Genomic DNA, 230,686 nt, shown 5'->3' with positions numbered 1-230,686 from the left:
CTGGGGGGCGAAAAACCAGGATGAAGATATTCTTCGTCGGTACAAACGCGCTTTCTTCATTGAATGGCGAGTCTTCGACCGGCACAAAACGCCGTTACTCAAACGCACCGATTATTTGCTTGATACCACTGTAGAAAATCATCCCGCAATGGTCAGCGGCGACGCGTTGCGCGCCGGTTTGCAACAAACGACTAAACAACCGTTTCGCGTTGCCCCTTTCTTCGACCCAGGCGTTTGGGGTGGGCAATGGATGAAACAACACTTCGATCTCGATCCCTCAGCCCCCAATTACGCGTGGTGTTTTGATTGCGTGCCCGAGGAAAACAGCCTGTTACTGCGTTTTGGCAACGTGCGGATCGAGATCCCCTCTCAGGATCTGGTGCTAACCTATCCCCGCCCCCTGCTGGGCGAGAAAGTTCACGCACGTTTTGGTGCGGAATTCCCGATTCGTTTTGACTTCCTTGATACCATTGGCGGCCAGAATTTGAGCTTTCAGGTTCATCCGCTCACTGAGTACATTCAGCAACAGTTTGGTATGCACTATACCCAGGATGAGAGCTATTACATTCTCGAAGCCGAGCCGGACGCCGTGGTGTATCTCGGCACTAAAACCGGGATCGCGCCACAGGACATGCTCGACGAGCTCCGAGCCGCGGGCCGTGGTGAAAAAACCTTTGATGATACGCGGTTCGTTAATCAGATCCCTGCGCATAAACACGATCACTTTCTGATCCCCGCAGGAACCGTCCACTGCTCGGGTGCAGGAACCATGGTGCTGGAGATCAGCGCAACGCCCTATATCTTCACCTTTAAACTGTGGGATTGGGGACGTTTAGGGCTAGACGGCTTACCGCGCCCGGTCCATCTGGATCACGGTCAGCAGGTGATTGACTGGCAGCGTGACACGCAATGGGTACATGACAACCTGGTCAACCGTATTGAACCTATCGCCGAAGGGGAAGGTTGGCGGGAAGAAAGAACCGGAATGCACGAGCGCGAGTTTATTGAAACGCGCCGCCATTGGTTTACGGCACCGGTCACACACCATACCCATGGCGGCGTAAACGTCCTGAACCTGGTCGAAGGTGCGCAGGCCGTTGTTGAAAGCCCGAGCGGCGCATTTGCCCCGTTTGTCGTCAACTATGCAGAAACCTTTATTATCCCGGCCGCCGTTGGAGAGTACCGCATTTCGCCGTTTGGCAAGGGTATCGGCCAACAGCTTGCCACGATTAAAGCCTGGGTTAGAGGATAAGCGCATGATTAACGTTATTGTTGCCACCCATGGTCCCCTGGCAGAAGCGCTTCTCGCCAGCGGTCGCATGGTTTACGGAGAATTACCGCATGTTTACCCCGTCACGCTGAGTGAACAGGCGGGTATCGAAGGGTTTAAACAGACGTTCTCTCATGTTCTCGCAAGTGCCGGGAAAGACGCTGACGGCGTTCTGGTGCTATGTGACATGCAAAGCGGTACGCCGTGGAATGTCGCCTGCCACCATGCGTTTTCTGCACAAACGGTTCCTCCCGTTGCCGTTGTCGCGGGTGTCAACTTCCCGATGCTGTTACAAAGCGAGGAGATCTGCCATTTAACGGATGTTCACGCCGCAGCCGTCGAGCTGTTGGCGTTGACGGTACCTACGCTGATTAAAGCCGCCCCGGTTTTATCCGTTCAGTCCGACGATTTTTAAAGGAAACCACTATGAGTATTTCTTTTGTACGTATCGATGACCGCGTAATCCATGGGCAGCTCGTGACACGTTGGGCCAAAGAGCTGCCCTGTGACGGAATTGTCGCGATAGACGACGCCGTCGCGGCCGACCCTCTGCTCTCTTCGGTGATGAAAGGCGCCGTGCAGGACACAAAAGTCTGGTTGTTTGATACCGCCACCGCGATTGAAAAACTGCCGAAAGTCATTGCCAGCGAGAAGCGTTATTTCGTCATTGGTAAATCGCCCGTCACGCTAAAACGCATTGAAGAAGCTGGCATCAGCCTGAAAAATGCCAACGGCAAGATTAATGTAGGTCCGATGAGCGCCCGTGCCGATACCACTACCATCGGCCCAAATCAGTCGGTGAATGGCGAGGAAATAGCCGCCTTTGACTGGTTAACGCAACATGGGCACCTGGTAGAGTTTCGCCTGGTCCCTGACGCCAGTTGCTACAGCTGGCAGGACGCACGTCAGAAGCTGAAATAAGGAGCGCACGATGATTATCGAAGCTACGTTGATTGGCATACTTTGCTATCTCGGCGCCCTCAGCAGCCCCTGGATGCTGGGACTGACTGGCGGCTGGTATCTGATCACCCGTCCGCTGATTTCCGGAATGTTGGTCGGGATTATCCTTGGCGACATTAAAACCGGGATCATGATTGGCGTCGCGGTTCAGGCGGTCTATATCGCGATGGTAACGCCCGGCGGCTCCATGCCGGCTGACCTCAACTTTGTTGCTTACCCGGCAATTGCTTTAGGGATCCTTTCGGGAAAAGGCCCAGAGGTGGCGGTCGCGCTGGCGGCAACCATCGGTATTGCCGGGACCATTTTATTTAACGCGATGATGGTACTGAACTCCTTCTGGAATCACCGGGCCGACGTGGCGCTGGAACGGGGCGATGAACGCGGCATTTACCTGAACAGCGCTATCTGGCCGCAGGTGACAAACTTTGTCCTGCGTTTTGTACCAACCTTCATTGCGGTCTACTTTGGAGCGCAGTACATCAGCGGTTTCATGGACAGTTTACCGAAAATTGTCCTGTCGACGATGAACGTACTGGGCGGCATTTTACCCGCCGTCGGGATCGCGATTTTGCTTAAGCAGATCATCAAAAACTACACCATGCTGATCTACTTTCTCGTCGGTTTTGTCTGCATCGTCTTTTTAAAACTCAACATGGTCGCGCTGGTGATCGTCGGTTCGCTGTTGGCGTTGATCCATTACAACTACAAACCAGAACCGCCACAGACTACGCATGCACAGTCGGTCGTTGATGATGAGGATGAATTCTGATGGAAGAACGTACACTTACGCGTAAAGATCTTCGCCGCTGCTGGCGTGCATGGATGATGCACAACTTGTCATCCATGAGCTTTGAACGTCTGGAATCTTTTGGCTTTTGCCTGAGTATGCTCCCGGTGGCGAAAAAGCTCTATCCCGACGCCGCCCAACGTACTGAAATGCTGCGCCGTCACGCCTCGTTTTATAATACGGAGCCGCAGATAGGCGCGATCGTAAATGGCATGGTGCTGGGGCTGGAAGAGAAAAAAGCGAACGGTGAGCCGATCGATGGGGAAACGATCAATACCCTGAAGGTTGGACTGATGGGCCCTATAGCCGGGATCGGCGATTCGATGATCCCGGGCATGCTGATCCCAATCCTGCTCAGTATCGGTATGGCCCTGGCGGCTGGCGGTAACATTCTGGGACCGCTGTTTTATACCGTCGCCTGGCTGGCAATCATTATTCCTGGCTCATGGTTTTTGTTCCTCAAAGGCTACAAAATGGGGTCCGGTTCGGTGGAAATGCTGGTGAGCAGTAAATCTGCCCGCCTGCGTGAAGCGTTATCATTGTTGGGTGTGTTTGTTATGGGTGGCGTAGCGGCGAGCTACGTTAAACTTGGCACCGGGCTGGAATTTATCACCAAGGATGGGGTAAATATTCATGTGCAACAGATGCTGGACGGAATCTTCCCGCAGCTATTGCCGCTGATTGTTGTATTGGGCACCTGGTATCTGATGGCCAAGCGTGGTGTGTCGCCAGTAAAAGCGATGATTTTACTGTTGATACTGGCGGCGCTCGGCGTTGCGACAGGCCTGTTTGCAGGGTAGTGCCTGTCATTTGCCGGATGGCGCATACGCTTATCCGGCCTACTGTACTGTACCGAGTTTTTCAGTTTGTAGGCCAGGCAAAACCAGTACCGGGGCTATGGCCCCGGCTCTTTATGGATGGAAGTTTTGCCACAACTCAGCACATTTATCCGGGCGTGAGATAAATTGAAAACGCGCCGGGTCCTCGATAAATTGCTGGTAAACAGGGGCGGAAGTAATCGAGAATTCCGTATATTGTCGGGGCGTAACGGCGTGTAATCTTCCGGGAATGTACCGCGAATTATGCTGCCAGATAACATGGTTGCCCTGTAATAACGGGTACCACGCCAACCCTTTATGCGCACGAACGGCCTCGTACTCAAAACCATATTCACGATCGCACCACGCGCCAAAAGTTAACGGTACATTCGGGTCTGCGGATATAGTCGCATGCCCCCAACCGGGCGGAACCAGCACTTTTTCACCGGGGCCGGCAATCACAGCAAAACAACGCCCGGGATCGTCCTCGACATACTCCTGCATATAGATTATTGCTTTTCCCTGCCAGATTTCGTAAAGCTCCGGCGGGGACCAGCCGCTGTGCTGGCTGATACGATGAATATGCCCCTGGCTACGCACCGGCTCTTCCCCCAACTGCCCCGCCGCATAAGTCACCACGCCAAACAACAACATCCGCTTTTTCAGCTCTTCGCGATCCTGCATTCGTGCCACATCCATTGCAATGGCATACACTTCTTCCGGCCCGTCACAATGCGGATCGCGCAGTGAGGGGCGAATGTGATCGAGTCGGCGAATCTCCGGCATCGGCCCTGTGACCTCATCCCCATAGCTAAAGCCAAGCGGATGGTGATGAACCCTCATATCCAGGCCGTAAGAATGTGCTAAATCAGCCATTCTGTACCTCCTTCGCCTGAATCGTCTTATTTTCCTCAAAGACTCTTATTCTGAACCCCCTGGACAGCGCCGCATAATCATGGCCTGCAATCCCAGGCCATACGGCGAGCGCCGACAGAATTTCTTCCCCAGTATTAATTAACCGGTGTGCGGTAAAGCCGGGGATAATGTGGACGGATCCGGCAAATACCTTTTCCAGTCGCGCCTCGCCCTGCTCAGGTTGCAACAGCAGTAAACCCGTGCCGCGCAGACCAAAATAAACCTCACCCTGTTCGCGACGCGCATGGAAATGCCCACGGGTCATAAAATACTCGCTGCCGATCCGGCCAGGATAAAGATGGGTAACGCCGGTGTAGAGTTCGCCTTCTGCGGGGGACGAATCCAGCATCTCAACATCATATACGACCTGCTCGCCTGACAGTTGCTGGCGGGCCTTTTCATCGGCAAAAACGTCAGTAAGATCCTGAATGCGGGTGGATTTACGCAATAATGGGCCATCGGCTAATGCGCCGCTTGCCCACGCCACCTGCGGTGGCTGGATAAAAGAAAGGTTCATATGTGTCTCCGGCCCGAGGAGAACAACAGAATAAGATTAGCAGATTAATCGATTAACCTGCTAATTCTGTCTGCATATTGCGGGCCGGATCACAGCCTCAAGGCGCCAGCGCCAGCACCTCTGCCACCCACTGCTGGAACCCCTCAACGTCAAGATCCAGTGCAACCTGGGCATTTGCCGGATGCCCCAAACGCCCTTCAATATCCACCACCGTGGTACCCGAGGTATATTCCCCCTGAGTTTCCACCGCCACGAAGCACGGCTGCAGAGTAAAGAGTTCCGGGCGCACCAGCCAGGCAATCGCGCACAGATCATGCATCCGCAGTCCTGTATTCATACTGCCGCTGCGGTAATGGCTAAATAGTGCGTGCAGCATGCTGCCGGTCTTATTGAGCGCGGGAAGCGTCGCCAGATACTCCGGCGTCAGCATGGCCTGATTAGTGACATCCAGCCCACACATCACGATCTCCAGCCCGCTCTGGAAAACTTTCGCGGCGGCCTCGGGATCGATAGCAATATTAAATTCGGCATTTGGCGTAAAGTTCCCGCGCCCGGCTGAGCCGCCCATAATCACCAGACGGTGAATATTGAATATGCATTCAGGATAATGGGTCAGCAGCAGCGCAATGTTGGTCAGCGGACCAATCGCCACCAGCGTCACGGGCTGTGGGGCATGCATCAGCGCATCGCGAATCGCCTGGAAGGCAGGTTTTGCCATTACCTGACGGTCATGTTCGACAAATTCATACCCCTCCATACCGGACTCACCGTGGACGGAAGCGGCGTCACGCAGCGGTCGCACCAGCGGCATTGATGCCCCTTGCGCCAGCGGAATATCCGCGCTCCAGAAGTGCAGCAGTTGCAACGCATTACGGGTGGTTTTTTCCACCGAAACATTGCCTGCTACCGTGGTCATGAGTTGCAGATCCAGCTCAGGGGCAAACAGCGCGGCGGCAATAGCGGCGGCATCATCAATGCCGGGATCGGTATCAAGAATGATCGGTAAGCGCATGGTTTCTCCATAAAAAATGCCAGACGTTAAGTCTGGCATCTTCTCATAATCGTATCGTGAAAGACTTACTCTACTTCACGAACATCCACACGCAGCTCTTTGGGCACTTCGAAAACAATATTTTCTTCACGGCCTTCCAGTGGGATAGCCTCTCCACCGCCAAGTTCCTGCAGGCGAGCGATCACGTTTTGCACCAGGATATCCGGCGCCGAGGCTCCGGCCGTCACGCCTACGCACTTAGCGTCTTTTACCCACGCTTCCTGGATGTCGGTCGCATCGTCAATCAAATACGCCGCTTTCCCCATTCGCTGGGCCAGTTCAGCCAGACGGTTAGAGTTAGAGGAGTTTTTCGAGCCGACCACCAGCACCACATCAGCCTGTTCCGCCAGCGCGCGAACCGCTTCCTGACGGTTGGTGGTGGCATAACAGATATCGTCTTTGCGCGGCCCGACAATTTTCGGGAAGCGTTGGCGCAGCGCGTCAATGACGTCAGAAGTGTCGTCAACGGAAAGCGTGGTCTGTGTCATGAAGGACAATTTACCTTCATTCTTCACGGTCAGTTTCAGTACATCTTCCGGTGATTCAACCAGATACATCCCCCCCTGTGGGTTACTGTACTGGCCCATTGTGCCTTCGACTTCCGGGTGCCCGGCGTGACCAATCAGAATTGACTCTTCACCGCGACGGCTGGCGCGCGCCACTTCCATATGCACTTTGGTGACTAACGGACAGGTGGCGTCGAAAACCGTGAGATCACGACCTTTGGCTTCGTTACGTACCGCCTGAGAGACACCGTGGGCGGAGAAGATCAGGATCGCGCCGTCAGGCACTTCACTGATTTGCTCAATAAAAATAGCGCCGCGCTCGCGCAGGCTATCCACCACATAGCGGTTATGCACCACCTCATGACGGACATAAATCGGCGCGCCATAAATAGCCAGCGCGTTTTCTACAATGCTGATAGCGCGGTCTACGCCAGCGCAAAAACCGCGCGGGTTAGCCAACAGGATCTGCATTTTACGCCTCCAGTACTGGTTCGACTTCCAGCACTTCAATATCAAAATGAACGGTATGCCCGGCCAGCGGATGGTTGAAATCAACCGTGATCGAGTCACCGTTGATTTCACGAATCACGCCAGGCATCTCACTGCCGTCCATTGCGGTAAAGAGCATGATAGCGCCAATTTCTGGCTCGCCCGCGTCCATAAATTCCCGACGCGAGAAATACTGAATCAAGTCCGGGCTTGGCACGCCAAAGGCGGCATCCGGCTCCAGGGAAAAAGTGGTTTTATCACCCTCTTTTAGCCCCAGCAGGTGTTGTTCCAGTCCTTCAGACAGAGAACCATCGCCCAGGCGAAACAGCGCAGGCTTGCCGTTATTGCGGGTTGACTCTGCGGTGGAGCCATCGTCGAGCTTAAGGGTGAAGTGCACCAGCACCGCACTGTTACTCTGTACTGATTTAGACATGCAGGTTGCTCTTTAAAATTGCTGCCGCCTGTTTGCCCGGTGGCGCTACGCTTACCGGGCCTACAAGGTTCGCGATAGATTGTAAGCCGGATTAGCATAGCGCCATCCGGCATTTTTTTATGCGGCTTTTTTCTCTTTCGACGGTAAGAAGCCTTCGAGAACAATCAATGCCGCGCCGATACAGATTGCCGTATCAGCCAGATTGAATGTCGCGAAATGCCAGTCGCCAACGTAAAAGTCAATCATATCAACCACGAAGCCGTGCCACAGGCGATCGAACAGATTGCCCAGCGCACCGCCAATGATTAACGCATACGCGATGTTGTTCAGCTTCTGCGTCGCCTTCGAGCGATACATCATCACCATCAGGATGACGCAGATACCAATAGCGATACCGGCAAAAAACCAACGTTGCCAGCCGCCGCTGTCGGCTAAGAAGCTAAACGCCGCGCCATAGTTTCGCGCGTAGTGCAGATTAAGCGACGGGAACAGCGATACCGTATCCCCCAGAGCAAAATTCTGGAGGATCAGGTACTTGCTGCCTAAATCGATAATCAGCACGACTACCACCAGCCACAGCCAGCGTAGCCCTGTTGAACAAAGAGGCTTACTCATCAGGCAAACTTACGTTGTTCGCCATCACCGGCGATGTTGCTGACACAGCGTCCGCAGATATCTGCATGTTCCGCCACCTGGCCGACGTCGGTAGTGTAATGCCAGCAGCGCGGGCACTTCTCACCTTCGGCTTTGCTCAGTACGATTTTCAGACCTTTGAGCAATTCGCTCTGCTGAGCATCAGCTGGCGCCTCGGCAAACTCCGCAACGCTCGCACCAGAGGTCAGCAGCACAAAGCGCAACTCTTCGCCGAGCGCGGTCAATTTCGCCGCCAGTTCGGGTTCAGCGTACAGGGTGACTGCCGCTTCCAGAGAACCACCGACTTTCTTATCCGCACGCGCCTGCTCGATAACCTTGTTCACTTCGCCGCGTACTTTCAGCAGTTCGTCCCAGAAGGTATCGTTCATCGCTTCGGTTTCACCTAAGCCAAACAGGCCTTCGTACCATTCACCGGTAAAGACGTATTTTTCACGTTCGCCCGGCAGGTAACCCCAGATTTCATCCGCGGTGAAGGACATGATCGGCGCCATCCAGCGAACCAGCGCTTCTGCGATATGGAACAGCGCAGTCTGGCAGCTACGACGCGCCCGGCTTTCCGCTTTCGCGGTGTACTGGCGGTCTTTGATGATGTCGAGATAGAACGAACCCATTTCGACGGAGCAGAAACGCATCAGGCGCTGCACTACTTCGTGGAAGTCATAGGCTTCGTAAGCTTTCAGGATCTCTTCCTGTGCCGCTTGCGCACAGCCAACAGCCCACCTGTCCAGCACCACCATCTCTTCCGGTTTCACCATGTCTTTTACCGGATCGAACCCGTTCAGGTTCGCCAGCAGGAAGCGTGCGGTGTTACGGATACGACGATAGCTGTCGGCAGCACGTTTCAGAATTTCGTCAGAAACCGCCATTTCACCGGTGTAGTCGGTAGACGCCACCCACAGACGCAAAATATCCGCGCCGAGTTTGTTCATCACGTCCTGCGGAGAAACGGTGTTACCGATAGACTTGGACATCTTACGGCCCTGACCATCCACGGTGAAACCGTGAGTCAGTACCTGGCGATACGGCGCTTTGCCTTTCATCGCGGTGGAGATCATCAGAGATGACATGAACCAGCCACGGTGCTGGTCAGAGCCTTCCAGATACATATCCGCTGCGTGACCGGCAAATTCAGGACGCACGTCTACGACAGATGAGTGGGTGGAACCAGAGTCAAACCAAACGTCCAGCGTATCCGGGACTTTGACATATTGGTCAGCTTCGTCGCCGAGGATATCTTTCGGATCGAGATCCCACCACGCCTGGATGCCGTCAATTTCAACGCGTTTAGCCACTTCTTCCATCAGTTCGATAGCGCGCGGATGCAACTCTTCGGTGTCTTTGTGAACGAACAGAGACATCGGCACACCCCACGTACGCTGACGGGAGATACACCAGTCAGGACGGTTGGCAACCATGGATTCGATACGCGCCTGGCCCCAGTCAGGGATCCACTGCACGCCTTTGATCTCTTTCAGGGACTGCGCGCGCAGGCCTTTCTGATCCATGCTCACGAACCACTGCGGGGTCGCCCGGAAGATGATCGGCGTTTTGTGGCGCCAGCAGCACGGATAGCTATGCTGCATCTTCTCGACGTGCAGCAACGCGCCTTTTTCGCTCAGCAGAGCGACAACAATATCGTTGGCTTTAAAGACGTTCACACCGTCCAAGGTCGGGTAGGTGCCCGCCAGATAAGCGCCGTCCGGACCCACCGGGTTCGCCACTTCCAGACCGTATTTTTGACCGATGACATAGTCGTCCGGGCCGTGGCCAGGCGCGGTATGTACCGCCCCGGTACCTGCATCCAGCGTGACGTGATCGCCCAGAATCGCCGGTACGTCAAAACCCATAAACGGATGGGTAAAACGCAGCAGTTCCAGCTCAGCGCCTTTAACGGTGCCCAGAATGGTGTAGTCAGCCGCGCCAATGCGCTGCATGACGCTTTCAACCAGATCTTTCGCCAGAATCACGGCCTGGCCGTCGATCTGCACCAGCGCATAGTCAAAATCAGGCGCCAGGGAGATCGCGCGGTTCGCCGGCAGCGTCCACGGGGTGGTGGTCCAGATAACCAGCGAGATCGGGCCGTTAACGTCAGAAACGGCAAATTTCGCTTTCACCGCGTCCTGATCGGCGGCGTGGAACGCCACGTCGATGGACGGGGAGGTTTTGTCATAATACTCAACTTCCGCTTCCGCCAGCGCGGAACGGCAGTCAACGCACCAGTGCACCGGCTTCGCACCCTTATGCAGGTGACCGTTGCCGATGATTTTACCCAGCGCGCGAATGATGTTGGCTTCGGTTTTGAAGTCCATGGTCAGGTACGGATGCGACCAATCGCCCAGCACGCCAAGACGGATAAAGTCTTTACGCTGACCGTCAACCTGTGTAGCAGCGTATTCACGGCATTTAGCGCGGAACTCAGCGGCGGTGAACTTCTCGCCCGGTTTGCCATATTCCTGCTCTACTTTCAACTCGATCGGCAGACCGTGGCAGTCCCAGCCCGGAACGTAAGGCGAGTCATAGCCCGTGAGTCCTTTGGACTTCACGATAATGTCTTTCAGAATCTTGTTAACCGAGTGACCAATATGAATGCTGCCATTCGCATAAGGAGGGCCATCATGCAGAATGAAGGTTTTTTTGCCTTTTTTGGCCGCACGAATGATGCCGTACAGGTCATCATCAGTCCAACGCGCCAGCATTCCCGGTTCACGCTTGGCGAGATCGCCGCGCATCGGGAACCCTGTTTCCGGCAAATTCAGGGTTGATTTATAGTCACTCATCAGATTCTCGGTTCCGTATTTAAAACTCGTATAGGCATTAAGCCGGTTTTGTTAGCCCAAAAAAATCGCGGGCAGTCAACTCATCACGCGCAATCTGCGCTTTTAGTTCATCCAGCGAAGCAAATCGCTGCTCGCTGCGAATTTTTTTACGCAGCACTACATCTATATGGCGACCATAGAGGTCCATTACAACGTCCAGTAGATGCACTTCCAACTGCTGACGTACGCCGGCTACCGTCGGGCGGGTGCCGATGTTGGCAACACCGGGAAAAGGTTTGTCACCCAGCCCCATAACTTCAACCGCATAAACCCCTTTCACCGGAGAAACCTGGCGACGAAGCGGTAAGTTTGCCGTCGGAAAGCCAATGGTGCGTCCTAACTCGTCACCATGCACCACCCGTCCTGAGATGGTAAAAGGGTGCCCAAGCAGGCTTTCGGCCAACTGCAGGTTATCTTCAGCCAGCGCCTGACGTACCGCGGTGCTGCTGATACGAACACCGCCTTCACAGAAGGTTTGGGTACTGGTGATATCAAAACCATACTCAGCACCCGCTTCCTGTAATAACAAGAAATCGCCCGCACGGCTAGCGCCAAAGCGGAAATCATCGCCCACGGCAAGAAATTGTACACCAAGGCGCTTAACCAGCAGATCGCTGATAAAAGTCTGCGCCGTTAATGCCGCGAAGCGCCTGTCAAAACGCACGCACAATACGTAATCTACGCCACACTCCGCCAGATAACGCAGTTTTTCTCGCAGGCGAGTAAGGCGCGCAGGTGATTTGTCCGTTGCAAACAGCTCTAATGGCTGTGGCTCGAAAATCATCACCATCACCGGCAAATTGCGTTTGCGCCCTTCTTCCCGTAAGCCCTGCAGCAACGCACGGTGACCACGGTGCACGCCGTCGAAATTACCAATAGTCAGCACACACCCATGCGGGGCCTGGCTGAGATTATGTATGCCTCGTATCAGCTTCATGTCTGGCTCAAAACAGTGAAAATCGTGAAAGTATACCCTGTACCGCGGTCAAGGTTAACCGGCGATTGTTTCTCCGAAACAGAAAGAGGATGGTTTTCATTGTTATGAAACAAATTGCAGACCTTAACGGGCAATCCAATGCAATTTTTCTCGTGGAAAAGCTGTATTCACGCCACGCAAGCTGGTAGAATCCTGCGCCATCACTACGCAACGAGTGCTGCAATTTAAACGGCGCTTATTTGCACAAATCCATTGACAAAAGAAGGCTAAAAGGGCATATTCCTCGGCCTTTGAATTGTCCATATAGAACACATTTGGGAGTTGGACCTTGGCTAATATCAAATCAGCTAAGAAGCGCGCCGTTCAGTCTGAAAAGGCCCGCAAGCACAACGCTAGCCGTCGCTCTATGATGCGTACTTTCATCAAGAAAGTATACGCAGCTATCGAAGCTGGCGACAAAGCTACTGCACTGAAAGCATTTAACGAAATGCAACCACTCGTGGACCGTCAGGCTGCTAAAGGTCTGATCCACAAAAACAAAGCTGCACGTCATAAAGCAAACCTGACTGCACAGATCAACAAACTGGCTTAATCGCCTGCTTGTTGTCGCTTTGTGAAAAAACCCGCGCAAGCGGGTTTTTTTATGGCTGTCATTTGTTCATTGGCGTAAAGAGCGCCGAGTAGTCCGCATTACAAATACGCTGCACCGCCGGATGCTGGATCATTCTTTCCGCAAATATAGCGTGATACTCCTCCATCACATTCTCCACGCGCCCAATCTCCACAATTGAATCGTCGGCATAGAAGTTGTTCGAATAGAGCGTCGGGGCAACGAAAATAGCGTTATGCGTTGCACCAAAAGCTTTCATCAGTGCTGCGTCATCAAATTCGCCGAGGATTTCAACATTCAAGCCTTGTGAGTTAATCCAGTTCAACAGCTTACGACCGAGCATCGAACGACGTCCAGGGATCAGCAATCGGCGCTCTTCCAGACAGGCCGGAAACGGCTTCTCAGGCAAAGGCTGGGTGCACCAAAAACTTACGCCGCATTCGCCTATGCGCACCGAGAACAACCCTTCCTGTTGCGTAGAATCAATCGGACAGTCAGAGATAATCATATCCAGCTTATGCTGACTGAGTTGATCCAGCAGCATCTCGTGCGTTGATTCAAAACAGCGCAGATGGATTTGTTCATCTTCCACCACCGCGGCATTCAACACACGGCTGACCAGCTGTTTGGATAGCGCATCCGCCACGCCGACATCAAACAGCAAGTTAGACTCTTTGCGGTAGTTCACGATATCCAGCATTTCCTGGCTTAACGTGAACATTTTATCCGCATAACGAAAGACTAACTCGCCTAACTCGCTTGGCTCCAGCCCACGCCCCTTCCGCTTGAACAACTTTCCTTGTAAACGTTCTTCAAGCGCTTTGATCTGCCCGGTTATGGTCTGCGGTGTCAGATAAAGCGCTTCTGCTGCACCAACCACCGAACCTTCTTTATAGACATGCCAAAAGTAATACAGGTGGTTGTAATTTATGTGAGACATACTCTCTCCCTGAAAATTGTCACGAAAGGGTTATCCTGTCAGGCGGATGCGTTTAACCGGGTGCGTAACCAGCAGTAACCAATTACCGCCGACAGCAAGGAGCCAATCAGGATCCCCAGTTTCGCCCAGTTAATCAGCCCAGGATCGACATTACCAAACGCCAGGCTGGCGATGAAAATCGACATCGTAAAGCCAATACCGCACAGAATCCCGACCGCCATGATCTGCTGGAAATTCGTTCCTTCAGGTAATTGCGCCAGCTTTAAGCGTAACGCCAGCCAGCAAAACAGGCTGATACCCAGCGGTTTACCAATCAACAGACCTGCAATAATCCCCAGCGGTAATACGGAGGTCAGCCCATCAATGGTGACACCCTGCAGTGAAACACCCGCGTTAGCGAAGGCAAACAGCGGCAGGATCAGGTATGCCACCCACGGATGCAAAACATGCTCCAGACGCTTTGCCGGTGAACGTCCGTGTTTTTCCTTTAACGGAATGAAGAAACCGACGATCACGCCCGCCAGCGTCGCATGCACGCCGGACTTCAGGACTGCCGTCCACAGCACCACGCCCACCAGAATATAAATCCCGGTACGTCTCACGCCACACAGATTCAAGGCCGCCAGGACGAGAATGGCACACGCGGCAACGCCCAGCGACAGCAGCGAGAGATCGCTGGTGTAGAACAGCGCGATGATCACGATAGCGCCAAGATCATCGATAATCGCCAAAGCCATGAGGAAGATTTTCAGCGCCAACGGAACACGACTGCCCAACAGTGCCAGCACGCCTAATGCAAAAGCGATATCCGTTGCAGCCGGGATCGCCCACCCTTCACGGGTAATAGGGTCAGCATAGTTGAATGCCAGATACAGCAGCGCCGGGACAATCATCCCCCCGATAGCGGCAATGATCGGAAATGCCGCCTGACGCAGACTGGCCAGCGAGCCTTGCATTAACTCGCGTTTTACCTCCAGACCAATCAACAAGAAGAACACCGCCATCAACGCGTCGTTGATCCACAGCAGCATATTTTTGTTGATCTCAAGCGCGCCAACCCGCAGTTGAACGGGCGTTTCCAGAAAGGCATGGTACCATCCACTGGTGACCCCGATATTTGCCATCAACATAGCGATGACGGCTGCGATGATCAGGATGATGCCCCCCGAGGCGTCACTACTAAAAAAACGATGCAGATGTTTCACTTTTATTCTCTCTATTGGGTGAATACTTCGTAAATACTATCTTACACCCTCAAAAAGCTCGTTAAAATTAGATTATTCATGATAGATAGATCGGTTTTTACGAACAAATAGACTGAAATTAAAAAAGATTTTCCGAACGGAAAACAGAAATAAAAAAGCCTGAAACTTTTCAGTCCCAGGCTTTTTATCAAATATTGAGTCGAGAGAATCAGCGCGTCAAATCGTCAAAGAACTTCTTCACGCCGTCGAAGAAGCTTTTGGAGCGCGGGCTGTTTTGCTCGCCGGTCGGGCCGCCAAAACTGTCCTGCAGGTCTTTCAGCAACTGCTTCTGCTTGTCGTTCAGACCCACTGGGGTTTCAACAACGACACGACACAGCAGATCGCCCTGAGCGCCACCGCGTACAGACTTGACGCCCTTTCCACGCATGCGGAACAATTTGCCGGTCTGCGTCTCGCCCGGAATCTTCAACTTCACGCGACCGTCCAGCGTCGGGACTTCAATCTCGCCGCCCAGCGCTGCCATCGCAAAGTTAATCGGTACTTCGCAATACAGGTTATTGCCTTCACGCTCAAAAATTGGGTGCTGTTTTACCTGCACCTGAACGTATAAATCGCCTGCTGGCGCGCCATGCTCACCGGCTTCACCTTCACCCGCTAAACGAATACGGTCGCCGGTATCAACGCCTGCCGGGATTTTAACGGACAGCGTTTTGCTTTTCTCAACGCGACCATGACCGTGACATTTGTTGCACGGATCTTTGATCAGCGTACCGCGACCCTGACAATGTGGACAGGTCTGCTGTACGGCAAAAAAGCCCTGGCGCATCTGCACCTGGCCGGAACCGTGACAGGTTGGACAGGTTTGCGGCTGAGTACCTGACTTCGCGCCGCTGCCATGGCAGACGTCACACTCTTCCAGCGTCGGAATACGGATCTCTTTGGTGACGCCACGCACGGCTTCTTCCAGAGTGAGATCCATGTTGTAACGTAAATCAGCACCACGTGAGGCGCGCTGACGACCACGACCGCCGCCAAAGATATCGCCAAACACGTCACCAAAGATATCGCTGAAGTCAGCCCCGCCGCCGAAACCGCCGCCGCCGCCCATGCCGCCTTGCTCAAACGCGGCATGACCGTACTGATCGTAAGCCGCGCGTTTTTGCGCATCGGTCAGGATCTCGTACGCTTCTTTGATCTCTTTAAACTTGGCTTCAGCCTCTTTATCACCCTGGTTGCGATCCGGGTGATATTTCATGGCCAGGCGCTTGTAGGCCTTTTTGATTTCACGCTCTTCCGCTGATTTGGAAACGCCTAAAATCTCGTAATAGTCTTGCTTTGCCATTGGTTTTTTTAAGCCCCTTAACATACAAGCACGGGCGAAGAGGAAACCTCTACGCCCGTGCCGATTAACTACCCTGCATCAGGGCGATTATTTTTTGTCTTTCACTTCTTCAAACTCAGCGTCGACAACGTCGTCATCTTTCGCATTGTTTGCAGAAGCATCAGCGCCTGCTGCACCAGCCTGCTGCTGTGCGTGCTGCTGCTGCGCGATTTCCATCAGTTTCTGGGAAACCTGAGCCAGCGCCTGCATTTTCGCTTCGATATCCGCTTTGTCTTCGCCTTTCAGAGACGTTTCCAGCGCGGTCAGTGCAGACTCAATGGCAGTTTTGTCGTCAGCCGGCAGCTTGTCGCCTGCTTCTTCAACCTGCTTACGAGTGCTGTGCAGCAGATGGTCGCCCTGGTTACGAGTCTGAACCAGCTCTTCGAACTTACGGTCAGATTCTGCGTTCGCTTCTGCTTCGCGAACCATTTTCTGGATTTCTTCTTCGTTCAGACCAGAAGAAGCCTTGATGGTGATCTTCTGCTCTTTACCGCTGTTTTTGTCTTTCGCGGAAACGTGCAGGATACCGTCGGCATCGATATCAAAGGTAACTTCGATCTGCGGCATACCGCGCGGAGCCGGGCTGATACCATCCAGGTTAAACTGACCCAGATCTTTGTTATCGGCAGCACGTTTACGTTCACCCTGCAGCACATGGATGGTTACCGCAGACTGGTTGTCTTCAGCGGTAGAGAACACCTGGCTGTGCTTGGTCGGGATAGTGGTGTTTTTCGCGATCAGTGGCGTCATCACGCCGCCCATGGTTTCGATACCCAGAGACAGCGGGGTAACGTCCAGCAGCAGTACGTCTTTCACATCACCCGTCAATACACCACCCTGAACGGCAGCACCGATTGCCACGGCTTCGTCCGGGTTAACGTCTTTACGCGGCTCTTTACCGAAGAATTCAGCAACTTTCTTCTGCACCATCGGCATACGCGTCTGACCACCAACGAGAATAACGTCGTTGATATCAGAAACAGACAGGCCAGCGTCCTGCAGAGCAACTTTCAGCGGCTCGATAGAACGGTTAACCAGGTCTTCAACCAGGCTTTCCAGTTTCGCACGGGTCACTTTGATGTTCATGTGTTTCGGACCAGTCGCGTCTGCAGTGATGTACGGCAGGTTCACGTCGGTCTGCTGAGCGGAAGACAGCTCGATCTTCGCTTTCTCAGCGGCTTCTTTCAGACGCTGCATCGCCAGCGGGTCATTACGCAGGTCGATACCCTGATCTTTCTTAAACTCGTCAACCAGGTAGTTGATCATACGGCTGTCGAAGTCTTCACCACCCAGGTGGGTATCACCGTTGGTTGCCAGAACTTCGAAGGTTTTTTCGCCGTCAACTTCGTCGATTTCGATAATAGAGATATCGAAAGTACCACCACCGAGGTCATATACCGCGATAGTGCGGTTGCCGACTTCTTTATCCAGACCGTAAGCCAGTGCAGCTGCGGTTGGTTCGTTGATGATACGTTTTACTTCCAGACCTGCGATACGGCCGGCGTCTTTGGTTGCCTGACGCTGAGCATCGTTAAAGTATGCAGGTACGGTGATAACCGCTTCAGTTACCGGTTCACCCAGGTAATCTTCAGCCGTTTTCTTCATTTTCTTCAGCACTTCTGCAGAGATCTGCGGCGGTGCCATTTTCTGACCTTTTACGTCAATCCAGGCATCACCGTTGTCAGCACCGATGATTTTGTACGGCATGATGGCTTCATCACGCTGTACTTCTTCGTCCTGGAAGCGGCGGCCAATCAGGCGTTTAATCGCAAACAGGGTGTTTTGCGGGTTTGTCACTGCCTGACGTTTAGCCGGCTGACCAACCAGAGTTTCACCATCCTGGGTATAAGCAATGATAGAAGGCGTGGTGCGATCGCCCTCGGCGTTCTCCAGCACACGTGCAGTAGTGCCATCCATAATCGCTACACAAGAGTTGGTAGTACCCAGGTCGATACCAATAATTTTACCCATCTAAACGTCTCCACTAAAAATTCGGTCATCATGTGGTTGTGAATCTGTAATAAGGGCGAAACGTGCGGTTTCAACTACCCTGAATCGTTTTTTTTCAGACTCACCACTGCGGTTGACTACTAAGTGGGGTCGTAACCCACTTCATCAAGGGGGGCATGAAAAATTTTTTTAGCGCAGAAGCAATAAATTTGCCGAAAAAAGGCACAAAACTACAAAAAATGAATAATCGCCAATAAAAATTAATTCATAAAGCCAATTAATAAAACGCTGTTATTCACATAAAAATTGTAATAAAAAGAAAAGATTACGTGAATGAATCGTTTTTGCGTCGGCGGTAAACTAGCGCGAAGCCACGCACTTTTGCAGCCGTCAAAGAGAAATTTCATGAAATCCGTTTTAACCCTTTCCGCCACCCTGCTTATGGGCCTGGTGTTGAGCAGCGCCGCTCACGCTAACGATCATAAAGTTCTGGGGATGATTGCTATGCCGCGCAACGCAACTAACGATCTCACGCTCAAAATTCCCGTTTGTCGGGTGGTGAAGCGTATTCAACTCACCGCCGATCGAGGCGATATTAACCTTAACGGCGCATCCGTTTACTTCAAAGCTGCGCGCACCTCCAGCCAAAGCCTGAACGTCCCGTCATCCATTAAAGAGGGACAAACCACTAATTGGATCAATATTAATAGCGACAACGACAATAAACGCTGCGTATCCAAAATCACTTTTTCAGGCCAGTCGGTAAACTCCTCTGACATGGCGACGCTTAAAGTCATCGGCGACGACTAACTACGCCCTTTTATTCAGAAGCCATAGAAAACATGAATGTCACGTATTTGCATGACGACGACCTCGACTTTCTGCAGCATTGCAGTGAGGAACAACTCGCCACGATTACTCGCCTGTTAACGCATAATGAAAAAGGGAAAGCCCGTCTGTCGAGCGTTCTGAGCCACAACGAATTATTTAAATCGATGGAAGGACACCCGGAACAGCACCGCCGCAACTGGCAACTGATCGCCGGCGAACTTCAGCATTATGGTGGCGACAGCATTGCCAATAAACTTCGTGGCCATGGAAAGCTGTATCGGGCGATTTTACTGGATGTTTCGAAGCGCCTGAAGCTTAAAGCCGACAAAGCGATGCCCACGTATGAAATTGAACAGTATTTGCTGGAACACTTTCTACGGAATGCCTGGCAAAAAATGGATGCGGACCATAAGCAGGAATTTTTGCAGGCCGTTGAGGCAAAAGTCTCTGAACTGGAAGAGTTACTGCCGCTATTAATGAAGGATCGCCATCTGGCGACTGGCGTTGCTCATTTGCTCTCCGGTCAGCTTACGCAGATCCTGCGTACCCATGCCGCAGTTAGCGTCATCGGGCATGGATTGCTACGCGGCGCAGGGCTTGGCGGCCCGGTCGGCGCGGCTTTAAACGGGGTTAAAGCGGTGAGCGGCAGCGCCTATCGCGTGACGATTCCGGCGGTGCTACAAATCGCCTGTCTGCGAAGAATGATCAACAACACACAAGCGTGATGTCCATCACAGGGAAAATAATTCATTTTCCCTTTGTTAGATCATAGACAGTCCGCTTTCCCCTGATTATCATGCCGCGCCCCGAAGACAGTGATCGTTATTCGGGGAAACTATTTCACCATTCAATCAATGATGATTTTGAGGAATTATGGGCAACACTAAGTTGGCTAATCCGGCACCGCTGGGCCTGATGGGCTTTGGCATGACCACCATTCTGCTTAACCTGCATAACGCGGGTTTCTTCGCCTTTGACGTTATTATTCTGGCGATGGGCATTTTCTACGGCGGTATCGCGCAAATTTTTGCCGGGCTGCTGGAATATAAAAAAGGCAACACCTTCGGTTTAACCGCCTTTACCTCCTACGGCTCGTTCTGGCTGACGCTGGTTGCGATCCTGATCATGCCGAAAATGGGCCTGGCGGATGCAACCAACGGCCAGTTCCTGGGCGTATACCTGGGTCTGTGGGGCGTGTTCACACTGTTCATGTTCTTCGGCACGCTGAAAGCTGCGCGTGCGCTGCAGTTTGTCTTCCTGAGCCTGACGGTGCTGTTCGCGCTGCTGGCCGTAGGCAACATTGCAGGTAACGAAGCGATCATCCATGTTGCTGGCTGGGTTGGCTTAGTGTGTGGTACAAGCGCCATTTACCTGGCGATGGGCGAAGTGCTGAACGAACAGTTTGGCCGTACCATCCTGCCGATTGGTGAAGCGCACTAATCTGACGCTATCCCCCCGGACGGGGGGATATTCCTTACAAGCGCTGTAACTCTCCCTGCACGCTGGTATCGCGATGATAAATATCCTGTCGCAGCCAAATCCCCAGCCCTAACCCCACCAGCGATAACGCCAGTACATACCAGGCAGGAGCCATTGGCGACACGCTCATTAACATCGTCACAGCGATTGGCGTCAGACCACCAAAAATGGCGTACGAAACGTTGTAAGAAAACGAGATGCCGGTAAAGCGGACTTCCGCTGGAAACGCTCGTACCATGACATAAGGCACAGCCCCCACCACGCCAACGCACAAGCCCACCAGCCCATACAACAAGAACAAATGCTGAGGATGGCTACCGGTCAGATGATAGAAAAGCCAGCTCGAACAGGCCAGTAGCAGGCTACCGACAATAAAGGTTTTGCTGGCGCCAACCCGGTCGACAATAAACCCGGCCAGCAGACAACCGACGCACAGCATAATGGTCGCGACACTGTTGGCTTGTAATGTCAATGCTGGCGCAAAGCCATACTGTTTCTGCAGCCAGACTGGCGACATCAGGATCACCACCACGATCCCGGCCGATAACAGCCAGGTCAGCAGCATGGAAATGACCACCGCTTTTTTATGTTTGCTCACCACCGACTTTACCGGTAGCTCTTGCGCCAACGCCTTACGCTGCTGCATTTCGAGGAAGATGGGCGTTTCCTGCAGCCAGCGGCGCAGATACATCGCCACCAGCCCAAACACGCCGCCCAGCAGGAAAGGAATACGCCAGCCGTAGTCATGCACCGCTTGCTGCGTCAGGCTGGTGTTCACCAGCGTTGCAACAACCGACCCCAACAGAATCCCCACAGTAAGCCCGGCAGTCAGCGTGCCGCAGGCGATACCGATGCGACGCTCCGGTACGTGTTCCGCCACGAACACCCACGCCCCCGGCACTTCGCCCCCAATGGCTGCGCCCTGCAAAATGCGCATCAGTAATAACAGTAACGGCGCGAGGATCCCCATTGAGGCATAGGTAGGCAACAAGCCAATCGCCAGCGTCGGTATCGCCATCAACAAAATGCTCAGGGTAAACATTTTCTTGCGTCCGACCAGGTCGCCAAAATGCGCCATAATGATGCCGCCCAATGGACGCGCCAGGTATCCGGCGGCAAAAATGCCGAAAGTTTGAACCTGACGTAGCCATTCAGGGATATCGGCCGGGAAGAAAAGTTCGCCAACAACCGCGGCAAAGAAGACGAAGATAATGAAATCATAAAACTCAAGCGCCCCGCCGAGGGCAGCAAGCGTAAGGGTTTTATAATCCTGGCGATTCAGGGGTCGAGTGTGTTGTGACATAGCAAACCATGAGTCAGTGGAGTAATTGAATATGTCTGTCGATATATGTAAATCAAAAATTACTATATCGTAAACAATTCAATACTCCACCTTCATTGTTACTTATATCACGACCAGGCTACTTTCAGGCATTTGTATCGCGGATCGCGCTTTTAGGGCGAAAAGATGCTACTACTGCCGGTGCAGTCTCGACATAAGGCCCATCTAACAGCTGTATACAATACGGTACACTTGCAAAAATGCCTGGCACGATGACCTTACCATCGGCATCTTTCACGCCTTCCAGCGTTTCTTTGATCGATTTCGGCTGCCCAGGCAGATTCAGGATCAGCGCCTGTTTGCGAATCACGCCAACCTGACGGGAAAGGATTGCGGTTGGCACAAAGTGCAGACTTATCTGGCGCATTTGCTCACCAAAACCAGGCATCTGGCGGTCGGCTACGGCCAGCGTAGCGTCTGGCGTTACGTCGCGACGTGCCGGCCCCGTTCCGCCGGTCGTCAGTACCAGATGACAGCTCATTTCATCAACCAGCTCGCATAAGGTTTGTTCGATGATCGCCTGTTCATCCGGGATCAGCCGTGTTTGCAGCTCAAAAGGGGTTGTTAGGGCTGATGCCAGCCACTCTTCAAGGGCCGGGATACCTTTATCCTGGTAAACGCCGCTGGAAGCACGATCAGAAATGGACACCAGGCCAATGCGTAAAGTATTCATGATTATTCCGTTTAAACAGTCTCGTTAAACAGAATGATACACTGCGAAAGGAAGGACAGACAGGTTTCAGAAGAGGTAGCGTGACCCCTGTCAGGGCCACGCCGAAATGATTACAGCAGATCGCCGATCATTTTTTCCAGTTTGCCCTGGTCTACAGCAAACTTACGGATACCGTCCGCCAGTTTGTCTACAGCCATTGGATCCTGGTTGTGCTGCCACAGGAACTCAGCTTCAGTGATACGTGCAGGACGCGCTTTCACTTCGCCAGAGAAGGACAGTTTACGTTCGATAGCGCCTTCGCTTTCCGCCAGCTCTTTCAGCAGTGCCGGTGCAATCGTCAGACGATCGCAGCCCGCCAGCTCGATGATTTCACCGATGTTACGGAAGCTCGCGCCCATAACTACGGTTTCGTAACCGTGCTGTTTGTAGTACTCGTAGATTTCCGTTACGGAAACCACGCCCGGATCTTCTGCCGGTGCATACTCTTTCTTGTCGGTGTTGGCTTTGTACCAGTCAAGAATACGACCAACGAACGGAGAAATCAGGTATACGCCAGCTTCTGCACAAGCGCGCGCCTGCGCGAAAGAGAACAGCAGAGTCAGGTTACAGTTGATGCCTTCTTTTTCCAGCTGCTCAGCGGCACGAATGCCCTGCCAGGTTGAAGCCAGTTTGATCAGAATGCGATCGTTGCTGATGCCAGCATCGTTGTACAGTTTAATCAGACGTTTTGCTTTCGCGATGGATGCGTCGGTGTCGTAGGACAGGCGAGCGTCAACTTCTGTGGAAATGCGACCCGGGACCAGTTTCAGGATCTCCAGACCAATGTTTACCGCCAGTTTGTCGGTCGCGTCGACGACCTGCTGCGCGCGGTCGTTGCTCTGCTGCTTAGCCCAGGCTACAGCGTCATCAATCAGCTTGCGATATTCCGGGATCTGCGCTGCGTTAAGAATGAGAGAAGGGTTAGTTGTGGCATCCTGAGGCTGATACAGCTTCATTGCCGCGATGTCTCCGGTGTCGGCCACTACTGTGGTGAACTGACGAAGGGAGGTCAATTTGTCCGTCATGATAGTGATTCTCTTTAAACAGCTTGTTAGGGGGATGTAACCGATCTTCCCTGATGATAGCACGACGCACTCTCAGCGCAACCGCCTGTATTGTCCGACCTGCCGCTCAGCCCTGATTACGCAGCTCAAAGCCTGAGATGCGCAATTAAGGGATATACCTGTTGTTATGATAAACTCGCGTAATCAATCTACTTAGAAGGTATATACTGGTCGATAATTGGTAGCGCTTACATGGGATTATTCGCGCTTACCGGCATCAACAAGAGGGATGTTAATGCCTGATTTTTTCGCATTTATTAATGAAATACTCTGGGGCTCGGTAATGATCTACCTCCTGCTTGGCGCAGGATGTTGGTTCACCTGGCGTACGGGGTTCATCCAGTTTCGCTACATTCGCCAGTTTGGCAGAAGTCTTAAAAACAGCATCAGCCCGCAACCGGGCGGTTTAACTTCCTTTCAGGCTTTATGCACCAGTCTTGCCGCGCGGATCGGCAGCGGAAATCTGGCGGGCGTGGCGTTGGCAATCGCCGCAGGCGGCGCGGGAGCCGTTTTCTGGATGTGGGTCTCGGCAGTCATTGGGATGGCAACCTCGTTTGCCGAATGCTCACTTGCGCAACTGTATAAAGAACGCGACAGCAAGGGACAGTTTCGCGGCGGTCCTGCGTGGTATATGGCGCGTGGACTGGGTATGCGCTGGATGGGCGTGCTTTTTGCCATCTTTTTACTCATCGCATATGGACTGATTTTTAACAGCGTGCAGGCAAACTCGGTCTCGCGCGCACTTGCTTTTGCTTTCGATATCCCTCCTCTCTTCTCCGGTATCGCCCTGGCTATCGCATCATTACTGGTCATCGTCGGCGGTATTAAAGGAGTTGCCCGTCTGATGCAATGGTTTGTTCCGGTGATGGCTCTGTTGTGGGTCGGTTGTAGCCTCGTCATCTGCCTTTGGCATTTCGCTCAGCTTCCCGACATTATCATAACCATCGTTAAAAGTGCCTTTGGCTGGCAGGAAGCCGCCGCCGGCGCCGCCGGGTATACGCTAAGCCAGGCCATTGCCAGCGGCTTTCAACGCGGTATGTTCTCGAATGAGGCCGGAATGGGCTCAACCCCGAACGCCGCCGCCTCGGCTGCGTCATGGCCTCCGCATCCTGCGGCACAAGGCATTGTGCAAATGATCGGTGTTTTAGGCGATACGCTGATTCTTTGTACGGCCAGTGCGATGATCGTTCTGCTGGCGGGTAATGGCACCAGTTCTATACCCATTGAAGGCATCCAGTTGCTGCAAAGAGCGATGGTCTCGCTGACGGGTGAATGGGGCGCCGGATTCGTCGCCTTTATTGTGATCCTGTTTGCCTTTAGCTCTATCGTCGCCAACTACATCTATGCGGAAAACAACCTTATTTTCCTGAAGCTGGACAATATCCGGGTAATTTGGCTATTACGTATCGCGACCGTGAGCACCGTTGTCGGCGGCACATTACTCAGCTTCCCGCTGCTCTGGCAACTTGCTGACATCATCATGGCCTGTATGGCCATCACTAACCTGACGGCGATTTTACTGCTCTCACCGGTTGTCCATACCCTCGCCAGCGACTATCTGCGCCAGCGTAAACTCGGGGTGCGCCCGGAATTTGATCCGCGCCGTTATCCTGATATCAGGCAGCAGCTTGCGCCCGAAAGCTGGGATGAAACGCCGCGTGATTAACGCGGCAATCGCAACCATCGATCAATTCTGTCCATTTTTTTGCTAAAGTCGCAGTAAATTTCCTGCAAGGACTGGATATGCTGATTCTGATTTCACCTGCAAAAACGCTCGACTACCAAAGTCCTCTGGCAACCACACGCCACACGCTGCCCGAACTGCTGGATCACTCGCAGCAGCTTATTCACGTGGCGCGACAACTCTCCGCGCCGCAGATTGGCAAGCTGATGGGAATTAGCGACAAGCTGGCGGATCTGAACGCCACCCGTTTCCATGACTGGCAGCCCGATTTCACACCGGAGAATGCGCGTCAGGCTATTCTGGCGTTTAAAGGCGACGTTTATACCGGGCTGCAGGCTGAAACCTTCAGCGAAGCGGATTTTGACTTCGCTCAGCAGCATTTACGCATGTTGTCCGGGCTGTACGGCGTGTTGCGTCCGCTGGATTTGATGCAGCCTTACCGTCTGGAGATGGGCATTCGTCTGGCCAATCCAAAGGGGAAAGATCTTTACCAGTTCTGGGGCGATACCATCACCGACAAACTTAACGAAGCGCTGGAAGCGCAAGGCGACAGCGTGGTGATTAACCTCGCATCAGATGAATATTTTAAATCTGTGAAGCCGAAAAAGCTGAACGCCGAACTTATCAAACCGGTCTTCCTCGATGAGAAGAACGGTAAGTTCAAAGTCATCAGCTTTTATGCCAAAAAAGCGCGTGGCCTGATGAGCCGCTACATCATTGAAAATCGCTTAACTCAGCCAGAGCAACTGACGGCATTTACCAGTGAAGGCTATTTCTTTGATGAAGAAGCGTCAGGGAATGGCGAACTGGTGTTTAAACGCCACGAGCAGTAGTGTACATGCCGGATGGCGGCTAACGCCTTATCCGGCCTACAGGTTTTGCAGGCCCGCTAAGCACAGCGCCAGCGGGCACCACCTTTAACCGCGGGTCATCATCAGCTTACGCAGCGCAGCAAAATCAGCAGGCAGGTGATGAGAGAGCAGCGGCAAATCAGCGCGCTCCGCCAGCTCTTTTGGCAGAGCCAGCGTAAGCTCAAGAATCTCTTCAACGCTTTCCTTAAACTTCGCCGGATGCGCGGTGCCGAGGAACAAGCCATACTCGCCAGGATTCAACTGGTCACGCAGCGCACGGTAAGCCACCGCCGCATGCGGTTCTGAGGTGTACCCCATTTCATGCAGCTCGCGCATCGTATCCTGAGTGGTAGCATCGTCAACGGCGGCATACCCCAGCTCATTCAGACGCCAGATTTTACGGCGGAACAGTTCTTCCACACGCGGCCAGTTGTTCGGCTGGCTGACATCCATCGCGTTGGATAACGTCGCCTGCGTCGCCTTCGGCGCCCACTCGCCTTCTGCAAGGAAGCGTGGAACCGTATCGTTGACGTTGGTCGCCGCAATAAAGCGCTTCACCGGCAAGCCCAGCGATTTCGCCAGCAGTCCGGCGGTCAGATCGCCAAAGTTGCCGCTGGGAACGGAAATAACCAGCTGGTTGCGCGCTTCTTGCGGCAGTTGAGCCACAGCTTCAAAGTAGTAACAGATTTGCGCCAGCAGACGGCTGATATTGATTGAGTTAGCCGAATTCAGCCCCAGCGCTACCTTCAGTTCTTCGTCATCAAACGCCTGTTTCACCAACGCCTGGCAAGCATCAAAATCACCATCAATAGCGACGGTTTCAATGTTACCGCCCAGCGTACAGAACAGTTTTTCCTGTAATGGGCTGATCTTGCCGTTCGGGTAGAGGATCACCACGCGAACGTTCGGCAGACCATAAAACGCATGCGCCACCGCAGCACCGGTATCGCCGGAGGTCGCCGTCAGAATCGTTACCGGTTTGTCGCCGCTGATGTGCGTCAGCATCTGCGCCATAAAGCGCCCGCCAAAGTCTTTAAATGCCAGTGTAGGACCGTGGAACAGCTCCAGACAGCCAATGTCCGCTGCAACCTGAGCAACCGGCGCCGGGAACGCAAACGCCGCGCGTACGCGCTCTTCCAGGATCTCCTGCGAGATCTCGTCGCCAATAAATGCGGAAAGGATCTTAGCGCTGCGGCTAACGAAGTCCTGGTTCAGCATCTCATCCACTTCTGTCAGATTGAATTCCGGCAGATCGTGCGGAAAAAACAACCCCTGATTCTTGCCAAGCCCTTGCGTGACGGCCTGCGCAAAGCTGACCTGTTCGTTATGATCTTTCAGATTATAGAGTTTCATTGATTATCCCAGTACCCGTGCGCCTGCCGTGTCCAACCGGCAAATATGAACAAAGCCTTCCTGATTTTGCAGATAATGTTTAGCCAGCCAGTCTGCAACACGCTGCGCCGTATCCGGCTTATCGCACAAGGCGAACAGCGTCGGTCCTGACCCGGAGATCCCGCTGGCCAACGCGCCGATTTCCGCTACCGCCTGACGCGCCTGGCTGAAGCCTGGCAGCAAGCGGGTACGATACGGCTCAGCGATGACATCTTTCATCAGCTTCGCGGCCAGAAGAGGCTGACGGGAATAGCAGGCATGGATAAACCCTGCCAGATGCCGCCCGTGGGCGATGCAGTCCTGACGGCGATACTGCGCAGGTAAAATGGCCCGCGCTTCCGCCGTCGACACTTTAATCCCCGGATACGCCAGTACCCACAGCCACTCATCAAAGCCTGGCACCTGCTGGCTGATAATGCCGTTTTCTTCGATCATTAACTGCATACCGCCCAAAAAGCACGGGGCAACATTATCGTAATGAATACTGCCGGAGATACGTCCTTCCAGCTCTCCCATGATCGCCAACAGGCGCGTGTCGTTGAGCGGTTTCCCACAGTGCTCGTTCATGGCGACTAACGCCGCCACAACGGAACAGGCGCTGGAACCTAACCCGGAGCCAATCGGCATATTTTTTTCCAGCGTCATTGCCACCGGAACGGTTTTACCCAGCTCCTGACAGAACCGCTCCCAGCACTGATAGACGATATTTTCTCGCGGCTCAGAAGGCAGTTTGTCAGCAAAGCGCCCAAGATTATTCAGACTGAACTGGTCGGCTGGCTCAACAGAGACCACATCACCCAATAGCGAACCGTCTACGGGGGTTACCGCCGCCCCGAGAACATCAAATCCGACGCTCATATTGGCGCTGGAAGCCGGGGCATAAACTCTTACCATGTCAGACTCCTAACTTCCATGAAAGGGTACGTAGCAGGTCGGCAAATACGCCCGCCGCCGTTACGTCATTACCTGCGCCGTATCCGCGCAGCACCAACGGTAACGGCTGATAGTAATGGCTATAGAACGCCAGCGCGTTTTCACCGTTTTTCACTTTGAACAGCGGATCGTTGCCGTCTACTGCATCAATTTTCACGCGACAGACACCGTCTTCTTCAATATTGCCAACATAGCGCAATACTTTCCCCTCATCACGAGCTTTCGCCACGCGCGCGGCAAAGGCGTCATCCAGTTGCGACAACTTCGCCATAAAGGCGGGAACATCACCGGAATCATCAAATTCTGTTGGCAGGACCGGTTCAATGACAATGTCAGACAGCTCCAGCTCACGGCCGGTTTCACGGGCCAGGATCAGCAGCTTACGCGCCACATCTGTACCGGAAAGATCATCACGCGGATCGGGCTCGGTATAGCCCAGCTCACGCGCCATGGTGGTCGCCTGCGAGAAGCTCATGCCTTCATCCAGCTTGCCAAAAATAAACGACAGCGAACCGGAAAGGATGCCGGAGAATCGTTGCAGTTCATCGCCTGCGCTGAGCAGGTTTTGCAGGTTTTCAATAACCGGCAAGCCCGCGCCCACGTTGGTGTCGTACAGGAATTTACGTCGCGACTTCGCCGCAGCAAAACGCAGTTGATGGTAGTAATCCATCGACGACGTATTGGCCTTTTTGTTCGGGGTGACCACATGGAAGCCTTCGCGCAGGAAGTCGGCATACTGATCCGCCACCGCCTGGCTTGAGGTACAGTCGACAATCACCGGATTGAGCAGATGATATTCTTTCACCAGACGAATTAAACGCCCAAGGTTGAAAGGCTCTTTCGCACACTCCAGCTCAGACTGCCAGTTTTCCAGATTCAGACCGTGGACGTTGGTCAGCAGGGCCTTCGAGTTCGCCACGCCGCACACGCGCAAATCGATATGCTTGTTTTTCAGCCAGGTTTGCTGACGTTTAAGCTGCTCCAGCAGCGCACCGCCCACCCCACCGACACCAATCACAAACACTTCAATCACCTGATCGGTATTGAACAGCATCTGATGGGTCACGCGTACGCCGGTGGTGGCGTCGTCGTTGTTCACCACCACCGAAATAGAACGCTCAGAAGACCCCTGGGCGATCGCCACGATATTGATGTTCGCACGAGCCAGCGCGGCAAAGAATTTCGCCGAGATGCCGCGCAACGTGCGCATACCGTCGCCAACCACCGAGATGATAGCCAGACGCTCAGTCACCGCCAGCGGCTCCAGCAGACCTTCTTTCAGCTCGAGATAGAATTCATCCTGCATCGCGCGCTGCGCACGCGCGCAGTCGCCCTGCGGGACACAGAAGCTGATGCTGTATTCAGAAGAGGATTGCGTGATCAGCACCACCGAGATGCCTGCACGCGACATCGCGGCGAAAACGCGCGCCGCCATGCCCACCATACCTTTCATTCCAGGGCCGGAGACGCTAAACATCGCCATGTTATTGAGGTTAGAAATGCCTTTTACCGGCAAGTCGTCGTCATCACTGCTGGCACCGATCAGCGTACCGGGCGCTTGCGGATTGCCGGTATTTTTAATCAGGCACGGGATCTGGAACTGGGCAATAGGGGTAATGGTGCGCGGATGTAGTACTTTAGCGCCGAAGTAAGAAAGCTCCATCGCTTCCTGATAAGACATCGACTTCAGCAGTCGGGCATCGGGTACCTGACGCGGATCGCAGGTATATACGCCGTCGACATCGGTCCAGATCTCGCAACAGTCCGCACGCAAACAGGCGGCCAGTACGGCGGCGGAGTAGTCAGAGCCATTACGCCCCAGCACCACTAACTCACCTTTTTCATTCCCGGCGGTAAATCCGGCCATCAGAATCATATGGTCCGCTGGAATACGGCTGGCGGCAATGCGGCGCGTAGACTCGGCGATATCAACAGTAGATTCGAGGTAATGGCCAACCGCCAGCAGTTTCTCAACCGGGTCGATGACCGTCACGTTGTGCCCGCGCGCTTCCAGCAGGCCAGCCATGATGGCGATCGACATTTTTTCGCCACGGCAGATAAGCGCGGCATTGATGCTGTCCGGGCACTGCCCCAACAGGCTGATACCGTGCAGGACGTGCTTAATCTGAGCAAACTCTTGTTCAACCAAGGCTTTGAGCGGAGCCAGCGGGAAACCCGCCTGCGCGGCGGCAAGACCAGCTAAAAGCTCTGAGAAAATGCGTTCGGCATCGCTGATGTTGGCTAAAGCATCCTGACCACCGATGGTCTTTTCAATCATCGCCACCAGATGGTTGGTAATTTTGGCGGGGGCAGAGAGAACGGTCGCGACCTGCCCCTGTCTGGCATTGCTTTCCAGAATGTCGGCAACCCGCAGAAATCGCTCTGCATTTGCCACTGATGTACCGCCGAACTTCAACACTCGCATGGTTTACCTCATTGCCTTTGGTCGAAAAAAAAGCCCGCACTGTTTAGGTGCGGGCTTTTTCTTGTGTTTCCTGTACGCGTCAGCCCGCACCGTTACCTGTGGTAATGGTGATGGTTGTGGTAATGGTGATGCTGATGCGTTTCATGATGTTGTGTGCTCTGTAATTATTATCTGTCTGTCTTGTATTCTTTTAGGGTTAAAGTATCTGCTGACCTAAGTCAATAAATTTTTAAATTGATCACATTCCGAAACTTGTTCATGAGCCACTGCTTGCCCTTTTACTTTCAACCAATACAGTATGTCCGACCCACTTGAAACCAAAACAAAACGCCAATGATAAAACATTAACCAGCATTTTATTTTGTTATGTTTTTTTCTATATCATGTAAAAAACGGTGCAGCATTGCCGTGTCTCGCTGCCCTAATAAGCCCATTCGTTGTTGCAGCCAGTCGGTGAGTTTGATGTCGTCAGAAACGTTCAGCGTGGCTAATAAACGTAAAACGCGCGCGCGCAATGCCTGCAACTGAAGTTCATCCGCTACCTCATTATTTTTGGCCGGTTGTTGTATTAAACCTGCTAATTGATAGCAATACACCATCACCGCCTGCCCCAGATTGAGTGAAGGGTAGTCAGCCACCATTGGTACCCCGGTAAGGATATCCGCCAGCGCTAATTCTTCGTTGGTCAGCCCGGAATCTTCGCGCCCAAACACCAGCGCGGCGTGATCCATCCATGCGGATTTTTCCTGCAACAGAGGAACGAGTTCGACCGGCGTGGCGTAATAATGAAACTTCGCCCGACTACGTGCCGTGGTCGCAACGGTAAAATCAACGTCGTGCAACGCTTCGGCAAGAGTTGGAAAAACGCTAATATTATCAATAATGTCGCCCGATCCATGTGCGACCCATCGCGTTGCTGGCTCCAGGTGGGCCTCGCTGTCCACGATCCGCAATTGAGTGAATCCCATGGTCTTCATCGCGCGGGCAGCCGCGCCAATATTTTCCGCTCTGGCAGGGGCAACCAGAATAATTGTTAAACGCATTTCGATACTCTTTTGGTCAGTCGGCAGGTAATAATGTGACGCACATCAACATATTACGCAGCGCGAATTTACATATTTTTAACAGAAATCACTGAAAAAGGATTTCGCATCCAATAAAAAATGCTAAACTATTTCCAACCTGTACTATTGCTTTTTATGTTAACAGAAGTTGCATATCCTGCTGTTTATCCATGATAATTTAATTTAAAATGGATAGCATTGATTGGATTCATTACATTTATTAATTAGCTCGTGCAACTAGTTGTAATATTGCAATTTTGTGATGAAAGCAAACATTTGGATGCGTTGATTTCATCAAACTGTTAACGTGCTACAATTGAACTTGATATATGTCAACGAAGCGTAGTTTTATTGGGTGTCCGGTACGTCTTAGCCTGTTATGTTGCTGTTAAAATGGTTAGGATGACAGCCGTTTTTGACACTGTCGGGTCCAGAGGGAAACTACCCACGACCAAGCTAATGATGTTGTTGACGTTGATGGAAAGTGCATCAAGAACGCAATTACGTACTTTAGTCATGTTACGCCGATCATGTTAATTTACGGCATGCATCAGGCAGGTCAGGGACTTTTGTACTTCCTGTTTCGATTTAGTTGGCAATTTAGGTAGCAAACATGCAGACCCCGCACATTCTTATCGTTGAAGACGAGTTAGTAACACGCAACACGTTGAAAAGCATTTTCGAAGCAGAAGGCTATGATGTATTCGAAGCGACAGATGGCGCGGAAATGCATCAGATTCTCTCTGAATATGACATCAACCTTGTGATTATGGATATCAATCTGCCTGGGAAAAATGGTCTCCTGTTAGCGCGCGAACTCCGCGAACAAGCTAACGTTGCGCTGATGTTCCTGACGGGCCGTGATAACGAAGTCGATAAAATACTCGGCCTCGAAATCGGCGCCGACGATTACATCACCAAGCCGTTTAACCCGCGCGAACTGACTATCCGTGCTCGTAACCTGCTGTCGCGTACCATGAATCTGGGTACCGTCAGCGAAGAACGCCGTAGCGTCGAGAGCTACAAGTTCAATGGCTGGGAGTTGGACATCAACAGCCGCTCTCTGATTGGTCCTGATGGCGAGCAGTATAAACTGCCACGCAGCGAATTCCGCGCCATGCTTCACTTCTGTGAGAATCCTGGCAAAATCCAGTCTCGCGCAGAACTGCTGAAAAAAATGACCGGTCGCGAACTGAAGCCACATGACCGTACCGTTGACGTGACTATCCGCCGCATTCGTAAACATTTCGAATCAACGCCGGATACGCCAGAAATCATCGCTACCATCCACGGTGAAGGCTACCGTTTCTGCGGCGACCTGCAGGATTAATTCGATCCTCACACGTACAAAAACGGCGCTTTATGCGCCGTTTTTCATTTCACCGCTCCGCTATTTCCATATACGTAATTCATCACTCTCATCGGGTTGCGGCTCAGGAAGCGCTTTCGACGTTGGTTTTGGCTGCGCCAGCGAGTGCCAGTCAAGATGACGCGTCAGGAACATCACGCCACACAGCGCGAATAACAGCACGCTGGTGCCAAGCAGTAAAGAACTGTCCTGCGAACGGAGCAACACCCACATCACGCCATCCAGCCCCAGCAGCGCTACGGTGAACAAAATACTCTTGCGCCAACCCTGTAATATCGCCTGCAGATATACACCGTTCATCAATGCGCCCACAAGGCTTGCCGTAATCCACGCGGCGGTAAAACCAATGTGTTCTGACAACGCCAGCAGCAACAGATAAAACATCACCAGCGATAACCCCACCAGCAGGTACTGCATCGGGTGCAGTCGAAGGCTGGTCATGCTTTCAAGCACAAAGAAAGACATAAAGGTCAGCACAATCAGCAAAATGGCATATTTTGTCGCCCTGTCCGTCAATTGATATTGATCCGCAGGCGTGGCGACAGCAACGCTAAATGCAGGCATTCCCTCCCAGCCAATCTTTTCACCATCAAAGCGTTCGCCGAGGTTATTGGCAAACCAACTGCTTTGCCACTGGGCACTGAATCCAGACTCACTGATTTCGCGCTTAGCCGGAAGAAAATCCCCAAGAAAGTTGGGATGCGGCCAATTGCTGGTTAAGGTCATTTCACTGTTACGGCCAACCGGAACGACGGAGAAGTCGCCGGTTCCGCTCAAATTAAGCGACAGCGCCATGCTGAGATTTTGCGCCGTCCAGCTCGCGTTGGGTAGCGGAATATGGATCCCCTGAGCACGCCCCGCCAGACCCGTTCCTGGCTCCACGGCCAGCGACGTGCCGTTAACCTGGGGGGCTTTCACTACGCCGATCCCACGCGCATCCCCCACGCCCACCACTATGAACGGTTTGCCGATACTGACATTAGGATGGTTTAAATCACTCAAACGTTCAGCGTTAAACTCGGCTTTCACCGCCAAATCGTTATGCCAGACCTGGCCTTCATAAATACCAATTTTACGCGCTTCAACGTTTTGGCTTCCCTCGACGACCAACGATTCCGGTAACCAGAAATGGATATAGCTGCGCTTACGCTGGACCTCTTTCCCCTCCTCCAGCTCGGTATAAAGTTCCGTCACCGGAACGGCAATCAACGGGCCGACCATCTTTTGCGGTCCGCTGGTGCTCTGGCGGATTGCATCTTCAACGTAATGGCGATAGTCCGATCGCTCAACGATTATCTGCCTGACCATTGTCAGGGGAATTAACAACAGCAGCATAGCGCCACCTAAGGTGACGATTTTCCAGAACAGGGGTGATTTCAACATAGCGTTCTCCTTTGCAATACCAACAAGGTAGAACAGCTATGTGCGGGGAATTTGAAGTTATGTGAAGTGACGGTGAAGCGTAAACGAAGCCTGTGCCCCACCTTCCGGTCGATTGCGTAAGGTCACCGAGCCTGCATGCAGTCGCGCAACCTCACTGACAAACGCCAGTCCCAATCCGCTGCTCTTAAGCCCATTTTCACGGGGCAGCGAGTAGAAGCGTTCAAAAATACGCGGCAACGCAAAGTCAGGGATCCCGCTGCCGCTGTCGGTAACCTGCAACGTGACCTGATCCTCGTGCTGATGCGCACTGAGCACAATCGTCCCGTCCGGTGGCGTAAAGTCGATGGCGTTGTCGAGTAAATTCCCCAATGCCTGCTCCAGCAGCGCGGGATCGGCATCAATGCTAAACGATGAAGGCATAATGGTCAGCGTGATGTTTTTTGCCGCCAGTTGCACGCTCCGGGCCTCTTTAATCTGGGCAAACAGCGCATCTACCGCCACCGGCGTCAACGTAATGTCCTGGCGATTCTCCAGGCGCGCCTGGCGTAACAAGGTTTCAACCAGCGCCTGCATGCGCGCATTTTGTACCAGAATATTATCGGTAAAACGCGCCACCACGTTCGGCGGCGGGCCTTCGCGCAAAATTTCCGCCGCGCCGCGAATGGCCGCCAGAGGACTTTTGAGTTCATGCGTTAATGCATAAACGTACTGCTCAATATAATTCTTGCCCTCCAGCTTCAGACGCATACTTTCCAGCGCCTGCGCCAGTTTACGTAGCTCGCTGCTGCCTAAATCAGGTAGTGGGACGGGGCGATTCTCAGTAACGGAATCGGCATAGCGCGCCAGTCGGGCAATAGAACGGTTGATCCACCATACCATCCCCGCGCCAATCACTAAGGCGATCCCCAGCAATACCGCGCTGGCCCACAGCATCCGCCGTTCACTGCGTTTAATCACCGGCGCCATCGCCGCATTGGGTTTGCCAACGCTAAGCACCCCGATAATACGCCCGCCGTCAACGATCGGCGCGGCAACGTACATTACCGAACTTTCCGGATCGTTCGGATTCTGCAACGTACTGCGGGCGCCATACTGCCCACGCAACGTTAACCACACGTCATTCCAACGGGAGTAGTCCTGGCCGACCGCTTTGTTAGCGGAATCAAACAGCACCTTACCCTGCGCGTCCGTCATATAGACATGGTATTCATTACGCACTTTGTTAATGCCGCTGATATTGGCACGGAATGGGCGGTTATGCAGTTGGGAAAATGCCTGCGCCAGCTTACCGTTGGCGGGAGCGTCAGAGAGTAAATCATCACGCGCCAGCGCAGCCAGCAACGTGGCGGTATCAATCAATGTGCCTTCAGTCGCCCGGCGGACGCCAGGCTTAATTTCCTGCACAAAGATCGACAACACAAACCAGGCGGCAACGGCGACAATCAGGAAATAGCCGAGCAGCAAACGCATACCAATGCGCATCACACGCTCCTCAGGCTGTATCCCATACCGCGATGCGTATTAATGGGCGAGATCTCAGGGTTGATCGCCCGTAGTTTGGCTCGCAGCGTTTTGATGTGGGTATCGACCGTTCTGTCGAAGGTGTCCTGCGCATCGGCCCAGACTAAATCCATCAATTGCTGGCGAGAGTAAATGCGCCCCGGCGACATCAGCAGTGTTTTCAGCAACAGGAATTCATAGCGCGTCAGAGTTAACGGTATACCGAACCAGGTAATCTGCGCGGCCAGCTCATTAAGCTCAAAATCCCCGCAGCGCGTCGTTGTGGAAGGAGAGGCGAATTTTTGCACCCGCCGCAGCAGTGTACGTACGCGGGCGCACACCTCACGCGGCGAGAAGGGTTTGGCAACATAATCATCCGCGCCGATCTCCAGCCCCAGCAGGCGGTCCACTTCATCGCTGCGCGCGGTGAGAAAGAGGATCGGCAGCGCCGGATGACGTTCCAGCAGGCGTCGACACAGCTCAAAACCACTGATATCCGGCAGGCCGACGTCCAGAATTATCGCATCGGGGCATTTCTGGCGCGCATTTTCCAGCACCGGCAGCCCGCGCTCAAACGCTTCTACGCGAAAGCCTTCCTGCTGCAGCATGTAAATAAGCGTATCCGCGATGCCCTGCTCATCCTCAACCAACCAGATCAACGGTTGTTGCATTTTGCTTCCTTGTTATTGCCGCCACGGCATAATGGGCACAGCGCTGATGGCATTTTTGGGCGATCCATCAACCACTTTATCTGAATAGGCCAGATAGGCCAGCGCATTACGTTTTGCGTCATAAAAACGTACGACCTGTAAGGACTTAAACACCAGCGAGGTCCGTTTTTTAAACACCACTTCGCCTTGTGCTTTACCGTTCTTGATTCTGTCGCTCAGTTCCACCGGTCCTACCTGCTGGCAGGAGATGGCGGCATCAGAGGTATCTTCAGCCAGCCCCAACCCACCTTTGATGCCGCCGGTCTTGGCACGACTCACGTAGCAGGTCACATTGGTCACATCTGGATCGTCAAACGCCTCGACCACAATTTTATGGTCCGGTCCAAACATTTTGAACACCGTATCGACAGATCCAATCTGCTCCGCATGGGCGACTTGCGCCAACATCAGCAAAATTGAGGAAATGGCTAAGCTCTTATATTTCATATTGTTACCATTCTTAAAAGTTACTCTGGGTAATTATTCGACATTCTAAGATAAAACGTATACAGATCACAGGATTACAATAATCACGCTTTCGAATGTCCAAAAAAAGCATTTATGAGCAAAAAAAACACTGAATGCTAAAACAACAAAAAATGCTATTATCCTCATACCTGACGTCAGGTACTCGTTGTTGAAAGGATGAGGATATTTTATGGATCAGGCTGGCATTATTCGCGACCTATTAATCTGGCTGGAAGGTCATCTGGATCAGCCTTTGTCGCTTGACAATGTGGCGGCAAAAGCAGGCTATTCCAAGTGGCACCTGCAGAGAATGTTTAAGGACGTGACGGGCCATGCTATTGGCGCCTATATCCGCGCCCGTCGTTTATCGAAATCCGCAGTGGCGCTTCGCCTGACTGCGCGCCCTATTTTGGATATTGCCCTGCAATACCGCTTCGACTCTCAACAAACCTTTACCCGCGCGTTCAAGAAACAGTTTTCTCAGACGCCAGCGCTGTATCGCCGCTCGCCGGAATGGAGCGCTTTTGGTATTCGCCCGCCAATGCGACTCGGTGAATTTGCCATGCCTGCGCACGAGTTTGTGACGCTGGAAGATACGCAACTGCTGGGCACCACGCAAAGCTATTCCTGCTCGCTGGAACAGATTTCAGATTTCCGTCATGAAATGCGTATTCAGTTCTGGCGCGACTTCCTTGGCCATGCGCCTTCAATCCCGCCGGTGCTGTACGGGCTGAACGAAACGCGTCCGAGCATTGAAAAGGACGACGAACAGGAAGTGTTTTACACCACGGCACTGACGCCGGAACAAGCCAATGGCTATGTACCGGCGGCACAGCCTATCCTGCTGCAGGGCGGCGAGTACGTGATGTTTACCTATGAAGGGCTGGGGACCGGCGTACAGGAGTTTATCCTGACGGTGTACGGCACCTGCATGCCGATGCTAAACCTGACCCGCCGTAAAGGGCAGGATATCGAGCGATACTACCCGGCAGAAGATGCCAAAGCGGGAGATCGCCCGATCAACCTGCGCTGCGAATTCCTGATACCGATTCGCCGCTAACGCTGCAGCTCATCCAACGCAGGGGCGTCCAGATGTGAGATGTCCCCTGCCGTTTCAACCACCCATCCCGGCGCAAGCCATAAACTTTCCTGGTAATCAACGCGGGAAATAGAGCAATTGCGCAGACGCAGGCGACGTTCGGCCCATGCCGGCAATCCCAGAATCGTACTCACCAGGCAGCCCAGCGCGATACCATGGCTCACCAACAGTGGGCGGCTCCCCTGCGGAAGGTCCAGGCAGGCTGCCAGCGCCGCGTTGACGCGATCGCTCAGCTCCTGCATCGATTCCCCTTCCGGAATACGCCCATCAACCGTACCGTTCACCAACTGACGACGCCAGCCCTCTTCTTCAGCCGTCAGCGTGTCGATATGACGTTTTTCCAGCACGCCCATATTCAGTTCACGCAGCCGGGAGTCATAAGTGATATCACAACCACAAGCCTGAGCGATGATTTCTGCTGTGCGTCGTGTACGACCTAAATCACTACTGATGACATGCGTAATACCCAACGAGCGGGCGCGTTCACCAACCTGCATGGCCTGCTGCTCACCTTTAGCGGTCAGTGGGCTGTCTGACTGGCCTTGAATACGTCGCTCGGCGTTCCACTGCGTTTCACCATGGCGAACAAGGTATACCTGTAACATGCTTTTTTTCCGTTATACTGCGATGCGATGAATTTTCAAACTGAGCTTTATTATGCACAAGGTTATCTCTGCTACCACCAATCCTGCCAAAATTCAGGCAATTCTCCGGGCATTTGAAGAGATTTTCGGGGAAGGATCCTGCCATATCGAACCCGTCGCCGTCGAGAGCGGCGTACCGGAACAGCCTTTTGGAAGCCAGGAAACGCGCACTGGCGCACGAAATCGCGTGGATAATGCGCGACGCCTGTATCCACAAGCTGATTTCTGGGTAGCCATCGAAGCTGGAATTGACGATGACGCCACCTTCAGTTGGGTGGTAATTGATAACGGCGTTCAGCGCGGTGAAGCGCGATCGGCCACGCTGCCGCTGCCCGCCGTTATTCTCGACAGAGTCCGCCAGGGAGAAGCGCTTGGCCCGGTGATGTCGCAGTACACAGGCATTGATGAGATTGGTCGTAAAGAGGGCGCGATTGGCGTATTTACCGCGGGTAAGCTGACGCGCTCAAGCGTTTACCATCAGGCGGTCATTCTGGCGCTTAGTCCGTTTCATAACGCGGTGTATTTATAGCATTGTGTCGGATGTTCAATCGTAGGCCGGATAAGGCAAAGCCGCATCCGGCGGATCAATTTTTCCCGAGCAGTACCTGCTCCAGCCACTGGCGCAGATCCACCGGCGCGGATTTCAGGCTGTTCGAACCGCGCGTAATGGTGGCGATACCCGCCCCAAGCTCATTTTTCAGCTCGCGCTGGCTCATCTCGCCGCGCAACAGCTCTTCAATGATACGCACGCGCGTGCCCAACGCTTCGCGTTCATCCGGCGTCAACATCAAATTGAGTAGCGGCAGATGTAAATCTTGCTCATAGGCGTGTTTAAGTAAGTCGACAAAACGTAACCACTCCTGGTGACGCTGTTCTGCCATCTCTGCTGAATAGGGTGATTGCTGAGTCATAAGATATCGCCATCGTTGTGGGGGAAGCGTGCTTGCCTCCCCCTTTTGTACTCTTTAACGAGTACGATAGCATAACACAACCGATACGATCAGTAACGACGTTGCCATTCTGCGTCGCTCATCAGCTCCGGTTTATCGCCAAGGAAATAACGATAGTACGCATCGTAAGCCAGCACGTTCTTCACATAACCACGCGTCTCTGAGAACGGAATGCTTTCGACAAACGCCACGGCATCGATCCGACCTGCGCTATTGCCCAGCCAGGTGCGCACACGCCCCGGTCCGGCGTTATAGGCCGCCGATGCAAAAATGCGGTTATTGCCAAATTGCTGATAAACATACTGCAAATAGCTGGTGCCAATGTTGATGTTGGTATCAGGATCCAGCAGTTGACTCGGACTACTGTAACCCGGAATCGAGAACATTTTCACCGTGTGCGTCGCGGTGCCCGGCATAATCTGCATCAGCCCACTGGCGCCAACCGGCGATTTCACTTTCGGGTTCCAGGCGCTTTCCTGACGCGCGATCGCCATCGCATAACTTGGCGGAATATCTTTCCCACTGGTATAGCGGGTAAACAGATCTTTATAGGCCAGCGGGAAGCGCTCTTCCAGATGATCCCACAGTTTACCGGCGATCGTCGCCTGTACGCTCAGATCCCACCAATGATTGTTAAACGCGTAGCGCGCCAGCTGCGCCTGCTCGGACTTGGTGCGGCTGGTGACCAGATTTGCCCATTCACTGCGCGCGGTATTATCCAGATTCCAGTACATCAGCTCGCGTACGCGCGCCATTTCCGGTCCCTGAGTCAGCGCAGAGTCAACGTTCGCTGGGGCTTTATCCACCTTCAGCTCGTACTCTTCACCGAGGCGTTGCGCCGCCACCATCGGGTAGAAACCGCGCTGCTGCATGAGTTGATGCAGGATCTCTTTCGCTTCTGCCTCGCGTCCGCGCTCCAGCAGCAGATCCGCTTGCCAGTAGCGCCACTCGTCTTTTTCTTTTGCATCCATCGGCAGACGCGCCAGCCAGGTATTCAGGCCGCGACGATCGCCAGTTCCCAGCGCCATCCGCACGCGACGCTCCACAAGCGAGGTGGAATTTGAGCGCATAATCGCATCATCACGCCATTTCGCCTGTTCGTCGGTGACGTCATTGCCCATCAGACGCCAGGCGACGATGTCGCGCAGCTCCTGAGTCTGCTCGTCATTTAACTGCTGCGCCTGCACCAAAGAGGGGATCATCAGGCGGGCGTTTTCGACATCCTGACGCGCCACGCTGGCAAAAGCCACCGCCGCCATCTGCCGGGTGAAATCCGTTGCGCCAGTGGTGCGCGCAAAGGTCATTACGGTGTTTGGATCGTTAGCCAGCGCAATGATTGCCGACGCAATCGTCTGATATTCCCCAGGCATTTGCCCGGCCAGCGCGGTGACCAGCCCCGTATTACCCGCTTTCATCGCCAGACGAATACGCTCCAGATAAGCCAGCGGATCCTGAGTGCCTGAGGCGCGCCACACGCCGAATAATTTGTCACAGGCGTTCGGCTGACTTTTCCCGGTCAGCCACAGCTCTTTCGCGCCCCGCCATGCCTCTTCGGTTTGTCCGGTACTCCATTTCGCGAAGTAATAGTTACATTGCGCTTCCGTGGTACCCGGTTTTTCCGGGCTAAACGCCAGCAGTCCACGCCAGTCTTCCCGTCGCGCCAGTTCATTCACAAAACGCGATTGCAGAGTACGCGCCGGGGGCAGCGTCGGGTTGGCGCGCACAAAATTGGTGACGGTAATGGTCGGCTGATTCATCAGATCGTCAGTAATCTGACGATATTCCAGATAGGGATACAGAGGATAGTTCTTCAGGCCGGGCATCATCTGCTCTACGACATCCATCTGTCGGTTGTCCCAGGCCTGCTTAATTTGCGCATAGCGATTGCGCTGCTCATCCAGGGAATCGGCTCGCGCCACTTGACTGACCGTCAGCAGACATACGCTGGCCGCCAGCAGGCGCCAGGTAAATTGTTTGGCTTTGTCCACAAGCTCTTCCTCTTGTCATGTTACGTCTGTGCAGCATCATGCCGCTTAATTCATTCATGCTAACCAGACATTGCAGAATGCGCCACGTCACGGACACTTTTTTACTTTTGTTGCGAGTGAGATCTGCTGGCTGGGATTGGGCAATGAAAAAGGCTACACTTCGCTTTTGATAACTCTATTCATCACTATAAAAGAGGCGAAGTCCACGTGGCTCAATTCGTTTATACCATGCATCGTGTCGGCAAAGTCGTTCCGCCGAAACGTCATATTCTTAAAAACATCTCACTGAGCTTCTTCCCTGGCGCCAAAATCGGTGTACTCGGTCTGAACGGCGCGGGTAAATCTACCCTGCTGCGCATCATGGCCGGCATTGATACCGAAATCGAAGGCGAAGCTCGCCCACAGCCGGGCATTAAAATCGGTTACCTGCCGCAGGAACCAAAACTGAACCCGGAACACACCGTCCGTGAGTCTGTTGAAGAAGCAGTGGCCGAAGTCGTTAACGCCCTGAAAGGTCTGGATGAAGTGTATGCCAAGTACGCAGAACCGGACGCCGACTTCGATAAACTGGCCGCGCAGCAGGGCAAGTTTGAAGAGATTATTCAGGCACACGACGGCCATAACCTGAACGTGCAGCTTGAGCGTGCCGCTGACGCCCTGCGTCTGCCGGACTGGGATGCCAAAATCGAGAACCTTTCCGGTGGTGAACGCCGCCGCGTCGCACTGTGCCGCCTGCTGCTGGAAAAACCAGACATGCTGCTGCTCGACGAACCAACTAACCACCTGGATGCCGAATCCGTCGCCTGGCTGGAACGCTTCCTGCACGACTTCGAGGGTACCGTCGTGGCGATTACCCACGACCGTTACTTCCTCGACAATGTTGCGGGTTGGATTCTGGAGCTGGACCGCGGCGAAGGTATTCCATGGGAAGGCAACTACTCCTCCTGGCTGGAGCAGAAAGATCAGCGTCTGGCGCAGGAAGCTTCTCAGGAAGCCGCTCGTCGTAAATCTATCGAGAAAGAGCTGGAGTGGGTGCGTCAGGGCGCGAAAGGCCGCCAGTCTAAGGGCAAAGCCCGTCTGGCGCGCTTTGAAGAGCTGAATAACACCGAATACCAGAAGCGTAACGAAACCAACGAACTGTTTATTCCACCTGGACCTCGTCTGGGCGATAAAGTCGTTGAGGTCAGCAATCTGCGTAAATCCTACGGCGATCGCGTGCTGATCGACGACCTGAGCTTCTCGGTACCGAAAGGCGCTATCGTCGGCATCATCGGTCCGAACGGCGCGGGTAAATCGACGCTGTTCCGCATGATGTCCGGCCAGGAACAGCCTGACAGCGGCACCATCACGCTGGGCGAAACCGTGAAGCTGGCCTCCGTTGACCAGTTCCGTGACGCAATGGATAACAGCAAAACCGTGTGGGAAGAAGTTTCCGGCGGGCTGGATATCATGAAGATCGGCAACACCGAAATGCCAAGCCGCGCCTACGTAGGCCGCTTTAACTTCAAAGGCGTGGATCAGGGTAAACGCGTGGGCGAACTGTCCGGCGGTGAGCGCGGTCGTCTGCACCTGGCGAAGCTACTGCAGGTTGGCGGCAACATGCTGCTGCTCGATGAACCGACCAACGACCTGGATATCGAAACCCTGCGCGCGCTGGAAAACGCCCTGCTGGAGTTCCCGGGCTGCGCGATGGTTATCTCGCACGACCGTTGGTTCCTCGACCGTATCGCCACCCACATTCTGGACTACCAGGATGAAGGTAAGGTTGAGTTCTTCGAAGGTAACTTTACCGAATACGAAGAGTATAAGAAACGCACGCTGGGCGCCGATGCTCTGGAGCCGAAGCGTATCAAGTACAAGCGTATTTCTAAGTAATTACCGTTAAGCGCCGTATCCGGTCTACGAGGTTAATGCAACTTCCAGGCCGGATAAGCGCGGCGCTATCCGGCATTTAACCTATCTCTGCTCGCCCATCAACTCTTTCACCAGCTCCACGCAGCGCAGGAATCGACCATCGTAGTCAGGTTCCTGAACGTGCACGAAATCGATATTGTTTTCCTGCAGCATCTCGACCAGCAGCGACTGAAACGCTTTTCGGTCAACCGAGCTGCCAAGGCTACGCAAACCATCCGCCACCCATGGGGTGTTGTTTTCCAGCAGGATCACCAGGTCAAAACGGTACTCATCAATCAGCGCCTGCACAAACGGGTGTTCACGCCCTTCGTACTTTTTACAGAATGCCTGAGTGGTTACGAAATCGGTATCGATAAACGCCACTTTATTGGCATACTTGACAGCAAAATCAATGTATTGCGCTTGTCCGAGGGCAATCTTATCGTAGTCGGAATATTGCAACGCCATCTCGTCGCCGCCCAAATGGGAGAAGACGTAATCACGCCCGTATTCCCACGCACTGGTGGTGTTAAAGATATTGGCGAGCTTGTTCACCAGCGTGGATTTTCCGCTCGACTCCCCGCCAAGGATCGCCACGGTGCGCACGAAAAACGGCTTCACTTCGGTGGGAATATACTCCCAATAGCGAAACGGGTTTTCGCGGATTTGCCCGCCACTGATGCTCATAAACGTCCGTTTCGGATCCACCAGCACCGTTTCGATCCCCAGATGTTTCAGATACTGCGGGGCATCTGACTCTTCAGAGGTGTAGATCCAGTTTGGCTGGATCCCCTTCTCCTGCATAAACGTTTTGATGCCGTTGCTCCACACGTCCCAACCGTGCGGATACGGCTCCATGCCCTCTTCGTTAAAGGCATGAATTCGGATATTTTTCTGATATTTAAATGTTTGCAGCAGCCAACGTAAACGATCGGGCACCGTCGGCTGTTGCGACATGGCGCTGTCTTCAAACAGGCTGCGATCGCGCGTATCGTCATAACCCATGATGATATGCAGCTCATCGACCTGACTACAGGCACGCTGGATCAGATAGATGTGGCCGGTGTGCAGCGGATAAAACTTACCGAATACCACACCGATATTTTTCTGCTGGCGCGGAAACTCCAGCCCGAGGAAACGGTGCAGCGCCTCCAGCTTTTGCGCGCTGGGGCTTTTGATTTTGGCATTCAGCAGTTGGCTTAAATATCCCTTGGTCATGCCACTGGCATCCGCCACCTGTTGCAGGGTACAGCCCTTTTGCTTTATGGCGGTTTTGAGATAGTCGAACGATGACACAAGAGCCTCCTGCTGGAAAAATCGCGTAACACTGCCTGATGGCGCTTCGCTTATCAGGCCTACAACATCAATCCGTAGGCCGGATAAGACGCATTGCGTCGCCATCCGGCAAATTATACAACATCACTGCATACAGAGGATTATAAGTCGTCAAACACGCTTAACGCATCTGCAAGCTTTTTAACGCCAAAAACCTGCATCCCTTCCGGCACTTTTTTCGGGACGTTGGCGGCAGGCACAATCGCCCGACGGAAGCCATGCTTCGCCGCTTCAGAAATACGTTCCTGGCCGCTCGGCACCGGGCGAATCTCGCCCGCCAGTCCCACTTCGCCAAAGACCACTAAATCCTGCGGTAGCGGTCTGTCACGCAGGCTGGAGACCATTGCCAGCAGCAGCGCCAGATCGGCGCTGGTTTCGGTGACTTTGACACCACCGACCACGTTGACGAACACATCCTGATCCGCCATCTGCAAGCCGCCGTGACGATGCAGCACCGCCAGCAGAATCGCCAGACGGTTCTGTTCCAGACCGACCGCCACGCGACGCGGGTTCGCCATCATTGAGTGATCGACCAGCGCCTGAATCTCTACCAGCAGCGGACGCGTACCTTCCCAGACCACCATCACCGAACTACCGGAAGTGACCTCATCGCCACGGCTTAAGAAGATAGCGGAAGGGTTGCTGACTTCACGCAGGCCCTGCTCGGTCATGGCAAAGACGCCCAGCTCATTCACCGCGCCAAAGCGGTTTTTATGGCTACGCAGGGTACGGAAACGGGAGTCGGCATCGCCGTCGAGCAGCACCGAGCAGTCGATACAGTGCTCCAGCACTTTTGGCCCGGCCAGCGATCCGTCTTTCGTCACATGACCTACCATCACAATCGCCACGCCGCGCGTTTTGGCAAAGCGCGTCAGGTAAGCGGCCGTTTCGCGCACCTGCGCCACGCTGCCCGGCGAAGACTGAATATCCGCCATGTGCATCACCTGAATGGAGTCGATCACCATCAGCTTCGGCTGTTCTTCTTCGGCAATCAGGCAAATTTGTTCGATGCTGGTTTCCGACAGCATGTTCAGATTCGCCGTCGGCAGGCCAAGCCGATGCGCGCGCATCGCCACCTGCTGTAGCGATTCTTCGCCGGTGACGTACAGCGTTTTCATCTGCTCGGCGAGCTTGCACAGCGTTTGCAGCAGCAACGTCGATTTGCCCGCGCCAGGGTTACCGCCAATCAGAATAGCGCTGCCAGGTACCACCCCACCGCCCAGCACGCGGTCAAACTCTTTAAATCCGGTGGAAAAACGCGGCAATTCCTCAAGGCTGATGTCAGACAGCTTCTGCACTTTTGCGACACCCGCATTCCCGGCATAGCCGCTGAGCCGCTCGTTACGCGCCACCGTCGGCGACGCGGCAAGGCGCACCTCGGTAATGGTGTTCCAGGCCTGGCAGGTGCTGCATTGCCCCTGCCAGCGCGGGTAATCGGCCCCGCATTCATTACAAACAAAGGCGCGTTTTGGAGCTTTTGCCACGTTTTACCTCTTTCGTTAACGCTTTTGCCGGATGGCGCTGACGCTTATCCGGCATCAACACTATTTCTGGTTCATACTGCCGGAGAGAATGCAGAACACCCCCATCAGATCGGCGTGACGGATAGTAATCTCTGTCTTTTCATTCACTTTGGGTTTGGCATGATACGCAATGCCCAACCCTGCGGTTTTAATCATCGGCAGATCGTTCGCGCCGTCGCCGATCGCCACCGTCTGCGCCATCGGGATCTCATACTCTTGCGCCAGACGGGTCAGCGTATTGGCTTTGTATTGCGCATCGACGATATCGCCAATCACATTGCCGGTAAATTTCCCGTCCATGATCTCCAGCTCGTTTGCTACAGCCGCCGTCAGACGTAACTTATTACGCAGATAATCCGCAAAGAAGGTAAACCCGCCGGAGGCGATAGCCACTTTCCAGCCCAGCGTTTCCAGCTTCAACACCAGTTGAGTCAGACCAGGCATCAGCGGTAAATTTTCGCGTACCTGATGCAAAATATTGGCATCCGCGCCTTTCAGCGTTGCCACACGGCTGCGCAGGCTGGCGGTAAAGTCCAGTTCACCGCGCATCGCACGTTCAGTGACTTCGGCAACCATCTCGCCGGTGCCGGCCAGCTTCGCGATTTCATCAATGCACTCGATCTGGATCGCCGTTGAATCCATATCCATCACCAGCAAACCCGGCGTACGCAGATGGGGAATCTTGCCGAGTGGCGCAACATCCAGTTTGGCATCATGCGCCAGTTTTGCCGCACGCGGCGTTAACGAACCCGCCAGGCGAATCACCTGATAATCCTCAACGCACCAGGCGGCCACGATCACCATCGCCGCGCCCAGTTTGCTCTGGTATTGCGTGAGACGTTGTTTATCCAGCCCGCGACCATACAGCAGCCAGCCACTACGGCCCGCGTGGTAATCCAGCGGCATGACTTCATCGCCACTTAAAGAGAGGGGCAGACCTGGCCACAGAGAGACATCTTCAGGTAGATCGCACCAGGTAATGTTAGGCATTAAAGCTCCTGTAAAATCGTTCGGGTCGGAATCATCCAGGGGAAAATAACGCATGAGGCTACCCTGTAACCAGCGCTTCTGGCAACATTAAGTCTCAAATTTTCAGCAGGTGGAATATGGCTCGCACAAAACTGAAATTCCGACTACATCGTGCAGTGATTGTATTGTCCTGCCTGGCGCTGCTCGTCGCCCTGATGCAGGGCGCATCCTGGTTTAGTCAAAGCCACCAGCAACAACGTAATCCGCAACTGGAAGAGCTGGCCCGTACGTTGGCACGTCAGGTCGCATTAAACGTCGCGCCGCTGATGCATACCGAAACGCCGGATGAAAAGCGCATTAAAGCAGTGCTCACGCAACTGACGGAAAGCAGCCGTATTCTGGATGCGGGCGTGTACGATGAACAGGGAGACCTGATTACTCGTACCGGTGAGAGCGTTAACGTTCGTGACCGACTGGCGCTGGACGGTAAAAAAGCCGGGGGCTATTTTAACCAGCAGATTGTCGAACCCATTCAAGGCAAAAATGGTCCACTGGGCTATCTGCGCCTGACGCTGGATACCCACACGCTCGCCACCGAGGCCAAACAGGTGGATAACACCACCAACATTCTACGCCTTATGCTGCTCCTGTCACTGGCGATTGGCGTGGTGCTGACCCGCACCTTACTGCAAGGTAAGCGCACCCGCTGGCAACAATCGCCGTTCCTGCTTACCGCCAACAAACCGGTGCAGGAAGAAGATAAAGATGATTAAGAAAAGGAAATCGCGATGACTACCCTGCGCCTGCTTATCTCAGACTCTTACGATCCGTGGTTTAACCTGGCGGTTGAAGAGTGCATATTTCGCCAGATGCCCGCTACACAACGCGTTCTGTTCCTATGGCGTAACGCCGATACGGTGGTGATTGGCCGGGCGCAAAACCCATGGAAAGAGTGTAATACCCGCCGTATGGAAGAGGATAACGTGCGGCTCGCCCGTCGCAGCAGCGGCGGCGGCGCGGTGTTCCATGATTTAGGCAATACCTGCTTTACCTTTATGGCCGGCAAACCGGAATACGACAAAACTATCTCTACCGCTATCGTACTCAATGCATTGAATTCATTGGGCGTTATGGCCGATGCTTCGGGACGCAACGATCTGGTGGTGAAAACGCCGGACGGCGATCGCAAAGTCTCTGGTTCAGCCTATCGCGAAACCAAAGATCGCGGCTTCCATCACGGTACGCTGCTGCTGAATGCAGACCTCAGCCGCCTGGCGAACTATCTGAATCCGGATAAAAAGAAACTCGCGGCGAAAGGGATTACCTCCGTTCGCTCCCGCGTGGCCAATCTTACCGAGCTATTACCGGGCATCACCCATGAACAGGTCTGTCAGGCGGTCACGGACGCCTTTTTCGCCCATTACGGCGAGCGCGTCGAAGCAGAAGTAATATCCCCGGATAAAACGCCGGATCTGCCGAATTTTGCCGAAACCTTTGCGCGCCAGAGCAGTTGGGAGTGGAATTTCGGCCAGGCGCCAGCGTTCAGCCATCTGCTGGACGAGCGTTTCACCTGGGGCGGCGTCGAGCTACACTTCGACGTCGAAAAAGGGCATATCACCCGTGCACAGGTCTTTACCGACAGCCTCAATCCCGCGCCACTGGAAGCGCTGGCGGGGCGGTTGCAAGGGTGTTTGTATCGCGCGGATATGCTGCAACAGGAGTGCGAGGCGCTGCTGGTTGATTTCCCGGAGCAAGAAAAAGAACTACGAGAACTGTCGGCGTGGATTGCCGGATCGGTGCGTTAATAAAAAAAGCCGGATGGCGGCTACGCCTTATCCGGCCTACGATCGCGAGGCCCGGTAAGCGCAGCGCCACCGGGCATCACACAGTCTTACTCTTTATCGCCCAGCAGAACAGATTCCAGCGCGATTTTGATCATGTCGTTGAAGGTCGTCTGACGCTCAGCGGCCGTGGTCTGCTCGTGGGTACGAATATGGTCGGACACGGTGCAGATGGTCAGCGCTTTCGCACCAAACTCAGCAGCAACGCCGTAGATGCCCGCCGCTTCCATTTCCACGCCCAGTACGCCGTATTTTTCCATCACGTCGAACATTTCGCCGTCCGGAGAGTAGAACAGGTCAGCGGAGAACAGGTTGCCTACGCGCGCGTCAACGCCCAGCGCTTTTGCCGCATCAACCGCGTTACGTACCATGTCAAAGTCAGCGATAGCCGCAAAGTCATGATCTTTAAAACGGATACGGTTCACTTTGGAGTCGGTGCAGGCGCCCATACCGATCACCACGTCGCGCAGTTTGACGTCCATACGCACAGCACCGCAGGAGCCGACGCGAATGATTTTCTTCACGCCGAAATCGGTGATCAGCTCTTTGGTGTAGATGGAGCAGGATGGGATACCCATACCGTGGCCCATAACAGAAATCTTACGGCCTTTGTAAGTCCCGGTGAAACCTAACATGCCGCGAACGTTATTCACTTCACGAACATCTTCGAGGAAAGTTTCAGCAATATGTTTTGCACGCAGCGGGTCGCCCGGCATCAATACGACGTCAGCGAAATCACCCATTTCTGCATTAATATGTGGAGTTGCCATCTTCAGTTCCTTTTACATTGTTGTTTTTGCCGGATGGCGGCTGCGCCTTATCCGGCCTACAAACGATTCCTGGTAGGCCGGATAAGCGTAGCGCCATCCGGCAACGGGCATTACAGCATGTTTTTACCGTAGTCCATTGGCGACGTACCGAAGTAGCTCGCCAGCGTCTGGCCGATATCCGCGAAGGTTTCACGGTGACCTAAAGAGCCCGGTTTCACTTTCGGACCGTAGATCAGCACCGGAATGTGCTCACGGGTATGGTCGGTACCGGTCCAGCTCGGGTCGCAGCCGTGGTCGGCGGTGAGGATCAGAATGTCATCTTCACCCACCAGTTCCATCAGCTCCGGCAGACGACGGTCAAACAGTTCCAGACCAGCGGCATAGCCCGCGATGTCGCGGCGGTGACCCCAGGAAGAGTCGAAGTCCACGAAGTTAGTGAAGACAATGGTCTCGTCACCCGCTTCTTTCATCTCTTTAATCGTGGCGTCGAACAGCGCATCCAGGCCGGTCGCTTTCACTTTTTTGGTGATACCGCAGTTGGCGTAAATATCCGCGATCTTACCGACAGAGACAACATGACCTTTTTTCTCGTCAACCAGTTTCTGCAGCACGGTCGGCGCTGGCGGCTCAACGGCCAGGTCGTGACGGTTACCGGTACGCTGGAAGTTACCGGCTTTATCACCGATAAACGGACGCGCGATAACACGACCGATGTTGTAACCGCCCTCAGTCAGCTCTTCACGCGCGATTTCGCACAGCTCGTAGAGTTTATCCAGGCCAAAGGTCTCTTCATGACAGGCAATCTGGAACACGGAGTCAGCGGAGGTATAGAAAATCGGCTTCCCAGTTTTCATATGTTCTTCGCCCAGTTGATCCAGAATCACGGTACCGGAAGAGTGGCAGTTACCGAGGTAACCCGGCAGGTTGGCACGTTTTACCAGCTTATCCAGCAGTTCCTGCGGGAAGCTGTTTTCGTGGTCGCTGAAGTAACCCCAGTCAAACAGAACCGGCACTCCGGCGATTTCCCAGTGGCCAGACGGCGTATCTTTCCCGGAAGAGAGCTCATGCGCCCATGCCCAGGCGCCAATGACTTCCGCATTACCGTCCATACCAGCAGCAATTTTACCGGTAGAACCTTCGTGAGCTTTCACCAGGCCCAGACGGGTCAGGTTAGGCAGATTCAGTGGGCCTTTGCGACCATTGTCAGCCTCACCTTTCGCACAGGCTTCTGCAATGTGTCCCATAGTGTCTGAGCCTACGTCGCCAAAGCGATCCGCATCTTCAGTCGCACCAATACCAAAGGAGTCCAGCACCATAATAAATGCACGTTTCATCTTGTTCTCCATACATCTGCGCCGCAAAAAAGCGATCAGATCAGTATACAGTTATTCGGTTATACGACGATAGACTGTCGGTGTAATTTCTGGCGCTTTATTGTCAAGGCTGATTGCCGCTTTGACCGCTTTCGCCGCGTCCTGCCAACTGGCTTCATCTTTCGCGTGGATCACTGCCAGCGGACGCTGTCCGTCTACGCTGTCGCCCAAACGGGCCATGTCGCTAAAGCCGACGCTGTAATCGATGGTATCCGATGCCTGACGGCGTCCACCGCCCATGGAAACGACTGCCATACCCAACGCGCGGGTATCCATCGCGCTGACAAAGCCCTCAGTATCAGCATATACCGCTTTGCTGAGCATTGCCGTCGGCAGATACTTCGCATAGTTTTCGACGAAGTCGGTCGGGCCTTTCTGCGCCGCAACCATACGGCCAAAAATTTCCGCCGCTTTACCGTTGTCCAGCACCGCCTGCAATTTCGCGCGGGCTTCGGCGTCATCTTTCGCCAGATTGCCGGAGATCAGCATTTCCACGCACAGCGCCATGGTGACATCTAACAGACGTGGATTACGGTATTCACCTGTCAGGAACTGAACAGCCTCGCGGACTTCTACCGCGTTACCTGCGCTGGAAGCCAGCACCTGGTTCATATCAGTTAACAGCGCGGTGGTACGTACACCCGCCCCGTTCGCCACGCCGACAATAGCTTCGGCAAGGGCTTCAGAAAGTTCATAGGTCGGCATAAACGCGCCGCTGCCTACTTTCACATCCATCACCAACGCATCCAGCCCTTCCGCCAGCTTTTTCGCCAGGATAGAGCCGGTAATCAGCGGGATGGAATCCACCGTCGCGGTAATATCGCGGGTGGCATAAAAACGTTTATCCGCCGGTGCGAGCGAGCTGGTTTGCCCAATAATCGCCACACCCACATCTTTAATAATTTCACGGAAACGCGCGTCGTCCGGGAAGATATCAAACCCAGGAATCGCTTCCAGTTTATCGAGCGTACCGCCGGTATGACCCAGGCCGCGCCCGGAAATCATCGGAATATAGCCGCCACAGGCAGCCACCATCGGGCCTAACATCAGCGACGTTACGTCGCCCACGCCGCCGGTAGAGTGTTTATCCACAATCGGGCCGTTCAGTTGCAGGCTTTTCCAGTCCAGCACGGTTCCTGAATCACGCATTGCCATGGTCAGCGAAACTCGCTCAGGCATTGTCATATCGTGGAAGAAAATGGTCATCGCCAGGGCGGCGATTTGCCCCTCAGAGATGGTGTTGTCGCGAATCCCATTGATAAAGAAACGAATTTCTTCATCGCTCAGCGCATGACCATCACGTTTTTTACGAATAATTTCTTGTGCGAGAAACACGGTAACCTCCCGATTATGGGCCGGGTAAGCAGTGCGCTCCCCGGCTAGTCGTATTGATGCCGGATGGCGGCTTACGCCTTATCCGGCCTACGATGGGCAATTCAAACTTAGTAGCTGCTTGCGCTCTTACCGTCGCCGTGACCCAGCGCTTTGAGCAGGCTCGCCAGCAGGCTGGATGCGCCAAAACGGTAATGGCGGGAATCTGCCCAGTCAGCGCCAAACAGTTCGTCGGCAATCGCCAGGAACTGCTGTGCATCTTCTGCAGTACGTACGCCGCCAGCGGGTTTGAATCCAACGGTTTTAGAAACGCCCATATCACGGATCACTTCCATCATGATGCGTGCGCTTTCCGGCGTCGCATTGACCGGTACTTTACCGGTAGACGTTTTGATGAAATCAGCACCCGCTTTGATAGAAATTTCAGACGCTTTGCGAATCAGGGCTTCTTCTTTCAGCTCACCAGTTTCGATGATCACTTTCAGCAGCACATTTGCTGCCGCACATGCATCTTTACAGGTTTTAACCAGATCAAAACCAATCTGCTCATTACCCGCGATCAACGCACGATACGGGAACACCACGTCAACTTCGTCAGCACCGTAGGCAATCGCCGCGCGGGTTTCAGCCAGCGCGATCTCAATGTCGTCATTGCCGTGCGGGAAGTTGGTGACGGTGGCAATACGGATATCTGGTGTGCCCTGCTCTTTCAGGGTCTTACGCGCAATAGGAATGAAACGTGGATAGATGCAAATTGCTGCCGTGTTGCCAACCGGGGTCTTCGCCTGATGACACAGCGCGATCACTTTTTCATTGGTGTCGTCGTCATTCAGGGTGGTCAGATCCATCAGTTTCAGTGCACGCAGGCTGCTTGCTGTTAAATCGGTCATAACATTCTCCAACGGCATCGCCGTATAAAATTTCACCTTGCGAGTTTGTTAGTATTCTAACATCCGCTCGCGATTACACTTCGATATACATCACAGTTAATGAAAACCACATACAGATTTGCATTACTCTAATGAGATCCACTTCAAATAATTTACCTTTACACCACAGGTGCGGTGGCATCAGACGCATCCGGATCAAAGGTTGCGGCGGCATAGCTTTCTACAATGGCGCTATACCTTCGGCACATAAAGGAACCAACGATGCCCACTTCAAGCGAATTCGCGCTGCAACAGCGGTGCCAACAAATCGTGACCAGCCCGACGCTCAGCCCTGAGCAGAAACGCCACTTTTTGGCGCTGGAGGCTGAAAACGCGCTGCCTTATCCGCCACTGTCCGCTGAGGCCCGCCAGGCGCTGGATGACGGGGTGATCTGCGATATGTACGAAGGTCATGCCCCGTTCAAACCGCGCTATGTGCTGCCTGATTACGCGCGTTTTTTGGCCAACGGTTCCTCATGGCTGGAGCTTGAAGGCGCCAGCGACCTTGATGATGCGCTGTCCTTGCTCACCATCCTGTACCACCACGTTCCGTCAGTGACCTCGATGCCGGTCTACCTCGGTCAGCTCGACGCTCTGTTGCAACCGTATGTTAGAATTCTAACACAAGAAGAGATCGATATTCGAATAAAACGTTTCTGGCGTTATCTCGACAGAACCCTGCCAGACGCGTTTATGCATGCCAATATCGGCCCTGCCGATACGCCAGTCACCCGCGCAATTTTACGTGCAGATGCAGAGTTAAAGCAGGTTTCACCGAATCTGACATTCATTTATGATCCGCAAATTACCCCTGATGATCTGCTGCTCAACGTGGCGCAAAATATCTGCGAGTGCAGTAAGCCGCACATATCCAACGGCCCCGTAAATGATAGAATTTTCACAAAAGGTCAGTATGGCGTCGTGAGTTGTTACAACTCTTTACCGCTCGCCGGGGGCGGCAGCACGCTGGTCAGGCTCAATCTGAAAGCCATCGCAGAGCGCAGCACCTCTGTCGATGACTTCTTTACACGCACCCTACCGCACTACTGCCAGCAGCAAATCGCCATCATTGATTCACGATGTGAATTCCTCTACACGAAATCACATTTCTTTGAGAATAGCTTCCTCGTGCAGGAAGGGTTGATTGATCCCGAACGTTTTGTGCCGATGTTCGGGATGTATGGTCTGGCGGAAGCGGTAAACCTGCTGTGCGAAAAGGCAGGACAAAGCGCCCGCTACGGGAAAGATGCGTTCGCCAATCAGCTCGGGTATCGCATTAGCGCCCAACTGGCGGAGTTTGTCGAACGCACGCCGGTGAAGTATGGCTGGCAGCAGCGCGCGATGCTGCATGCACAGTCGGGGATCAGTTCTGACATCGGCACCACGCCCGGCGCGCGTCTGCCTTATGGTGATGAACCTGACCCGATCACCCACCTGCAAACCGTCGCGCCGCATCACGCATATTATCACGCCGGGATCAGCGATATCCTGACGCTGGATGAAACCATCAAGCGTAATCCACAGGCGCTGGTGCAACTGTGCCTCGGCGCGTTTAAAGCCGGAATGCGTGAATTCACCGCCAACGTGAGCGGCAACGATCTGGTCCGCGTCACGGGCTATATGGTGCGCCTGTCGGATCTGGAAAAATATCGTGCCGAAGGATCTCGCACTAACACCACCTGGCTTGGTGAAGAGGCCGCACGCAATACGCGCATTCTGGAACGACAACCTCGTGTGATAAGCCATGAACAGCAGATGCGCTTCAGTAAGTAAACTGATCCCTTTCTCCTGCGTCGACGGGCCGGGCAGCCGCCTGGCTCTGTTCCTGCAAGGGTGTAATCTGCGCTGTAAGAACTGCCACAATCCATGGACGATGGGGCGCTGCAACGACTGCGGAGAATGTGTGCTGCATTGCCCGCATGAAGCGCTAAGCCTGAGTGCAGGAAAAGTATGGTGGCAGTCCGATGTGTGTCAGCAGTGCGACACCTGCCTGCGCCTGTGCCCGCAGCAGGCGACGCCGATGGCGCAAACCATGAGCGTTGATCAGGTGCTGCAGCATATTCGCAAGGCAGCCCTGTTTATTGAGGGAATTACGGTCAGCGGTGGTGAAGCGACTACCCAGTTGCCGTTTATTGTGGCGCTGTTTACCGCGCTCAAAAGCGATCCTCTGCTGCAACATCTGACCTGCATGGTCGACAGCAACGGCATGCTGAGCGAAACCGGCTGGCAAAAACTATTGCCGGTGTGCGACGGGGTAATGCTCGATTTAAAAGCCTGGGATAGCACGTGCCATCGCCAGCTTACCGGTCGAGATAATACGCTGATTAAACAAAGCATTACCTTTCTGTCAAGGCAGGGCAAGCTTGCTGAGCTACGCCTGTTGGTGATCCCCGATCGGGTGGATTATTTGCAGCATATTGATGCGCTGGCGGCGTTCATTAAGCAGTCAGGCGAGGTACCGGTGCGACTGAATGCCTTTCATGCGCATGGGGTGTATGGCGAAGCAAAAGACTGGCCGAGCGCAACGCCAGAGGATGTGGAGCAACTGGCGGCAGGATTGCGCGAGCGTGGGGTGGATAACCTGATTTTCCCGGCGCTGTATCTGTGATTACCGGATGCGACGACATCATAGGTAGGCCGGATAAGGCACAGCCGCCATCCAGGCCCAACAATCACACATTAAACAACGCGGTCGTATTGCGATACAGCGCATCTGCTATCACGTCCGCAGGCTCTTGACGCAGTTCGCATAATGTCTCAAAGACTCTGAGGGCCTGCTCGGGGCGATTGGGCTGCCCCTGAAAACCATTGAGCGGCATGTCCGGCGCATCGGTTTCCAGCAGGAGTGATTCCAGCGGCAATTGCGCCATCACCTCACGGGTTTTACTGGCGCGTGGATAGGTAATGGTGCCGCCAACGCCAATTTTGTACCCCAGTTGCACAAAGCGTTGCGCCTGCTGCAGACTCCCGGAAAAACCATGCACCACGCCGGTTCGTGGCAGAGCATGGCGTTTCAGATGCATCGCCAGCTTGTCATGAGTCCGTCGCGAATGCAGGATCACCGGCAGTTCGTAACGCTTCGCCAGTTTAAGCTGCGCGTCCAGCACCCGTTCTTGTTTATCAAATTGCGGAGCGTCCCGATAAAGGTCCAGTCCAATCTCGCCTACGGCTACCAGCTTTTGCGGGCGCGTATCCAGCGCCTGCTGCAGTTGGTCCAGACTGTCATCGCCGTGTTGTTCAATAACAATGGGATGCAGACCCAAAGCAGCAAACAATGGCGGATACTTTTCCGCTAACGCCAGTACGCGGGAAAAGTTTGCCGCCTGTGTCGCCGGAACAATGATGCAATTCACACCGACCGCCGCGGCACGTTGAATGCTGGCGGGCTCATCATCGGTAAACGGCGGGAAATCAAAGTGACAATGTGTATCAATGAAACGAAAACTCACGCCAGATCCTCGCTATCAAACGTTGTATCGTTAGCCTGAGGCGCATTGGTCACCACGGGCGCGTGGGCATCGTTGGCCACCGGTGCGGGAGGAACCACCACCGGTCCCGGCACGACAATCTTCGGCGTCTGACGAGGCAATGGCGCGTTTTTCGCCAACAACTTGCCGACGGTGGCCAGGAAGTAACGACCACACAAACGCCCGGTCTTATAGTCTTCTCGCAGCGCCGGAATACGGCTTCCCAGCGCCATGCTGTGGAGCGGTTTAGGCGGATAGATCTCAAAGATTCGCAGCTTACCCGGCGGCTTTTCAATAAAATTCTGGATCGCGCGATAGCTGGCTTCATGGTGCTGGACCAAATTCAGCAACGGTTGCAGACTGCTTTCGCCCAGCCAGCGCTCCATACGTTTAAACCACTGCGGGGTGTAGTACATTTGCGAAGGCACAGTGCGGATCACCACCAGCGTTTTTGCGCCATGCTTCGCCGCTTCCTGTACGGGTATGGCATCGCTGACTCCCCCGTCCAGATAGTTCACACCGTCCAGCGCAACGCCAGTGCGGTAGAATCCCGGAATAGCGCTGGAGGCGCGAATGAGATCGAGCCAGTTTTGCCGGTTTGGCGAAAAATAACCAGGCGTATAATCATCACCCCGACAGGCGCACATATAAAACGCTTTCCCTGAGGCAAACAGGCGCTCGGCGTTATCCATCGCCAGCGGCATCTGGGATGAGGTCGAATCCACCAGCCAGTCGAGATCGATTAAGTTTCCCCCGCGCACAAAGCGTACCGGGTCAAAAAACTCACGGCGGGTGGTGTAACGCATAATGACTTTACGACCGTAACCGGGCTGGTTACACAGATAGGCTGAAAGGTTTTGCGCCCCGGCGGACGTCCCGTAGTAAAGGTCAAAGGGATTAAACTGCGCACGCATGAACTCATCCAGTACGCCAGCGGTAAAGATTCCTCTTTGTCCCCCACCCTCACACACCAGCGCCATACTGCCTGGTTGAAACGGACGTAACGATAACGGCGCAATATTACCGAGCGTGACGGGTATTCTCTGCCCCACCTCTGCCTTCCTGTTATTTTTGTACTGGAACAACAAAGTAACGCAAATTGCCTGACGCTAAAACCGTAAAAGCCAGTCCACTGGACTGGCTTGGTAGCAAGTTATCTTTACGGTTTACTGACTAGGGTCGTTTACGCCCTGTAAACAGGCTGACCAGAAACAGAATGATCCCCACCACGAAAACAATTTTCGCTGCGCCTGCAGCGGTACCAGCCAGTCCACCAAAACCCAGTGCGGCGGCAATTAACGCGATAACCAGAAATATGATGCCCCATCGAAACATGCGCTTCTCCTTTACCATAGTTAATGTCACCGCTTGTTATGAGCGCTCAGGCTGCTCATCGGCGATATTTTTAGTGTGGTGCACAACACGCCTCCCGACAAACGTCAGGAGGACGAATTAAGTCGAATTACTGAGTTTTAAGGTCGTTTTTGACGCTTTTCACGCCATCAACGGCTTTGGCGATGCTCTCAGCACGATCGCTTTGTGCTTTTGAGTCAACAGTGCCGGAAAGTTGAACCACTCCATCAGTGGTCTCTACTTTCACTTTACGGGAAGGGACAATGTCATCAGCCAGCAGTTTTGCTTTAACTTCGCTGGTGGTTGCCGTGTCGCCCGCATAGCCTTTTACGGAGGTGCTTTTACTGTCGCGTACGTGTAGTTTGTCGCTCACTGAGGTTACGCCCTCAACGCCTTTGGCCACTTTCACGGCTTCTTCAGCCTGTGCCTGGCTTTCAACAAACCCGCTTAACGTCACCACTTTCTGGTCTGTTTTCACAGAAATATCGGTGCTCTTGATGCTTTCGTGATCCACCAGCGCAGCTTTTACTTTTGCTGTGATAGTGCTGTCATCCATGAAATTACCGACTTTGTTCATAGAGCTATCGACTTTCTGCCCCGCACTTTCGACCCCAGATTGCGCTTTATCCGTCGTGGCGTTTTCTGCAAAAGCAGAACCCGTTGCAACAGCGGAGGTCAGCATCACGGCCAGCAGCGTTTTAGAAATCTTAAGTCCTGTCATTGTCATCGATGTATTCCTGTATGTTTTGCTAAAAGCGATGGTCTGCCGTAAACGGCGTTAACCAGCAACTAATCTTGTAAGTGGAATAAATATCAGCAATAGAAGCTGCAACAGGCAGCCTAAAAAGCATTTAACGCCGATATTTATGTCATCACATTGTTAAATATAGTTCAGGATTTCGTGATCGCAGTCCGGATTGACTAAAAAACAGGCAAACAACAGAAAAACGAGAGGTTTTAAGAACATTCCGCAAGGGATTTAAAAGACAAGAAAAGTTGCAGGGCACGGCGAATACCGTGCCCTGGAAGGCGATTAGTGTTCGCGCGTTTTGCGGAACTGAACGTCAGGGTAACGTTCCTGGGTGAGATTCAGGTTAACCATGGTCGGTGCGATATAGGTGAGGTTATCGCCGCCATCCAGCGCCAGCTGCACTTCGTTTTTACGCTTAAATTCTTCGAATTTTTTCACGTCAGAACATTCTACCCAGCGCGCGGTCGCCACGTTGACCGACTCATAAATCGCTTCAACGTTGTACTCGCTCTTCAGACGCGAAACCACCACGTCGAACTGCAGCACACCAACAGCGCCCACGATCAGATCGTTATTAGCAATTGGACGGAAGACCTGCACCGCCCCCTCTTCCGACAGCTGAACCAGCCCTTTCAGCAGCTGTTTCTGCTTCAAAGGATCTTTCAGGCGAATACGACGGAACAGCTCCGGCGCGAAGTTCGGAATACCAGTGAACTTCATCATTTCACCCTGGGTGAAGGTATCGCCGATCTGTATAGTGCCATGGTTGTGCAAACCGAGAATATCGCCCGGATACGCTTCTTCCACATGAGAACGGTCACCCGCCATGAAGGTCAGCGCATCGGAGATCACCACGTCTTTACCAATGCGTACCTGACGCATTTTCATGCCTTTCTCGTACTTACCGGAAACCACGCGCATGAACGCCACGCGGTCACGGTGTTTCGGATCCATGTTGGCCTGGATTTTAAACACGAAGCCGGTGAACTTCTCTTCTGAGGCTTCCACGGTGCGGGTATCAGTTTTACGCGGCATCGGCGCAGGTGCCCACTCCACTAAGCCGTCCAGCATATGGTCAACGCCGAAGTTACCCAGCGCGGTACCGAAGAAGACCGGGGTGATTTCGCCCGCGAGGAACAGATCATGGTCGAACTCGTTAGACGCGCCCTGCACCAGCTCCAGCTCGTCGCGCAACTGCTGCGCCAGATCTTCGCCCACGGCGGCATCGAGTTCCGGGTTATTCAGCCCCTTAACAATGCGCACTTCCTGAATGGTGTGGCCTTTACCCGTCTGGTACAGGTAAGTTTCGTCTTTATAAAGGTGATAAACGCCCTTGAACAGCTTCCCGCAGCCAATCGGCCAGGTGATCGGCGCACAGCCGATTTTCAGCTCGTTCTCGACTTCATCCAGCAGCTCCATCGGGTCACGGATGTCACGGTCGAGTTTGTTCATAAAGGTCAGGATCGGCGTATCGCGCAGACGGGTAACTTCCATCAGCTTGCGGGTACGATCCTCAACGCCTTTCGCGGCGTCGATAACCATCAGACAGCAGTCCACCGCCGTCAGGGTACGGTAAGTATCTTCGGAGAAGTCTTCGTGCCCTGGGGTGTCCAGCAGATTCACCAGGCAGTCGTGATAAGGAAACTGCATCACAGAGGTGGTAATGGAGATACCACGCTGCTTTTCCATCTCCATCCAGTCAGATTTCGCATGCTGGCTGGAGCCACGGCCTTTTACCGTACCAGCGGTCTGAATCGCCTGTCCGAATAACAGCACCTTTTCAGTAATGGTCGTTTTACCGGCATCCGGGTGAGAAATAATGGCAAAAGTGCGGCGTTTGGCCACCTCTTGCAAATAAGGAGACAACGTCATAGTCAAATCTTCTTAGGTAAGCACGGCAACGGGCCGTGCAAGTTGAATACGAAAAATTGCGGCTATTTTACCCATCAACGGGGGGGAGGCAATCAGTGTTTACACAGGAGCTGCTCCAGTTCGCTTAATGACGCGACCGTCCAGGTCGGCTGAATGCCTGCTGGCTGCTCGCGATGGTGCGTATTTAGCCAGCAGGTGGATAGCCCGGCGTTAATGCCGCCAAGAATATCGGACTCTGCGGTATCGCCCACCATCAGCACGCGGGAACGGTCAGGATTGCCCGCCTGTTCCAGCGCATGGTCAAAAATACGGGGATCGGGTTTTGCTACCCCAACCTGCTCAGAAATCACCAGCAGATCGAAATAGTCGCGCAGCCCCGTCCGCTCAAGGCGGATTTGCTGCAACGCCGTAAAGCCGTTAGTAATGATGCCAATTTTCGTTTTATCACGAATCGCATTGAGCAGAGAGACCGCCCCTGGCAACGGCGAGCAGATCTCAGCCATCGCATTGATAAATGCGTCATTAAGCTGGCCTGGTTCGACCTTCAGGCGTTCAGCCCAGCTCTGGAAACGGGCATGCTGCAATTGTAATGACGTAATCGCGCCGTTTTGATAATCCACCCATAGCGGTTTATTCACGGCCTGGTAGTCCTGAAAATCTTCAGCGGTAAAGGTAATGCTATAGTCGAGAAACATCCGCTGTAAGCCGGTAAACGAGTCAAACGTAAACAGCGTTTCGTCGGCATCAAAGAAAATCCAGTCCCACTTCTTCATCATTACACCTTGTCTTACATGCTGATTGGCAATGCCATGATAATGGCGTCTTCATGACCATCGGCCGTCGGATAATAATTGCGCCTGATCGTCGCCTCGTTAAAGCCCAGGCTTTCATACAGCGCGATAGCGGCAGCATTTGAGGCGCGCACTTCCAGCCACAGCGTCAAAATGCCGCGCTTTTCCAGCTCATCGATCAGGTGCTCCAGTAGCTCGCGTCCCAGGCCCTGGCGCTGAAAGTCAGGATCGACGGCGATATTGAACAGCGTAGCTTCATCCAGCACCACCTGCGTAATCGCAAAGGCGGCCATCACGTCGTCAACCCTCAACTGAAAATTGAGGTAGCGATCGCCCTGGTTGCTGGCAAATGTTTTTTCACTCCACGGAAAAGCGTGGGCGCGTTTTTCAATCTGAAATGCTGCAGGTAAATCAGTCGGTTCGAGGGAAGAAATCGTGTTCATATGCGCAGATTTGTTGCCATAACGCGGCGCGGGCCGCTGGGTTTTCCCGTAATTCATTAAACGCAGGACTCTCGACCTGAGCGCCTTCCAGCAGCAGCGGCTCTTCGGTTCCCAGCCGCCAACTATTACAGCGACTGCCCTGCGGCAGCATGGCGACACGGTCAGGCGTCAATTGTAAAACCTGATCCGGGCTGACGGTTATTGCGCGTAAAATATCGCTCATTAACGGTTCGGTTAGCGCGGGTAGCTGTGCAGCAACCATCACTAAACGGATATGCGCAGGAATGGAGATCGCGATTTCGCCCTGCAGTGCGCCAGGACGACGCAGCGACCACTGCGTAATGCCCAGTTGCTGTAACTGCCAGTCTCGTCGGGATGTCATAGCGAAACACTCCTGTCTATCAGGGGCGCAAATATAGCAAATTTGTCGAATCCGTGCCATCAAACAACTATAATCCCCGGCTGTACAATTTAAGGAGCACTCCATGTCTGCTTTTACCCCGGCAAGTGAAGTCTTGCTGCGCCACAGTGATGATTTCGAACAAAGCCGTATTCTGTTTGCCGGTGATTTGCAGGATGATCTGCCTGCCCACTTCGAAAGCGCCGCCAGCCGTGCGCACACTCAACAACTTCACCACTGGCAGGTGCTGAACCGCCAGATGGGTGACAACGTCCGTTTCAGCCTCGTCGCTAAGGCCGATGACGTTGCCGATAGCGATACGCTAATCTACTACTGGCCGAAGAATAAGCCGGAAGCGCAGTTCCAGCTGATGAACATTTTGTCGCTGTTACCGGTGGGCAGCGATGTTTTTGTTGTGGGTGAGAACCGCAGCGGCGTACGTAGCGCAGAGCAGATGCTGGCCGAATACGCACCGCTGAATAAAGTCGACAGCGCGCGTCGCTGTGGCCTGTATCACGGTCGTCTGGAAAAACAGCCGGTCTTTGATGCAGAAAAATACTGGGATGAATATCAGGTTGATAATCTGACCATCAAAACGCTGCCGGGCGTATTCAGCCGTGACGGCCTGGATGTTGGCAGCCAATTGCTGCTCTCCACACTGACGCCGCATACCAAAGGTAAAGTTCTGGATGTCGGTTGTGGCGCGGGCGTACTCTCCGTCGCTTTAGCCAGCCATTCGCCCAAAGTCCGCTTAACCCTGTGTGATGTAAGTGCGGCCGCTGTTGAAGCCAGCCGCGCCACGCTTGCCGCCAACGGTATTGAAGGTGATGTGATCGCCAGCAACGTTTTTTCTGACGTGACGGGCCGCTTTGATATGATCATCTCCAACCCACCGTTCCATGATGGGATGCAGACCAGCCTCGATGCCGCGCAAACGCTGATTCGCGGCGCGGTGCGTCATCTCAACAGCGGCGGTGAACTGCGTATCGTGGCGAACGCCTTCCTGCCCTATCCGAAGGTGCTGGATGAGGTATTCGGATTCCATGAAGTTATCGCACAGACTGGACGCTTCAAGGTCTATCGCACCATCATGACGCGTCAGGCGAAAAAAGCCTAACTGATCAAGGCTGGATCAGGCATTTACGCTGCCGCCAGACGTGACACTGAGCAACGCCGGATAGCGTTATCGCTTATCCGGCCTGGATAAAACGCCAAAAACCGTAGAAACGCCTTTTTTTTCGGCAATCACGTTAAGTTCGATAATTAACTGTTGACGCCCTGCATAAAATCTCTAGAATTCGCCTCCGTGGTAACGATACTTTTTGAGTGTCGATGGTATGCGAAGGTGGCGGAATTGGTAGACGCGCTAGCTTCAGGTGTTAGTGTCCTTTCGGACGTGGGGGTTCAAGTCCCCCCCCTCGCACCATAATCCACGTTGATATTGCTCGCACTGGGCGAAGGTGGCGGAATTGGTAGACGCGCTAGCTTCAGGTGTTAGTGTCCTTTCGGACGTGGGGGTTCAAGTCCCCCCCCTCGCACCAACGAGGCGATATCAAAAAAATAAGATGACTGTGCGAAGGTGGCGGAATTGGTAGACGCGCTAGCTTCAGGTGTTAGTGTCCTTAGGATGTGGGGGTTCGAGTCCCCCCCCTCGCACCAATTATCTTATTTCCTTCTCTTTTTCCCCTGTTTTGCTTATCCCTGATTCCAGTTCATCATTACCAGCACAATGCCGCCAATCAGCGCTGCACATGAAGGTAACAGAATAAAATGCCGTAAGCGCTTGTGGTATAGCATGAGCGAAGTCAATAGTAATCCTAATACAATCATTAACTTCCATACATTGACCGACAGGTCGGTAAATGCCATCCCGGCAATGAGTATCCCCGGCAGCAGAACTCCCCATCCACTGCCCAGCGTACGTTGCAACATGGTTCCACCTATGACATTGATAATGATAACCAATATCATATGATATGTTTTCTCATTTGTCAGCTGGGAGGCACTATCAATTATATGAGTTTTACTTAACGATTGATGACATGAATAATCTAAGGTGATAAATTGCTCGCCGGTTAACGCTTCAACTAAAAATAAAGACCTCAGCGAATGATACCCCGTTCGTTATTTGTTTTATTTACCAACACATCTTCGTATATTACAGATAACTAACAATATTTACTATGACAGTACAATCCTGGCGAACTCTGCGCACTAAAAAATATCAACTCTCTTTGCGTTTGTTTCTGCTTCTCAACGCAGTCTCCGCGCTGTTTACGCTTTTTTTCCCACTTTTTGCCGTCAAAGCCTTATCTGTACCGGCTCTGCTGATACTGATCACCAGTACGCTGCTGCTTATATGGCATGGGAAATACACGGATAAAAAAATTAATCTCCCTTTTATTTCAATAATCTTTGGCTTGTTATGGGCATTCCATATTTTTCAGAAATATTCCACACTCGGTCATAATGACTATTATTTTCTGTTAATCGCACTGCTCAGCGTGCTGTTTATTGGATCTATTGCTTTCGCCAATAATATCATCGCGTTTACGCTTCATTCTCTCCCCTCCGTCGCCGTCTGTTTATGGCTTAGCGGCAACGAGCATAGTTTACGAATTTTCTATTTTATGGCGTTACCGATGGCCGGGATCGCCATCCAACATGTGATACAAAAGCGCTACGATGGTTTCGCCCAGCAGTTGATGTACAAACTGCTTGAGGAACGGGAAACGCTCAACGGACTCAGCATGCTTGACCCGCTTACCGGTTTGTATAACCGCCGGGGACTGCAACACAGACTCGATACGCTGTTGGCGCTGAGCAACTCGAAACACTACGTGCTGTTATTGGATATCGACCACTTCAAAGCCTATAACGATCATTACGGGCATATGATGGGCGACCAGGCGCTGATCCGCGTCTCAGCCGCCATTCGTGATTCCGTACGATCCCGGGATGTGGTGGCGCGATTCGGCGGCGAAGAATTCATGGTTTTGCTGACCGCGATCGATCCGCAGCAGGCACAGGCCGCCGCCGAGCGTATTCGTCAGAAAGTGTACGACCTTAAAATCCCCCACATGTTTAACGAAAACGTGGCAACCAACGTGACCGTCAGTATCGGCATTGCGCCGCTGGTAGAGCAGGATATTGAGGCCGCTATCGCCAGAGCGGATAAAGCCCTGTACGAGGCGAAAAATCTTGGGCGTAACAACACGCTGGTCAGCGATGAGCTGAGGGTAAACCGCCCTTCACTCTGAGCTATCTGTGCGGTGGCATCCGTCATCGCGACAAAGATCTTGCCATCGTTCATCGTCAACTATAGGATTAGCAATCATTATCATTTCGATTAACATCCTTATATTGCCATGGCTTATCGTTCCGCACCGATCGTTGAAGATGTCATCTGGCGTAGCCACCTTCCAGCAAAGATGCCCTCGCTGGCTGCTGCTGTACGCGAAACGATAGCTCAAACTCGTGAGCACCTGCTGGACTTTATTCGTCTTGACGAAATCCCCGTACCGGGCGCGATGACGCTACATGAATGGACGCAACCAGCGACGCTCAGTTCGCTGTTGGCCGTTTATTCAGACCATATCTATCGCAACCAGCCCACGCTGACACGCGAAAATAAGCCGCTGATTTCTCTCTGGGCGCAATGGTATATCGGGCTGATGATGCCCCCACTCATGGTAGCCCTGCTAACGCAAAAAGAGGCCATTGACGTCTCACCTGAACACATGCGCGTTGAGTTTCACGAAACGGGCCGTGCAGCCTGCTTCTGGATTGACGTCCACCAGGATCACCAGACTACAGCCCTGTCGCCTCAACAACGCATGGAAACGCTGATTCTCTCGGCACTAACGCCGGTTGTGCAGGCGCTGGAAGCAACAGGCGAGATCAACGCCAGGCTTATCTGGAGCAATACCGGATATTTAATTCACTGGTATTTAACGGAAATGAAGCCATTGTTAGGTGAAGAGCTGCTGAACTCACTGCGGCAAACCTGCTTTTTTGAGAAACAACTCTCCTGCGGTCAGGATAATCCGTTGTGGCGTACCGTTGTTCCACGCGAAGGATTACTGGTGCGCAGAACCTGCTGCCAGCGTTACCGCCTGCCCGACGTTCAGCAATGCGGTGACTGTACGCTGAAGTAAGCGAGGAGCCGTAGCCCCTCGTCAACAATTTATGCAACCTGCTGGTTTTCCTCTTCTATACGCTGTGCTTCTTCTTTTTCCTGCGCCAATAGCTGCTTTTCATAGACCTTAAAGAATGGGAAATAGATGATCGCCGACACCAACGCCAGCAGGACGACCAGGATGGCCGCGCGATAATCCCAGCCTAACGCCCATGCCGCGCCAACCGGTGCCGGGGCCGTCCAGGGAACGACGGAAATCACCCGTCCAATTAAATCCAGCTTCATCGCCGCCCAGGCCAGCACCGCATTCACCATCGGGGCCAGCAGGAATGGGATAAAGAACACCGGGTTCATAACAATCGGCGTACCGAAAATCACCGGTTCGTTAATATTAAAAATGCTGGGGACCACGCTCAAACGCCCAATCGAGCGTAAATGAGCCGAACGGCTGCGCAGATAGCAAATCACTAACCCCATCGTCGCGCCGGACCCACCAACCACGATGAAAAACGTCCAGAATGCTTCCATAAAGATATGTGGCAAAGGCGCGCCCTGTGCCAGCGCCGACTGATTCATTCCGAGATTGGTTAGCCAGAACATTTGCAGCATCCCCGACACAATCGCCGCACCATGGATCCCAGCAAACCACAGTAGATGACCAATCAGCACGGCCAGTAGTATCGCCGGGAGAGAATCAGCAGCGGATACCAGTGGTTTAAAGATGGCCATAATGGCCTGCGGAATTAGCATGTCAAACTGCGACTGTATCACCAGGCTCAGAGGGTACAGCGTTAGCACCACCACCAGCACCGGGATCAGCAGATCGAAGGAGTTTTTGATCATTGGCGGCACCTGATCGGGTAAACGGATGCCGATGTTATGCGCCTTCAGGAAACGCATCATTTCCACACAGTAAATCGCCACGAGGATAGCAGTGAAAATCCCCGTCCCACCCAGGCTATCGACGGGCATCGCGCCTTTGGTTTTCGGCGCGGCAATCAGCAAAAAAGCCATGATGGACAGCATTGCGCACATAAACGGATCTAACTGATGCGACTTCACATAGTGCTTACCCAGGTTATAAGCGATAGCCGCACAGATGTAGACCGACATGATCCCCATCGTCATATCAAACGGAGTGAGGATCTGGCCTTCAAACTGTTTTGCCATATCCAGCCATGCGCGGGCAAATCCCCATGTGGTATCAGGAGAAAATGGCGGGTAGGCGAAAACCAGCAGAAATGAACCAACGATCATAAAGGGCATAGCCGAAATAAACCCATCACGGATTGCCATCACATGACGTTGTGAAGAGATTCGTCCGGCGACAGGGCTAACGTAGTTTTCAACAAAGCGGAAAATCACATTAAACACAGCATGATTAGTAAACATAGCCGCTCTCCCGTTGCGCAAAACCTTGCGGCCATGCAGGCATCAACACCACCACGCAAAGCTCATTACACTTTTTCGCAACCGTGCCGGGAAGAACACCAGCGCTACTGCATTTTGAGTTAAGTTTCATAGATGGCTCTTATTATGTGATACAGAGGAAGTGACAACTTCAGTATTAATCGTCATTTCAACATTCTGCAACCGGTTACTGTAACCGGTTTCTTTGATTGTGAAGATGATCGAAAAACTGCCAATGTTGCCATGTTGTTACAATAAAATATTTACAGCGAGCTTGCCCCTATGACAAATTACGCCATGCGGTTTTCTGCTGTATGGAGCTGCCCGTAGGCGATTTGGAGAGAAGAATGAGTTTGCAATCAGTACGCCAATTTTTGGCGCAACATGCCCCAGATATTGAGATCATCGAATTAGATCAGAGCACGGCAACCGTCGAGTTGGCAGCAAAAGCTCATAACGTCGAACCTGGTCAGATCGCGAAAACACTTTCGCTAAAAGTGAAGAACGACATCATTCTGGTCGTCGCCAAAGGCGATGCCCGGCTGGATAATAAAAAGCTAAAGAGCACATTCGGCGCCAAAGCCCGTATGTTGAGTAGTGATGAGGTCGTGAATGCGACGGGTCACCCCGTTGGCGGCGTTTGTCCTTTCGGGCTGGAAACACCGATATCGGTTTATTGCGATGTCTCTCTGAAGCACTATGCTGAAGTGCTGCCTGCGGCAGGAGCCATTCACAGCGCGGTTCGCATCACGCCGGAAAGGATGGCTGAGCTAACGTCAGCCACCTGGGTTGATGTGTGCCAATGATGTTTCACGCCCCGGGCCGGTGACTGAATCCGACACAAAATACGTCTACGTTGGCCGTCACGACGCCGCTTGTAGAATGGGTGTCGGTTCGCCTGCACGCAGATACAGCAGGATATCGGCAGCATCCAGTAAACCCGCATCTGAGCTCACGCCCAGCTTGGACATTACGTTAAATTTATGCGCCCGAATGGTTTTAATATTCCGTTCAAGCTGAACGGCAATCTGCGGCATCGAATAGCCATTTGACATAAAACGCAGTATTTCTCGTTCTGTGGGGCTAAGCACACGGCTTTGATTGATAAACCAATGGTTTTTCGCGCTTTCGGTTGTCCGGGTAGGGCAATTCAACGACGTAAACAAAGCTTCCTGCAGCACAGTTAACGAAGAGGCTTTGCTAACGACCCCATCCAGCGGCAATGGTGACAGAGAGCCAATTAAACGTGCCTCAGCATCGTCATCGGCAATAACCACACGCCTGATGCGAGGGAAATTTATCGCCATCTCCGTCAGATAGGCGAGTCCTGCTCTGCGATCGGTTCTGATAGCAGAAAGAGAAAAAATTACTGCCGAAAATGACATTTTTAACATCGCCTGACTAAAAGCAGGCTGGTTCGAAAAGAGATGAAGTGCGTATTGGTCATCCGGCATGGTATTAAATAAACTCTCAATACCCACGCGACTCATCGCACATTTTTCTACAAGTGCGACGTTTCTTTTAATGCTTCTGCTTTCCATTCCGTGGTCTCCCCATATACTGAAGGTAAATTCAGTTCTCGCGATCCTTGAGAACTATTTATCCATGCGTACATTTCTGCATTGCTATGTATTGATAAGCGACGCATGGCGCTGTTCTTTTGGGCGCTGATTGTTTTATTACTTTTCTTTAGTAACGATGCAATCTGGTTAATTCCCCAACCTTTTCCCAGGAGTCTCAGCACTTTCCTCTCCGAGAGAGTAAGTGCAATTGAGCGGGCGCTATTGTCAGCCAACTCTGGCATTACGGGAGGGGAAATCAGAGATTTACTTATCCTCTCAGCTCGGGTATTTCCCGCGTGAATTACATTCACTAAACTTTCAATCGGCTCAGCATCAGATAACAGTGAACTGATCGTGCACATCAGCAGTTCGATGGCGAGAGGGTAAAAAACACGAGATACAAGAAACACCCAATGAATATCACGGTATTGAGATAATAAAGAATAAAATTGTTCGCAAACTGAGCGAGGATGATTGCAGTCTGCTGATAAATCAGCAATCACCAAATCAGCGCACCGCAACTGCAACAATGTTAGTTCTTCAACAGAACGACAGTAAGTCAATTCGTAATCAGCAAACTGTTCTTGCATTACACCTTTAAGCCCAGTTTGTACGATCGGTAATTTGCTAATAATAATTGCGTTTTTGCAGCGTCCTGGCAACATATCCCCTCCACATTCACCAGTCCGTATTCGCATTTATTAGAAGATCCCTGATAAATTAAACGTATTAATTAACAGGAAAACCCTAAACAATAGACGAGGTGAATTGTTTATCCTTGGATTCATTCAAACATTAAAATAATGGCGCTATAATCCCAATAGCGTCAAACTATTGAACCGTTATTACAAAATTACGCATAAATACATTCTATGTACAATTAAAAGAACTAAAATAGAACGTTAGAATTGCTTACGTATTTGCCATCCTGATAAATAAAACTATCTTATCATGTGATACTGTTTTTATTGATTAGCAGGTAAGGCATGTAAGCGAGTACGACCTGCGTCTTTTTTCAACACAAAGATTGATCTTGCCAGAGCCAACTGGCTCATGCTTCATGATAAAAAGAAGACATTCACTATTCAATGAGATCCTTTTCAGTCAGAGCGAACCATGCAAACAGAGCAGTCGTCACAGCGAACGGTTACACGGTTATGTATACAATGTGGGCTTTTTTTACTCCAGCATGGTGCAGAAAGCGCGCTGGTTGACGAGCTATCCACTCGCCTCGGCCTGGCGCTTGGCATGGATAGCGTAGAAAGCGCCATCTCCTCCAACGCGATTGTCCTGACTACCATTAAAGATGGGCAATGCCTGACGTCGACCCGAAAAAATCATGATCGCGGCATTAACATGCACGTCGTGACGGAAGTGCAGCACATCGTTATTTTAGCGGAACACAAACTACTGGATATAAAAGGCGTTGAGAAGCGCTTTAGCCAGATTAAGCCGCTACGCTATCCAAGATGGCTGGTCGCATTGATGGTCGGTTTGTCCTGCGCCTGCTTTTGCAAACTCAATAACGGCGGATGGGACGGCGCGGTGATCACCTTTTTCGCCAGCATGGTGGCGATGTATATCCGCCAGATTCTGGCGTCACGGCATTTGCACCCGCAAATCAACTTTTGTATCACCGCCTTTGTGGCGACCACAATATCCGGCCTGTTGCTGACGCTGCCGACCTTTAATCACACCCCAACCATCGCCATGGCTGCCAGCGTGCTGCTGCTGGTTCCGGGTTTTCCGTTGATCAACTCTGTCGCGGATATGTTTAAGGGGCACATTAATACCGGGCTGGCTCGCTGGGCCATTGCCAGTCTCCTGACGTTGGCAACCTGCATTGGGGTGGTTATGTCGATGACCTTATGGGGGCTGCGCGGATGGGCGTGATCGATTTCATTCTGGCGCTGATACAGGACATGATCCTGTCGGCGATCCCGGCTCTGGGCTTTGCCATGGTGTTTAACGTCCCGCACCGCGCGCTTCCCTGGTGTGCGTTACTCGGCGCGCTGGGCCACGGTTCACGAATGGTGATGATGAGCGCAGGGTTTAATATTGAATGGTCAACCTTTATGGCGTCGCTGCTGATTGGCTGCATTGGGATCCAGTGGTCGCGCTGGTATCTGGCGCATCCTAAGGTCTTCACCGTTGCGGCTGTGATCCCGATGTTTCCCGGGATCTCCGCCTACACCGCCATGATCTCCGCGGTAAAAATCGGCCATTTCGGCTACAGCGAAGCGCTGATGATCACCCTGTTAACCAATTTCCTGAAAGCTTCATCGATTGTCGGCGCGCTCTCTATCGGCTTATCCGTACCAGGCTTATGGCTGTATCGCAAACGCCCACGCGTCTAGCGCGGTAATTTCTTAGCGCCTCGCAGAGGGGGAATCTCCCCCTCATCTGCTGCTCTCCTGGTTCTCTGTGTTACTATAAAAGCAGTCCCTTCTCGGTTGTTGTTCAGTTTTGAGAAACATTATGCCCTGCAAAATTTTGACGCCGGACGTCATCAGCATTGACGCCTTACTACACGATCACCACGCGGTACTGGCAAAGTCTGCGGGTGGCGCCGTAGCGGTATTCGCCAACAATGCGCCAGCGTTTTACGCGCTGACGCCTGCGCGACTGGCTCAGTTGTTGGCGCTTGAAGAGAAGCTGTCACGTCCAGGAAGCGATGTGACGTTGGATGCGCAATTTTATGAAGAGCCGCAAGCTGCGCCCGTGGCCGTGCCAATGGGGAAATTTGCGATGTACGCTGACTGGCAGCCCGATGCCGACTTTCAGCGCCAGGCCGCTCTGTGGGGCGTGGCGTTAAGAGAACCGGTCACCGCCGAGGAACTGGCCTCATTCGTCGCCTACTGGCAGGCCGAAGGCAAAGTCTTTCACCATATTCAGTGGCAGCAAAAACTGGCGCGCAGCATCCAGATTGGCCGGGCCAGCAATGGCGGAATGCCCAAGCGCGATGTGAACAGTGTCAGCGAACCTGACAGCCATATTCCACCAGGTTTTAGAGGATAACGATGAAAAACGTTGGCGATCTGATGAAACGTCTGCAAAAAATGATGCCGCCCAATGTCGAGCCTGCCTTTAAAACGGGCGAAGAGCTACTGGCATGGCAAAAAGAGCAAGGTGAAATTCGTGCCGCAGCGCTGGCCCGCGAAAACCGGGCCATGAAAATGCAGCGCACATTCAACCGCTCCGGTATCCGTCCGCTGCACCAAAACTGTTCATTCGATAACTATCGGGTGGAATGCGAAGGTCAGATGAACGCCCTGAGCAAAGCCCGCCAGTACGTTGATGAGTTTGACGGCAACATCGCCAGCTTTATTTTCTCGGGCAAACCCGGCACCGGCAAAAACCATCTGGCGGCAGCTATCTGCAACGAACTGCTGCTCCGCGGTAAGTCGGTACTGATCATTACCGTGGCTGATATCATGTCGGCGATGAAAGAAACCTTCAGTAACCGTGAAACCAGCGAAGAACAGTTGCTCAACGATCTTAGCAATGTAGATCTGCTGGTGATCGATGAGATCGGCATGCAGACCGAATCCCGCTATGAAAAAGTGATCATCAATCAGATCGTCGATCGCCGATCGTCCTCAAAACGCCCGACCGGTATGTTAACCAACAGCAATATGGATGAAATGAACAAACTGCTGGGTGAGCGCGTGATGGATCGCATGCGTCTCGGTAACAGCCTGTGGGTGATTTTTAACTGGGACAGCTACCGTAGCCGGGTAACAGGAAAAGAGTATTAACGTATTAGGACCACTCCTAAAGCTGCCAGCGCTATACTGCGCTGAAAAGGCATAACACGAGTTGCATATAATGATGAAAACAACCAAACGTCTGCTATGCTGTGCGCTTGCCGCCAGTACGCTCATCTCCACCAGCGTTTTTGCCGCCTCCTGGCAGGACTCGCTCTCCAGCGCGGCCAGCGAACTGAGCAAACAAAGCTCCGGCTCGCAGGGCAGCTCGTCGCTCTCCTCCCTGACCAGTCTGCTGAATGGCAGCAATCAGTCACTGACCTCAAGCAGCATGAATAACGCCGCCGGGATCCTGGAATATTGCGCCAAACAGAAACTGGCCTCGGTCACCGACGCGCAAAACGTCAAAAACCAGGTGCTGGATAAACTCGGCCTCAGTGCCCCAGAGCAGAAACAAGACACCAACTACATGGACGGCATTCAGGGCCTGCTCAACGCCAAAGATGGCCAACAGCTGGACCTGAACACGATTGGTAATAGCTCGCTGGCGAAGCAGGTAAAAACCAAGGCCTGCGATCTGGTGTTAAAACAGGGTATGAACTTCATTTCCTGAGGTATTAAATGCCGCGTATCCCCTGCGCGGCATCCCCCCATTCCTGCCGATACAGACCGCCATCACGAAAGCCGTAATTACCCGCCAAAAACGCGCATATCTAAACCAATTCTGAATAACAACGTAATTTAATGTCACTACAATTGCAGCAATATAACAACGCTATTACATTGTTCTCTCACCAAATGATTAGCCTGCCAGGCATGTGCCCGGTTTACTGAGGATCGACCGTGTCAGAATTAATCTCCATCACTCTGTTTCTCGCTTCAGTGCTGATTTATGCCTGGAAAGCGGGTCGCAATACCTGGTGGTTTGCCGCCACGTTAACGGTGCTGGGGATTTTTATTGTCTTAAATATCACACTGTATGCCAGTGACTATTTCACCGGCGACGGAATCAACGACGCGGTGCTTTACACTCTGACCAACAGCCTGACCGGCGCAGGTATCGGGAAATATATTCTGCCTGGCGTCGGCATTGCGCTGGCGCTGACGACCGTCTTCGTCGCCCTCGGCTGGATCCTTCGCCGCCGTCGCCATCACCCGCATCACGTGGGTTACAGCCTACTGGCCCTGCTGCTGGCGCTGGCCTCCGTTGACGCCAGCCCGGCGTTTCACCAGATAACTGAACTGGTGAAATCTCAGTCGCGCGATGGCGATCCGGATTTCCTGACCTATTATAAAGAGCCGTCGAAAACCATCCCTCATCCGAAGCTGAACCTGGTTTATATCTACGGCGAAAGTCTCGAACGCACCTACTTTAATAACGAGGCGTTCCCGGATCTGACCCCGGAGCTCGGCGCGTTGAAAAACGAAGGCATGGATTTCAGCAACACCATGCAGCTACCAGGGACGGATTACACCATCGCTGGCATGGTCGCTTCGCAATGTGGCATCCCGTTATTTGCGCCATTTGAAGGCAACGCCTCGGCATCGGTTTCCAGCTTTTTCCCCAACAATATCTGTCTCGGCGATATCCTGAAAAACTCCGGCTACCAAAACTACTTTGTGCAGGGGGCTAACCTGCGCTTTGCCGGGAAGGATGTGTTCCTGAAATCTCACGGGTTTGATCATCTGTACGGCGCAGAAGAGTTAAAAAGCGTGGTAGCGGATCCCGCATATCGTAACGACTGGGGCTTTTACGATGACACCGTGCTGGACGAAGCATGGAAAAAGTTTGAAGAACTATCGCGTTCAGGACAACGTTTTTCACTGTTTACCCTGACCGTGGATACCCATCATCCGGATGGATTTATCTCTCGTAGCTGTAACCGTAAACGTTATGACATCGACGGTAAGGCCAATCAGTCCTTCAGCGCGGTGAGCTGCAGTCAGGAAAACATCGCTGAATTTATTAATAAAATCAAAGCATCCCCATGGTTTAAAGATACCGTGATCGTGGTTTCTTCCGATCATCTGGCAATGAACAACACCGCCTGGAAGTATCTGAACAAGCAGGACCGCAACAACCTGTTCTTCGTGCTACGCGGCGACCAGCCGCAACAGGATACGCTGGCGGTGAAACGTAACACGATGGATAACGGCGCAACGGTGCTGGATATTCTGGGCGGCGATAACTTTATCGGCCTTGGCCGCAGCAGTTTGTCGGGCGAATCCGTGTCGGAAGTATTCCTCAACATCAAAGAAAAAATGCTGGCGTGGAAGCCCGATATCATCCGCCTGTGGAATTTCCCGAAAGAGATGAAAGAGTTCACCATTGACCAGGACAAGAACATGATCGCGTTCTCCGGTAGCCATTTCCGCCTGCCACTGCTGCTGCGCGTATCGGATAAACGCGTCGAACCACTACCAGAAAGCGAATACTCGGCGCCGTTGCGCTTCCAGTTGGCGGATTTCGCGCCGCGCGATAACTTTGTCTGGGTCGATCGCTGCTACAAAATGGCGCAGCTGTGGGCGCCGGAGTTGGCGCTTTCCACTGACTGGTGCGTCTCTCAGGGGCAACTGGGCGGGCAACAAATTGTGCAGCACGTTGACAAAGCCAAATGGAAAAGCAAAACCGTCTTTAAAGACACGGTGATCGACATGGAGCGCTACAAAGGAAACGTCGATACGCTGAAAATTGTCGATAACGATATTCGCTACAAAGCCGACAGCTTCGTCTTTAACGTGGCGGGCGCGCCGGAAGAGGTGAAACAATTTAGTGGTATTTCACGCCCCGAATCCTGGGGACGCTGGTCCAATGCGCAGCTCAGTGAAGAGGTAAAAATCGAATACAAAGCGCCATTGCCGAAAAAATTCGATCTGGTCATCACCGCCAAAGCCTATGGCGATAACGCCAATCGCCCGATACCCGTGCGCGTTGGCAATGAAGAACAGACGCTGGTGTTAAGCCATGATATCAGCACCACTACCTTACATTTTGAAAACCCGGCAGATGCCAATACGCTGGTGATTATCCCACCCGATCCGGTTGCCACCAACGAGGGCAATATTCTCGGTCACTCGCCGCGGAAGCTGGGGATCGGAATGGTTGAAATCAAAGTGGTGGCAGCTCAGGGTTAAAAAAAACAGCGCCCAACACCACTCCGGGCGCTGCATGGCAACCTTATTCCAGACTGTTCACCGCCTGACGCATACCTTGTACCAGAATCATTTCCAGATTGGCTGTCACCTGCTCAGCAAGACCTGGCAATAACGTTAAATCTTCACCCCAGTGCGCGGCCTCTCCGAGCACTGCATTCACCAGTTCCCGCAGCGTTAAATCATTGCCAACTTGCGGCCACAGGCTGGCATACAGATTTATCCACTGCTCGTCATCCTGCAATGGATAGCCTTCCCCGGCCCGTTCACCGCGATAAAACGCCAACAGCGCGGCCAGAGCGAAGGTTAAGCGCACAGGCCAACATCCATTTTGCTGGCCCGCCAGCAGCTGCGGCAATATACGGGTGCGGAATTTGGTCATGCCGTTAAGCGCGATGGAAAGTAACTGATGGCGAATGTAGGGGTTCTGAAAACGCCCGCTCACCGCACCGGCAAATTCTCGCAGTTCATCGGCGTCGAGATCCAATACCGGTATAATTTCCTCGCTAATCGCCCGCTCGACAAAACGGCGGACATCGGCATCCTGCATCGCTTCGCCAACGGTATCCAGCCCGCACAGCCAGGCAACCGGCACCAGCGCCGTATGCGCGCCGTTCAGAATCGCGACCTTACGTTCCTTGTACGGCTTAATATCGTTTACTACTCGGATATTCAGAGGGCATTGCGCCAGCTTTAACTCTTCAGCCAGCCATGCAGGTCCCTGAATCACGAACAGATAAAAGTGTTCCGCGGTATCGAGAAATGCATCGTGATAGCCAAGCGTAGCTTCCAGCGCGGCGGCTTCTTCGCGCGGGTAGCCGGTAACAATGCGGTCAACCAGCGTGGAACAGAAGGTATTCGCCGTTTCCACCCAATCGGCAAACGCCGCAGGAAGCTGCCAGTCCTGCGCATACTGCAGCACCAGCGTTTTAAGCGCATCGCCGTTATAGTCGATCAGTTCGCAAGGAATAATCACCCAGCCCTTATCCACCGCCCCCGCAAAATGGTTAAAGCGCTCCAGCAGCAGTCGCGTCAGTTTGGCCGGAAAACTCACCGGCGGGGCATCATCCACACGGTCCGCCGCGTGATAGCTAATCCCGGCTTCAGTGGTGTTCGAAAACACAAAGCGGATGTCCGCATTGTGCGCCAGCGTCAGATACGCCGCGAAATCCTTGTACGGGTTGATTTCGTTATTTACCGAACGAATCAGCCGCGCCTCGCTTACCGCCTCGCCCTGCTCGTTCAACCCACGAATAAGCGTGGTATATAACCCATCCTGAGCATTCAGCGACGGCGGAAAATCGGTATTAATCGGGCGAACGATGGTCACGCCAGCATTGAGATCCGTTTTCTCATTAAGGATATCCAGTTGCCAGTCGACAAACGCCCGCAGAAAATTACCTTCACCAAACTGGATCACGCGCGTAGGGTAGCTGACACCCGGAAAATCACGTCGATTCAATGTTTTCATCACACTTATCCTCTCAGAACGTGATCACGCCTTTAATCAGTTCCCGGTTGTTAATCACGTCCCGCTCGTAGATCTCTGCAAGTTGGGCAAACGCGTAACGGTGCGTGAGCATCATGTCGGCGGTCAGTTTGCCTGCCGACATCAGGCGGCCCACCTTGGCAAAATCTTCCGGGGTCGCGTTGCGACTGCCCATCATGGTGGTCTCTTTCTTATGGAACTCAGGATCGGAGAACTGTAAATCGCCTTTAAACAGCCCAACGAAAACGATGCTGCCCCCATGGCGAATCAAATTCACCGTGTTGTTCATCGCATGCTGATTCCCCGTGGCATCAATGACCTTTTGCGCCAGCGAGCCGCCAAACTGAGCGCGCAATTGCGCATCAAAATCTTCAGCAGACGGATCGATAACCGGAAGATCCAGTCGGGAAACCACATGCTCCCGGCGCGCGGGGCTGGTATCCGCCACCACCACTTGCGCGCCATCGGCTTTGGCAATCGCCGCCGCGCCCAGACCAATCGGACCGGCACCGACCACCAGCACCTGCTCACCCGGCGCTACCGCCGCCCGACGTACCGCATGTGCGCTGATGGCATAAGGCTCAATCAACGCCGCCGCCTGCGGGTCAATGCCCTGCGCATCCAGCAGGTTGGTCACCGGCACGGACAAGTATTCGCTGAAGCCGCCATCCTGGTGCACGCCAATCACTGAAATATTCTCGCAGCAGTTGGTGCGCCCGCTCAGGCACGCCGGACACTGCTGACAGGCCACGTAAGGAATAACCGCCACCTGCTGGCCATTTTTCAGATTTTGTATATTTTTACCCAGCCCGACAATTTCCCCACATATTTCATGGCCTAATACACGTGGATAGCTGAAAAAAGGTTGATTGCCGCCCCAGGCATGAATATCGGTGCCACAAATTCCCACCGACTTAATTTTAATTAATGCCTCACCCTCACCCGGAACAGGTATTTCACGCTCTTTCCAGACTAATTTTTTAGGTTCCTGGCAAATCAACGTATTCATCGTAGACATGATTCTGCTCTCCTGTTTTTTTGTTGCCTCAGATATCGACGAAAATAAAAAAACCGGAGAAAGCGGAAACGTAATCTGTGAATCTCAGCGCATAAAAATGTTTTAAATCGGGTTTTAATAGCGAAAAAGGAGACACCATGAGCCGTTCACAGAACTTACGCCACAATGTGATTAACCAAATAATCGATGATATGGCGCGTGGTCATATCCCTTCCCCACTTCCGTCGCAAAGCGCGCTGGCCGAGATGTACAACATCAGTCGTACCACCGTGCGCCATATGCTGAGCCATTTAAGCGAATGCGGCGTACTGACGCAGGTCGGCAGCCACTATGTCATCGTGCGTAAACCTGACCATGACGACGGTTTTGCCTGCACCACCGCCTCCATGACCGAGCAAAACCGGATCTTCGAGCAGGCTTTTTTCACTATGATCAACCAGCGCCAACTGCGCGCAGGCGAGAGTTTCTCCGAACTGCAGCTTGCCAGAGCCGCAGGCGTCAGTCCGGTAGTTGTGCGGGAATATCTTTTAAAATTCGAACGTTACAACCTGATTAAAAACGAAAAACGCGGTCAGTGGAGCATGAAGCAGTTCGATCAGGCCTATGCGGAACAGCTGTTTGAACTCAGAGAAATGCTTGAGACCCATTCTTTACAGCATTTCCTCAATCTGCCCGATGATGACCCGCGCTGGCTGCAGGCCAAAACGCTGTTGGAGCGCCATCGCATCCTGCGCGACAGCATCGGCAGCAGCTTTCGTATGTTCTCGCAGTTAGACCGTGAGTTTCATGCTTTACTGCTCTCTGCTGCCGACAATATATTTTTTAATCAATCACTTGAAATCATCTCCGTGATTTTCCACTTCCACTATCAGTGGGATGAAAGCGATCTTAAACAGCGCAATATCATTGCCATCGATGAGCATATGACTATCCTCAGCGCGCTGATCTGCCGCAGCGACCTGGATGCCACCCTGGCGCTATGTAACCATTTGAATACAGCCAAACAATCGATGATCCGCTCCATTAATCAAAGTAGCGCTGCTGCGCATTAAGTACCGATAAAAAACAGCAAACCATTACCGGGAGCACGATTTTATAAAAATATAAACCCCTGAAAAATACCTCTTGCCTATGCTCACGCTAAGTCGACTGCATTAAAAACTTTTGTGAGCGGTGATGAGTAAATTGATTCATCACTGGTATTTTTTCAATACTGCACAGCCCACTGCTGTGTGAAAATAAATTATTGAGGTTCAGGAGTCCGGCGTGGAAAAAAATAATATTACCCTCGACCCGAGTTCTTCGTTTGACACGTCGTCATCAGCGGATATTAATGTTCCGCCTGAGGGCATGGTACAACGCAGTAGCCGAATTAAACGTATTCAGACCACAGCAATGATTTTATTATTTTTTGCTGCGGTGATTAATTACCTCGACCGTAGTTCATTATCAGTCGCCAACTTAACAATTCGGGAAGAACTGGGGCTGAGCGCCACACAAATCGGCGTCCTGCTGTCGGTCTTCTCTCTCGCTTACGGTATTGCACAACTGCCCTGCGGCCCGCTGCTGGATCGCAAGGGTCCGCGTATTATGTTAGGTCTCGGGATGTTCTTCTGGTCGCTGTTTCAGGCGCTGTCCGGGATGGTACACAGCTTCACTCAGTTTGTGCTGGTGCGTATTGGCATGGGGATCGGCGAAGCGCCCATGAACCCGTGCGGCGTAAAAGTCATCAACGACTGGTTTAACATCAAAGAACGCGGCCGCCCCATGGGTTTATTTAACGCCGCCTCCACCATCGGCGTCGCCATTAGTCCACCGATTTTGGCTGCAATGATGCTGGTTATGGGATGGCGCTGGATGTTTATTACCATCGGCGTGCTGGGCATTTTCCTCGCCATCGGCTGGTACATGTTGTATCGCAACCGCGAGCAGATTGATCTGAGCGCCACAGAACAGGCTTACCTGAACGCCGGCAGCGTCAATGCCCGCCGCGATCCGCTGAGCTTTGCCGAATGGCGCAGCCTGTTCCGCAACCGTACCATGTGGGGCATGATGCTGGGCTTTAGCGGCATCAACTACACCGCATGGTTATACCTGGCCTGGCTGCCGGGCTACCTGCAGACCTCCTACAATCTGGATTTAAAAAGCACCGGCTTAATGGCGGCCATTCCGTTCCTGTTTGGCGCAGCTGGCATGCTGATTAACGGTTTTGTCACCGACTGGCTGGTGAAAGGCGGTATGGCACCGATTAAGAGCCGGAAGATTTGTATTATCGCCGGGATGTTCTGCTCTGCAGCCTTCACCTTCGTGGTACCGCAGGCGACAACGTCAATGGCCGCGGTGTTACTGATCGGTATGGCGCTGTTCTGTATCCACTTCGCCGGAACCTCCTGCTGGGGCTTGATCCACGTCGCCGTCGCTTCACGTATGACCGCCTCCGTAGGCAGTATCCAGAACTTTGCCAGTTTTATCTGCGCGTCCTTCGCGCCGATCGTTACCGGCTTTATTGTGGATACCACTAACTCTTTCCGCCTGGCGCTGATTATCTGCGGTTGCGTCACCATGGTGGGCGCCCTCGCCTACATCATCCTGGTACGCCAGCCCATTAGCGATCCGCGTAAAGATTAATCCTCCAGATGCCCGATAACACCGCGCTTATCGGGCATGTTATGCTCCACGTATGAACATTATCTTGCGCGCCACGACTCTGGCAGAAACTGCCGCTCTTCCCGCCATCGAACGATCTGCGGGGCAACGTTTTTTACTCATCCCCGACCTGGCGTGGATTGCTGACGACCAGATTATATCGGCTGCTCAGCATCGGGCATTTGCCGCCGCCGGCATGAGCTGGCTGGCGCAGGTCGATGAGCGTCCGGTCGGTTTTTTGGTAGCCGAAACGCTGGGGTCATCGCTGTTTATTGCTGAACTGTCGCTGCATCTGGAGTGGCAGGGAAAAGGAATTGGCCGCAGGTTGATTGGCTATGTTGCCGAACAGGCTCGCGAGAAAGGTTATACGTCACTGACGCTGACCACTTTCCGCGATGTGCCGTGGAATGCGCCATTGTATGCGCGACTGGGTTTTGAAATGCTGGCTGACGAGACGCTTTCGCCGGAATTGCGCGAAAAAAGAGCTGAAGAGGTGGCGCACGGGCAGACGTACGAACGACGCTGCGCCATGCGCCTGATGCTGCGTTGATTGCCCGATGGCGGCTACGCCTTATCGGGCATCACAGGCTTAGAACGTTTCCCAGTTATCCCCGGCATCAGTTACCGCTGCTTTACGCGGCTGGACCGTTGAAACCGGTTTAGCGGCGGCAACGTCGCGCGCGCGCTGCTGGTCATGCTGAATACGGAACACGGCTACGGCCTGGGTCAGACGGCTGGCCTGCTCTTCCAGCGCCGCAGCGGCAGCGGCGGATTCTTCCACCAGCGAGGCGTTCTGCTGCGTCACGCGATCCATCTCTGCAACGGCCAGACCCACCTGGTCGATGCCGCGGCTCTGCTCATCAGAGGCGGAGGCAATTTCACCCATGATATCGGTCACGCGGGTTACCGCATTGACGATCTCATCCATGGTTTCACCGGCGCTTTCCACCAGCGTTGATCCCACATCCACACGGCTGACCGAGTCTTCAATCAGGCTCTTGATCTCGCGCGCGGCCTGCGCACTACGCTGTGCCAGGTTACGCACTTCACCCGCAACCACCGCAAAACCACGCCCCTGCTCGCCCGCACGTGCGGCTTCTACCGCAGCGTTGAGCGCCAGAATATTGGTCTGGAAGGCAATGCCGTCGATAACGCTGATAATATCGGCGATTTTCTGCGAGCTGGAAGCGATGTCGCGCATGGTTTGCACCACGTTATCAACCACTTTACCGCCTTTCTGCGCGGTTTCTGAAGCGCTCAGCGCCAGATGGCTGGCCTGACGCGCGTTTTCGGCGTTCTGCTTCACGGTCGCCGTCAGTTGTTCCATGCTGGCCGCCGTTTCTTCCAGAGAAGCCGCCTGCTGCTCGGTACGTGAGGAGAGATCGTTGTTGCCCATCGCAATCTCGCTGGCGCCGCTGTAAATCGCGTTAGCGCCGTTACGCACGTCACCCACGGTGTTCATCAGTTCACCCTGCATGTGGCGCAAGCTTTCCGCCAGTTGTCCAATCTCGTTGGAACCTTCCACCTCAATACGCTTCACCAAATCGCCGCTGGCGATATGACGAATGCTTTCAATCAGGCGGTTCATCGGAGAGATCAGCGTCAGTTTGATACCAAACCACACCGCAACGATAGCGGCCAGCACGGTAATCAGTACACACACCAGCACCCACATCGCCTGGCTATAGGAAGCGTTATTGTCCTCAACCGCGATGTCATACAGGCGATCGTTCTGCTGCATGTAACTCATGTACTGCTTCTCAAAACCGTCCTGATAGCTCTGAGTCGGTTGATCAAAAAACGCGTTGATCTTGCCTTCACCCAGTAACTGGATCAGCTCCGCCAGCGCGCCGTGATAGATGTCATAGGTGCGGTTGATCTCCTGGAACGCGGCTTCGCTTTGACGCGGATCGCGCGGAAGCGACTCGTAAATCGCCCAGTTTTTTTCGGTCAGCTTCAGGGCATTGCTCGCCACCTGCATCAGTTCTGCAACGGTAGCGCCGCTGCCGATGTTGCTCTGATCCATCATGTAGCGAATCCCCGCCCGGTTCAGGGTATTACGCGTTTGCAGTAGCTCAACCCAGGTAGCGTTCAGCGCAGACTGCTGCTGGCGAATGGTTTGCAGAACGGTAAAGTTCTCTTTGTCATTCTTCAGTGAGTTAAAAAACAAGCCGCCTGAGGCGAGCTGTAAAAGGCCAAATAGCGCCAATACCAGCAGTAAGCTGGTAACAATCTTCATTCGTTTTAACATGTTTTCTCTTTCCGCTAGACAGATACTCTGGTTTTCGGCCTGGAAAGAGAAAACTTTATGGTGCCAGCAATTGCTACATAATTATCGTTTCCGCATTAAATTTCGTTCCCTATGACAAATTACGCAAAAAATTACTCGTTCCATTGCGTCTTAGGTGTAGGATTCCCGTTTTTAAGGAAAGGATGCTTGTATGTTGAATCGCGATTTTGATCACCTATCCACCCTCGCGCACCACTTTTTTGAACGTGAAGATATTCGCCAAAAACTTAATATCATCGATCAGTACAACATCTCCGGTTGGGAAGTCTGGATGCAGATAGAATTTGCCAATCTTTTGGCTTCGACGGGTCATGAATGGTGGCGTGAACAAACTCTCGCCTGCGATCTGCGGAAAAATCCACAGCGTTTGTCTGTACGTGCAGATTTCTTGTTGCGGAAAAAAGGCTGGACTCAGGACAGCTACATTGCACTTGAACTCAAGCAGAACCAGGATCCGACAAGTTGCGTCAGAAATATGATTGCTGATTTGGTTAAAAGCGCCAAAATCAAACGTTCAGAATTAGAGCTGCGTAGCTTCTGGACGCTCGGGGTAACACCCCGCATAGACAAAGAGCGCCTCGATGAACTTATTGACCACTATCTGGATGAAAAATATTACCTGACTAAATCACGTAAGAAACATGTGTTGTTAAGAGACATCGAACAAACGCCTTACTGTTATATCGTCATCTAAGTATCTCAGTCAGATACTGTGTCAGTGTGGAAACACGGCATTTAGGCAAGCGAACACTATAATGCCGTGATCTCAATCACATAAACTCCCCCATTCACCCTCATTGCTAACCGCTCACTGACATTTGAGACCGCTTAAGCTGACATACAACCGCTCACTTATTTACCTTACTTTACGCGCGTAATTCTCTGGCAAGATCCCTCCAACATAGCAGTCAATTTACCTCCTCAAACACAAGATCAAACCCACGCGGCTTCGGCCAATTATTAATTAGATACCAGGTTTTACTATGGATACGAAAAAGATATTCAAGCACATACCCTGGGTGATTCTCGGAATCATCGGTGCATTCTGCCTCTCGGTAGTGGCATTACGTCGGGGTGAGCACATTAGTGCCCTGTGGATCGTGGTGGCCTCAGTTTCTGTTTATCTGGTGGCCTATCGTTACTACAGTCTGTACATCGCCCAGAAAGTGATGAAACTTGACCCAACGCGCGCTACGCCAGCGGTCATCAACAATGATGGTCTGAACTACGTTCCTACTAACCGTAACGTATTGTTTGGGCACCACTTTGCCGCTATCGCCGGTGCAGGTCCGCTGGTCGGACCGGTACTGGCTGCGCAGATGGGCTACCTGCCCGGTACGCTATGGCTGCTGGCAGGCGTGGTGCTGGCCGGTGCGGTACAGGACTTCATGGTGCTGTTTATCTCTTCCCGCCGTAACGGCGCATCTCTGGGCGAGATGATCAAAGAAGAGATGGGCCCGATCCCGGGAACCATTGCTCTCTTCGGCTGCTTCTTAATCATGATCATCATCCTGGCGGTACTGGCGCTGATCGTGGTGAAAGCGCTGGCGGAAAGCCCGTGGGGTGTCTTCACCGTCTGCTCAACTGTACCGATTGCGCTGTTTATGGGGATCTACATGCGATTCCTGCGCCCGGGACGTGTGGGCGAAGTGTCGGTAATTGGTATTGTGCTGCTGGTAGCTTCAATCTACTTCGGCGGCGTGATTGCGCACGATCCGTTCTGGGGCCCGGCGCTGACCTTTAAAGACACCACCATCACCTTTACCCTGATCGGTTACGCGTTTATCTCTGCGCTGCTGCCGGTATGGCTGATCCTCGCCCCGCGCGACTATCTGGCGACCTTCCTGAAAATCGGCGTTATCGTCGGCCTGGCGGTGGGGATTGTTATCCTCAACCCGGAACTGAAAATGCCGGCGATGACGCAGTACGTTGATGGTACTGGCCCGCTGTGGAAAGGCGCACTGTTCCCGTTCCTGTTCATCACCATCGCCTGTGGTGCGGTATCTGGCTTCCACGCGCTGATTGCTTCCGGTACCACGCCGAAGCTGCTGGCTTGTGAAACCGACGCGCGTTTCATTGGCTATGGCGCAATGCTGATGGAATCCTTCGTGGCGATTATGGCGCTGGTTGCAGCCTCCATCATCGAACCGGGTCTGTACTTCGCGATGAACACCCCGCCTGCGGGCCTTGGCATCACCATGCCGAACCTGCATGAAATGAGCGGTGAGAACGCGCCGCTGATTATGGCGCAGTTGAAAGATGTCACCGCACATGCGGCGGCGACCGTCAGCTCCTGGGGCTTCGTGATTTCGCCTGAGCAGATCCTGCAGACCGCGAAAGACATCGGTGAACCATCCGTTCTGAACCGCGCAGGTGGCGCACCAACGCTGGCTGTGGGTATCGCTCACGTATTCCACAAAGTGCTGCCGATGGCTGATATGGGCTTCTGGTACCACTTCGGTATTCTGTTCGAAGCACTGTTCATCCTGACCGCACTGGATGCCGGTACCCGTTCTGGCCGCTTTATGCTGCAGGATTTACTGGGTAACTTCGTGCCGTTCCTGAAGAAAACCGACTCTCTGGTGGCGGGCATCATCGGTACTGCGGGCTGCGTAGGCCTGTGGGGTTACCTGCTGTATCAAGGCGTTGTTGACCCGCTGGGCGGCGTTAAGAGCCTGTGGCCGCTGTTTGGTATCTCTAACCAGATGCTGGCTGCCGTGGCGCTGGTTCTCGGCACTGTGGTGCTGGTTAAAATGCAGCGCACCAAATACATCTGGGTTACCGTGGTTCCGGCAGTATGGCTGCTGATCTGCACCACCTGGGCGCTGGGTCTGAAACTGTTCAGCACCAACCCGCAGATGGAAGGCTTCTTCTTTATGGCGAATCAGTACAAAGAGAAGATTGCTAACGGCGGCGAACTGACCACTCAGCAGATTGCCAATATGAACCATATCGTCGTCAACAACTACACCAACGCAGGTCTGAGTATTCTGTTCCTGGTGGTGGTGTACAGCATCATTTTCTACGGGTTCCGTACCTGGCAGAAAGCCCGCGCCATCAACGGCCGCTCCGATAAAGAGACGCCGTATGTACCGGTGCCGGAAGGCGGCGTGAAGACCTCGTCACACCACTAAGATGTATTCAGCCCCGCTTCGGCGGGGCTTTTCGCTTATCAGGATTGTTTATGTTTGGTACTTTAGGGCAAGCTAAAAAATATCTCGGTCAGGCGGCGAAGATGCTGATTGGCATTCCGGACTACGACAACTACGTCGAGCACATGAAGACCAACCATCCCGATAAGCCGTACATGACCTACGAAGAATTCTTCCGCGAGCGCCAGGAAGCCCGCTACGGTAGCGGCGGAAGCAGTTGCTGTTAGAAGGAGAAGTGAATGACCCCGATTGCAGTTACCCTACTCACCGGTTTTCTTGGCGCGGGTAAAACCACCCTGCTACGCCATATTCTCAACGAGCAGCACGGTTACAAGATTGCCGTTATCGAAAACGAATTCGGCGAAGTTTCGGTGGACGATCAACTGATTGGCGACCGCGCCACGCAGATCAAAACCCTGACCAACGGCTGCATTTGCTGTACCCGTTCTAATGAACTGGAAGATGCCTTGTTAGACCTGCTCGACAACCTCGACAAAGGCACCATCAATTTTGACCGTCTGGTGATCGAGTGTACCGGCATGGCTGACCCCGGCCCGATTATCCAGACCTTTTTCTCCCATGAAGTGATTTGCGAACGCTACCTGCTGGACGGCGTAATTGCGCTGGTTGACGCGGTGCATGCTGACGATCAGATGAACCAGTTCACCATCGCCCAGTCGCAGGTCGGCTATGCTGACCGCATCCTGCTGACCAAAACCGACGTCGCAGGTGAAAGCGAGAAACTGCGTGAGCGCCTGGCGCGCATCAACGCCCGTGCGCCGATTTACACCGTGACGCATGGCGACATCGATCTTTCGCTGCTGTTCGACACCAACGGTTTTATGCTGGAAGAGAACGTGGTCAGCGCCAAACCGCGCTTCCACTTTATCGCTGACAAGCAAAACGATATTTCCTCGATCGTCGTCGAACTGGATTACCCGGTGAACATCAGCGACGTGTCGCGCGTAATGGAAAATCTGCTGCTGGAATCCGCCGAGAAGCTGCTGCGCTATAAAGGCATGCTGTGGATTGAAGGCGAGCCCAACCGCCTGCTGTTCCAGGGCGTCCAGCGCCTGTACAGCGCCGACTGGGACCGCCCGTGGGGCGACGAAACGCCGCACAGCCTGCTGGTGTTTATTGGCATTCAGTTGCCGGAAGATGAGATCAGAGCCGCATTTGCGGGATTGAAGAAGTAATCCCCTGCTGAATTGCCCGGTGACGCGATGTGACCGGGCCTGGAAATCCCGCTCCTTGTAGGCCGGATAAGGCGCAGCCGCCATCCGGCACTGGCAGCCCACTCACTCGGTAATTACAAACCGTGTCGCAGCAAAGCAGTTCAACACCCGGTGCACCAGAAATACCATGGTGAGCGTTGCCACCAGCGCGACGGTGACGGAGGTGATGCGGTACAGATCGCTGAACACCAGGTCCTGATCCGGGTGCAGGTTCTGGCCAAACATAATGCCGATAGTGGTGATACTGGCAAACCCCACGCCCGCGCCGACTTTTTCCATTACGTGCAGGCGGGCGCTGAACGCCAGCCCGAGACCGATCAGCGGCATCATCAGCACCATGTGGTTGCTGAAATCATAGATAAGCAGCTGCACCAGCAGAATATACAGACAGGCCAGCACCACGCCGACCACACGCCAGATCGAGCTAATCACCGCCCCGCGATAGTGCATCGGAAAAAGGATCAAAATGCCTGCCATCAGCGCCGACAGCGAATCACTCAAGTCACAGATCTGAAAGACAATAAAAATCATCGTCGCCACCGTGCCGGAAAGCAGCGACTCGTGGCGCACCCTAGCGGCATCTTTTTCAATGCGCGGCGGCGGCTGGCGGGGTTCCACGTCCGGGATCAGATAATGCAGCAGCGCGCTCAGCGCCACCGCCATGACGCAGGCCTCCATATTGGAGAACATCAGCGTATGCCAGTTGGTGGTGGGATAGCTCATAAAGTTGAGCATCGTGCTCTGGCACACCACGCCCATTGAGCCGAGCAGAAACAGGGGCCCTTTGCTCATAAAACGAAAACGCATCACGTACAGGCCGAACACCACCAGCGTCATGATCAGCGGCCACTGTGAGAGATAGCCGACGATCAGCACCATTTCAACACAGTTTACTGCCGCGCTGAACACAAACTGTTTTGCCACATGGCGGTTGAATACCGGCACCAGCGACAGCAGCATCAGCGGATAAACCACAAAGAACACGCCGTACTGCACGTTGTAGAAGGTTGAGATGCTCAGCGCGATTGTCCCGGCAACGGAGATACGCAGGGTCTGGCGAAAATCATTGGCGGTGTAGACAATATTCCCGTGCGGCGTAAAGACATGGGCCAGCGTGTTAATAGACATAATGCAGCCAGCTAACGAGGTGGATTTGCGCCCCGGCAAAGGTACGGGCGAACATCCCCTCGCTGTTATACAGCTGTACCGTGGCGCGCGCGCCGGTCGGTAACGGCGTGTCGAGCGGTTCGTTCAGCGCCACATGAATACGCATACGCTGGGCATCGCGCACCCAACGGGTTGACTGTTCAGGCTGCGACAGCTGGCCGTTAACCTGCTCCTGGCCCGCCAGAATACCGGCATCGCTGCTGGTAACGCGGGCAGAAAAAACCTTGCCCGGCATGGCGTCGAACACCACGGCGGCATCGGTATCCACGCGAGTGTGGCGCAGGCTTTTCTCGCGAAAGTCGGCCACGATATCGGTCTGGTGACTGACCAGCGCCAGCAGCGGGGTGGCGGCGGTTGCATACAGTCCAGGCGAGAGCTGGAGATTGCTTACCGTGCCGTCGGTCTCTGCATGTACCTTCGTCCAGCCGAGATTCAACTGCGCTTCTTCCAGCGCGTTACGGTATTTTTGCAGCGTCACGTTGCGGCTGTCATCGCGCTCACCACGCTGGATAAGCAGGTTCTGAATACTGGCATTCAGCCCCGCCACCGACTGCTCGCTGGTCTGCCAGGCAGTGCGCACCTTGTCGAGATCGGATTGCGACACATTCTGCATGGCACTCAGGCGTTGATAGCGGTCAAAGGTGGTCTTATCGTTACGGGCGTTGAATTGCGCGGTGCGCAGGTTGGCACGCGCAGAGGCGATCTGCGCATCTAATTGCTGGTTGCTCAGCTTCGCCTGCTCAAGGGCGATTTGCGCGGCCTCAACCTTATTGATAAACGGCGTCGGATCCAGTTCGTACAGCAGATCGCCCTTCTTCACCTGGCTATTGTTGTGCACATACACCTGCGAGACGTAGCCGGATACGCGTGAGGAAACAGGCGTTACCACGCGCATCACCGTGGAGTCCGGCGTCAGCGGGATCCAGATATCGGCAACGATAAACCAGGCGAATATTACCAGGAAAGCGGCAATACTCACCCTTACCCAACGGGCAAATTTTTGTTCTGGGGTCATCATAGTTTTTTAATGTTGATTGTCTTCTTCGCGGATTGTCCGCAAATTGCAGGCGATTTGATTTAACGTCGCGCTGAAGGCGGCAAGCTCCGCTTCAGGAATGGTGCAGGTGACGCGATGTTGATACATCTCAATCACCCGGTTAAGTTCTTCCAGTCTTGTACGGCCCTGCGCGGTCAGCGTCAGCAGTCGGATGCGTTTGTCATAAGGCGATGTGGAACGCAGCAAATACCCCTGCTTTTCCAGTAGCGTGAGGGTACGCATCAGCGGCGGCAGTTCAATGCCCTGCACCTGGGCCAGTTCACTGACCGAGACGTTGTCTCCCAGTTGATACAGCTGCATCAATACCGTCCAGCTTGATTGCGTCAGGCCTGTATCGGTGATGGCAGCATCAATAATGGCCCGCCACTGGCGTACCACCATCGCCATGCGCATCCCCATCGGACGGCGGGCAAACAGTTCATCTTCAGTCATGTTTCTTTTTCCTCATCGCTGAGAAGAAAATAATACTTATCAGGATAAGTATCAAGAAACAGACTATCAACAAGCATAAATTGATAAACACCGTGAATATAAAAGAGGCCGGATGCGCTAACACCCAGCCTCTGTCGATAGAAAATAATTACTCCACCTGATCGCGTCGCAGCCCGACGTCACGCAGCCGCTCATCGCTCATCTGTTGCAACAGACACCGCGTTTGCGCCCGTAGCCGCCATGCTTTGTATGCTCGCCAGATCAGTACAAACCCAATGAACGGCTGCTTTGCTTTATTCTCATGAAATTCCATACCTTGCCTCCCGCCTTGCCAGAGGCTTTATCTTCACGGATTTGGGCCTGAACAATACAGACTCACAAAGTACTTTTATTTAACATACAGATTGGTTAAAAAGAGTTCTGCATCGCTTTTTTCACGCCAATCTGTACTGGTTTTTTTATCTGTATGGTACCCATGAGGGATACAGCATGACGCGTTACCAACATCTGGCCAATCTGCTGGCCGAACGCATTGAGCAGGGGCTGTATCGCCATGGCGAAAAATTGCCTTCGGTGCGCAGCCTGAGTCAGGAGCATGGGGTCAGTATCAGTACCGTCCAGCAGGCCTATCAGACGCTGGAACAACTACAGCTGATCACGCCGCAGCCGCGTTCCGGTTATTTTGTCGCGCCACAAAAAGCACAACCGCCGGTGCCGCCGATGTCGCGTCCGGTGCAGCGTCCGGTCGAGATAACCCAGTGGGATCAGGTGCTGGACATGCTGGCAGGTCATGCGGACAAATCGATAATCCCTTTTAGCAGTGGCGTGCCCGATATCAATCAACCCAGCCTGAAGCCACTGTGGCGCGAACTCAGCCGCGTGGCGCAGCATAATCTCAAGGCAGTTCTGGGCTACGATGAATTACCTGGTTGTCGGGAATTGCGTCAACAGATTGCCCGGCTCATGCTGGACGGCGGTTCGATCGTCAATGCGGATGATATTGTGATCACTAATGGCAGCCAGAGCGGAATGTCGCTGGCGCTGCTAACGGTCTGCCAGCCTGGAGATATTGTCGCCGTTGAATCTCCCGCCTACTACGGCACAATGCAGCTGCTGCGCGGATTAGGGATCAAAGTTATTGAGATCCCGACCGATCCGGATGCCGGGATCAGCATTGAAGCGCTGGAACTGGCGCTGGATCAGTGGCCGATTAAAGGGGTGATCCTGGTTCCTAACTGCAACAACCCGCTCGGCTTTATTATGCCGGATGCGCGTAAACGCGCTGTGCTCGCCCTCGCCCAGCAGCACGATATTGTTATTTTTGAAGATGATGTGTACGGAGAGCTGGCTACAGAATATCCACGTCCGCGCACAATCCATTCCTGGGACAGCGACGGTCGGGTGCTACTGTGCAGCTCATTTACCAAATCCGTGGCGCCGGGATTGCGCGTCGGTTGGGTTATTCCCGGTCGTTATCATGATAAATTTCTGCACATGAAATATGCCGTCATCGGCACTAACGTTCCTGCTACACAGCTGGCGGCCGCCACCTTCGTGCGCGAGGGGCATTATCATCGTCATGTTCGCCGTATGCGTCAGATCTACCAGCGGAATATGGAGATCTATACCTGCTGGGTACGGGAATATTTCCCCTGTGGGATCTGCGTCACCCGGCCGAAAGGTGGCTTTATGCTGTGGGTTGAATTACCACAGCAGGTCGATATGGTCTGCGTCGCCAAACAGCTCTGTCGCCTGAAAATCCAGGTCGCGCCTGGCTCGCTATTCTCCGCATCCGGTAAATACCGCAACTGCGTACGCATCAATTGTGCGTTGCCGCCAGACGAGAAGCATCGGGAAGTCATGCAAAAGCTCGGCGAGGCGGTAAAGGTGGCGATAGAGTAAGTCGGTATACCCGGCTTCGCCTCTGTCTAGTGGCTTAACCCCTGGATATCCTCAGCGGAAAGTCGGGTAATTTTTTGTACCGTGCTGATATCGATGCCATCTGCCAGCATGGTGCAAGCAATACGGAGCGCCTCAGTTCGCTGCCCCTCTATCAGCCCTTCTTGTTTACCTTCCTGTTTACCTTCTTGTTTACCTTCCTGCAGACCTTTTAGCCATCCTTTTTGAAAACCTGCCTCATGCAATCTGTCCGCGATCGTCATCAAATGCTCCTTATGCTGCGGTGAACGTTCAGCGACCCCACGAATAAACTCACTGAATCGAGGTGCATCGCCAGTTTGCAAAATATAATTAAACAGCGTCTTTATCTGGCTGTCATTAGTCAGTCCAGTAAGTAGCAGGGAAACAATTTGTTCAACAAGCCCCATAAGGACGCCACCCCCTCACCTGCAACTTTCTCTCTTTGCGAGGCGATTTCAGAGATAAAAACGTCCCTTTGTAACGTCCGCATTTATCTGGAACGTATCACGCAGAATCACGACCTCAATGCACATTCCCGCTTTTTCATCGCACGCCCTGTGCTATAACAAATCATCACTTTCATGGAGGGCGCGATGTGACGCATACCCGGGATATTCCACAATCGTTCTGGCGTGACGCGCAGTTGCCGTGGCTGGAGCTGCGTAGCACCTGGCGTAGTCATCAAGCCTATAAACGCCATCATCATTCTCAGCTCTCGGTTGGAGCGATTCTTGAAGGTGAGACGTGCTGCCAGTGTGATGGCAAAGAATACCTCCTGAGCTCAGGCGACCTCATTGTGATCCCATCGCTGGCACCTCACAGCTGTAACCCCGTTAATGGGCGGTTTCGCAGTTACCATATGCTCTATCTTGATGCCCGGTGGTGCCTGGCCCATCTGCCTGCGCTGAGCAGCAATCAGCAGCTTTACCCACGCAATCCCGTTATCCGCGATCCGCAATTATTCCAGCGCTATTTGCGCCTCGTGGTGCTCATGCAGCGGCAACAAACGACACAGATAACCGATGCCGCGCAGGCACTGCTGCGCTCGCTGCCGTTGCAATCGGTAAAAGCGGAAAACCTTAGCGCTGCCAGCGCGTATCTGCGTGAACGGTTGCAGTCCTGTTTGTTTGCGCCCCCCTCGCTGGACGATCTGGCTTATGAATGCCACATGCGTAAAGAGACGCTGATCCGTAACTTTAAGCAGGACACCGGCCTGACGCCGGGGAGTTATCTGAATATCCTGAGAGTTAACTATGCCCGCCAGCGGCTGCGTGCCGGGGACGAAATTGCGGATGTCGGCTACCAGAGCGGGTTTGCCGACCAGAGCCATTTCCATCGCACCTTTGTGCGCTACACCGCGGCTACACCGCGTCAGTATGCATTAGGACGATCAATATCAGACAATAATTAGCGCGGCATCAGGCGTAGGGTGAACTCGGATTCCTGCTCTGAGGTCACTATGTCACTGCTTGCTGAACTTTTTCCGTCTGCGTTTCCCGCGTTGGCACTGGCGCATTTTGTCGCACTCCTCAGCCCGGGTCCGGACTTCTTTTTACTGGTCGGCTATGCCGTACGTTACCGGATGCGCGGCAGCGCCGGGCTGTGCGTGGGGATCGCCATCGGCAACGGGCTGTATATCCTGCTGGCGATTATCGGTTGGGGGATCCTGCGTCAGCTTCCTCTGCTGTTTACAGTTATTAAGCTATTGGGCGCACTCTATTTATTGTGGATTGGCAGCCTGCTGATACGCAGCCGCCCACAAACACTGACCGGAGCAGACGCCCAGTCGACCTGTCCAGGATTTGGCAAACAGCTGCTGCTGGGGTTAGCTTCGTCACTACTCAACCCTAAAAATGCGTTGTTTTATCTGGCGCTAATGACCGCCCTGCTCGGCCCGTCGGTGACGTTGCTGCAACAAAGCATGAGCGGGATATGGATGACCAGCGTGGTGCTGTTCTGGGATCTGCTGATCGTCATGTTCATCGGTTTACCGCAGATCCAGCGACGCTTAACCAGAGGGATATTGTGGGTAGAGCGTATCGCCGGCGGCGTACTGATCATCTTCGGTTGTGCCATCGCGCTGCGTTTTTTGCAAAACATCTTACTCTGATAAACGTGGCGATTTTCTGCAAATAAACCGGATAAACTCGTTTAATTAATATCCAATCCACATTACACTGCAAATGGTTGCTACCCGTTCAACTTACTCTTCTTGAGGTGCGATGTGCTGATTGTTACCTGTAATCGTTACGCTTTCTGACCCTGCGTTAGTGAGCGTTTCTCCTGTTTGCGCTTCACGCAGACAGCGTTTTTGATTACATGAAATTCAGTACATTTGCAGTCTGCTTTTATTCTGTCATCGGTCTGACGTCTTAAAGACGGTATTGAGTTTCGTTATTCCCGTTGAGGGTTTTCTCCCGACAAGGAGCTGTTTTATGCAACGGATTCTCGCGTTTTTCTCCCAACGCGCTACGACGCTATTTTTTCCTATTGCATTGATTTTGTATGATTTCGCCGCCTATCTGTCGACGGACTTGATCCAGCCCGGCATCATTAATGTCGTACGCGATTTCAACGCCGATGTCAGTCTGGCGCCCGCGGCGGTCAGTCTCTATCTGGCTGGTGGTATGGCGCTGCAATGGTTGTTAGGACCGCTTTCCGATCGGATTGGCCGCCGTCCGGTACTGATTGCGGGAGCGCTAATTTTTACGCTCGCCTGCGCTGCCACATTGTTCACCACCTCGATGACGCAATTTCTGGTCGCCCGTTTTGTGCAGGGCACCAGCATCTGTTTTATCGCCACCGTCGGCTATGTCACGGTGCAGGAGGCATTTGGGCAAACAAAGGCTATTAAGCTGATGGCGGTAATCACCTCCATTGTGCTGGTGGCGCCGGTTATCGGCCCGCTTTCCGGAGCCGCGCTGATGCATTTTGTACACTGGAAGATCTTGTTTGCCATTATCGCCGTCATGGGGCTTATCGCACTCATTGGACTCACGTTAGCAATGCCAGAAACCGTCCAGCGTGGCGCGGTGCCGTTCAGTGCGCGCAGCGTCTTACGTGATTTTCGCGACGTTTTCCGCAACCGGGTGTTCCTGTTTGGCGCAGCCACGCTGTCGTTGAGCTATATCCCGATGATGAGTTGGGTGGCAGTCTCACCGGTGATCCTCATTGATGCTGGCGGCATGACCACATCCCAGTTTGCCTGGGCGCAGGCGCCGGTGTTTGGCGCGGTGATCGTCGCCAATATGGTGGTCGTCCGCTTCGTGAAGGATCCGACCCGGCCACGCTTTATCTGGCGAGCGGTTCCCATTCAGTTGAGCGGGCTGGCGGTATTGATTGCTGGCAATTTACTGTGGCCGCACGTGTGGTTGTGGTCAGTACTGGGGACCAGCCTGTATGCGTTTGGCATTGGAATGATCTTCCCAACGTTATTCCGCTTTACACTATTTTCCAACAACTTACCGAAGGGTACAGTTTCGGCGTCGTTGAATATGGTGATCCTGACGGTGATGGCGGTTTCTGTCGAAATTGGGCGTTGGTTATGGTTCAACGGCGGCAGGATTTCGTTTCATCTGCTGGCGGTGGTGGCAGGTATTGCCGTCGTGTTCACGCTGGCAGGCTTACTGAAGCGCGTACGTCAGCATGAGGCAACCGCATTAGCCGCAGAGAGTTAACCTTCTACGAACTGCCCCCATTCGTGAACACTGATATTGTGTTTAGCGGTTGGGGGCAATCCATCATAGTGCATCAACTTTTAATCATCTGACGAGAGATAACGGAACTTCCGCATCGGGTTCATGCGTGATCCGATTACGCAGGTCGCGACGAATCATTTCAATGACCCAAAACCAGAAAATATGTCCAATAATTTCCGACACATATTCATCAAATGGCAGCTGAGACAAGGGCGGCGAAAGATGAAGGGCGGGAATGAAGATGCCATGAACTGCCACCGTCACGATTAAACCTGCCAGTACCCCCTGCCAAAGTTTAACTTTTGGAAAAATTTCAGCTGCAACGCAATACCCGACTGCAAACACTAATGAAAATATGATGTGCGTAACCATAACCGGATTAATCACATGTTCAGAAAAGGTATAGACCGTTTGCGTGGGATCAATCCCCAAATAGTCTCGGAGAAAAAGGTACGGAGGATTAAACTCATTTCTTCCCAGAGAAAATGTCCTGGGTGGAAGAGGAACTTCGGCCCCCCACTTAACAAATGCAGAAAGTACGCCAGAAACGATGCCGACTAACACGGCAGCGCCATAATGGCGGCGTTCAGTTGGTGTCCTCGTGAATAAATCTTTCAGCTTCATAACTCATCATCCCCTCTGTGCCAGTAACCCTAAAAATCAGTAACTATGCTATCCAGGAGTGATGATAAAAATCGTGATTAAGATTATCCTTGATAAAAAATGATCTAAAATGACTGATTATGAGTTAATTTGATTGTAAATATAACGTCACCGCGTATGTCATGCAGGCGTTTTATCCGGCCTACTGGGTTACGTAGGCCGGATAAGGATCAACGCCATCCGGCAGCGAGTCTGTCACCTCATGCGATGCGCGCAAACCCCGCTTCCAGATCGGCAATCAGATCGTCAACATCTTCCAGACCAATATGCACCCTGACCAGCGTGCCGCTGAAATCAACCTCTCCGGCCGGGCGAATGCTGTTCAGCTCTTCCGGTTGATTCGCCAGAATGAGTGACTCAAAACCGCCCCAAGAATAGGCCATATGGAACAGCGAGAAATTATCGAGGAAATTCGCCATCTGCTCGTCGGTCAGTCTCTTTTTCAGCACAAACGAGAACAGGCCTGAGCTTCCGGCAAAGTCACGTTGAAAATACTCGTGTCCCGGACATTCCGCTAATGCAGGATGATTCACCCGCGCCACTTCCGGCCTTGCCGACAGCCAGCGGGCAATGTGAATACTGCTCTCCTGATGCTGCTTCAGACGTACCGCCAGCGTACGTAATCCGCGGCTACCGTTGTAGGCTGTGTCGGCATCCAGCGTTTGCCCCATCAGATAGGAGTTCTCTCGCAAACGGTCCCAACAGCGGGCGTTAGACACCGCCGTTCCCAGCATGCCATCCGAATGGCCTATGGTGTACTTGGTGCCTGCCTGAATGGAAATATCCACCCCGAAATCCAGTGCCTTGAAGAGAACACCCGCTGCCCAGGTATTGTCGATCATAATGACAATCTCCGGATTCACCGCGCGAATAGCCTTCACCATTCCCGGTACATCCTGGACTTCCATCGTGATAGAACTTGGTGATTCGAGGAACACCACCTTCGTTTCCGGACGCAGAAGATCAACGATCCCAGCCCCAATCAACGGATCGTAATACGTTGTTTCTACGTTAAATTTACTCAGGATCTTATTGCAAAAATCCTGAGTTGGCTCATAGGCCGCGCCCGTCATCAAAATATGATCGCCGCTTTGGACGAATGCCAGAATCGCATTGGTCACCGCTGCGGCTCCACACGGATACAGCGCGCAGCCGACACCGCCTTCCAGCTCACTCATGGCTTTCTGGAAGGCAAAATGCGTATAGGTTCCGCGACGACCGTAAAACAGTTCGCCGTTAGCACGGTTGGCGGTGGCAAATTTCTTATCCTTCACGGTATCGAACACCAGCGAAGAGGCGCGTTGGATCACCGGATTCACCGCTCCCTGGGTATAGCGTTTGTCGCGACCAGCAACGACCAGATGCGTTTCAAGCTTCATAGCGTCTTTCATAACTTCTCCTGTTCTTAATCCGTGTGAAAACCTATACCACCGCAGCAGTAGAGTTTATTTCAGTGTTGGTCTGCTTTTTTCCAGCGAACCGTTCGACAATCTGTGCCGCATTCAAATCATGGATGACGTTAATCAATGTAGCTGGCGCATCGGTAATGGTGCCCAGTACCACCAGCATCGGGATCGCTTCCATCGGCAGACCCAACGTGGTGACGATAAAGATCTCGCCAAGGAACGCCCCACCGGGTACGCCGCCGACGATAATGGCGGAGAGCACCGCAATCAGCATCGTCAGGAAGAAGGTTTCGGTGGTGAACTCCATACCCAGCACGGAATAGATAAAGACAATTTTCAGTGCGGCTATCATCGCCACGCCGCCTTTATTCAGGTTCACCAGCAGCGGAATGGAGACATCAACGATTTCCGGGTTGATCCCCATCGCTTTACCGGCGCGCAGCGTCACCGGGAGCGTACCCAGCGAAGAACAGGTCCCCAGCGCGGTTGCAGAGGGTTCAATCGCGTTACGCCAAAAGGCTTTCACCGCCGGAATACCGCCGCCAATGTACGAATAGAGAATAGAGCCAAAAACAAAGTAGACCAGCGTAGCAACCATAAACAGGCCAATGGCGCGGGCAAAGGTTAGCAGCAGAGCAGAGTCCTGGCTGGCCATGGTGGCGGCGAAGTAGCAGCCCAGACCAATCGGCGCAACCTTCATGATGATTGAGACGATCTTCATGATCACCGTGTTGGCATCTTCCAGCAGTGAGGCAATGCGTTTCCCAGCCTGATCCGATTGGCCAATCGCCACACCCGCAATGATCGCCATCACGATCAGCGCCAGGATATTGGACTTAGAAAACAGTCCAATAAAGTCGCTGGTGGTAATCATGCTCACAAAATCCATCTTGCCGCTGCCCGCCTGCACGGACTGCGAGAGATCGATAGTGACGCCCTGCGCCGGGTTATACCAGAGCGCCAGCGCGACGATCCCGGCCGCCGGAATAAAGGCCATCGCGATCGAAACAATAAAGATAATCGCCATAATGCGTCCCAGCCTTTTCAGGTCGGTCATACTGGCGATCGAAGACATAACGCTGATCCCCACCAGCGGCACAATAATCATAAATAACAGGTTTAAGAATATCTGACCTATTGGCTGGAGTTTACCTGCCAACGATGGGGCATAAATACCTAATAAGCCGCCAATCACCAGAGCAACTAATAAAATAATCGACGATCTGTAGGGTTCGAGTCGTGACCACATAATCGGTACCTTTAGAATAATAATTAATGAGATTAAATTCACAATGTGATGAGTTGCCGTTGCGCCTCCTGTTATTTTGTGACGTAACTCACCTAAGTTGTTATTTTTTCATTTTGCCAGTAAGTTGTTTCCTGTGATTCAATAGTTGCATGTTTAAAAGCCGAATGTAACGGCCTATTCGTACCGTTTTTGCAAATCACTTGTGAATTAAAGGAAACTATGAGTACGCCGATTTCACTCAAGCATCTGGAATTTTTTACGAAAATCGTCGATTGCGGGGGGCTGTCAGAAGCCGCGGCGCAGCTCAATGTCTCGCCGTCTGCGGTCAGTAAAAGCCTGGCCGCGATGGAAGACACGCTGGGGACGACGTTAATTAAACGCACCACCCGCAGTATTACCCTGACCGACGCCGGGCAATATCTCTTCAACCGCGCTAATAAGCTTTTGAAAGAATTCGATGAAACGCTGAATACCACTTCCGGTTATTACCACAGTCCACAGGGTGAATTACGTATAACCTGCTCAATTGCGTTTGGTTATTCCCGACTGGTGAACCTGGTGGATAAATATCGCGCTCAGTTCCCGGATGTGAATTTATATATCGATCTCAACGATAACTTCGTGAATCTGAACGAAACGGATTTCGACATCGCTCTGCGCATTTCTACCGCGCCGCCGCAGAACTATGCCATGCGCAAGCTGGTGCCTGTCCGCTGGGCGTATTGCGCCTCACCCGGCTACCTTGCCAAAAAAGGCATGCCCCAGCGCCGCAGCGATCTGGTCAACCATGATTGCCTGGTGTATCCGGGTCTCACGCCAGTGCTGAAAGTGGCTGATGAACATGATCGTCTGCATCAACTCAAACTGCATATGCCGATCCAGGCCAATAGCAGCCTGGTATTACTGAAGTCGGTACTGGAAGATCAGGGCGTGGCGTACTTGCCGACCTACCTGATTGGCGATCATATTCAAAAAGAAGAGATAACGCCGTTGATGCTCGACGGCACGATTACCTGTGAAACTCATGCTCTGTATGCGCTCTATTTTCCCAGTAAGTACAGCAACCCCAAGGTACGATCGTTTATCGATTTTCTGGTAGCGGAACTCGGTCCCTTACCTGCCTGGGACAACTGGATCCCGGAGTAAGATCTGGTCGCTTAAAAACGAGGGCCGCACCACATTTTTTGCACGATCCTGTCGTCTGGCTCTATTCTTAAGCCTATGAATAAAATTGCTGAACTCAAACGCGCCAAACGACTGGCGCTCTCATTGCTGCTGATTGCCGCCGCCACTTTCGTTATCACGCTGTTTCTGCCGCCTAACTTCTGGGTGCTCGGAATCAAAGCGATCGCCGAAGCGGCGATGGTCGGCGCACTGGCGGACTGGTTTGCCGTGGTGGCGCTTTTTCGCCGGGTGCCGATCCCTTTTATCTCGCAACATACGGCGATTATCCCGCGCAATAAGGATCGGATCGGGGAAAATCTCGGTCAGTTTGTGCAGGAAAAATTTCTCGACACTCAGTCCCTGGTCGCGCTGATCCGCCGCCATGAACCGGCGCTGTTGATCGGGAACTGGTTCAGCCAGCCGGAAAACGCCCGACGTATCGGCCAGCACCTGCTGCAAATTATGAGCGGTTTTCTCGAACTGACCGACGACGCCCGCATTCAGCGGCTGATCAAGCGGGCAGTGCACAAGGCCATCGATAAAGTTGATCTCTCTGAAACCAGCGCATTGATGCTGGAAAGCATGACCAAAAACAATCGCCATCAGGTGCTGCTCGACACGCTGATCGCCCAACTGATCTCTCTGTTACAACGCGATAGCTCGCGGGCATTTATCGCCCGGCAGATCGTGCACTGGCTGGAGACCGAACATCCGCTGAAAGCGAAGATCCTGCCGACCGAATGGCTGGGCGAGCACAGCGCCGAACTGGTTTCTGACGCCGTAAACTCTTTGCTGGATGACATCAGCCACGATCGCGCCCATCAGATCCGCCACGCCTTCGATCGCGCGACGTTTAAGCTCATCGATAAGCTCAAACACGATCCGGAAATGGCCGTGCGAGCGGAAAGCCTCAAAAGCTATCTGAAAGAAGACGAAGCCTTCAACCGTTATCTCGGCGAGCTGTGGGCAGACCTGCGTCAGTGGCTGAAAACCGATATCAACGCCGATGATTCTCGCGTGAAGCAGCGCATTGCCAATGCCGGGCAGTGGTTCGGTGAAACGCTGGTTGCCGACAGCGCCCTGCGCGCTTCATTGAATGGGCATCTGGAGCAGGCCGCGCATAAGGTTGCGCCGGAGTTCGCCACCTTCCTGACGCGCCACATTAGCGACACAGTGAAAAGCTGGGATGCGCGCGATATGTCACAGCAAATTGAGCTAAACATTGGCAAAGATTTGCAGTTTATCCGCGTCAACGGCACGCTGGTCGGCGGTTCTATTGGGCTGCTGTTATATCTGCTGTCGCAAATACCTTCCCTGCTGACGCTGGCGAATCTTTAAGGGGACCACCTTGCTGGTGACGCCGCTCGCCCGTCAACTTAGCGTGCCGCGCAATATTAATCTGCTGGGAAGCGGCGCTCAGGCCATCATTAGCGCCACGCTGTGTGGTGCCGTTGCGTTGTTTTTTGCTGCGATTATCAGTCTCACGCAATTATATAAACAGCGATTCGCTAACCCTAAAAGGGTATAAATTCATTACCAGGTCTATTCAAACTAGTCCGTTATTTAATGTCAACATTTAATAAATGTATAAATAACCAACAATATACTCATCAGGAAATTTATAAACTCACTTTAAAATGCGTAAAAATGGACATGTTAATTCAACATCAACACCATCTTCAGAAAACACATATATTCTGGTTTAAAAAAATCACGCGTATTAATAATCCTGATCGGTTTAATTTGATCCATTAAAAGCAGGCAGATGTAAAAAAGGCGTCTTACAAAAGACGCCTTTTACATATTATCACAACAAATTAGAACTGATAGGTCAGACCCGCAACAACCTGGTTGTCGCCGTCAGCGCCATCAAGCAGGTTAATTTTATAACCTACATCAGCAACCATATTTTTGTTGAAGTAGTAGTCCGTACCCAGCGCCACATATTCGGTCAGGTCATTATTATTGTTGTCACGCGTATGGACATAAGCCACGTTCGGACGCAGACCAAAATCAAACACATACGCAGCCATCGCTTCAAAGTGCTCAGCTTTGTCCGCATCCTGAATCAGGTTGTGGGACTCACCATACATCGTCGCTACGTAGATGGCGTTAGCATCATACTTCAGGCCAGCACCCCAGAACTCTGCGTTTTCGCCATCCCAACCATTCTGTTTCTGCTGAGCAGTCACAGAACTGGTGGTGTAGGCCGCAATCGCAGACACGCCGGAATCGGCGATATTATCGTAGCCCAGGGAGAAGCCGTAGCCATTGCCATGCTGTTTCGTTGGATCCTTATCGGTATCATCCTGACCCTGATATTGCGCGCCAAGGCTCAGGCCATCAACGGCACCAAACAGATTTTTGGTGCGGAGTGTTGCAACGCCAGAAGTACGTGTAGTAAGGAAGCGGTCAGTATTTTCATAGGAGTCACCGCCGAACTCTGAAAGAGTGTCAGTGTAAGCTCCCACGTCGTAAGCGATACCGTAGTTACGACCGTAGTCAAAGCTAACGTCATGGCCATAATCCAGACCAGCAAACGCCAGACGTGTATTAACACCATTCTGAGAACCTTCTGCTTTAGCGGCATCAAACTGACTTTCAAACTGACCATAGCCAGTCAGTTGATCGTTGATTTGAGTCTCACCGCGAAAACCCAGACGTGCGTAGGTGCCGTCAGCATCGGTGCCGTCAGTCCAGGAGTGGACCGCTTTTACTTTGCCGTACAAATCAAGTTTGTTGCCATCTTTATTATAAATTTCCGCTGCATGAGCGGAAGTGATGCCTAATGCCATCACTGCTAATACCACTGCTGACTTTTTCATATTTTTACTCACTTTTAATTGTGAATTTTGCTATCAACTTTGTTATGAAGGCAGAAAGTCCTCATAAAAAAGCCCCCTGAATACCAAGGGGAGAAATCAAAAACACACCAATAAAGGCAATAATGAAGTGGCAATAAATAATTCACTACTCAGATTTCATTCAAAACCCGGAATAAGGTCAGCCAGGTTTACTCTTGATTCTCGCCCTGGTTAATAGAGCGATGTAGCATTAACGCCTCAGCGATAATATCTTGTTTACTTTTTCGCGTTTCAAATGCCAGCGTTCGGACATATTCCCACAGAGAATTATCAACACGGGCACTTAAAAGAACCATATCTTTAGATCGGGTACCCCTGGCTTTTCGGATATCGGGATAATCTCGAGAAGGCATCGTCATCATCTCCTGAACGCAATAAGACGCTTATGGCGATGAAATATGCAGTCAGTGTAAAAACATGTCAACGGTAAAAAACATTCACAATCGTAATAAAACTGTTAATAAAGCGAGGTAAAATGGAACGATATTTCAAGTGAAAGATAACTTGTTTATAGAATAATGTGTAATTTTAACTTTACATATATTCATTTTTATTCATTTGATTAGAAACGTATGAAGCATTGACACTAATTATTACACTCAATCAAAACATCATTGCAGCCAATAAGTTACATACCGTTATTAATGTCTACTTTTATGCGAACTGCTTGTTTTTATGTACTGTTATGCAAAGCGGTTCTACCCAAACCACTGCCGGAATCACTTTGATTCTCACTTAATGCTGACCTGTTTTGTCTAAAAATAAGCACGAAAAGGTAAAAATAAGGTAAATAACCCATTTTTTCGCATGCAAAATTAAGTTGCTTTTAATTGATATAAATCAATTTACGTCGTGTAAAGACGGCGAAAAAATCCCGGCTGAGGCGCCAGACAAAATTTTTTATGTCCAATTCAGCACGATAAAAGGGGAATAATCACGAGGGAAAGTACCACACGGACCGAAGCTGTCCGTGTGGCTGAAGAAGCGAAATCAGGCGTTAACTTTATCCAGCGGCCAGGACTCGAACAGATAGCCATCAAAGTCGATATCATCGACATTTGAAAATTCCAACAGCCGTTGTTTGACGTTTTCCAGATGCTGCCACATTGCCAGCTTGGCCGCGCGGGCGTCCTTTTTAATTAACGCCGCCAGGATCTGCTTGTGGTCGACCATCCACTCTTTACGGTAATGAGTATCATCGAGGTGGCTATGAAGCTGGATCCACATCGGGTTGTTCTCACGCCACTGCCATGACTGGCGAAATAACTCCACCAGCATGCTGTTATGCGTGGCTTCCGCAATCGCCAGATGAAACTGCATATCACCGCTTTCTGATCCATTCGCTTCGCTGGAGGCCAGCTCACGCTCTTCCAGTTGCAACGCCTGACGCATTTTGACGATGTCTTCGCGAGTGGCCTGCAGCGCGGCAAATTCAGCGATGTTGCTTTCCAGCAACTGGCGCGCCTGCAGCAGTTCAAACGGACCGGCATCGTTGCAGTGATTTGCATCCGTACTGTCGATACTCTGCGCATCCGCATTGTCGAGCACGTAGATTCCGGCGCCGCGACGCACGTCCACCAGTCCTTTAATTTCCAGCATGATTAATGCTTCGCGCACCACCGTACGAGTGACATTAAGCATCTCAGCAATTTCACGCTCCGGCGGCAAACGCTCACCGGGCTGGTACGGCGTCTGGACAATCAGATCGCGGATCATGGCACCCACTTCCTGGTAGGGTCTTTGTTGAGAAGTGTTCGATTTCATCGTGTTATGTCCGTCAGAAGCGTGTAATCAGATACGGTGAATAGGTATCGAACTATAGCATTTGCGGCAAGTCAAAAACAGAAAACGGGTCAACCAAATCAGTATTTTGATTGACCCGTCATAGTTCGGGGATTTAAGCGTCAGCGCTTAGCGCGGCAACACACTCACGCGCGCCCAGCTCGCACAGTTGTTGATACATGGCGATAACCGTCTCAACAAAGTCGGCGTTTTCCGCCAAATCATGACCAAAAATCCCGCTCAGCCCCAGCAGCGCCGTCACACGTTCAGCCCCCTGGTACCGTTGGTTAATACGCTGGAATTCAGCCAGCATTGGGTCAACAACATCAATGGCCTGCCCCTGCTCATCCACGCCGTGGGTATAACGCATCCAGCCCGCGACGCCAAGCGCCAGGTGACGCCAGTCGCTGCCGTTTTGCAGGTGCAGACGCACCGGATCCAGCAGGCGCTGCGGCAGTTTCTGGCTGCCATCCATCGCAATCTGCCAGGTGCGGTGGCGCAGAGACGGGTTGCTAAAACGTTCGATCAGCAGCGTCGCATAGGCGTTGAGATCGGTGCCTTCCGGCATCGCCAGCGTCGGCGCCTGTTCCTGCATCATCAGCGCAAACGCCGCTTTGCGATACGCGGGATTGGTCATGGTATCGGCGATAGTTTCATACCCGCCAAGATAGCCCAGATACGCGAGGAAAGAGTGGCTGCCGTTAAGCATGCGCAATTTCATCATTTCAAACGGCACTACATCGGCAACGAACTGCGCGCCGACTTTATCCCAGTCCGGGCGACCGTTGACGAAGTTGTCTTCAATCACCCACTGACGGAACGGCTCACAGGCGATAGCACATGGATCGTAAACGCCCAACTGGTCGGCAATTTCCTGCAACGTTTCTGGCGTCGCTGCCGGAACAATGCGGTCTACCATGGTGCATGGGAAGGTGGCGTTAGCTGCAATCCACTCCGCTAACTGCGGGTCGCGCGCCTGCGCCAGGCCCAGCACCGCGACTTTCGCCACATGACCATTTTCACGCACGTTATCGCAGGACATCACGGTAAAGGCCGCCAGCCCCTGCTCGCGACGCAGATGCAACGCCTGTACGATGTACCCAATCGCCGATTTCGGCGCGGTCGGGTTCGCCAGATCGTGCTTAATCAGTGGGTTATTGAGATCTAACTGGCCGCTGGCAGCGTCGGTGCAGTACCCTTTTTCCGTAACCGTCAGCGAGACAATCGCCGTCTGCGGGCGCGCCATGGCCTGTAAAATACCGTCGCAACCGTCAAGATCCGGGTGCAGCGCTTCTTTCATCGAGCCAATCACTTTCAGCACGGTGTTGTCCGCGCCCTTTTCCGCCACGGTATACAGCAGTTGCTGCTTGCGCAGATTTTCAATCAGTACGCAGTCGTTACCCGGCATCAGGTTAACTTCACAGATACCCCAGTCGCTGTCGGTGGTTTCTAAGAGATGGTGGGTGTACAGCGCCTGATGTGCGCGGTGAAAAGCCCCGCATCCCAGGTGAACAATACGGGATTGCAGGCGAGAACTGTCCCACGCCGGACGCGCAACCGGCAGGTTGCTACTGGCAATTGTCGTTGTCATCGTGAACTCCAGAAGCCGTTGGAATACCAACGGAAGAGAAAAGGGAAAAGCCGGCCAGACAGGTGACCGGCAAATCTGCTTTAACGGCTGAAGAAAGCGCGCTGGATAGCCATTTCAACACCACGCACTTCCGCCAGCCCTTTCAGGCGACCAATCGCGGAGTAACCGGGGTTGGTTTTCTTTTTCAGATCGTCAAGCATCTGATGACCGTGATCCGGTCGCATGGGGATCAGATCCTCTTTGCCCTCAGCTTTACGACGTTGCTCTTCTTCGACGATCGCTTTCACCACTTCGTACATGTCAACATCGCCGTTAAGATGCGCCGCTTCATGGAAGGTTTTCGGGTTATCTTCACGCAGCGTGGAGCGCAGATGGGTGAAGTAAATGCGCGGACCAAACTGTTTGATCATGTCAACCAGGTCGTTGTCCGCACGAACGCCGTAGGAGCCGGTGCACATGGTAAAACCGTTCGCCATGCTGCTGACCGTATCCACCATCCACTGCATATCTTCCACGGTGGAAACAATACGCGGCAGGCCGAGGATCGGGCGCGGCGGATCGTCCGGGTGTACCGCCATACGCACACCAGCTTCTTCTGCCACCGGAATGATCGCTTTCAGGAAGACGGCAAAATTCTCGCGCAGCGCGGTTTTATCGATATCTTTGTAACGCTCAAGATGCTGACGGAACTGATCGAGGGTATAGCCTTCTTCCGCGCCCGGCAGACCGGCGATGATATTGCGGGTCAAACGCGCTTTGTCTTCATCGCTCATGGTTGCGAAGCGTTCACTGGCCTGAGCAATCTCTTCGGCGGTGTAGTCTGCTTCCGCGCCCGGACGTTTGAGGATATGCAGCTCAAAGGCGGCAAATTCAATCTGGTCAAAACGCAACGCTTTGGAGCCGTCCGGCAGGACGTATTCCAGATCGGTACGGGTCCAGTCGAGAACCGGCATAAAGTTATAGCACACGGTACGAATGCCGCACTGGGCCAGGTTACGCAGGCTCTGCTGGTAATTGGCGATCCACTGCTGATAGTTGCCAGAACGAGTTTTAATGTCTTCGTGGATCGGCACGCTTTCGACGACCGACCAGACCAGGCCCGCCTGCTCAATAATCGCTTTGCGCTTTAGGATCTCATCAACCGTCCACACTTCCCCGTTCGGGATATGGTGCAAAGCGGTGACAACGCCCGTGGCACCCGCCTGACGCACATCCGCTAAGGTGACCGGATCGTTAGGGCCATACCAGCGCCATGTCTGTTCCATGTTTTGTTCCTCGTTTACATTATGGACTCGACGATATGGCGCATAAATTCCTCCTTTTGGTATTACATGTCAACCTCAACAGCAAAATTGGTTAACCAAATCACAATGAAAGCCGTTTTGATCCTATGAGCGGCGCAAAAATACACGGTGAATATGTAAACATGTAACGCTATGTGACATCCATCGCATCAATGGTTAACCAATATATGTAACATCTCAACCAAAATCATAATGGTTCAACCAAAAGAAGGTAGACGTTTTATGCACGTTCTCAATATTCTGTGGGTCGTATTCGGCATCGGTCTGATGCTGGTACTTAATCTAAGATTCAAAATAAACTCGATGGTCGCCCTGCTGCTGGCGGCGCTCTCGGTCGGCATGCTGGCGGGTATGGATTTAATGGAGCTGCTGCACACCATGAAATCCGGTTTCGGCAGTACGCTGGGAGAGCTGGCGATTATCGTGGTATTCGGGGCGGTCATCGGTAAGCTGATGGTTGATTCCGGGGCAGCGCATCAGATTGCCCATACGCTACTGGCGCGCCTCGGCCTGCGCTATGTGCAGTTGTCGGTGATCATTATTGGTCTGATCTTCGGCCTGGCGATGTTCTATGAAGTAGCGTTTATTATGCTGGCGCCGCTGGTGATCGTTATTGCTGCGGAAGCGAAGATCCCGTTCCTCAAGCTGGCGATCCCCGCCGTTGCCGCCGCCACCACCGCGCACTCCCTGTTCCCGCCGCAGCCTGGCCCGGTGGCGCTGGTTAATGCCTACGGCGCTGACATGGGCATGGTCTACATCTACGGTATTCTGGTAACCATTCCGAGCGTAATCTGCGCCGGACTTATCCTGCCGAAATTCCTCGGCAACCTCGATCGTCCGACGCCGTCATTCATGAAAGCCGACGTCCCGGTTGACCAGAACAATCTGCCGTCATTCGGCGTGTCTATTCTGGTGCCGCTGATCCCGGCGATCATCATGATCTCCACCACCATCGCCAACATCTGGCTGGTAAAAGGGACACAAGCATGGGAAGTGGTCAACTTCCTCGGCTCTTCACCGATTGCAATGTTCATCGCCATGATTGTTGCCTTCGTGCTGTTTGGTACCGCGCGTGGTCATGATATGCAATGGGTCATGAACGCCTTTGAAAACGCGGTGAAAAGTATCGCGATGGTGATCCTGATCATCGGCGCGGGCGGCGTACTGAAGCAGACCATCATCGACACCGGCATTGGCGATACCATCGGTATGTTGATGTCGCACGGCAATATTTCCCCGTACATCATGGCGTGGTTGATAACCGTATTAATTCGTCTGGCAACCGGTCAGGGCGTGGTCTCAGCCATGACGGCGGCGGGAATTATCAGCGCAGCCATCCTCGACCCGGCAACCGGTCAACTGGTGGGCGTCGATCCGGCGTTACTGGTGCTGGCAACGGCGGCAGGCTCCAACACCCTGACCCACATCAACGATGCCTCGTTCTGGCTGTTCAAAGGCTACTTTGACCTGTCGGTGAAGGATACGCTGAAAACCTGGGGTCTGCTGGAACTGGTAAACTCCGTGGTGGGTTTGATGATCGTGTTGATCATCAGCATGATTGCATAACGTCTGTCCCGCTCTGGCCAGTAGCGCCAGAGCGGTTTTCCATCCTGTCTTAGCAATCCTCAATAATCAGATACACTGCCTTCACCGGGCCATGCACCCCAACCACCTTGATAAGCTCAATATCCGCCGTCGAACTGGGTCCACTGATAATGTTAATGCACGACGGCATCCGCTCACCGGCCTGCGCTTTCTGATGCAGTTTTTCCGCCAGCTGCGCTACGCGCGGCAGGATGGTGCTTTTACGCAGCACGAAAATCGACGACTCCGGCAACAGGCTCAGGGAACGCCCGCGCTCCGGCGCGGAAAACAGCACCACACCGCCGGACTCGGTCAGGCCATACTCGGCATAGACCACGCCGACTTTCGCCTGCTCGGCCTGGGTAATATTTTCGCTACCGCGCGCCGGGTCCCAGACCACAGCGTTGCATGCCTGCTGTAAGCGTTCGGTAATGCCCAGTTCCACCAGCCGACTGTCGCCGCTCAGTACCACCGGTTGTGGCCCCAGTTCCTCACACAGGCGGAGCGCCGCGTCTGCGGCCTGATCCTCGCGGGTCAGTTCGCAGCGGGCCAGCATCACCTCGCTGGCAAACTGGATAAACGCCTCGCAGCGCTGCCCGGGGCTCAGTTCGGTCAGGCGCTCGTTGGCATAGTTGTTAACCGGCGCGGCATCCGCGTGCGGTTCGAAACGCAGCGGGCGACCCAACGCCTGGGCGACGGTGTTTAAAAATGCGGTACGGTTATCCATTTTTTTTCTCCTGCGCCTGATGTTTCTTAAACCAGCTGCGGAAACTCTCGCCGTCAGCATCAGGCAGATCGCGCGCCTCCATCCAGTCTCCAATAGCGCCAACCTTAAGCGGCGTTTTACCGCCATTGATAAACCAGCTCGCCGCGTGGGCCCCGGCCATCATGCCGACCTTCCACAGCCCTGGATGGCTGTTGGCATAAGCGAACATTTTGATCGCCCGTCGCTCGGCTTTCGGGGTAATGCCCTCCTCGGCCATCACCCGGCGATGCCGCAGGATCAGTTTTGACAGAGGGATCCGCACCGGACAGACGCTGTCACAGGCCGTGCACAGTGAACAGGCATACGGCAGGTCTTTAAAATCTTTATAGCCGCCGAGCAGCGGAGAGATCACTGCGCCGATGGGACCTGGATAGATGGAGCCATAGCCATGCCCGCCGATATGACGATACGCCGGACAGGTGTTCATACAGGCTCCGCAGCGGATGCAGCGCAGCACATCACGAAACGCTGAGCCCAGCACCTGCGAGCGCCCGTTATCGACAATCACCAGATGAAATTCTTCCGGTCCGTCAACGTTATCCGCCTCACGCGGGCCGGTCAGCCAGGTGTTGTAGCCCGTCAGACGTGCGCCCACGGCGCTGCGCGCCAGCATAGTGATCAGTACATCCACATCGGCAAACGTCGGTGCGATACGCTCCATACCCATCACCGCAATGTGCGTTTTCGGCAGCGTGGTGCACATGCGCGCGTTGCCTTCGTTGGTCACCAGACACACCGAGCCAGTTTCCGCCACGGCAAAGTTGCAGCCGGTAATGCCGATTTCGGCACTCAGGAAATCTTCGCGGATCTTCTGGCGAATGAATAAGGTCATGGCTTCCGGCGTTTCCGGGCCGTCGTAACCCAGACGTTCGTTCAGCACACGGCGAATCTGATAGCGATCTTTATGAATGGCCGGGACCACGACGTGCGAAGGCGGATCCTGATCCAGTTGCAGGATGTATTCGCCGAGATCGGTTTCGATCACCTGAATTCCGGCATCCTGCAGCACATGATTGACGCCGATCTCTTCGGTCACCATCGACTTGGACTTCACCACCTTCTTCGCATTTTTATTCTGTGCGACCTGCAGAATGTAGCGGGTAGCCTCTTCTTTGGTTTTGGCGAAATAGACGTGCCCGCCGTTTTGCGTCACTTTCTCGGAGAGTTGATACAGGTAAGCGTCGAGATTGCTCAGAACGTGATCGCGGATCTGGCTGGCACGATCGCGCCAGTCTTCCCAGTGGCCTAACTCCTCGACCATTTTCTGTCGATTCGCGCCGATACGCTCCTGCGCATTGGCCACGGCTTTGCGCATGATTGGGTCTTCAATCTGCTGACGAATGCGCAGTTTAAATTCTACATCGCTGGTTTTTATCGACATTTCTTTCCCCTCAGCGGCTCATCAGCACTTCAGCAATATGCATCACTTTGACCGGCTGACCTTCCCGTTGCAGTCGACCGCCAATGTTCAGCAGGCAGCTGACATCTGCGCCAATCAAGTATTCCGGCTTCGCATCCATCAGATGAAAAACTTTCTCTTTCACCATCTCGCCGGATATTTCAGCCATTTTGACCGAGAATGTTCCGCCAAAGCCGCAGCAGGTGTCCTGATCGGCAAACGTCAGCAGCTCCAATCCGCGCACGTTTTTCAGCAGTGTGAGCGGCTCTTCCTTCACACCCAGCTTGCGGGTCAGGCTACAGGAGGGGTGATATACGGCGCGGCCATGCAGACTGGCGCCGACATCCACCACGCCCAGTTTGTTGACGATAAAGGAAGTGAGATCCTGCATACGCGCGGCAACGTTCTCAGCACGGATCGCCCACTCAGGTTCATCGGCCAGATAGGTCGGGTAGCTTTTTACCGCATAGGTGCAGGAGCCTGCCGGAGAGATAATCGGATCGTCGTTGTCTTCCAGCGCAGCGATCAGGTTTTTCATCCCGGGGATCGCTTCTTTGATGTAACCGCTGTTGATGGCTGGCTGACCGCAACACCCTTGCTTCTCGGGGAAATTCACGCGACAACCCAGTTTTTCCAGCAGCAATACGGAGTCTCGTGCCATCCGTGATTTCAGTGCGTCACCAATGCAGGTAACAAAGAAATTTACATTCACAATAACCACTCCATTGCTTCATTTCTGTTTATTGCGCTTGATATTGCTATATCAAGCAAAGGTTCAATCGTGTTTCACACCCAGTTTTTCGGTTTGCTCGTTTTACTAATGCCTGGGTTCATAATGATGCTCAGATCGTTTTCCTTTGATGGCGACTCTCCGTTTCTTATATCAGGACAATCGCAAATGTCTGTATTTTCATTTGTATGACAAAACAAAATAATCCCCTAATCGACTCGGACATGCAATACCCAGGTTTATTTATTTCGGCATCGCTCACATTTTTATATTTAAAACAACAGCATTATTAACACCTTAAGAATAGTTTCAGGAGATAACTATTCTCGTCACTACCATTATCAAACATGTTGTTAAATAACTACTTATAGGTATTTCGCTTACTCTTAAGTATATTTATTCGGCATTAAATTTTAATTAAAAGATTACAATAGTTACAAAAGCACAAATCATAATTACTTTATCCACTGAAGCGATTCAGTTTACAGCTTTTATTAATCCAGCAATGTAGCCTCCCCGCCATAAATATAAATCAGGTTTAATAAACCAATCGGGAATAGCAATGAACGAATATTTTATGTTTGCCCTGGCACTCTCTCCGTTACTACTGATGGTATTTTTAATATTAAAACTAAAAATGGCCATCCATTATTCCGTGCTAATCTCTTTAGTTTTCACCGCCGCGTTATCAGCACTATTCTGGGGAATGCCCGTACAGAATCTGAAAGCCGCAATAGGCTATGGCGCACTGAAGGGATTATGGCCGATCGTGATAGTGATCCTCGGCGCTATCTTCAGTTATAACGTCATGCAGGCGACCAAAGCGCTGGATATTCTGCGCGATATTCTCGCCAGCATTAGCGAAGATAAGCGTATTCAGGTGCTGCTGATTTCATGGTGCTTTGGCGGATTCCTAGAAGCTGCGGCGGGTTATGGTACGGCGGTCGCCATTCCAATCGGCATTCTTATTGCGCTCGGATTCAACCCGCTGAAGGCGGCGATCGCCTCTCTCGTCGCAAATACCGTTCCCACCGCATTCGGCGCGGTCGGGATCCCGGTTTCTATTCTGGCGGAACAGGTTAATCTGCCGGTTTATACCTTAGGCGGAACTATTATTCTGCAACTGGCGCTGTTTAATATCCTGCTGCCGTTTGTCATTGTCTGCATAATTGGCGGCGGCCTGAAAGCCATTCGCGGCGTATTTCTGATCACGCTGATGTGCGGCATCACCACGCTGGTTCCGCAATATTTTGTCGCTATCCATCTTGGCGCGGAATTGCCTGCCTTTGCCGGGAGCCTGGTCAGCCTGTTTGCCGTCGCGATAGTCAGCCGCCTGCGCAAAGGAAAAACCGATCCCGAATGGCGCATTGAGGTCAGCCATACCCGCGAAACCACGCCGCGCTCGGCAAAAGTGTTGTTCCGCGTGGGCTCTATCTATCTGTTTATTTTTGTCTTTATCCTGCTGTGTTCACCGCTGTTCCCGACGATAAAAGCCGCGGCGTCCCAACTGGCCTCGGTACTGCATTTCACGCTCGCCGACGGCAAAACCCTGGCGCTGAAAGTGGAATGGGTGACCACGCCGGGGATGCTGATCATCTTTGCGACCATTATCGGCGGTTTTATTCAGGGGGCTTCGGCACGTGGGATGCTGGAAGTGTTTATCAAAACCATTTTCCAGCTTAAAAATTCCATTGTGGCGATTATGGCGATCGTCGCGCTGGCCACGGTGATGGATCTCAGCGGAATTATTTCCACGCTGGCCCAGTCGATTGTCGATCTGACCGGCAGCTCATACGTCTTCCTCGCCCCGGTGATTGGCGCGCTGGGCACGTTTGTGACCGGCAGCGATACCAACTCGAACATTCTGTTCGGTAAGCTGCAAACTATTGCCGCCAGTAAGCTGCATATCGATCCTAACTGGCTGGCGGCGGCCAATACCTCCGGCGCAACGGGCGGAAAAATGATTTCGCCGCAGAGCATCGCCATCGCAGTTTCAGCCACCAAAATGGACGGTCAGGCCAACCAGATAATGTCTGGCACCATGAAATACTGCTGCGCCTACATTGTGATCCTCGGCCTGAAAGTTGGTCTCTTTTATTACTGGTTTATGGCGTAACCCGTTGTCAACCCCGCCAAATTCGCGGCAATCGTATTTGACGACGCGGTGACCATAAAGGTTTACACCGCCCCGGGATCGGAACGAGGTGACAGGCTTTACGATTTGTCGGCGCTGACTAAAATAGCGCCGATGTTTCAAATCGAGGATTGTTGTTATGTTGTTCTGGAAAAAGATGGTGAAGAAGTTCGACGCCTTTTCTGCGTTGATCCCACCACGCTACTTCCGCGTGTAATGTCTGCGTTTCACGCTCATTTGTCGGCCGGATAAGGCGCAAGCGCCGCATCCGGCAACTGGCCCCCTTTCACTTGCGCAGCCCGCACGCTCTTAACACCCTGACCCACAGACGAAGCCACGCAAAACGGTAGACCAGCGGATGCTGAAATCGTAGTAATGTCAGAAACATAGAGCCTCCTTGCGGCGCTACAGTACCGTTGCCTGATAGCGAATCTGCGGCTCCATTATCTGGTGACGCGCGTCTATCAGCCGCAGTTCATACGAGTCGCGCTCTTTCGTTAGTCGCATCACCGCGTCAACAACACTGGTGGTCCGCTCCAGCGCCAGCTTGTCATCATAACCATTGAGCAGTGAGGCCAGCATCACGCTGCAAATCAGATCCCCAACGCCCACCGGCATTTTGGCAAAGCTATACAGCGGCCGGGCGATGTGTAACGTCTGTTCCGCCGTCACCAGCAGCATTTCAAACGCCTGTTTGTCACGCGAGCAGTCGCCGAGATGCTTCACCAGTACCTTCTTCACTCCCCATGCCACCAGCTGCTGCGCCGCTTCCACCACCTCGTCAAAACTACGCAGTTGTCTGCCCGTCAGCACGCCCAGCTCATAGAGATTCGGCCCCATTATGTCGGCCAGTTGAATGGCATCATCGACAAAAAAGGACTCCACGCCCTGCGCGACAATGCAGCCTTTTTGCGGGTCGCCCATTACTGGATCGCAAAAATAGAGCGCCTGCGGATTACGCTGGTGAATGGTGGTGACCGCGTGCTTGACCTCTTCGCAATGGCGTTTATCTCCAAGATACCCTGACAATACGGCATCACATTGCGCCAGCTTTTGCAGGTCATCCAGCCCGCTGATGATGGCGCTCAACTCGCCGTGCGGCATCGCCATGCCCTGCCACATCCCGTACTGGGTGTGGTTGGAAAACTGCACGGTGTAAAACGGCCAGACATCGATCCCCGAAAGCTGCATCGGCAACACGGCGGCTTTATTTCCGGCATAGCCATAAACGACTGACGACTGAACAGACAACACATTTTTCATTTTGACTCCGTCTAACGAAACGTTGGCAGCAGACCAAATACGTCCAGAACAACCGTCAGATAAACAATCGCCCCACAGACAATCACCAGATTGAGCACGGTGTTATTACACGGCGCGGTATAGCTGGCGGTCGGAAAACGTTTCCGCGCAGCTTTCACCAGGAACGGCGGCAGGATCACGCTCCAGATGGTAAAGGCCAGACCGGCGTAACCAATCGCGTGCACAAAACCGTTCGGGAAGAAGAAGCACACGGCGGCTGGCGGGAAGTAAGTCACCAGCGCGGTTTTCAGGCGGCCCATGCCGTCATCCGGGAAATGAAACAGATCGGCGATATAATCAAACAGGCCAAGCGTCGCTGCCAGCAGGGAACTGGCTACCGCGAAGTTGCCGAAGAAGGTCAGGATCAGATCCATATAACGGCTGGTGAACAGCCCACTGATGGCCTCGACAAACACGTCGATATTGCCGCCTTTGGCGATAATTGGCGGGAACGAGGAACGGCTAATGTTGCCCATCGTAACGGCTAACCAGAAGATATACAGCAACAGGGCAAACAGCGTGCCGATGATAATAGAGCGCGTAATATTCGAAATCCCGCTCGTGCCATACAGCTTGACCAGGCTCGGCACGTTACCGTGAAAACCAAATGAGATAATGCAGAACGGCAGCGTCATCAGGATATACGGCAGATACTGCGAATTGGGCAGCGCCACCGCCACGCTGTCGACGAGTTTTGCCACTTCGATATGGCCCACCAGTCCGGAGAAGGTGGCAAAGAACGCCACAAATTTACCGATAATCAGCACGGTAGTGATGCGTCCAACCAGCAAGGAACTGTACCAGGCAATTGCCCCAACCAGCATACTGACGATAATCACCGAGATATTTGCCGGAAAACGTACGCCGCTGTATTTGAATACGGTTTGCGCCATCACCGCCGATGAACCGGAGATATAGGCATAGGTCAGAATATACAGCACAAAGCCGAAAGCGATACCCACCACAATATTCCACTTACGCCCTAATAAATCCTGGGTAAAGGTATTAAAACTGGCACCAGCGCCATAATGCAGGTTAACTTCAACCAGCATCAGACCGGTTAATAACATCATGATGGCAATAAAGAGAAGAATAACCGACGCACCGGGGAACCATACGCCAGCCATCGCAATCGGCAGGGAAAACATTCCGCCACCCACTACGGTCGCGATAACCAACATGGTTCCGCTAATCAGTCCGGGGGTACTACTCTGTCGCTCAATGGCATTAATATCCATGATAAATGTTCCTGTAGACTATTCGTTATAATTACAGCTGTCATTTGTACATCATGCGGATAATAAAAATGTCGGAGTCAGGGTTTACTTTTTATAGTTCTGTCACGGTAACGGACACCGCAAAGGCTTCCTGTTCATGGAAAAAGAAGACAAAAAAGCCCCATCGCCAGATGGGGCCATAATGATTATTTAGATATAATCAAAGCGTGCGGTAAAGAAACGCAACTGCTTCGGCTCGTAAATAAACTTCAGCCCGCGAATATCTTCTTTGTGCTGGTAAAGTTTAATAATACCGTCGGCCACCACATCCATATGCGCGTAGGTATAAACGCGACGTGGAATCGTCAGACGCACGGTTTCCAGTTTCGGTCTGTGGTGTTCGCCGGTGACGTTATTACGACCCGCAGAGATAATTCCGCGCTCCATACTACGTACACCAGTTTCCACATAGATGCTGGCAGCCAGGCTTTGCGCCGGGAACTCGTCCTGCGTCAGATGCTCGCAGAAACGGCGCGCATCGAGGAATACCGCGTGACCGCCCACCGGTTCAACAATCGGTACGCCAGCAGCTTTCAGCTTGTCGCCCAGATAGCGCACCTGCTTCACGCGGTGCTCAATGTACTCATACTGCATGGCTTCGCGCAGGCCAATCGCCATGGCTTCCATGTCGCGTCCGGCCAGGCCGCCGTAGGATGGCATCCCTTCGTACACTACGACTAACTCTTTGGCAGCAGAGAACATTTCGTCATCATTCATGCACAGGAAACCGCCGATGTTTACCAGACAGTCTTTTTTACCACTCATGGTACAACCGTCGGCGTAGCTGAACATCTCATGCACGATCTCTGCGATGCTCTTGTTCTCAAAGCCCTGCTCTTGCTCTTTGATAAAGTAGGCGTTTTCTACGCAGCGGGTGGCGTCGTAGAACACTTTAATGCCGTGTGCTTTTGTCAGTTCACGTACCGCACGCATGTTTGCCATCGATACCGGCTGCCCGCCCGCGAGGTTAACCGTCACCGCCAGGCAGATATAGGCAATATTCTCGGCGCCTTTTTCATCAATCAGCTTTTGTAATTTTTTAAGATCGATATCACCTTTAAATGCAATATTCAGACCGGCATCGTGCGCTTCGTCACGAACGATATCGACAAACACCGCGCCATTTTTTTCCTGGTGATAACGGGTAGTGGTGAAATACATATTCCCGGCAACATATTGCCCAGGTTTAATAGCCAGCTGCGATAACAGGTTTTCAGCGCCGCGGCCCTGGTGAGTCGGAACAATATGTTTAAAGCCAAACAGTTCCTGAACCGTTCTTTCCAGATGGTAGAAGTTTTCGCTGCCCGCGTACGCTTCATCACCCATCATCATTCCGGCCCACTGCTTGTCGCTCATTGCGTTGGTGCCACTGTCGGTCAGCAGGTCAATATAAATATCTTTCGAATTTAACAGGAAAGTATTGTAACCCGCTTCCTGCATTTTCTTAAGGCGTTCATCACGCGGGATCATAGATACAGTTTCAACGCTTTTAATACGGAAGGGTTCTGCCGGATAATTCATTTTGTTTCTCCAGTAACAGTGGTCATGTACGTATTAATGTGAAGTAAAGCATACCTGGTTCATCAATAAAGTCTGATGAAATATAACTATTCGCCTCCTGAGCCAGGGGGAGAAATAATGTGGAGGCACTATGCAAGATTTAATTGATTATGGAAATAGCTCGAGCAACATTAATCACTGGCAATAATTCCAAAATCTGTAAATGTGAGTGATGCAAATCACACGTCATTTTTTTACCTATTCATATTCAACAAGTTTTTTTTTGCGTGTTGTTTTGTCGTTCGCTGTTGAGCGTTACCTGCGACGGGAAATACTGAAAACTTTACTTTCCAGGCTGTTCTCATTTTGTATTGGTGAATGAGTACACCCCATTTTGTGAGAGTCGGATCACTTCGCGGGTTACTATTTGTGATACACATCACTAAAAGTGTAAAGCAAAGTGTACAAATTGATGTTGTTTCAGAGTTTGCTATTTGCTTCAGTGAGTTAGATCGCATTTTTGGCAGATATCGACAGGCGTTGTTTTCTGGAGCGCGGGGATATTCAGGCGCGTGGAAGGTAATGAATTTATACGCTGAATAATACCGGATTTATTGAGATGAAGGCGTTTTCTATTTATTCCAAAAGCGTGCTATTCGCGCTTATTTCATCTTATTTACATCTGGACTTCACCCAAGATACTGGGGTAATTTACAGGGATTTTATTAGCGCGATGCGAAGGTGCGCCAACACCTGCGCATCGCTAATCACTGTCACTATTAAAGGGAATAGTCACCATAACTGATACGCATAGTATTGCAGTTTCATTTGATCCAGAAGTGCATGCCGCACGCACCGCCGAACCCGAAGAGTCAGAACTGATGAAATCCCTGCGCGCCGTGAAAATGCTCTCCGCGCGCAAGCAAAAGCAGGTGCTGGAGTTTATCGGAGTGATTGCGGGGAAAGCGTCAAAGGGGTGAGAGTGTGATAGTCCTTGAGGTGCCTGCGGGCGCCTTTATTATGGGGTATTGCGCCATCTTTGCTTTATGCCGTAGTACGTTCGTTCCAGCGTCAGTATATTGAATATTGCCATCTACGATACACCAAGTGATTTTTTCATAGCGCAGTTATACGCTTTCTAAATGCCCGGTTCCCCGCTCGCGCCTTGAGCATGTAAAAACGGTGTTCAAGGCATTAAACAAACTTACTTCTACTAGCCTTTACCAGTGGCAGCCGTACCGCATTATCGCAGCGCGCTACGCCTAACAAGAGAAATCTTTTATCATTGCCTTCTTTAATACCGCAACCAGAGGTGCTTTATGGACAACCTTTCCTTTCTCTATTTATTGATTTTCCCAGCCAAAAAGATGATGAAAAATGGTAAAGCTAATAACATCTATAACCGCATTCAATCACTAACACGAACCTGGGGCGAAGTGGATTTTGAGCGCTCTTACCAAATTATCGTGCCGCAGTCAGAGGTTTTTAAACTAGAAAAAATGCTGCATTTTCTGTTAACCAATTATCAGACAGGCATTGATGCAGGCGATGGTTATACCGAACTGTTTACCATTGAGGCACTGGAACCTGCGATTAAGCATATTCATTATGTTATTGATCATGAAGTAATTAACGCTCAATTGCAGAAAGGCATAGAGAGGCCGCCACTTCGTGCCAGTAGATGTACGGAGCATTCTCATAGGAAAATGAAAAAGCAGTCCAATTTAATGATAAACGACCTTATCGAGGTGACGGAACAGTTCAGCAGGATAAATCGCTTACTGCTTATCTTACTGTTTAAGCAGCATCGACTACTTTATCAATATGATATTGAAGAAAATACAGTGAAATTTCGGATAGCGGATAATTACGCTGAACAGAGTGACGCTCACAAAATAATGCGCATGTTTAGCTTTTCAATTAAAGATTTCAGGTATACGGGTACAACCAACTACTGCTCGGGAATCTGTCGCAAAGATACAATCACACAATACAGCGTTCGGCTGATTTCAGCCGACAAAAATGCGCACCCTCTAGTTGCCTATCTCGCCTCACAAACCGAGAACCTATTGAACAGGTTACCGATGCGTTCGTCGTTATTAAACAAGGATCTTCCGGTACTGGAATCGAGTCGTATTTTGTGCGATATATTACATAATAATAGCGAAGTTTAATAATCGTGCCACCGAGACGCAAAACTCTCGCTGAGGTGAAGGTTTAAAAGAAGGGGGGAGGGACAAATTGAACTTTTCACCTGAAAACAGTGCCAGTATAAACTGAAATATCGATCTTTCTTTTACATCACAGCCCATGGCCATAAAAAATAGTTATACTTAAGAACCAATTGCGAAGGCCGGACTCGAATTTCACACCTAATAGACTGATATCAATGTTGTTACAATCAGGAATAATTATTTATACCCACACTTGTACCCACAAGTTAAAATCCGTACAAAAAATAGACACTACGAGTGGGTATAAAGCCATACCAGTAGAACACCGATATGGCTATCAAAGCAAGATTCAGGCAGGCAGGAAAGTTTTCTTCAGAGGTACCAAAAGTTTGGTCTCAATATCCACTTGCTCATAGTTCTCAATAAGCGCACGGACGAGATCATCAAGCGTCCAGAGCGTTAGTGGTATCGTCGAACGGTCGGCTTCATATCGAGCATCTTTTGTAAAACCACCGGTACTGACATAAAGCCCGCGATCGTCTTTATGGCGACCGCCGATAAAGCTGCGGATCTGTTGGCTTCCCATTTGCTCCCTGCGATGTTTTACCTCAACGATAATACGTGGATTTTCAAAACCGAATCCATCAGGTGAAGCAATGATATCTTTACCCCGATCGGCTCCCGCAGGTGACACCTGCGTTTTATAGCCCATACTGCGTAAAACTCCGGCAACCAGATTTTGCATCTCGTCCCAGTCAAGAGAGTTGATGCGATCTTTGATACCTTCAAACGCGAGCATTTCCATATCGCGGAGCGGATCAGAAACGACCTCATCTTCATCCATCGCAATTGGATTCTGAGTAATCACATCTACCGTAGGTTTCTTATCCTGCAAAAGCTCTTCTAGAGCATATTCTGGAAGCTGGAAAACCGTCAGCGTGGAGCCCAATGTGTTTTTGGTAGCAACAGACAATCGATCGCGATCGATTTCTTCAGTATTCCATTTAACCTGTCGAGCGATTCCCATCCCCTCTTCTACCCATTCAGGGTGGTACTGGAAATCAGATGTAACCTTACCTAGCAGATAAGTACGATTGGCTGGCGAATAGGTAATAACCCAATCACCCTTTTGGATCTCATTCACAAAACGCCAGACCTGCGATGCACCAGAACGGGCTGTTCCCAGCTTTGTTAAGGGATCTGCCTCCTGGTATAAGTCGAGTAACTGGGCTCGGGACAGGCCGGGTTTGACTAATGGAGCCAGCTGAGACCAACCTATGCCTACAATTTGCTTATCGCGAAAATCGTCATAGAGCTTGCCGCCATCGCCACGAATCATCCACATTCTGTTGCCCATACCAGTCCCTTCATGAGGAAAAGAAATTATGCTGGATCATAAGCTTGTTCGTAGTATGCGTCAAAACCATCAACAACGACGGCCCAGCATTCCCGGATTATGCTTGCGATAATGTGCCCAGTTAAAATTACAGCTTCAATTTGCATGATATTTCGTCCATATAAGTAAAAGCACCAACCAGCATCGGCAGGTGCTTTTTGGAATGAGTAAATTAAATAAGTAAGGAAAGCTGCAGTGTGAATCAGGAAGGCTATTCCCAATGTTCACCGTGCCGCGCTTTCAATAAACCTGTTGCCTGTCGCGCCCGCAGAATATCGACTGCCCGCAGATATGGGGACTGTTCTTGCCAGTCGAATCCCCTGCGATCAATACGAACCAGCCCGTACTTTTCCACCAGAAAATTAACGGCATCGGCCAAAGATATACCGGCATCGATATGTTCCTGAATTACCGTTTCATCACTGAATGGCGTGTCGTTGAGTGTCAGCCCATAATGTTGTTCCAGCAGGCGTGCAAGCAGCATTTGCCAGAAAGCCACGGGCGACAGACATAGCTTCGCCGCCTGCGGATTTGTTGCAGGTAGAGTTTTCATATTTGCTCTTGTGAAAGTAGTTAACGATGGGTGGAGTAAACGGCGATGTATACGTAGCCGCAACTGCCAAGGGTATCGGCTTCGCAGGTGAAACCATTGTGGTACAGGGTGACACAGTGGGCATGGCGAGGATTCATTTCACCAGTAGTCAGCATCGACTCCATCTGGCTGATAAAATGTGGGAATACTTCATCCAACTTCAAAGATTCTGCATTACTGAATTCACCGGTAATGCTGGCCCGGTCAGCCAGATAGTGCAGCCGGTTTCCCTCCTGTACCAGACGAGCACCAAAGCAAGGTGTCACATTACGATTCAGTCCCCATTTTAGAAATGTATCGTTCTCTGAGTCAGTAGATTTCATTGAAGTGCCCTCATATCCAGCCTCGCTCAGCAAACGACACAATGCCATCTGACCCTATAACCAGATGGTCGAGCGTGTTCACATCAACCAGTGCCAGGGCATCTTTAAGCCTGCCCGTAATATTGCGATCGCATTGGCTGGGCTCCGGATCACCGGATGGATGGTTATGCACCAGCACGACTGCAGCAGCATTGAAGCGAAGCGCTGACTTCACTACCTCACGGGGATGGACCTGGACATGGTTAACCGAACCGGCAAATAGCGTTTCGCTCTCCAGTAAACAGTGCTGGTTATCGAGATAGAGCACCATAAACACTTCCCGCTCCTGTCCGGCCAGCTGTAACCGAAGCCAGTCACGGGCAGCAGTACTTGAGGTAAAGGCTATTCCAGGCTGGCGCAGATATTTATCCAGCAGGTTGATAGCCCGGCGGATGGTCCGTTGGGCATAGGGGGTTAATCCGGAGGTCGCAGGGAGCAAATAACCATACGGGGCCATAATCGCCAGTGGAAAGAGTTCAGGCTGCGTTGACACCGGGGATAATGCGGTATTCATGTCAGGTATTCCTCAGTCGATTAGATGCATAATGGCGCTGCATTCCAGATGGTTTAGCGCGTAGTCGCGTAAGCGATAATAGTGCTCAGTCATCGCGTCACACTCGGTGAGACAGGCGTGGTGGTTGTAAGCCATCAGACAGGCGACCATCCCTGCAGCTTCACTGGTAAGCTCTGCGCCATTGCCGTTCATGCTGTTGAACAGTGTCCACTTCTCATCGTGATCTAACTCGGGAGCCATAAAACCGCCGCCGTTGCTGAGTGTCGAAAAGCGCCAGATACCACCTTGGTAATCGGCACACAGCCGATCCATCCAGGCGAAAATGCGAGGTTCAAGCGTTATCCATTGTGGGATGGAGCCAAAGTGCTGTGGCCAGAAGCCGATGCGTAACTCGTCAGGGATCACCGAGGCAGTAATTGCGGTATGCTCCGCAACCTGATGATTTTGTGTATTCATTAAACTATCTCCTTATGCCGGAACCGTTGTTTAACGCCCGAAAAAATCGAGCATATTTTCTGCCATAACCCACAGGGCGCGATTAAGCTTCACATCGCCATCAATACCTGTAACAGCACGGGTGCGGTTGCTTTTCCCCTGTGCGGTTCGCCCTGACAATCCCCCTTTCATCAGGTTCTCCTGTACCCGCTGATAGACGGTCCACAGGTCATCTCTGTAGTCCTCCCGGCGACGAGGGGTCAGCAACTGCGATACCGTTACCGGCTGGTGGTCTTCACCAAAGCGATACTTCAGCGCGGCATTCGCCAGGGCGTTACGGGCTGGTTCTGGCAGTGCCAGTGACTGCATTGCATCGCGCTTCTCCTCAACCAGGTCAAACACACCGAGCACTTCGTAAGCCCCTTCAATCACCTTCTCGACGACATTGCCTTTATGCGGTACCCGCACTTCTCCGAATGACTGACCGCAGACCAGGCCGTACGAAACAGCCCCGGCAGCATCTGGTAGCTTGATGAGCCGTCATGGCTGTTAAGTAGAATGATTTCCGGCACCTGATGCCCGGTCAGTTGCCCGTCGCGACGCAGTCGAAGCATGTGCTTGGTGTGCTCCCGCCTGCTCTGGTCGCGAACTTTTGTCTGGCAGGCAAAGAACGGCTCAAAGCCTTCACTCTGCAGGCTTTCGAGGATGGTGATGGTCGGGATGTAGGTGTACCTGTCTGAACGAGATTCATGCTTGTCAGTCCCGAATACGCTGGGCACATGACTCATCAGCTCTTCGTGGGTCAGAGGCCGGTCACGGCGTATCTGGTTTATACGGCCAAAGCGGCTGGCTAATTTCATGGTTATTTCCTGTATGTGAGACAAAAGAAAACGCCCCGTTCGAATGAGCAGGGCGCTGGAGGTGTATTACTGATGCTTTAAGCGTTGTGGGTAAGACTTACGGAAGGGCAAATTTCGATACGCAGCCGTTATCGCCAAATTCAGGAAGAACTGTGGCAGCGCCGTTGAGCGTGAACGTTGCTGCTTTTGCGCTGGTTCCCGAGACAATAACGCGCTTGCCGCTACGTAATTTATTCCATGCCCACATCACATTGTCTGAACCTACATGGGATTCGCTTTCGCTGATATCGGCTTCTTCAGCGTTATCGATTTTCATGGTCAGGGTATGGCCGCTGTCCATGCTGACCTGATGGCCGTTCACGTCAGTGAAGATGATAGTCGCTGCCTGTGAACCAGAGCTGTCGCAGGCCAGATACAGTTGTGACTGCCCCTTGCCGAGGATGGTGTATTCCGCTGTACCCTGCGCAAAGCCGCTTGTCCAGGCCTCGTGCTTACCGAAAGCCAGCACCTGAGCAGAGAAACAAAGTGCGAGGGTAAGCGGCACAATGGGTCTGAATGACATGATAATTTCCCTTTAATAAACAATATAAAGCACTAAAGAGTTAAGGTTTGATCCTGTAGCTGGATTATTCGGTAACCGTGAAAATGCCCTGGTCGGTGAATACCCTGGCTTCAAGGAAGCTGCAGACTACGCCCGCCGGTGGCTGAAGGTAGGTATGGCCGAAATGCCAGGTCAGGCCGTCAGCAAAATGCATCGTGGTGGGCCTGAAGGTCGCACCCTGTGCTACCCAGCCCTCAAGCCTTTTTCCTTGGTACGTGACGGTTCCTTTCGTCAGAAGCGGGCATTTACCCCGGTTGACGTCAATATTTTTAATTAGAACATTGTCAGTTTTAGCCGTAACGGTGACATTGATACCCTGAATATTCTTCTGAATATCGACCTTAATGATGTCATTTTCAGTCGCTCCGGCCGTTGAGGACAGGGTTGCCAGCAGAATAATGGCTGTCGCAGCGCTATAATATTTAGTCATAAAGGTTCCTTAAGACGTGACAATTCCTGCGAGTCATCGCATTGATTTTTAATGAAGAAATAACGTAATGACATGAATCCCAATGGATTATGTAACTGAGGGACTTATCAGGTACAACGATGAATATCGATCTGTTCGATCGATGAATTCGATCGTGACGAAGCAAAAACGCTTATCGACAAAAATGAAGATGTTTATCTAACCGAAGAAAAATCCCCACAGGGAGCGTGCCGTGCGAGCGACGGTGTGCGTAACAGCCTGTAATGCCGAACGGGCCACCTGTGGAATCGGAGCGAGGTCAATGACCTTATCGATAACCTCCACCACGGCATCACCAAAGCTGCTGCTTGCGGTGCTGATGACGCTGGTGGTGCGATACCCGTTCTGCAGGTGCGGCACAAGTGGACTGCGGGCCTGCTTTGGGAGCCGGGTAATCATGGCCTCCACCAGTCGGGACAGGCGATAACGCCCCCGGACCGAAACGGGAAGAATGTCCTGCTCAGCAATTCCTAACTGACGGGCTACCGCCTGCTGCTTCTGCGCAATTCGTTCCGCCTGTAATGCCGAGGGCTGAGCGGACGGCCAGCGCCACTGTTCGGCAGGTTCAGTTTTGTCTACCTGATTGAGTACCCATAGCACCGGCGGCTGCGGTCCGCTGTACTGCGCGAACACGTCCCGATAAAACTGCTCTTCCACCGCATAAGCCCGGTCATCGGCCTTGAGCACCCACAGCACCATATCGAGTTGCGGCATGATGTCCCGGTACAGCTCACGGTATTCACCGTCACGGGTAACACTTTCACCCACACCGGGCAAATCAACAAGCGTAAGGAAGTGAGTACCGAAACGTAGCCGTACGCGCTGTGGCTGACGGGTACAGGCCTCCACTGCATTGACTGCGCAGACTTCACTACGGAACAGCGCGTTACACAGTGAGGATTTACCGACGCCGGTTTTACCTACCATGCCAATCACCGGTTCATAAGTGACGAGACGGTTAAGTTCCTGGATTAGATGCTCGCGCAGCGCGTGCGGATAACGCCGCAGATGGCGGCGAATAAGGGCATAGCCCGAGAGATGTTTCATACTGGCCTCTGAATGAAAAAAAGGCCATCCAGAAGGGATGGCCTGTTGAAGATAAAGGTGAAGGTATTCAGTAAGATGATATATAACTGACTAAATTTTAGACCTCTGCTCTGGCGATCGATTTAAGCGGCCACTGGATGAAGGCGAATGAATTAGTTATGCGGGTCTGCTTCGTGCTAGGAGCGGACGTTTCTATAAGTCAACATTCCGGCACTTTAGGTTGAAGTTTAGGGAGTTTTAGAGTTGAGAAGATAACTTTTGAACAATTGAACCTGCAGTGTTAATAGAATGGTACGAACTTTTTTAATCAACTTCTCATATTAACGCTTAAAATTCACCCAGCTTAAGTTGTTGTGTCCTTTATATAATCCTGTTACCTTATCCGTAGGGCAGTGGTGTAAAGGTGCACGCTCTAGCAATAGAGAGGTCCAGGTTCGAATCCTGGATGCCAAAAAACTCAAGCGAGTTTTTTGGCATCAGGATTCTCGTTAGAGTATATGAGATGGCTCAGAATGATACTTCATTAATAGTTCCCCCTCCTTCGTCTCCTTGTAGAGAGGATGAGTTGTATCTTTCTGATCCTGACGCTTACATTTTTAAAGTTAAGACATGGCACCAAAGCAATTTTGACTCTGTCGCAAAAGCACTTGATGAAGCTAGAAAGCAATTAAGCAACGTTATTGCTAAAACAGAAGATACAACTCTAGAGTTAACATTTACTCGGCTTTATTCGATGCTAATGGGCATATGGATTGAATCAAGAATTCATGTTTTGCTATATGAAAACGGAGCCTTTACTGAACCAGAAAGAGCGATTGTTTACAACAACAATAGTTTGGAAGATAAATGGAAAGCTGCTTTGACTATTGCTGTAAAGAAAAGTGTTCAGTTACCATTACATATGGACTTGACCGAAGATAATTGCGATTTTAGTATTTATAATATTTATATTAAGATATCTGATTGGATCAGTGAATATTTCTCAAAAACCATTACTTATCGAAACAAAATTGCACATGGCCAATGGATCCATCCATTTACTTCCACACGCGATGATTGGCAAAGTTCAACTTATTTTAAAATTAGTGCAGATATAACGGAGGGTTTTTTAATTCGTTACGAAAATTTACTCTCTATAAATGAAAGGAAAAAATTGCTTAGTGCTATATGTACTGCAATTAATAACCTTGCAGTACAGCGTCGTCGTGACTATAAAGCTCAGGAGTTTAATGAGCACTATAGAATCATTTCTAGTCACATTCGAAATCTTCGTGATTTAGACTATAGGGATTATAAAAACAATGCTCGCGCGAGTTTCCTTGCCCAGCAAAATAGAAATTAACAAATTCGATAGCTTTCTATTTGCATTAACTTTTCACTTTCAATAAGTTATTTTTATCGCGTTTAATTAAAATTAAAATAACTCTTTTAACTAATTTATCTTCAATATTGAAAATCTTTCAGCCTCATTGTGACGCCAATATCTGCTTCTCGCTCATAGCAGACGTTGAACTATCCAGTAACATGACTGGAATGATACCTGGTGGCTGTTTGAGTTTGCCACTATGTACCGCATTTGCCTGAGAAACCATAGCCACTGGTTCATTTTCTGACGTCGATCAGCTACCACTAAAAGTAATGTTACGGCTTCTCCTCTTTTAAAATCCCGTAGACATGCTCCTCAAAGTTTGAAGGCAGGTCATCATTAAATTCGTCGAACAGGTAAGGCAACTCGGGAGAGCTCTCTTTATCATAGAGATCATTTCCGGGTATAGCTGAAGTTTCAGTGATAGGTAATGCTGTTTTGGATTTCTTCTTCAGGTCTTCTTTTTTGGCTTTTCTGCGTTTCTTCTCAACTGCGTTTATGTAGGTAAAATCGTCAGAACATGTCAGGGTTCGAGCACCTGGAATAACATTATAGATTTGGGCCTGAAGGCGAAAGAACGCCAGATAATCTTTGCGGTTGTTTTCGAATTTCCTTTCTTCTGATAAAACCAAGGAGATCGGGTCTGAAAATTGACCAACATCGGTTACTCGGTCTGGCCTGCGAATAAATAGCCCACTGTCTTCTGGAACATGTGGCCGGGATGCATCCTTAAAGCAATAGTACCCAACCTGCTCACCAGATTTGTTTTCTTTCTTACCCGATTGCATCCATTTCCTGTAAATGTCTAATGAGACTAAGCTATCGATCCGACTGTCTGGATTCTTTTTGAAAAAGAAATTCACCAGATAGAAAGGCTCAAATCTCGCATTTATCAGTATCACTCGCGAGTAACCACAGGCGGCTTTATAAAGCGGATCCGCAATTATCCTTTTCCTCATCAAGGTAAAGCGTCGTTCAAGTTCAGCGAGTTGTAGTCTGAAACGAGAGTCATCTTTTTTAATCCGTATGTTCTGTATCTTCTCCCCTTTATCAAGAGGTAAATAAAAACACAGAGTTAACATTTCAATCTGACGATGCTTTCTTACAACCTTCCGATAGTTCTCGCTGAGATAAGATAATGCCTTTTCTTTATCAGAGATCGCTTTTACAAGCGCATCTTTCCACTTTTTCTCTAACTGTTCGCTGCGGATTGGCTGAGAATCACGAAACTTCGTCTTCGGTCTTCTAAACTCTTGCCCATCGCTGGTCGCCTGGTTCAGATAAAGTTTGTCCAGCATATCGAACATCCTGAAGCTAGCTTGGGACTTTTCATCCTTATCTGGCCTTTCATCCTCCTCCAGGCGCTCGAACCCAACAAAGAAATATTGATGGCTGATTTCCCCCCACCTTTGGTTAGGACTCTCATAGGCCAGGTCTTCCCGGCGTAAGTCAAACACTCTAAAGTCATCCTTCAGGCCTGCCATCCCTCGCTCCTCTCAACTCGCTGCAACATTGAAATTGTCACTCGTCCGAACACACAATTTTCATACTTCAACTGTACGAATTTTGACGTTTATCATGTTTGTTTTTTAGTATGAAACAGCCCAATTTTAATACAATAAATCATCGTCTTTTATGATGCACATCTTCGTTTTTTAATTATTTACCTCACTTACAGATACCGTTACTACTGGGTTTATTGCCAAAAATGCTTTGCAAACAGCCTGCTCCGTCTATTTTTGGCCTATTTGTTACAGCAATATAGCGGAAAGTGGCTTAAATACGGCTCCTTTATGCCGCTGAGTTAGGTCCTGGGGGAGAGCCTTGAGATGGTAAGATTTTTAAAAATCATCTGGTCAAGACTGGCGAATATGCCAACAAGGTTAACGCCATGAGATGAGCAAATGCTCCTGCCTTAAAGCGCATGAATCGCGGGACAGAAATCATTTAATTAAGGAATAAAATGATATTTTATAGAGATGAACTTTCGTAACCCTCCACTTCCCAGAAGCGATGCCCGAGCACGGCAATCATCAGAGTAGCGCAGAACATTACGTCCCCTCATCTCATTTCAAAACTGACGCCAATATCCATTCCCATGACGATTACACTCACATGGAGAATCAGACATGAGCTACCACGACACGGCCGATATCAATCTCAGTTACGTTCAGCACACAGCCCTGAGCCAAAAGCTACGACGACATCAGGACCAGTTATTTGAGCGTTATTCCAAGCTGTTAATGCTACGGGTGGACTTCTCGTACCTGCAGGACAGCGATTCGCATGGTCAGGGAGATATTCATTCAACAGTAGCGGATATAACGTTACTGATTCAACGCAGTGGGGATATCAACGGGCTGGTGGGTTACGCATGGGTGCTGGAACAAACTGAACAGCATGGTTACCACATCCACGCCGCGTTTTACCTCAACGGTCAGAAGCATCGCCAGGTCTGGACTGTCTTTGAAGCACTCAGGGATACCTGGAAGAATGTGACGTGGGGAGAAGGGCATACACACCGTTGTGAACCTAAAGAGCATTATCGCGTGCGAGGAGAATGGGTGACCTCTTATGACGATGCCAGAGGCCGTAGAGGTATGCAGTATATCCTCAGCTACCTCAGCAAGCAGGCACAGAAAAGCCTGGGGGTTATCTGCCAGTTGAGTGACCTTCCTGCACCACGGACAGCAGGCAGGCGGCGAAAAGCCAGTTAAAAAATACGTCGGTGCCACATCGTTTGAAGGAGTCTGCATTCACCATACCTGGCTCCTTCTCCCATTCATTCAAGGAGAAAAATGATGACCACACCTGCCAGCCTTCTTACCGACAAATTTGTCGATATGGCGTTTATCACAAAACTCACCGGCTTAACCGACAAATGGTTCTACAAACTCATTTCATTGGGTGAATTCCCTAAACCCATTAAGCTGGGCAGAAGCTCCCGCTGGCTTGAAAGCGAAGTGGAAGCCTGGCTGCAGCAACGCATTGCTCAGTCCCGGCAGTAACCTGTCGAACGCAGTCACATCTCCCACCTGATTTAACACCACCAGTCCTATGACCTGCACTGCTGCCCTCCTTGGGACGGTTTACGCCTGCGCGGTCGTATGGCAAAGGACCAATACTATGACGATTTATGCCAAATCATTTATCGCGCTTGACGGTAATCAGCGCCTCACGGGCGCGGTCACTGCACAGCTTAGCACTTACGACCGCTACACCTGCCACCTCTGCGGCAGCGCGCTGGTATTCCACCCTGAATGGGGTACTAACCGTCCGTGGTTTGAACACACATGGGAAGACCTGACAGAGAACGGACGCCACCATTGCCCGTATGTGCATCCTGAGCCAAAGGAAGTACGGAGGATTCGCATGCTGCACCGTTACGTCCCTGATGTCCTCCCGGTAGTGCGGAAGGCCGGATGGCACTGTTCGGAGTGCGACAGCGATTACCACGGCGAACGGTACTGCATGACCTGCCGTACCGGTGATTACAACCGGGCGCTCTCCGGTGCAGCAGACCGGAATAGGAAGGTAACGGTATGCGCATACTGAAATGCTTTCTGGCAAACAACATATACAACAAGTATGTCACTGCCAAGAAGGCCGCTGAAGCCTCCAATACCAATGAATACTGGACATGCGCTAGCTGTGGCTGCAGGCTTATATTACATAAAGGGGATGAGAAAGAAGGTCCCTGGTTTGAACATATTCAGCACTCGATATCTCACCATCAACTGATGAAGTGCGCCTGGGTTGACCCATGGGAGAAGGAAGCTGCCCGTATTAAAAAATTGCGGCAGATCACTTATGCGATCGATACCTCGACCAGCCCGCCCACTCACTGGTACTGCGTTCTTTGTACTGAAGATTACGTCGGTAACAAGCATTGTAAAAAATGCCATTCTGGTATTTACAGCATTGAGCATACTGCTAACAAAGCGCTCTTCTTATCTGACTAGCCGAATAAATTTACCCTTCTCCTCTCTTACTTTGTTTGGAGGCCTATTCAGATAGTGGTGATTGATGATTAAAAGCTGAAGCTCACCTTTTTTATTGGTATTTCGTTCACAACTTTGAAAGGCCTCGATATTTATATTCCAATAACCTTAAGGTGAGCTTCTTACTTTTATCGTTGTTTCAGAGGGATCCTTCGTCTAGCATACAACGTATCCAGAGATAGTTGGAACTTATACTCCCCAGTCTTCAGCTTTCTCGATTTAAGCATCTTCATCGTAACGCCGCTGATCTGCCCCGCCTCCACCCTTCTCTCAATTTCACCGGCGCTCAACATAAGCTGCTGCTTCAATATCGACAGCAGGCTGACCTGAAATGAACGGGAAATCCTGACACTAACGCGGACCCGCTGGTGGGCAGTGATGCTTACCGGCCAGCGCTCCTGAACGGTAAAATCAGGCCGACCCGATAGCTCTGCGTTGTTCCGCTTCAGAATCGCGATATCACTGGCAAAGTGCTGTACCGTGGGGGCATCGTTTGTCATTAGCCGATGATAAAGCTGGCGGTCGATCTTGCTGACGTGCAGGCGTGAAAACAGGGAGATATTCCAGGTGTAATCACAGTGTGTGCATTTATAGATATTCCACACGTCCAGCACCTTCTTTTGCGAATTAACCCGAAATGCCCCTGATGGTGTGAAGTCCCGTTTAATGTTGCATGAAGGGCAGCGTTTCGCGATGCGCTGATATCCCACAGGCGTGACGGTCCATGTAACTTTCATAACGTACCTTTTTTAACCCATACAAAACCGGATCCGTACTGAACGGACCATGAGTATTTATGTATGAAAAATATTTAACCGATGTTTTTCAGTGGGTTAATAAAAGATTTCCAACATTACAATCCTGTAGATGGTCAACGAGATAAGTCGAGGCTATCAAAATGGCACTTATCGGGTAAATGAGTTCAATCAATATTCATGGTGGTTACAGCGGGGGGGTATTGATCTGACCCGCTAAAGTCCGTGCAGTAAGTTTGTATGTTTAGCAGGTAATCAACTGACTGAAGGAGCACGTGATGACGCAGCATGAGTGGTTTTTTCAGACCTGCGAAATGGCGATGTATGCACCTGATGCACATAATGACTACTGCAGCAGCCGAAGCGGTACTCTTAAACACTGGTAAAAGGCGATACAGGGTTTCCTGGATTGCTGGCAAAAAGTCGGGCACAAAAAAACGTTACCTGACGGCAATGCCAGCCTGGGCGCATAAAGCGGACTAGTGATTTGAGCTGATTATCTACACTCCCCCTGAATCCTTTAAGGAGAGCCGATGTTTTCTTACATTATGCTCGGAACCAACGACCTGCCACGCGCTATTACATTCTACGATCCGTTGATGGAGATGCTGGGGTATCCCCGTGGTGGCAGGAATGAGGACGTCGCATGGTGGGGCGTTTTCAACGGTAATAACACGACAGCACTGGGTGTCGGTAGACCTTTTGATAAACAGGATGCCACGACAGGAAATGGTGTGATGGTCGCCCTGATTGCACGTTCTGCCGAACACATCCAGCAGCTTCACGCGCTCGCGTTAAGCCACGACGGCACTGACGAAGGAGCTCCGGGCCTGCGTCCACATTACGGCGAAGGATTCTACAGCGCTTACGTCAGAGACCCTGATGGCAACAAGCTAGCTTTCGTCTATTACACCGCACAATCCTGAGAACGATAAATCGGGGGCCTCAGGGCCCCTACCTGCCGCTCATATATCCTTTATAAAACCCGCTCCAGACCAAACAGCTGCGCATTCTAAAAGTCGTTCTCACATTCAAAAACACAGTCGCCATTTTGCCTGAAGTCATGAGCCTGCCGGTAATATAAGTCACGGAACCGCATTTCATATTGATCGGTGCCAACGATCAATATCGAAAAACCGATCTATCAAAACGATTATCTTTCATGCGCCCTGCCTGGTTATCCTTGTCTTAACTTACTCGAAGAAAAACCTTTTATTACGGTTAGTTATCTAGCCGAGGCTTGCTACGCCCATTTTCCATGTATCCCAAATTACGAGGTCGCAAAGACGCGGAAAGATGAAGAGATGCGCACGTTGCAACAAAAAAAGAAGTGTCCTTGAGCGATTGCTCTCACTCGATAAAGAATTCTGCGACGAGTGCTTGTTTGATATCGACCAGGAAATCAGGGAAAGACGGATTATCCCAATCAGACGCCTCAGGGATGACAACGAAGGAAAATCATAGCTCAATATGAAAAATAGAATCGATGTCAGCGTCATTATCCCTGCTTACAATGCCGCTGAGACCATTGATAGTCTGGTTAATAAAATCCTCAGTGAAACCCACGTGGCTATTGAACTTATCGTTATTGATGACGGTTCTACTGATGAAACAGCCAACATTCTTCGTCAAATCCATGATGACCGACTCATTCTCATCAAGCAGACCAATCAAGGCGTCTACGCAGCACGCAATACGGCCCTAGACATCCATCGGGGAGAGTGGGTTGTTTTCCTCGATGCTGACGATGATATTACCGACGGGTTCATTGAAAAACGATGGCAAGCAGCTACCGCGTCGCAAGCCGACGTCGTGATCTTTAATGGCTGGCATTCTGGCGCTGACAACCACCGAAGAGCCGTTCATACTAAGCAGCCCTGTGAAGCGACGTTGTCAGGTCATGAGTGGATCAGACACTGCGTTATCCATCGCGAATGGCCGCATTACCTGTGGCTGCAAATGGTCAGATCATCCTATATCAAACAGCATTCACTGCACTTCCAGCCCGGAAGAAGCCATAAAGACATTCTCTGGACGGTTCATCTTGCGGCGAGCAATGGTCGATTCTGCACATTGGATATTAAGGACTATATCTATATCAATAATAAGGCCTCTATCACGCATCGGCCGGATTACTACGATATTCGTGCTATAAGCTATGTTGAAGTGATCGAAGATATCATCCAGTTAGCGGATGATAAACAAAACAAAAAAATAAAGATATTTTTGTACCGGCATGCGCTAGTTGAGGCTCGTCACTTTTTGGGGTTATATCGGAAAAAGGTTATGGATAAATCCAACGTTAAAACCAGTTCCAACAAAAATATATCCTTTATTAGTTTATTCCAAGGTATTAGCAGCCTCAGTGACATATTTTTCTTTATCAAGCTAATGCGTACAATTTTTTAGCGTGCATAAAATAATGCTCTGTTGGTGCTACCTAACCTTCTTAAGTGCTGGGCAATTGTAGTCCTATAGCTACAAAATACTGCAGTAAGTAACCACCAAGTAGCATCCCTAAAGCGATGTTACCTGGTAGTGTCTCGGCAGTTAACCTAGAAACGATAATTGAGAATTACAACTGACGTTGTTCCAAGCTAGAATATATCGTTTTAATTTCGCTTTTTAAACTTTCGCCACGGTATACCATCGACGTATCGTATCGTTGATATCTCTCATCGCGCGTAGCGCTAAACCAATTAAAGGAACCGACGCAGAGCAGCCCCTCATCACCAATCACAATCTTACTGTGAACACGATTAACCAGCTTCGTCGTGACACCCATTTTATTCAACTTTTCCAATGCTTCATTTAGGCGCTGATGTTTTTCTTTGCGCTTTTCAAAATCTGCATGCTCTGTATTAAACGTTTTATCCGTTACTACAGTGATATTAATACCACGGGTGCGCGCCTGAGACATCGATGCCAGAAAACCTGTTTGTTCCAGCTTTTGCCAGGTGAGCCATGGAGAAACGATAGTAATGCTCTGGTTAATGGCGTCAAAAGTCTGATTCAGAAACGCATCATGTTGCTCCACCCCGTGTAGGGTTGAAATCTGCGTTTGTGAGGTACTTAAATCCTGACGCTCCTGAAACTCAAACTGCAATGCATTATCAGTGGAGGCAAACAGGTATTTCGCCAGCAATCCCCGAGGTGACGATCCGGGTTGGATCTCAAACAGATCCATATCACCAAAGACCAGGAAGCTGTCTTTAGCTCGTGAAACGGCGACGTTCAGCATGCTACTGTCGCTGTCAATAAAACTGCCATCTTCATGCTTCGAATATACAGGGGAGAAAAGCACAATCGCCCTTTCCGCCCCCTGCAATGAATGAACAGTACCGACTGTCAGCGAATTTTCATCGCCACTACAATTAATATCCAGCTTACCTAATGACGATTTAATCGTACTGACTTGTGCCGAAAATGGGGTAACAACCCCCACTACTTTATGTAGAGGTTCGCCATAATGACGCTCGATTTCCTCTTTGTGCGCTGCAAGCCATGCCGCAATCGTCTTCGCTTCAAAGTCGTTATAGCGACTTCCACCATTGGCCTGCATACCTTTACCATCGATATGCAAATATCCCATTGCTGGAAATATTGTCTCTTTTTCTTCCCCTCGTTTGGGCTGCAACTTACCGTGATAGCAGAGGGTGTTACAGTAGCCAATGATGTTATCGAAGCAACGACGGTGTTCATAAAGGTACATCCCTCTCGCCAGATCCGGATCGTACTGGTAGCGGGAATTAAACTGTGCAACCTTCATAACGCTGCCAGATGCAGCACTTTTTCCAGAGTCACACACCAGGGCATAAGCTTCAGTAAGTTCTTCCTGCGTACCTCCCGGAAGAATGTTCTCCTCAACCATATTGCCGATATCAATACCGGGCAAGCTATTCCAGATAGGCGCAATCTGTTCTGTGTCACCAATCACCAGGGCTTTCTTCGCCAGTGCAAAAGAAGCTGCCGCAACCTCAGGCAACACCTGCCCCGCTTCATCGACAATCAGCAAATCGGCAAAGTTATATAAATAGCCATCATCAAACTTCTTGCCGCCAACATGCTCCCTGATGAGCATATGGTGAGGAAGCATAAAGCAGGTCATCACGACACAAGGGGTTAGTTTCATTCTACGCAGCCAGCGGGCTTTAATGGCCTTCGCCCCTTTAAGACCTTTTTCTTTTTGAAGGTTATCGATAGCAGCCATATCCATCAGCCACCGGCCTTCCCAGTAATGCGTCGCCAGCAGAAACGCCGGGAAACGGAGCTGTGTATCTGCAAGCTCATCGGCTTCATGCAGACTCAACTCTGTTTCGCCCGGATTTCCCAGTGAGTGAGTAATATCGTGCCAGCGTATAGCTGCTTCGCTTTCACGTCGGGAAATGTCCTCAGCAAGATCAATTTGCTGTTGATACCCAGCCTGCTCTTTATGAGCTTGTTCAATCAATCCATCGATAAAGGCATCAATTCCATCAGGCTGAGATCCCTGGAATGCTGTCATTCTTTGGCCAAACGTAGCCTCCAAAAACAGCTTCATTTGATAGTGACGCTTAGTACGCACGGCAGGAAGCCAGGAGAAGAGAGTGTACATGATCGACTCACCGGCTCGATATTGCTCCCACTGTTTTTTGCCTTGCGTTAATAGCGAGATTTCATTTGTGCTATTGAGCAGTAACGTTCTCTTATCCTGAATATACTGTTCGAGATCGTCACTGATGGCATGCCGCTCCTGACGAATTGCGTTGAGGTCATCCCACGCAGGCTCGATTTGCTCAAGCTCTGCAGAGATTTCAACCAAACGCTGATGCAAGAGATCCACAACCTGTTCAGGTGAATGACATTCCTTACTAGGAAAAGCTGCCCTTGCCTTTTCAAGGAAGAAGCACCGGGCATCTTCAACATATTCAAGGGATTCAACACGGTTAAAAAAGTCTTCCGTCTGGTATTTTTTTACCGCCTCGGCTCTCCGTCCCGAAGACGGGAAGTAAGCGCCAAAGCTTTTTACTTCAGGTAACCAACGCCCGGCCATAGGCCCAGTGCCGGTAGCAAAATCTTTACCGAAGGCCTCGATAATGTTGGTGACGGCCTGATTGTTGGTTGATGTCGCAATCACCACCGGCGGTTCAGTTTTGTTTAAAGCTGCCCTCGCCCACTCAGTAGCAATGATTGAAAGAACCAGAGTAGTTTTCCCGGTTCCCGGAGGACCGTTCACGGCAAGAATATCGCCCGGCTGTTGAGTGAGGTAATGGCTAAGGGCATCGCGCTGCGCCACAGCCAGCGGAAATTTATCACCAGAATGCCCCAGACGCTCACTGAACATGGCATTACTGGCAAGGAGCGGCTCAACAGGAAACTTATCTTTCGAGGCAAAGCGCGCCAGCAATGGCACCTCTTTTTTGCACGACAGCAGATGATCGTACATAGGCAGGATATGGAGGCTGGCCCCTCCAGGCTGGTTGGCTTTAATAATGTAGCCATATCCAGCTGGTTCATATTGCTCAGGTGATGCGAGCCATCTGCCAGCAACATTTTTTAAAAGTTCATCAGTGTCTTTAAGGTACTTTTGCCACAACTGCTGATAACGAGCATATCGTTCCACTCGTTGATCATCAGTCTCAACAAGCAGCTCATCCTCATTACTGGGACCAAAAGTAATTGAATCATGCGTGGTTTTGTACTTGTCATATTCCGGCATTTCACCAATAGAAAAGGTACCCTTAGGGAGAGGTTCGAGCAGGTCACGGGGAATGGTGGCTGGCGATGTAGGGAATAAAAAGCCTTCGCGGTTCAACAGTGCAGAAGTCACCAGAGGCGTAACTATACTTGGTACGCCTGCCGTACGTTCCTTGCCATGCTTTAACAGACGGATCCATACTTGTGGCCGTAGTAGTACCTCAACGGTCTTAACCTGCTCGTCTTCGCCCTCGAAGAACGATTGCACGATCTCTTCACCCAACCTTCCCTGATCAACGTTCATCCATTGCGTGAATGAATCTTCATCTTTGCGCTCAAATGCCCCTTTTCCAGACTCGGCATCAGCTAAGGTATTACGCCAGTATGAAGTGAATCCTTGAGTATTGCTGTCCATTCCCCATCCCGTGACTTAAATAAAACTATTGATTTCGTTGATATAAAATCCTCATGGTTAAACATTGTCCACGATGCGAGTACGAGCGCAAGAATTTGTTTGTGCTGAGAGGAATATCAAATTGCCTTTTGACCTGAAGCTGTTAAAACAACCGAGGCAGAAGCCATTTATTATGTGATACAGCATGAATATCAAGCTGTTCGTTAACACCATCGTTCCATACTAGGTTAGGGCTGGACTAAGGAGCGTACTTGGTTAAACTGGGACGATTCGAAACTATCTTTGGCTGCTTGTACCTTTTTGTGAACATACCAACAGTTATGCAGGCCAAGTTTAGTTCTTCATTCAGATGTAAAAATGAGCAGTGATTAGGAAGAAAAATGGATCATAGTGTACACAACAAGCTTATCTCTTTTATTTGGAACATTGCCGACGATTGTTTACGCGATGTGTACGTTCGAGGTAAGTACCGCGATGTGATTTTACCTATGGTGGTTTTGCGGCGTTTGGATACTTTGTTAGAGCCAACCAAAGAAGCTGTGTTAGCGGAAGTTAAGTTCCAAAAAGAAGAGATGCAAGCTACAGAGCTGGATGATGAGCCCTTAAAGTCAGCCAGTGGCTATGTGTTTTATAACACGTCAAAATGGACATTGAAGTCACTGTTTAGCACCGCAACGAACAATCAGCAAATACTCCTGGCAAACTTTGAAGAGTACTTACTTGGCTTTAGCGATAACGTTAAAGAAATCGTTGAATGCTTTAACCTTAAGTCACAGATTCGCCACATGGCTGCGAAGCAAGTTCTGCTGGATGTGGTTGAGAAATTTGTATCTCCCTACATCAATTTAACGCCAGAAATCGTGGAAGATCCCGATGGCAACAAGATGCCAGCCCTCACCAACTTGGGTATGGGCTATGTGTTTGAAGAGTTAATCCGTAAGTTTAATGAAGAAAACAACGAAGAAGCCGGTGAACACTTTACGCCCAGGGAAGTGATCGAGCTGATGACACACTTGGTTTTTGATCCGGTGAAGGACCAGCTTCCACTCACCATGACTGTTTACGACCCAGCCTGTGGTAGTGGCGGTATGTTAACTGAGTCTCAGAATTTCATTGAAGAGAAGTATCCTAATGACAATCGGGATATCTATCTGTATGGCAAAGAGATTAACGACGAAACCTACGCTATCTGTAAATCAGACATGATGATTAAAGGTAATAACCCTGAGAACATCAAAGTAGGCTCTACACTATCTACAGACGAGTTTGCATCCTCGCGGTTTGACTTTATGTTGTCCAACCCGCCTTACGGAAAAAGTTGGGCATCTGAGCAGAAGCACATCAAAGACGGAAGCGATGTGATTGACCCTCGCTTTAAAGTTAGCCTGAAAGACTATTGGGGTAACGTTGAAGTAGTCGATGCCACACCGCGCTCAAGTGATGGCCAGCTACTGTTCTTAATGGAAATGGTCAACAAGATGAAAGATCCCAGCGTCAGTCCTCACGGTAGCCGGATCGCATCTGTTCACAATGGCTCATCCTTGTTTACTGGGGATGCGGGCGGAGGGGAGAGTAATATTCGCCGGTTTATTATCGAAAACGATATGCTGGACGCCATCGTTCAATTACCTAATAACCTGTTCTATAACACAGGTATTACTACCTACATTTGGGTTCTTAATAACAATAAGCCCGCCTCTCGAAAAGGCAAGGTGCAGTTGATTGATGCTAGCTTACTCTATCGCAAATTGCGTAAAAATTTAGGCAATAAAAACTGCGAATTTGCACCTGAACATATTACTGAGATCACCGATACTTACCTTTCCTGCTTGGATGTTGAAAGGCTGCTAGATACAAACAATGACCCTATTGGTATTGCCAGCAAGGTATTTAGCAATGATGACTTTGGTTACTATAAAGTCACTATTGAACGTCCAGACCGACGTAAAGCACGCTTTACTCAGGACGCTATTGCACCACTGCGCTTTGATAAACAATTTAGCTACGTGATGGCACATTTGTATGCTGAATACGGTGATGATATCTATAAAAACACAGGATTCGGTAGTGATCGGAAAAAGAGTTTCCTGAAATCCATTGAGAAAGAAATCTTCGCTTGGTGTGAAGAGAACGAAATTAACTTAAATGCAAAATCCAAGACCAAATTACTTGATGTCAAGTATTGGTTGGCACTTAGGACCGTTCTGGAGACCGCTCAAAAATTGATGTCTGACATTGGCGATAATGAATTTGATGATTTTAATGAGTTCACGAGCCTTGTCGATAAAACACTTAAAGTGAGCGGTGTGAAATTATCTGCATCTGAGAAAAATATTATATTGAATGCCGTCAGTTGGTATGACGAATCAGCAAAGAAAGTAGTTAAAAAGGTCGTTAAGCTAAGCGATGATAAATTAGATGATCTGCTTGACCGTTATGAATGTGAAGTGGACGACTTACCTGATTTCGGCTACTACCCAAGCGGGAAGAAAGGTGAATACATAACTTACGAGACCAATACTGATCTTCGTGACTCTGAGTCTGTTCCATTGAAACAAAGTATTTATCAATACTTTCTCGATGAAGTAAAACCGCATATCGATGAAGCCTGGATTAACCTAGATTCCGTGAAAATTGGCTATGAAATTAGCTTTAACAAATATTTCTACCGTCATAAACCTCTACGAAGCCTAGAAGAAGTGGCAACCGATATTATCAATCTGGAACAAAAAGCAGATGGGTTAATTGCGCAGATTTTAGGAATAGAAGTGGCAGAAGTAAAGGGAGAGGCCTGATGAACAGTTTGTCTTTAATGCCTAAATATGAGGCATATCAGAACTCAGGTGTAGAATGGTTAGGAGATATTCCAAATTCATGGGATTTACTGGCGAATAAATATATATTCAAACTCAAGAAAAGCCTTGTCGGGAAAAAATCTGATGATTACGAACTTTTATCACTGACTCTAAGAGGTATTATCAAAAGGGATATGGATAATCCTGAGGGGAAGTTTCCTGCGGAGTTTGATACATATCAGGAAGTTAAAATAGGTGATTTTGTTTTTTGTCTCTTTGATGTTGAAGAGACCCCCAGAACAGTTGGTTTATCTTTATACGATGGCATGATTACTGGTGCTTATACAGTATTCGAAACCAGCACAAATTTTAACAAAAAATTTCTTTATTACTTTTATTTGAATCTAGATTCAAATAAGCGCCTGAAACCAATATATCGTGGGCTAAGAAATACGATTCCAAAAGAATCTTTTATGGGGATAAAGACATTTGTACCTCCTTATGAACAGCAATATTTAATCGCATTTTACCTAGATAAAAAAACAGCACAAATCGACGAAGCGATAGCAATCAAAGAGCAGCAAATCAACCTGCTGAAAGAGCGTAAGAAAATCATCATTCAAAAGGCAGTCATGCAAGGACTTGATCCAAACGTGATGTTGAAAGAATCAGGTGTGGATTGGATTGGTAAAATCCCAGATCATTGGGAGGTTAAGCGTCTTAAATACATTTTAGAAGAGCGAAGTGAACGATCAAAAACAGGAGAGGAGCCTCTGTTTATGGTCAGCCAGATTCATGGTTTAGTTGTTAGGGCAGATTATCACGATAAGGCAGAAGTAGCTGCAAGCAACATCGATAATAAAGTGGTTTACGAGAATGATCTAGTTTTTAATAAGTTGAAAGCTCACTTGGGTGTGTTCTTCAAAAGCAGTATTGAATTTAAAGGATTAGTCAGTCCTGATTACGCTGTTTATAAATGTAAAGATCATATAGTAGATGCAAAGTATTTGGAAATATTATTTCGCCATCCTTCATATATTGAACAATTCATTATTCGTGCTACGGGAATTGTAGAAGGCTTAATCAGATTATATACCGGTGATCTTTTTGACATTCATGTTCCAGTAGCACCCGCAGAAGAGCAATTGGCAATTCTTGCATATGCTGAAGAACAATCTAAGACATACGATCTTGCAATTGAGTTGCAACAGACACAAACCGAAAAACTTAAAGAATACAAAGCAACTCTGATCAATAGCGTTGTGACAGGCAAAATAAAAATTACCCCAGAGATGGTGGAGCGATAGGATACTGCAATATGTTTACGGTGAATTATCAAACCTGTCCGGTTAAGATCAGGAAGTTCAGCAAACGTGGCTTTCGGGGTTTTACCGCACGCAAACGTCTTAAGAAATGGACTGCGCGCCAGCCTGAAGCACTAAGCAAAAAAACGCAGATGGTGCAGTTTTGGTGATGCCCGTGAACATCTGGATATACTGGCTCTACATAGAGATATTTTGAATAAGGGATCTTACAACTATGGTTAGTCAAACCAATGAGCAAGCATTAGAGTCAACCATTGAAAAATGTTTGGTAGGTATCAGTACTGAGGAGCTCAAAGGCGGCCTAAGCCCCCAGTTCTCCAGTGCAGGGTATGTCATTGGTGCTTCTAGTGACTTTAATATGCAATATGCCATTGATGAGCGTTTCTTCTGGCAATTTATTAAAAAGACACAAGAAACTGAACTGACTAAATTACAAAAAAATAATCCAACAGATTGGCAACGCAAGTTATTGGAACGGTTTGATCGGCTCATCAAAAAGCACGGTATTTTGCACGTACTCAAGAAAGGCCTGAGTGTAGATGATGCCCACTTCATTTTGCTCTATCCGGCACCATTGGCGAGCAGTAGTGAGAAGGTAAAGCAAGATTTTACTGATAACATTTTTAGCTGTACCCGGCAGGTGCATTACTCACTAGCGAATCCATTACAAGAAATAGATATGGTGCTGTTCATCAACGGCATTCCGTTGATCACCCTGGAGTTAAAAAATACCTGGACAGGACAAACAGCTCGCTACCATGGGCAAAAGCAATATCGTGACGATCGTGATGCTACTCAGCCATTACTGACCTTTGGTCGCTGTCTGGTGCATATGGCAGTGGATACGGACGAGGTCTATATGACCACGAAGTTAGCGGGAAGCAATACATTTTTCTTGCCGTTCAATAAAGGACACAATCTTGGACAGGGTAATCCCCCTAACCCTGCTGGCCACAAAACGGCATATCTATGGCAAGAGATATTCACCAAAGAAAGCCTAGCCAACATTATTCAACACTTTGTCCGTCTGGATGGCACAAGCAAAGTGCCATTACCGAAGCGAACCTTATTTTTTCCTCGATACCACCAGTTAGATGTTGTCAGAAAATTGGTCGATCATGCTGCTACTCATGGCGTTGGCCAGACATATTTAATTCAACATTCAGCTGGTTCTGGTAAGTCTAATTCAATTACCTGGGCTGCTTACCAGCTTATTGAGACCTATCCTACTACCGAAACCGTGGCAGGGGGGAAAAGCCTAGAGCAGCCTTTATTCGACTCTGTAATTATCGTGACTGACAGACGCCTGTTGGATAAGCAATTGCGGGATAATATTAAAGAGTTCTCAGAAGTAAAAAATATCATAGCCCCTGCGCACAAATCATCTGAGCTTAAGCAAGCGCTTGAAAACGGTAAGAAAATTATTATTACGACGATTCAAAAATTTCCGTTTATCATTGATGGTATTGCCGACCTGAGTGATAAGCGTTTTGCCGTAATCATCGATGAGGCACACAGCTCTCAGTCTGGTTCAGCGCATGACAATATGAACCGTGCAATGGGTAAGGCTGAAGTTGAAGAGGCCGAAGATGCTCAGGATAAAATTCTTCAGGCAATGAAGTCGCGTAAAATGCGAGGTAATGCATCGTATCTGGCGTTTACTGCAACGCCGAAAAACAGCACGCTAGAAAAGTTTGGAGAGCGTCAGGAAGATGGTGCATTTAAACCCTTCCATCTTTACTCGATGAAACAAGCAATAGAAGAAGGTTTTATTCTGGATGTGCTTGCCAATTATACGACCTACAAGAGCTATTATGAGATTGAAAAATCGATAGCTGACAACCCAGAGTTCGATACTAAAAAAGCCCAGAAAAAACTTAGAGCCTATGTTGAACGTAGCCAGCAGACCATTGATACGAAGGCAGAGATCATGCTGGAGCATTTTGTGCCTCACGTGGTAAATGCGAAAAAGCTCAAAGGCAAAGGAAAAGGGATGGTAGTAACTCAAAACATTGAGACTGCCATTCGTTACTATAAAGCTATTAAACGTATACTTGAAGAGCAAGGTAGCCCATTTAAAATCCTGATTGCATTCTCTGGTACGAAAGAGGTTGATGGCATTGAGTACACTGAAGCCGATATTAATGGCTTTGCCGAAACCGATACTAAAGACATGTTTGACACTGATGAATATCGACTTTTAGTTGTCGCCAACAAATACCTTACCGGATTTGACCAGCCAAAGCTTTGTGCTATGTATGTGGATAAAAAGCTAGCGAGCGTCTTGTGTGTGCAAGCATTGTCGCGACTCAATCGTAGTGCACCCAAGTTGGGAAAGAAAACAGAAGATTTGTTTGTACTGGATTTCTTCAACTCTGTTGAAGACATTCAGTTAGCATTTGATCCGTTTTATACAGCCACATCTTTGTCGCAAGCCACTGATATCAACGTGCTGCATGAGTTAAAAGATGAAATGGATGATGTGGGAGTTTATGAGTGGCATGAAGTTGAAGAGTTTGTAATTCGTTACTTTAATAATGAGGATGCCCAGACTCTTAGCCCGATAATCGATGTTGCAGCAGCTCGTTTTGACTATGAGTTAGAACTCGAACCTGAAGCTAAAGTTGATTTCAAAATTAAAGCCAAACAATTCGTGAAAATCTATGGGCAAATGGCCTCTATCATGCCTTATGAGATGGTGACTTGGGAGAAACTGTTCTGGTTCTTGAAATTCCTCATACCTAAGCTGAAAGTTGAAGACCCTGATGCAGATGCCATTGATGAGCTTTTAGATTCTGTTGATTTGAGTTCCTATGGGCTGCAGCGTGTGAAGCTCAATCACACAATCAAGTTGAGCGATGAGGAAGCGGAGCTTGATCCACAAAACCCAAACCCACGTGGAGCACATAGCAGTGAAAAGGAAAAAGATCCATTAGACGAAATAATCCGCACCTTCAATGAGAGGTGGTTCCAGGGGTGGAGTGCTACGCCTGAAGAGCAGAAAGTGAAGTTTATAAACATTGCTGAGAGCATTCGTAATCACCCTGATTTTGAGACTAAGTATAGAAATAATCCTGATCCACATAACAGAAACTTGGCTTTTGAAAAGATGCTCAAAGAGATTATGTTGCAACGACGTAAGGATGAGCTGGAGCTTTATAAGCTGTTTGCAGGAGACTCAGCATTCAAAGCATCCTGGACACAAAGCATGCAACGAATGATCGGTGAGTAAATTGGAGCTTCCCCAGAGATAATGCTGTATTGGTTGCTAAGATCAGCGAAAACATTAGAATTGAAGAAGAGTTGAGGTTAATAAACCTCAACTTAATTCATGCCATAAGAAAATCGTTACAGCATTTAAATTAAACACCCCAAACATTAACTGTTTTCGCATCAAAAATTTTTACTTTTGCGTGGAATTTAGATTGTATTGAACGAATATGTTCTGAATCGCCACGGATAATCTTGGTAAGCGTCATCCCATTGACCTGCTCCCCATTGATTAACATACCGCGATGTTAGTAATGTCTTCATCAGCAACATGAGGACAACCCCATGAAGAAGCGTTTTTCCGACGAACAGATCATCAACATTCTTCGCGAAGCCGAGGCGGGTGTTTCCGCCCGCGAGCTTTGCCGTAAGTACGCCATCTCCGACGCCACGTTTTATATGTGGCGTAAGAAGTTTGGTGGCATGGAAGTACCTGAAGTAAAACGGCTTAAGTCGCTTGAAGAAGAGAACGCCCGCCTCAAGAAGCTGCTCGCCGAAGCCATGCTGGATAAAGAGGCACTACAGGTGGCTCTGGGCCGAAAGTACTGACGACAGACCAGAAGCGGGAAGCCGTGACAGTAATGTGCAAAGCGACAGGTCTGTCGCAACGGCGTGCCTGCAGGCTGACAGGTTTGTCCCTGTCGACCTGCCGTTATGATGCACACCGCCCGGCTACTGATGCGTATCTGTCTGCACGTATCACCGAACTGGCAATGGAACGCCGACGTTTCGGTTACCGGCGTATCTGGCAGCTTCTGCGTCGTGAAGGCCTTTGCGTTAACCACAAACGGGTCTACCGCATTTATCATCTCAATGGCCTGGGCGTAAAACGCAGACGGCGCCGTAAGGGGCTGGCAACTGAGCGGCTTCCGCTGTTGCGTCCGGCAGGTCCCAACCTGACGTGGTCAATGGATTTTGTCATGGATGCGCTGGCCAGTGGCCGTCGGATTAAATGCCTGACCTGTGTTGATGATTTTACGAAGGAGTGTCTGACGATCAGCGTTGCTTTCGGGATTACAGGTGCTCAGGTATCACGCATTCTGGACAGCGTTGCGCTGTTTCGTGGCTATCCGGCGACGATAAGAACAGATCAGGGGCCTGAGTTTACCAGCCGTGCGCTGGATCAGTGGGCCTTTGAACATAATGTTGAGCTGCGGCTTATTCAGCCGGGCAAGCCGACACAGAATGGCTTTATTGAGAGTTTTAATGGTCGTTTTCGCGATGAATGCCTGAATGAGCACTGGTTCCGCGATGTTGTTCATGCAAAAGAAATTATAAGCGCATGGCGGCAGGACTATAACGAATGCCGGCCTCATTCTTCGTTGAATTATCAGCCCCCTTCAGAGTTTGCAGCGGGATGGCGAAACGGAGAATACGGGAGTAAATCAACCGACATTACTAACTGAACGTTATATCTAATCCAGGGGGCAGGTCACACGATCAACAACCTGTTTGACAGCTTCAATTTTAAACTCTTCAGGGTAACGCTTACTGCTCATATGCACCTCTCTTTAAGCTATCTTAAATGACTCTGAGATGTCTGTTAAAGCAGTGGCGATTCAGTTCCGCATCATTATCAGAATAAACCCCAATATAAACACTCCATAGTTTTGGAGGGGTTTTATTTTGAGCATGCGTCGCTTTGTTGATCGCTTCAATGATATGCTCATCATACTCACCAAAATTAAAACCAAAAGTAATCAAAGAGCCATCGACTGATGATAATTTATCAAAACAATGAGATAGATATCTATTATGCCTAATGTGGCTAAGTTTTTCATCTCCGTTTCCGGCTGTTACAAATATTGGATAACTTCCTCTATCGAGTCTTTTTTTAATCTTTTCTAATAAAAAATTACTTTGATCATATTGTTCCTTTTCAATATCAACCCCTGAGTCAAAAATATGTAAAGCACCATGTAAATAATGAATATTTTGGTTCTCTATATTTGGCCCCCACACAAGGTCCGAATATTCAGCCGTTTCTCCACGGAGCACTTCATCAAGATTTTCTATCTCTCGACCAAAGCCATCGATAGCATTTTCAACATGCTTGCGCATAAGTGTCCAATATAATAACATGTCATAATTCGTAGAAAAAACATGCCCGCCGCTTTTAATAAATAAATTTAAGAATTCAGCACAAGCAATTATCTTTTTCTCTGGGATTTTATATACATGCTCAGGATGAAGTTGATGTATCGAACTTAGCAAACCGTCTTTCAACTTTTTGCTTTCTAAAATAATATCACTCTGCAACTTATCATCCAAGCCAAAAGCCTTTAACAAGGCCAATGTTGTATCTAATTGCTGCATTACTAATTCAAAATTTTTAGTTTTTATCACATCAAAAAGTTTATTGATTAATTGATCATCTCTCGACGTTAAGAAATTATAAAGGGCGTTATATGAGAATATTTCGTTATCATAGGCCATACTGAAACCATTCCCCATAAGTAGAGAGTATGGCCGAGATTTCTTATGTAAATAAGTAATTACTTCCTCAAAACTCATTATTTCCATTTAATTCTTTATTCCTAAAAAATCCAAGTTTGGATATATTCGCTATTATTCATAGCACTAAGACTAAAGAAGTAGATAGTAAACATCTGTAATCTTCATCACATTTACATAAGCAGACCATCTTCAAATGAAAGAAAATAGGAAAATGCACTGAGATTTTTCATCAAAGTATCTCAGCACATTTCAATTATTTTTTCGAAAAATCAAACGGACTTATCCCCTTCACCCGATTAGCATTTAGATAATCTGCCCACCATTGCAACATCAGTCTCCTCTCTCCCAGATGCTCCGCCTTATGGATGTAAGCCGCCCGCACAGAGTTACGTTCCTGGTGACTCATCTGCCGCTCCACTGCATCCCTCGACCACAATCCTGACTCAATCAGAGAACTACACGCCATCGTCCTGAAACCATGCCCACACACTTCCGTTTTCGTGTCATAGCCCATCACTCGCAAAGCCTTGTTAACCGTATTCTCACTCATTGGCTTACGCGGATCGTGATCGCCCACGAAAATCAGCTCTCGGTTCCCATTCATGCTTTTGATCTTTTCCAAGATAGCGAGAGCTTGTCGCGACAAAGGAACAAGATGTGGAGTACGCATCTTCGAACCACGCTGAGAATGCTTGACTCCTTGCAGTGGTTCACGCTCGCCCGGAATCGTCCACATAGCAGTTTGGAAATCCACTTCTGACCAGCGAGCAAAGCGTAGCTCGCTTGAACGGATGAAAACCAACAAGGTAAGTTCAACAGCTAACCGGGTTAACGGCCTACCGGAGTAGTGATCAATTCGATGAAGTAATTCGGGAATGCGATTAAGTTCCAGAGCAGCACGATGCTGTCTTTTCGCCGTAGCAACCGCACCGGCAATTTCTTGCGCAGGGTTGTAGTCGATTAAACCGCTCTGAACGGCAAAGCGCATAATCGCAGTAGTCCGCTGCTGTAAGCGAGCGGCGACTTCAAGACGCCCGGATGACTCCACCGCTTTGATGGGGACAAGCAGATCTCGTGTCTTCAGTTCCGTAATGTTCCGCTTACCGATGACAGCAAAGAGATTATCTTCGAGACTTTTTAATACACGAGCGCTATGCGCTGAAGACCATTTCTGATTGCTGGCATGCCAGTCTCTGGCGACCACTTCAAACGTTATCGCCTCTTGCTCCTGCTCTACCTTAACGGCTTTCTTGTTTTCACTGGGATCGACGCCATTAGCTAATAGCTTACGGGCCTCATCCCTGCGTGCCCTGGCATCCGCTAGCGAAACCTCAGGGTATCTCCCAAGGGCTAGCATCTTCTCCTTACCGCCAAAACGATAACGAAGCCGCCAGTATTTGGAACCGTTAGGGTGAACCAGCAAAACCATGCCTTCACCGTCAGTTAGTTTATAGGCTTTTGCTTCAGGCTTAGCCGAACGAACTTTCACATCACTCAGAGCCATGATGAATATCCTTTCAAGGGTTCTGTGTGGGTACAAACATTATCGAACCGCGATATACCCGCAGTTGTACCCGCATCAGTAAGTTGATGTAGATTGAATCAGGTTGACTTAGGTTGAGTGAAAAAGCGAGGAAAGCCTTGCGGATACTGGATTTCAGGCACAAAAAAAGACGTCTGTTGACGTCTATTGATGTTCCGATGGTGCCGAAGGCCGGACTCGAACCGGCACGTATTTCTACGGTTGATTTTGAATCAACTGCGTCTACCGATTTCGCCACTCCGGCACGGAAGGGATGCGGAAAACGTTGTGGATTATACCTGTCATGCGCCACCATGCAAGCGTCAGCGTGCGTATGGCTCGCTAAGTGTTGAAAATTTCAGCATTACCTTTCGGAGCTGCAATCAACATCACGGTTTAGCCCCCGCAATAACCTCCTTAAGCCCCCGTTCTGCGAAGCGTCCCGTTTCCCCATGCTCTACACTTCCAATTCAACACCACACTGAGGGAAACACGATGTCGATGATAAAAAGCTACGCCGCAAAATCGGCGGGCAGCGAACTCGAACTCTATGAATATGATGCGGGCGAGCTTAAGCCGGAAGATGTCGAGGTACAGGTCGATTACTGCGGTATCTGCCATTCCGATTTGTCGATGATCGACAACGAATGGGGGTTCTCTCAGTATCCGCTGGTTGCCGGGCATGAGGTGATTGGTCGCGTGGCGGCGCTCGGCAGCGCGGCGCAGGATAAGGGTCTGAAAGTTGGCCAGCGCGTCGGCGTTGGCTGGACGGCGCGCAGCTGCGGGCATTGCGACGCCTGTATCAGCGGTAATCAGATTAACTGCCTGCAAGGTTCCGTTCCCACGATTCTCAATCGCGGTGGCTTTGCCGAGAAGCTGCGGGCCGACTGGCAGTGGGTGATCCCGCTGCCGGATAGCATCGACCTGGCGGCGGCTGGCCCATTGCTGTGCGGCGGTATCACGGTGTTCAAACCGCTACTGATGCACCACATCACTGCCACCAGCCGCGTCGGGGTGATCGGCATCGGCGGCCTGGGGCATATCGCCATTAAACTGTTACACGCGATGGGCTGCGAGGTGACCGCGTTCAGCTCCAATCCGGCGAAAGAGCAGGAGGTACTGGCGATGGGAGCGGATAAGGTGGTCAACAGCCGCGATCCGGATGCGCTTAAAGCGCTGGCGGGCCAGTTCGATCTCATCATTAACACGGTTAACGTCGACCTCGACTGGCAGCCCTATTTTGAAGCGCTGGCCTACGGCGGTAACTTCCATACCGTCGGTGCGGTGCTGAAACCGTTGCCGGTGCCGGCATTTACCTTAATTGCCGGCGATCGTAGCATCTCCGGTTCGGCGACCGGAACGCCCTTCGAGCTGCGTAAACTGATGAAGTTTGCCGGGCGCAGCAAGGTGTCGCCGACCACCGAACTGTACCCGATGTCGCAAATTAACGAAGCTATCCAGCACGTGCGCGACGGCAAAGCCCGCTACCGCGTGGTGCTGAAAGCCGACTTCTGATGCAGGGCTCAGTCCCGCAAGGGGCTGGGCCTATTGCCCGCTACGAAACGCAAGCACCGCCTTGCGGCACTGTTCCGTCACATGCTCGATGTCATGGTTCACATCGATGCGGGCAATATCGCGTTCATCTTCCTGCGGACACTCCAGCGCGTCGAACTGGCTTTTTAACAAGCCCACCGGCATAAAATGCCCTGCCCGACGCTGCATACGTGCCAGAATGGTCTCGTAATCACCGTCCAGCCACAGAAAATGCACATTCGGGCTGCCCTGCCGCAATATATCGCGGTACTGTTTTTTTAATGACGAGCAGACAATAAATCCGGTCTCATTCTTTTTATATAAACTGTATGAGGCATCATTTAATCGCGCTAACCAGGGAAGTCTGTCCTCATCGGTTAATGGAATACCCTCAGACATTTTATCAATATTTTTGGCTGGATGAAGATCGTCGCCATCAATGAATTTAGCCGATAATACAGCGGCAATTTTGCTGCCAATTAAAGATTTACCGCTCCCCGAAACGCCCATCAAAATATAACTTTCCCCGGCCATCAAAAAACTCCAGATTTATATTCCATGACGCGATACTACGCCTTGCACATTGCAGAATTCACCTTTTTTCGGCACGACCGCACAGATTTACAAGGCGCATCACGTTATGCGTAACATTGTAGTGTAACAATTTTCCAGCGTGACTTACTTCACAAATAATAATAATTAAAACCGTTTTAATGCTGTCGAGGTTACTACCTGACCAGTGAGGCATTTATGCAAGTCAAAACCCAATCCTGCGTTGTCGCGGGTAAGAAAACTGTTGCCATTACCGACCAAAATATTGAATGGGATAATAAAGGGACACTAGTAAAAATTACCCGCGGTGGTATTTGCGGGTCCGATTTACATTATTATCAGGAAGGAAAAGTCGGTAATTTCACTGTTAAAGCGCCGATGATTTTAGGCCATGAAGTTATTGGTAAAGTGGTGCACAGCGACTCCAAAGAATTACATGAAGGTCAGTCAGTGGCGATTAATCCGTCGAAGCCGTGCGGCCACTGTAAATATTGTCTGCAACATGAAGAAAACCAGTGCACGGAAATGCGCTTTTTTGGTAGCGCCATGTATTTTCCCCATGTCGACGGCGGTTTTACCCGGTTTAAAACCGTCGATACCGCGCAGTGTATTCCCTACCCCCAAGAGGCCGATGAAAAAGTCATGGCCTTTGCCGAACCACTGGCGGTCGCGATCCACGCCGCGCATGAAGCGGGCGACCTGCAGGGCAAGCGCGTGTTTATCTCCGGCGTCGGTCCTATCGGCTGCCTGATCGTCAGCGCGGTAAAAACGCTCGGTGCGGCAGAGATTGTCTGTGCTGATATCAGCCCGCGTTCGCTGTCGCTGGCCCAGCAGATGGGGGCCGACACGCTGATTAATCCGCAGCAGGACTCGCTCGAGGAGTGGAAAAAAGAGAAAGGCTACTTCGACGTTAGCTTCGAAGTCTCCGGTCATCCGTCCTCAATCACCACCTGTCTGGAAGTGACCCGCGCAAAAGGCGTGATGGTGCAGGTCGGCATGGGCGGCGCAGTGCCGGACTTCCCGATGATGATGCTGATCGGCAAAGAGATCGCGCTCAAAGGTTCGTTCCGCTTTACCACTGAGTTCAACACCGCGGTGTCGTGGCTGGCAAATAACGTTATCGATCCGCTGCCGTTACTCAGCGCCGAATATCCATTTACCGAGCTTGAACAAGCGCTGATCTTCGCCGGGGACAAAACCCAGGCGGCAAAGGTCCAGCTCGTTTTTGCAGAAACAAAATAAGGAATAACATGATGAACGATCTTTTTTCACTGGACGGCAAAAACATTCTGATCACCGGTTCGGCTCAGGGTATTGGTTATTTACTGGCAACCGGACTGGGTAAATATGGCGCGCAGATTATCGTCAATGATATTACGCCAGAGCGCGCGGAGGCAGCCGTCGCCAAACTGCAGCAGGAAGGGATCCGCGCCGTTGCCGCGCCATTCAATGTTACGCAGAAACAGGACATTGATGCCGCCATCGAGCATATCGAAAAAGACATTGGCCAAATTGATGTGCTGGTGAATAACGCCGGTATCCAGCGCCGCCATCCCTTTACCGAGTTCCCGGAACAGGACTGGAACGATGTGATTGCCGTTAACCAGACGGCGGTGTTCCTGGTCTCGCAGGCGGTCACTCGCCGGATGGTGGAACGCCAGGCCGGGAAGGTCATCAACATCTGCTCGATGCAGAGCGAACTGGGCCGCGACACCATTACGCCGTACGCCGCCTCCAAAGGTGCGGTAAAAATGCTCACCCGTGGGATGTGCGTTGAGCTGGCGCGCCACAATATCCAGGTCAACGGTATCGCGCCGGGCTACTTCAAAACTGAAATGACCAAAGCGTTGGTCGAGGATGAAGCCTTTACCTCCTGGCTGTGTAAACGTACGCCTGCCGCGCGCTGGGGTGATCCGCAGGAGCTGATCGGCGCGGCGGTATTCCTCTCTTCCAAAGCATCCGATTTTGTTAACGGGCACCTGTTGTTCGTCGATGGCGGCATGCTGGTCGCCGTCTGATACAACACAACGCAACATCACGCAGCGCCCAGGCGCTGCATTTTGGCACCCACCCGAAATCATTCGAGTTGCAGGACAAAATGCCAAAAGCATTTTGTCCTGCAACTTGAAGTATGACGGGGATATAAGAGAAACGATTATGCCATTAATAATAATTGCGGCAGGCGTCGCGCTGCTTCTGGTCCTGATGATTGGCTTTAAAGTTAACGGCTTTATTGCGCTGGTCCTGGTGGCGGCGGTCGTCGGTTTTGCCGAAGGGATGGATGCCCAGGCCGTTCTGCACTCTATACAAAATGGGATCGGCGGTACGCTCGGCGGGCTGGCGTTGATCCTCGGGTTTGGCGCGATGCTCGGCAAGCTGATCTCCGATACCGGCGCAGCCCAGCGCATCGCCACCACGCTGATTGACACGTTCGGTAAGAAACGTGTGCAGTGGGCGTTGGTGATCACCGGTCTGGTCGTCGGTCTGGCGATGTTCTTCGAAGTCGGCTTTGTTCTGCTGCTGCCGCTGGTATTTACGGTGGTGGCCTCTTCCGGTCTGCCGCTGCTGTATGTCGGCGTGCCGATGGTGGCGGCGCTGTCCGTAACCCACTGTTTCCTGCCGCCGCATCCGGGCCCCACCGCGATTGCCACCATTTTCGAGGCCAATCTCGGCACCACCCTGCTGTACGGCTTTATTATTACCATCCCGACGGTAATTGTCGCCGGGCCGCTGTTTTCTAAACTGCTGACCCGCTTTGAGAAAGCGCCGCCGGAAGGGTTATTCAACCCGCATCTGTTCACCGAAGAAGAGATGCCGTCGTTCTGGAACAGTATCTTTGCGGCGGTTATCCCGGTCATACTGATGGCGGTGGCGGCGGTATGTGAAATTACGCTGCCGAAGTCCAACAGCGTGCGGGTATTCTTTGAGTTTATCGGCAACCCTGCGGTCGCCTTGTTTATCGCCATCGTGCTGGCCATTTTTACCCTTGGTCGACGTAACGGACGGACGATCGAGCAAATAATGGATATCATTGGCGACTCTATCGGCGCAATCGCGATGATTGTGTTCATCATCGCCGGCGGCGGTGCGTTTAAGCAGGTACTGGTCGACAGCGGCGTGGGGCAGTATATCTCGCACCTGATGACCGGCACGTCGCTCTCTCCGCTGCTGATGTGCTGGACGGTCGCCGCATTGCTGCGTATCGCGCTCGGTTCTGCGACCGTGGCGGCGATCACCACCGCAGGCGTGGTGCTGCCGATTATTAACGTTACTCACGCCGACCCGGCGCTGATGGTGCTGGCAACCGGCGCGGGCAGCGTGATTGCCTCCCACGTTAACGATCCGGGATTCTGGCTGTTTAAAGGCTATTTTAATCTCAGCGTTGGGGAAACATTGCGTACCTGGACGGTGATGGAGACGCTGATTTCCATTATGGGTCTGCTGGGCGTACTGGCGCTGAACGCCATCCTGCATTAAGACGGTCATCACCGGGGAGCACAGGTCAGCGCTCCCCGGCACGGGAGAGAAAATGAGGAACCACAGAATTTCTTTGCAAGATATCGCCACACTGGCGGGCGTGACCAAAATGACGGTGAGCCGCTACATTCGCTCGCCGAAAAAGGTCGCAAAGGAAACCGGTGAACGCATTGCGCAGATTATGGAGGAGATTAATTACATCCCCAACCGCGCGCCCGCGATGCTGCTGAATGCGCAAAGCTATACGCTCGGCGTGCTGATCCCCTCGTTTCAAAACCAGCTGTTCGCTGACATTCTGGCCGGTATTGAGTCGGTCACCTCGGGCCATAACTATCAGACGCTGATCGCCAACTACAATTATGACCGGGAATCCGAGGAAGAGTCGGTGATCAACCTGCTGTCGTACAATATCGACGGCATTATCCTGTCCGAGAAATATCACACTCTGCGCACGGTTAAATTTCTGCGTTCAGCCAATATTCCGGTGGTCGAGCTGATGGATATTCAGGGTGACCGTCTGGACATGGAGGTGGGCTTTGATAACCGTCAGGCGGCGTTTGATATGGTCAGCACCATGCTGGATAAACGCCCGCGCCGAAAAATCCTCTATCTGGGTTCGAAAGACGACGTCCGCGATGAACAGCGCTATCGCGGTTATTGCGATGCCATGACGCGGCGGTGTCTGTCGCCGCTGCGCGTTAATCCGCGTTCTATTTCGTCCATTCATCTCGGCACCCAGATGATGCGGGACGCGCTCGCCGCACATCCGGATTTAGACGGCGTCTTTTGCACCAACGACGATATTGCGATGGGCGCGCTGCTGCTGTGCCGCGAACGCGAGCTGGCCGTTCCGGAACAGATCTCGATTGCTGGTTTTCACGGACTGGAAATGGGGCGGCAGATGATCCCAAGCCTCGCCAGCGTGATCACCCCGCGTTTCGACATTGGCCGTATGGCGGCGCAGATGTTGCTGAGCAAAATCAAGAACAACGACCATAACCACAACACCGTGGATTTGGGGTATCAGATTTATCACGGCCACACGCTTTAAGATTTTTTATCTCCCTTGCTCATACTTTCTTTCATTCATATTGCCTATACTCCAGGCAGGATAAATGGAGGAAATCTCAATGAGCGCACCCCTGCTAATCGCCCGCACGCCGGACACCGAACTGTTTTTACTCCCAGGCATGGCCAACCGTCACGGGCTGATTACCGGCGCGACCGGGACCGGTAAAACCGTCACGCTACAGAAACTGGCCGAATCGCTGTCTGAGATTGGCGTGCCGGTATTTATGGCCGACGTAAAAGGTGACTTAACCGGCGTAGCGCAGGAAGGACAAGCCTCTGAAAAGCTGCTCGCCCGCCTGAAAAACATCGGCATTACCGACTGGCAACCGCATGCGAATCCGGTCACGGTGTGGGATATCTTCGGCGAAAAAGGCCACCCGGTGCGGGCCACGGTCTCTGACCTCGGGCCGCTGCTGCTGGCGCGTCTGCTGAATCTCAACGATGTGCAGTCCGGCGTGCTGGATATTATCTTCCGTATTGCCGATGACCAGGGTCTGTTGCTGCTCGATTTCAAAGATCTGCGGGCCATTACGCAGTACATCGGCGATAACGCTAAATCGTTCCAGAACCAGTACGGCAACATCAGCAGCGCCTCGGTGGGCGCTATCCAGCGCGGACTGCTGTCACTGGAACAACAGGGAGCGGCGCACTTCTTTGGCGAGCCGATGCTGGATATCAAAGACTGGATGCGCACTGACGCCAGCGGTAAAGGGGTAATCAACATCCTCAGCGCCGAGAAGCTGTACCAGATGCCCAAACTGTACGCCGCCAGCCTGCTGTGGATGCTCTCCGAACTGTATGAACAACTGCCGGAAGCCGGCGATCTGGAGAAGCCAAAACTGGTGTTCTTCTTCGACGAAGCCCATTTGTTGTTCAACGACGCCCCGCAGGTATTGCTGGATAAAATTGAACAGGTAATCCGCCTGATCCGCTCGAAAGGGGTCGGCGTGTGGTTCGTTTCACAAAACCCGTCCGATATTCCGGACAACGTACTCGGGCAGTTGGGAAACCGCGTGCAACATGCCCTGCGCGCCTTCACGCCAAAAGATCAGAAAGCGGTGAAAACCGCGGCGCAAACTATGCGCGCCAATCCGGCATTTGATACCGAAAAAGCCATTCAGGAGTTGGGTACCGGCGAAGCGCTAATTTCCTTCCTCGATGCCAAAGGTAGCCCCTCAGTGGTGGAACGGGGGATGGTAATTGCGCCGTGCTCGCGCATGGGACCGGTAACCGACGACGAGCGCAACGGGCTGATTAATCACTCCTCATTGTACGGAAAATATGAGGAAGAGGTCGACCGTGAGTCCGCTTATGAGCGTTTACAGCAAGGCGTACAGGCCAGCACCGAGCAGCAAAATACGCCTCCCGCCAACGGTAAAGCGATCGACGTGGATGGCGGTATTCTCGGGGGGTTGAAAGATATTCTGTTTGGCAGCACCGGACCACGCGGCGGTAAGCGCGATGGCGTAGTACAGAGCGTGGCGAAAAGCGCGGCGCGACAGGTCACTAACCAGATAATTCGCGGCATGTTGGGAAGTTTGATGGGCGGCAGAAAACGCTAGCAGTGAAACGCCCCTCCCGCACTACGGGAGGGGCGGATATTACGACTTACGCAGCATCAACCACAGGCTTATCAGGAAGAAGCTGGCGCTAGGCAGCAACGCGCCGATAATCGGCGGAATGCCGTACACCAGCGTTAATGGGCCAAAGATTTGGTCCAGCACATAGAACACAAAACCGAAGCTAATCCCTGTCACCACGCGCACGCCCATCGGGACGCTACGCAGCGGGCCAAAGATAAACGACAGCGCCATCAGCATCATGACCGCCACTGACAACGGCTGGAAGACTTTGCTCCACATATTGAGCTGGTAACGTCCGGCATCCTGGCCGCTCGACTTCAGATACTTCACGTAGTTATGCAGACCGCTAATCGAGAGCGCATCAGGATCCAGCGCGACGACGCCGAGCTTGTCCGGCGTAAGGTTGGTTTTCCAGGTCCCGCTCACCATCTGCGAACCAGTGATTTGCTTTGGATCGGTCAGGTTAGATTCATCCACCTGCGACAGACGCCACACCTTCTGCTCCGGGTCAAACGTCGCGCTCGCGGCATAGCGAACGGACTGCAAACGACGTTTATCATTAAAGGAGTAGATACTAATTCCGCCTAACTCGGCGTCGCCTTTCACCCGCTCGATGTAGACAAAGCTGTCACCATCTTTCGCCCACAGACCCTGCTGCGTAGAGAGCAGCGAGCCACCGTACATCTGCTGGGCACGGTAGTTACGCGCCATCTGTTCGCCCTGCGGCGCCACCCATTCACCGATGGCCATCGTCAACAGCACCAGCGGAATCGCGGTTTTCATTACCGACAGCGCCACCTGCATACGGGTAAATCCGGAAGCCTGCATTACCACCAGTTCACTACGCTGGGCCAACATGCCCAGCCCCAACAACGCGCCGAGCAGCGCCGCCATCGGGAAGAAAATCTGGATATCTTTTGGTGCGCTGAGCAGGGTATACAGCCCGGCGCCCATCGCATCGTAGCTCCCCTGCCCGGCTTTTTTCAGCTGGTCGACGAACTTGATGATCCCGGAGAGCGACACCAGCATGAACAACGTCATCATGATGGTGGTGAAAATGGTTTTACCGATATAGCGGTCAAGTACACCAAAGGGCTGCATTATACCGCTCCTTTACGCATAAAACGGGCACGCAAGCGGCGCATAGGCACCGTATCCCAGAGGTTAAGTACAATCGCCAGCGCCAGATACGCCAGGTTAACCGTCCACATCCAGAACACCGGATCCAGCTTACCTTTGCCGCCGTTCGACTTCAGGGATGTCTGGACCAGGAAGAACAGCAAATAGAGCAGCATGGCGGGCAGCATCGACAGTACGCGCCCCTGACGCGGGTTCACCACGCTCAGCGGTACGACCATCAGCGCCATCATAAATACGGTGAATACTAACGTGATACGCCAGGTCAGCTCCGCGCGAGCACGATCGTTGTCGGTCGTCCACAGCGTACGCATATCCATCTGGTCGGTATCGTTTGGATCCAGCGCCACAGCCTGATGGCCAATAATCGCCTGATAATCCTGGAAGTCAGTGATGCGGAAATCACGCAGCAGCGCAGTCCCTTCAAAGCGCGTGCCCTGGTTCAGCGTCACGACCTGGGAGCCATCGCGCATCTGGGTAAGATGTCCGGAATCAGCCACCACCACCGAAGGACGGGCATTACCTTTCGGGCGGATTTGCGCGAGGAATACATCTTTGAAGTTGCTGCCGTCAACGCTTTCGATAAACAGCACCGAACCGCCGTTAGTCGCCTGCTGGAATTGCCCCTGAGCAAGCGCAGCCATGCCGGGGTTAGCTTTCGCTTCCGCCAGCACTTCGTCCTGATGCCTGGAGGACCATGGTCCGGCCCACATCACGTTAACCGCCGCAATAATACTGGTAAACAACGCCAGCACCATCGCCGCTTTCACGAGCACAGCCTTGCTCAGCCCACAGGCGTGCATGACCGTAATTTCACTTTCGGTATACAGTTTGCCCAGCGTCATCAGCAGCCCGAGGAACAGGCTTAAGGGCAAGATAAGTTGCGCCATTTCTGGCACGCCCAGCCCCAGCAGCGAGAGCACCAGATTCGCCGGGATATCACCGTCAACCGCCGCACCCAGGATCCTGACTAACTTTTGACAAAAGAAGATCAAAAGCAGGATGAAAAGGATCGCAAGTTGGCTTTTGAGCGTTTCCCGAACCAGATATCTTATGATTATCACTTTAAATACGCCCGTAAAAACCCGTCTTTTGCCGGAATTTAGCTTGTTTCATGGCTTAAACGTCATTTATTCTCTTGAGTCGTCGAAATCGTCGCTAAGATCATTATACTCAACGGATCCACCTCTCAGAAATTGTTCTGACGTGCCAATGCCGTAATAACGTTAAGATTAACACGAAGTCACCGCAACAGCGGGAATGAGTTACGAAAGCTTGCAATTCTATCCGTAGCCACCGCCGTTGTCTTTAAGATTCAGGAGCGTAGTGCATGGAGTTCAGTGTAAAAAGCGGTAGCCCGGAGAAACAGCGGAGTGCCTGCATCGTTGTGGGCGTCTTTGAACCACGCCGCCTCTCTCCGATTGCAGAACAGCTCGACAAGATCAGCGACGGGTACATCAGCGCACTGCTGCGTCGTGGCGAACTGGAAGGCAAACCGGGTCAAACCCTGTTGCTGCACCATGTTCCTAATGTCCTGTCTGAGCGAATTCTCCTCATCGGTTGTGGTAAAGAGCGTGAGCTTGATGAACGTCAGTATAAGCAGGTCATTCAGAAAACTATAAATACCCTGAATGATACAGGCTCGATGGAAGCCGTCTGTTTCCTGACTGAGCTGCACGTCAAAGGCCGCAATAACTACTGGAAAGTACGTCAGGCCGTTGAGACGGCCCAGGAAACGCTGTACAGCTTTGATCAGTTGAAGACTAACAAAAGCGAACCACGTCGTCCGCTGCGTAAAATGGTCTTCAACGTACCGACCCGCCGCGAACTGACCAGCGGTGAACGTGCCATTCAGCACGGCCTGGCGATTGCCGCCGGGATCAAAGCGGCAAAAGATCTCGGCAATATGCCGCCGAATATCTGTAACGCCGCCTACCTGGCTTCTCAGGCGCGTCAGTTGGCTGACAGCTATAGCAAAAATGTTGTCACTCGCGTCATCGGTGAGCAGCAGATGAAAGAGCTGGGCATGCACTCCTATCTTGCGGTCGGCAATGGTTCGCAAAATGAATCGCTGATGTCGGTGATTGAGTATAAAGGTGTCGAATCCGAAGACGTACGCCCGATCGTGTTGGTGGGTAAAGGGTTAACCTTTGACTCCGGCGGTATCTCCATCAAACCTGCCGAAGGTATGGATGAGATGAAATACGACATGTGCGGCGCGGCAGCGGTTTACGGCGTGATGCGCATGGTGGCGGAGCTACAGTTGCCAATCAACGTCGTCGGCGTACTGGCGGGCTGCGAAAACATGCCGGGCGGCCGCGCGTATCGCCCAGGCGATGTGCTGACGACCATGTCTGGTCAAACCGTTGAAGTACTGAACACCGATGCTGAAGGCCGTCTGGTACTGTGCGACGTGTTAACCTACGTCGAGCGTTTTGAACCGGAAGCGGTCATTGATGTGGCAACGCTGACCGGCGCGTGCGTGATTGCATTGGGCCATCACATCACCGGCCTGATGTCGAACCACAATCCGCTGGCGCACGAGCTGATCGGTGCTTCCGAGCAGGCGGGCGACCGCGCGTGGCGTCTGCCGTTGGGTGATGAATTCCAGGAACAGCTGGAGTCCAACTTTGCGGATATGGCTAACATCGGCGGCCGTCCTGGCGGTGCTATCACCGCAGGCTGCTTCCTGTCGCGCTTTACCCGTAAATATAACTGGGCGCACCTGGACATCGCGGGTACCGCATGGCGTTCCGGTAAAGCCAAAGGCGCCACCGGTCGTCCGGTAGCGCTGCTGTCGCAGTTCCTGCTCAATCGCGCCGGATTTAACGGCGACGAGTAATGTGTAAATGCCGGATGGCGCTACGCTTATCCGGCCTACAAAGCAGCAAGCTGTAAGCCTGATAAGACGCGCGAGCGTCGCCATCAGGCGAAAAGGCCGGGTCACCCGGCCTTGTATTTAAATCCACCACAAGAAGCCCCATATATGAAGAATGCGACGTTCTATCTTCTGGATAATGACACTACCGTTGATGGCTTAAGCGCTGTCGAGCAACTGGTGTGTGAAATTGCCGCAGAACGTTGGCGTGCTGGCAAGCGTGTGCTGATCGCCTGCGAAAACGAAAAGCAGGCCTTTCGCCTTGATGAGGCCCTGTGGGCAAGACCGGCAGAAAGCTTCGTGCCGCATAATCTGGCGGGTGAAGGTCCCAGAGGCGGCTCGCCGGTAGAGATTGCCTGGCCGGAAAAACGCAACAGCAGCCCGCGCGACCTGCTGATCAGTTTGCGCGTTGGCTTTGCAGATTTTGCCACCGCTTTCACAGAAGTGATAGACTTCGTCCCTTACGAAGATTCTTTGAAACAATCGGCACGCGATCGCTACAAAGCATACCGCGTGGCTGGTTTTAACCTGAATACGGCAACCTGGAAATAATGGAAAAGACATATAACCCACAAGATATCGAACAGCCGCTTTACGAGCACTGGGAAAAGCAGGGCTATTTCAAACCTAACGGCGATGAAAGCAAAGAGTCCTTCTGCATCATGATCCCGCCGCCGAACGTCACCGGCAGTTTGCATATGGGTCATGCTTTCCAGCAAACCATCATGGACACCATGATCCGCTACCAGCGCATGCAGGGCAAAAACACCCTGTGGCAGGCCGGTACCGACCACGCGGGTATCGCGACCCAGATGGTGGTTGAGCGTAAGATTGCCGCTGAAGAAGGTAAAACTCGTCACGACTACGGTCGCGAAGCGTTTATCGACAAAATCTGGCAGTGGAAAGCGGAATCTGGCGGCACCATTACCCGTCAGATGCGCCGTCTCGGCAACTCCGTTGACTGGGAGCGCGAGCGCTTCACCATGGACGAAGGTCTTTCCAATGCCGTGAAAGAAGTCTTTGTTCGCCTGTACAAAGAAGACCTGATTTACCGTGGCAAACGCCTGGTGAACTGGGACCCGAAACTGCGCACCGCCATCTCTGACCTGGAAGTGGAAAACCGCGAGTCCAAAGGCTCAATGTGGCACATCCGCTATCCGCTGGCCGACGGCGTGAAGACCGCAGACGGTAAAGATTACCTGGTCGTCGCTACCACTCGTCCGGAAACTATTCTCGGGGATACCGGCGTGGCCGTTAACCCGGAAGATCCGCGCTACAAAGATCTGATCGGTAAATTCGTTGTCCTGCCGCTGGTTGACCGCCGTATTCCGATCGTGGGCGACGAACACGCCGACATGGAAAAAGGCACCGGCTGCGTGAAGATCACCCCGGCGCACGACTTTAATGACTACGAAGTCGGGAAACGTCACGGCCTGCCGATGATCAACATTCTGACCTTTGACGGCGACATCCGTGAAACTGCGGAAGTGTACGACACCAAAGGCGAAGAGTCCGACGTTTACTCCAATGCGATCCCGGCTGAGTTCCAGAAGCTGGAGCGCTTTGCAGCCCGTAAGGCCATCGTCGCAGCCGTTGACGCCCTGGGCCTGCTGGAAGAGATCAAACCGCACGACCTGACCGTTCCTTACGGCGACCGTGGCGGCGTGGTTATCGAACCGATGCTGACCGACCAGTGGTACGTCCGTGCCGACGTGCTGGCGAAACCAGCGGTTGAAGCCGTTGAAAACGGCAGCATTCAGTTCGTGCCGAAGCAGTACGAAAACATGTACTTCTCCTGGATGCGTGATATTCAGGACTGGTGTATCTCTCGTCAGCTGTGGTGGGGTCACCGTATCCCGGCATGGTACGACAACGACGGCAACGTTTATGTAGGCCGTACCGAAGACGAAGTCCGCCAGGAAAACAACCTCGGCGCCGACGTTGCGCTTCGTCAGGACGAAGACGTTCTCGACACCTGGTTCTCCTCCGCGCTGTGGACTTTCTCCACCCTCGGCTGGCCGGAAAACACCGACGCGCTGCGTCAGTTCCACCCAACCAGCGTGATGGTTTCCGGCTTCGACATCATCTTCTTCTGGATTGCCCGCATGATCATGATGACCATGCACTTCATCAAAGATGAAAACGGCAAGCCGCAGGTGCCGTTTCATACCGTCTACATGACCGGTCTGATCCGTGACGACGAAGGCCAGAAGATGTCCAAATCCAAGGGTAACGTCATTGACCCGCTGGATATGGTCGACGGCATCTCCCTGCCGGAACTGCTGGAAAAACGTACCGGCAACATGATGCAGCCGCAGCTGGCTGAGAAGATTGCCAAACGTACCGAGAAGCAGTTCCCGAACGGCATTGAGCCGCACGGCACCGACGCCCTGCGCTTTACCCTGGCCGCGCTGGCCTCGACCGGCCGCGACATCAACTGGGATATGAAGCGCCTGGAAGGTTACCGTAACTTCTGTAACAAGCTGTGGAACGCCAGCCGCTTTGTGCTGATGAACACTGAAGGAAATGATTGCGGCTTCAACGGCGGCGAAATGACCCTGTCGCTGGCAGACCGCTGGATCCTGGCTGAATTCAACCAGACCGTTAAAGCGTACCGCGAAGCGCTGGATAACTTCCGCTTCGATATCGCCGCGGGAATTCTGTACGAATTCACCTGGAACCAGTTCTGTGACTGGTATCTGGAGCTGACCAAACCGGTGATGACCGGAGGTTCCGAGTCTGAACTGCGCGGCACCCGCAATACGCTGGTCACCGTGCTGGAAGGTCTGCTGCGCCTGGCGCACCCGATCATCCCGTTCATCACTGAAACTATCTGGCAGCGCGTGAAGGTCATTTGCGGTATTACCGCCGACACCATCATGCTGCAGCCGTTCCCGGAATATAACGCCGCGCAGGTTGATGAAGCCGCGTTGGCCGATACCGAATGGCTGAAGCAGGCGATCGTCGCCGTACGTAATATCCGTGCGGAAATGAACATCGCGCCGGGCAAACCGCTGGAGCTGCTGCTGCGTGGTTGCAGCGCTGACGCGATGCGTCGTGTGAACGACAACCGTAGCTTCCTGCTGAACCTGGCGCGTCTGGAAAGCATCACCGTGCTGCCTGCCGATGACAAAGGTCCGGTTTCCGTGACCAAAATCATCGACGGCGCCGAACTGCTGATCCCGATGGCTGGCCTCATCAACAAAGAAGATGAGCTGGCGCGTCTGGCGAAAGAAGTGGCGAAAATCGAAGGTGAGATTGCCCGTATCGAAGGCAAACTTTCCAACGAAGGTTTCGTCGCTCGTGCGCCGGAAGCGGTGATCGCCAAAGAGCGTGAGAAGCTGGACGGTTACGCGGAAGCCAAAGCGAAGCTGATTGAGCAGCAGGCGGTTATCGCCGCGCTGTAATCATCGTGCCCGTATATTTGCCGGATGGCGCTGCGCTTATCCGGCCAACGGGCAGCATCAACGTAGGTCGGATAAGCGTAGCGCATCCGACACCACTGACGAATAAAAAGCCTCTGAGCGTGTGCATCAGAGGCTTTTTATTGAATTATCATCGCTTGCACTTCCCCTCCCCGCAGTGTTATTAACTGCATATGTTCCACGTTTCTGTCATGAGTTCGCTATGAGTGTTACTACCCCTGTCTTTGCGACGCTGCGTCGTCTTACCGCCGACGATAACGCCGCCATCGCCCGCGTTATCCGCCAGGTTTCCGCCGAATACGGGCTTACCGCTGATAAAGGCTATACCGTGGCCGACCCAAATCTGGATGAACTGTTCCAGGTTTACAGCCAGCCGGGCGCAGCCTATTGGGTCGTTGAGCAGAATGGTCAGGTGGTGGGCGGCGGCGGCGTCGCGCCGTTAGGCTGTAGCGAGCCGGACATTTGCGAGCTGCAGAAGATGTATTTCCTGTCGAGCGTACGCGGCCAGGGGCTGGCGAAAAAGCTGGCGTTGATGGCGCTGGATCACGCCCGTGAGCAGGGTTTTAAGCAGTGCTATCTGGAAACGACCGCGTTTCTGACTGAGGCTATTCGCCTGTATGAACATTTAGGCTTTGAGCACATCAGCGAAGCGCTGGGCTGTACCGGGCACGTGGATTGTGAAGTGCGGATGTTGAAGCCCCTCTGACCTTACGCCGAGGGGCCATATTGACCTTACTGCATCTCAGCCGAAAGCATCAGACGAATCACGCCGGCCGAACGCGCGGTCGGCAGCTTCAACACCTGTGACCAGAGATCCTGCACTATCTCACAGGCAATCTTCTCTTTGCCGACAGCTTTAGTCGGATCGGCCATGATTTGAATATCCGGTCCATAGCGCTGTACCAGGCCAGGGCTGATGCTTTGCAGGTCCTGAAGCGCCAGTTGCTTTTCCTCTGCCGTAACCGTATGTTTTTTCGGTCCGTGAGAGGCGTACATCATGCTCATGTCACTCGCCATACGACGATCCATGATCTCGCGCGGAACAAGACGTGCCGGGTTAATCCCTCCTTTTACCGCCGGAAACAGGAAGCGGAAGCATTCGTCATCACCTATTTTGGCCACGGCGGCGATCTGCTCAAGATTAATTTTCATATATTCAATGACATTGGCATCAGGAGCTTGCTGCAATCGTGCCATTTGCAACTGAAGAATCTGCGGCTGTATCGCGTCGATAACCTGCTGTTCACTGCTCCCTGCTTTTTTCATCTGCGCTGCCTGGCTGATTATTTTTTGCGTCAGCGCAGGCTCCTGTTCCTTAATCACCTGAAACGCCGGATTAGAGAGCATCGCCTTTTCAAACTGCTGCTCTTCGGTCAGACCATAATCCGGGTTTTCACGTGGGATCAGGTAGTGCACATCAAACAGATTCCACGCAATAATCGCCACCACAAAGACCACCGCGCCAGAGATCTTGCCCAGCCACCCTTTTTTACGGAACATGCCAACGACGATGGCAATCACCACCCCGATATAGCCTGCTAACAATACGTGAGCCCAGTTCATTAACCATCCTTATGCAAAACAATCTCAAGTAAGGAGATATATTTCCCCCTTCGTGTGTTTTGATTATTACGGCAGCGGCGGGCGATTTCCAGCCACCAGATTTTGCTAGCGGAAATGGAGAAGAGGTAAAACGCGCGATGATTGAACAGCGCGCGTCACAGAAGGAATCAAGCCGGTATGCCGCTGTGAAAGCGGAACTCGTCGTCAGGAGAGGTAATCAACGCGGCTTCGACTTCGCCAAAAAACCGCACCCGGTCGCTGATATCGTCAGCAGAAACCTGCTGCGCCAGCGCCAGATAATCCTGATAGTGCCGAGCCTCGGATCGCAGCAGCGACAGGTAAAACGCCTGCAAATCCGCCTCCAGATACGGCGCCAGCGCGGCAAACCGTTCACAGGAACGGGCTTCGATATACGCCCCGCAAATCAGCTTGTCGATCAGCGTCAGCGGCTCGTGGGTGCGAACCTCTTTGAGCATACCTTTGGCGTAACGACTGGCGGTCATTTTGATGTAAGGGATATTGCGGATCGTCATCGCCTCGCGTACCTGCGAGAAGTGATGCAGCTCTTCTTTGATCAGCAACACCATGCTGTCGATAAGCTTTCGTCCCCACGGGTCGTCGGTTTGCGGCATAACGCTTTTGCTTATCTGTTTATTCAGTGCGATAAAATCCGGCTCATCCCCTTCCCTGAAAGCAAAGGCTTCATAGGGTTTTAGCCAGTCCAGCAGCGCCTGCGATCCCTGTTTATCCGCGGCATACTTACGCACCAGCAGCATTGCCGTTTGCGCCGCTTTCAGTTCGCAGACGAGGTGATCGGTCAGTAACAGCGGCAGATTCGCCGGGTCTCGCGCTTTATCAAGCCAGGCCTGAGGCGTTTTACATTGCAGGAAGTTGTGGATCGGGGAGAGTATTTGCGGGTAATCCATACGTTGTCCTTGGCCTGCGGCAGCCTGGGCTACCGCAGGTCAGCAGATGACTTAGTGACGCACGCCGTCATCATCTTCGTCGACGAAGTCTTCATCGTCGCCATCTTCGCCTTCTTCGCCGTTCGGGTCTTCAAAATAGGTGCCCCAACCGTCGTATTCCACTTCAAATTTTTCAGCCAGGTTCATCAGTTGCTCAACCTGAGCGTCAATCAGCTCGGCATTCAGGGCGCATTCGCTGAGGATGTCACAACAAATAACCGTGTCGCCTTCTTCGACTTCAAGCTCTTCCGGCTCGGTCACTTCATAACCCAGCTTGAAGGCTTCTACTGCCGCTTTTTCCAGGGTTTCAAAGTCGTCCGCGGAAAGGTGATGCTCGATAGTGTACAGCGCGTCTGGATCGCTGCCATCTTCGAGTAACTCTTCAATAATCAAGCGTGTTTCTTCACGCTGCTCTTCCAGTAGTTCCGGGTTTGCCATGGCTCGTTCCTCATAATGTCCTGCCGATACTCTTATTGTCACATACCGCTGTCATTGCCTCCACCTTTCCAGGAAAGATTTGTTAAACAAGGTTGCAAATGAATAAACATCCATATAAATTGAATTTTAATTCAATAAATGGCTTAAGCCATGTGAGGAAACCATGTCTACGTTTTATCAGAAGCACTTTTTGAAACTGCTTGATTTCACCTCTGCTGAACTCACGTCACTGCTCAAGCTCGCCGCGCAGCTCAAGGCAGATAAGAAAAACGGCACCGAGGTCGCTCAACTCACCGGTAAAAATATCGCGCTCATCTTCGAAAAAGACTCGACTCGTACTCGTTGCTCTTTCGAAGTTGCCGCATACGATCAGGGCGCTCGCGTAACGTATCTCGGGCCAAGCGGCAGCCAGATTGGGCATAAAGAGTCGATTAAAGATACCGCCCGCGTACTCGGCCGCATGTACGACGGTATTCAGTATCGGGGTCACGGTCAGGAAGTGGTGGAAACGCTGGCGGAATATGCCGGGGTGCCGGTATGGAATGGATTAACTAACGAGTTTCATCCCACCCAGTTACTGGCGGATCTGTTAACTATGCAGGAACACCTGCCGGGTAAAGCATTTAATGAGATGGCGTTGGTCTACACCGGCGATGCCCGTAACAATATGGGCAATTCGATGCTGGAAGCCGCCGCGTTAACTGGGTTAGATCTGCGTCTGGTTGCACCGCAGGCCTGCTGGCCGGATGAGAGCCTGGTGGCAGAATGCAAAGCGCTGGCACAGAAAAACGGTGGCAATATTACGCTGACGGAAGATGTCGCCACGGGCGTAAAAGGTGCGGACTTCATCTACACCGACGTATGGGTGTCAATGGGCGAAGCGAAAGAGAAGTGGGCCGAGCGTATTGCGCTGCTGCGCAAATATCAGGTAAACAGCGCGATGATGGCGCTCACCGGCAATCCGCAGGTTAAATTTCTGCACTGCCTGCCCGCGTTCCATGACGATCAAACCACGCTTGGCAAACAAATGGCGCAACAGTACGGTTTGCACGGCGGGATGGAAGTGACCGACGACGTCTTTGAGTCACCCGCCAGCATCGTATTTGATCAGGCGGAAAACCGGATGCACACCATTAAAGCGGTAATGGTGGCGACGCTTTCCAAATGATAGTGTTGCGTGATTGATTTGCCGGATGGCGATGTTCAGCATCTTATCCGGCCTACAACCGCGCTACCGTAGGCCGGGCAAGGCGAAGCCGCCCTCCGGCAAACACGCTTACTCCACCAGCAATTTCACCACCGCTTTGCGTACCAGCGCCGGAGCGCCGACTGCGCACAGCGGTTTATGCACTTCCCCCGGATAGAACACCACAAAGTCACCTTCGTTCAGAACTACCGTTTTCTCCTGTGCCCCTTCCGGCAGGAAGGCAATGTCTTTATCCGCCAGCCAGTCAGTTTCCGGCGCGCCCGCAGGCTGCGTACTGAAGGTCATGCCTTCCTGCCCTTTGAGCAGGATCTGAATATCCAGATAGCGGGCATGATACTCGGCACGGCGCTGTGCAAACGGCTCCGTCATATCTTCGGCAATCAGATAAAACAGGCGATCGCCATCGATATCATGCTTACCCTTTTCCGTCGCATCCGTAACATGCGTTTTAATGTGCTCAATCGCCTGACGCAGCTCTTCCGGCAGCCAGGCACCCAGGTTGTGAATATTGCCGACAATCATCTCAAACCCCTTAATTAAAACATCGTTTCATTTTTGTTGTTATACGAAAAAACGGCCTGCCATACCACTCCTAATTACCGATATTTTGCGGCAACGCATGTTTATCGCTGATGATGTTAGATAGTTGTTAACCTAACGCATCAGGTTATGCATAAACACTGCATAACTCTTACCCTCTCATTTTTCTCTTTGCTGGTAACTTGCTGGTTTTGAAAGTGTTATGATAAAACCCAGCCGTCGATCACAATTCACACCTCCCCCACTCGCTTTGTTCGCCACCATATTTATTTGGCAATAAACTGTCCCGTACAAATAATAGAATCACAGAACCGCATAAACATTCACCTCATAATAAAAAACACATAAAAATCAATTCATTATTAAATGCATATATTTTTAAAAATGTACATAAAATTAACATAGATAAATAACAAGACATATTCATGCGTAGCAATTCAGTTATTGAATTTATTATTTTTTAAAATCTCAGAGCCATCTCATATATTAGGAAAGCAAATTCAAATATCGAACCGACTGTGAAACAAATCACGTTTCCGTATCAAATAAGATCTAACTATAGATTCTGAAATCAGCTGAAAAATCATGACTGCAATAAATTGCATTTGCAGCCATCTCCTCTTTATTTTTTAAAATCGTATTAAAGGAATAATGATGGAAAAGCATTATGTCGGTTCTGAAATCGGTCAATTACGTAGCGTGATGCTGCATCGCCCTAATCTCAGCTTAAAAAGGCTGACGCCATCCAATTGTCAGGAGCTGCTTTTTGATGATGTGCTTTCGGTAGAACGTGCAGGTGAAGAGCACGACATTTTCGCCAACACGCTGCGCCAGGAGGGAATTGAGGTTCTGTTACTCACTGATTTATTAACACAAACCCTGGATATTCCCGACGCTAAAAGCTGGCTGCTGGATACGCAAATTTCTGATTATCGCCTTGGACCCACTTTCGCCGCCGATGTCCGCGCCTGGCTTGCGGACATGCAGCACCGGGAACTGGCACGGCATTTAAGCGGCGGGCTGACCTATGGCGAAATCCCTGCCTCTATAAAAAATATGGTGGTGGATACTCATGATATTAATGATTTTATTATGAAGCCATTGCCCAACCATTTATTTACCCGCGACACCTCCTGCTGGATATATAACGGCGTGTCGATTAATCCGATGGCTAAAACTGCCCGGCAACGAGAAACTAATAATCTGCGGGCGATTTACCGTTGGCACCCGCAATTCGCCGATGGTGAATTTATTAAATATTTCGGTGATGAAAATATTAATTACGACCACGCCACATTAGAAGGTGGAGATGTGCTGGTCATTGGTCGCGGTGCGGTACTTATTGGCATGTCTGAGCGCACCACGCCACAGGGAATCGAGTTCCTTGCCCAGTCACTCTTCAAGCATCGCCAGGCAGAGCGCGTCATCGCGGTCGAACTGCCTAAGCATCGTTCCTGTATGCATCTCGACACCGTGATGACCCACATCGATATCGATACCTTCTCTGTCTACCCGGAAGTGGTGCGCCCGGACGTGCAGTGCTGGACTCTGACGCCAGACGGGCGCGGCGGCCTGAAACGGACGCAGGAAAGTACGCTGGTCCATGCCCTGGAAAAAGCGCTGGGGCTCGATCAAATTCGCCTGATTACTACCGGCGGTGACGCCTTCGAAGCCGAACGTGAACAGTGGAATGACGCCAACAACGTCCTGACGCTACGCCCCGGCGTTGTTGTGGGATACGAGCGCAATATCTGGACCAACGAGAAATACGACAAAGCCGGCATCACCGTTTTACCCATTCCTGGCGACGAACTTGGACGCGGACGCGGCGGCGCGCGCTGCATGAGCTGCCCGCTGGAACGCGACGGTATTTAAGGAGACGTCATGGAAAATAAACCAACCCTGGTTGTGGCTCTGGGCGGCAACGCGCTGCTCAAACGCGGCGAGCCGCTGGAAGCAGACATCCAACGTAAGAATATTGAGCTGGCGGCAAAAACCATCGCCCGGCTTACGCAACAGTGGCGTGTGATTCTGGTACACGGCAATGGCCCACAGGTTGGACTGCTGGCGTTACAAAACAGCGCTTACGCCAGCGTCACCCCCTATCCGCTCGATATTCTCGGCGCGGAAAGTCAGGGAATGATTGGCTATATGTTGCAACAGGCGCTGAAAAACCAGCTTCCACAGCGAGAAATTAGCGTCCTGCTGACGCAGGTTGAAGTCGATGCCCACGATCCAGCCTTCAGCAATCCCACCAAATATATCGGGCCCATTTACGACCAAACCCAGGCCAGTGCATTACAGGTGGAAAAAGGCTGGGTTTTCAAAGCCGATGGTAAAGCGTTCCGTCGCGTTGTGCCCTCTCCGCAGCCCAAACGTATTGTTGAAAGTGACGCGATCCAGGCGTTGATCGCCCGCGATCATCTGGTCATCTGCAATGGCGGCGGCGGTGTGCCGGTCGTGGAAAAAGCCGATGGCTACCACGGCATTGAAGCCGTGATCGACAAAGATCTCTCCGCTGCCCTGCTCGCCAGCCAGCTTCATGCTGATGCGTTGCTCATCCTGACCGATGCCGACGCGGTGTACCTCGACTGGGGCAAACCCACCCAGCGCCCTCTGGCTCAGGTCACCCCCGAAATACTCGGCGAGATGCAGTTCGACGCCGGTTCTATGGGGCCGAAAGTTACCGCCTGCGCGAATTTTGTCTCTCAATGCCAGGGGATAGCAGGCATCGGCTCCCTGGCCGACGGCCCGGCCATTCTCTCGGGAGAGAAAGGCACATTGATTCGGCCCGAAACCATTGCTTACGACGCGTGACCCATTTTTGCCGGATGGGCGACTGCGCCTTATCCGGCCTACATAAGGACATTCTGATGACTGTTAACTTAAAAAATCGCAATTTTCTTAAACTGCTCGACTACACCCCGGCAGAGATCCAGTACCTGATCGATCTGGCTATCGAATTAAAAACGGCGAAAAAGGCCGGACGCGAAAGACAGACGCTGGTCGGTAAAAATATCGCGCTCATCTTCGAAAAAACCTCAACCCGCACCCGCTGCGCCTTTGAGGTTGGCGCTTTTGATCAGGGCGCGCAGGTGACCTATCTCGGCCCAAGCGGCTCACAGATTGGTCACAAAGAATCGATGAAAGATACCGCCCGCGTGTTAGGCCGCATGTACGACGGCATCGAATATCGCGGATATGGCCAGGAGATCGTCGAAGAACTGGGGCAGTTCGCCGGTGTTCCGGTATGGAACGGACTGACCAACGAATTTCACCCTACGCAGATCCTTGCGGATCTGATGACCATGCTGGAACACGCGCCGGGCAAAACCTTACCTGAACTGAGCTTCGCCTACCTCGGTGACGCCCGCAATAACATGGGTAATTCGCTGATGGTTGGCGCGGCGAAAATGGGGATGGACATCCGCCTCGTCGCCCCTAAATCCTTCTGGCCGGATGAGACGCTGGTTGCCGAATGCCGTGAAATCGCCAGCGTGACAGGCGCGCGCATTACGCTCACGGAGGACGTTGAGGAAGGCGTTTACGACGTGGATTTCCTCTATACCGATGTCTGGGTCTCCATGGGCGAACCCAAAGAGGCATGGGCAGAACGCGTAAGCCTGATGACGCCTTACCAGATTAACCAGCGAGTCATCAACGCAACCGGCAACCCCAATGTGAAATTTATGCACTGTCTGCCCGCCTTCCATAACGAACACACCAAAGTTGGGCGTGAAATCGAAGCGGCTTACGGCCTGAAAGGGCTTGAGGTCACGGAAGAGGTGTTCGAGTCAGCACACTCCATCGTCTTCGACGAAGCAGAAAACCGGATGCATACCATCAAAGCGGTCATGGTAGCGACACTCGGCGACTAACCCCTGCGGGCATATGTCGCCTGACGGCATATGCCCGAGCTATCCGGAGAACATCATGGGCAAATTCAAATTTCCCAGCGCGTATACCATCCTGTTTATTCTTATTGCACTCGTCGCTGTTATGACCTGGATTGTCCCGGCAGGGAAATACCAGATGGCGATGAATGCGACCCTGGGTAAAGAAGTGCCGGTTGCCGGGACTTATGCCCCCACAGAGGCGCATCCACAAGGTATTACCGCTGTACTGCTGGCGCCAATTGACGGTCTTTATAATCACGAGACCTACACCGCCGGCGCCATTGATGTGGCGCTGTTTGTCCTGATCATCGGCGGTTTTCTCGGCGTGGTAAATAAAACGGGCGCCATCGACGCCGGTATCGAACGCGTAACGGTCAGGCTTAACGGCAAAGAAGAGTGGATGATCCCCATCCTGATGGGACTTTTCGCCGCCGGCGGTACGATTTACGGGATGGCGGAAGAGTCGCTACCTTTTTACACGCTGCTCGTCCCGGTAATGATGGCGGCCCGCTTTGATCCACTGGTCGCTGCTGCGACCGTTCTGCTCGGCGCAGGGATTGGCACACTCGGTTCGACCATTAACCCGTTCGCAACGGTTATCGCTGCCAACGCGGCCGGGATCCCCTTCACCCAGGGAATGCTGATGCGCATTCTGCTGCTGGTCGTCGGCTATGTGATCTGCGTGGTGTGGGTCATGCGCTATGCCCGGAAAGTTCGCAGCCATCCTGAGCTGTCTATCGTGGCGGATAAAATGGAGGAAAACCGCGCCCATTTTCTCGGTAGTCGCGCCAATACCAATCTGGAATTCACGGCAACGCGGAAATGGATCCTGCTGATTTTCGCCGCCGCCTTTGCGGTAATGATCTATGGGGTGGCGGTACTCGGATGGTGGATGGCAGAAATATCCGCAGTCTTTCTGGCTGCTGCGATTATCGTCGGCGTAATCGCCCGCATGAGTGAAGAGGCATTTACCAGTACGTTCATTGACGGTGCGCGGGATCTGCTTGGCGTGGCGCTGATTATCGGTATTGCGCGCGGCATCGTCGTGGTGATGGATAACGGCATGATCACTCACACCATTCTGCACAGCGCCGAAAATATAGTCTCCGGCCTTTCCACCACCATTTTCATCAATGTGACCTATTGGCTGGAAGTGTTGCTCTCCTTCCTGGTCCCATCGTCCTCTGGGCTGGCGGTCCTCACCATGCCCATTATGGCCCCGCTGGCCGACTTCGCGCATGTACAGAGGGATCTGGTCGTCACCGCGTATCAATCCGCTTCCGGCATTGTGAATCTGATTACGCCCACCTCTGCGGTTGTGATGGGGGGGCTGGCCATCGCGCGCGTTCCCTATGTGCGTTACCTGAAATGGGTCGCTCCGTTACTGCTTATTTTGACGTTACTGAACATGGTCGTCCTGAGTATCGGCGCGATGCTGTAGCTCTTTTAGCCGTCGGTATCCGACGGCTTTTTTGATCGTTCTCTCGTTTTTCTGCACAACCGCCCGTTTGAGCCGTTATTGATACTGCAAATGTGGTGAATTTCGCCATCGCATTGATACAGATAAGAAATATAAGGTGATTTTATGAAGGAATTCGATGATTACTCTGCCAAAGAGCAAAAACAGCTGGCGATGTGTCAGCGCTTGATTAGCGAAAAAAGCTACCTGTCCCAGGAAGCGCTGCGCCGCGATCTGCAAAGCCACGGCTTTACCAGTATTAGTCAGTCGACGGTGTCTCGTTTGCTGAAGTTGCTTGGGGCCATAAAAATAAGAAATACAAAAGGGCAAAAAATTTATTCTGTCAATCCTCAGTCACGACCCGCTCCTGATGCGGCGCGATCGATCGCTGAAATGGTGGTCAGCATAGAACACAATGGCGAGTTTATCCTCATTCACACCGCTGCAGGATATGGTCGCGCGGTTGCCAGAATCCTCGATTATCACGCCTTGCCGGAAATTCTGGGCGTCATTGCCGGCAGCAGTATCGTCTGGGTCGCGCCGCGCGTCGTGCAGCGAACGGGCCTGGTTCACAAGCAGATTAATTATCTCTTTAAAATGAATTAAAATTCAGAAGAACCGTTTGCGATGAATAAATCGTGCATTTTTCGCTTGATCCCATAACGTAGCTGAGTATAATCGCGGACAATTTGCCGGGAGGATGTATGGTTCAGTGTGTACGACATTTTGTCTTACCGCGTCTGAAAAAGGACGCTGGCCTGCCGTTTTTCTTTCCGTTGATCACCCATTCCGAGCCCCTCAATTGAGGGGCTTTTTTTTTGCCCAGGCGTCAGGAGATAAACATGGCTAACCCGCTCTATCAAAAACACATCATTTCCATAAACGACCTCAGCCGCGATGACCTCAATCTGGTCCTCGCAACGGCGGCGAAATTAAAAGCGAACCCACAACCGGAACTGTTAAAGCATAAGGTCATCGCCAGTTGCTTCTTTGAGGCGTCCACCCGCACCCGTCTATCCTTTGAAACTTCTATGCACCGTCTGGGCGCCAGCGTGGTAGGTTTCTCTGACAGCAGCAACACGTCTCTGGGCAAAAAAGGCGAAACGCTGGCTGACACCATTTCCGTCATCAGCACCTATGTCGACGCCATCGTCATGCGTCATCCGCAGGAAGGCGCCGCGCGTCTGGCAACAGAATTCTCTGGTAACGTCCCGGTTCTTAACGCGGGCGACGGCTCTAACCAGCATCCAACCCAAACGCTGCTGGATCTGTTTACCATTCAGGAGACACAGGGCCGCCTGGACAATCTGCAAATCGCCATGGTGGGTGATCTGAAATATGGCCGCACCGTCCACTCCTTAACCCAGGCGCTGGCGAAGTTTGAAGGCAACCGCTTCTACTTCATCGCCCCGGATGCGCTGGCCATGCCGCAGTACATTCTGGATATGCTGACTGAAAAGGGCATCGCCTGGAGCCTGCATGGCACTATCGAAGAGGTGATGGCGGAAGTCGATATCCTCTACATGACCCGCGTACAAAAAGAGCGTCTGGACCCATCCGAATACGCCAACGTGAAAGCACAGTTTGTCCTGCGCGCCAGCGACCTGAACGGCGCCAGAGCCAATATGAAGGTACTACATCCGCTGCCGCGTATTGATGAAATCACCACCGACGTCGATAAGACGCCGCACGCCTGGTATTTCCAGCAGGCTGGCAACGGCATCTTCGCCCGCCAGGCGTTACTGGCACTGGTACTGAATAGCGAACTGGCACTGTAAGGGAGAAAAAGAGATGACACACGATAACAAACTGCAGGTTGAAGCCATCAAACGTGGCACCGTGATTGACCATATTCCCGCACAGGTTGGTTTTAAATTGCTGACGCTGTTCAAGCTGACAGAAACCGACCAGCGAATCACCATCGGTCTGAATCTGCCGTCCGGTGAGATGGGTCGTAAGGACCTGATTAAAATTGAAAATACCTTCCTGACCGACGAGCAGGTCAACCAGCTCTCTCTGTATGCGCCGCAGGCAACGGTGAACCGCATTGATAATTACGATGTTGTGGGTAAATCACGTCCGAGTCTGCCAGAGCGCATCGACAACGTGCTGGTGTGCCCGAACAGCAACTGCATCAGTCATGCTGAGCCGGTTTCTTCCAGTTTTGCAGTGAAAAAGCGTGCTGATGACATCGCACTCAAATGCAAATACTGTGAAAAAGAGTTTTCGCATTATGTGGTGCTGGCCAACTAATTGGGGTTGGTTATGAGATCCCTGCTCCCTATAATGAGCGGGAACATTCTATTACCGCTGTAATTCAGGAGAAATCATGAGCAAGACTATCGCGACGGAAAATGCACCAGCAGCAATCGGCCCATACGTACAGGGTGTTGACCTGGGTAGCATGGTAATCACTTCCGGTCAGATCCCGGTCGATCCGAAAACCGGCGCCGTAGCGGAAGACGTGTCCGCTCAGGCGCGTCAGTCGCTGGAAAACGTAAAAGCTATCGTTGAAGCAGCAGGTCTGAAAGTGGGCGACATCGTTAAAACGACCGTCTTCGTGAAAGACCTGAACGATTTCGCTACCGTCAACGCCACCTACGAAGCGTTCTTCACCGAGCACAACGCGACCTTCCCGGCGCGTTCTTGCGTGGAAGTTGCTCGTCTGCCGAAAGACGTGAAAATCGAGATTGAAGCGATCGCCGTTCGTCGCTAAACCACCTTGTGCCGGATGGCGGCTTCGCGTAATCCGGCCTATGCAAGCGTAGTTTGTAGGCCCGGTAAGCGCGAGCGCCACCGGGCATTTATCACATCACGCCAAACAGTTTCGGCAGGAATAGCGAAATCGCCGGAATGTATGTCACCAGCATCAGCACCAGGAACAGCACGACGTAGAATGGCAGCATCGCCTTCACCACCTGCTCGATTTTCTGCTTACTCACCGCACTGGCCACAAACAGCACCGACCCCACCGGCGGCGTAATCAGGCCGATCCCTAAGTTCACCAGCATGATCATGCCAAAATGGACCGGATCAATACCGAGCGCGTTAGTCACCGGTAGTAACACCGGCGTCAGGATCAGGATCAGCGGCGCCATGTCCATCAGCGTACCGATCAGCAGCAGCATGATGTTAATGCACATCAGGATGACATATTTGTTATCCGAGATGCTGGTGAAGGCTTCGGTAATCCGCATCGGCAACTGCATATAGGTCATGACGGCCCCAAACGCGGCGGCAAAGCCTATCAGGATCATCACGATAGTGACCGTCTTCACCGTGCGGAACATCAGCTTCGGCAGTTCAGACCATTTATAGTCACGATAGATAAACATGGTGACAAAGAAGGCCCAAAGACAGGCAATCGCCGCGGATTCCGTTGCGGTAAAGATACCTGACAGGATCCCGCCCATGATGATCACCACCGTCATTAATCCCCACAGCGTATCGACGAAAATCTTCAGCGCCTGGCGAAACGGTACGCGCTCCCCTTTTGGATAACCGCGTTTATGGGCAAAAGCCACGCACATCACCATCAGGCTAAAGCTCAGCAACAGGCCCGGCAGGATCCCGGCGATGAACAGCGCGGCAATCGACACCGTCCCGCCCGTTGCCAGCGAGTAGATAACCGAGTTATGGCTGGGCGGCGTGAGGATCGCCTGCACCGAGCCGCTGGCGGTTACCGCAGCGGCAAAGTCGCGCGGGTAGCCTTTCTTGTCCATCTCCGGGATCATCACTGAACCGATAGAAGCGGTATCGGCCACCGACGATCCTGAAATTGCGCCAAAAAAGGTCGAGGCGACGATATTTACCAGCGACAGCCCGCCGCGGATAAAGCCAACGAAAATATAGGCAAAATTCACCAGTCGGCGCGCGATCCCCCCTTCCGCCATGATTGCCCCGGCCAGAATAAAGAATGGGATCGCCAGCAGCGAAAACTTGTTTACTCCGCTGGTCAGTTGGATCATCACGGCTTCCAGCGGAATATCAATATACCAGGCTCCAATGATGGCGCTAATGCCAACCGCGTACGCTACCGGTACCCCAATCGCCAGCATAATGCCAAGCGTAAAGACGAGAATAAATGCATCCATCTGCTTTCCTTAATGAAATGGGGGCGGTAACTAGCTGGTTGAACCCAGCATGACAACGGGACGTTGATATTGCGGGCCGCGGAAAATCTTTTCTGCGATAAACAGCAGCGTGATAGCGGAGCCAATCGGCAACGGCAGATAGTTTTGCCCGGCGCTTAAAAGCGGGAATTCCGCGACAGGCTGGTCCCACAGCTCAAGACACAGATTGATTCCATACCAGAGAATAAACAGGCTGATCGCCACCAACATGATATCTGCGACAATCGAGCAGTAACGACGGGCGGACTCCCCCAGACGGTCAATCACCATGCTCACCGCGATATGCGAACCTGCGCGATAGCTCACCGCCGCGCCAATAAAGGTGAACGTCACCATACAAAGAATGGCGACCGGTTCAGGCCATGACAGGGCATTGTTCAGGACATAGCGTGCAAATATGCCAATAGGGATAATGGCGACCATAACCAATAATGCGACACCAGCAATCCATATAGAGACCCGATAAAGAAAATCCATTACCGATGAATAACATTCACCCATAATTATCACCTCGAATTAATCAAAAGACTCAGGCAGAGGATTGCTCCCCTCCGCCTGATGAATTACTTCACATCCTGAATACGTTTGATCAAATCCTGGTGGTCTTTACCGTAATTATCCCGCACTGACTGCGTGGCTTTATAGAAATAGTCCGTATCAATATCGTGGAACTGAACGCCATTGGCTTTCATAGTTTCCAGAGATTTCGCATTATATTCTTGCCAAAGTTTGCGTTGTTCAACCTGCGCTTCTTTGGCGAGCTTAATAATGAGTTCCTGGTCTTCTTTTTTCAATTTATCCCATTTGGCTTTGGAAAACAGAAAAAGCTCAGGAATAATAAAGTGTTTGCTCCAGGTATAGTTTTTAACGACCGGTAAATAGTTGTGCGCAACAAATGTTGGCGGGTTATTTTCCGTACCATCAATAACGCCGGTCTGCATACCGCTAAACACTTCGCTGACGCCCATCACGATAGAGTTAGCGCCCATCGCCTTTAAGGTATCCAGCGCTATCGGACTCGCCTGAACGCGGATTTTCATACCGTGTAAATCTTCCGGTTTCACCACCGGATTTTTGGTAATCAGGTTGCGCGTCCCGGCGTCCATCCAACCCAGGAATACCAGCCGCGATTTCGTATTGGCCGTCAGGCGGTCGCCAATCTCCTGACCGATCATGCCGTCAAGGACCTTATGCATATGGTCTTCATCGCGAAAGATATACGGCAGGGTAAATACGTTAATTTCAGGAAGAATGGCGGCAACAGGCGTCATTGAGACGCGAATAATATCGATAGCGCCTAATTGCGCCTGCTCAATCATCTGTTTTTCATCACCTAACACGCCACCTGGAAATGTTTTAATCTCCAGACGGCCATCGGTCGCGGCGCTGAGTTTCTCCCCCATATGTTTCACTGCGACGACGTTCGGGTAATCAGCCGGATGCACATCCGCGGCGCGAAAAGTTTGTGCCAGCGTTGCATGACTCGCCAATAATACGGACGCGCCAATACACAGACTTAACAGGTTTTTTGTCAGTTTCATTTGTCCTTCTCCAGAAGTTCATAATATCCATTAACAGGAATAGCTTGCAGAGCAAATGACTGCCGGAATTAAAACGGGCAGCGAGAAACTTTCTTAACGACGTTACCTGCGCAGACTAGCTGGTGTAACAATTTATTTCGATGACTGCGTTCACAAAAAATCGCAGACGCTAATAATTTTTAGCACAGTGTTTCATTTTTGCAACGCAGATCGTTTTATTGATAAAAAAGCAACGCAAAGAAGGCGATTTGATACTAATTCCCTCAGCTAGCATTTCAATAAAAATAAAACACTACGATTTCGCGAGAATATCTTTCGAATGAAAAAGAGAAATGCAGGATGGTATTTACACCATCCTGCTGAGAAGTTTGATGTTTACTGCCAACCGTAGCGACGGCTATAAAAACCTTTCACTAATTGGGTCAATGTCATGTAGCCCGCCAGAATCGCAATCAGCCACGGGAAGTAGCTCAGCGGCAGCGCCTGCAATTGCAGATAGCTGGCCAGCGGCGAGAACGGCAATGCAATGCCCACCACCATCACGACCAGCGTCATTAGCATCAGCGGCCATGCGGCGCGACTTTGGATAAACGGCACGCGACGGGTACGGATCATATGCACAATCAGCGTTTGCGACAGCAGGCCCACCACGAACCAGCCCGACTGGAACAACGTCTGATGCTCTGGCGTATTGGCATGGAAGACAAACCACATCAGGCAAAAGGTCAGAATGTCAAAGATCGAGCTGATCGGCCCAAAGAAGATCATAAAGCGGCCCAGTTCGGCGGGATTCCAACGCTGGGGCTTTTTGATCTGCTCTTCGTCGACGTTATCAAACGGAATCGCCACCTGGGATACATCATACAGCAGGTTCTGAATCAGTAAGTGCAGCGGCAACATCGGCAGGAACGGTAAAAAGGCGCTCGCCACCAGCACGCTAAACACGTTACCGAAGTTAGAACTGGCCGTCATTTTGATGTACTTCAACATGTTAGAAAAAGTACGGCGTCCTTCGATCACCCCTTCTTCCAGCACCATCAGGCTCTTTTCCAGCAGGATAATATCCGCCGCTTCACGTGCAATATCGACCGCGCCATCAACAGAGATACCGATGTCCGCCGCGCGCAGCGCCGGAGCGTCGTTGATGCCATCGCCCATAAAGCCAACTACGTGACCTTCACGCTTGAGCAGCGTGACAATGCGCTCTTTGTGCATCGGCGTCAGGCGGGCAAACAACGTAGTGCGCTGAGCAAGCGTTGCCAGTTCGTCATCGCTTAATCCTTCAATGCTGCTGCCAATCACCACATCGCCCGCATCCAGCCCCACTTCGTGGCACACTTTTGCCGCCACCAGTTCGCTATCACCGGTGAGAATTTTCACCGTAATACCGCTGGCTTTCAGCGCCTTCAGCGCCGGCGCGGTGGTCTCTTTCGGCGGATCGAGGAACGCGATATAGCCTTCGAGGATCAGATCCGACTCATCAATACGCTGGTAATCACCTTCACGCGCGGGCAGGTACTTGGTGGCCACCGCCACTACGCGCAGCCCCTGACGGTTCAGCGTATCGGTAACGCGTTTCACCCGACGCAGCATGCCCTCATCCAGGGGGACAATCTCGCCGTTGTGACGCACCTGGGTGCAGACGCTGAGGATCTCCTGCAGCGCGCCTTTGCACACCAGGTGGTGCACATCCGTTTCTTCCGCCACCACCACCGACATGCGGCGACGTTCAAAATCAAACGGGATCTCATCGATTTTCTGCCAACGGGTAGAAAGCTGGCGGGCAGATTCCTCATCCACGCCTTCCAGTACCGCCGTATCCAGCAGATTCTTCAGCCCGGTCTGGTAATGGCTGTTCAGCCACGCGGAATGCAGAACGTGCTCGCTGGGTTTTCCAGAGATATCAGTATGATTCTCCAGCACAATTTTATCCTGCGTCAGGGTCCCGGTTTTATCGGTGCACAGGATATCCATCGCGCCAAAGTTCTGGATGGCATCAAGGTGCTTGACGATGACTTTCTGTTTAGACAGCTTCACCGCCCCGCGCGCCAGCGTCGAGGTGACGATCATCGGCAGCATTTCCGGGGTCAGCCCCACCGCAACAGACAGCGCAAACAGCGCCGCCTCCCACCAGTCGCCTTTGGTATAGCCGTTAATGATGAGCACAATGGGCGCCATCACCAGCATAAAGCGGATCAGCAACATGCTGACGCGGCTGATCCCTTTCTGGAAGGCATTCTGCTCGCTTTCCTGCTCGCTGACGCGGCCCGCCAGTTGCCCGAACCAGGTATTGGCTCCGGTCGAAATCACGATAGCCTGCGCCGTGCCGCTCACCACATTGGTCCCCATAAAGCACAGAGTATCGCACTCCAGCGGGTTGCTTTGCTGCGGGTCGCGGCTGGTTGCAACTTTCTCCACGGGCAGCGATTCACCGGTCAACGAAGCCTGCGCCACAAACAGATCGCGCGCCTGGACGATACGTAAATCCGCCGGGATCATATCCCCTGCCGCCAGCTTGATGACATCACCGGGTACCAACTGGTCAATCGGCAGCTCAACCCAACTGTTCTCGCCTTTTTCGTTGATAACGCGCAGCACCGTGGCGGTGTTGCTGACCATCGCTTTCAGCGCATCTGCCGCTTTGGTGGAACGCGCTTCCTGCACAAAATTCAGCAGCGTCGAGATGGCGACCATCAGCGCGATTACGCCAGCAGCAAACAGATCCTCAGTGGCATAGGAAATGGCGCCAAGAATGGTCAGCAGAATATTAAACGGATTGCGGTAGCAGACCCACAGATGCACCCACCACGGCGACGGCTTCTGCGCCGGCAACTGGTTTTCGCCATGGATTTCGCGGGCGCTCTCGACCTCTGCGGCGTTTAATCCTTCCGGGTGTGCGCCAAACGTTTTCCACAGCGCGGCTTCGTCCATCAGCGCCATTTTCAGGCAATGTTCGCTCAGCGAGGGCGGGATCGGTGTGCTGGCAACGGTCTGCGCATTGGGCAACGGATCGCGATGCACCAGACGATGTGGTAAATGGCGGTTAAGCCGGGCAAACAGCTGGCGAGTCATATTTTTGAACATAGGCAGTCCCCCTGCGCCAGTCTTAACAGGCGCAGTAAATCTTTCAGGCGTGGCAAAGCCTTGCCTGATGGCAATTTTAAAATCACAACAGGGACGTCAGAACGTCACTGTCTTACGCATCCGGTAAGACAGTGAAAGACAGGCTTACCGGAAAGTTGTGTTTCTCCGTCTCGGGAGAGGGGTGGGATCGGGATCCATATAGCCTCCGGTAAGTGAATGATAAGCGCCGCGGATTATACGCAGAAAACCATAAGGTTTGTGGCAATTATGGCGGTATGATAAAGCATAGAAACTAAACCAAACGTATACCAGACTTTGCCCATTGCACTGTGCTTGAGTAAAGTTATTCTCTTTTGGCATAACTTCACACGCGACACGGGAAAACAGGATGCAAAATCGGCTGACCATTAAAGACATCGCCCGCTTAAGCGGCGTGGGGAAATCCACGGTTTCCCGCGTTCTCAACAACGAAAGCGGCGTCAGCGAACGTACCCGTGAACGCGTCGAAGCGGTGATGAATCAGCACGGTTTTTCCCCTTCCCGCTCTGCACGCGCCATGCGTGGGCAAAGCGACAAGGTGGTGGCGATTATCGTCACGCGCCTGGATTCTCTTTCAGAAAATCTCGCCGTGCAGACCATGCTGCCCGCTTTTTATGAACAGGGTTACGATCCGATCATGATGGAAAGCCAGTTCTCGCCTGAACTGGTCGAAGAACATCTGGGCATGCTCAGACGCCGTAATATTGACGGTGTGGTGCTGTTTGGTTTTACCGGCATTACCGAAACGATGCTCACCTCCTGGCAGGATTCTCTGGTGCTGCTGGCCAGAGATGCCAAAGGCTTTGCCTCCGTCTGCTATGACGATGAGGGCGCTATTCATACCCTGATGCAGCGTTTATACGATCGCGACCACCGCCATATTAGCTTTCTTGGCGTCCCCCATAGCGACGTGACCACCGGTAAGCGCCGTCATGAAGCCTACCTGGCATTCTGTAAGAAACACAAACTGCATCCGGTTGCCGCGCTACCGGGCCTGGCCATGAAGCAGGGTTATGAGCAGGCCGCCAATGTCATCACCCCGGAAACCACCGCCTTAGTCTGTGCGACGGATACCCTTGCCCTTGGGGTCAGCAAATATCTGCAGGAGCAGCGGATTGATAATCTGCAGTTGGCGAGTGTGGGCAACACACCGCTAATGAAATTCCTCCATCCGGAAATTATCACCGTCGATCCCGGTTACGCCGAAGCCGGACGACAAGCGGCCTCGCAGCTGATCGAGCAGATCAACGGCCGTAGCGAACCGCGGCAAATCGTTATTCCCTCCACCCTCGCCTGATCGCTTTCTGAGCGCTAATTTGTGATCTTCGCTGCGTTTCGGGAACGTTCCCGTTTTTAAATATTCATCGAAGATATACTCTTGCGCCAACAACGCGGGAGTTGCCGGATGGCGACCTAACGCGTCTTATCCGGCCTACGGGGAACACACGTCATCATGAGCAAAATAAAACAAGCAGACATCGACCGGCTGATTGAGCTGGTAGGCGGGCGCGACAATATCGCTACGGTGAGCCACTGCATCACTCGCCTGCGTTTTGTGCTGAATCAGCCTGCGAATGCCAGGCCAAAAGAGATAGAGCAGTTGCCGATGGTCAAAGGCTGCTTCACCAACGCCGGGCAGTTTCAGGTGGTGATTGGCACCGAGGTGGGCGATTACTACAAAGCGCTGCTGGCGACCACCGGCCAGGCCAGTGCCGACAAAGAGCAGGCGAAAAAAGCCGCGCGGCAGAACATGAAGTGGCATGAACAGCTCATTTCTCATTTTGCAGAGATCTTCTTCCCGCTGCTGCCAGCGCTGATTAGCGGCGGCTTGATCTTAGGTTTTCGCAATGTGATCGGCGATCTGCCAATGAGTAACGGGCAGACGCTGGCGCAGATGCATCCGTCGCTGAAAACCCTCTACGACTTCCTGTGGCTGATTGGCGAAGCGATCTTCTTCTATCTGCCTGTCGGGATCTGCTGGTCAGCGGTGAAGAAAATGGGCGGTACGCCGATCCTCGGTATTGTGCTGGGTGTGACCCTGGTTTCGCCGCAGCTGATGAACGCCTATCTGCTCGGTCAACAGGTGCCGGAAGTGTGGAACTTCGGCCTGTTCAGCATTGAGAAAGTGGGCTACCAGGCGCAGGTTATCCCGGCACTGCTGGCTGGCCTGGCGCTTGGATTTATTGAAACGCGCATGAAACGCATCGTCCCGGATTATCTGTATCTGGTGATCGTCCCGGTGTGCTCGCTGATCCTCGCGGTGTTCCTTGCGCACGCCTTTATCGGTCCGTTTGGCCGCATGATCGGCGACGGCGTGGCGTTCGCGGTTCGTCATCTGATGACCGGCAGCTTTGCGCCGATTGGCGCGGCGCTGTTCGGCTTCCTGTATGCGCCGCTGGTGATCACCGGCGTACACCAGACCACGCTGGCTATCGACATGCAGATGATCCAGAGCATGGGCGGTACGCCGGTATGGCCGCTGATTGCGCTGTCAAACATCGCTCAGGCTTCTGCGGTGGTCGGCATCATTATCTCCAGCCGCAAACACAATGAACGCGAAATATCAGTACCTGCGGCGATCTCGGCTTATCTCGGGGTAACGGAACCGGCGATGTACGGGATCAACCTGAAATACCGCTTCCCGATGCTGTGCGCGATGATCGGCTCCGGTCTCGCCGGTCTGCTGTGCGGCCTGAACGGCGTGATGGCGAACGGCATTGGCGTCGGCGGCCTGCCGGGTATCCTCTCCATTCAGCCGACTTACTGGCAGGTGTTTGGCATGGCGATGGTCATCGCGATCGTTATCCCGATGGTACTGACCTCATTCGTCTACCAGCGTAAATACCGTCAGGGCACATTACAGATTGTGTAACTTTTCTTCGGGGCGCAGTTGCGCCCCATCGTATCTCCAGGAAACAGCAATGAATATTCCACACTGGTGGCAAAACGGCGTTATCTATCAGGTGTATCCCAAGAGTTTTCAGGACACCACCGGCAGCGGCACGGGTGATTTGCGCGGCGTAACGCAGCGCCTCGGCTATCTGCAAAAGCTGGGCGTGGACGCTATCTGGCTGACGCCGTTCTACATTTCGCCGCAGGTTGATAACGGCTACGATGTCGCCGACTACATGTCAGTTGACCCGGCTTACGGCACGCTTGCAGACTTTGACGAACTGGTAGCAGCGGCGAAAACGCGCGGCATACGCATTATTCTGGATATGGTGTTTAACCACACCTCAACCCAGCACGCCTGGTTTCGTGAGGCGCTGGATAAAGACAGCCCGTATCGTCAGTTTTATCTCTGGCGCGACGGCGAACCGACCACCCCGCCGAACAACTGGCAGTCAAAATTTGGCGGCAGCGCCTGGGGCTGGCACGCCGAAAGCGAGCAGTATTATCTGCATCTCTTTGCCCCGGAGCAGGCCGACCTGAACTGGCAAAACCCGGCGGTACGCGCCGAGCTGAAAAAAGTGTGCGAGTTCTGGGCCGATCGCGGCGTGGACGGCCTGCGCCTCGACGTAGTCAATCTTATCTCCAAAGATCAGGACTTCCCGAACGATCCCGACGGCGATGGCCGCCGTTTTTATACCGACGGTCCGCGCGCGCATGCGTTTTTACGCGAGATGAACCGCGACGTTTTCACCCCACGTAGCCTGATGACAGTCGGCGAAATGTCTTCCACCACGCTGGAAAACTGTCAGCAATACGCCGCGCTGGACGGTAGCGAACTGTCGATGACCTTTAACTTCCACCACCTGAAGGTGGATTACCCCAACGGTGAAAAATGGACGTTAGCCAAACCGGACTACGTGGCGCTCAAAACTCTGTTCCGCCACTGGCAGCAGGGCATGCACAACGTCGCATGGAATGCGCTGTTCTGGTGTAACCACGATCAGCCGCGCATCGTGTCGCGTTTTGGCGATGAAGGGAAATACCGTGTGCCCGCCGCCAAAATGCTGGCGATGGTGCTGCACGGTATGCAGGGCACGCCCTATATCTACCAGGGGGAAGAGATTGGCATGACCAACCCGCACTTCCGCCAGATTACTGATTACCGCGATGTAGAAAGCCATAACATGTTCGCCGAACTGAACGGGCAGGGACGCGATGCCGAAGAGTTGCTGGCAATCCTCGCCAGTAAATCCCGCGATAATAGCCGCACGCCAATGCAGTGGGATGCCAGCCAGCACGCGGGTTTCACCGCGGGCGAACCGTGGATCAATCTGTGTGACAACGCAGCCGAGATCAACGTTGCAGCGGCGCTTGATGATGCTGATTCTGTGTTTTACGCCTATCAGAAGCTGATCGCCCTGCGTAAAACAGAGCCGGTTATCACCTGGGGCGATTACCAGGATCTGTTACCAGACAGCCCACACGTATGGTGTTATCAGCGCGAATGGCAAGGACGGCGGCTGCTGGTTATTGCCAACCTGAGCGATACCTTCCAGAACTGGCAACCGACGCATGCCGACGGAAACTGGCAGGTGCTGATGCACAACTATGCCGAGGTCGCCAGCCAACCCGTTGACATGACGCTGCGTCCTTTTGAAGCCGTCTGGTGGGTGCAAAAATAGCTTGCAATGATGTTCAGGCCCGGTATGCATAGCGCTGCCGGGCGTTGTCGCCTACGCTCAGCTTACCTTCCTGTTTTTGCTGAATAATTAATCAGAATTTTCCAGGGGTAATTTACAATCGGCTGTAGCGCCCGTCATCTGTACGCTCCGATTTTTACTTTGCGCTACATCAAAAAAATCGTAAACATCCTTGATGCAAATCACTACATATAGAACTTAAAATGCACGCCGACCCAATATGTTGTATTAATCGCCTATAATTGCTACAACTACAATGCACCGCTTCACGGTGGAATTGTGGATAACGTGGGTCAGGATTGCGGGAAGTCATTGGCAATAGAGATGAATAAAGCCATGGCCGCTTCCCCAACCTCTGTGGATAACCTGTTCTTATAAATATGGAGTGATCATGACACCGCATGTGATGAAACGAGATGGCTGTAAAGTGCCGTTTAAATCAGAGCGCATCAAAGAAGCCATTCTGCGTGCAGCTAAAGCAGCGGGAGTCGATGACGCAGATTACTGTGCCACCGTCGCAGAAGTCGTTAGTAGCCTGATGAATGAGCGCAGCCAGGTCGATATCAACGAGATCCAGACAGCGGTAGAAAACCAGCTGATGTCTGGCCCGTACAAACAACTCGCCCGTGCGTACATCGAATATCGCCACGACCGTGATATCCAGCGTGAAAAACGTGGCCGTCTGAACCAGGAAATTCGTGGTCTGGTTGAGCAAACCAACTCTGCTCTGCTGAACGAAAACGCCAACAAAGACAGCAAAGTGATCCCGACCCAGCGCGATCTGCTGGCCGGTATCGTCGCCAAACACTATGCGCGCCAACACCTGCTGCCGCGTGATGTCGTTCAGGCGCACGAGCGTGGTGATATTCACTATCACGATCTCGACTACTCGCCGTTCTTCCCGATGTTTAACTGCATGCTGATCGACCTGAAAGGCATGCTGACGCAGGGCTTTAAGATGGGTAACGCGGAGATTGAGCCGCCAAAATCCATCTCTACCGCGACCGCCGTGACCGCGCAGATTATCGCGCAGGTTGCCAGCCATATTTATGGCGGTACTACCATTAACCGTATTGATGAAGTTCTCGCGCCGTTCGTGACCGAGAGCTTTAATAAACATCGCAAGACCGCTGAAGAATGGCAGATCCCGGACGCTGACGGTTATGCCCATTCCCGTACCGAAAAAGAGTGCTACGACGCTTTCCAGTCCCTTGAGTATGAAGTGAACACCCTGCATACCGCCAACGGTCAGACGCCGTTCGTCACCTTTGGTTTTGGCCTGGGCACCAGTTGGGAATCGCGTTTGATCCAGCAGTCTATTCTGCGTAACCGCATTGCTGGCCTCGGTAAAAACCGTAAAACCGCGGTGTTCCCGAAACTGGTGTTCGCAATTCGCGATGGTCTGAACCACAAGTTTGGCGATCCGAACTACGACATCAAGCAGCTGGCGCTGGAATGCGCGAGCAAGCGTATGTACCCGGACATCCTGAACTACGATCAGGTGGTCAAAGTCACCGGTTCGTTCAAAACGCCAATGGGCTGCCGCAGCTTCCTCGGCGTGTGGGAAAACGAGAACGGCGAACAGGTTCACGATGGTCGCAACAACCTCGGCGTTATCAGCCTCAACCTGCCGCGTATCGCGCTGGAAGCCCATGGCGATGAAGCCACCTTCTGGAAACTGCTCGACGACCGTCTGGTGCTGGCGCGTAAAGCGCTAATGACCCGTATCGCGCGTCTGGAAGGCGTAAAAGCCCGCGTTGCGCCCATTCTGTACATGGAAGGTGCCTGCGGCGTGCGTCTGAAAGCGGACGATGACGTGTCTGAGATCTTTAAAAATGGTCGCTCCTCTATCTCTCTGGGCTACATCGGCATTCATGAGACCATCAACGCGCTGTTTGGCGACAAACATGTCTATGACAGCGAGCAACTGCGCGCCAAAGGTATCGCCATTGTGGAACGTCTGCGTCAGGCGGTCGATCAGTGGAAAGACGAGACCGGCTATGGCTTTAGCCTGTACAGCACGCCGAGTGAAAACCTGTGTGACCGCTTCTGCCGTCTGGATACCGCCGAGTTTGGCGTGGTGCCGGGCGTAACCGACAAAGGTTACTACACCAACAGCTTCCACCTCGACGTGGAGAAAAAGGTGAACCCGTACGACAAGATCGATTTCGAAGCGCCATACCCGCCGCTGGCGAGCGGGGGCTTCATTTGCTACGGCGAGTACCCGAATATTCAGCACAACCTGAAAGCGCTGGAAGACGTTTGGGATTACAGCTATCAGCACGTGCCGTATTACGGCACCAACACGCCAATCGATGAATGCTACGAGTGCGGCTTTACCGGTGAGTTCGAGTGCACCAGTAAAGGCTTCACCTGCCCGAAATGTGGTAACCACGACGCCGCGCGCGTGTCGGTCACCCGCCGCGTGTGCGGTTATTTAGGCAGCCCGGACGCACGTCCGTTTAACGCCGGTAAGCAGGAAGAAGTGAAGCGCCGCGTTAAGCATTTAGGCAATGGGCAGATAGGTTAATATCCGTTTGCAAAGGCCGTAGGCCTGATAAGACGCAATCGCGTCGCCATCAGGCATCACAATGTTGCCGGATGCGGTGCAAGCACCTTATCCGGCCTACATGCTTTCTGGACATCCTCTATGCGCTACCATCAATACTATCCTGTCGATATCGTCAACGGCCCAGGAACCCGATGCACCCTGTTTGTGTCAGGGTGCGTACACGAATGCCCCGGTTGCTATAACAAAAGCACCTGGCGGCTCAATTCCGGCGAGCCGTTTACCAAAGAGATGGAAGATAAGATCATTGCCGATCTGAACGACACGCGTATTCACCGTCAGGGAATTTCGCTGTCGGGCGGCGATCCGCTGCATCCGCAGAACGTGCCGGATATTCTGCAACTGGTACAACGTATTCGCGCTGAGTGTCCGGGGAAAGATATCTGGGTGTGGACCGGCTACAAGCTCGATGAACTCAACGCCGCACAGATGCAGGTGGTGGATCTCATCAACGTGCTGGTTGATGGCAAATTTGTGCAGGACCTCAAAGACCCGGCGCTGATCTGGCGCGGTAGCAGCAACCAGGTCGTGCATCATTTGCGATAAAATCACTCAGGAGAGGCGTGTTCACAGCCTCTCCGTCCATTTACTCATTCGCGATTGCGCTTTACCACGGGCATCAATGGCACGCCCATCCGGCAGCCAGCGCTCCGCTTCCCCTTTCAGTATCCCCTTTTCATAACAGAGACGCTGGGCAAGCGAGCCGTCCGGATAGAACTGTTCGCTGAGCTGGTGACGCAACCCCTGACTCCACTGCTCACGCTGCTGTAGCTGCCCGGAAGGATAAAAGCTGCGGCATTCGCCGTGCAGCAGGCCGTCAAGCCACTGCTCTTCTCGCAGTAGCTCGCCGTTTTCCGAGAAGTAACGAGCAATACCGTCCGGCCTGCCCTCACGATACGCCTGCTGCATAGCTAGCTGGCCGTTAGGATGCCAGCGCTCCATTACCCCATGCAGCGCCCCCTGTTGATATCGCAAAACTGCCAGCAGGCGTCCGTTCTCTTCAATTCTCGTCTCACCGTTTAGCTGGTCGTTCGCAAGATTTGCCCGTAGCAGGGTGTTATCCAGGTGATATTCCTGCATATCGCTCATCAGTTAATCTTCACCAGGCCACCTTTAATTATCAGCATCCCGCCACCATCCACCGTTTGGGTCGCGCTGGCTTTGCTGGTGAGCGTGGCTTTTGCTTCGTGGCTGATGGTTGCGGCTTTCTGGGTCAGAGAGGCTTTCGCTTCACTGGCTATGCTGGTGGCATCCAGCTTCATGCTGCCCGACGCGCTGGCGTTAAGACCCGACCCGCTCTTGATGTCCAACGTTTTACCGCTCTCGAGAGTTAGCGTACCGCTGACCTTAATCGTCAGGTTGCCATCGACGTTCAGCGTGTAGTTGCCCTTTACCTTATGCGTCTCGTTGCCGTCGATGACGTGCTCCTGATCGCCTTTCACCGTCACGCTGCGCTTCTCTTTTACCTCCAGTGTGTCGCTGCCTTTTTCGATTTTCACCGCACGATTGCCTTTTTTTAGGGTGACGGTTTCGTTGCCCTCTTCAACGGTACGCGTGCGGTCGTTTTTGACGTTCTGAATGTCGTCATGGCTGATAGTCGTTTTGCTGTCGTTAAGAACGGTAAGCTGGAAGTCTTTTTGCGCCTGCATCGCCAGCAGCTCGGCATCTTTTTTGTCGTCGAAGCGTAGTTCGTTGAAGCCTTTTTCACTTTTGGTTTTAATGCCCGACTGGGTCTGGTTCGCCGGAAGTGCGTACGGCAGCGCATTCGCGCCGTTGTAGACGCAGCCGGTAATCAGCGGTTTATCCGGGTCGCCGTCGATAAAGCTCACCACCACTTCCTGACCGATGCGCGGGATAAACTGCGCGCCGAAGCCGTTGCCGCTCCACGCCGTCGCCACCCGCAGCCAGCAGGAGCTGGTTTCGTCGCTTTTGCCCTCTCTGTCCCATGGGAACTGCACCTTCACCCGACCAAGTTTGTCGGTCCAGATCTCCTCGCCGCTTTTACCCACCACCATCGCCGTTTGCGTATGCATAAAGGGTTGTGGCGTCACGGCGAGGGGGCGATACGGCGTGGCCTTTGGAATAGCAGTGAAGCGGTTGCGATAGCGTTCACCATCGTACTCGTGGCTAACGGCGGTGATTAGCCAGTCGATGTTCAGAGATTTGTCGTCATGATCGGTTAGCGTAAACCAGTGCCCGGCCATCAGCGCCGCGCAGTCGCTTTCGCCCACCAGCTGTTTCGCCTGCGCTTTCAGGGCGTTAACCTTCCACGCCGTCAGCGCGTCGCCTTCGGCTTTAACGCTAAAACGCCCCGGATGCTGGTACTGCATACCGCCCTTCTTCTCGCCCGTCTGCGAAAACAGCGCAGCTTTTGGTTGTTCGTAGTTAAAATCGCTGCTCTGGAAGCCCTGGGCGGTGGCCTGTAAATGCAGTTCTGCCGAGCGAATCATGCCGGTTTCCCGTGCGCCGCTTGCTGCGGCCTGATACTTCACTTTTTTGTCGCCAGGTATCGGCGGAAAAGCGCTGTTATCATCCGCCAGCACCAGGGTGTGCTTGCCCGCTTCATAGGTGAAGAACCAGAAGATCCCCTCCTGCTCCAGCAGGCGCGAGATAAAGTTGAAATCGCTTTCGTTATATTGCAGGCAGTATTCCCGCTTCGCCGGTTTGCTTTTCAGTTGAAATTTGTAGTCGCTAAACCCGGCGTCTTTAAACACCTGCTCGACGATCTCCTGCGCGCTGAGGTTCTGAAACACGCGGTTGTTACTGGCAAGCGTCAGCCACCACAGCCACGGGCGCAGCACAAACTGGTAGCGATCGGCGTTAGCGGTGGCGGGGAGCTGGTGCGCCTCGGCAATCAGCCCGTCGTAGTCGGCGTTGTTGATCGTCGTTGTCAGATGAGTTGCCAGCGTGCTGTCGAGGGTTAACGGCGCGGAGGTAGCCGCAGCAACGGTGGCGGTGGTCAGGCCGTTAAGCTGTGATTCGTTGTACGCGGTGGCGGCGGTAAGACCGGTCAGGGTTGGGGCGGTGAGTTTGATGATAGTGGTATCGGGCATGGGGAAGTCCTTTTTCAACGATAGCGCTAGCGCCGGTTAGCCTGATGATAAACCTCATCGCCATCACGTCTGCCCACGGCGATCACAAGAACGACAACCTGCTCGTCCTCGACCTGATAGACCAGACGATACCCGGCACTGCGTAGCTTGATTTTATAACGGTGTAATTTGCCAGACAGGCGGGCGGCAGGGACATGAGGGTTCTCTAGCCGTTCCGCTAGCTTCTTTTTGAACTGCTCGCGTAATGTGGGTGAAAGTTTGCGCCACTCCTTGAGCGCAATATCTAAAAACTCCAGACTATAGGTCATTTAAAGACACCTGTATTCGCTTTCCACCTTCACGTTCGTCGGCGATACGGTTCAGCTCCGCATCTTCTGCCAGCTCCAGCAAATACGCATAGACCGCAGGCGGCACGCAGTAAAACGCTGGCTCATTGCGGTTCAGAATCGCCACCGCTTCACCTTCCCCTGCGTTAACCGTCCCCATCGGGTTACGTTTCAGGTCGGTGATGCTGGCTGCGGTTTTGGTCAGTATGTGAAATGGCATGGTTGTTTCCTCGTTAATGAGGTTTTAGTATAGGCCACAAAAGGTACTTTTAAAAGCATCATTAAAAATGCTTTTACTACACCAAAACCATGGCATTATGGTCTGTTGCCCGGTTAACGGCGCGGAGGTGGTTATAATTAAATTCATTCACTCGTCATAAAAAGATATTTTACATGGAAAAACATCATATAATTTTTCATATTTATTACTAACTGGGGAGTGATATACCCCAGAATAAAAAACCTTCCATTTATTTTCATGGTGTACACATATAGGATAATATGAAAAATAGCCATCACCAAATTTCTTTTCTTTTAAAAATTTTTCACCAGAATAAAAAGGGCCAGCATAATCCCTATATTCCACTCTACAGACGCATTCTCCCTGCACAGTAATTTTACCTAATGATGTCCCATCTGAATCATGAAAAAAGATAAATTTTCTATCATTTTTATTTACCTGTAATGCACAACCATTCATTCCTGTTGATATGGCCAACGCTCCATTATTTTGAGGAATTGGAACCTCACAACTTCCAACCCCTCCCAATCCATTGGTAACAAAGGGGAAATACCAATCACTACCGGAGTTATTTGTTAATATCAACTTATATATTTTATCTTTTACTTTAACACACTTCACACTACAATTCCCTGAATTTAAAATTACACCTTTAGCAATATCGACAAGAAAAACATACTGTAAGAGTGTCGACTCAGGGTTCGTTCGTAACAAGGCAAGTTTCGTATCACCATCATCAACATCCCATTTAAATGGCCACATATTATTCTCCTTTTATAGATACGACTCAATTAATAACTTGTAATTTTCTCTCCATCACTTCCCCAACCACCAGATTCTCAACATCCCTGGCCCCGGCTCCCTTACATTTCTCCATTACCCTTCCTACCAACCCATCCTCCATATTTAATTTCTCCCCCGTCGCCACGAAATATCGCTGTGATAATTTCTCCAGTTTCGCCAGCACAATGCCTTTTAATATTTTTTCATCCAGTGCCCGATAAGCCACCGTGGTCATCCGCGCTAAAAACGCCGGGCGGAAATGTTTTAATAACTCCTCACGCAATGCCTCGTTAAAGTGTTCGCTCTTTAATTCACTAACCGGCGTGTCGAGAATTAACTCCGCGCCGACGTTGCTGGTTGCCAGCATTACCGTATTTTTAAAATCGACAATCAGCCCGGTGCCGTCTTCCATTACCCCTTTATCGAAAACGTTATAAAATGCCTCCAGCACGTCCGGGTGCGCTTTTTCGATTTCGTCGAGCAGTACCACCGAATAAGGTCGACGGCGCACCGCTTCGGTTAACGCCCCGCCGCTGCCATAACCGACGTAGCCCGGCGGCGCGCCTTTGAGCTGGCTGACAGTATGCGCCTCCTGATATTCCGACAGGTTAATGGTGATCAGATTGCGTTCACCGCCGTACAAAGCATCGGCCAGCGCATAGGCGGTTTCGGTTTTACCCACGCCGGTTGGCCCCACCAGCAGGAACACGCCGACCGGCTTTTGCGGATCGGTCAGGCCGCTGCGATAGGCGCGCAGACGTTGGGCGATGGTCTCCAGCGCTGCCTGTTGTCCCATTACCCGCTCGCTCATGCGTGCAACCAGCGTGCGCAGGGCGTGGGCTTCATCGGTCTGCATCTGGCCGATTGGGATCCCGGTCCAGCCGCTGATCACCGAAGCCACCGTGGCGGGATCGACGCAGTCCGGCACCAGCGGCACTTCGTCACGTAGCTGGGCGGCGGCGGTTTCCAGTTTGCCGATCAGCGCGGCGCACTCCACCAGTTCCTCTTCCAGTTCATCATCCTCTTCCAGCCGCACGCTGAGATCCAGCATTCGCTGACGGGCGGCCTGTAGCTCGCCGACCCGCTGGCGCTCGTCCTGCCAGCGCTCCTCCACCTCCCGCGCCTGCTGGTGGAGTTTTTCCGCCTGCGCCTCCAGTTCACACAGTCGGTCGTGATGATCGACGCCCACCAGCAGTTCGCGGTTCAGGCGTTCGCTCTCTTCTTCAATGGCCGCCAGATGCTGACGGATCTCCTCAAGCTGGGGCGGCACGTCATGCTGCGCCAGCGCCACCCGCGCGCAGGCGGTGTCGAGTACGCTGATCGCTTTGTCCGGCAACTGGCGACCAGAGATATAGCGCTGCGAGAGGCGCACCGCCTCGCGGATCGCCGTATCCAGAATTTGTACCCCGTGATGCGCCTCCAGTTTATCGGCCACCGCCCGCAGCATGATCACCGCGCTGTTCTCGTCCGGTTCCTCGATCTGGATACGCTGAAAACGCCGGTCCAGCGCCGGATCTTTCTCGAAATATTTTTTGTACTCCTGCCAGGTGGTGGCGGCGATGGTACGCAGTTCACCACGCGCCAGCGCCGGTTTCAGCAGGTTGGCGGCATCATTACCCCCCTCGGCGCCGCCCGCGCCAATCAGCGTGTGGGCTTCGTCGATAAATAAAATGATCGGCTGCGGGGATTTTTTAACGGCGTCAATGACGCCTTTTAGTCGCTGCTCAAATTCACCTTTCACGCCCGCTCCCGCCTGCAACAAGCCAAGATCGAGCGCCAGCAGAGCGACATCACGCAACGACGGCGGCACGCTGGCTTCGGCGATGCGCAGCGCCAGTCCTTCGGCGACGGCGGTTTTGCCCACACCTGGCGCACCCACCAGAATCGGGTTGTTCTGCCTGCGACGCAGCAGGATGTCGATGCACTGGCGGATCTCCGCGTCGCGCCCGATGATCGGATCGATCCGCCCTTCCCGCGCGTCACGCGTCAGATCGTGCGTATATTGATCCAGAACCCCGCCTTCACGCTTCGGGGATTCGCCCTTGTCAGGGTCTGCAGCCTCCTCAACGGAGTTGCGACACCAGCTCTGCCACTGGCTTTCCAGCTCCGCAGCCGGAAGCTGTAACAACAGTGGCATTCCCTGCGCCAACTGGGTACGCAGCCGTTCTCGGGTGAGTAAGGTCAGGAGCAATAAGGCCGAACGAACCAGAGGAATACGCTGGAACGTCGCCTGCAAAATAGCCCCTTCCAGTAGCTCTATCAGGTGTACGGAAAACACCGGCATCCGCGTACAGCCCGTTTTGAACTGCGCCTGAGCACGCTGGATCTCTTCACGTAACGTATCGGTGGAGATCGCCGCGTTGCTCAGGCAATACGCTAAATCACAGTGTTCATCATCCAGTAAAGCCAGCAGCATATGCTCCGGCTCAACGAACCAGTGTCCCTGCGCCCGGCTGCGTTCGGCGGCCTGTTCCAGCGCACGAAAACAAATTGGGTTCAGTCGTTTTACCAGCGCTTTCAAATCCATTTACTGTTCTCCTCAAGATGCTGTTGGCAATGGAACATGGCGGGCTTGCGCCCTGCCAGTTGCGCGGTATAACCCAGACGCGGCGGCGCAGCGCGGGTTAAGCGATGATCCAGAGTCAGGGTTGCGCGCATCATCAATTCCAGCGTTATTCCCGCGCCAAACCAGATTTCCGCTAATTTGCTCAGTTGAATAAATCCCCGCCCGCCAGGTAAAAATGTTCGCCACTGCGCGGCATTTTCCGCACGCAGATGCACCCGTAGCGCCGCATGCTGATTCCATATTCGCCGACCAGCGACGCTATTGCGCCCCAGCCGACACCCGGTCCGGCTTTGAGACGCCAGCGGCAAGGATTGCCAGCGCCCGATAAACTCCTCAATATGAACGGTGATACCGAGCGTTGCCGCCACCAGCGCCACAAATCCCGCCGTTGAACGCCGACGATTCGCCAGCCCGCTGCTTTGCGACAGCAGACGCTGTAGCTGCCCAGACTGAGGCTTTTTTACGGCATCCAGATCAAAACCACACAGCACCCGCATCAACGTAAACCCCGGCGCATCTTCTCGCCTGGCGTAAGGCGTTGCCAGCCGATACAGGCTCAGGCTACGGCAGTGATGTTGAATCAAGCGCTGTTGAAACAGATGAATAAAGTCCTGCGACGCGCTGTTTTTATCCTGCGCCGCCTGTTGCAGCCATTCCAGCCAGCCGTAGGGCAGCACCCCATCGGCTCCGCCCGGCCCCAGGCTGTGGACCTGAAGGGTACCGTCGCGCAGCGACACCTCCGCAGGCGTGAACGCCAGCCCCAGTTCCCCCCGCAGCGCGGGCGTTTCACCGCTCGCCCGTAAGATGCGAATACACTGCTCGAGCGAAAAGCGCCACGGCTCGCGCCGCAATTGGGCGATTACGCTATCAGCGCGGTCTGTTCGGCTTCTGTCCATAGCGACAGTTCCTCTCCATCTTCCTGCAATACCGTACGAACAAAGCAGTTCGCGGTGGCATTGCGAGCCAGAAAACGGGCGATGATGCCGGCAAATAGCAGTCGGCTATTGCCAGTAAATGATTGTGGTTCAAGAGTTAACGTCACCTGGATGCCGTTATGCCAACCGCGCCAGGCATCGCCTCCCCGATGCTCACTGACCCGTTGGCAACGCATCTCGCGAATACCATTAATCTGTTGCCAGACGGCGGGTGACGCGGCGGAAGGGGCATACAGCGCCAGCAGCTCTTTCAGCGACGCCAGCGCCATCTCGCCTTCCACTAGCGACAGGTGATTGAGCGCCAGCGAGGAAAGCAACTTCCAGCGCGTGTCTCGCTGTAATGCTGGCTCAGAAGGCGTGGTCGGCGTACCCAGTAAATGTACTTGCGCAACCGGGCCCGGCACTTCGAAGGTCAATGGCGTTCCCGCTGTAAGTTGTGCGGCCTGCTCACCGTTGCTGCACCAGAGCGTTGCCGTCAGACTGGTTTCTTCATCCGCCACATACGGGTCAAAACGGCTGTCCACCAGCGTTAGCCACAGCGCATTCCCCTGGTGGCGGTGACGCCGTGCATACCAGAACCAGCGGGCCTCGCTATGTCCCTGGGCTGAGTAGTACGCAGGAACGCGCCAGGCTTTCTCACGGCAACTCATCCACAGCGCCTGTACGCGGTAGATGTGCACATTTTTGTCATGATGATCGGCGACCAGCCGATGTTCGCTCTGGGTATGTTCGACAAACAGCGGCTCTGAGGTGCGAGTAAAAAGGTTTATTACCGGCACGCAGCCCAGACGAATATCGCCAGGTTTAATATGCTGTGCTGCCTGTGGAGCATTGTCGAAAGGGATACACACCGTGATACTGTCGCCCTCGCCCGTCGACGGCAGCGGTAAATCAAAATACATCAGCGTCTGCGGACAGTTCATCCAGGCACTGAGCGCCAGCACGCTGGACTCTACGCCCGGTTCGCTGGGCAAAATCTTTTCGGCATTCAGCAGGCCAATGGGATGTGGGCGCAGCGGCCCAATGACATGGGCATATAACAAATCAAACAGCGTGGCATTGATTTGCGGCGAACCGCTGAGATGAATGCGCAACTGTGTTACCGCCAACGTTGAGAACTGATGCGGCGGCAGGCAGCGTAGCTGAATACGCAATGCGCCACGCGCCTGCGCCATTCCGCTCAACTGCCGGGCCTGTGCGGCATCACACCAGACAACATTTTCAATCTCGATAGGCCACAGCGTTTGCGCCAATGCCGTGCGCCACCAGACCGTTTCTCCACTTTCCGTTTGCGCGTATAACGGCGTTCCGGCAGGAAGCGTGTAGCCCTGACTCAGATCGCCCGCCAGCGGATCGGCGGTAAAACAGGCGGTTGCGCAAGAAGGAAAAGGGCGTAGCAAATGGGGAGAGAGCTGTTCCAGTAGCGAGTCGCATAGCTCACCAAAGCCGTCATCAAGACGCTGATGCAGCCTGGCGCTTTGCAACGCAAAGCCTTCCAGGAGTCGTTCAACATGGGGATCCGGGCAATCGAATTCACTCAGCCGCAGTCGGGAAGCAACATGCGGATGCCGACGAGCGAATTCACCGCTGGCGGTTCGCAGCCATCGTAGCTCTTGCAGATAATCATCAAGCAATCGATCGTCCATTGATCTCCCCTGATACGGGTTATCGCCAACCGCCATTTTGGTACGCCAGCTCCAGCGTTAGCGGTTCGTCGTCGTTCCACAGCATCGCGTCAAGTTGCAGCGCCAGCGTCTGATGATGGGCATCTTTTACGCTCACGATCAGCGCCTGAATCCGGGGCTCATGGCGCAAAATAACAGCGCGCAGCTGACGGCAATACCAACGCAGCACCCGTTCATCGCCTGCGTTCAGCCCGTGCCATTCCGGGACGCCCCAGGCAAGCAGCACCGGCAATGTGTCAGCATCTTCTGCCGCACGGGAGTTGAACAGTCTTCTCAACTCCCGGCAAACCGACTCACGCGGCGTAATGTCCTCATCCATCAGTCTGTCGAGCAGCGCGACGGGTAGTGACATGGGCATTACCTCAAGTTACGGTTTCTTATTCATCGCCATATCCCAGACGGAAGAGACGTTACCCTCTTTCTGACCTCCCAGTTTCTGAGCGGTAATTTCCCATTTAATTTTGGTGAAATTTAGCGACATCGTTTCCACCGGCTTACCACCGGAACCGCCGCTCACGCTCAGATGCGAGATAATCACGTTATCCAGGGTATACACGATAAGTGGCAGTATTTTGTCGTCATCATTACGGCATAACGTCAACACGGCTTCTTTAATCATCTTCCCGCTGCAGCAGTACTCATTAAGCTTTGGCGTGGAAAGGTCGACAAACTTGGTCAGCGACATTTCCCCCACGTGCGCCCGTCCGGAGGTGCGTTCGGTGTTACTGACGTCGTTGGTGACCTGCATTGCGACGTTATGGCTGTAGGACATGATCTCTATCTGATCTTTAAATCCATCAACCTGACTTTCGCCTTTGATATCGTCGAGCTTTAAAAAAATCGCATCCATGGTTTATCTCCTTAATGATCAAGCGGCTGCCGGTGGCGGCAGTTCGGCGACCAGACGAATAGAGGTGGTTAACTCTTCTAACTGGAAGTGCGGACGCAGGAATACAACCGCGCGATAGACCCCCGGCTTGCCAGGCACAGCACTTACGTCCACCCGCGCTTCGCGCAGCGGATAACGCGCTTTGATCTCCTGTGGGGCGCTGTCGGTGAGCAGGACATAATCGGCAATCCAGTTGTTGAGGTAGCTTTCGATCTCGTCACGGCTCATAAAGCTGCCAATCTTGTCGCGCATAATAACCTTCAGGTAGTGCGCAAAGCGCGAGGCGGCCAGGATGTACGGTAGCATTGCTGAAATGCGCGCGTTGGCGTTGGCTTCCGGCGTGTTGTAGATTTTTGCCTGATTAGTCGTTTGTCCACCAAAGAACGCGGCGGTGTTAGTATTCTTTTTATGGCACAGCGCGATAAACCCGAGATCGTTCAACTCTTTCTCACGGCGATCGGTGATGGCTATCTCCGTTGGACAGCGCAGACTGATATCGCCGGATGGCGTAGAGAAGGTATGCGCTGGAAGATCTTCCACCAGTCCACCGCCTTCAGCGCCACGAATCGCCGCGCACCAGCCATACAAGGCAAATGCCTCGGTAATGCGGTTAGCCAGCACCCATGCGGCGTTGCCCCACAGGTATTTACTCGCGTCCATGCCGTTAACATCTTCAACGAAGTTCACCCCTTCTACCGGCACCGTATCCGGTCCGTACGGCAGACGCTGCAACACATGCGGTAACACCAGCGAGACATAGCGGGAGTCATCGCTATCGCGGAAGGCTCGCCATTTAATCAATTCGGTGCTTTCGAAGATCTTCGCCAGATCGCGCGGGACGCCCAGCTCAGCGAACGATCCCATATCAAATAAGCGCGGACTGGCGGCAGCAATAAATGGCGCATGGGCCGCTGCCGCCACCTGGGAGATTTTCTCCAGCAGCGCCACGTCCTGCGGATGTCGACCAAACTCAAAATCGCCCACCAACACGCTGTAAGGGTTGCCGCCGAAAGTCCCGTATTCATCTTCATACAGTTTTTTGAACAACGTGCTCTGGTCAAACTCGACCGCTTTTTCCAGATCGTCCTGCAACTCCTTACGTGACACATTCAGCAGACGCAATTTCAGCCGGGTGCTGGTTTCGGTATTCATCACAAATTGATGCAGGCCACGCCAGGAGGCTTCCAGTTTCTGCATCTCCGGGTGATGTAATACTTCATTCAACTGGTCGCTGATGAGCGCGTCAATCTGCGCAATGCGGTGGTTGATCATCGCTACGGTATCGCTTTCAATCACCATCCCTTCATCAAGAATCTGCGTAGCCAGTTCTTCCAGCATGTCACGCGCGTAGGTCTGCTGTAGCTCATCGCGCGCCATTCGCCCTTCCTGAATAATGCGGTCCAGCACGCTCAGCGTAACGGTTTGCCCACCGGTTTCAGCTTGTTCCTGAACATTGTCCATTGTTCTTCCCCTTTTTAGTTACGCGTTGTCAGTCGGTTTTTCTTCAGCAATGGGTCTTAACGCCTGAAGCTCAGCGTTGTCATTGACTACCTGCTGCAACAACGTATCCAGATCGTCGTTACCATCCAGTTTGGTTAGCAGGTCGCGTAAGCGTTGACGGGCAAGAAAAAGACGTTGGAGGGGTTTAACCTGATTAATGATATTGAGAGGAGAAAAGTCGTCGAATTCGTTGAAGTGGAGTTCTACGTTCAGTTTACTGCCATCATTAGCCAGACGATTTTCAACCTGTATCGCCAGACGAGGCGAGGCAGAAGAGAGTACATCGTCGAAATTATCACGATCGATTTCAACAAAACGGCGCTCACGTAATTTGGCCGGTGGAGATGCCGGATGCCCGGATAGATCCGCTAAAATACCAACAACCAAAGGAAGTTCTTTTTTCTCAATCGCGCCACCAGTTTCCACGTCATAGGTTATTTGCACGCGCGGCGGCCTAATACGGTTGAGTTTATGCTGAATGCTCTCTGCCATATTTAATCCTTTTTATTGCAATAGTATCCCTGGTGCTATTTTTGCCGCACCATTATTCGAAAATAGATTTTTCTGAATAACTACATGCAATATAAAAAACACAACAAAAAATAAATATCAACTTAATTTTTCAGTTTTTACACCAGGATCGCCGCTTTGATAAAAATCAAAATCAATTAAATAACCAATTAAAATCAATGAGATACAAATAAATAATCACTGAGATGATATTTTCAACAAAACTAATTCACCATGCGAATAAATCAAGTAAAACGTTTTTTATTTTATAATCCGCGCTGAATAATGATTTAAATCAAAAAACAAACCTCAACCATTAATTACCGTTCTTATAACAATATAAAAGGACTTTATATGAAAAGCGGCATATGCCATTCGGCCATATTAATATTATTCAGTACCTTAACTTTACTGAATAGCGGCTGTTCATTGTGGCAAAACCGTGTGGCATTTAATGATGTAATTATTGAAACAGTTCCGGATGCCAATGATAACGCACCGGTAGCAGTAGATATTGTCGCTATTACCGATAGCGCGCTGTTACCCACCGTCCAGTCACTCTCCGCGACACAGTGGTTTAATGCCAAATCACAATTATTGCGTGATAACCCTGACGGATTTCGCGTCTGGTCTCTGGAACTGGTGCCAGGTTCACGTTTTGTTGCGCAAGAAAATCCCCTGCAGGGCGTTACGACAGAAGCAACACTACTGTTTGCGCGTTATCGCAGTGAAGGCGATCACCGGCTCCGGCTGGATAAAGTCAGTTCACTGCATCTGCTACTGATGACGGATGAGGCAATTCTGGCGCCCTGAACAAGGAAGATACTATGAGCACGATTCCGGCAATGGTCTGCTGGTACGAAGGGATGGCGATGTTGCCGCAACATTTCCAGTTACAGGCGCTGCGCAATGAAATGCTTCCCGCCATGCTGGCGCGGTGCGCCAATCCCGGATTCTGGGGCGTTAACCACCTACATATCGACGAAGCCGCACTGTGTGCCGGTATGCTGCGTATCCTGCGTCTTGAGGCAATCATGCCCGACGGCACGCCGATTGAGTACGATATCAGCCGCGACTCGCCGCTGGAGTTCGACTGCCAACATCTACTCCCCGCCGCGCCGGACAGTGAACATATTCTCTGGCTGGCGCTGCCGCCGCTAAACCGCGCCGAACAGTGGCAGTTGATGAATGACCGCTATCGCTCAACGAACAGCGCCCCAATGCCGGATCTGAGCAGCGGAGAATTTCCTGAAAGTATTTCGCTGTGGCAGCCCGCACCACGCCTGGTTTGTCAGCATGAACGCGCCGATTTAATCTGTCTGCCGCTACTTCAGATAGTGTATACCGAAGCAGGATTTCGTCAGAGCGACTGGTTTCCGCCCTCGCCCAGCGTCAGTGAAGAGAGCTATCTTTCCCGCAACACGCGACAACTCTGCTTACAGGCAAGAGAAAAAATTCTGTTTTTAAGCCGGGAAATGCAGTTGGCGCAACAGAGCCAACGCACCAATGACTGGCTGTGGCTAACGCTGTCGTTACAAAGTATTCAAGGGGCTTTACCGCTGCTGGAAAGCCTGATTAACGGTGGGCGTCCACACCCTGAGGATCTTTACCGCGCGCTGTGTTTATTTCTCGGGCAGACGTCAATTCTGACCCAGGATAAAACCCTGCCCTTACTGCCGACCTTCGATTATCAAAACATGCAGCCGGCATTCGCCTCCCTTTTCACCATGTTGAAAAATCAATTGGCGCATATTCATCGCCGCTATCAACGGATCAACTTCAGCAAACTGGATAACATATTTTCGCTTCAGCTCCCCGCGAATATCCATGCCGGAGAACAGGTAGTGATTGGTCTGCTGATGCCTGCTGGCAGCACCTCCAGAGCAGAAAGCTGGTTACAAAAGAGCCTTATCGCCAGCCAACCGTTTTTGGCCGTTTTGCGTCGTCAGCGAATGCATGGGATGACACTCACTCCACTGTCCGCCGAACAGCACGGCGACTGGGAAGTCGACAGCAGTATCGCTCTGTTCACGTTAACGCTTACCACCCAGTGGTTTGAAAAAGAGACGCCGCTGGTCATTGCTCCGCTGCATGAAACCGATGACATGCCGCAGCGGATCATGCTTTACCGTCAGGAGGATCGCCATGACGCCTACGAATCCTGATATGCCTGCCTGCCGTCTGTTTGATGACGTCTTCTCTCGCTGGCTGGCGCAGTTTGAACGCTGGAAAAGCACCACGCTGCCGCCTGATGAATTGCACACCGAGGCTTTTGAGTACGCCAGTCAGGCGGTGGCAGAGTATAACCGACGTCTAATCCGTGAATTGGGTACCCCCTTTCAGCAGCAGATTGATGACGCGGTTTACGCCCTGGTCGCGCTGATTGATGAATCTGTACTCTATGGCGACTGGCCAGCCCTCTCACTCTGGCAGAGTTGCCCGCTGGAGTACCATTTGTGGCAGACCCATAGCGCCGGCGATCTGATCCCTCATAAGATCACCGCGTTACTCAATGAGCGCAGCCCCGGACAACACGATTTAGCCGCGCTTTATTTACGTTGCCTGACGCTGGGGTTCGGTTCCCGGCGTGACGATTTTGATCCACAGACCCACCAGGAAACCTGTCAACTGCTATGGCATTTTGCTTTCCAGCATGACGCCAGGTTCAGCGATATTGCCCAGCGAATGGAATCTGCAGCACTGGGAACGCCATTACAGCTTCCGGCGCACCGTCGCCTGCCTGACAACTCACGTCTGCACCTGATTGCCCTCATCATACTGCTCGCTCTGCTGCTGTTAAGCCAACGATTGTGGCTAAGTATTGAAGATGCTATCGGCGTGAATACGTTGCCTGATTTCCCGGTGACCCAGTCCTGCCAGGGAGATTCCAGGTGATGCAACACTGGCTGACTCTGCTGATTATTGTACTGGTGCTGCTGGCGATGACCCTCTGGTGCGTCTGGTGGCAGTGGGAATACCGCAACGATACGTTCATCCGTGCGCAAAAAGAGATCCAGCGCGCCTGCGGCGGTCAGGATCCTTATGACAGTATGCGCATACTGATGCTGGGCGACGAAGAAGATAACCGTCTGCTTTGTCGCAGTTGGTCACTCACCGATGGCCAGGAGTATTGGTTCGGGCAATGGTGGTTTAACCCTCAGTGTAGTGTTTTGTGCCTGCCGCAAACGTTGCAAACTACCGCGAAAAAACGGCTTATTCGCCAGAATGACTGGCAAAAAATGCTCGCGGCATTGGTGAAAAGTCGTCCGCAGCGTCCACTGGACGCGCTGATTATCACCCTGTCGCTGGATGAGTTGCACGGCGATGAGGCCGCTCGCGCCAGCCTACTGAACAACTGCCAACAGCTACAGCAAGTATGTGGGTTGAGTTTACCGGTCTACCTGCTGATAAGCGGTGTAGAAGCACTGGAAGGGGCTTCGTCTTTGTTAGCCATGTTGCCGGAGGAGGCTCGTCGCAGCCCCATCGGGAGTGCCATCCCGGTCGCCAGAGAGGCCATCTGGAAGCCACAGTGGATAGACAGCGCGCTGGACAATACCCGAAGCTCACTGCGCATGCTCATCACGGAACTCGGCGCGCTGCGGGGAAATACGCCGGAAGATCTGTTTCGTCTGCCGGAAAACCTCCTGCCGCTAGCCGCCCCGCTACATGATTATTTCGATTCTCTGTTTAACAGCAACGCCCGCGATGAACCTCCACTATTGCGTGGGATCTGGTTTGTCGCCCGTACGCTAACCCATGATAAACCACGGATGCAGTTTTGCCAGACGCTACTGAGCGGCAAAATTGCCACCGAGCGTGGTCTGGCGCTCCCGGTCCGCCGCCTGCTGCGCCTGAATCTGCGCCGCCATTTCATTACCCTCGCCTGTTATAGCTGTCTTTGTGTTATCTGGCTGGCGGCAATGATCTGGAGCTGGCAATACCAACATACCAACGCCGTTTTACTACACGATCGTCTGCAAGTGCTGGCCACACAAACCCTGCGCGCCAATAACGCAGGCGAACGATCCACCGCACTGTACTGGCGAGTGCTTAACGGTATTCCACAGTGGCAGTTTCGATCTGTTGTCTGGCCCGGTTCCTTGTTCAGCCATACCGACACAAAATTACGGGACACCTTTAATAACGCCACGTTAGCCAGCCTGCTATTACCTGCGACCAACAGCATCTGTCTGCAAAGTCAAAGTGAGAAGATGTCCGAGCAGGAGGAGCTACTGCCCGAGGAGCGTTACCGCCAGATTCAGCACCTGCTTAGCCAGGCAAAGCAAATGGAGTCGCGTTATTTACCATTACTGCAATTAATGCAGGTGAAGCAACCCACTATACAGACGCTGGCAAACGTCAGCGCCAGCATCTGGGGCGTGACCGTAGATACAGAATCGCTACCGTCGCAGGATCGTCTGAATGGGATGATTGCCACCCTCAACCTTTCACGCCTCAAGTTGCCTGACGCCAGTGAATTAACGCAGCGAAACAGCGAGTATTTTTCTCGCGAAACGATGCGCTGGCTGGAGCAGAATTATGGCAACACCAGTCTGGATAACAACGAAGAGCAGCTCGAACAGTTACTGACGTTATTCAGCAATGACTCACGGGTTACTCCGCTATTTGTGCGTTCCTTAATCCGTCAGGTCAGCCGTTTACAGGCCACGCTAACTACGATTAATAATCTTAGCCGCAATGCGACTCACTCACCTATTCGGCTGCCGTTGGATGAGCTCCTCACCCAGGCACGCACGCTCCGACTGATCGACAATGATGTGATTCAAGAAGTGTTACGTCATGAAGCCTTATTGCGCCAACGCTTTCTGGCACAGGTCGATGGTTCCCGTCTGCATTTCTCCTCACTAACCGAGCAGTCGCCGGAAGGCGAGTTCAGCGTGTCACCGGATGTTGTCGCGCTGCAAAAAAGCCTGCGCGATCTGCTCAATCAACCGTTTTGGCAGCGTGGGGCGAGCCTGCCGACCGACACAACAGCAGGTTATCCCGGGAATCTACAACTCCAGCAGGCACTGGCGCTGTTTGGCGGATATGAGCGTTTTATACAACAACTTCCGGACAGTATCTGGCGTCCCAAACTCACTATGCTGGCCCGGCAAGCAGTTGAAAACGCCATGCTTCAGGCACTGTACTCGGGGGCAGCCGAGTCACCTGACCATAGCAATCTCAGTACGGCTAGCGCGGATCAACTCATTGACGCGTTCAACCAGCTTAATCGTCCTCAGTTTGCCATCGCATTACGTCAGCAAGCCGCAGCCCAGGTGATTGCCCGCGTGCGCCAGGACGGCGGCGCGTTACTGCCGGCGATCGCCCCTCCCGCCGTGAATTACGCCACGGCAGAGCAGGCGCAGATCAGCGGGCAGAAGATTGCCGGTTGGGCCAACGCGCAAGCCGCGCAAATCTCCGGCGCATTGACCCGCTATCAGCAGGATATCGACTGGCTCGACAAACAGCGTCCATGGCTTACCACGACGGAAAACCAGCTTATCGTCCGCTGGAGCAGTTCACTGGCCACAATGCAGCGGCTGCAACAACAGGATCCTGGCAGCCCGCCGATGCAAATGACCACGCTTGCCGCCGCGCTGCCCACGCTTTCCGCTCAGAATTGTCAGAGCGAGCTGGCGCAGTTCACCACTTCCGGCGGTAACGATTTTTACAGCCAATCGCTGAACGCGCTGGTAAACGCATCGCAGCAAACATGCCAGCAGCTACGCCAGCAGGCGAGCATAGGCGCGGTGGGGCAAATCTTCACACTGTACAACGTCTGGCTGGCGGGGCATTTCCCCTTTACCGCCGCGCCACAGGCACCGGATGCCGATGTCGATCGGGTTCGCGAACTCACGACTTTACTCGCGCAGCTCCCTCCAGAAACGCTCTCTGCGCAGCCGCCATTGATTCAACAACTGGCGGCGGCGCAGCCATTACTTTCCGCGCTGGTCAGTCCGGAAGGGGTTACGTTACGCGTTATCTGGCGCACCTCTCGTCACCGCGAGGTCGGCGCTGACCAAATTGCCGACTGGCGGCTTACCGGCAATCAACAGGCAATAAGCTACCCCGGCGGCACGACGGATCTGCACTGGCGTAGCGGAGACAGCCTGAACTTTAGTCTACGCTGGGCAACTAACTCCGCCTGGCGACCAATGCCAGGTCTGTCACAGACAGGTGTAACGGTAAGCGGTGATACTGGTCGCTGGCGCTGGCAGGGGGCATGGTCACTGCTGAGGATGATCAACCAACAGCGCGTCGGCGGCGCGCTGGCGCAACCGCTGCCATTACGCTTTTCGCTTCCTGTGGGAGATGGTCAGCAACAGTTACAAACCACCGTCTTTTGGCAGATCGCGCTGTTGGATGCACAGGGCAAAGCGCCGCTACCGTGGGTACCGCTTACCGAACAGGGATTATCACAAGGAAAATGATGGAACATATTCAGGCATTACTGACGCCTATTCAGGCGGATAAACCGTGCGGAGACGCGATCCGCTATTCACCAGAGTTCGACCGACTGGTCGCCGCTCGCCAGCAGGATGACGAAACGCTGCCCACGGGCGTCTGGCAAAGCACGCCGCGACGCGCTGACTGGGACGCCGTCGCACAGATCGCCACGTCGCTGACAAAAACGCTCAGCAAGGATCTGGTGATTATGAGCTGGCTGGGTGAGGCATGGATTCGGTCACAAGGCTTAACGTCTTTGCCCGATGCTCTGGCATTGGCCACGCTGGCGCTGGAGCGTTATCCAGAGGAATTGCACCCAAAAATCAAAGAGGGCGACTATGATTATCGCGCCGCCCCACTTTGCTGGATGGCGCAGCATTACGCCGTTCTGGTCGCCGAAGCTCCGCTATTTATAGCGAATGGAGAGCATATCTCCTTATCACAGTGGCAGCAGGGAAAATTATCAGACGTTCCCCTACCTGGGGCGGAAGAGTCGATCGTTACGGCGCTAACAGCAAGTCTTGAATGGCTTACGCGGCTTAATACCGTATGTCAGGGCTGGCCCGCAGCATCCGCACCGTCTTTCAATCCGCTGGAACAAAAAATTAAAACCTGCCTGCAAGCATTGGGGGCTAACGTGCCAGTCCCCTCACAGCCTGTCGTACAAGAAGCGGCACCAGTGCCTGGTAATCCCGTTGCATTTGCCCACCGCGGGGAAGCGTATCGGATGATTAAAGAGGTCGCGGATTACCTGGCGCGTACTGAACCACACAGCCCGGTGCCTTATCTGCTCTATCGCGCCTTTGCCTGGGGGAATACGCCGCTACCTGAATTGCTCAATGAACTGATTAGCGGCGATGAGTCCGCTCGCCGACTGTGGAAACAATTGGGGGTACTGCCATGAGTTGTCCTGCCGTATGTACTGGCGCGATGCTGCAATGCTCGTTTGGTATAGCGCCAGCTACGCTGAACGTGTTGCCCACCAGCCGAACCATCGTCAACAACCTGCCGATGGCGAATATTATGGATAACAAACCGTTTGTAAACATTCTGCCGTTCGGGATGTGCAACAGCATAGCTAACCCGACCGTTGCAGCCGCAACCGCGGCGGCGCTCGGCGTGCTGACGCCAATGCCGTGTATCCCCGCCACACCGGCCCCCTGGGCGCCGGGCTCACCCACGGTATTAGTGGGAAATATGCCCGCACTCACCGCCCAGTCAAAGCTGATCTGCATGTGGGGCGGCGTGATCCAGATTAGCTTCCCCGGCCAGGTAATGACCGTTGTGCCGTGATGTGATGCCCTTGAAATTAAGGGGGGAACGATTGCAGGAGACGACGCTGCAGGATAATCGCAGCGTCTTTAAAAGCGACTCACGCACTCCATGGCGACCGTTTTGAACTCGGTGAAATTCCGGCACGCGCAGAGTCGCGTCATGGCCCGCTCGCGCAGGAAAGTGACGAAAATATCATAAATCGCCATTGCTTCTTCATACTCGCTTTTACTGATGGCGAGCAGGAAGATCACGTGCGCCGTTTCATCGCCCCAGGCAATACCCTGCGGGGCGAGAATGGTGTAGACCACCGTTTTCTTTGCCAACAGACCGAGGGAGTGCGGCAGGGCGATGCCGTCACCCAGCATAGTGCTGACGATGGCCTCACGCTCGACCACCGAATCAAGAAACTCCGCATCGACAAAGCCTTCATCCTGCAGCTGACGGCATAGTGTATTGAACAACGTTTGTTGATCCATTGGGCCATCGATAACGCGGAAATGGGCGGCATCGAAAAATTTGTTCAGCATCCACGGACGGGTTCTGTCGACCAGCACCAGTTTGCCAATCTGCTCCAGTTGATAATCGGTAGGGAACGGCGCAATCATCACCACAGGCTTATCTTTTTCTCCGAGCCGCGCGGTCGAAATCACGAAGTCTTCGCTGATGCTTTCCCGCTGTTCGTAGTCGCGTAGCGTCACGGTATCGACGATTTCTATCTGCGGATACTTACGCGCCAACACCGCTTCAATCATCCGTGCCATCGCATTTCCGGCATCGCATACCAGCAGAACTTTCGGTTGCCTTTGATAACCAATGTTGTAACTACGTTCCAGCCCAACGCCGATATGCAGGACAAGGAAACCAATCTCATTTTCACTGATGGTGTACGGCGTATATTTGCCCCATCCCGAGACGGCGGCCAGCGTCATATCCCATGCCATCGGATAGTGTTGTTTAATATTTTCCAGTAGCGGATTTGGGATCATTATCTGGTAACGCACCCGGGTGATCATCGTTTTAATATGCGTCAGCAGGTCGGCATGTAACTGCTTGTCATTCAACAGGTTGTAGTTGTACTGGCTGTTGATAAACCGCAGGATGTAATTGACCAGCGCTTCATCATCATCCGCATTGATGGCACTGGGAGCGATCTCCTGAACCTGGCGAGCAGCAATATGCACCTGCAGCCAGTTCTCTTCAGAAATGGAGAGCGGTTTATCCGCCAACCGATGCAATACCGCCGCGATTTCCCGTGTGGCCAGGCATACAGATTGCTCGGCTTCTTCTGCGGCAAATTCCGGTAGCGGATACCCTTCGCTAATCCGCCGTACCGCCACCGCGCAGTACAAGCGCAAAAACAGCTCGCCCTCATCGGTCAGGCGGATATGAAAACGGGCGAAAATGTCCTGCAAAACGGGTTGCAGCCGCTCAGGAAGCCCGGCATTCAATGCTTCTTCCGTCACCAATGGGTGCTGCGGATCCTGCTGTGCCAGCATCCACAACAGATCGGTCAAACAGGCGCGGATCGCCATCTCGCTGCCGAACAGCTTCATGCCGTGTCGCGGGCGCGTTTCCAGCGTCAGATGATAACGTTGCAGATGCTCGCGCACCTCTGCCATATCGTTTTGCAGCGTCGCGCGACTGATAAACCATTCATCAGCCAAATCTTCCAGCTTCAGTGAAAAGGCCGAAGTCAGAAAGCGAACCACCAGCCAGTGAACCCGTTCCTGGCTGGTGCGTGGGATACGCAGCAACGTGTCAGGCTGCTGCGTCTGCAGGGTATGAAAACTTGCCGGATCGTCAATTTTGAGCTGATAACCGTTACCCCGGCTGAGGACAAACTGCGCGCCATACTGGGAGAGCAGCGCGTTTAGCGCGGTGATGTCCGCCCGTACGGTGCGTGTGGAAACCGACAACCGCTGCGCCAGCTCGTCCTGTGGAAGCGCTTCGTTTTGCAACATGCCAAATAGCTGCGCTAAACGTTGGTTGGGGAATCGCACGTCAGTTTCCTCATCTGTCAATTAGCCTACGCAGGCCCGGGTCATCGCCATCAGTTGGCGTACGTCGTCCGGACGGGTGTTACCACTCACCTTATCAATAATCGAACTATAGATGTGAGGAATGATTTTGCTCACGCCGGCATCGAGGGCGATCTGCAGGATTTCACTGAAATTATCCAGATCGATCCCCCCCGTTGGCTCCAGCCAGAAGTCATGACGCGCGCAGGCCCGGGCGACCGCGATGTACTCGTCACGGCATTGCAGGCCGCCCATTGGGAAGTATTTAATTGAGCTACCGCCCATATCTTTGAGCAGCGCAATGGCGGTTTCTACCGGCACAATGCCGTCCGGCGCTTTGCTGCTTAGCGGACCGGTGGATATCTTTACCAGTCCCGGCGTACCGGTTGGCGAAACCAGACCGTTGACCACCGTGTTCTGCTGGCCCAGCAGCGCGCGACTGGTCGCCACGCCGGTAAAGACCTGATTAACATGCTGTGGCTGCACCTGACGGGAAATTTCACTGACCATCGCCGACTGGTTAGGATCGCCCGCCCCCAGCCCCACGGAGAGCGCATTGTCGATCAGCGCCGCGTATTCACGCATATCCGTTACCGCGCTTGCGACATCCGGGTAATTTTTTGACAGTACGCCAACCAGCACATGCCCTTCCGCCGCCGCGTAAATCTCCCGGGCGTTTTCTTTGGAGCCTGCCAGTACGTTCAGGCAGACGCGGTCGCGATAAAAATTAGGGATCAGTTTCATGCTTTTTTCTCCTGCGAAATCACTTCACCAATTCGACGGGCCACAATCTCCAGTTGCGCGCGATCAACGCTGCGTACATCGGCTTCGATAATGCCTTCGTTGGCTTTGTAACCGCGGAAGTAAATCGCGTACTCCCCTTGCTTCAGCGCGTCGACCAGTTCGCCAGTGGCGATCCCGGTTACCGCTTCGTCAAATTTAATTTCCGTGCGTGCGATATCGCGCCCTGCGCTGTCCCACACCACGCGGGCGCTCACGCCGTGAAGCTGATTCAAGTTATTAATAAACGGCGTCATTTTCTCGACCATTTCCGCACCGCTCTCTTTCTGCGCGTTGAGGTACAGTTCAATAGCACAGGTCAGGCCAAGTATTCCCTCTTTACCCACCTTCATTGCCCGGCCAATACCCGCCGTTTGACGTTTTACCCACTCAACGTATTGAGTTTTACCGATCACCAGACCGCTGGTTGGCCCCTCAATCGCCTTCGCGCCGCTATAGATAACGAGATCTGCGCCCACGCGGTAGTAGCACTGCAAATCTTCTTCCGCCGCCGCGTCCACAATCAGCGGTAGATTATGCGTGCGCGCCACCACCGCAGCCTGCTCCACGCTGAGCATACTTTTCTGTACGCAGTGGTGAGATTTGATATACAGAATGGCCGCGGTGCGCGGTGTGATGGCCGCTGCCAGTTGCGCCGCGGAACATTCATTGGCATAACCGGCTTCTACGACCTTGCCGCCGCCAAGCGCTACCATGGTGCCCACCGGCGCGCCAAAGTTGACGTTGTGGCCTCTGGGCAACACGATTTCGTTGTTGTCGATGGGCATGACGTGCAGGTTCTCCAGCAACCAGTCGCTGTCTTTAACCAGCACAGCCGCGACCGACTGGGCGATCCCGGCCGAAGCGCAGGAGACAACGGTTGCCCCTTCCACTTCCAGCAATTTCGCGATGTAGTCACCGGTTTTATTCACCAGGTCTTTCATCTCAAAGTATTGGTTCATCCCCGCCATCGCGGCCTCAACCACTTCGGGTCGCGGCGTAGAGACACCGAGCGCCGTCATGCGACCTGATGTGTTAATCACCTGTTTTAATTTGTATTTCTCAAAAATCGAAGGCATGTTCCGCGCTCCCTTGTTCGGTCATATAGCCCTTACCCGCACGTATTGCGGCAAGCGGCACCAGCAGTTGTTCAGCCTGCAGGCTGTCGTTTTCTGCATCTACCAGCACGGTTGGCTGGCGTTTCAGCGTAAAGAGGGTTAAATCGGCATCCAGACCGACCTGCAGTCGCCCCTTCTGTTTCAGGCGCAGACCATCGGCAGCATGGGCGGTAACGCATTCAATGACCTGCGGAAGCGACATGCCAATGGCGAGGAATTTCGACATTACATTCGCCAGGGAATGCACCGGGCCGCTGATACGGTTACGACAGTAAATATCGGAGCTGATGGTGTGCGGCAAAATACCCAGGCCGATAGCGCGTTTTGCCACCGCAAAGCTCAGGCTGGCGGTGCCATGCCCAACATCCAGACGCACGCCGCGTGAAATCGCCCGCGTCACTGACGCCCGCAACTCACCTTGCGGCGTCAGAATGCGGTTCGGCTTACCGTTGTAGCAGTGGGTAATAATGTCGCCCGCGGTGAGGCGTTCGGCGATCTCATCCAGATCTGGCGGGTTGTTGCCGATGTGTACCATCAGCGGCAGGTCGCCGTTTTGCGCCTGCATCGCTTTGGCGCGATCCAGCGGCGTGATGCCGTTAACCCCTACCACGCTGCTGCTCATGCGCGCCTTCAGGCCGACGATAAAGTCCGGGTGACGTTTCACCGCCTGCCGCACCGCATCGGCGTCAATATTGGCCATGTCAGCCAGCTCGTTTTGGGCAATAAGCCCAACGCGTGAAACATTCAGCAGCGCATAAACCTCGGTGGCCGCGCCACGGGTCAGCGTGTAAAAATCGTCAATATCATCAGCGCCAGTACTCCCGGCATCCACCACGGTGGTTACGCCAGTGGCAATACCCACGCTGTCCGGTTCGTCGTGGTAAATCGGCGATTTCGGGTAGCAGTGAACGTGAGAATCAATCCAACCCGCGCTAACGTAACATTCGCCGCGCAGGTCAATGGTTTTCAGCGCCGGACCATCAACGTCACCCAACGCCGCGATTTTGCCATCCTGAAGGGCAATATTAGTCAGCGTGTCATCGACCAGACGCGCATGGCGCAGGAGTAAATCAAACATCGTTCTCTCCTTTGCCGGATGGCGGCGTAACCGCCTTATCCGGCCTACAAATCAACAGTTAGCTAATCGCAATCGGGAAGATGGAACCGAGGATCATCGCGCCGAGAATCGCCCCGCCGGTGATCGGTTTTTGCCAGATATAAAACAGCAGCGCACCCAGCAGCGAACCCACGCCAATCGGAATAGAGGCCGTCATCGCGCTGAGGATAATCAAGGGACCGAGGAAGCGGCCAGAAGCGTTACCGGCCCCCATCATCACGTCCGCTCCGTAGGTTGAGTCGCTCTGATTGATGGTGAACTTACGCGCCAGAATGATGATGTAGCCAATCGCCAGACCAATCACCAGGCCGGTGACCAGCGAGGCAGCGAAGTTGGCGACCGGGAAGATAATGCCCGCGCCCAGCAGCAGCGCCGGAACGCCTAACCCGACCCCGGTCTGGATCGCCCCGCCGATATCCAGAATCCCCACCAGCGAACCTTCAATGATGCGGGCAAACAGGAAGCTGGCGCCAAATGCCGCTACCGCCCCGTAGGAGCCGGTGTCCATTCCCGCTTTCAACATCGCCACAAACGCCACTTCGTTGAATGCGCCGATACCGTACAGGTAGTACATGTGCGTTCCGGCAAACACGCCGGATGAGAGCAGGCCAACGAAGATCGGGAACGACCAGTCGGCGAACCAAAAACCTTTATTCTGTTCCATTATGGCCTCCGTTATTTACCGCTGAGCGAGTTATGGATAAGTTCCAACCAGTCAGGCACGGTCAGATGGAAGGATTCGATCATCTTCATGTCGAAGCCGCGGAAGAAGCCGCTCAGGACGAACAGCGCGACGATAGCCACCATCATCACTTTCGTCACGTGGTTCCAGCCGCTCTCTTCAACACCTTTGCCGATCAAAATGCCCAGAACCAGACCCGGGACGGCGTTACCCATAATTAACTGCGCCGCGCCGCCAAAAACGGTAGCCCAGAAGCCGGATTTCTTGCCGGCATCAATCGCCGCCAGCCAGAAGATCACTGGCATCACGGTGTTGACCAGCAGGTTTGCCGCGGGCACCAGCACCTTAACGGCAGTAACCTGTAGCGCTTCCGGTACGGATGACGCGGTGAGGTTCAGGAAGGTCACGACAATCATGCCGATAACACCGCAGGCGATCGCCATGCGCTTAGGATCGTGCAGCGTTTCACCAACGTTGCGATTTTTGATCATCAGCGCGGCGGCCCCCCAGTTGGGTATGATGCGATGGTCGACGTCCTGCGTGAACGCCCCTGCGGCAACGGAAGAAGCCCAGGCGTTAAAGAAAAAGCCCAGACCGAATGAGAAGTGAGAAGCCGGATCCCCTTCACAGGAATTCAGTTCTCCCAGAGTACGAAACGCGCCCATCCCTTGAGTGGTCGGCGCATGAAACATGCGTGCAGCCCCAGCGCCGACACCGACGCCAACCAGGCCGCCGATGATGAGCGATTTTATTAATATTATCAGGAACATAATTATGCCTTTTAATAAAAGATCAGCGTTGCGTAACGAAATCCACCTTGTCGAGATTGATGGCAGTCACGTTGACGGTCACGTCCAGCTCTACGCTGAAGGTGCGTCTTTCCCGGCGCAGGAAGAGGAACAAAAACGCCTCTTTGCGCACCGTTTCACGCGCTTGAACAACCTGCACATCCTGTGGCTCAATACGCAGTAAGATATGCGGGGACGCTTTCATCACCGCAGCCTGAACGTGGTTCAGGGCGTCGGCAAAGGCGCGCGCTTTAGCCTCCCCCTTACCCGTGACTCTCACCGTGGTGGTGAATTGCTCTTTCATGCTTAAGCGCCGTATTTCTTTTGCCACGCCTGTACCAGGCGCTCGCCGAGTTCTTCTTTGTCCATAAAACCGAACCCCAACACGTTGCAGCCTTCGTTGATGGCGGTTACCCCTTCATCGACCGAGCGCATGCCATATTTCGCCTTGTAGCCATATTTGGTTTGCGCGGTAATCGCGCCCGCCCCGCCGCTACCGCAAAACGAGATCCCAAAGGTGGCGTTTTCCGCTTTCATCACATCGCCCAGCTTCATATCTGCCGCGACACCCGGCACCACGACCGCGCGGCCACCCGCTTTCTCAACGCCTGCCGCCACTTTCTGGCCTTTACCCAGGCGATCGCCAATCACTACGGTAATTTGATCCATCTTTTGCTCCTTAAAGGTTGTCTTTCGCGACTTCGAAGTGCACCGACAGCAGCCAGGCCTCTTCCTCAGGAAGATTGCCAAACTCAGCGACCACGTCGCGGGCAAGCGCCATTGATTCGGCAGATATTTCATCAAACAAGCTGGCATCGACTTCTGGTAAGGGTTCACCCGTTACCGAGCGGTGCGCCATGGCGCGAACATGCGACGTCAGCATCTGTTCCTGTACGGCGTTGGGAATAATGTGGCGTTCACGCAGCAAGGCATACACTTGCGCCAGCATGCGGTCGGCCAGTTCAACCGATTCCCCCATGTCATTCATTACAGCTCCGTTATTCACTCGTCTTACCCCACTAATGGCTCTGAGGGTAAATTAGCGGCGGGGGTTAAAAGTTTGTAGCGAGTTGTTTTCCACTTCGAAGTGGAAAGAGGCGCAGCGATAGTGATCTATGCCGCAGAAAAGGCGATATTTGCGCTTTAGAGGCGGGAAACTGTGACGGGCATCGCAAGAGATGAGCAGAAAACAGCCTGTTCGGCGAATGATTTCTCTAGCTCTAAAGTTGAAAAAATGTGACGGGGATAGCCTTTGGCGTCTTATCCGGCCTACAATTATGCAGGCCGGATAGAGCAAATTAACGGAACTTCTTGTGGTTTTCGTTGCGTGTTTTTTTCAGGTCTTCCGCAACGGCTTTCGCCTCTTTGACTTTACCTTCGTTCGCCAGCTTCAACGCGCCGTCGATCTGACCGATCAGCGTGTCAAAGCCGTGGCGGAAATCCTTCATCTCCGGACTATCCGGGGATTTGTTTTCCAGCTTCGGCGGCGTTCCCTTTTGCGCGTCCAGCGCGGCTGCACGCATTTTGGTTAACGCGTCTTTCAGCTCAGTCGCATTATCCGTTTTTTCGACGATTTTCAGGTTGTCGTTGAGGATCCCCATATCGTCTTCAAGATCGGCTGCAAACGCAGAAGAACCAAGAATCAGCGTTGAAGCTGCGACGATCGCTAACAGGTGTTTACGCATTGCTCACTTCCTTTTTTATTATTCAAAAATAAACAAACGCCAGATACCCTCAATAATTCACGCCACAGCTTGAAGTATGACGGGTATTATTGCCCGGCGATCTTCATCTCCGGCAACAGGACTGAACCACACTGAATATTACTGCGCGTTTCAATATCGTTGCCAACGGTGACGATATTACGCCACATCTCTTTTAAGTTACCGGCGATGGTAATTTCACTCACCGGATACTGAATTTCGCCGTTTTCGACCCAGAAGCCCGCCGCACCGCGCGAGTAATCGCCGGTAATGCCGCTTACGCCCTGCCCCATCAGCTCAGTCACCACCAGGCCCGTGCCCATCTCTTTGAGCATCTGCTCGAAGCTTAGACCTTGTCCGGGAATACGCCAGTTGTGAATACCGCCCGCATGACCGGTGCTCTTCAGCCCCAGCTTACGGGCAGAGTAGTTGGTCAGCAGCCACTGGGTCAAAATGCCCTCTTTAATAATGTCACGACGCTCTGTGCGTACGCCTTCGCTGTCAAATGGCGAGGAGGCCAGCCCTTTCAGCAGATGGGGATGCTCTTCAATGGTCAACCATTCCGGCAGAATTTGTTTGCCCAGCGAGTCCAGCAGGAAGGTGGATTTGCGATATACAGAGCCACCAGCAATCGCGCCGACCAGGTGTCCGAACAGTCCGGTCGCCACTTCATTGGCGAAAATAACCGGCGCTTTCATGGTGGAAAGCTTACGCGGAGACAGGCGCGATAAGGTACGGCGCGCACAGTCTGCCCCTACCCATTCCGGCGTTTGCAGATCGCCCATCGCCCGGCCAATGGTGTAAGCGTAATCACGCTCCATATCGCCATTTTCTTCCGCGATCACGCAGCTGGAAAGGGAATGACGCGTGGAGCAGTAGCCCTGCAGCATGCCGTGGCTGTTGCCAAACACTTTGATGCCATAGTGGCTGTTAAAGCTGCCGCCTTCGGTATTGGTGATACGCTTATCAGCCTGCAGCGCCGCCTGTTCAGCACGAGCAGCCAGTTCGATAGCTTCGTCAGGGGAAACGTCCGCGGGGTGGAACAGGTCCAAATCGGGCGCATCAAAGGCCAGCAGTTCTTTATCTGCCACGCCCGCGCATGGGTCCGGCGAGGTGTAACGTGCAATGTCCAGCGCGGCCTGCACGGTACGGGCAATCGCCTGCGGGCTTAAATCGGTGGAGGATGCGCTGCCCTTACGGTTCTGGTGATAAACCGTAATCCCCAGCGCGCCATCGCTATTGAATTCTACGTTCTCCACTTCACCATAACGGGTGCTGACGCTAATACCCGTGGTCTTGCTAACAGCGACTTCCGCGCCATCCGACTTACCTGACGCTAATTCCAGAGCCGTCGAGACCGCTTCTTCCAGAATCTTACGCTGCGCTTCAACTTGTGAGATTACTTTCATCGCAAATGCCATAATGTAGAGAGAGTTTCTCTGAAGTCTAACAGAGAACCGTTTTTCAGTGCGCATCTTAACTGGTAACATTAGCCTCTTTTTTTAAGGAGCCTGACATGACTAAGCAGCCCGAAGACTGGCTCGACGACGTTCCCGGTGATGACATCGAAGACGAAGACGATGAAATTATCTGGGTCAGTAAAAGTGAAATAAAACGTGACGCCGAGGAGTTAAAACGCCTGGGTGTGGAACTGGTAGAACTGGGGAAAAACGCGCTGGATAAAATCCCCCTCGACGCGGATTTACGTGCCGCCATTGAGCTGGCCCAGCGCATTAAGATGGAAGGTCGCCGCCGCCAGCTGCAGCTGATTGGCAAAATGTTGCGCCAGCGCGATGTTGATCCTATCCGTCAGGCGCTGGACAAGCTGAAAAACCGTCACAACCAGCAGGTTGTTGTCTTCCATAAGCTGGAGCAACTACGTGACCGTATGGTTGACGGCAGCGATGAAGCCATCGAAGAAGTGATGAACCTGTGGCCTGACGCCGACCGTCAGCAACTGCGTTCTCTGGTGCGTAACGCCAGGAAAGAAAAAGCGGGCAACAAGCCGCCGAAATCAGCGCGTCAGATTTTCCAGTACCTGCGAGAACTGGCAGAAAACGAGGCGTAACCTCTTCGTCTGCCGAAAGTGCCGGATGGCGGTGCAAATACCTTATCCGGCCTACAACGCATCGTAGGCCCGGTAAGCGTAGCGCCACCGGGCATTTTTTACTCTTCTTCTGCCTGAGCTTTCTTCGCCAGGCCATCCAGCAGTTTTTGATGGATGCCGCCAAACCCGCCGTTGCTCATCACCAGGATATGATCGCCAGGCTGTGCGGTTTTCACCACCATATCTGCCAGCGCATCGACATCGCCGCTCCAGTGCGCAGGCTGAACGCAGGCTTCAGCGACTTCCGCCACTTGCCACGGAATATGCGGTGGTTGCAGCAGGAACACTTCATCCGCGCGTCCTAACGACGGCGCCAGATCGTCTTTGCTCAGGCCCATTTTCATGGTGTTCGACCGAGGTTCCAGTACCGCGATAATGCGCGCGGTGCCGCCCACTTTACCGCGCAGTGCGGCAAGCGTTGCCAGAATCGCCGTCGGGTGGTGAGCAAAATCGTCATACACCGTCACGCCGTTTGCTTCGCCGCGCAGTTCAAGACGACGACGGGCGTTGATGAACGAGCCCAGCGCATTCGCCGCGTCGGCAGGCGCTACGCCAACATGACGGGCAGCCGCAATCGCCATCAGACCGTTGTGCATGTTATGTTCGCCGACCAGGCCCCACTTCACCTCGCCCACTTTTTCACCGTCCAGCCACACTTCCCAAACGGATGCATCGGTGGTCAGCTTTTTCGCCTGCCAGTGACCCTGTTCACCCACCAGCTCTTGTTCGCTCCAGCAGCCCATCGCCATCGTCTGTTTCAGATTGATGTCGTTTTCCGGGTAGATGATGCGTCCCTGGCCCGGCACGATACGTACCAGGTGATGGAACTGTTTCTGAATAGCTTTCAGATCGTCAAAGATGTCCGCGTGATCGAACTCAAGGTTATTGAGGATCAGCGTACGCGGGCAGTAATGCACAAATTTAGAACGCTTATCGAAGAAGGCGCAGTCGTACTCATCCGCCTCAATCACGAAGAAGTCGCTTTCGCCCAGACGCGCAGAAACCTCAAAGTTGCCCGGTACGCCGCCGATCACAAAGCCAGGCTTATAGCCGCAGGCTTCAAGGATCCAGGTCGCCATTCCGGCAGTGGTGGTTTTACCGTGCGTACCCGCAACCGCCAGTACCCAGCGATCGCGCAGCACAAAGTCATGCAGCCATTGCGGGCCGGACATGTATGGAATGTTTTTCTCAAGCACCGCTTCCACGCAGGGATTACCACGGGTCATGGCGTTGCCGATGATCACCAGGTCCGGCTGCGGGTCGAGCTGGCTGGCATCGTAACCCTGAATTAAATCAATGCCTTGCTTCTCAAGTAAGGTACTCATCGGCGGATACACATTGGCGTCCGAACCGGTTACTTCATGACCAAGCGAGCGCGCCAGCATCGCCAGACCGCCCATGAAAGTGCCACAAATTCCCAAAATATGAATGCGCATACGTCACTATCCTTTTTTAATCTGGGGGCCATTTTACGCACATGTCCGGCAAGTGAGAAACGCATTTCAGGATATTCCGTAGTTTGCTGGCGCGATTCACCTAAGCGCAACAATGGAAATATTTGTTAATATTGTTGCGGTCGCTTTACTCCACATAAATTGCAGGGAAAGTGTTATGAAAACGTTAGGTGAATTTATTGTCGAAAAGCAGCACGAGTTTTCTCATGCTACCGGTGAACTCACTGCTTTGCTGTCGGCAATAAAGCTGGGCGCCAAGATCATCCACCGCGATATCAACAAGGCCGGTCTGGTCGATATCCTGGGTGCCAGCGGTGCTGAGAACGTGCAGGGAGAGGTTCAGCAGAAACTCGATCTGTTCGCGAACGAAAAACTGAAAGCTGCACTGAAGGCGCGCGACATTGTGGCGGGCATTGCCTCGGAAGAAGAGGATGAAATCGTCGTCTTCGAAGGCTGCGAACACGCAAAATATGTTGTGCTAATGGATCCGCTGGATGGCTCATCCAACATCGATGTTAACGTCTCTGTCGGTACGATTTTCTCTATTTACCGCCGCGTAACCCCAGTCGGCACACCGGTCACGGAAGAGGATTTCCTGCAGCCGGGCAACAAGCAGGTTGCTGCGGGCTACGTGGTTTATGGTTCTTCCACCATGCTGGTATATACCACCGGCTGTGGCGTACATGCCTTTACCTACGATCCTTCTCTGGGCGTATTCTGCCTCAGCCAGGAACGTATGCGCTTCCCGGTAAAAGGCAGCACGTACTCCATTAACGAAGGCAACTACATCAAATTCCCGAATGGCGTGAAGAAGTACATTAAATTCTGTCAGGAAGAAGATAAGTCAACCCAGCGCCCGTACACCTCGCGCTACATTGGCTCTCTGGTTGCGGATTTCCATCGCAATCTGCTGAAGGGCGGGATCTACCTGTACCCAAGCACCGCCAGCCACCCGCAAGGGAAACTGCGTCTGCTGTACGAATGCAACCCGATGGCCTTCCTGGCCGAGCAGGCGGGCGGCAAAGCCAGCGATGGTAAAGAACGTATTCTGGATATCATTCCGGAAAGCCTGCACCAGCGCCGTTCCTTCTTCGTGGGCAATGACCATATGGTTGAAGATGTAGAACGCTTTATCCGCGAGTTCCCGGACGCGTAAACGCCCTATCCCGGCCTACTGTACGTTGTAGGCCGGATAAGCGAAGTCGCAATCGGCATGATGCAGTGACCAACTGCGCATTATCAGGCCTACGTTCGGTTACGTTGTCTGTAGCTTAAACGCCGCCATCGCCTCCAGCAGCGCATGTGACTGCTCTTCCAACGAGCGGGTAGCCGCTGAAGACTGCTGTACCAGTGCCGCATTTTGCTGCGCCGTTTCATCCATCTGAATCACCGCGATATTCACCTGCTCTATGCCGCGACTCTGCTCCTGGGACGCGCTGGCGATTTCACGCATCAGCTTAGTCATGCGCATCACCTCAGTGGCAATCTCATCCATGGTTTCGCCCGCCTGCTGCGCCAGCTCGCTCCCTTCACCGACGTGAGTGTGCGAATCGCTGATTAACGCGCGGATCTCTTTTGCCGCTTCGGCGCTGCGGCTGGCCAGATTACGTACTTCACCTGCGACAACCGCAAAACCCCGTCCTTGCTCACCGGCCCGCGCCGCTTCAACGGAGGCATTGAGCGCCAGAATATTGGTCTGGAATGCGATGCCGTCAATCACGCTAAGGATGTCGGCAATACGACTGGAACTGCCGGCAATATCGCGCATTTTCTCGATCACATAGCACACCATCTCGCTGCCGCGATCGGCGGTATCCGATACCGATTTTGCCAACTGGTGCGCCTGTTCGGCGTTGTCCGCATTCTGTTTCACGGTCGCCGTTAACTCTTCCATGCTGGCGGCGGTCTGTTCCAGCGACGTGGCTGTCGATTCAGTACGCTGCGCCAGATGCTGGTTTCCGGCCGTCAGTTCACGGCTACCGATATCAATTTGCGAGCTGGCGTCACGCACGCGTTGCACCGAGTCGCCCAGCGCATGGCGCATTTCATCCATTGCCGCGTTGAGACGGTTGAATTCAGCGCTGGCCGACAGCGCGCTAACTGGTGACAAATCGCCTGTCGCCAGACGTTCCAGCTGTTCAACAATGTTATCCAGCGGTTTGAGAAACTTATTTCGCAGCATAAACCAAATAACCGCCAGCAAGGCGATGGCCGCCAGCATTGCTGCACTCATAATACCGTGATAAATCAATGAAGTAATAATGCGGGTAGAGGCGTATAGCCCCATCCCGCCGGTCAGCAACAGCAGAAACGCCAGCAGAGACAATAACACCAACAAACTTGATCGAATTGAAAGGGATTTTGGCATTGTTATATTTCCGGTTGTAGGGTTAAAACAGACCTGTACAGAACCTATCGACTACAACCGGAAAAAGTTTAGGTATTTAAATGTCTCTTGAAAAATCAGGACGTTACTTTGGTGTCGCCGCCGTGCTTACACGGCTGACCGGCGAGCTTTGACGATTTTCCCAAAGCACCGTGAGACCGCGTTGTAAGGCAATAAAAATAAACAATAAAATACCAATCGCGATCTTGGTCCACCAGGAACTTAATGTGCCGTCAAAATTAATGTAGGTCTGGATCAGGCCCTGAATAGCCACGCCAAACAAGGTGCCTAAAACCGTACCCACTCCGCCGCTCAACAGCGTACCGCCAATCACGACTGAGGCAATCGCATCCAGCTCGACACCGACGCCCGCCAGCGCATAACCGGCCTGGGTGTAAATTGAAAAAACAATGCCGGCAAGCGTAGCCAGGCCGGTAGACAACATATAAATACGGATGGTGGTGCTGCGGGTGGAGATCCCCATCAGGTTAGCAGAGGTGGCGTTGCCGCCAATCGCATATACTTGATTGCCAAACCGTGTACGGTGCGCCAGGAAGATGCCAATCACCACCACCGCCAGCATCAGCAAACCCATCGCACTCAGACGACCGCCGCCGGGAATTTTCCATGCCAGACTGGAGAGCATGTCATAAACCGGATGGTTAATTGGGATCGACTCTTCGGAAACCAGATAACTGACGCCGCGCAAAAAGAACATTCCCGCCAGGGTAATGATAAACGCCGGGATCTTCAGCGCATCAATCAGCAATCCCATAAACGCGCCAAACGCGCAGCCCATCAGCAAAATCAGCGGGAACGCCAGTAACGGAGAAATCCCCCAGTAGCCAATCGCCTTTGCCAGAAATACGCCGGTAAAGGCAATCACCGAGCCAACGGAAAGGTCGATCCCGCCAGAGAGAATCACGAAGGTCATGCCGACGGCGATAATCCCTAAAAAAGCGTTATCGGTCAGGATATTGCAAATCACCCGGGTGGAAGCAAAAGCCGGAAATTGCGTCAAGCAGTAGAGGTAGCCCAGCACAAACACGCCGAGGGTGATCATCAGCGGTAAATTACGTTTTATCATGACCACGCACTCCTTTTATCAGGCTGATAAAGCGTTGTGACTGCACAACCAGCACACACAACACCACGACGGCTTTGACCACCTGATTCAGTTCCGGCTGGAAGCCCGACAGTAAAATCCCGGTGTTCATCCCCTGAATAATTAACGCGCCTATCACCGACAGCAGCAGGTTAAAGCGCCCGCCCATCAGCGAACCGCCGCCAATGACCACCGCCAGAATAGCGTCCAGCTCCAGCCATAATCCGGCGTTATTCGCATCCGCGCCGCGAATATCCGCGGTAACAATGATCCCGGCGATAGCGGCACACAGGCCGCTCAAGACATAGGTAAGCATCACAATAATGCGGGTGTTGACCCCGGCGTTTTTCGCCGCGCGAATGTTGATACCCACCGCTTCAATAAACATGCCCAGCGCCGTTTTCCGCGTCAGCAGCCAGAACACCACCAGCGTCAGTAGCGCAATAATCACCGGCGTGGGGAACAGTAACAGTGAGCCGCTGCCAAGCCAGGAAAGCTCAGGCGAGTTGAAGGTGACGATCTGCCCGGAGGTGATCAACTGCGCAACGCCGCGCCCGGCAACCATCAGGATCAGCGTGGCGACGAACGGTTGGATCTTGAGGATGGCCACCAGAACTCCGTTCCACAATCCCGCCAGAATGCCGGAGCCTAAGGCGGCAAGCAGCACCACCGGCAGGCTGTGCCCGGCCACCGTCATCGCCGCGGTCGTCGCCCCGGCAATGGCCATCACAGCGCCAACGGAAAGATCAATGCCGCCAGTGGCAATCACCAGCGTCATACCAATCGCCAACAGCGCCACGGGTGCGGCGCGGTTGAGAATATCAATCGGGCTACCGAACAGACGACCATCCTGCAAAATCACCTGATAGAAGTGCGGCGCGACCAGACTGTCCACCAGCAGCACCAGCAGTAGCGCCACCAGCTGTGGCATTCCCTTGGGCCAATGAAACCGTCGTTCAGGCGGATTGGATTGAGGGAGAGATTGAGGCATCACCATAGTCTCCTTAGGCCGCAATGGCGTTCATGATCGCCGGGACGGACAATTCAGCCAGTGGGATCTCGGCCACCTGTTTGCGATCGCGCATAATAATGACCCGATCGGCATAACCCACCAGTTCTTCCAGTTCCGATGAGATAACCAGCAGGGCCAAACCATCGGCGCACAGCGTTTCGATCAGGCGGATGATCTCGGCATGCGCGCCGACGTCGATCCCGCGCGTGGGTTCATCGAGGATCAGAAATTGCGGTTTGGTCAGTAACCAGCGCGACAGCAAGACTTTTTGCTGATTGCCGCCGGAGAGAAATTCGATCGGTTGTTCAGCGTTAGGGGTGCGAATACCAAGCTGGCGAATAAAGCGCTCGGCAATCTCGTTTTGTTCTTTGCGGGGAATGGGGCGCAACCAACCGCGCTGCGCCTGCAACGCCAGAATGATATTTTCCCGCACCGAGGCGGCGGCAATAATGCCATCCGTTTTCCGATCCTCCGGGCAAAAACCGATCCCCAGGCACGAAGCCTGATGCGGCGATCGCAAGGTCTGCGGTT

Annotated in this window: 216 protein-coding genes, 4 tRNA genes, 6 pseudogenes and 1 other annotated feature (2 of these 227 only partly in view); of the genes and pseudogenes, 97 read left to right on the top strand and 129 right to left on the bottom strand. The window is 52.4% G+C overall.

Going from position 1 to position 230,686, the window contains the following annotated elements:
* The 5 genes in view from FDW97_RS16970 to FDW97_RS16950 are tightly spaced (at most 11 nt apart) and all read left to right on the top strand, a layout consistent with a single transcriptional unit that may run on beyond the window.
* Positions 1-1,252, top strand: partial view of a class I mannose-6-phosphate isomerase gene (locus FDW97_RS16970; protein ID WP_137351365.1) — the 3' portion only. It extends 494 nt beyond the left edge of the window; the window shows 1,252 of its 1,746 coding nt (coding positions 495-1,746); the start codon falls outside the window, past its left edge; its stop codon occupies positions 1,250-1,252.
* 4 nt (positions 1,253-1,256) lie between these two features.
* Positions 1,257-1,685 carry a PTS sugar transporter subunit IIA gene (locus FDW97_RS16965; protein ID WP_085048337.1) on the top strand — a complete coding sequence of 143 codons (429 nt, stop codon included), beginning with the start codon at positions 1,257-1,259 and terminating at the stop codon, positions 1,683-1,685.
* 11 nt (positions 1,686-1,696) lie between these two features.
* Complete coding sequence (locus FDW97_RS16960; RefSeq protein WP_042312435.1) at positions 1,697-2,191, top strand: PTS sugar transporter subunit IIB; 495 nt, start codon at positions 1,697-1,699, stop codon at positions 2,189-2,191.
* 10 nt (positions 2,192-2,201) lie between these two features.
* Complete coding sequence (locus tag FDW97_RS16955; protein WP_085048338.1) at positions 2,202-2,999, top strand: PTS sugar transporter subunit IIC; 798 nt, start codon at positions 2,202-2,204, stop codon at positions 2,997-2,999.
* Positions 2,999-3,817, top strand: a complete 819-nt coding sequence (locus FDW97_RS16950) for a PTS system mannose/fructose/sorbose family transporter subunit IID (protein ID WP_016151643.1) — start codon at positions 2,999-3,001, stop codon at positions 3,815-3,817. The genes FDW97_RS16955 and FDW97_RS16950 overlap by 1 nt, the downstream gene beginning before the upstream one ends.
* 111 nt (positions 3,818-3,928) lie before the next feature.
* On the opposite strand, the gene FDW97_RS16945 is transcribed toward FDW97_RS16950, so the two are convergent.
* The 9 genes from FDW97_RS16945 to FDW97_RS23660 form a co-directional block, all read right to left on the bottom strand.
* On the bottom strand, positions 3,929-4,711 hold the full coding sequence (locus FDW97_RS16945; RefSeq protein WP_085048339.1) for a glucose-6-phosphate isomerase family protein: 783 nt from the start codon (positions 4,709-4,711) through the stop codon (positions 3,929-3,931).
* Positions 4,704-5,267, bottom strand: coding sequence for a glucose-6-phosphate isomerase family protein (locus FDW97_RS16940; RefSeq protein ID WP_085048340.1), 564 nt, complete (start codon positions 5,265-5,267; stop codon positions 4,704-4,706). The genes FDW97_RS16945 and FDW97_RS16940 overlap by 8 nt, the downstream gene beginning before the upstream one ends.
* 97 nt (positions 5,268-5,364) lie before the next feature.
* Positions 5,365-6,279 carry a ribonucleoside hydrolase RihC gene (gene rihC / locus FDW97_RS16935; RefSeq protein WP_137346821.1) on the bottom strand — a complete coding sequence of 305 codons (915 nt, stop codon included), beginning with the start codon at positions 6,277-6,279 and terminating at the stop codon, positions 5,365-5,367.
* Positions 6,280-6,344: 65 nt separating this feature from the next.
* The gene (gene ispH / locus FDW97_RS16930) at positions 6,345-7,295 is read right to left on the bottom strand and encodes a 4-hydroxy-3-methylbut-2-enyl diphosphate reductase (RefSeq protein WP_038637079.1); all 951 of its coding nucleotides are present in this window, start codon (positions 7,293-7,295) and stop codon (positions 6,345-6,347) included.
* A gap of 1 nt (position 7,296) precedes the next feature.
* Positions 7,297-7,746: an FKBP-type peptidyl-prolyl cis-trans isomerase gene (fkpB, locus tag FDW97_RS16925; RefSeq protein ID WP_038637078.1), complete on the bottom strand. Its 450-nt coding sequence runs from the start codon at positions 7,744-7,746 to the stop codon at positions 7,297-7,299.
* 117 nt (positions 7,747-7,863) lie between these two features.
* Entirely contained in the window at positions 7,864-8,361 is a 498-nt protein-coding gene (gene lspA, locus FDW97_RS16920; RefSeq protein ID WP_003018932.1) for a signal peptidase II, read from the bottom strand.
* Positions 8,361-11,177: an isoleucine--tRNA ligase gene (ileS, locus tag FDW97_RS16915; RefSeq protein ID WP_069324086.1), complete on the bottom strand. Its 2,817-nt coding sequence runs from the start codon at positions 11,175-11,177 to the stop codon at positions 8,361-8,363. Before ileS ends, lspA begins: the two co-directional genes overlap by 1 nt.
* 37 nt (positions 11,178-11,214) lie before the next feature.
* A complete protein-coding gene (gene ribF, locus FDW97_RS16910) occupies positions 11,215-12,153 on the bottom strand; it encodes a bifunctional riboflavin kinase/FAD synthetase (protein ID WP_038637072.1) in 939 nt (312 codons plus the stop codon).
* Positions 12,154-12,160: 7 nt separating this feature from the next.
* A complete protein-coding gene (locus tag FDW97_RS23660; RefSeq protein ID WP_071888087.1) occupies positions 12,161-12,376 on the bottom strand; it encodes a DUF2575 family protein in 216 nt (71 codons plus the stop codon).
* Positions 12,377-12,481: 105 nt separating this feature from the next.
* Between FDW97_RS23660 and rpsT the strand changes: the two genes are divergently transcribed.
* Complete coding sequence (gene rpsT / locus FDW97_RS16900; protein ID WP_038637070.1) at positions 12,482-12,745, top strand: 30S ribosomal protein S20; 264 nt, start codon at positions 12,482-12,484, stop codon at positions 12,743-12,745.
* Positions 12,746-12,803: 58 nt separating this feature from the next.
* Here the strand turns inward: rpsT and nhaR are convergent, their stop codons facing one another.
* From nhaR to dnaK, 4 genes are all read right to left on the bottom strand, one after another.
* Positions 12,804-13,703 (bottom strand): transcriptional activator NhaR, encoded by a 900-nt coding sequence (gene nhaR / locus FDW97_RS16895; protein ID WP_038637068.1) that lies wholly within the window; start codon positions 13,701-13,703, stop codon positions 12,804-12,806.
* A 38-nt stretch (positions 13,704-13,741) separates the two neighbouring features.
* Positions 13,742-14,908 (bottom strand): Na+/H+ antiporter NhaA, encoded by a 1,167-nt coding sequence (gene nhaA / locus FDW97_RS16890; RefSeq protein WP_069324087.1) that lies wholly within the window; start codon positions 14,906-14,908, stop codon positions 13,742-13,744.
* A 208-nt stretch (positions 14,909-15,116) separates the two neighbouring features.
* Entirely contained in the window at positions 15,117-16,250 is a 1,134-nt protein-coding gene (gene dnaJ / locus FDW97_RS16885; RefSeq protein WP_032940353.1) for a molecular chaperone DnaJ, read from the bottom strand.
* Positions 16,251-16,337: 87 nt separating this feature from the next.
* The gene (gene dnaK / locus FDW97_RS16880; RefSeq protein ID WP_038637064.1) at positions 16,338-18,260 is read right to left on the bottom strand and encodes a molecular chaperone DnaK; all 1,923 of its coding nucleotides are present in this window, start codon (positions 18,258-18,260) and stop codon (positions 16,338-16,340) included.
* 384 nt (positions 18,261-18,644) lie between these two features.
* On the opposite strand from dnaK, the gene FDW97_RS16875 reads away from it, so the two are divergent.
* The 3 genes from FDW97_RS16875 (at position 18,645) to satP (ending at position 20,510) form a co-directional block, all read left to right on the top strand.
* Positions 18,645-19,049 carry a DUF2541 family protein gene (locus FDW97_RS16875; RefSeq protein ID WP_137346818.1) on the top strand — a complete coding sequence of 135 codons (405 nt, stop codon included), beginning with the start codon at positions 18,645-18,647 and terminating at the stop codon, positions 19,047-19,049.
* Positions 19,050-19,081: 32 nt separating this feature from the next.
* On the top strand, positions 19,082-19,795 hold the full coding sequence (msyB, locus tag FDW97_RS16870; protein ID WP_038637060.1) for an acidic protein MsyB: 714 nt from the start codon (positions 19,082-19,084) through the stop codon (positions 19,793-19,795).
* 148 nt (positions 19,796-19,943) lie between these two features.
* Positions 19,944-20,510 carry an acetate uptake transporter gene (gene satP / locus FDW97_RS16865; protein ID WP_137351364.1) on the top strand — a complete coding sequence of 189 codons (567 nt, stop codon included), beginning with the start codon at positions 19,944-19,946 and terminating at the stop codon, positions 20,508-20,510.
* Positions 20,511-20,544: 34 nt separating this feature from the next.
* On the opposite strand, the gene FDW97_RS16860 is transcribed toward satP, so the two are convergent.
* The 3 genes from FDW97_RS16860 to tal form a co-directional block, all read right to left on the bottom strand.
* A complete protein-coding gene (locus tag FDW97_RS16860; protein ID WP_038637058.1) occupies positions 20,545-21,852 on the bottom strand; it encodes an MFS transporter in 1,308 nt (435 codons plus the stop codon).
* A 124-nt stretch (positions 21,853-21,976) separates the two neighbouring features.
* Entirely contained in the window at positions 21,977-22,564 is a 588-nt protein-coding gene (mog, locus tag FDW97_RS16855; protein WP_003018973.1) for a molybdopterin adenylyltransferase, read from the bottom strand.
* A gap of 110 nt (positions 22,565-22,674) precedes the next feature.
* A complete protein-coding gene (gene tal / locus FDW97_RS16850; protein WP_005124064.1) occupies positions 22,675-23,628 on the bottom strand; it encodes a transaldolase in 954 nt (317 codons plus the stop codon).
* Positions 23,629-23,902: 274 nt separating this feature from the next.
* Between tal and FDW97_RS16845 the strand changes: the two genes are divergently transcribed.
* Together FDW97_RS16845 and yaaA are read left to right on the top strand one after the other, a co-directional pair.
* Positions 23,903-25,333 (top strand): sodium:alanine symporter family protein, encoded by a 1,431-nt coding sequence (locus tag FDW97_RS16845; RefSeq protein ID WP_085048344.1) that lies wholly within the window; start codon positions 23,903-23,905, stop codon positions 25,331-25,333.
* A gap of 77 nt (positions 25,334-25,410) precedes the next feature.
* On the top strand, positions 25,411-26,184 hold the full coding sequence (yaaA, locus tag FDW97_RS16840; RefSeq protein WP_085048345.1) for a peroxide stress protein YaaA: 774 nt from the start codon (positions 25,411-25,413) through the stop codon (positions 26,182-26,184).
* 84 nt (positions 26,185-26,268) lie between these two features.
* On the opposite strand, the gene thrC is transcribed toward yaaA, so the two are convergent.
* The 6 genes from thrC to yjjY all read right to left on the bottom strand — a co-directional run bounded on the left by thrC (position 26,269) and on the right by yjjY (position 32,534).
* The gene (gene thrC, locus FDW97_RS16835; RefSeq protein ID WP_069324092.1) at positions 26,269-27,555 is read right to left on the bottom strand and encodes a threonine synthase; all 1,287 of its coding nucleotides are present in this window, start codon (positions 27,553-27,555) and stop codon (positions 26,269-26,271) included.
* Positions 27,556-27,558: 3 nt separating this feature from the next.
* On the bottom strand, positions 27,559-28,488 hold the full coding sequence (thrB, locus tag FDW97_RS16830) for a homoserine kinase (RefSeq protein ID WP_038637046.1): 930 nt from the start codon (positions 28,486-28,488) through the stop codon (positions 27,559-27,561).
* 1 nt (position 28,489) lies between these two features.
* Positions 28,490-30,952 carry a bifunctional aspartate kinase/homoserine dehydrogenase I gene (thrA, locus tag FDW97_RS16825; protein ID WP_069324093.1) on the bottom strand — a complete coding sequence of 821 codons (2,463 nt, stop codon included), beginning with the start codon at positions 30,950-30,952 and terminating at the stop codon, positions 28,490-28,492.
* 23 nt (positions 30,953-30,975) lie between these two features.
* Positions 30,976-31,102 (bottom strand) — a sequence feature (Thr leader region).
* Positions 31,032-31,097: a thr operon leader peptide gene (gene thrL / locus FDW97_RS16820; protein ID WP_032337689.1), complete on the bottom strand. Its 66-nt coding sequence runs from the start codon at positions 31,095-31,097 to the stop codon at positions 31,032-31,034. Its footprint overlaps the feature before it by 66 nt.
* A 206-nt stretch (positions 31,103-31,308) precedes the next feature.
* Entirely contained in the window at positions 31,309-31,995 is a 687-nt protein-coding gene (locus FDW97_RS16815; RefSeq protein WP_137351363.1) for a tRNA/rRNA methyltransferase, read from the bottom strand.
* 398 nt (positions 31,996-32,393) lie between these two features.
* Positions 32,394-32,534: a protein YjjY gene (gene yjjY / locus FDW97_RS16810; protein WP_042998021.1), complete on the bottom strand. Its 141-nt coding sequence runs from the start codon at positions 32,532-32,534 to the stop codon at positions 32,394-32,396.
* A gap of 95 nt (positions 32,535-32,629) precedes the next feature.
* On the opposite strand from yjjY, the gene arcA (FDW97_RS16805) reads away from it, so the two are divergent.
* Positions 32,630-33,346, top strand: coding sequence for a two-component system response regulator ArcA (gene arcA / locus FDW97_RS16805; protein WP_001194359.1), 717 nt, complete (start codon positions 32,630-32,632; stop codon positions 33,344-33,346).
* 60 nt (positions 33,347-33,406) lie between these two features.
* Here the strand turns inward: arcA (FDW97_RS16805) and creD are convergent, their stop codons facing one another.
* The 4 genes from creD to creA are packed head-to-tail and all read right to left on the bottom strand — an operon-like array spanning position 33,407 to position 37,425.
* Positions 33,407-34,768 carry a cell envelope integrity protein CreD gene (gene creD / locus FDW97_RS16800; RefSeq protein WP_137351362.1) on the bottom strand — a complete coding sequence of 454 codons (1,362 nt, stop codon included), beginning with the start codon at positions 34,766-34,768 and terminating at the stop codon, positions 33,407-33,409.
* Between the two features lie 57 nt (positions 34,769-34,825).
* Positions 34,826-36,250, bottom strand: coding sequence for a two-component system sensor histidine kinase CreC (gene creC, locus FDW97_RS16795; protein WP_137351361.1), 1,425 nt, complete (start codon positions 36,248-36,250; stop codon positions 34,826-34,828).
* On the bottom strand, positions 36,250-36,939 hold the full coding sequence (creB, locus tag FDW97_RS16790) for a two-component system response regulator CreB (protein WP_137351360.1): 690 nt from the start codon (positions 36,937-36,939) through the stop codon (positions 36,250-36,252). The genes creC and creB overlap by 1 nt, the downstream gene beginning before the upstream one ends.
* Positions 36,940-36,951: 12 nt before the next feature.
* Positions 36,952-37,425, bottom strand: coding sequence for a protein CreA (creA, locus tag FDW97_RS16785; protein ID WP_038637033.1), 474 nt, complete (start codon positions 37,423-37,425; stop codon positions 36,952-36,954).
* 211 nt (positions 37,426-37,636) lie between these two features.
* Here creA and robA point away from each other — a divergent pair, with 211 nt between their 5' ends.
* A complete protein-coding gene (robA, locus tag FDW97_RS16780) occupies positions 37,637-38,506 on the top strand; it encodes an MDR efflux pump AcrAB transcriptional activator RobA (RefSeq protein ID WP_061382877.1) in 870 nt (289 codons plus the stop codon).
* On the opposite strand, the gene gpmB is transcribed toward robA, so the two are convergent.
* Positions 38,503-39,150 (bottom strand): 2,3-diphosphoglycerate-dependent phosphoglycerate mutase GpmB, encoded by a 648-nt coding sequence (gene gpmB, locus FDW97_RS16775; RefSeq protein ID WP_069324097.1) that lies wholly within the window; start codon positions 39,148-39,150, stop codon positions 38,503-38,505. The genes robA and gpmB overlap by 4 nt on opposite strands.
* 52 nt (positions 39,151-39,202) lie before the next feature.
* On the opposite strand from gpmB, the gene yjjX reads away from it, so the two are divergent.
* The gene (gene yjjX, locus FDW97_RS16770) at positions 39,203-39,718 is read left to right on the top strand and encodes an inosine/xanthosine triphosphatase (RefSeq protein ID WP_137346815.1); all 516 of its coding nucleotides are present in this window, start codon (positions 39,203-39,205) and stop codon (positions 39,716-39,718) included.
* 55 nt (positions 39,719-39,773) lie between these two features.
* On the opposite strand, the gene trpR is transcribed toward yjjX, so the two are convergent.
* Complete coding sequence (gene trpR / locus FDW97_RS16765) at positions 39,774-40,100, bottom strand: trp operon repressor (protein ID WP_003837292.1); 327 nt, start codon at positions 40,098-40,100, stop codon at positions 39,774-39,776.
* An 89-nt stretch (positions 40,101-40,189) separates the two neighbouring features.
* Entirely contained in the window at positions 40,190-42,127 is a 1,938-nt protein-coding gene (sltY, locus tag FDW97_RS16760) for a murein transglycosylase (RefSeq protein WP_038637023.1), read from the bottom strand.
* 207 nt (positions 42,128-42,334) lie between these two features.
* Between sltY and ettA the strand changes: the two genes are divergently transcribed.
* On the top strand, positions 42,335-44,002 hold the full coding sequence (gene ettA / locus FDW97_RS16755) for an energy-dependent translational throttle protein EttA (RefSeq protein ID WP_038637020.1): 1,668 nt from the start codon (positions 42,335-42,337) through the stop codon (positions 44,000-44,002).
* Between the two features lie 81 nt (positions 44,003-44,083).
* Here the strand turns inward: ettA and nadR are convergent, their stop codons facing one another.
* The 3 genes from nadR to serB form a co-directional block, all read right to left on the bottom strand.
* Positions 44,084-45,316, bottom strand: coding sequence for a multifunctional transcriptional regulator/nicotinamide-nucleotide adenylyltransferase/ribosylnicotinamide kinase NadR (gene nadR / locus FDW97_RS16750; protein ID WP_038637017.1), 1,233 nt, complete (start codon positions 45,314-45,316; stop codon positions 44,084-44,086).
* 140 nt (positions 45,317-45,456) lie between these two features.
* Entirely contained in the window at positions 45,457-46,839 is a 1,383-nt protein-coding gene (gene radA / locus FDW97_RS16745; RefSeq protein ID WP_137351359.1) for a DNA repair protein RadA, read from the bottom strand.
* Between the two features lie 60 nt (positions 46,840-46,899).
* Positions 46,900-47,868, bottom strand: a complete 969-nt coding sequence (serB, locus tag FDW97_RS16740; RefSeq protein WP_038637014.1) for a phosphoserine phosphatase — start codon at positions 47,866-47,868, stop codon at positions 46,900-46,902.
* Positions 47,869-47,984: 116 nt separating this feature from the next.
* Between serB and FDW97_RS16735 the strand changes: the two genes are divergently transcribed.
* The gene (locus FDW97_RS16735) at positions 47,985-48,620 is read left to right on the top strand and encodes a YtjB family periplasmic protein (protein ID WP_038637011.1); all 636 of its coding nucleotides are present in this window, start codon (positions 47,985-47,987) and stop codon (positions 48,618-48,620) included.
* Positions 48,621-48,635: 15 nt separating this feature from the next.
* Positions 48,636-49,652: a lipoate--protein ligase LplA gene (lplA, locus tag FDW97_RS16730; protein WP_137351358.1), complete on the top strand. Its 1,017-nt coding sequence runs from the start codon at positions 48,636-48,638 to the stop codon at positions 49,650-49,652.
* An 86-nt stretch (positions 49,653-49,738) separates the two neighbouring features.
* Here the strand turns inward: lplA and deoD are convergent, their stop codons facing one another.
* From deoD to deoC, 4 genes are all read right to left on the bottom strand, one after another.
* Positions 49,739-50,458 (bottom strand): purine-nucleoside phosphorylase, encoded by a 720-nt coding sequence (gene deoD, locus FDW97_RS16725; protein ID WP_000224864.1) that lies wholly within the window; start codon positions 50,456-50,458, stop codon positions 49,739-49,741.
* A gap of 110 nt (positions 50,459-50,568) precedes the next feature.
* Complete coding sequence (deoB, locus tag FDW97_RS16720) at positions 50,569-51,792, bottom strand: phosphopentomutase (protein ID WP_121529978.1); 1,224 nt, start codon at positions 51,790-51,792, stop codon at positions 50,569-50,571.
* Positions 51,793-51,843: 51 nt separating this feature from the next.
* Positions 51,844-53,166 carry a thymidine phosphorylase gene (gene deoA / locus FDW97_RS16715; protein WP_137346811.1) on the bottom strand — a complete coding sequence of 441 codons (1,323 nt, stop codon included), beginning with the start codon at positions 53,164-53,166 and terminating at the stop codon, positions 51,844-51,846.
* A 107-nt stretch (positions 53,167-53,273) separates the two neighbouring features.
* A complete protein-coding gene (gene deoC, locus FDW97_RS16710) occupies positions 53,274-54,053 on the bottom strand; it encodes a deoxyribose-phosphate aldolase (RefSeq protein WP_212734249.1) in 780 nt (259 codons plus the stop codon).
* 261 nt (positions 54,054-54,314) lie between these two features.
* Between deoC and FDW97_RS16705 the strand changes: the two genes are divergently transcribed.
* Together FDW97_RS16705 and FDW97_RS16700 are read left to right on the top strand one after the other, a co-directional pair.
* Entirely contained in the window at positions 54,315-55,865 is a 1,551-nt protein-coding gene (locus FDW97_RS16705) for a YjjI family glycine radical enzyme (RefSeq protein ID WP_137351357.1), read from the top strand.
* A complete protein-coding gene (locus FDW97_RS16700) occupies positions 55,837-56,700 on the top strand; it encodes a YjjW family glycine radical enzyme activase (RefSeq protein WP_085048355.1) in 864 nt (287 codons plus the stop codon). Before FDW97_RS16705 ends, FDW97_RS16700 begins: the two co-directional genes overlap by 29 nt.
* A gap of 64 nt (positions 56,701-56,764) precedes the next feature.
* Here FDW97_RS16700 and FDW97_RS16695 read toward each other — a convergent pair whose 3' ends face one another.
* The 8 genes from FDW97_RS16695 to holD all read right to left on the bottom strand — a co-directional run bounded on the left by FDW97_RS16695 (position 56,765) and on the right by holD (position 63,151).
* Positions 56,765-57,541: a metal-dependent hydrolase gene (locus tag FDW97_RS16695; protein ID WP_137351356.1), complete on the bottom strand. Its 777-nt coding sequence runs from the start codon at positions 57,539-57,541 to the stop codon at positions 56,765-56,767.
* Positions 57,538-58,611: a patatin family protein gene (locus tag FDW97_RS16690; protein ID WP_085048357.1), complete on the bottom strand. Its 1,074-nt coding sequence runs from the start codon at positions 58,609-58,611 to the stop codon at positions 57,538-57,540. Before FDW97_RS16690 ends, FDW97_RS16695 begins: the two co-directional genes overlap by 4 nt.
* 121 nt (positions 58,612-58,732) lie before the next feature.
* Positions 58,733-58,894, bottom strand: a complete 162-nt coding sequence (locus FDW97_RS16685) for a DUF1328 domain-containing protein (protein ID WP_003019081.1) — start codon at positions 58,892-58,894, stop codon at positions 58,733-58,735.
* A 127-nt stretch (positions 58,895-59,021) separates the two neighbouring features.
* Positions 59,022-59,639, bottom strand: coding sequence for a molecular chaperone OsmY (gene osmY / locus FDW97_RS16680; protein ID WP_038636996.1), 618 nt, complete (start codon positions 59,637-59,639; stop codon positions 59,022-59,024).
* 306 nt (positions 59,640-59,945) lie between these two features.
* Complete coding sequence (prfC, locus tag FDW97_RS16675; protein ID WP_006686587.1) at positions 59,946-61,535, bottom strand: peptide chain release factor 3; 1,590 nt, start codon at positions 61,533-61,535, stop codon at positions 59,946-59,948.
* A gap of 92 nt (positions 61,536-61,627) precedes the next feature.
* Entirely contained in the window at positions 61,628-62,308 is a 681-nt protein-coding gene (gene yjjG / locus FDW97_RS16670) for a pyrimidine 5'-nucleotidase (RefSeq protein ID WP_008786125.1), read from the bottom strand.
* A 14-nt stretch (positions 62,309-62,322) separates the two neighbouring features.
* A complete protein-coding gene (gene rimI / locus FDW97_RS16665; RefSeq protein ID WP_038636994.1) occupies positions 62,323-62,769 on the bottom strand; it encodes a ribosomal protein S18-alanine N-acetyltransferase in 447 nt (148 codons plus the stop codon).
* A complete protein-coding gene (gene holD, locus FDW97_RS16660) occupies positions 62,738-63,151 on the bottom strand; it encodes a DNA polymerase III subunit psi (protein ID WP_038636992.1) in 414 nt (137 codons plus the stop codon). Before holD ends, rimI begins: the two co-directional genes overlap by 32 nt.
* Positions 63,152-63,254: 103 nt before the next feature.
* Here holD and rsmC point away from each other — a divergent pair, with 103 nt between their 5' ends.
* The 4 genes from rsmC to FDW97_RS16640 all read left to right on the top strand — a co-directional run bounded on the left by rsmC (position 63,255) and on the right by FDW97_RS16640 (position 64,828).
* Positions 63,255-64,286: a 16S rRNA (guanine(1207)-N(2))-methyltransferase RsmC gene (rsmC, locus tag FDW97_RS16655; RefSeq protein WP_038636991.1), complete on the top strand. Its 1,032-nt coding sequence runs from the start codon at positions 63,255-63,257 to the stop codon at positions 64,284-64,286.
* A gap of 222 nt (positions 64,287-64,508) precedes the next feature.
* A tRNA-Leu gene (locus FDW97_RS16650) sits at positions 64,509-64,595 on the top strand.
* Positions 64,596-64,623: 28 nt separating this feature from the next.
* A tRNA-Leu gene (locus FDW97_RS16645) sits at positions 64,624-64,710 on the top strand.
* A 32-nt stretch (positions 64,711-64,742) separates the two neighbouring features.
* Positions 64,743-64,828: transfer RNA gene (locus FDW97_RS16640), tRNA-Leu, on the top strand.
* Between the two features lie 36 nt (positions 64,829-64,864).
* Here FDW97_RS16640 and FDW97_RS16635 read toward each other — a convergent pair.
* On the bottom strand, positions 64,865-65,101 hold the full coding sequence (locus FDW97_RS16635) for a DUF1435 domain-containing protein (RefSeq protein WP_137351355.1): 237 nt from the start codon (positions 65,099-65,101) through the stop codon (positions 64,865-64,867).
* 251 nt (positions 65,102-65,352) lie between these two features.
* Here FDW97_RS16635 and FDW97_RS16630 point away from each other — a divergent pair, with 251 nt between their 5' ends.
* Both FDW97_RS16630 and fhuF read left to right on the top strand, forming a co-directional pair.
* A complete protein-coding gene (locus FDW97_RS16630; RefSeq protein ID WP_038636989.1) occupies positions 65,353-66,429 on the top strand; it encodes a GGDEF domain-containing protein in 1,077 nt (358 codons plus the stop codon).
* 108 nt (positions 66,430-66,537) lie between these two features.
* Complete coding sequence (gene fhuF, locus FDW97_RS16625; RefSeq protein ID WP_038636988.1) at positions 66,538-67,326, top strand: siderophore-iron reductase FhuF; 789 nt, start codon at positions 66,538-66,540, stop codon at positions 67,324-67,326.
* Between the two features lie 29 nt (positions 67,327-67,355).
* On the opposite strand, the gene FDW97_RS16620 is transcribed toward fhuF, so the two are convergent.
* The gene (locus tag FDW97_RS16620; RefSeq protein WP_137351354.1) at positions 67,356-68,699 is read right to left on the bottom strand and encodes a PTS sugar transporter subunit IIC; all 1,344 of its coding nucleotides are present in this window, start codon (positions 68,697-68,699) and stop codon (positions 67,356-67,358) included.
* Positions 68,689-68,829: a hypothetical protein gene (locus FDW97_RS23450; protein WP_170973693.1), complete on the bottom strand. Its 141-nt coding sequence runs from the start codon at positions 68,827-68,829 to the stop codon at positions 68,689-68,691. Before FDW97_RS23450 ends, FDW97_RS16620 begins: the two co-directional genes overlap by 11 nt.
* Positions 68,830-69,064: 235 nt before the next feature.
* Here FDW97_RS23450 and FDW97_RS16615 point away from each other — a divergent pair, with 235 nt between their 5' ends.
* Entirely contained in the window at positions 69,065-69,523 is a 459-nt protein-coding gene (locus FDW97_RS16615; RefSeq protein WP_038636987.1) for a YbaK/EbsC family protein, read from the top strand.
* A gap of 57 nt (positions 69,524-69,580) precedes the next feature.
* Here FDW97_RS16615 and bglJ read toward each other — a convergent pair whose 3' ends face one another.
* On the bottom strand, positions 69,581-70,258 hold the full coding sequence (gene bglJ, locus FDW97_RS16610) for a DNA-binding transcriptional activator BglJ (protein ID WP_051594501.1): 678 nt from the start codon (positions 70,256-70,258) through the stop codon (positions 69,581-69,583).
* Positions 70,219-70,944, bottom strand: coding sequence for a response regulator transcription factor (locus tag FDW97_RS16605; protein WP_137351353.1), 726 nt, complete (start codon positions 70,942-70,944; stop codon positions 70,219-70,221). The genes bglJ and FDW97_RS16605 overlap by 40 nt, the downstream gene beginning before the upstream one ends.
* Positions 70,945-71,395: 451 nt before the next feature.
* On the opposite strand from FDW97_RS16605, the gene FDW97_RS16600 reads away from it, so the two are divergent.
* From FDW97_RS16600 to opgB, 6 genes are all read left to right on the top strand, one after another.
* Positions 71,396-72,172, top strand: coding sequence for a threonine/serine exporter ThrE family protein (locus tag FDW97_RS16600; RefSeq protein WP_085048363.1), 777 nt, complete (start codon positions 71,396-71,398; stop codon positions 72,170-72,172).
* Positions 72,163-72,636: a threonine/serine exporter gene (locus FDW97_RS16595; RefSeq protein WP_038636981.1), complete on the top strand. Its 474-nt coding sequence runs from the start codon at positions 72,163-72,165 to the stop codon at positions 72,634-72,636. Before FDW97_RS16600 ends, FDW97_RS16595 begins: the two co-directional genes overlap by 10 nt.
* A gap of 121 nt (positions 72,637-72,757) precedes the next feature.
* Positions 72,758-73,297: a primosomal protein DnaT gene (gene dnaT, locus FDW97_RS16590; protein WP_006686572.1), complete on the top strand. Its 540-nt coding sequence runs from the start codon at positions 72,758-72,760 to the stop codon at positions 73,295-73,297.
* Positions 73,298-73,299: 2 nt separating this feature from the next.
* Positions 73,300-74,037, top strand: coding sequence for a DNA replication protein DnaC (dnaC, locus tag FDW97_RS16585; RefSeq protein ID WP_038636979.1), 738 nt, complete (start codon positions 73,300-73,302; stop codon positions 74,035-74,037).
* A 70-nt stretch (positions 74,038-74,107) separates the two neighbouring features.
* Positions 74,108-74,599: a DUF2501 domain-containing protein gene (locus FDW97_RS16580; protein WP_048215003.1), complete on the top strand. Its 492-nt coding sequence runs from the start codon at positions 74,108-74,110 to the stop codon at positions 74,597-74,599.
* Positions 74,600-74,829: 230 nt separating this feature from the next.
* Positions 74,830-77,121 carry a phosphatidylglycerol--membrane-oligosaccharide glycerophosphotransferase gene (gene opgB, locus FDW97_RS16575; protein WP_085048364.1) on the top strand — a complete coding sequence of 764 codons (2,292 nt, stop codon included), beginning with the start codon at positions 74,830-74,832 and terminating at the stop codon, positions 77,119-77,121.
* 43 nt (positions 77,122-77,164) lie between these two features.
* Here opgB and FDW97_RS16570 read toward each other — a convergent pair whose 3' ends face one another.
* Together FDW97_RS16570 and FDW97_RS16565 are read right to left on the bottom strand one after the other, a co-directional pair.
* Complete coding sequence (locus tag FDW97_RS16570; RefSeq protein WP_137346804.1) at positions 77,165-78,610, bottom strand: tagaturonate reductase; 1,446 nt, start codon at positions 78,608-78,610, stop codon at positions 77,165-77,167.
* A gap of 13 nt (positions 78,611-78,623) precedes the next feature.
* Positions 78,624-79,646, bottom strand: coding sequence for a zinc-binding alcohol dehydrogenase family protein (locus tag FDW97_RS16565; RefSeq protein ID WP_121529971.1), 1,023 nt, complete (start codon positions 79,644-79,646; stop codon positions 78,624-78,626).
* 137 nt (positions 79,647-79,783) lie between these two features.
* Between FDW97_RS16565 and FDW97_RS16560 the strand changes: the two genes are divergently transcribed.
* From FDW97_RS16560 to FDW97_RS16550, 3 genes are all read left to right on the top strand, one after another.
* Complete coding sequence (locus tag FDW97_RS16560; RefSeq protein WP_038636960.1) at positions 79,784-80,698, top strand: GntR family transcriptional regulator; 915 nt, start codon at positions 79,784-79,786, stop codon at positions 80,696-80,698.
* 214 nt (positions 80,699-80,912) lie between these two features.
* Positions 80,913-82,274 (top strand): MFS transporter, encoded by a 1,362-nt coding sequence (locus FDW97_RS16555; protein WP_087857417.1) that lies wholly within the window; start codon positions 80,913-80,915, stop codon positions 82,272-82,274.
* 52 nt (positions 82,275-82,326) lie between these two features.
* On the top strand, positions 82,327-82,842 hold the full coding sequence (locus FDW97_RS16550) for a GNAT family N-acetyltransferase (protein WP_042312563.1): 516 nt from the start codon (positions 82,327-82,329) through the stop codon (positions 82,840-82,842).
* 39 nt (positions 82,843-82,881) lie between these two features.
* Here FDW97_RS16550 and tsr read toward each other — a convergent pair whose 3' ends face one another.
* On the bottom strand, positions 82,882-84,543 hold the full coding sequence (gene tsr / locus FDW97_RS16545) for a methyl-accepting chemotaxis protein (protein WP_038636951.1): 1,662 nt from the start codon (positions 84,541-84,543) through the stop codon (positions 82,882-82,884).
* A 190-nt stretch (positions 84,544-84,733) separates the two neighbouring features.
* Here tsr and FDW97_RS16540 point away from each other — a divergent pair, with 190 nt between their 5' ends.
* From FDW97_RS16540 to yjiA, 4 genes are all read left to right on the top strand, one after another.
* On the top strand, positions 84,734-85,276 hold the full coding sequence (locus tag FDW97_RS16540) for a hypothetical protein (RefSeq protein ID WP_069324113.1): 543 nt from the start codon (positions 84,734-84,736) through the stop codon (positions 85,274-85,276).
* A gap of 289 nt (positions 85,277-85,565) precedes the next feature.
* The gene (btsT, locus tag FDW97_RS16535; protein ID WP_137351352.1) at positions 85,566-87,716 is read left to right on the top strand and encodes a pyruvate/proton symporter BtsT; all 2,151 of its coding nucleotides are present in this window, start codon (positions 85,566-85,568) and stop codon (positions 87,714-87,716) included.
* Between the two features lie 50 nt (positions 87,717-87,766).
* Positions 87,767-87,961: a YbdD/YjiX family protein gene (locus FDW97_RS16530; RefSeq protein ID WP_003830038.1), complete on the top strand. Its 195-nt coding sequence runs from the start codon at positions 87,767-87,769 to the stop codon at positions 87,959-87,961.
* A gap of 12 nt (positions 87,962-87,973) precedes the next feature.
* Positions 87,974-88,930 (top strand): GTPase, encoded by a 957-nt coding sequence (gene yjiA / locus FDW97_RS16525; RefSeq protein ID WP_137351351.1) that lies wholly within the window; start codon positions 87,974-87,976, stop codon positions 88,928-88,930.
* 102 nt (positions 88,931-89,032) lie between these two features.
* On the opposite strand, the gene FDW97_RS16520 is transcribed toward yjiA, so the two are convergent.
* The 4 genes from FDW97_RS16520 to FDW97_RS16505 form a co-directional block, all read right to left on the bottom strand.
* A complete protein-coding gene (locus FDW97_RS16520; RefSeq protein ID WP_137351350.1) occupies positions 89,033-90,097 on the bottom strand; it encodes a DUF2955 domain-containing protein in 1,065 nt (354 codons plus the stop codon).
* Positions 90,087-91,154: an HlyD family secretion protein gene (locus FDW97_RS16515; protein ID WP_137351349.1), complete on the bottom strand. Its 1,068-nt coding sequence runs from the start codon at positions 91,152-91,154 to the stop codon at positions 90,087-90,089. The genes FDW97_RS16520 and FDW97_RS16515 overlap by 11 nt, the downstream gene beginning before the upstream one ends.
* Positions 91,155-91,160: 6 nt before the next feature.
* Positions 91,161-91,625 carry a MarR family winged helix-turn-helix transcriptional regulator gene (locus FDW97_RS16510; RefSeq protein WP_038636927.1) on the bottom strand — a complete coding sequence of 155 codons (465 nt, stop codon included), beginning with the start codon at positions 91,623-91,625 and terminating at the stop codon, positions 91,161-91,163.
* A 148-nt stretch (positions 91,626-91,773) separates the two neighbouring features.
* Positions 91,774-91,938 carry a DUF1127 domain-containing protein gene (locus FDW97_RS16505; protein WP_069324123.1) on the bottom strand — a complete coding sequence of 55 codons (165 nt, stop codon included), beginning with the start codon at positions 91,936-91,938 and terminating at the stop codon, positions 91,774-91,776.
* A 176-nt stretch (positions 91,939-92,114) separates the two neighbouring features.
* Between FDW97_RS16505 and FDW97_RS16500 the strand changes: the two genes are divergently transcribed.
* On the top strand, positions 92,115-93,527 hold the full coding sequence (locus FDW97_RS16500; RefSeq protein WP_069324124.1) for a PLP-dependent aminotransferase family protein: 1,413 nt from the start codon (positions 92,115-92,117) through the stop codon (positions 93,525-93,527).
* A 26-nt stretch (positions 93,528-93,553) separates the two neighbouring features.
* Here the strand turns inward: FDW97_RS16500 and FDW97_RS16495 are convergent.
* Positions 93,554-93,955 (bottom strand): annotated as a pseudogene (locus FDW97_RS16495) (ISNCY family transposase); the annotation flags it as partial.
* A 185-nt stretch (positions 93,956-94,140) separates the two neighbouring features.
* Here FDW97_RS16495 and FDW97_RS16485 point away from each other — a divergent pair.
* The 3 genes from FDW97_RS16485 to mdtM all read left to right on the top strand — a co-directional run bounded on the left by FDW97_RS16485 (position 94,141) and on the right by mdtM (position 97,222).
* Complete coding sequence (locus FDW97_RS16485) at positions 94,141-94,956, top strand: AraC family transcriptional regulator (protein ID WP_069324125.1); 816 nt, start codon at positions 94,141-94,143, stop codon at positions 94,954-94,956.
* Positions 94,957-95,004: 48 nt separating this feature from the next.
* Positions 95,005-95,655: a LysE family translocator gene (locus FDW97_RS16480; protein WP_137351348.1), complete on the top strand. Its 651-nt coding sequence runs from the start codon at positions 95,005-95,007 to the stop codon at positions 95,653-95,655.
* Between the two features lie 325 nt (positions 95,656-95,980).
* Positions 95,981-97,222, top strand: a complete 1,242-nt coding sequence (mdtM, locus tag FDW97_RS16475) for a multidrug efflux MFS transporter MdtM (RefSeq protein ID WP_038636916.1) — start codon at positions 95,981-95,983, stop codon at positions 97,220-97,222.
* Positions 97,223-97,306: 84 nt separating this feature from the next.
* Here the strand turns inward: mdtM and FDW97_RS16470 are convergent, their stop codons facing one another.
* The 3 genes from FDW97_RS16470 to FDW97_RS16460 all read right to left on the bottom strand — a co-directional run bounded on the left by FDW97_RS16470 (position 97,307) and on the right by FDW97_RS16460 (position 100,561).
* A complete protein-coding gene (locus FDW97_RS16470) occupies positions 97,307-97,867 on the bottom strand; it encodes a DUF1440 domain-containing protein (RefSeq protein ID WP_137351347.1) in 561 nt (186 codons plus the stop codon).
* Positions 97,868-98,106: 239 nt separating this feature from the next.
* The gene (gene metC, locus FDW97_RS16465; protein ID WP_038636913.1) at positions 98,107-99,297 is read right to left on the bottom strand and encodes a cystathionine beta-lyase; all 1,191 of its coding nucleotides are present in this window, start codon (positions 99,295-99,297) and stop codon (positions 98,107-98,109) included.
* Between the two features lie 31 nt (positions 99,298-99,328).
* Positions 99,329-100,561 (bottom strand): dicarboxylate/amino acid:cation symporter, encoded by a 1,233-nt coding sequence (locus tag FDW97_RS16460; RefSeq protein WP_038636908.1) that lies wholly within the window; start codon positions 100,559-100,561, stop codon positions 99,329-99,331.
* Positions 100,562-100,780: 219 nt separating this feature from the next.
* Here FDW97_RS16460 and FDW97_RS16455 point away from each other — a divergent pair, with 219 nt between their 5' ends.
* The 3 genes and pseudogenes from FDW97_RS16455 to FDW97_RS16445 form a co-directional block, all read left to right on the top strand.
* Positions 100,781-101,707 (top strand): LysR family transcriptional regulator, encoded by a 927-nt coding sequence (locus FDW97_RS16455; protein WP_137351346.1) that lies wholly within the window; start codon positions 100,781-100,783, stop codon positions 101,705-101,707.
* 75 nt (positions 101,708-101,782) lie between these two features.
* On the top strand, positions 101,783-103,063 hold the full coding sequence (locus FDW97_RS16450; protein ID WP_137351345.1) for a DUF445 domain-containing protein: 1,281 nt from the start codon (positions 101,783-101,785) through the stop codon (positions 103,061-103,063).
* Positions 103,059-103,253: pseudogene (locus FDW97_RS16445) on the top strand (MFS transporter); the annotation flags it as partial. The gene FDW97_RS16450 and the pseudogene FDW97_RS16445, both read left to right, overlap by 5 nt.
* A gap of 289 nt (positions 103,254-103,542) precedes the next feature.
* Here the strand turns inward: FDW97_RS16445 and FDW97_RS16440 are convergent.
* The 5 genes from FDW97_RS16440 to uxuA form a co-directional block, all read right to left on the bottom strand.
* A complete protein-coding gene (locus FDW97_RS16440; RefSeq protein ID WP_069324131.1) occupies positions 103,543-104,550 on the bottom strand; it encodes a porin in 1,008 nt (335 codons plus the stop codon).
* 188 nt (positions 104,551-104,738) lie between these two features.
* On the bottom strand, positions 104,739-104,942 hold the full coding sequence (locus tag FDW97_RS16435) for a hypothetical protein (protein WP_042312608.1): 204 nt from the start codon (positions 104,940-104,942) through the stop codon (positions 104,739-104,741).
* A 637-nt stretch (positions 104,943-105,579) separates the two neighbouring features.
* Positions 105,580-106,353: a Uxu operon transcriptional regulator gene (gene uxuR / locus FDW97_RS16430; protein WP_137351344.1), complete on the bottom strand. Its 774-nt coding sequence runs from the start codon at positions 106,351-106,353 to the stop codon at positions 105,580-105,582.
* 133 nt (positions 106,354-106,486) lie between these two features.
* Complete coding sequence (locus FDW97_RS16425; protein WP_137351343.1) at positions 106,487-107,962, bottom strand: fructuronate reductase; 1,476 nt, start codon at positions 107,960-107,962, stop codon at positions 106,487-106,489.
* A gap of 80 nt (positions 107,963-108,042) precedes the next feature.
* Positions 108,043-109,227: a mannonate dehydratase gene (gene uxuA, locus FDW97_RS16420; protein ID WP_137351342.1), complete on the bottom strand. Its 1,185-nt coding sequence runs from the start codon at positions 109,225-109,227 to the stop codon at positions 108,043-108,045.
* 261 nt (positions 109,228-109,488) lie between these two features.
* Between uxuA and gntP the strand changes: the two genes are divergently transcribed.
* Positions 109,489-110,832, top strand: coding sequence for a gluconate permease GntP (gene gntP, locus FDW97_RS16415; RefSeq protein WP_137351341.1), 1,344 nt, complete (start codon positions 109,489-109,491; stop codon positions 110,830-110,832).
* A 49-nt stretch (positions 110,833-110,881) separates the two neighbouring features.
* Here the strand turns inward: gntP and FDW97_RS16410 are convergent, their stop codons facing one another.
* From FDW97_RS16410 to FDW97_RS16400, 3 genes are read right to left on the bottom strand one after another with little or no spacing between them, the layout of a single operon-like run.
* Positions 110,882-111,577 carry a lactate utilization protein C gene (locus FDW97_RS16410; RefSeq protein ID WP_087857437.1) on the bottom strand — a complete coding sequence of 232 codons (696 nt, stop codon included), beginning with the start codon at positions 111,575-111,577 and terminating at the stop codon, positions 110,882-110,884.
* Positions 111,570-112,997 carry a LutB/LldF family L-lactate oxidation iron-sulfur protein gene (locus FDW97_RS16405; RefSeq protein ID WP_038636879.1) on the bottom strand — a complete coding sequence of 476 codons (1,428 nt, stop codon included), beginning with the start codon at positions 112,995-112,997 and terminating at the stop codon, positions 111,570-111,572. The genes FDW97_RS16410 and FDW97_RS16405 overlap by 8 nt, the downstream gene beginning before the upstream one ends.
* 10 nt (positions 112,998-113,007) lie before the next feature.
* Complete coding sequence (locus FDW97_RS16400) at positions 113,008-113,727, bottom strand: (Fe-S)-binding protein (RefSeq protein WP_042312620.1); 720 nt, start codon at positions 113,725-113,727, stop codon at positions 113,008-113,010.
* A gap of 580 nt (positions 113,728-114,307) precedes the next feature.
* On the opposite strand from FDW97_RS16400, the gene FDW97_RS16395 reads away from it, so the two are divergent.
* Positions 114,308-115,861 carry an L-lactate permease gene (locus FDW97_RS16395; RefSeq protein ID WP_137351340.1) on the top strand — a complete coding sequence of 518 codons (1,554 nt, stop codon included), beginning with the start codon at positions 114,308-114,310 and terminating at the stop codon, positions 115,859-115,861.
* 423 nt (positions 115,862-116,284) lie between these two features.
* On the opposite strand, the gene pdxY is transcribed toward FDW97_RS16395, so the two are convergent.
* The 3 genes from pdxY to FDW97_RS16380 all read right to left on the bottom strand — a co-directional run bounded on the left by pdxY (position 116,285) and on the right by FDW97_RS16380 (position 119,979).
* A complete protein-coding gene (gene pdxY, locus FDW97_RS16390; protein ID WP_137346797.1) occupies positions 116,285-117,142 on the bottom strand; it encodes a pyridoxal kinase PdxY in 858 nt (285 codons plus the stop codon).
* 11 nt (positions 117,143-117,153) lie between these two features.
* Positions 117,154-118,419: an aromatic amino acid transporter gene (locus FDW97_RS16385; RefSeq protein WP_038636871.1), complete on the bottom strand. Its 1,266-nt coding sequence runs from the start codon at positions 118,417-118,419 to the stop codon at positions 117,154-117,156.
* Positions 118,420-118,608: 189 nt separating this feature from the next.
* Complete coding sequence (locus tag FDW97_RS16380; protein ID WP_038636869.1) at positions 118,609-119,979, bottom strand: tyrosine phenol-lyase; 1,371 nt, start codon at positions 119,977-119,979, stop codon at positions 118,609-118,611.
* Between the two features lie 833 nt (positions 119,980-120,812).
* On the opposite strand from FDW97_RS16380, the pseudogene FDW97_RS16375 reads away from it, so the two are divergent.
* Positions 120,813-120,938, top strand: a pseudogene (locus tag FDW97_RS16375) (hypothetical protein); the annotation flags it as partial.
* A gap of 64 nt (positions 120,939-121,002) precedes the next feature.
* On the opposite strand, the pseudogene FDW97_RS23655 reads toward FDW97_RS16375, so the two are convergent.
* Positions 121,003-121,112: pseudogene (locus FDW97_RS23655) on the bottom strand (type VI secretion system tube protein Hcp); the annotation flags it as partial.
* Between the two features lie 165 nt (positions 121,113-121,277).
* Between FDW97_RS23655 and FDW97_RS16365 the strand changes: the two are divergent.
* Positions 121,278-122,132: a hypothetical protein gene (locus FDW97_RS16365; RefSeq protein WP_137351338.1), complete on the top strand. Its 855-nt coding sequence runs from the start codon at positions 121,278-121,280 to the stop codon at positions 122,130-122,132.
* Between the two features lie 349 nt (positions 122,133-122,481).
* Here the strand turns inward: FDW97_RS16365 and FDW97_RS16360 are convergent, their stop codons facing one another.
* The 9 genes and pseudogenes from FDW97_RS16360 to FDW97_RS16320 form a co-directional block, all read right to left on the bottom strand.
* Complete coding sequence (locus FDW97_RS16360) at positions 122,482-123,489, bottom strand: restriction endonuclease (RefSeq protein WP_137351337.1); 1,008 nt, start codon at positions 123,487-123,489, stop codon at positions 122,482-122,484.
* 250 nt (positions 123,490-123,739) lie between these two features.
* Positions 123,740-124,081 (bottom strand): TA system toxin CbtA family protein, encoded by a 342-nt coding sequence (locus tag FDW97_RS16355; protein ID WP_137351336.1) that lies wholly within the window; start codon positions 124,079-124,081, stop codon positions 123,740-123,742.
* A 20-nt stretch (positions 124,082-124,101) separates the two neighbouring features.
* Positions 124,102-124,443, bottom strand: coding sequence for a type IV toxin-antitoxin system YeeU family antitoxin (locus tag FDW97_RS16350; protein ID WP_170973691.1), 342 nt, complete (start codon positions 124,441-124,443; stop codon positions 124,102-124,104).
* A 10-nt stretch (positions 124,444-124,453) separates the two neighbouring features.
* Positions 124,454-124,996 carry a DNA repair protein RadC gene (gene radC, locus FDW97_RS16345; protein WP_137351335.1) on the bottom strand — a complete coding sequence of 181 codons (543 nt, stop codon included), beginning with the start codon at positions 124,994-124,996 and terminating at the stop codon, positions 124,454-124,456.
* Between the two features lie 12 nt (positions 124,997-125,008).
* Positions 125,009-125,452 carry an antirestriction protein gene (locus tag FDW97_RS16340; protein ID WP_137351334.1) on the bottom strand — a complete coding sequence of 148 codons (444 nt, stop codon included), beginning with the start codon at positions 125,450-125,452 and terminating at the stop codon, positions 125,009-125,011.
* Positions 125,453-125,482: 30 nt separating this feature from the next.
* Positions 125,483-126,291 (bottom strand): annotated as a pseudogene (locus tag FDW97_RS16335) (DUF932 domain-containing protein).
* Between the two features lie 97 nt (positions 126,292-126,388).
* Positions 126,389-126,853, bottom strand: coding sequence for a hypothetical protein (locus FDW97_RS16330; protein ID WP_004128343.1), 465 nt, complete (start codon positions 126,851-126,853; stop codon positions 126,389-126,391).
* A 64-nt stretch (positions 126,854-126,917) separates the two neighbouring features.
* Positions 126,918-127,322, bottom strand: a complete 405-nt coding sequence (locus FDW97_RS16325) for a hypothetical protein (RefSeq protein ID WP_014882359.1) — start codon at positions 127,320-127,322, stop codon at positions 126,918-126,920.
* A gap of 198 nt (positions 127,323-127,520) precedes the next feature.
* Positions 127,521-128,408, bottom strand: a complete 888-nt coding sequence (locus FDW97_RS16320) for a GTPase family protein (protein ID WP_137351333.1) — start codon at positions 128,406-128,408, stop codon at positions 127,521-127,523.
* A 502-nt stretch (positions 128,409-128,910) separates the two neighbouring features.
* Here FDW97_RS16320 and FDW97_RS16315 point away from each other — a divergent pair.
* Positions 128,911-129,750 carry a hypothetical protein gene (locus tag FDW97_RS16315; protein WP_137351332.1) on the top strand — a complete coding sequence of 280 codons (840 nt, stop codon included), beginning with the start codon at positions 128,911-128,913 and terminating at the stop codon, positions 129,748-129,750.
* Between the two features lie 299 nt (positions 129,751-130,049).
* Here the strand turns inward: FDW97_RS16315 and FDW97_RS16310 are convergent, their stop codons facing one another.
* A complete protein-coding gene (locus tag FDW97_RS16310; protein ID WP_137351331.1) occupies positions 130,050-131,258 on the bottom strand; it encodes a hypothetical protein in 1,209 nt (402 codons plus the stop codon).
* A 645-nt stretch (positions 131,259-131,903) separates the two neighbouring features.
* Here FDW97_RS16310 and FDW97_RS16305 point away from each other — a divergent pair.
* The 4 genes from FDW97_RS16305 (at position 131,904) to FDW97_RS16290 (ending at position 133,736) form a co-directional block, all read left to right on the top strand.
* A complete protein-coding gene (locus FDW97_RS16305; RefSeq protein WP_137351330.1) occupies positions 131,904-132,491 on the top strand; it encodes an inovirus-type Gp2 protein in 588 nt (195 codons plus the stop codon).
* 84 nt (positions 132,492-132,575) lie between these two features.
* The gene (locus tag FDW97_RS16300) at positions 132,576-132,782 is read left to right on the top strand and encodes an AlpA family transcriptional regulator (RefSeq protein WP_045333443.1); all 207 of its coding nucleotides are present in this window, start codon (positions 132,576-132,578) and stop codon (positions 132,780-132,782) included.
* 118 nt (positions 132,783-132,900) lie between these two features.
* A complete protein-coding gene (locus tag FDW97_RS16295) occupies positions 132,901-133,329 on the top strand; it encodes a putative zinc ribbon protein (RefSeq protein ID WP_137351329.1) in 429 nt (142 codons plus the stop codon).
* Positions 133,317-133,736: a putative zinc ribbon protein gene (locus FDW97_RS16290; protein ID WP_137351328.1), complete on the top strand. Its 420-nt coding sequence runs from the start codon at positions 133,317-133,319 to the stop codon at positions 133,734-133,736. Before FDW97_RS16295 ends, FDW97_RS16290 begins: the two co-directional genes overlap by 13 nt.
* Before the next feature lie 167 nt (positions 133,737-133,903).
* Here the strand turns inward: FDW97_RS16290 and FDW97_RS16285 are convergent, their stop codons facing one another.
* Positions 133,904-134,512, bottom strand: coding sequence for a DUF1062 domain-containing protein (locus FDW97_RS16285; protein WP_137351327.1), 609 nt, complete (start codon positions 134,510-134,512; stop codon positions 133,904-133,906).
* A gap of 296 nt (positions 134,513-134,808) precedes the next feature.
* Here FDW97_RS16285 and FDW97_RS23650 point away from each other — a divergent pair.
* The 3 genes and pseudogenes from FDW97_RS23650 (at position 134,809) to FDW97_RS16270 (ending at position 136,939) form a co-directional block, all read left to right on the top strand.
* Positions 134,809-135,013, top strand: a pseudogene (locus tag FDW97_RS23650) (hypothetical protein).
* Between the two features lie 50 nt (positions 135,014-135,063).
* Entirely contained in the window at positions 135,064-135,456 is a 393-nt protein-coding gene (locus FDW97_RS16275) for a VOC family protein (protein ID WP_137351326.1), read from the top strand.
* Between the two features lie 544 nt (positions 135,457-136,000).
* On the top strand, positions 136,001-136,939 hold the full coding sequence (locus FDW97_RS16270; protein ID WP_137351325.1) for a glycosyltransferase: 939 nt from the start codon (positions 136,001-136,003) through the stop codon (positions 136,937-136,939).
* A gap of 166 nt (positions 136,940-137,105) precedes the next feature.
* Here the strand turns inward: FDW97_RS16270 and FDW97_RS16265 are convergent, their stop codons facing one another.
* A complete protein-coding gene (locus tag FDW97_RS16265; protein WP_137351324.1) occupies positions 137,106-140,621 on the bottom strand; it encodes an AAA domain-containing protein in 3,516 nt (1,171 codons plus the stop codon).
* A gap of 380 nt (positions 140,622-141,001) precedes the next feature.
* Here FDW97_RS16265 and FDW97_RS16260 point away from each other — a divergent pair, with 380 nt between their 5' ends.
* From FDW97_RS16260 to FDW97_RS16245, 4 genes are all read left to right on the top strand, one after another.
* Positions 141,002-143,416, top strand: coding sequence for a class I SAM-dependent DNA methyltransferase (locus tag FDW97_RS16260; protein ID WP_137351323.1), 2,415 nt, complete (start codon positions 141,002-141,004; stop codon positions 143,414-143,416).
* Positions 143,416-144,723, top strand: coding sequence for a restriction endonuclease subunit S (locus tag FDW97_RS16255; RefSeq protein ID WP_137351322.1), 1,308 nt, complete (start codon positions 143,416-143,418; stop codon positions 144,721-144,723). The genes FDW97_RS16260 and FDW97_RS16255 overlap by 1 nt, the downstream gene beginning before the upstream one ends.
* A 232-nt stretch (positions 144,724-144,955) precedes the next feature.
* A complete protein-coding gene (locus FDW97_RS16250; protein ID WP_137351321.1) occupies positions 144,956-147,973 on the top strand; it encodes a type I restriction endonuclease subunit R in 3,018 nt (1,005 codons plus the stop codon).
* A gap of 323 nt (positions 147,974-148,296) precedes the next feature.
* Positions 148,297-149,417 (top strand): IS3 family transposase gene (locus tag FDW97_RS16245; RefSeq protein WP_137351320.1). Its coding sequence is split into 2 segments (ribosomal slippage): positions 148,297-148,555 and positions 148,555-149,417, totalling 1,122 coding nucleotides; the frame shifts between segments, so codons are not numbered across the junction.
* A 115-nt stretch (positions 149,418-149,532) separates the two neighbouring features.
* Here FDW97_RS16245 and FDW97_RS16240 read toward each other — a convergent pair.
* From FDW97_RS16240 to FDW97_RS16230, 3 genes are all read right to left on the bottom strand, one after another.
* Positions 149,533-150,534 carry a DUF4917 family protein gene (locus FDW97_RS16240; RefSeq protein WP_137351319.1) on the bottom strand — a complete coding sequence of 334 codons (1,002 nt, stop codon included), beginning with the start codon at positions 150,532-150,534 and terminating at the stop codon, positions 149,533-149,535.
* A gap of 187 nt (positions 150,535-150,721) precedes the next feature.
* Positions 150,722-151,972, bottom strand: a complete 1,251-nt coding sequence (locus FDW97_RS16235; RefSeq protein WP_137351318.1) for an integrase arm-type DNA-binding domain-containing protein — start codon at positions 151,970-151,972, stop codon at positions 150,722-150,724.
* A 198-nt stretch (positions 151,973-152,170) separates the two neighbouring features.
* Positions 152,171-152,255: transfer RNA gene (locus FDW97_RS16230), tRNA-Leu, on the bottom strand.
* A 230-nt stretch (positions 152,256-152,485) separates the two neighbouring features.
* Here FDW97_RS16230 and FDW97_RS16225 point away from each other — a divergent pair.
* A complete protein-coding gene (locus FDW97_RS16225; RefSeq protein ID WP_038636806.1) occupies positions 152,486-153,505 on the top strand; it encodes an NAD(P)-dependent alcohol dehydrogenase in 1,020 nt (339 codons plus the stop codon).
* Between the two features lie 30 nt (positions 153,506-153,535).
* On the opposite strand, the gene idnK is transcribed toward FDW97_RS16225, so the two are convergent.
* Positions 153,536-154,057, bottom strand: coding sequence for a gluconokinase (idnK, locus tag FDW97_RS16220; protein ID WP_087857450.1), 522 nt, complete (start codon positions 154,055-154,057; stop codon positions 153,536-153,538).
* A 216-nt stretch (positions 154,058-154,273) separates the two neighbouring features.
* On the opposite strand from idnK, the gene idnD reads away from it, so the two are divergent.
* The 5 genes from idnD to FDW97_RS16195 all read left to right on the top strand — a co-directional run bounded on the left by idnD (position 154,274) and on the right by FDW97_RS16195 (position 160,185).
* The gene (gene idnD, locus FDW97_RS16215) at positions 154,274-155,317 is read left to right on the top strand and encodes an L-idonate 5-dehydrogenase (RefSeq protein WP_038636800.1); all 1,044 of its coding nucleotides are present in this window, start codon (positions 154,274-154,276) and stop codon (positions 155,315-155,317) included.
* 11 nt (positions 155,318-155,328) lie between these two features.
* Positions 155,329-156,093, top strand: a complete 765-nt coding sequence (idnO, locus tag FDW97_RS16210; RefSeq protein ID WP_038636797.1) for a gluconate 5-dehydrogenase — start codon at positions 155,329-155,331, stop codon at positions 156,091-156,093.
* A gap of 139 nt (positions 156,094-156,232) precedes the next feature.
* Entirely contained in the window at positions 156,233-157,552 is a 1,320-nt protein-coding gene (gene idnT, locus FDW97_RS16205) for a gnt-II system L-idonate transporter (protein ID WP_137351317.1), read from the top strand.
* A gap of 52 nt (positions 157,553-157,604) precedes the next feature.
* Positions 157,605-158,603: a LacI family DNA-binding transcriptional regulator gene (locus tag FDW97_RS16200; protein ID WP_087857452.1), complete on the top strand. Its 999-nt coding sequence runs from the start codon at positions 157,605-157,607 to the stop codon at positions 158,601-158,603.
* 79 nt (positions 158,604-158,682) lie between these two features.
* Positions 158,683-160,185: a helicase HerA-like C-terminal domain-containing protein gene (locus FDW97_RS16195; RefSeq protein WP_137351316.1), complete on the top strand. Its 1,503-nt coding sequence runs from the start codon at positions 158,683-158,685 to the stop codon at positions 160,183-160,185.
* 39 nt (positions 160,186-160,224) lie between these two features.
* Here the strand turns inward: FDW97_RS16195 and lptG are convergent, their stop codons facing one another.
* From lptG to FDW97_RS23525, 3 genes are all read right to left on the bottom strand, one after another.
* On the bottom strand, positions 160,225-161,307 hold the full coding sequence (gene lptG / locus FDW97_RS16190; RefSeq protein ID WP_038636788.1) for an LPS export ABC transporter permease LptG: 1,083 nt from the start codon (positions 161,305-161,307) through the stop codon (positions 160,225-160,227).
* Positions 161,307-162,407 carry an LPS export ABC transporter permease LptF gene (gene lptF / locus FDW97_RS16185; protein ID WP_038636786.1) on the bottom strand — a complete coding sequence of 367 codons (1,101 nt, stop codon included), beginning with the start codon at positions 162,405-162,407 and terminating at the stop codon, positions 161,307-161,309. The genes lptG and lptF overlap by 1 nt, the downstream gene beginning before the upstream one ends.
* Positions 162,408-162,469: 62 nt before the next feature.
* Positions 162,470-162,520: a hypothetical protein gene (locus FDW97_RS23525; RefSeq protein ID WP_212723231.1), complete on the bottom strand. Its 51-nt coding sequence runs from the start codon at positions 162,518-162,520 to the stop codon at positions 162,470-162,472.
* A 153-nt stretch (positions 162,521-162,673) separates the two neighbouring features.
* Between FDW97_RS23525 and pepA the strand changes: the two genes are divergently transcribed.
* The 4 genes from pepA (at position 162,674) to FDW97_RS16165 (ending at position 168,352) form a co-directional block, all read left to right on the top strand.
* The gene (gene pepA, locus FDW97_RS16180; protein ID WP_038636783.1) at positions 162,674-164,185 is read left to right on the top strand and encodes a leucyl aminopeptidase; all 1,512 of its coding nucleotides are present in this window, start codon (positions 162,674-162,676) and stop codon (positions 164,183-164,185) included.
* Positions 164,186-164,329: 144 nt separating this feature from the next.
* On the top strand, positions 164,330-164,773 hold the full coding sequence (holC, locus tag FDW97_RS16175) for a DNA polymerase III subunit chi (RefSeq protein ID WP_038636780.1): 444 nt from the start codon (positions 164,330-164,332) through the stop codon (positions 164,771-164,773).
* On the top strand, positions 164,773-167,628 hold the full coding sequence (locus FDW97_RS16170) for a valine--tRNA ligase (protein ID WP_085048405.1): 2,856 nt from the start codon (positions 164,773-164,775) through the stop codon (positions 167,626-167,628). The genes holC and FDW97_RS16170 overlap by 1 nt, the downstream gene beginning before the upstream one ends.
* Positions 167,629-167,848: 220 nt before the next feature.
* Positions 167,849-168,352 (top strand): GNAT family N-acetyltransferase, encoded by a 504-nt coding sequence (locus FDW97_RS16165; protein ID WP_038636772.1) that lies wholly within the window; start codon positions 167,849-167,851, stop codon positions 168,350-168,352.
* Positions 168,353-168,378: 26 nt separating this feature from the next.
* Here FDW97_RS16165 and FDW97_RS16160 read toward each other — a convergent pair whose 3' ends face one another.
* The 3 genes from FDW97_RS16160 to rraB all read right to left on the bottom strand — a co-directional run bounded on the left by FDW97_RS16160 (position 168,379) and on the right by rraB (position 170,612).
* Positions 168,379-169,209 carry a hypothetical protein gene (locus tag FDW97_RS16160; protein WP_038636769.1) on the bottom strand — a complete coding sequence of 277 codons (831 nt, stop codon included), beginning with the start codon at positions 169,207-169,209 and terminating at the stop codon, positions 168,379-168,381.
* Between the two features lie 167 nt (positions 169,210-169,376).
* Positions 169,377-170,135: a tRNA isopentenyl-2-thiomethyl-A-37 hydroxylase MiaE gene (miaE, locus tag FDW97_RS16155; RefSeq protein WP_137351315.1), complete on the bottom strand. Its 759-nt coding sequence runs from the start codon at positions 170,133-170,135 to the stop codon at positions 169,377-169,379.
* Positions 170,136-170,186: 51 nt separating this feature from the next.
* Positions 170,187-170,612 (bottom strand): ribonuclease E inhibitor RraB, encoded by a 426-nt coding sequence (gene rraB / locus FDW97_RS16150; protein ID WP_005134179.1) that lies wholly within the window; start codon positions 170,610-170,612, stop codon positions 170,187-170,189.
* Between the two features lie 98 nt (positions 170,613-170,710).
* On the opposite strand from rraB, the gene FDW97_RS23815 reads away from it, so the two are divergent.
* Both FDW97_RS23815 and argF (FDW97_RS16145) read left to right on the top strand, forming a co-directional pair.
* On the top strand, positions 170,711-170,806 hold the full coding sequence (locus FDW97_RS23815; protein ID WP_371414783.1) for a hypothetical protein: 96 nt from the start codon (positions 170,711-170,713) through the stop codon (positions 170,804-170,806).
* The gene (gene argF / locus FDW97_RS16145; protein ID WP_069324775.1) at positions 170,776-171,780 is read left to right on the top strand and encodes an ornithine carbamoyltransferase; all 1,005 of its coding nucleotides are present in this window, start codon (positions 170,776-170,778) and stop codon (positions 171,778-171,780) included. Before FDW97_RS23815 ends, argF (FDW97_RS16145) begins: the two co-directional genes overlap by 31 nt.
* A 108-nt stretch (positions 171,781-171,888) precedes the next feature.
* Here argF (FDW97_RS16145) and FDW97_RS16140 read toward each other — a convergent pair whose 3' ends face one another.
* On the bottom strand, positions 171,889-172,341 hold the full coding sequence (locus FDW97_RS16140; protein ID WP_121529891.1) for a YhcH/YjgK/YiaL family protein: 453 nt from the start codon (positions 172,339-172,341) through the stop codon (positions 171,889-171,891).
* A gap of 672 nt (positions 172,342-173,013) precedes the next feature.
* On the opposite strand from FDW97_RS16140, the gene arcA (FDW97_RS16135) reads away from it, so the two are divergent.
* The 5 genes from arcA (FDW97_RS16135) to FDW97_RS16115 all read left to right on the top strand — a co-directional run bounded on the left by arcA (FDW97_RS16135) (position 173,014) and on the right by FDW97_RS16115 (position 178,320).
* Positions 173,014-174,234, top strand: coding sequence for an arginine deiminase (gene arcA / locus FDW97_RS16135; RefSeq protein ID WP_038636756.1), 1,221 nt, complete (start codon positions 173,014-173,016; stop codon positions 174,232-174,234).
* A gap of 9 nt (positions 174,235-174,243) precedes the next feature.
* A complete protein-coding gene (gene arcC, locus FDW97_RS16130; protein WP_038636753.1) occupies positions 174,244-175,176 on the top strand; it encodes a carbamate kinase in 933 nt (310 codons plus the stop codon).
* A 56-nt stretch (positions 175,177-175,232) separates the two neighbouring features.
* Entirely contained in the window at positions 175,233-176,237 is a 1,005-nt protein-coding gene (argF, locus tag FDW97_RS16125) for an ornithine carbamoyltransferase (protein WP_085048409.1), read from the top strand.
* Positions 176,238-176,292: 55 nt separating this feature from the next.
* A complete protein-coding gene (locus FDW97_RS16120; protein ID WP_038636748.1) occupies positions 176,293-177,696 on the top strand; it encodes a YfcC family protein in 1,404 nt (467 codons plus the stop codon).
* 144 nt (positions 177,697-177,840) lie between these two features.
* Positions 177,841-178,320 carry an arginine repressor gene (locus tag FDW97_RS16115; protein ID WP_137351314.1) on the top strand — a complete coding sequence of 160 codons (480 nt, stop codon included), beginning with the start codon at positions 177,841-177,843 and terminating at the stop codon, positions 178,318-178,320.
* Here FDW97_RS16115 and FDW97_RS16110 read toward each other — a convergent pair.
* Positions 178,317-178,439, bottom strand: a complete 123-nt coding sequence (locus tag FDW97_RS16110; protein ID WP_087857458.1) for a hypothetical protein — start codon at positions 178,437-178,439, stop codon at positions 178,317-178,319. The genes FDW97_RS16115 and FDW97_RS16110 overlap by 4 nt on opposite strands.
* Here FDW97_RS16110 and pyrL point away from each other — a divergent pair.
* From pyrL to ridA, 5 genes are all read left to right on the top strand, one after another.
* Complete coding sequence (gene pyrL, locus FDW97_RS16105) at positions 178,419-178,520, top strand: pyr operon leader peptide (protein ID WP_003025819.1); 102 nt, start codon at positions 178,419-178,421, stop codon at positions 178,518-178,520. The two genes, FDW97_RS16110 and pyrL, sit on opposite strands and share 21 nt — an antisense overlap.
* Positions 178,501-178,554, top strand: coding sequence for a pyrBI operon leader peptide (locus tag FDW97_RS23810; RefSeq protein ID WP_106875647.1), 54 nt, complete (start codon positions 178,501-178,503; stop codon positions 178,552-178,554). Before pyrL ends, FDW97_RS23810 begins: the two co-directional genes overlap by 20 nt.
* A 2-nt stretch (positions 178,555-178,556) precedes the next feature.
* Positions 178,557-179,492 (top strand): aspartate carbamoyltransferase, encoded by a 936-nt coding sequence (pyrB, locus tag FDW97_RS16095; RefSeq protein WP_038636743.1) that lies wholly within the window; start codon positions 178,557-178,559, stop codon positions 179,490-179,492.
* 13 nt (positions 179,493-179,505) lie between these two features.
* The gene (gene pyrI / locus FDW97_RS16090; RefSeq protein WP_069324772.1) at positions 179,506-179,967 is read left to right on the top strand and encodes an aspartate carbamoyltransferase regulatory subunit; all 462 of its coding nucleotides are present in this window, start codon (positions 179,506-179,508) and stop codon (positions 179,965-179,967) included.
* 76 nt (positions 179,968-180,043) lie between these two features.
* Positions 180,044-180,430 carry a 2-iminobutanoate/2-iminopropanoate deaminase gene (ridA, locus tag FDW97_RS16085; protein ID WP_000047544.1) on the top strand — a complete coding sequence of 129 codons (387 nt, stop codon included), beginning with the start codon at positions 180,044-180,046 and terminating at the stop codon, positions 180,428-180,430.
* 91 nt (positions 180,431-180,521) lie between these two features.
* Here the strand turns inward: ridA and FDW97_RS16080 are convergent, their stop codons facing one another.
* The 5 genes from FDW97_RS16080 to mgtL all read right to left on the bottom strand — a co-directional run bounded on the left by FDW97_RS16080 (position 180,522) and on the right by mgtL (position 186,670).
* Entirely contained in the window at positions 180,522-181,808 is a 1,287-nt protein-coding gene (locus FDW97_RS16080; RefSeq protein WP_137351313.1) for a TRAP transporter large permease, read from the bottom strand.
* Between the two features lie 30 nt (positions 181,809-181,838).
* Complete coding sequence (locus FDW97_RS16075; RefSeq protein WP_137351312.1) at positions 181,839-182,348, bottom strand: TRAP transporter small permease; 510 nt, start codon at positions 182,346-182,348, stop codon at positions 181,839-181,841.
* A 62-nt stretch (positions 182,349-182,410) separates the two neighbouring features.
* Positions 182,411-183,388 carry a TRAP transporter substrate-binding protein gene (locus FDW97_RS16070; protein ID WP_087857461.1) on the bottom strand — a complete coding sequence of 326 codons (978 nt, stop codon included), beginning with the start codon at positions 183,386-183,388 and terminating at the stop codon, positions 182,411-182,413.
* 375 nt (positions 183,389-183,763) lie between these two features.
* Entirely contained in the window at positions 183,764-186,472 is a 2,709-nt protein-coding gene (gene mgtA / locus FDW97_RS16065; RefSeq protein ID WP_137351311.1) for a magnesium-translocating P-type ATPase, read from the bottom strand.
* A 144-nt stretch (positions 186,473-186,616) separates the two neighbouring features.
* Positions 186,617-186,670 carry a mgtA regulatory leader peptide MgtL gene (gene mgtL / locus FDW97_RS23805; protein WP_223229530.1) on the bottom strand — a complete coding sequence of 18 codons (54 nt, stop codon included), beginning with the start codon at positions 186,668-186,670 and terminating at the stop codon, positions 186,617-186,619.
* Between the two features lie 190 nt (positions 186,671-186,860).
* Here mgtL and treR point away from each other — a divergent pair, with 190 nt between their 5' ends.
* The 5 genes from treR to nrdG all read left to right on the top strand — a co-directional run bounded on the left by treR (position 186,861) and on the right by nrdG (position 194,218).
* Entirely contained in the window at positions 186,861-187,808 is a 948-nt protein-coding gene (gene treR, locus FDW97_RS16060; protein ID WP_038636723.1) for a trehalose operon repressor TreR, read from the top strand.
* Between the two features lie 156 nt (positions 187,809-187,964).
* A complete protein-coding gene (gene treB / locus FDW97_RS16055) occupies positions 187,965-189,383 on the top strand; it encodes a PTS trehalose transporter subunit IIBC (protein WP_038636721.1) in 1,419 nt (472 codons plus the stop codon).
* A gap of 49 nt (positions 189,384-189,432) precedes the next feature.
* Positions 189,433-191,085: an alpha,alpha-phosphotrehalase gene (treC, locus tag FDW97_RS16050; RefSeq protein ID WP_137351310.1), complete on the top strand. Its 1,653-nt coding sequence runs from the start codon at positions 189,433-189,435 to the stop codon at positions 191,083-191,085.
* Between the two features lie 409 nt (positions 191,086-191,494).
* Positions 191,495-193,633 (top strand): anaerobic ribonucleoside-triphosphate reductase, encoded by a 2,139-nt coding sequence (gene nrdD, locus FDW97_RS16045; protein WP_137351309.1) that lies wholly within the window; start codon positions 191,495-191,497, stop codon positions 193,631-193,633.
* Between the two features lie 120 nt (positions 193,634-193,753).
* The gene (nrdG, locus tag FDW97_RS16040; protein ID WP_069324767.1) at positions 193,754-194,218 is read left to right on the top strand and encodes an anaerobic ribonucleoside-triphosphate reductase-activating protein; all 465 of its coding nucleotides are present in this window, start codon (positions 193,754-193,756) and stop codon (positions 194,216-194,218) included.
* Between the two features lie 21 nt (positions 194,219-194,239).
* On the opposite strand, the gene FDW97_RS16035 is transcribed toward nrdG, so the two are convergent.
* The 12 genes from FDW97_RS16035 to tssB form a co-directional block, all read right to left on the bottom strand.
* The gene (locus tag FDW97_RS16035; RefSeq protein WP_110496140.1) at positions 194,240-194,761 is read right to left on the bottom strand and encodes a toxin-antitoxin system YwqK family antitoxin; all 522 of its coding nucleotides are present in this window, start codon (positions 194,759-194,761) and stop codon (positions 194,240-194,242) included.
* Complete coding sequence (locus FDW97_RS16030) at positions 194,761-196,725, bottom strand: type VI secretion system Vgr family protein (RefSeq protein WP_137351308.1); 1,965 nt, start codon at positions 196,723-196,725, stop codon at positions 194,761-194,763. The genes FDW97_RS16035 and FDW97_RS16030 overlap by 1 nt, the downstream gene beginning before the upstream one ends.
* A 26-nt stretch (positions 196,726-196,751) precedes the next feature.
* Positions 196,752-197,033 (bottom strand): type II toxin-antitoxin system RelE/ParE family toxin, encoded by a 282-nt coding sequence (locus FDW97_RS16025; protein WP_038636706.1) that lies wholly within the window; start codon positions 197,031-197,033, stop codon positions 196,752-196,754.
* Positions 197,023-197,271, bottom strand: a complete 249-nt coding sequence (locus FDW97_RS16020) for a type II toxin-antitoxin system Phd/YefM family antitoxin (protein WP_038636704.1) — start codon at positions 197,269-197,271, stop codon at positions 197,023-197,025. The genes FDW97_RS16025 and FDW97_RS16020 overlap by 11 nt, the downstream gene beginning before the upstream one ends.
* A 147-nt stretch (positions 197,272-197,418) precedes the next feature.
* Positions 197,419-198,054 (bottom strand): hypothetical protein, encoded by a 636-nt coding sequence (locus FDW97_RS16015; RefSeq protein ID WP_137351307.1) that lies wholly within the window; start codon positions 198,052-198,054, stop codon positions 197,419-197,421.
* Between the two features lie 25 nt (positions 198,055-198,079).
* Positions 198,080-200,602: a type VI secretion system ATPase TssH gene (gene tssH, locus FDW97_RS16010; RefSeq protein WP_137351306.1), complete on the bottom strand. Its 2,523-nt coding sequence runs from the start codon at positions 200,600-200,602 to the stop codon at positions 198,080-198,082.
* On the bottom strand, positions 200,593-201,537 hold the full coding sequence (locus tag FDW97_RS16005) for a type VI secretion system baseplate subunit TssG (protein ID WP_110496144.1): 945 nt from the start codon (positions 201,535-201,537) through the stop codon (positions 200,593-200,595). The genes tssH and FDW97_RS16005 overlap by 10 nt, the downstream gene beginning before the upstream one ends.
* Positions 201,501-203,222, bottom strand: coding sequence for a type VI secretion system baseplate subunit TssF (tssF, locus tag FDW97_RS16000; RefSeq protein WP_137351305.1), 1,722 nt, complete (start codon positions 203,220-203,222; stop codon positions 201,501-201,503). The genes FDW97_RS16005 and tssF overlap by 37 nt, the downstream gene beginning before the upstream one ends.
* A gap of 19 nt (positions 203,223-203,241) precedes the next feature.
* Positions 203,242-203,619: a type VI secretion system baseplate subunit TssE gene (gene tssE, locus FDW97_RS15995; protein WP_085048419.1), complete on the bottom strand. Its 378-nt coding sequence runs from the start codon at positions 203,617-203,619 to the stop codon at positions 203,242-203,244.
* Between the two features lie 9 nt (positions 203,620-203,628).
* A complete protein-coding gene (locus FDW97_RS15990; RefSeq protein WP_085048420.1) occupies positions 203,629-204,111 on the bottom strand; it encodes an Hcp family type VI secretion system effector in 483 nt (160 codons plus the stop codon).
* Positions 204,112-204,129: 18 nt separating this feature from the next.
* Positions 204,130-205,611 carry a type VI secretion system contractile sheath large subunit gene (tssC, locus tag FDW97_RS15985; RefSeq protein WP_069324762.1) on the bottom strand — a complete coding sequence of 494 codons (1,482 nt, stop codon included), beginning with the start codon at positions 205,609-205,611 and terminating at the stop codon, positions 204,130-204,132.
* A gap of 18 nt (positions 205,612-205,629) precedes the next feature.
* Positions 205,630-206,142: a type VI secretion system contractile sheath small subunit gene (gene tssB / locus FDW97_RS15980; RefSeq protein WP_038636686.1), complete on the bottom strand. Its 513-nt coding sequence runs from the start codon at positions 206,140-206,142 to the stop codon at positions 205,630-205,632.
* A gap of 462 nt (positions 206,143-206,604) precedes the next feature.
* Here tssB and FDW97_RS15975 point away from each other — a divergent pair, with 462 nt between their 5' ends.
* Genes FDW97_RS15975 through FDW97_RS15950 form a run of 6 tightly spaced genes read left to right on the top strand, consistent with a single transcriptional unit; the run spans position 206,605 to position 213,903 of the window.
* Complete coding sequence (locus FDW97_RS15975) at positions 206,605-206,973, top strand: T6SS protein Cts2N (RefSeq protein WP_249359800.1); 369 nt, start codon at positions 206,605-206,607, stop codon at positions 206,971-206,973.
* Positions 206,974-206,987: 14 nt separating this feature from the next.
* Positions 206,988-208,325 (top strand): type VI secretion system baseplate subunit TssK, encoded by a 1,338-nt coding sequence (gene tssK, locus FDW97_RS15970; RefSeq protein WP_137351304.1) that lies wholly within the window; start codon positions 206,988-206,990, stop codon positions 208,323-208,325.
* Positions 208,306-209,055, top strand: coding sequence for a DotU family type IV/VI secretion system protein (locus tag FDW97_RS15965; RefSeq protein WP_137351303.1), 750 nt, complete (start codon positions 208,306-208,308; stop codon positions 209,053-209,055). The genes tssK and FDW97_RS15965 overlap by 20 nt, the downstream gene beginning before the upstream one ends.
* Positions 209,055-212,594, top strand: coding sequence for a type VI secretion system protein (locus FDW97_RS15960; protein WP_249359801.1), 3,540 nt, complete (start codon positions 209,055-209,057; stop codon positions 212,592-212,594). The genes FDW97_RS15965 and FDW97_RS15960 overlap by 1 nt, the downstream gene beginning before the upstream one ends.
* Positions 212,591-213,514: an ImpA family type VI secretion system protein gene (locus FDW97_RS15955; RefSeq protein WP_249359799.1), complete on the top strand. Its 924-nt coding sequence runs from the start codon at positions 212,591-212,593 to the stop codon at positions 213,512-213,514. The genes FDW97_RS15960 and FDW97_RS15955 overlap by 4 nt, the downstream gene beginning before the upstream one ends.
* Positions 213,511-213,903, top strand: a complete 393-nt coding sequence (locus tag FDW97_RS15950) for a DUF4280 domain-containing protein (RefSeq protein ID WP_085048426.1) — start codon at positions 213,511-213,513, stop codon at positions 213,901-213,903. The genes FDW97_RS15955 and FDW97_RS15950 overlap by 4 nt, the downstream gene beginning before the upstream one ends.
* A 68-nt stretch (positions 213,904-213,971) precedes the next feature.
* On the opposite strand, the gene FDW97_RS15945 is transcribed toward FDW97_RS15950, so the two are convergent.
* The 11 genes from FDW97_RS15945 to pmbA form a co-directional block, all read right to left on the bottom strand.
* On the bottom strand, positions 213,972-215,885 hold the full coding sequence (locus FDW97_RS15945) for a BglG family transcription antiterminator (protein ID WP_137351301.1): 1,914 nt from the start codon (positions 215,883-215,885) through the stop codon (positions 213,972-213,974).
* A gap of 21 nt (positions 215,886-215,906) precedes the next feature.
* A complete protein-coding gene (locus FDW97_RS15940; RefSeq protein ID WP_137351300.1) occupies positions 215,907-216,647 on the bottom strand; it encodes a KDGP aldolase family protein in 741 nt (246 codons plus the stop codon).
* The gene (locus FDW97_RS15935) at positions 216,644-217,762 is read right to left on the bottom strand and encodes a DgaE family pyridoxal phosphate-dependent ammonia lyase (RefSeq protein WP_087857479.1); all 1,119 of its coding nucleotides are present in this window, start codon (positions 217,760-217,762) and stop codon (positions 216,644-216,646) included. Before FDW97_RS15935 ends, FDW97_RS15940 begins: the two co-directional genes overlap by 4 nt.
* Positions 217,746-218,879: an amidohydrolase/deacetylase family metallohydrolase gene (locus FDW97_RS15930; RefSeq protein WP_137351299.1), complete on the bottom strand. Its 1,134-nt coding sequence runs from the start codon at positions 218,877-218,879 to the stop codon at positions 217,746-217,748. Before FDW97_RS15930 ends, FDW97_RS15935 begins: the two co-directional genes overlap by 17 nt.
* 58 nt (positions 218,880-218,937) lie before the next feature.
* Positions 218,938-219,582 carry a DUF4310 family protein gene (locus tag FDW97_RS15925; RefSeq protein ID WP_038636652.1) on the bottom strand — a complete coding sequence of 215 codons (645 nt, stop codon included), beginning with the start codon at positions 219,580-219,582 and terminating at the stop codon, positions 218,938-218,940.
* Between the two features lie 11 nt (positions 219,583-219,593).
* Positions 219,594-220,370: a DUF4311 domain-containing protein gene (locus FDW97_RS15920; RefSeq protein WP_006686375.1), complete on the bottom strand. Its 777-nt coding sequence runs from the start codon at positions 220,368-220,370 to the stop codon at positions 219,594-219,596.
* A gap of 22 nt (positions 220,371-220,392) precedes the next feature.
* The gene (locus FDW97_RS15915; protein WP_038636649.1) at positions 220,393-220,692 is read right to left on the bottom strand and encodes a DUF4312 family protein; all 300 of its coding nucleotides are present in this window, start codon (positions 220,690-220,692) and stop codon (positions 220,393-220,395) included.
* A gap of 2 nt (positions 220,693-220,694) precedes the next feature.
* Positions 220,695-221,057, bottom strand: coding sequence for an SFCGS family glycine-rich protein (locus FDW97_RS15910; protein ID WP_038636646.1), 363 nt, complete (start codon positions 221,055-221,057; stop codon positions 220,695-220,697).
* A gap of 10 nt (positions 221,058-221,067) precedes the next feature.
* Positions 221,068-221,376, bottom strand: coding sequence for a PRD domain-containing protein (locus tag FDW97_RS15905; protein ID WP_016151467.1), 309 nt, complete (start codon positions 221,374-221,376; stop codon positions 221,068-221,070).
* Between the two features lie 310 nt (positions 221,377-221,686).
* The gene (gene cybC / locus FDW97_RS15895; RefSeq protein ID WP_038636643.1) at positions 221,687-222,073 is read right to left on the bottom strand and encodes a cytochrome b562; all 387 of its coding nucleotides are present in this window, start codon (positions 222,071-222,073) and stop codon (positions 221,687-221,689) included.
* A gap of 86 nt (positions 222,074-222,159) precedes the next feature.
* A complete protein-coding gene (pmbA, locus tag FDW97_RS15890; RefSeq protein WP_087857482.1) occupies positions 222,160-223,512 on the bottom strand; it encodes a metalloprotease PmbA in 1,353 nt (450 codons plus the stop codon).
* A 95-nt stretch (positions 223,513-223,607) separates the two neighbouring features.
* Here pmbA and yjgA point away from each other — a divergent pair, with 95 nt between their 5' ends.
* A complete protein-coding gene (gene yjgA, locus FDW97_RS15885; protein ID WP_038636638.1) occupies positions 223,608-224,159 on the top strand; it encodes a ribosome biogenesis factor YjgA in 552 nt (183 codons plus the stop codon).
* Between the two features lie 98 nt (positions 224,160-224,257).
* On the opposite strand, the gene mpl is transcribed toward yjgA, so the two are convergent.
* The gene (mpl, locus tag FDW97_RS15880; RefSeq protein WP_038636634.1) at positions 224,258-225,634 is read right to left on the bottom strand and encodes a UDP-N-acetylmuramate:L-alanyl-gamma-D-glutamyl-meso-diaminopimelate ligase; all 1,377 of its coding nucleotides are present in this window, start codon (positions 225,632-225,634) and stop codon (positions 224,258-224,260) included.
* A gap of 175 nt (positions 225,635-225,809) precedes the next feature.
* Between mpl and fbp the strand changes: the two genes are divergently transcribed.
* On the top strand, positions 225,810-226,808 hold the full coding sequence (gene fbp / locus FDW97_RS15875) for a class 1 fructose-bisphosphatase (protein ID WP_032940279.1): 999 nt from the start codon (positions 225,810-225,812) through the stop codon (positions 226,806-226,808).
* Positions 226,809-226,907: 99 nt separating this feature from the next.
* Here the strand turns inward: fbp and FDW97_RS15870 are convergent, their stop codons facing one another.
* The 4 genes from FDW97_RS15870 to ytfR all read right to left on the bottom strand — a co-directional run.
* A complete protein-coding gene (locus tag FDW97_RS15870; protein ID WP_137351298.1) occupies positions 226,908-228,020 on the bottom strand; it encodes a methyl-accepting chemotaxis protein in 1,113 nt (370 codons plus the stop codon).
* 103 nt (positions 228,021-228,123) lie between these two features.
* The gene (yjfF, locus tag FDW97_RS15865) at positions 228,124-229,125 is read right to left on the bottom strand and encodes a galactofuranose ABC transporter, permease protein YjfF (protein ID WP_137351297.1); all 1,002 of its coding nucleotides are present in this window, start codon (positions 229,123-229,125) and stop codon (positions 228,124-228,126) included.
* Positions 229,112-230,134 (bottom strand): galactofuranose ABC transporter, ATP-binding protein YtfT, encoded by a 1,023-nt coding sequence (ytfT, locus tag FDW97_RS15860; protein WP_038642975.1) that lies wholly within the window; start codon positions 230,132-230,134, stop codon positions 229,112-229,114. The genes yjfF and ytfT overlap by 14 nt, the downstream gene beginning before the upstream one ends.
* A 13-nt stretch (positions 230,135-230,147) precedes the next feature.
* Positions 230,148-230,686, bottom strand: partial view of a galactofuranose ABC transporter, ATP-binding protein YtfR gene (gene ytfR / locus FDW97_RS15855; protein WP_137351296.1) — the end only. 964 nt of this gene lie beyond the right edge of the window; only the last 539 of its 1,503 coding nucleotides appear in the window; its start codon lies beyond the right edge, outside the window — the gene reads right to left on this strand; the stop codon is at positions 230,148-230,150.

The sequence above is a fragment of the Citrobacter sp. wls708 genome (assembly GCF_005281255.1).
GTDB lineage: Bacteria > Pseudomonadota > Gammaproteobacteria > Enterobacterales > Enterobacteriaceae > Citrobacter > Citrobacter werkmanii.
Note: the sequence above shows the minus strand (reverse complement) of the source record. Positions and strands in the feature narration are given on the sequence as shown.

Bases quoted from the DNA above. Each gene is read 5' to 3' on its own strand.
- FDW97_RS16290 (WP_137351328.1), top strand. From the start codon at position 133,317: ATGCGCATACTGAAATGCTTTCTGGCAAACAACATATACAACAAGTAT.
- FDW97_RS16460 (WP_038636908.1), bottom strand. From the start codon at position 100,561: ATGTGGTCACGACTCGAACCCTACAGATCGTCGATTATTTTATTAGTT.
- FDW97_RS16630 (WP_038636989.1), top strand. From the start codon at position 65,353: ATGACAGTACAATCCTGGCGAACTCTGCGCACTAAAAAATATCAACTC.
- FDW97_RS15920 (WP_006686375.1), bottom strand. From the start codon at position 220,370: ATGTTCCTGATAATATTAATAAAATCGCTCATCATCGGCGGCCTGGTT.
- FDW97_RS16965 (WP_085048337.1), top strand. From the start codon at position 1,257: ATGATTAACGTTATTGTTGCCACCCATGGTCCCCTGGCAGAAGCGCTT.
- lptG (WP_038636788.1), bottom strand. From the start codon at position 161,307: ATGCAGCCCTTTGGTGTACTTGACCGCTATATCGGTAAAACCATTTTC.
- tssE (WP_085048419.1), bottom strand. From the start codon at position 203,619: ATGCCCATGTCACTACCCGTCGCGCTGCTCGACAGACTGATGGATGAG.
- FDW97_RS16340 (WP_137351334.1), bottom strand. From the start codon at position 125,452: ATGAATACACAAAATCATCAGGTTGCGGAGCATACCGCAATTACTGCC.
- FDW97_RS16310 (WP_137351331.1), bottom strand. From the start codon at position 131,258: ATGGCAGGCCTGAAGGATGACTTTAGAGTGTTTGACTTACGCCGGGAA.
- deoD (WP_000224864.1), bottom strand. From the start codon at position 50,458: ATGGCAACTCCACATATTAATGCAGAAATGGGTGATTTCGCTGACGTC.
- FDW97_RS16395 (WP_137351340.1), top strand. From the start codon at position 114,308: ATGAACGAATATTTTATGTTTGCCCTGGCACTCTCTCCGTTACTACTG.
- FDW97_RS16875 (WP_137346818.1), top strand. From the start codon at position 18,645: ATGAAATCCGTTTTAACCCTTTCCGCCACCCTGCTTATGGGCCTGGTG.
- FDW97_RS16240 (WP_137351319.1), bottom strand. From the start codon at position 150,534: ATGGAAATAATGAGTTTTGAGGAAGTAATTACTTATTTACATAAGAAA.
- FDW97_RS16270 (WP_137351325.1), top strand. From the start codon at position 136,001: ATGAAAAATAGAATCGATGTCAGCGTCATTATCCCTGCTTACAATGCC.
- creB (WP_137351360.1), bottom strand. From the start codon at position 36,939: ATGCAACAACCGTTGATCTGGTTGGTTGAGGATGAGCAGGGCATCGCG.
- FDW97_RS16285 (WP_137351327.1), bottom strand. From the start codon at position 134,512: ATGAAAGTTACATGGACCGTCACGCCTGTGGGATATCAGCGCATCGCG.
- FDW97_RS16815 (WP_137351363.1), bottom strand. From the start codon at position 31,995: ATGCGTTTAACAATTATTCTGGTTGCCCCTGCCAGAGCGGAAAATATT.
- FDW97_RS15905 (WP_016151467.1), bottom strand. From the start codon at position 221,376: ATGAATGACATGGGGGAATCGGTTGAACTGGCCGACCGCATGCTGGCG.
- FDW97_RS16425 (WP_137351343.1), bottom strand. From the start codon at position 107,962: ATGACAACGACAATTGCCAGTAGCAACCTGCCGGTTGCGCGTCCGGCG.
- FDW97_RS16735 (WP_038637011.1), top strand. From the start codon at position 47,985: ATGGCTCGCACAAAACTGAAATTCCGACTACATCGTGCAGTGATTGTA.
- FDW97_RS16860 (WP_038637058.1), bottom strand. From the start codon at position 21,852: ATGTCACAACACACTCGACCCCTGAATCGCCAGGATTATAAAACCCTT.
- mog (WP_003018973.1), bottom strand. From the start codon at position 22,564: ATGAATACTTTACGCATTGGCCTGGTGTCCATTTCTGATCGTGCTTCC.
- FDW97_RS16355 (WP_137351336.1), bottom strand. From the start codon at position 124,081: ATGAAAACTCTACCTGCAACAAATCCGCAGGCGGCGAAGCTATGTCTG.
- FDW97_RS16705 (WP_137351357.1), top strand. From the start codon at position 54,315: ATGCCCACTTCAAGCGAATTCGCGCTGCAACAGCGGTGCCAACAAATC.
- mpl (WP_038636634.1), bottom strand. From the start codon at position 225,634: ATGCGCATTCATATTTTGGGAATTTGTGGCACTTTCATGGGCGGTCTG.
- ridA (WP_000047544.1), top strand. From the start codon at position 180,044: ATGAGCAAGACTATCGCGACGGAAAATGCACCAGCAGCAATCGGCCCA.
- treC (WP_137351310.1), top strand. From the start codon at position 189,433: ATGAATATTCCACACTGGTGGCAAAACGGCGTTATCTATCAGGTGTAT.
- argF (WP_085048409.1), top strand. From the start codon at position 175,233: ATGACTGTTAACTTAAAAAATCGCAATTTTCTTAAACTGCTCGACTAC.
- FDW97_RS16110 (WP_087857458.1), bottom strand. From the start codon at position 178,439: ATGTCGTACACACTGAACCATACATCCTCCCGGCAAATTGTCCGCGAT.
- FDW97_RS16470 (WP_137351347.1), bottom strand. From the start codon at position 97,867: ATGAAGCTGAAAGATTTATTCACGAGGACACCAACTGAACGCCGCCAT.
- tssF (WP_137351305.1), bottom strand. From the start codon at position 203,222: ATGGACGATCGATTGCTTGATGATTATCTGCAAGAGCTACGATGGCTG.
- FDW97_RS16455 (WP_137351346.1), top strand. From the start codon at position 100,781: ATGAGTACGCCGATTTCACTCAAGCATCTGGAATTTTTTACGAAAATC.
- dnaT (WP_006686572.1), top strand. From the start codon at position 72,758: ATGCCCTGCAAAATTTTGACGCCGGACGTCATCAGCATTGACGCCTTA.
- treR (WP_038636723.1), top strand. From the start codon at position 186,861: ATGCAAAATCGGCTGACCATTAAAGACATCGCCCGCTTAAGCGGCGTG.
- FDW97_RS16580 (WP_048215003.1), top strand. From the start codon at position 74,108: ATGATGAAAACAACCAAACGTCTGCTATGCTGTGCGCTTGCCGCCAGT.
- FDW97_RS16410 (WP_087857437.1), bottom strand. From the start codon at position 111,577: ATGGATAACCGTACCGCATTTTTAAACACCGTCGCCCAGGCGTTGGGT.
- dnaK (WP_038637064.1), bottom strand. From the start codon at position 18,260: ATGGGTAAAATTATTGGTATCGACCTGGGTACTACCAACTCTTGTGTA.
- FDW97_RS16635 (WP_137351355.1), bottom strand. From the start codon at position 65,101: ATGTTGCAACGTACGCTGGGCAGTGGATGGGGAGTTCTGCTGCCGGGG.
- FDW97_RS16300 (WP_045333443.1), top strand. From the start codon at position 132,576: ATGACCACACCTGCCAGCCTTCTTACCGACAAATTTGTCGATATGGCG.
- msyB (WP_038637060.1), top strand. From the start codon at position 19,082: ATGAATGTCACGTATTTGCATGACGACGACCTCGACTTTCTGCAGCAT.
- serB (WP_038637014.1), bottom strand. From the start codon at position 47,868: ATGCCTAACATTACCTGGTGCGATCTACCTGAAGATGTCTCTCTGTGG.
- rihC (WP_137346821.1), bottom strand. From the start codon at position 6,279: ATGCGCTTACCGATCATTCTTGATACCGATCCCGGCATTGATGATGCC.
- arcC (WP_038636753.1), top strand. From the start codon at position 174,244: ATGGAAAATAAACCAACCCTGGTTGTGGCTCTGGGCGGCAACGCGCTG.
- holD (WP_038636992.1), bottom strand. From the start codon at position 63,151: ATGACATCCCGACGAGACTGGCAGTTACAGCAACTGGGCATTACGCAG.
- FDW97_RS16620 (WP_137351354.1), bottom strand. From the start codon at position 68,699: ATGTTTACTAATCATGCTGTGTTTAATGTGATTTTCCGCTTTGTTGAA.
- creC (WP_137351361.1), bottom strand. From the start codon at position 36,250: ATGCGCATTGGTATGCGTTTGCTGCTCGGCTATTTCCTGATTGTCGCC.
- idnD (WP_038636800.1), top strand. From the start codon at position 154,274: ATGCAAGTCAAAACCCAATCCTGCGTTGTCGCGGGTAAGAAAACTGTT.
- FDW97_RS16500 (WP_069324124.1), top strand. From the start codon at position 92,115: ATGACGCGTTACCAACATCTGGCCAATCTGCTGGCCGAACGCATTGAG.
- ileS (WP_069324086.1), bottom strand. From the start codon at position 11,177: ATGAGTGACTATAAATCAACCCTGAATTTGCCGGAAACAGGGTTCCCG.
- FDW97_RS16265 (WP_137351324.1), bottom strand. From the start codon at position 140,621: ATGGACAGCAATACTCAAGGATTCACTTCATACTGGCGTAATACCTTA.
- gpmB (WP_069324097.1), bottom strand. From the start codon at position 39,150: ATGTTACAGGTATACCTTGTTCGCCATGGTGAAACGCAGTGGAACGCC.
- FDW97_RS16320 (WP_137351333.1), bottom strand. From the start codon at position 128,408: ATGAAACATCTCTCGGGCTATGCCCTTATTCGCCGCCATCTGCGGCGT.
- yjfF (WP_137351297.1), bottom strand. From the start codon at position 229,125: ATGATAAAACGTAATTTACCGCTGATGATCACCCTCGGCGTGTTTGTG.
- FDW97_RS16165 (WP_038636772.1), top strand. From the start codon at position 167,849: ATGAGTGTTACTACCCCTGTCTTTGCGACGCTGCGTCGTCTTACCGCC.
- FDW97_RS16685 (WP_003019081.1), bottom strand. From the start codon at position 58,894: ATGTTTCGATGGGGCATCATATTTCTGGTTATCGCGTTAATTGCCGCC.
- robA (WP_061382877.1), top strand. From the start codon at position 37,637: ATGGATCAGGCTGGCATTATTCGCGACCTATTAATCTGGCTGGAAGGT.
- tal (WP_005124064.1), bottom strand. From the start codon at position 23,628: ATGACGGACAAATTGACCTCCCTTCGTCAGTTCACCACAGTAGTGGCC.
- idnO (WP_038636797.1), top strand. From the start codon at position 155,329: ATGAACGATCTTTTTTCACTGGACGGCAAAAACATTCTGATCACCGGT.
- yjjY (WP_042998021.1), bottom strand. From the start codon at position 32,534: ATGACTAAAGTACGTAATTGCGTTCTTGATGCACTTTCCATCAACGTC.
- FDW97_RS16305 (WP_137351330.1), top strand. From the start codon at position 131,904: ATGAGCTACCACGACACGGCCGATATCAATCTCAGTTACGTTCAGCAC.
- lplA (WP_137351358.1), top strand. From the start codon at position 48,636: ATGACTACCCTGCGCCTGCTTATCTCAGACTCTTACGATCCGTGGTTT.
- fkpB (WP_038637078.1), bottom strand. From the start codon at position 7,746: ATGTCTAAATCAGTACAGAGTAACAGTGCGGTGCTGGTGCACTTCACC.
- rraB (WP_005134179.1), bottom strand. From the start codon at position 170,612: ATGGCAAACCCGGAACTACTGGAAGAGCAGCGTGAAGAAACACGCTTG.
- FDW97_RS16945 (WP_085048339.1), bottom strand. From the start codon at position 4,711: ATGGCTGATTTAGCACATTCTTACGGCCTGGATATGAGGGTTCATCAC.
- FDW97_RS16510 (WP_038636927.1), bottom strand. From the start codon at position 91,625: ATGACTGAAGATGAACTGTTTGCCCGCCGTCCGATGGGGATGCGCATG.
- FDW97_RS16350 (WP_170973691.1), bottom strand. From the start codon at position 124,443: ATGAAATCTACTGACTCAGAGAACGATACATTTCTAAAATGGGGACTG.
- mgtA (WP_137351311.1), bottom strand. From the start codon at position 186,472: ATGTTCAAAAATATGACTCGCCAGCTGTTTGCCCGGCTTAACCGCCAT.
- FDW97_RS16325 (WP_014882359.1), bottom strand. From the start codon at position 127,322: ATGACTAAATATTATAGCGCTGCGACAGCCATTATTCTGCTGGCAACC.
- FDW97_RS16950 (WP_016151643.1), top strand. From the start codon at position 2,999: ATGGAAGAACGTACACTTACGCGTAAAGATCTTCGCCGCTGCTGGCGT.
- FDW97_RS16330 (WP_004128343.1), bottom strand. From the start codon at position 126,853: ATGTCATTCAGACCCATTGTGCCGCTTACCCTCGCACTTTGTTTCTCT.
- ytfT (WP_038642975.1), bottom strand. From the start codon at position 230,134: ATGCCTCAATCTCTCCCTCAATCCAATCCGCCTGAACGACGGTTTCAT.
- FDW97_RS16035 (WP_110496140.1), bottom strand. From the start codon at position 194,761: ATGAGCGATATGCAGGAATATCACCTGGATAACACCCTGCTACGGGCA.
- FDW97_RS16120 (WP_038636748.1), top strand. From the start codon at position 176,293: ATGGGCAAATTCAAATTTCCCAGCGCGTATACCATCCTGTTTATTCTT.
- uxuR (WP_137351344.1), bottom strand. From the start codon at position 106,353: ATGAAATCGAACACTTCTCAACAAAGACCCTACCAGGAAGTGGGTGCC.
- FDW97_RS16605 (WP_137351353.1), bottom strand. From the start codon at position 70,944: ATGTTGCCAGGACGCTGCAAAAACGCAATTATTATTAGCAAATTACCG.
- tssH (WP_137351306.1), bottom strand. From the start codon at position 200,602: ATGGATTTGAAAGCGCTGGTAAAACGACTGAACCCAATTTGTTTTCGT.
- FDW97_RS16015 (WP_137351307.1), bottom strand. From the start codon at position 198,054: ATGTGGCCATTTAAATGGGATGTTGATGATGGTGATACGAAACTTGCC.
- FDW97_RS16360 (WP_137351337.1), bottom strand. From the start codon at position 123,489: ATGGGCAACAGAATGTGGATGATTCGTGGCGATGGCGGCAAGCTCTAT.
- FDW97_RS16225 (WP_038636806.1), top strand. From the start codon at position 152,486: ATGTCGATGATAAAAAGCTACGCCGCAAAATCGGCGGGCAGCGAACTC.
- FDW97_RS16025 (WP_038636706.1), bottom strand. From the start codon at position 197,033: ATGACCTATAGTCTGGAGTTTTTAGATATTGCGCTCAAGGAGTGGCGC.
- yjgA (WP_038636638.1), top strand. From the start codon at position 223,608: ATGACTAAGCAGCCCGAAGACTGGCTCGACGACGTTCCCGGTGATGAC.
- btsT (WP_137351352.1), top strand. From the start codon at position 85,566: ATGGATACGAAAAAGATATTCAAGCACATACCCTGGGTGATTCTCGGA.
- FDW97_RS16940 (WP_085048340.1), bottom strand. From the start codon at position 5,267: ATGAACCTTTCTTTTATCCAGCCACCGCAGGTGGCGTGGGCAAGCGGC.
- FDW97_RS15910 (WP_038636646.1), bottom strand. From the start codon at position 221,057: ATGGATCAAATTACCGTAGTGATTGGCGATCGCCTGGGTAAAGGCCAG.
- pdxY (WP_137346797.1), bottom strand. From the start codon at position 117,142: ATGAAAAATGTGTTGTCTGTTCAGTCGTCAGTCGTTTATGGCTATGCC.
- FDW97_RS16075 (WP_137351312.1), bottom strand. From the start codon at position 182,348: ATGGGTGAATGTTATTCATCGGTAATGGATTTTCTTTATCGGGTCTCT.
- nhaR (WP_038637068.1), bottom strand. From the start codon at position 13,703: ATGTCTCACATAAATTACAACCACCTGTATTACTTTTGGCATGTCTAT.
- FDW97_RS16260 (WP_137351323.1), top strand. From the start codon at position 141,002: ATGGATCATAGTGTACACAACAAGCTTATCTCTTTTATTTGGAACATT.
- arcA (WP_038636756.1), top strand. From the start codon at position 173,014: ATGGAAAAGCATTATGTCGGTTCTGAAATCGGTCAATTACGTAGCGTG.
- thrA (WP_069324093.1), bottom strand. From the start codon at position 30,952: ATGCGAGTGTTGAAGTTCGGCGGTACATCAGTGGCAAATGCAGAGCGA.
- lspA (WP_003018932.1), bottom strand. From the start codon at position 8,361: ATGAGTAAGCCTCTTTGTTCAACAGGGCTACGCTGGCTGTGGCTGGTG.
- FDW97_RS16565 (WP_121529971.1), bottom strand. From the start codon at position 79,646: ATGTCTACGATGAATACGTTGATTTGCCAGGAACCTAAAAAATTAGTC.
- gntP (WP_137351341.1), top strand. From the start codon at position 109,489: ATGCACGTTCTCAATATTCTGTGGGTCGTATTCGGCATCGGTCTGATG.
- FDW97_RS23815 (WP_371414783.1), top strand. From the start codon at position 170,711: ATGAATAAACATCCATATAAATTGAATTTTAATTCAATAAATGGCTTA.
- ispH (WP_038637079.1), bottom strand. From the start codon at position 7,295: ATGCAGATCCTGTTGGCTAACCCGCGCGGTTTTTGCGCTGGCGTAGAC.
- prfC (WP_006686587.1), bottom strand. From the start codon at position 61,535: ATGACGTTGTCTCCTTATTTGCAAGAGGTGGCCAAACGCCGCACTTTT.
- nrdD (WP_137351309.1), top strand. From the start codon at position 191,495: ATGACACCGCATGTGATGAAACGAGATGGCTGTAAAGTGCCGTTTAAA.
- FDW97_RS16615 (WP_038636987.1), top strand. From the start codon at position 69,065: ATGAGTTTGCAATCAGTACGCCAATTTTTGGCGCAACATGCCCCAGAT.
- FDW97_RS16275 (WP_137351326.1), top strand. From the start codon at position 135,064: ATGTTTTCTTACATTATGCTCGGAACCAACGACCTGCCACGCGCTATT.
- FDW97_RS16140 (WP_121529891.1), bottom strand. From the start codon at position 172,341: ATGATTGTCGGCAATATTCACAACCTGGGTGCCTGGCTGCCGGAAGAG.
- dnaJ (WP_032940353.1), bottom strand. From the start codon at position 16,250: ATGGCAAAGCAAGACTATTACGAGATTTTAGGCGTTTCCAAATCAGCG.
- FDW97_RS16560 (WP_038636960.1), top strand. From the start codon at position 79,784: ATGAGCCGTTCACAGAACTTACGCCACAATGTGATTAACCAAATAATC.
- FDW97_RS16200 (WP_087857452.1), top strand. From the start codon at position 157,605: ATGAGGAACCACAGAATTTCTTTGCAAGATATCGCCACACTGGCGGGC.
- FDW97_RS16020 (WP_038636704.1), bottom strand. From the start codon at position 197,271: ATGCCATTTCACATACTGACCAAAACCGCAGCCAGCATCACCGACCTG.
- FDW97_RS16515 (WP_137351349.1), bottom strand. From the start codon at position 91,154: ATGATGACCCCAGAACAAAAATTTGCCCGTTGGGTAAGGGTGAGTATT.
- FDW97_RS16030 (WP_137351308.1), bottom strand. From the start codon at position 196,725: ATGCCCGATACCACTATCATCAAACTCACCGCCCCAACCCTGACCGGT.
- FDW97_RS16195 (WP_137351316.1), top strand. From the start codon at position 158,683: ATGAGCGCACCCCTGCTAATCGCCCGCACGCCGGACACCGAACTGTTT.
- pmbA (WP_087857482.1), bottom strand. From the start codon at position 223,512: ATGGCATTTGCGATGAAAGTAATCTCACAAGTTGAAGCGCAGCGTAAG.
- yjjG (WP_008786125.1), bottom strand. From the start codon at position 62,308: ATGAAGAAGTGGGACTGGATTTTCTTTGATGCCGACGAAACGCTGTTT.
- FDW97_RS16540 (WP_069324113.1), top strand. From the start codon at position 84,734: ATGTTGAATCGCGATTTTGATCACCTATCCACCCTCGCGCACCACTTT.
- uxuA (WP_137351342.1), bottom strand. From the start codon at position 109,227: ATGGAACAGACATGGCGCTGGTATGGCCCTAACGATCCGGTCACCTTA.
- thrB (WP_038637046.1), bottom strand. From the start codon at position 28,488: ATGGTAAGAGTTTATGCCCCGGCTTCCAGCGCCAATATGAGCGTCGGA.
- FDW97_RS15870 (WP_137351298.1), bottom strand. From the start codon at position 228,020: ATGCCAAAATCCCTTTCAATTCGATCAAGTTTGTTGGTGTTATTGTCT.
- tssB (WP_038636686.1), bottom strand. From the start codon at position 206,142: ATGGCAGAGAGCATTCAGCATAAACTCAACCGTATTAGGCCGCCGCGC.
- FDW97_RS16435 (WP_042312608.1), bottom strand. From the start codon at position 104,942: ATGCCTTCTCGAGATTATCCCGATATCCGAAAAGCCAGGGGTACCCGA.
- pyrL (WP_003025819.1), top strand. From the start codon at position 178,419: ATGGTTCAGTGTGTACGACATTTTGTCTTACCGCGTCTGAAAAAGGAC.
- cybC (WP_038636643.1), bottom strand. From the start codon at position 222,073: ATGCGTAAACACCTGTTAGCGATCGTCGCAGCTTCAACGCTGATTCTT.
- FDW97_RS16450 (WP_137351345.1), top strand. From the start codon at position 101,783: ATGAATAAAATTGCTGAACTCAAACGCGCCAAACGACTGGCGCTCTCA.
- FDW97_RS16550 (WP_042312563.1), top strand. From the start codon at position 82,327: ATGAACATTATCTTGCGCGCCACGACTCTGGCAGAAACTGCCGCTCTT.
- FDW97_RS15925 (WP_038636652.1), bottom strand. From the start codon at position 219,582: ATGGAACAGAATAAAGGTTTTTGGTTCGCCGACTGGTCGTTCCCGATC.
- FDW97_RS16365 (WP_137351338.1), top strand. From the start codon at position 121,278: ATGGACAACCTTTCCTTTCTCTATTTATTGATTTTCCCAGCCAAAAAG.
- idnT (WP_137351317.1), top strand. From the start codon at position 156,233: ATGCCATTAATAATAATTGCGGCAGGCGTCGCGCTGCTTCTGGTCCTG.
- FDW97_RS15950 (WP_085048426.1), top strand. From the start codon at position 213,511: ATGAGTTGTCCTGCCGTATGTACTGGCGCGATGCTGCAATGCTCGTTT.
- FDW97_RS15915 (WP_038636649.1), bottom strand. From the start codon at position 220,692: ATGAAAGAGCAATTCACCACCACGGTGAGAGTCACGGGTAAGGGGGAG.
- satP (WP_137351364.1), top strand. From the start codon at position 19,944: ATGGGCAACACTAAGTTGGCTAATCCGGCACCGCTGGGCCTGATGGGC.
- FDW97_RS15930 (WP_137351299.1), bottom strand. From the start codon at position 218,879: ATGTTTGATTTACTCCTGCGCCATGCGCGTCTGGTCGATGACACGCTG.
- bglJ (WP_051594501.1), bottom strand. From the start codon at position 70,258: ATGGAAAGCAGAAGCATTAAAAGAAACGTCGCACTTGTAGAAAAATGT.
- FDW97_RS16480 (WP_137351348.1), top strand. From the start codon at position 95,005: ATGTCACTGCTTGCTGAACTTTTTCCGTCTGCGTTTCCCGCGTTGGCA.
- FDW97_RS16405 (WP_038636879.1), bottom strand. From the start codon at position 112,997: ATGTCGATAAAAACCAGCGATGTAGAATTTAAACTGCGCATTCGTCAG.
- creD (WP_137351362.1), bottom strand. From the start codon at position 34,768: ATGTTGAAATCACCCCTGTTCTGGAAAATCGTCACCTTAGGTGGCGCT.
- FDW97_RS16070 (WP_087857461.1), bottom strand. From the start codon at position 183,388: ATGAAACTGACAAAAAACCTGTTAAGTCTGTGTATTGGCGCGTCCGTA.
- FDW97_RS15955 (WP_249359799.1), top strand. From the start codon at position 212,591: ATGATGGAACATATTCAGGCATTACTGACGCCTATTCAGGCGGATAAA.
- FDW97_RS16080 (WP_137351313.1), bottom strand. From the start codon at position 181,808: ATGGATGCATTTATTCTCGTCTTTACGCTTGGCATTATGCTGGCGATT.
- holC (WP_038636780.1), top strand. From the start codon at position 164,330: ATGAAGAATGCGACGTTCTATCTTCTGGATAATGACACTACCGTTGAT.
- FDW97_RS15965 (WP_137351303.1), top strand. From the start codon at position 208,306: ATGACGCCTACGAATCCTGATATGCCTGCCTGCCGTCTGTTTGATGAC.
- deoC (WP_212734249.1), bottom strand. From the start codon at position 54,053: ATGACCGATTTAACAGCAAGCAGCCTGCGTGCACTGAAACTGATGGAT.
- FDW97_RS16385 (WP_038636871.1), bottom strand. From the start codon at position 118,419: ATGGATATTAATGCCATTGAGCGACAGAGTAGTACCCCCGGACTGATT.
- pyrI (WP_069324772.1), top strand. From the start codon at position 179,506: ATGACACACGATAACAAACTGCAGGTTGAAGCCATCAAACGTGGCACC.
- osmY (WP_038636996.1), bottom strand. From the start codon at position 59,639: ATGACAATGACAGGACTTAAGATTTCTAAAACGCTGCTGGCCGTGATG.
- FDW97_RS16295 (WP_137351329.1), top strand. From the start codon at position 132,901: ATGACGATTTATGCCAAATCATTTATCGCGCTTGACGGTAATCAGCGC.
- tssK (WP_137351304.1), top strand. From the start codon at position 206,988: ATGAGCACGATTCCGGCAATGGTCTGCTGGTACGAAGGGATGGCGATG.
- FDW97_RS15960 (WP_249359801.1), top strand. From the start codon at position 209,055: ATGCAACACTGGCTGACTCTGCTGATTATTGTACTGGTGCTGCTGGCG.
- creA (WP_038637033.1), bottom strand. From the start codon at position 37,425: ATGAAATATAAGAGCTTAGCCATTTCCTCAATTTTGCTGATGTTGGCG.
- FDW97_RS16845 (WP_085048344.1), top strand. From the start codon at position 23,903: ATGCCTGATTTTTTCGCATTTATTAATGAAATACTCTGGGGCTCGGTA.
- nrdG (WP_069324767.1), top strand. From the start codon at position 193,754: ATGCGCTACCATCAATACTATCCTGTCGATATCGTCAACGGCCCAGGA.
- miaE (WP_137351315.1), bottom strand. From the start codon at position 170,135: ATGGATTACCCGCAAATACTCTCCCCGATCCACAACTTCCTGCAATGT.
- FDW97_RS15935 (WP_087857479.1), bottom strand. From the start codon at position 217,762: ATGCCTTCGATTTTTGAGAAATACAAATTAAAACAGGTGATTAACACA.
- treB (WP_038636721.1), top strand. From the start codon at position 187,965: ATGAGCAAAATAAAACAAGCAGACATCGACCGGCTGATTGAGCTGGTA.
- FDW97_RS16380 (WP_038636869.1), bottom strand. From the start codon at position 119,979: ATGAATTATCCGGCAGAACCCTTCCGTATTAAAAGCGTTGAAACTGTA.
- FDW97_RS16235 (WP_137351318.1), bottom strand. From the start codon at position 151,972: ATGGCTCTGAGTGATGTGAAAGTTCGTTCGGCTAAGCCTGAAGCAAAA.
- FDW97_RS16570 (WP_137346804.1), bottom strand. From the start codon at position 78,610: ATGAAAACATTGAATCGACGTGATTTTCCGGGTGTCAGCTACCCTACG.
- FDW97_RS16170 (WP_085048405.1), top strand. From the start codon at position 164,773: ATGGAAAAGACATATAACCCACAAGATATCGAACAGCCGCTTTACGAG.
- FDW97_RS15990 (WP_085048420.1), bottom strand. From the start codon at position 204,111: ATGGATGCGATTTTTTTAAAGCTCGACGATATCAAAGGCGAAAGTCAG.
- FDW97_RS16115 (WP_137351314.1), top strand. From the start codon at position 177,841: ATGAAGGAATTCGATGATTACTCTGCCAAAGAGCAAAAACAGCTGGCG.
- FDW97_RS16255 (WP_137351322.1), top strand. From the start codon at position 143,416: ATGAACAGTTTGTCTTTAATGCCTAAATATGAGGCATATCAGAACTCA.
- FDW97_RS16505 (WP_069324123.1), bottom strand. From the start codon at position 91,938: ATGGAATTTCATGAGAATAAAGCAAAGCAGCCGTTCATTGGGTTTGTA.
- mdtM (WP_038636916.1), top strand. From the start codon at position 95,981: ATGCAACGGATTCTCGCGTTTTTCTCCCAACGCGCTACGACGCTATTT.
- fbp (WP_032940279.1), top strand. From the start codon at position 225,810: ATGAAAACGTTAGGTGAATTTATTGTCGAAAAGCAGCACGAGTTTTCT.
- yjjX (WP_137346815.1), top strand. From the start codon at position 39,203: ATGCACAAGGTTATCTCTGCTACCACCAATCCTGCCAAAATTCAGGCA.
- rimI (WP_038636994.1), bottom strand. From the start codon at position 62,769: ATGAACACGATTTCTTCCCTCGAACCGACTGATTTACCTGCAGCATTT.
- FDW97_RS16530 (WP_003830038.1), top strand. From the start codon at position 87,767: ATGTTTGGTACTTTAGGGCAAGCTAAAAAATATCTCGGTCAGGCGGCG.
- idnK (WP_087857450.1), bottom strand. From the start codon at position 154,057: ATGGCCGGGGAAAGTTATATTTTGATGGGCGTTTCGGGGAGCGGTAAA.
- yaaA (WP_085048345.1), top strand. From the start codon at position 25,411: ATGCTGATTCTGATTTCACCTGCAAAAACGCTCGACTACCAAAGTCCT.
- dnaC (WP_038636979.1), top strand. From the start codon at position 73,300: ATGAAAAACGTTGGCGATCTGATGAAACGTCTGCAAAAAATGATGCCG.
- thrC (WP_069324092.1), bottom strand. From the start codon at position 27,555: ATGAAACTCTATAATCTGAAAGATCATAACGAACAGGTCAGCTTTGCG.
- rsmC (WP_038636991.1), top strand. From the start codon at position 63,255: ATGTCTGCTTTTACCCCGGCAAGTGAAGTCTTGCTGCGCCACAGTGAT.
- deoB (WP_121529978.1), bottom strand. From the start codon at position 51,792: ATGAAACGTGCATTTATTATGGTGCTGGACTCCTTTGGTATTGGTGCG.
- radC (WP_137351335.1), bottom strand. From the start codon at position 124,996: ATGAATACCGCATTATCCCCGGTGTCAACGCAGCCTGAACTCTTTCCA.
- arcA (WP_001194359.1), top strand. From the start codon at position 32,630: ATGCAGACCCCGCACATTCTTATCGTTGAAGACGAGTTAGTAACACGC.
- FDW97_RS16600 (WP_085048363.1), top strand. From the start codon at position 71,396: ATGCAAACAGAGCAGTCGTCACAGCGAACGGTTACACGGTTATGTATA.
- FDW97_RS16700 (WP_085048355.1), top strand. From the start codon at position 55,837: ATGAACAGCAGATGCGCTTCAGTAAGTAAACTGATCCCTTTCTCCTGC.
- FDW97_RS16160 (WP_038636769.1), bottom strand. From the start codon at position 169,209: ATGAACTGGGCTCACGTATTGTTAGCAGGCTATATCGGGGTGGTGATT.
- FDW97_RS15940 (WP_137351300.1), bottom strand. From the start codon at position 216,647: ATGAAACTGATCCCTAATTTTTATCGCGACCGCGTCTGCCTGAACGTA.
- FDW97_RS16440 (WP_069324131.1), bottom strand. From the start codon at position 104,550: ATGAAAAAGTCAGCAGTGGTATTAGCAGTGATGGCATTAGGCATCACT.
- yjiA (WP_137351351.1), top strand. From the start codon at position 87,974: ATGACCCCGATTGCAGTTACCCTACTCACCGGTTTTCTTGGCGCGGGT.
- metC (WP_038636913.1), bottom strand. From the start codon at position 99,297: ATGAAAGACGCTATGAAGCTTGAAACGCATCTGGTCGTTGCTGGTCGC.
- FDW97_RS16960 (WP_042312435.1), top strand. From the start codon at position 1,697: ATGAGTATTTCTTTTGTACGTATCGATGACCGCGTAATCCATGGGCAG.
- FDW97_RS16315 (WP_137351332.1), top strand. From the start codon at position 128,911: ATGGCTCAGAATGATACTTCATTAATAGTTCCCCCTCCTTCGTCTCCT.
- FDW97_RS16595 (WP_038636981.1), top strand. From the start codon at position 72,163: ATGGGCGTGATCGATTTCATTCTGGCGCTGATACAGGACATGATCCTG.
- tsr (WP_038636951.1), bottom strand. From the start codon at position 84,543: ATGTTAAAACGAATGAAGATTGTTACCAGCTTACTGCTGGTATTGGCG.
- FDW97_RS16520 (WP_137351350.1), bottom strand. From the start codon at position 90,097: ATGTCTATTAACACGCTGGCCCATGTCTTTACGCCGCACGGGAATATT.
- pepA (WP_038636783.1), top strand. From the start codon at position 162,674: ATGGAGTTCAGTGTAAAAAGCGGTAGCCCGGAGAAACAGCGGAGTGCC.
- FDW97_RS16250 (WP_137351321.1), top strand. From the start codon at position 144,956: ATGGTTAGTCAAACCAATGAGCAAGCATTAGAGTCAACCATTGAAAAA.
- FDW97_RS23450 (WP_170973693.1), bottom strand. From the start codon at position 68,829: ATGAAACTTAACTCAAAATGCAGTAGCGCTGGTGTTCTTCCCGGCACG.
- pyrB (WP_038636743.1), top strand. From the start codon at position 178,557: ATGGCTAACCCGCTCTATCAAAAACACATCATTTCCATAAACGACCTC.
- FDW97_RS16955 (WP_085048338.1), top strand. From the start codon at position 2,202: ATGATTATCGAAGCTACGTTGATTGGCATACTTTGCTATCTCGGCGCC.
- argF (WP_069324775.1), top strand. From the start codon at position 170,776: ATGTCTACGTTTTATCAGAAGCACTTTTTGAAACTGCTTGATTTCACC.
- trpR (WP_003837292.1), bottom strand. From the start codon at position 40,100: ATGACTCAGCAATCACCCTATTCAGCAGAGATGGCAGAACAGCGTCAC.
- ribF (WP_038637072.1), bottom strand. From the start codon at position 12,153: ATGAAGCTGATACGAGGCATACATAATCTCAGCCAGGCCCCGCATGGG.
- fhuF (WP_038636988.1), top strand. From the start codon at position 66,538: ATGGCTTATCGTTCCGCACCGATCGTTGAAGATGTCATCTGGCGTAGC.
- FDW97_RS16005 (WP_110496144.1), bottom strand. From the start codon at position 201,537: ATGGACAGAAGCCGAACAGACCGCGCTGATAGCGTAATCGCCCAATTG.
- tssC (WP_069324762.1), bottom strand. From the start codon at position 205,611: ATGGACAATGTTCAGGAACAAGCTGAAACCGGTGGGCAAACCGTTACG.